This window comes from Actinomyces procaprae, assembly GCF_004798665.1.
In the GTDB taxonomy this organism is placed as follows: Bacteria; Actinomycetota; Actinomycetes; order Actinomycetales; family Actinomycetaceae; genus Actinomyces; species Actinomyces procaprae.
Window position 1 is genome coordinate 173,015 of sequence record NZ_CP039292.1, and the last position, 230,686, is coordinate 403,700.

At 69.4% G+C, this 230,686-nt stretch carries 166 protein-coding genes, 7 tRNA genes, 6 pseudogenes and 1 CRISPR repeat array (2 of these 180 cut by a window edge); of the genes and pseudogenes, 105 read left to right on the plus strand and 74 right to left on the minus strand.

The window, feature by feature from the left end:
* The 3 genes from E4J16_RS00685 to betT all read right to left on the minus strand — a co-directional run.
* Positions 1-274, minus strand: the beginning of a protein-coding gene (locus E4J16_RS00685; RefSeq protein ID WP_136194033.1) for a hypothetical protein. Its footprint begins 1,094 nt before the window's first position; 274 of the gene's 1,368 nt are visible here — the first part of the coding sequence; it begins with the start codon at positions 272-274; the stop codon falls past the left edge of the window.
* A gap of 99 nt (positions 275-373) precedes the next feature.
* A complete protein-coding gene (gene upp / locus E4J16_RS00690; RefSeq protein ID WP_136312961.1) occupies positions 374-1,012 on the minus strand; it encodes a uracil phosphoribosyltransferase in 639 nt (212 codons plus the stop codon).
* Positions 1,013-1,939: 927 nt separating this feature from the next.
* On the minus strand, positions 1,940-4,087 hold the full coding sequence (gene betT, locus E4J16_RS00695) for a choline BCCT transporter BetT (protein WP_420809318.1): 2,148 nt from the start codon (positions 4,085-4,087) through the stop codon (positions 1,940-1,942).
* A 357-nt stretch (positions 4,088-4,444) separates the two neighbouring features.
* On the opposite strand from betT, the gene E4J16_RS00700 reads away from it, so the two are divergent.
* The 3 genes from E4J16_RS00700 (at position 4,445) to E4J16_RS00705 (ending at position 5,964) form a co-directional block, all read left to right on the plus strand.
* Positions 4,445-4,891, plus strand: coding sequence for a nucleoside deaminase (locus E4J16_RS00700; protein ID WP_136314515.1), 447 nt, complete (start codon positions 4,445-4,447; stop codon positions 4,889-4,891).
* Between the two features lie 173 nt (positions 4,892-5,064).
* Positions 5,065-5,153 (plus strand) — tRNA-Ser (locus E4J16_RS15005).
* A 391-nt stretch (positions 5,154-5,544) separates the two neighbouring features.
* On the plus strand, positions 5,545-5,964 hold the full coding sequence (locus E4J16_RS00705) for a nuclear transport factor 2 family protein (RefSeq protein WP_136194036.1): 420 nt from the start codon (positions 5,545-5,547) through the stop codon (positions 5,962-5,964).
* A 381-nt stretch (positions 5,965-6,345) separates the two neighbouring features.
* Here E4J16_RS00705 and E4J16_RS15440 read toward each other — a convergent pair whose 3' ends face one another.
* Both E4J16_RS15440 and E4J16_RS00715 read right to left on the minus strand, forming a co-directional pair.
* Positions 6,346-7,041, minus strand: coding sequence for an ATP-dependent helicase C-terminal domain-containing protein (locus tag E4J16_RS15440; protein WP_168709433.1), 696 nt, complete (start codon positions 7,039-7,041; stop codon positions 6,346-6,348).
* Entirely contained in the window at positions 6,980-9,202 is a 2,223-nt protein-coding gene (locus tag E4J16_RS00715) for a helicase-related protein (RefSeq protein ID WP_240038196.1), read from the minus strand. Before E4J16_RS00715 ends, E4J16_RS15440 begins: the two co-directional genes overlap by 62 nt.
* 195 nt (positions 9,203-9,397) lie before the next feature.
* On the opposite strand from E4J16_RS00715, the gene E4J16_RS00720 reads away from it, so the two are divergent.
* From E4J16_RS00720 to E4J16_RS00745, 6 genes are all read left to right on the plus strand, one after another.
* Positions 9,398-9,820 (plus strand): hypothetical protein, encoded by a 423-nt coding sequence (locus E4J16_RS00720; RefSeq protein WP_136312964.1) that lies wholly within the window; start codon positions 9,398-9,400, stop codon positions 9,818-9,820.
* 154 nt (positions 9,821-9,974) lie between these two features.
* Complete coding sequence (locus tag E4J16_RS00725) at positions 9,975-10,211, plus strand: helix-turn-helix transcriptional regulator (RefSeq protein WP_136312965.1); 237 nt, start codon at positions 9,975-9,977, stop codon at positions 10,209-10,211.
* Positions 10,156-10,695, plus strand: coding sequence for a hypothetical protein (locus E4J16_RS00730; protein WP_136312966.1), 540 nt, complete (start codon positions 10,156-10,158; stop codon positions 10,693-10,695). The genes E4J16_RS00725 and E4J16_RS00730 overlap by 56 nt, the downstream gene beginning before the upstream one ends.
* A gap of 194 nt (positions 10,696-10,889) precedes the next feature.
* Positions 10,890-11,714 carry a purine-nucleoside phosphorylase gene (locus E4J16_RS00735; RefSeq protein WP_136312967.1) on the plus strand — a complete coding sequence of 275 codons (825 nt, stop codon included), beginning with the start codon at positions 10,890-10,892 and terminating at the stop codon, positions 11,712-11,714.
* Between the two features lie 179 nt (positions 11,715-11,893).
* Positions 11,894-12,625 (plus strand): glutamine amidotransferase, encoded by a 732-nt coding sequence (locus tag E4J16_RS00740; RefSeq protein WP_136194042.1) that lies wholly within the window; start codon positions 11,894-11,896, stop codon positions 12,623-12,625.
* Positions 12,626-12,676: 51 nt separating this feature from the next.
* Positions 12,677-13,363 (plus strand): NAD(P)H-binding protein, encoded by a 687-nt coding sequence (locus tag E4J16_RS00745; protein ID WP_136194043.1) that lies wholly within the window; start codon positions 12,677-12,679, stop codon positions 13,361-13,363.
* Positions 13,364-13,406: 43 nt separating this feature from the next.
* Here the strand turns inward: E4J16_RS00745 and E4J16_RS00750 are convergent, their stop codons facing one another.
* From E4J16_RS00750 to E4J16_RS00775, 6 genes are all read right to left on the minus strand, one after another.
* Complete coding sequence (locus E4J16_RS00750; protein ID WP_136314517.1) at positions 13,407-14,195, minus strand: Sir2 family NAD-dependent protein deacetylase; 789 nt, start codon at positions 14,193-14,195, stop codon at positions 13,407-13,409.
* An 82-nt stretch (positions 14,196-14,277) separates the two neighbouring features.
* On the minus strand, positions 14,278-15,021 hold the full coding sequence (locus E4J16_RS00755) for a glutamine amidotransferase (protein ID WP_136194044.1): 744 nt from the start codon (positions 15,019-15,021) through the stop codon (positions 14,278-14,280).
* 134 nt (positions 15,022-15,155) lie between these two features.
* Positions 15,156-15,503 (minus strand): DUF4190 domain-containing protein, encoded by a 348-nt coding sequence (locus E4J16_RS00760; protein WP_136194045.1) that lies wholly within the window; start codon positions 15,501-15,503, stop codon positions 15,156-15,158.
* A 69-nt stretch (positions 15,504-15,572) separates the two neighbouring features.
* Positions 15,573-16,214 carry a LytR C-terminal domain-containing protein gene (locus E4J16_RS00765; protein WP_136194046.1) on the minus strand — a complete coding sequence of 214 codons (642 nt, stop codon included), beginning with the start codon at positions 16,212-16,214 and terminating at the stop codon, positions 15,573-15,575.
* A 74-nt stretch (positions 16,215-16,288) separates the two neighbouring features.
* Complete coding sequence (locus E4J16_RS00770; RefSeq protein ID WP_136194047.1) at positions 16,289-16,777, minus strand: hypothetical protein; 489 nt, start codon at positions 16,775-16,777, stop codon at positions 16,289-16,291.
* A gap of 40 nt (positions 16,778-16,817) precedes the next feature.
* The gene (locus tag E4J16_RS00775) at positions 16,818-17,933 is read right to left on the minus strand and encodes a DUF6177 family protein (RefSeq protein WP_136312968.1); all 1,116 of its coding nucleotides are present in this window, start codon (positions 17,931-17,933) and stop codon (positions 16,818-16,820) included.
* Positions 17,934-18,182: 249 nt separating this feature from the next.
* Here E4J16_RS00775 and E4J16_RS00780 point away from each other — a divergent pair, with 249 nt between their 5' ends.
* The 17 genes and pseudogenes from E4J16_RS00780 to E4J16_RS00860 all read left to right on the plus strand — a co-directional run bounded on the left by E4J16_RS00780 (position 18,183) and on the right by E4J16_RS00860 (position 29,673).
* Positions 18,183-18,518, plus strand: coding sequence for a hypothetical protein (locus E4J16_RS00780; RefSeq protein WP_136312969.1), 336 nt, complete (start codon positions 18,183-18,185; stop codon positions 18,516-18,518).
* A 100-nt stretch (positions 18,519-18,618) separates the two neighbouring features.
* Positions 18,619-18,930 carry a pore-forming ESAT-6 family protein gene (locus E4J16_RS00785; RefSeq protein WP_136194050.1) on the plus strand — a complete coding sequence of 104 codons (312 nt, stop codon included), beginning with the start codon at positions 18,619-18,621 and terminating at the stop codon, positions 18,928-18,930.
* A gap of 5 nt (positions 18,931-18,935) precedes the next feature.
* The gene (locus E4J16_RS00790) at positions 18,936-19,307 is read left to right on the plus strand and encodes a DUF6507 family protein (protein WP_136312970.1); all 372 of its coding nucleotides are present in this window, start codon (positions 18,936-18,938) and stop codon (positions 19,305-19,307) included.
* Positions 19,308-19,332: 25 nt separating this feature from the next.
* Positions 19,333-21,750, plus strand: coding sequence for a DNA/RNA non-specific endonuclease (locus tag E4J16_RS00795; protein ID WP_136312971.1), 2,418 nt, complete (start codon positions 19,333-19,335; stop codon positions 21,748-21,750).
* Between the two features lie 34 nt (positions 21,751-21,784).
* On the plus strand, positions 21,785-22,057 hold the full coding sequence (locus tag E4J16_RS00800) for a hypothetical protein (protein WP_136312972.1): 273 nt from the start codon (positions 21,785-21,787) through the stop codon (positions 22,055-22,057).
* Positions 22,044-22,259 carry a hypothetical protein gene (locus E4J16_RS00805; protein ID WP_136312973.1) on the plus strand — a complete coding sequence of 72 codons (216 nt, stop codon included), beginning with the start codon at positions 22,044-22,046 and terminating at the stop codon, positions 22,257-22,259. The genes E4J16_RS00800 and E4J16_RS00805 overlap by 14 nt, the downstream gene beginning before the upstream one ends.
* Before the next feature lie 320 nt (positions 22,260-22,579).
* Complete coding sequence (locus tag E4J16_RS15445; protein WP_240038197.1) at positions 22,580-23,101, plus strand: hypothetical protein; 522 nt, start codon at positions 22,580-22,582, stop codon at positions 23,099-23,101.
* A 78-nt stretch (positions 23,102-23,179) separates the two neighbouring features.
* Positions 23,180-23,383: a hypothetical protein gene (locus E4J16_RS00815; RefSeq protein ID WP_136312974.1), complete on the plus strand. Its 204-nt coding sequence runs from the start codon at positions 23,180-23,182 to the stop codon at positions 23,381-23,383.
* A 35-nt stretch (positions 23,384-23,418) separates the two neighbouring features.
* On the plus strand, positions 23,419-23,919 hold the full coding sequence (locus tag E4J16_RS15450) for a hypothetical protein (RefSeq protein WP_240038198.1): 501 nt from the start codon (positions 23,419-23,421) through the stop codon (positions 23,917-23,919).
* 643 nt (positions 23,920-24,562) lie between these two features.
* Positions 24,563-24,802, plus strand: coding sequence for a hypothetical protein (locus E4J16_RS00825; protein WP_136312975.1), 240 nt, complete (start codon positions 24,563-24,565; stop codon positions 24,800-24,802).
* Between the two features lie 49 nt (positions 24,803-24,851).
* Positions 24,852-25,124 (plus strand): annotated as a pseudogene (locus tag E4J16_RS16130) (DNA/RNA non-specific endonuclease); the annotation flags it as partial.
* Positions 25,125-25,507: 383 nt separating this feature from the next.
* Positions 25,508-25,936, plus strand: coding sequence for a hypothetical protein (locus tag E4J16_RS15455; protein ID WP_240038199.1), 429 nt, complete (start codon positions 25,508-25,510; stop codon positions 25,934-25,936).
* A 78-nt stretch (positions 25,937-26,014) separates the two neighbouring features.
* Positions 26,015-26,218 (plus strand): hypothetical protein, encoded by a 204-nt coding sequence (locus E4J16_RS00840; protein ID WP_136312977.1) that lies wholly within the window; start codon positions 26,015-26,017, stop codon positions 26,216-26,218.
* Between the two features lie 34 nt (positions 26,219-26,252).
* The gene (locus tag E4J16_RS15460; RefSeq protein WP_240038200.1) at positions 26,253-26,756 is read left to right on the plus strand and encodes a hypothetical protein; all 504 of its coding nucleotides are present in this window, start codon (positions 26,253-26,255) and stop codon (positions 26,754-26,756) included.
* Positions 26,757-27,070: 314 nt separating this feature from the next.
* Positions 27,071-27,586 carry a DNA/RNA non-specific endonuclease gene (locus E4J16_RS16135; RefSeq protein WP_420809333.1) on the plus strand — a complete coding sequence of 172 codons (516 nt, stop codon included), beginning with the start codon at positions 27,071-27,073 and terminating at the stop codon, positions 27,584-27,586.
* Positions 27,587-28,660: 1,074 nt separating this feature from the next.
* Positions 28,661-29,101 (plus strand): hypothetical protein, encoded by a 441-nt coding sequence (locus E4J16_RS00855; RefSeq protein ID WP_240038201.1) that lies wholly within the window; start codon positions 28,661-28,663, stop codon positions 29,099-29,101.
* Positions 29,098-29,673 (plus strand): magnetosome magnetite crystal formation protein family, encoded by a 576-nt coding sequence (locus tag E4J16_RS00860; RefSeq protein ID WP_136312979.1) that lies wholly within the window; start codon positions 29,098-29,100, stop codon positions 29,671-29,673. Before E4J16_RS00855 ends, E4J16_RS00860 begins: the two co-directional genes overlap by 4 nt.
* Positions 29,674-29,998: 325 nt before the next feature.
* Here the strand turns inward: E4J16_RS00860 and eccCa are convergent, their stop codons facing one another.
* From eccCa to E4J16_RS00880, 4 genes are read right to left on the minus strand one after another with little or no spacing between them, the layout of a single operon-like run.
* Positions 29,999-34,000: a type VII secretion protein EccCa gene (gene eccCa, locus E4J16_RS00865; protein ID WP_136312980.1), complete on the minus strand. Its 4,002-nt coding sequence runs from the start codon at positions 33,998-34,000 to the stop codon at positions 29,999-30,001.
* A complete protein-coding gene (locus E4J16_RS00870; RefSeq protein ID WP_136312981.1) occupies positions 33,997-34,965 on the minus strand; it encodes a hypothetical protein in 969 nt (322 codons plus the stop codon). Before E4J16_RS00870 ends, eccCa begins: the two co-directional genes overlap by 4 nt.
* Positions 34,962-36,269: an EsaB/YukD family protein gene (locus E4J16_RS00875; protein ID WP_136194063.1), complete on the minus strand. Its 1,308-nt coding sequence runs from the start codon at positions 36,267-36,269 to the stop codon at positions 34,962-34,964. Before E4J16_RS00875 ends, E4J16_RS00870 begins: the two co-directional genes overlap by 4 nt.
* On the minus strand, positions 36,266-36,604 hold the full coding sequence (locus tag E4J16_RS00880) for a hypothetical protein (protein WP_136194064.1): 339 nt from the start codon (positions 36,602-36,604) through the stop codon (positions 36,266-36,268). Before E4J16_RS00880 ends, E4J16_RS00875 begins: the two co-directional genes overlap by 4 nt.
* Before the next feature lie 384 nt (positions 36,605-36,988).
* On the opposite strand from E4J16_RS00880, the gene E4J16_RS15010 reads away from it, so the two are divergent.
* Positions 36,989-37,255: a hypothetical protein gene (locus E4J16_RS15010; protein WP_168709435.1), complete on the plus strand. Its 267-nt coding sequence runs from the start codon at positions 36,989-36,991 to the stop codon at positions 37,253-37,255.
* Positions 37,256-37,914: 659 nt separating this feature from the next.
* Here E4J16_RS15010 and E4J16_RS00890 read toward each other — a convergent pair.
* Positions 37,915-39,099: a PTS sugar transporter subunit IIC gene (locus E4J16_RS00890; protein WP_136312982.1), complete on the minus strand. Its 1,185-nt coding sequence runs from the start codon at positions 39,097-39,099 to the stop codon at positions 37,915-37,917.
* A 307-nt stretch (positions 39,100-39,406) separates the two neighbouring features.
* The gene (locus E4J16_RS00895; protein WP_136312983.1) at positions 39,407-39,907 is read right to left on the minus strand and encodes a transcription repressor NadR; all 501 of its coding nucleotides are present in this window, start codon (positions 39,905-39,907) and stop codon (positions 39,407-39,409) included.
* Between the two features lie 749 nt (positions 39,908-40,656).
* Here E4J16_RS00895 and nrdH point away from each other — a divergent pair.
* The 3 genes from nrdH to nrdE are packed head-to-tail and all read left to right on the plus strand — an operon-like array spanning position 40,657 to position 43,479.
* The gene (gene nrdH, locus E4J16_RS00900; RefSeq protein ID WP_136194068.1) at positions 40,657-40,902 is read left to right on the plus strand and encodes a glutaredoxin-like protein NrdH; all 246 of its coding nucleotides are present in this window, start codon (positions 40,657-40,659) and stop codon (positions 40,900-40,902) included.
* 16 nt (positions 40,903-40,918) lie between these two features.
* Positions 40,919-41,329 (plus strand): class Ib ribonucleoside-diphosphate reductase assembly flavoprotein NrdI, encoded by a 411-nt coding sequence (nrdI, locus tag E4J16_RS00905; protein WP_136194069.1) that lies wholly within the window; start codon positions 40,919-40,921, stop codon positions 41,327-41,329.
* Positions 41,314-43,479, plus strand: coding sequence for a class 1b ribonucleoside-diphosphate reductase subunit alpha (gene nrdE / locus E4J16_RS00910; RefSeq protein ID WP_136312984.1), 2,166 nt, complete (start codon positions 41,314-41,316; stop codon positions 43,477-43,479). Before nrdI ends, nrdE begins: the two co-directional genes overlap by 16 nt.
* Positions 43,480-44,061: 582 nt before the next feature.
* Positions 44,062-44,606: a CRISPR direct-repeat array (repeat unit 37 nt; unit sequence GTCAGGAAGCACCTCGCACCTCAAGGTGCATTAAGAC).
* 1,399 nt (positions 44,607-46,005) lie between these two features.
* Here the strand turns inward: nrdE and E4J16_RS00915 are convergent.
* Positions 46,006-47,133 carry a bile acid:sodium symporter family protein gene (locus E4J16_RS00915; protein ID WP_136312985.1) on the minus strand — a complete coding sequence of 376 codons (1,128 nt, stop codon included), beginning with the start codon at positions 47,131-47,133 and terminating at the stop codon, positions 46,006-46,008.
* A gap of 401 nt (positions 47,134-47,534) precedes the next feature.
* A complete protein-coding gene (locus E4J16_RS00920) occupies positions 47,535-48,143 on the minus strand; it encodes a DUF1269 domain-containing protein (protein ID WP_136194072.1) in 609 nt (202 codons plus the stop codon).
* 280 nt (positions 48,144-48,423) lie between these two features.
* On the opposite strand from E4J16_RS00920, the gene E4J16_RS00925 reads away from it, so the two are divergent.
* Positions 48,424-49,719 (plus strand): hemolysin family protein, encoded by a 1,296-nt coding sequence (locus tag E4J16_RS00925; protein ID WP_136312986.1) that lies wholly within the window; start codon positions 48,424-48,426, stop codon positions 49,717-49,719.
* A gap of 4 nt (positions 49,720-49,723) precedes the next feature.
* Here the strand turns inward: E4J16_RS00925 and E4J16_RS00930 are convergent, their stop codons facing one another.
* Together E4J16_RS00930 and E4J16_RS00935 are read right to left on the minus strand one after the other, a co-directional pair.
* Positions 49,724-50,245, minus strand: a complete 522-nt coding sequence (locus E4J16_RS00930; protein WP_204519898.1) for a TspO/MBR family protein — start codon at positions 50,243-50,245, stop codon at positions 49,724-49,726.
* Between the two features lie 117 nt (positions 50,246-50,362).
* Positions 50,363-51,148 (minus strand): nucleoside/nucleotide kinase family protein, encoded by a 786-nt coding sequence (locus E4J16_RS00935; protein ID WP_136194074.1) that lies wholly within the window; start codon positions 51,146-51,148, stop codon positions 50,363-50,365.
* 459 nt (positions 51,149-51,607) lie between these two features.
* Here E4J16_RS00935 and E4J16_RS16140 point away from each other — a divergent pair, with 459 nt between their 5' ends.
* Entirely contained in the window at positions 51,608-52,027 is a 420-nt protein-coding gene (locus tag E4J16_RS16140) for a hypothetical protein (protein WP_420809334.1), read from the plus strand.
* Positions 52,028-52,800: 773 nt separating this feature from the next.
* Here E4J16_RS16140 and E4J16_RS16145 read toward each other — a convergent pair.
* Together E4J16_RS16145 and E4J16_RS00945 are read right to left on the minus strand one after the other, a co-directional pair.
* A pseudogene (locus E4J16_RS16145) lies at positions 52,801-53,310 on the minus strand (Ig-like domain-containing protein); the annotation flags it as partial.
* Between the two features lie 76 nt (positions 53,311-53,386).
* A complete protein-coding gene (locus E4J16_RS00945) occupies positions 53,387-54,343 on the minus strand; it encodes a helix-turn-helix domain-containing protein (RefSeq protein WP_136194075.1) in 957 nt (318 codons plus the stop codon).
* Between the two features lie 314 nt (positions 54,344-54,657).
* On the opposite strand from E4J16_RS00945, the gene E4J16_RS00950 reads away from it, so the two are divergent.
* Together E4J16_RS00950 and E4J16_RS00955 are read left to right on the plus strand one after the other, a co-directional pair.
* Entirely contained in the window at positions 54,658-56,058 is a 1,401-nt protein-coding gene (locus tag E4J16_RS00950) for an amidohydrolase family protein (protein WP_204519900.1), read from the plus strand.
* Between the two features lie 74 nt (positions 56,059-56,132).
* Positions 56,133-57,552: pseudogene (locus E4J16_RS00955) on the plus strand (amidohydrolase).
* A 121-nt stretch (positions 57,553-57,673) separates the two neighbouring features.
* Here E4J16_RS00955 and E4J16_RS00960 read toward each other — a convergent pair.
* Positions 57,674-59,425 carry a DUF885 domain-containing protein gene (locus tag E4J16_RS00960; RefSeq protein WP_136312988.1) on the minus strand — a complete coding sequence of 584 codons (1,752 nt, stop codon included), beginning with the start codon at positions 59,423-59,425 and terminating at the stop codon, positions 57,674-57,676.
* An 806-nt stretch (positions 59,426-60,231) separates the two neighbouring features.
* A complete protein-coding gene (locus E4J16_RS00965) occupies positions 60,232-61,863 on the minus strand; it encodes a Na+/H+ antiporter NhaC family protein (protein ID WP_136312989.1) in 1,632 nt (543 codons plus the stop codon).
* Positions 61,864-62,056: 193 nt separating this feature from the next.
* Between E4J16_RS00965 and nrdF the strand changes: the two genes are divergently transcribed.
* Both nrdF and E4J16_RS00975 read left to right on the plus strand, forming a co-directional pair.
* Positions 62,057-63,031 carry a class 1b ribonucleoside-diphosphate reductase subunit beta gene (gene nrdF, locus E4J16_RS00970; RefSeq protein WP_136194080.1) on the plus strand — a complete coding sequence of 325 codons (975 nt, stop codon included), beginning with the start codon at positions 62,057-62,059 and terminating at the stop codon, positions 63,029-63,031.
* Positions 63,032-63,065: 34 nt separating this feature from the next.
* Positions 63,066-64,154: a hypothetical protein gene (locus tag E4J16_RS00975; protein ID WP_136312990.1), complete on the plus strand. Its 1,089-nt coding sequence runs from the start codon at positions 63,066-63,068 to the stop codon at positions 64,152-64,154.
* Between the two features lie 3 nt (positions 64,155-64,157).
* Here the strand turns inward: E4J16_RS00975 and E4J16_RS00980 are convergent, their stop codons facing one another.
* From E4J16_RS00980 to E4J16_RS01005, 6 genes are all read right to left on the minus strand, one after another.
* Positions 64,158-64,628 carry a hypothetical protein gene (locus E4J16_RS00980; RefSeq protein ID WP_136312991.1) on the minus strand — a complete coding sequence of 157 codons (471 nt, stop codon included), beginning with the start codon at positions 64,626-64,628 and terminating at the stop codon, positions 64,158-64,160.
* A 64-nt stretch (positions 64,629-64,692) separates the two neighbouring features.
* Positions 64,693-65,862: an ABC transporter ATP-binding protein gene (locus E4J16_RS00985; protein WP_136312992.1), complete on the minus strand. Its 1,170-nt coding sequence runs from the start codon at positions 65,860-65,862 to the stop codon at positions 64,693-64,695.
* Positions 65,863-65,962: 100 nt separating this feature from the next.
* Positions 65,963-67,690, minus strand: a complete 1,728-nt coding sequence (locus E4J16_RS00990; RefSeq protein ID WP_204519977.1) for an ABC transporter permease — start codon at positions 67,688-67,690, stop codon at positions 65,963-65,965.
* A 156-nt stretch (positions 67,691-67,846) separates the two neighbouring features.
* Entirely contained in the window at positions 67,847-68,911 is a 1,065-nt protein-coding gene (locus E4J16_RS00995) for an ABC transporter substrate-binding protein (protein ID WP_240038202.1), read from the minus strand.
* 142 nt (positions 68,912-69,053) lie between these two features.
* On the minus strand, positions 69,054-69,773 hold the full coding sequence (locus E4J16_RS01000; protein WP_136312994.1) for a response regulator transcription factor: 720 nt from the start codon (positions 69,771-69,773) through the stop codon (positions 69,054-69,056).
* A complete protein-coding gene (locus tag E4J16_RS01005; protein WP_136312995.1) occupies positions 69,770-70,645 on the minus strand; it encodes a sensor histidine kinase in 876 nt (291 codons plus the stop codon). Before E4J16_RS01005 ends, E4J16_RS01000 begins: the two co-directional genes overlap by 4 nt.
* Before the next feature lie 615 nt (positions 70,646-71,260).
* Between E4J16_RS01005 and E4J16_RS01010 the strand changes: the two genes are divergently transcribed.
* Complete coding sequence (locus E4J16_RS01010; RefSeq protein WP_240038203.1) at positions 71,261-72,106, plus strand: glycosyltransferase; 846 nt, start codon at positions 71,261-71,263, stop codon at positions 72,104-72,106.
* Positions 72,107-72,163: 57 nt separating this feature from the next.
* Here the strand turns inward: E4J16_RS01010 and E4J16_RS01015 are convergent, their stop codons facing one another.
* Positions 72,164-74,542, minus strand: coding sequence for a hypothetical protein (locus E4J16_RS01015; RefSeq protein WP_168709422.1), 2,379 nt, complete (start codon positions 74,540-74,542; stop codon positions 72,164-72,166).
* A 62-nt stretch (positions 74,543-74,604) separates the two neighbouring features.
* Between E4J16_RS01015 and pheA the strand changes: the two genes are divergently transcribed.
* Entirely contained in the window at positions 74,605-75,561 is a 957-nt protein-coding gene (pheA, locus tag E4J16_RS01025) for a prephenate dehydratase (RefSeq protein WP_136312998.1), read from the plus strand.
* Positions 75,562-76,387: 826 nt separating this feature from the next.
* Here pheA and E4J16_RS01030 read toward each other — a convergent pair.
* The gene (locus E4J16_RS01030) at positions 76,388-77,575 is read right to left on the minus strand and encodes a diacylglycerol/lipid kinase family protein (RefSeq protein WP_136312999.1); all 1,188 of its coding nucleotides are present in this window, start codon (positions 77,573-77,575) and stop codon (positions 76,388-76,390) included.
* Between the two features lie 106 nt (positions 77,576-77,681).
* Entirely contained in the window at positions 77,682-78,623 is a 942-nt protein-coding gene (locus tag E4J16_RS01035; protein ID WP_136313000.1) for a hydrogen peroxide-inducible genes activator, read from the minus strand.
* A 234-nt stretch (positions 78,624-78,857) separates the two neighbouring features.
* On the opposite strand from E4J16_RS01035, the gene serS reads away from it, so the two are divergent.
* The 9 genes from serS (at position 78,858) to E4J16_RS01080 (ending at position 88,702) form a co-directional block, all read left to right on the plus strand.
* The gene (gene serS, locus E4J16_RS01040) at positions 78,858-80,132 is read left to right on the plus strand and encodes a serine--tRNA ligase (protein ID WP_136194092.1); all 1,275 of its coding nucleotides are present in this window, start codon (positions 78,858-78,860) and stop codon (positions 80,130-80,132) included.
* 53 nt (positions 80,133-80,185) lie between these two features.
* Positions 80,186-81,193, plus strand: a complete 1,008-nt coding sequence (locus E4J16_RS01045) for an HAD family hydrolase (protein WP_136194093.1) — start codon at positions 80,186-80,188, stop codon at positions 81,191-81,193.
* Positions 81,190-82,776, plus strand: coding sequence for an ABC transporter substrate-binding protein (locus E4J16_RS01050; protein ID WP_240038204.1), 1,587 nt, complete (start codon positions 81,190-81,192; stop codon positions 82,774-82,776). Before E4J16_RS01045 ends, E4J16_RS01050 begins: the two co-directional genes overlap by 4 nt.
* A gap of 174 nt (positions 82,777-82,950) precedes the next feature.
* Complete coding sequence (locus E4J16_RS01055; protein WP_136313001.1) at positions 82,951-83,151, plus strand: hypothetical protein; 201 nt, start codon at positions 82,951-82,953, stop codon at positions 83,149-83,151.
* A 358-nt stretch (positions 83,152-83,509) separates the two neighbouring features.
* The gene (locus E4J16_RS01060; RefSeq protein WP_136313002.1) at positions 83,510-85,666 is read left to right on the plus strand and encodes a DUF6571 family protein; all 2,157 of its coding nucleotides are present in this window, start codon (positions 83,510-83,512) and stop codon (positions 85,664-85,666) included.
* 176 nt (positions 85,667-85,842) lie between these two features.
* On the plus strand, positions 85,843-86,301 hold the full coding sequence (locus E4J16_RS01065) for a hypothetical protein (protein WP_136313003.1): 459 nt from the start codon (positions 85,843-85,845) through the stop codon (positions 86,299-86,301).
* Positions 86,302-86,366: 65 nt separating this feature from the next.
* On the plus strand, positions 86,367-87,071 hold the full coding sequence (locus E4J16_RS01070; RefSeq protein ID WP_136313004.1) for a hypothetical protein: 705 nt from the start codon (positions 86,367-86,369) through the stop codon (positions 87,069-87,071).
* A 212-nt stretch (positions 87,072-87,283) separates the two neighbouring features.
* Complete coding sequence (locus tag E4J16_RS16150; RefSeq protein ID WP_420809335.1) at positions 87,284-87,778, plus strand: transposase; 495 nt, start codon at positions 87,284-87,286, stop codon at positions 87,776-87,778.
* A gap of 738 nt (positions 87,779-88,516) precedes the next feature.
* Entirely contained in the window at positions 88,517-88,702 is a 186-nt protein-coding gene (locus tag E4J16_RS01080; RefSeq protein WP_136313005.1) for a hypothetical protein, read from the plus strand.
* Between the two features lie 659 nt (positions 88,703-89,361).
* On the opposite strand, the gene E4J16_RS01085 is transcribed toward E4J16_RS01080, so the two are convergent.
* From E4J16_RS01085 to E4J16_RS01095, 3 genes are read right to left on the minus strand one after another with little or no spacing between them, the layout of a single operon-like run.
* A complete protein-coding gene (locus E4J16_RS01085; protein WP_136313006.1) occupies positions 89,362-90,456 on the minus strand; it encodes a DUF6571 family protein in 1,095 nt (364 codons plus the stop codon).
* Between the two features lie 44 nt (positions 90,457-90,500).
* Positions 90,501-92,384, minus strand: a complete 1,884-nt coding sequence (locus E4J16_RS01090; protein ID WP_136313007.1) for a DUF6571 family protein — start codon at positions 92,382-92,384, stop codon at positions 90,501-90,503.
* A gap of 48 nt (positions 92,385-92,432) precedes the next feature.
* Positions 92,433-92,687 carry a hypothetical protein gene (locus E4J16_RS01095; protein WP_136313008.1) on the minus strand — a complete coding sequence of 85 codons (255 nt, stop codon included), beginning with the start codon at positions 92,685-92,687 and terminating at the stop codon, positions 92,433-92,435.
* A 338-nt stretch (positions 92,688-93,025) separates the two neighbouring features.
* Here E4J16_RS01095 and E4J16_RS01100 point away from each other — a divergent pair, with 338 nt between their 5' ends.
* The 10 genes from E4J16_RS01100 (at position 93,026) to E4J16_RS01145 (ending at position 103,897) form a co-directional block, all read left to right on the plus strand.
* Positions 93,026-93,718 carry a hypothetical protein gene (locus E4J16_RS01100; protein WP_136313009.1) on the plus strand — a complete coding sequence of 231 codons (693 nt, stop codon included), beginning with the start codon at positions 93,026-93,028 and terminating at the stop codon, positions 93,716-93,718.
* A gap of 167 nt (positions 93,719-93,885) precedes the next feature.
* Positions 93,886-94,788: a hypothetical protein gene (locus E4J16_RS15465; protein ID WP_240038205.1), complete on the plus strand. Its 903-nt coding sequence runs from the start codon at positions 93,886-93,888 to the stop codon at positions 94,786-94,788.
* 126 nt (positions 94,789-94,914) lie between these two features.
* Positions 94,915-95,514: a malonic semialdehyde reductase gene (locus E4J16_RS01110; protein WP_136194165.1), complete on the plus strand. Its 600-nt coding sequence runs from the start codon at positions 94,915-94,917 to the stop codon at positions 95,512-95,514.
* A 96-nt stretch (positions 95,515-95,610) separates the two neighbouring features.
* Positions 95,611-96,963 carry an AGE family epimerase/isomerase gene (locus E4J16_RS01115; RefSeq protein ID WP_136313010.1) on the plus strand — a complete coding sequence of 451 codons (1,353 nt, stop codon included), beginning with the start codon at positions 95,611-95,613 and terminating at the stop codon, positions 96,961-96,963.
* Between the two features lie 100 nt (positions 96,964-97,063).
* Positions 97,064-97,152: transfer RNA gene (locus E4J16_RS01120), tRNA-Ser, on the plus strand.
* Positions 97,153-97,254: 102 nt separating this feature from the next.
* A tRNA-Ser gene (locus tag E4J16_RS01125) sits at positions 97,255-97,344 on the plus strand.
* Positions 97,345-97,635: 291 nt separating this feature from the next.
* Positions 97,636-101,118 carry a S8 family serine peptidase gene (locus tag E4J16_RS01130; RefSeq protein ID WP_240038206.1) on the plus strand — a complete coding sequence of 1,161 codons (3,483 nt, stop codon included), beginning with the start codon at positions 97,636-97,638 and terminating at the stop codon, positions 101,116-101,118.
* Between the two features lie 163 nt (positions 101,119-101,281).
* Positions 101,282-101,354 (plus strand) — tRNA-Arg (locus tag E4J16_RS01135).
* Between the two features lie 195 nt (positions 101,355-101,549).
* Positions 101,550-102,281, plus strand: a complete 732-nt coding sequence (gene aqpZ / locus E4J16_RS01140) for an aquaporin Z (protein ID WP_136313011.1) — start codon at positions 101,550-101,552, stop codon at positions 102,279-102,281.
* 170 nt (positions 102,282-102,451) lie between these two features.
* Complete coding sequence (locus E4J16_RS01145) at positions 102,452-103,897, plus strand: GuaB1 family IMP dehydrogenase-related protein (RefSeq protein ID WP_136313012.1); 1,446 nt, start codon at positions 102,452-102,454, stop codon at positions 103,895-103,897.
* A 971-nt stretch (positions 103,898-104,868) separates the two neighbouring features.
* Here the strand turns inward: E4J16_RS01145 and E4J16_RS01150 are convergent.
* The 4 genes from E4J16_RS01150 to E4J16_RS01165 all read right to left on the minus strand — a co-directional run bounded on the left by E4J16_RS01150 (position 104,869) and on the right by E4J16_RS01165 (position 110,321).
* A complete protein-coding gene (locus E4J16_RS01150) occupies positions 104,869-106,128 on the minus strand; it encodes an ATP-binding protein (RefSeq protein WP_136194169.1) in 1,260 nt (419 codons plus the stop codon).
* Between the two features lie 207 nt (positions 106,129-106,335).
* Positions 106,336-107,550, minus strand: coding sequence for a PLP-dependent transferase (locus tag E4J16_RS01155; RefSeq protein ID WP_136313013.1), 1,215 nt, complete (start codon positions 107,548-107,550; stop codon positions 106,336-106,338).
* A 153-nt stretch (positions 107,551-107,703) separates the two neighbouring features.
* A complete protein-coding gene (locus E4J16_RS01160; protein WP_136313014.1) occupies positions 107,704-109,110 on the minus strand; it encodes a MalY/PatB family protein in 1,407 nt (468 codons plus the stop codon).
* 428 nt (positions 109,111-109,538) lie between these two features.
* Positions 109,539-110,321 carry a TetR/AcrR family transcriptional regulator gene (locus tag E4J16_RS01165; RefSeq protein ID WP_136313015.1) on the minus strand — a complete coding sequence of 261 codons (783 nt, stop codon included), beginning with the start codon at positions 110,319-110,321 and terminating at the stop codon, positions 109,539-109,541.
* Between the two features lie 205 nt (positions 110,322-110,526).
* Here E4J16_RS01165 and E4J16_RS15890 point away from each other — a divergent pair, with 205 nt between their 5' ends.
* Positions 110,527-113,436, plus strand: coding sequence for a YhgE/Pip domain-containing protein (locus E4J16_RS15890; RefSeq protein ID WP_136313016.1), 2,910 nt, complete (start codon positions 110,527-110,529; stop codon positions 113,434-113,436).
* A gap of 1,281 nt (positions 113,437-114,717) precedes the next feature.
* Positions 114,718-120,918, plus strand: coding sequence for a pullulanase-type alpha-1,6-glucosidase (gene pulA / locus E4J16_RS16040; RefSeq protein WP_204519902.1), 6,201 nt, complete (start codon positions 114,718-114,720; stop codon positions 120,916-120,918).
* 306 nt (positions 120,919-121,224) lie between these two features.
* Here the strand turns inward: pulA (E4J16_RS16040) and E4J16_RS01185 are convergent, their stop codons facing one another.
* On the minus strand, positions 121,225-122,340 hold the full coding sequence (locus tag E4J16_RS01185; RefSeq protein ID WP_136313018.1) for an ABC transporter permease: 1,116 nt from the start codon (positions 122,338-122,340) through the stop codon (positions 121,225-121,227).
* A gap of 117 nt (positions 122,341-122,457) precedes the next feature.
* Here E4J16_RS01185 and E4J16_RS01190 point away from each other — a divergent pair, with 117 nt between their 5' ends.
* Both E4J16_RS01190 and pulA (E4J16_RS01195) read left to right on the plus strand, forming a co-directional pair.
* On the plus strand, positions 122,458-123,015 hold the full coding sequence (locus tag E4J16_RS01190) for a TetR/AcrR family transcriptional regulator (protein ID WP_136313019.1): 558 nt from the start codon (positions 122,458-122,460) through the stop codon (positions 123,013-123,015).
* Positions 123,016-123,122: 107 nt separating this feature from the next.
* On the plus strand, positions 123,123-125,963 hold the full coding sequence (gene pulA, locus E4J16_RS01195; RefSeq protein ID WP_136313020.1) for a pullulanase-type alpha-1,6-glucosidase: 2,841 nt from the start codon (positions 123,123-123,125) through the stop codon (positions 125,961-125,963).
* A gap of 169 nt (positions 125,964-126,132) precedes the next feature.
* On the opposite strand, the gene E4J16_RS01200 is transcribed toward pulA (E4J16_RS01195), so the two are convergent.
* Positions 126,133-127,563, minus strand: coding sequence for a replication-associated recombination protein A (locus tag E4J16_RS01200; protein WP_136313021.1), 1,431 nt, complete (start codon positions 127,561-127,563; stop codon positions 126,133-126,135).
* 390 nt (positions 127,564-127,953) lie between these two features.
* On the opposite strand from E4J16_RS01200, the gene E4J16_RS01205 reads away from it, so the two are divergent.
* Positions 127,954-128,919 carry an SPFH domain-containing protein gene (locus E4J16_RS01205; RefSeq protein WP_136313022.1) on the plus strand — a complete coding sequence of 322 codons (966 nt, stop codon included), beginning with the start codon at positions 127,954-127,956 and terminating at the stop codon, positions 128,917-128,919.
* Between the two features lie 30 nt (positions 128,920-128,949).
* Positions 128,950-129,210: a type II toxin-antitoxin system antitoxin gene (locus tag E4J16_RS01210; protein WP_136194179.1), complete on the plus strand. Its 261-nt coding sequence runs from the start codon at positions 128,950-128,952 to the stop codon at positions 129,208-129,210.
* 320 nt (positions 129,211-129,530) lie between these two features.
* Here the strand turns inward: E4J16_RS01210 and E4J16_RS01215 are convergent, their stop codons facing one another.
* The gene (locus E4J16_RS01215; RefSeq protein WP_136313023.1) at positions 129,531-130,064 is read right to left on the minus strand and encodes a hypothetical protein; all 534 of its coding nucleotides are present in this window, start codon (positions 130,062-130,064) and stop codon (positions 129,531-129,533) included.
* Positions 130,065-130,197: 133 nt separating this feature from the next.
* Positions 130,198-132,849 (minus strand): excinuclease ABC subunit UvrA, encoded by a 2,652-nt coding sequence (locus tag E4J16_RS01220; RefSeq protein WP_168709437.1) that lies wholly within the window; start codon positions 132,847-132,849, stop codon positions 130,198-130,200.
* Between the two features lie 74 nt (positions 132,850-132,923).
* Here E4J16_RS01220 and E4J16_RS01225 point away from each other — a divergent pair, with 74 nt between their 5' ends.
* A complete protein-coding gene (locus E4J16_RS01225) occupies positions 132,924-133,394 on the plus strand; it encodes a helix-turn-helix domain-containing protein (RefSeq protein ID WP_136313024.1) in 471 nt (156 codons plus the stop codon).
* Positions 133,395-133,560: 166 nt separating this feature from the next.
* Here E4J16_RS01225 and E4J16_RS01230 read toward each other — a convergent pair.
* Positions 133,561-134,648, minus strand: a pseudogene (locus tag E4J16_RS01230) (ABC transporter ATP-binding protein); the annotation flags it as partial.
* A gap of 404 nt (positions 134,649-135,052) precedes the next feature.
* Between E4J16_RS01230 and E4J16_RS01240 the strand changes: the two are divergent.
* From E4J16_RS01240 to E4J16_RS01255, 6 genes and pseudogenes are all read left to right on the plus strand, one after another.
* Positions 135,053-135,427: an SdpI family protein gene (locus E4J16_RS01240; protein WP_136313025.1), complete on the plus strand. Its 375-nt coding sequence runs from the start codon at positions 135,053-135,055 to the stop codon at positions 135,425-135,427.
* A 632-nt stretch (positions 135,428-136,059) separates the two neighbouring features.
* Positions 136,060-136,314, plus strand: a complete 255-nt coding sequence (locus E4J16_RS15495) for a hypothetical protein (RefSeq protein ID WP_240038207.1) — start codon at positions 136,060-136,062, stop codon at positions 136,312-136,314.
* A gap of 169 nt (positions 136,315-136,483) precedes the next feature.
* Positions 136,484-136,618 carry a hypothetical protein gene (locus E4J16_RS15895; protein ID WP_275669569.1) on the plus strand — a complete coding sequence of 45 codons (135 nt, stop codon included), beginning with the start codon at positions 136,484-136,486 and terminating at the stop codon, positions 136,616-136,618.
* 52 nt (positions 136,619-136,670) lie between these two features.
* Positions 136,671-139,280, plus strand: a pseudogene (locus tag E4J16_RS15500) (DEAD/DEAH box helicase); the annotation flags it as partial.
* Between the two features lie 211 nt (positions 139,281-139,491).
* Complete coding sequence (locus E4J16_RS15505; protein WP_240038208.1) at positions 139,492-142,452, plus strand: Lhr family helicase; 2,961 nt, start codon at positions 139,492-139,494, stop codon at positions 142,450-142,452.
* A gap of 3 nt (positions 142,453-142,455) precedes the next feature.
* Positions 142,456-143,286 (plus strand): uracil-DNA glycosylase, encoded by an 831-nt coding sequence (locus E4J16_RS01255; RefSeq protein WP_204519904.1) that lies wholly within the window; start codon positions 142,456-142,458, stop codon positions 143,284-143,286.
* A 295-nt stretch (positions 143,287-143,581) separates the two neighbouring features.
* Here E4J16_RS01255 and E4J16_RS01260 read toward each other — a convergent pair whose 3' ends face one another.
* The 5 genes from E4J16_RS01260 to E4J16_RS01280 all read right to left on the minus strand — a co-directional run bounded on the left by E4J16_RS01260 (position 143,582) and on the right by E4J16_RS01280 (position 149,284).
* Positions 143,582-143,911 carry a transcriptional regulator gene (locus E4J16_RS01260; protein ID WP_136194185.1) on the minus strand — a complete coding sequence of 110 codons (330 nt, stop codon included), beginning with the start codon at positions 143,909-143,911 and terminating at the stop codon, positions 143,582-143,584.
* An 85-nt stretch (positions 143,912-143,996) separates the two neighbouring features.
* Positions 143,997-144,638, minus strand: coding sequence for a hypothetical protein (locus tag E4J16_RS01265; protein WP_136313027.1), 642 nt, complete (start codon positions 144,636-144,638; stop codon positions 143,997-143,999).
* Between the two features lie 156 nt (positions 144,639-144,794).
* On the minus strand, positions 144,795-145,580 hold the full coding sequence (locus E4J16_RS01270) for an ABC transporter permease (RefSeq protein ID WP_136313028.1): 786 nt from the start codon (positions 145,578-145,580) through the stop codon (positions 144,795-144,797).
* Positions 145,577-146,473 (minus strand): ABC transporter ATP-binding protein, encoded by an 897-nt coding sequence (locus E4J16_RS01275; protein ID WP_136313029.1) that lies wholly within the window; start codon positions 146,471-146,473, stop codon positions 145,577-145,579. Before E4J16_RS01275 ends, E4J16_RS01270 begins: the two co-directional genes overlap by 4 nt.
* 237 nt (positions 146,474-146,710) lie before the next feature.
* The gene (locus tag E4J16_RS01280; protein ID WP_136313030.1) at positions 146,711-149,284 is read right to left on the minus strand and encodes a (Fe-S)-binding protein; all 2,574 of its coding nucleotides are present in this window, start codon (positions 149,282-149,284) and stop codon (positions 146,711-146,713) included.
* Positions 149,285-150,303: 1,019 nt separating this feature from the next.
* Between E4J16_RS01280 and drmD the strand changes: the two genes are divergently transcribed.
* The 8 genes from drmD (at position 150,304) to E4J16_RS01315 (ending at position 167,694) form a co-directional block, all read left to right on the plus strand.
* A complete protein-coding gene (drmD, locus tag E4J16_RS01285) occupies positions 150,304-153,555 on the plus strand; it encodes a DISARM system SNF2-like helicase DrmD (protein WP_136313031.1) in 3,252 nt (1,083 codons plus the stop codon).
* Entirely contained in the window at positions 153,552-157,880 is a 4,329-nt protein-coding gene (locus tag E4J16_RS01290) for an Eco57I restriction-modification methylase domain-containing protein (protein WP_204519906.1), read from the plus strand. The genes drmD and E4J16_RS01290 overlap by 4 nt, the downstream gene beginning before the upstream one ends.
* The gene (gene drmA / locus E4J16_RS01295; RefSeq protein ID WP_136313032.1) at positions 157,880-161,884 is read left to right on the plus strand and encodes a DISARM system helicase DrmA; all 4,005 of its coding nucleotides are present in this window, start codon (positions 157,880-157,882) and stop codon (positions 161,882-161,884) included. The genes E4J16_RS01290 and drmA overlap by 1 nt, the downstream gene beginning before the upstream one ends.
* Positions 161,881-163,974, plus strand: a complete 2,094-nt coding sequence (drmB, locus tag E4J16_RS01300; protein WP_136313033.1) for a DUF1998 domain-containing protein — start codon at positions 161,881-161,883, stop codon at positions 163,972-163,974. The genes drmA and drmB overlap by 4 nt, the downstream gene beginning before the upstream one ends.
* Positions 163,971-164,777: a DISARM system phospholipase D-like protein DrmC gene (gene drmC, locus E4J16_RS01305; RefSeq protein WP_136313034.1), complete on the plus strand. Its 807-nt coding sequence runs from the start codon at positions 163,971-163,973 to the stop codon at positions 164,775-164,777. The genes drmB and drmC overlap by 4 nt, the downstream gene beginning before the upstream one ends.
* A gap of 63 nt (positions 164,778-164,840) precedes the next feature.
* Positions 164,841-165,413, plus strand: a complete 573-nt coding sequence (locus E4J16_RS01310; RefSeq protein ID WP_136313035.1) for a hypothetical protein — start codon at positions 164,841-164,843, stop codon at positions 165,411-165,413.
* Between the two features lie 210 nt (positions 165,414-165,623).
* The gene (locus E4J16_RS15900) at positions 165,624-165,755 is read left to right on the plus strand and encodes a hypothetical protein (RefSeq protein WP_275669571.1); all 132 of its coding nucleotides are present in this window, start codon (positions 165,624-165,626) and stop codon (positions 165,753-165,755) included.
* Between the two features lie 730 nt (positions 165,756-166,485).
* The gene (locus E4J16_RS01315) at positions 166,486-167,694 is read left to right on the plus strand and encodes a hypothetical protein (RefSeq protein WP_136313036.1); all 1,209 of its coding nucleotides are present in this window, start codon (positions 166,486-166,488) and stop codon (positions 167,692-167,694) included.
* Positions 167,695-168,370: 676 nt separating this feature from the next.
* On the opposite strand, the gene E4J16_RS01320 is transcribed toward E4J16_RS01315, so the two are convergent.
* Positions 168,371-169,030, minus strand: coding sequence for a Fic family protein (locus E4J16_RS01320; protein ID WP_136313037.1), 660 nt, complete (start codon positions 169,028-169,030; stop codon positions 168,371-168,373).
* 1,086 nt (positions 169,031-170,116) lie between these two features.
* Here E4J16_RS01320 and E4J16_RS01325 point away from each other — a divergent pair.
* A complete protein-coding gene (locus E4J16_RS01325; protein WP_136313038.1) occupies positions 170,117-171,205 on the plus strand; it encodes a helix-turn-helix domain-containing protein in 1,089 nt (362 codons plus the stop codon).
* A gap of 50 nt (positions 171,206-171,255) precedes the next feature.
* Here E4J16_RS01325 and E4J16_RS01330 read toward each other — a convergent pair whose 3' ends face one another.
* Positions 171,256-171,549 (minus strand): DUF4235 domain-containing protein, encoded by a 294-nt coding sequence (locus E4J16_RS01330; RefSeq protein ID WP_136194191.1) that lies wholly within the window; start codon positions 171,547-171,549, stop codon positions 171,256-171,258.
* A gap of 487 nt (positions 171,550-172,036) precedes the next feature.
* On the opposite strand from E4J16_RS01330, the pseudogene E4J16_RS01335 reads away from it, so the two are divergent.
* The 3 genes and pseudogenes from E4J16_RS01335 to E4J16_RS01345 form a co-directional block, all read left to right on the plus strand.
* Positions 172,037-173,056: pseudogene (locus E4J16_RS01335) on the plus strand (thiamine ABC transporter substrate-binding protein); the annotation flags it as partial.
* A gap of 313 nt (positions 173,057-173,369) precedes the next feature.
* Complete coding sequence (locus E4J16_RS01340; protein WP_240038210.1) at positions 173,370-174,950, plus strand: ABC transporter permease; 1,581 nt, start codon at positions 173,370-173,372, stop codon at positions 174,948-174,950.
* Positions 174,951-175,102: 152 nt separating this feature from the next.
* Positions 175,103-176,218, plus strand: coding sequence for an ABC transporter ATP-binding protein (locus E4J16_RS01345; RefSeq protein ID WP_136194194.1), 1,116 nt, complete (start codon positions 175,103-175,105; stop codon positions 176,216-176,218).
* Between the two features lie 117 nt (positions 176,219-176,335).
* On the opposite strand, the gene E4J16_RS01350 is transcribed toward E4J16_RS01345, so the two are convergent.
* The 3 genes from E4J16_RS01350 to E4J16_RS01360 form a co-directional block, all read right to left on the minus strand.
* Positions 176,336-177,817, minus strand: coding sequence for a hypothetical protein (locus E4J16_RS01350; protein WP_136194195.1), 1,482 nt, complete (start codon positions 177,815-177,817; stop codon positions 176,336-176,338).
* A 91-nt stretch (positions 177,818-177,908) separates the two neighbouring features.
* Positions 177,909-179,471 (minus strand): hypothetical protein, encoded by a 1,563-nt coding sequence (locus tag E4J16_RS01355; protein WP_136313040.1) that lies wholly within the window; start codon positions 179,469-179,471, stop codon positions 177,909-177,911.
* A 162-nt stretch (positions 179,472-179,633) separates the two neighbouring features.
* A complete protein-coding gene (locus tag E4J16_RS01360) occupies positions 179,634-180,971 on the minus strand; it encodes a hypothetical protein (protein ID WP_136313041.1) in 1,338 nt (445 codons plus the stop codon).
* A gap of 865 nt (positions 180,972-181,836) precedes the next feature.
* Here E4J16_RS01360 and purD point away from each other — a divergent pair.
* From purD to purQ, 6 genes are all read left to right on the plus strand, one after another.
* Complete coding sequence (gene purD / locus E4J16_RS01365) at positions 181,837-183,090, plus strand: phosphoribosylamine--glycine ligase (RefSeq protein ID WP_136313042.1); 1,254 nt, start codon at positions 181,837-181,839, stop codon at positions 183,088-183,090.
* 577 nt (positions 183,091-183,667) lie between these two features.
* Entirely contained in the window at positions 183,668-184,627 is a 960-nt protein-coding gene (locus E4J16_RS01370) for a phosphoribosylaminoimidazolesuccinocarboxamide synthase (RefSeq protein WP_136313043.1), read from the plus strand.
* On the plus strand, positions 184,624-185,232 hold the full coding sequence (locus tag E4J16_RS01375; protein ID WP_136313044.1) for a hypothetical protein: 609 nt from the start codon (positions 184,624-184,626) through the stop codon (positions 185,230-185,232). Before E4J16_RS01370 ends, E4J16_RS01375 begins: the two co-directional genes overlap by 4 nt.
* On the plus strand, positions 185,229-186,092 hold the full coding sequence (locus E4J16_RS15515; RefSeq protein WP_240038211.1) for a PsbA protein: 864 nt from the start codon (positions 185,229-185,231) through the stop codon (positions 186,090-186,092). The genes E4J16_RS01375 and E4J16_RS15515 overlap by 4 nt, the downstream gene beginning before the upstream one ends.
* Before the next feature lie 201 nt (positions 186,093-186,293).
* Positions 186,294-186,581, plus strand: a complete 288-nt coding sequence (purS, locus tag E4J16_RS01385) for a phosphoribosylformylglycinamidine synthase subunit PurS (protein ID WP_136194201.1) — start codon at positions 186,294-186,296, stop codon at positions 186,579-186,581.
* Entirely contained in the window at positions 186,582-187,277 is a 696-nt protein-coding gene (gene purQ / locus E4J16_RS01390; protein WP_136313045.1) for a phosphoribosylformylglycinamidine synthase subunit PurQ, read from the plus strand.
* A gap of 922 nt (positions 187,278-188,199) precedes the next feature.
* Here purQ and E4J16_RS01395 read toward each other — a convergent pair.
* Positions 188,200-189,618: a glycosyltransferase gene (locus E4J16_RS01395; RefSeq protein WP_136313046.1), complete on the minus strand. Its 1,419-nt coding sequence runs from the start codon at positions 189,616-189,618 to the stop codon at positions 188,200-188,202.
* Between the two features lie 222 nt (positions 189,619-189,840).
* On the opposite strand from E4J16_RS01395, the gene E4J16_RS01400 reads away from it, so the two are divergent.
* The 3 genes from E4J16_RS01400 to purL all read left to right on the plus strand — a co-directional run bounded on the left by E4J16_RS01400 (position 189,841) and on the right by purL (position 193,918).
* A complete protein-coding gene (locus E4J16_RS01400; protein WP_240038212.1) occupies positions 189,841-190,413 on the plus strand; it encodes an NINE protein in 573 nt (190 codons plus the stop codon).
* A gap of 163 nt (positions 190,414-190,576) precedes the next feature.
* A complete protein-coding gene (locus E4J16_RS01405; RefSeq protein ID WP_136313047.1) occupies positions 190,577-191,278 on the plus strand; it encodes a 2'-5' RNA ligase family protein in 702 nt (233 codons plus the stop codon).
* A 249-nt stretch (positions 191,279-191,527) separates the two neighbouring features.
* Positions 191,528-193,918, plus strand: a complete 2,391-nt coding sequence (gene purL, locus E4J16_RS01410; RefSeq protein ID WP_136313048.1) for a phosphoribosylformylglycinamidine synthase subunit PurL — start codon at positions 191,528-191,530, stop codon at positions 193,916-193,918.
* A gap of 1,153 nt (positions 193,919-195,071) precedes the next feature.
* Here the strand turns inward: purL and E4J16_RS01415 are convergent.
* From E4J16_RS01415 to E4J16_RS15285, 3 genes are all read right to left on the minus strand, one after another.
* Positions 195,072-195,953 (minus strand): IS5 family transposase, encoded by an 882-nt coding sequence (locus E4J16_RS01415; protein ID WP_136313049.1) that lies wholly within the window; start codon positions 195,951-195,953, stop codon positions 195,072-195,074.
* Positions 195,954-197,036: 1,083 nt separating this feature from the next.
* Complete coding sequence (locus E4J16_RS01420) at positions 197,037-197,642, minus strand: uridine kinase family protein (RefSeq protein WP_338028870.1); 606 nt, start codon at positions 197,640-197,642, stop codon at positions 197,037-197,039.
* 97 nt (positions 197,643-197,739) lie between these two features.
* Positions 197,740-198,318 carry a hypothetical protein gene (locus E4J16_RS15285; protein ID WP_204519908.1) on the minus strand — a complete coding sequence of 193 codons (579 nt, stop codon included), beginning with the start codon at positions 198,316-198,318 and terminating at the stop codon, positions 197,740-197,742.
* A gap of 310 nt (positions 198,319-198,628) precedes the next feature.
* Between E4J16_RS15285 and E4J16_RS01430 the strand changes: the two genes are divergently transcribed.
* The 10 genes from E4J16_RS01430 (at position 198,629) to purM (ending at position 213,440) form a co-directional block, all read left to right on the plus strand.
* Positions 198,629-199,066 (plus strand): cupin domain-containing protein, encoded by a 438-nt coding sequence (locus E4J16_RS01430; protein WP_136193009.1) that lies wholly within the window; start codon positions 198,629-198,631, stop codon positions 199,064-199,066.
* Positions 199,067-199,284: 218 nt separating this feature from the next.
* Positions 199,285-200,622, plus strand: coding sequence for an NADP-specific glutamate dehydrogenase (gdhA, locus tag E4J16_RS01435; protein WP_136313051.1), 1,338 nt, complete (start codon positions 199,285-199,287; stop codon positions 200,620-200,622).
* Positions 200,623-200,972: 350 nt separating this feature from the next.
* On the plus strand, positions 200,973-203,345 hold the full coding sequence (locus E4J16_RS01440; protein ID WP_136313052.1) for a bifunctional metallophosphatase/5'-nucleotidase: 2,373 nt from the start codon (positions 200,973-200,975) through the stop codon (positions 203,343-203,345).
* Complete coding sequence (locus tag E4J16_RS01445) at positions 203,342-203,713, plus strand: sterol carrier family protein (RefSeq protein WP_168708122.1); 372 nt, start codon at positions 203,342-203,344, stop codon at positions 203,711-203,713. Before E4J16_RS01440 ends, E4J16_RS01445 begins: the two co-directional genes overlap by 4 nt.
* 241 nt (positions 203,714-203,954) lie before the next feature.
* On the plus strand, positions 203,955-204,725 hold the full coding sequence (locus tag E4J16_RS01450; RefSeq protein WP_136313053.1) for a DeoR/GlpR family DNA-binding transcription regulator: 771 nt from the start codon (positions 203,955-203,957) through the stop codon (positions 204,723-204,725).
* Positions 204,722-205,732 carry a 1-phosphofructokinase family hexose kinase gene (locus tag E4J16_RS01455; RefSeq protein ID WP_136313054.1) on the plus strand — a complete coding sequence of 337 codons (1,011 nt, stop codon included), beginning with the start codon at positions 204,722-204,724 and terminating at the stop codon, positions 205,730-205,732. Before E4J16_RS01450 ends, E4J16_RS01455 begins: the two co-directional genes overlap by 4 nt.
* 122 nt (positions 205,733-205,854) lie before the next feature.
* Entirely contained in the window at positions 205,855-207,942 is a 2,088-nt protein-coding gene (locus E4J16_RS01460) for a PTS fructose transporter subunit IIABC (RefSeq protein ID WP_136313055.1), read from the plus strand.
* 287 nt (positions 207,943-208,229) lie between these two features.
* Positions 208,230-210,524 (plus strand): bifunctional metallophosphatase/5'-nucleotidase, encoded by a 2,295-nt coding sequence (locus E4J16_RS01465; protein ID WP_136313056.1) that lies wholly within the window; start codon positions 208,230-208,232, stop codon positions 210,522-210,524.
* Between the two features lie 34 nt (positions 210,525-210,558).
* Positions 210,559-212,292 carry an amidophosphoribosyltransferase gene (gene purF, locus E4J16_RS01470; protein WP_204519910.1) on the plus strand — a complete coding sequence of 578 codons (1,734 nt, stop codon included), beginning with the start codon at positions 210,559-210,561 and terminating at the stop codon, positions 212,290-212,292.
* The gene (purM, locus tag E4J16_RS01475) at positions 212,289-213,440 is read left to right on the plus strand and encodes a phosphoribosylformylglycinamidine cyclo-ligase (protein WP_136192998.1); all 1,152 of its coding nucleotides are present in this window, start codon (positions 212,289-212,291) and stop codon (positions 213,438-213,440) included. The genes purF and purM overlap by 4 nt, the downstream gene beginning before the upstream one ends.
* 214 nt (positions 213,441-213,654) lie before the next feature.
* Here purM and E4J16_RS01480 read toward each other — a convergent pair whose 3' ends face one another.
* The 3 genes from E4J16_RS01480 to E4J16_RS01490 all read right to left on the minus strand — a co-directional run bounded on the left by E4J16_RS01480 (position 213,655) and on the right by E4J16_RS01490 (position 215,042).
* Positions 213,655-213,870, minus strand: coding sequence for a DUF3073 domain-containing protein (locus tag E4J16_RS01480; RefSeq protein WP_136192997.1), 216 nt, complete (start codon positions 213,868-213,870; stop codon positions 213,655-213,657).
* A gap of 213 nt (positions 213,871-214,083) precedes the next feature.
* A complete protein-coding gene (locus E4J16_RS01485) occupies positions 214,084-214,494 on the minus strand; it encodes a hypothetical protein (protein ID WP_136313058.1) in 411 nt (136 codons plus the stop codon).
* The gene (locus tag E4J16_RS01490; RefSeq protein WP_240038213.1) at positions 214,491-215,042 is read right to left on the minus strand and encodes a phage holin family protein; all 552 of its coding nucleotides are present in this window, start codon (positions 215,040-215,042) and stop codon (positions 214,491-214,493) included. The genes E4J16_RS01485 and E4J16_RS01490 overlap by 4 nt, the downstream gene beginning before the upstream one ends.
* A gap of 848 nt (positions 215,043-215,890) precedes the next feature.
* On the opposite strand from E4J16_RS01490, the gene E4J16_RS01495 reads away from it, so the two are divergent.
* Positions 215,891-216,493 (plus strand): hypothetical protein, encoded by a 603-nt coding sequence (locus E4J16_RS01495; protein WP_240038214.1) that lies wholly within the window; start codon positions 215,891-215,893, stop codon positions 216,491-216,493.
* A gap of 223 nt (positions 216,494-216,716) precedes the next feature.
* On the opposite strand, the gene E4J16_RS01500 is transcribed toward E4J16_RS01495, so the two are convergent.
* From E4J16_RS01500 to E4J16_RS01525, 6 genes are all read right to left on the minus strand, one after another.
* Positions 216,717-218,453, minus strand: a complete 1,737-nt coding sequence (locus tag E4J16_RS01500) for an ABC transporter ATP-binding protein (RefSeq protein WP_136192994.1) — start codon at positions 218,451-218,453, stop codon at positions 216,717-216,719.
* A complete protein-coding gene (locus tag E4J16_RS01505; protein WP_240038215.1) occupies positions 218,453-220,411 on the minus strand; it encodes an ABC transporter transmembrane domain-containing protein in 1,959 nt (652 codons plus the stop codon). The genes E4J16_RS01500 and E4J16_RS01505 overlap by 1 nt, the downstream gene beginning before the upstream one ends.
* Before the next feature lie 225 nt (positions 220,412-220,636).
* Positions 220,637-221,248, minus strand: coding sequence for an NAD(P)H-dependent oxidoreductase (locus E4J16_RS01510; protein ID WP_136192993.1), 612 nt, complete (start codon positions 221,246-221,248; stop codon positions 220,637-220,639).
* 130 nt (positions 221,249-221,378) lie between these two features.
* A complete protein-coding gene (locus tag E4J16_RS01515; RefSeq protein WP_136313059.1) occupies positions 221,379-222,707 on the minus strand; it encodes an FtsX-like permease family protein in 1,329 nt (442 codons plus the stop codon).
* A gap of 26 nt (positions 222,708-222,733) precedes the next feature.
* Positions 222,734-223,897 (minus strand): ABC transporter ATP-binding protein, encoded by a 1,164-nt coding sequence (locus E4J16_RS01520; protein WP_240038216.1) that lies wholly within the window; start codon positions 223,895-223,897, stop codon positions 222,734-222,736.
* Positions 223,898-223,961: 64 nt separating this feature from the next.
* Positions 223,962-224,351 (minus strand): metallopeptidase family protein, encoded by a 390-nt coding sequence (locus E4J16_RS01525; RefSeq protein WP_136313060.1) that lies wholly within the window; start codon positions 224,349-224,351, stop codon positions 223,962-223,964.
* 209 nt (positions 224,352-224,560) lie between these two features.
* Here E4J16_RS01525 and E4J16_RS01530 point away from each other — a divergent pair.
* The 3 genes from E4J16_RS01530 (at position 224,561) to E4J16_RS01540 (ending at position 224,852) form a co-directional block, all read left to right on the plus strand.
* Positions 224,561-224,633: transfer RNA gene (locus E4J16_RS01530), tRNA-Glu, on the plus strand.
* A 25-nt stretch (positions 224,634-224,658) separates the two neighbouring features.
* A tRNA-Asp gene (locus E4J16_RS01535) sits at positions 224,659-224,732 on the plus strand.
* 47 nt (positions 224,733-224,779) lie between these two features.
* A tRNA-Phe gene (locus tag E4J16_RS01540) sits at positions 224,780-224,852 on the plus strand.
* Between the two features lie 541 nt (positions 224,853-225,393).
* Here E4J16_RS01540 and E4J16_RS01545 read toward each other — a convergent pair.
* From E4J16_RS01545 to E4J16_RS01565, 5 genes are all read right to left on the minus strand, one after another.
* Positions 225,394-226,407: a LacI family DNA-binding transcriptional regulator gene (locus E4J16_RS01545; protein ID WP_168708120.1), complete on the minus strand. Its 1,014-nt coding sequence runs from the start codon at positions 226,405-226,407 to the stop codon at positions 225,394-225,396.
* Positions 226,408-226,426: 19 nt separating this feature from the next.
* On the minus strand, positions 226,427-227,863 hold the full coding sequence (locus tag E4J16_RS01550) for a GH1 family beta-glucosidase (RefSeq protein ID WP_136313062.1): 1,437 nt from the start codon (positions 227,861-227,863) through the stop codon (positions 226,427-226,429).
* Entirely contained in the window at positions 227,860-228,792 is a 933-nt protein-coding gene (locus tag E4J16_RS01555) for a carbohydrate ABC transporter permease (protein ID WP_204519912.1), read from the minus strand. The genes E4J16_RS01550 and E4J16_RS01555 overlap by 4 nt, the downstream gene beginning before the upstream one ends.
* On the minus strand, positions 228,789-229,805 hold the full coding sequence (locus tag E4J16_RS01560; RefSeq protein WP_204519914.1) for a carbohydrate ABC transporter permease: 1,017 nt from the start codon (positions 229,803-229,805) through the stop codon (positions 228,789-228,791). The genes E4J16_RS01555 and E4J16_RS01560 overlap by 4 nt, the downstream gene beginning before the upstream one ends.
* A 186-nt stretch (positions 229,806-229,991) precedes the next feature.
* On the minus strand, positions 229,992-230,686 hold the 3' portion of the coding sequence (locus tag E4J16_RS01565; RefSeq protein WP_240038217.1) for an ABC transporter substrate-binding protein. 592 nt of this gene lie beyond the right edge of the window; the window shows 695 of its 1,287 coding nt (coding positions 593-1,287); its start codon lies off the right edge, out of view — the gene reads right to left on this strand; it ends in the stop codon at positions 229,992-229,994.

Below are 230,686 nucleotides of genomic sequence, written 5' to 3' on the forward strand. Positions count from 1 at the left end.
CGGTTATGACCTGGGCGCCGGCGGCCACGGTGGTATCCCAGGCCTGTTCCGCCCCGGCCCGCCACTTCGAGGACGGGGAGTTGGTGACGACCTGATCCGTCGCAGGAGCGACCGCGTAGTTCCTGCCGTGACTGAGTGCCAGCCCGCCACCCACGACGACGCCGAAGGTGAGCAGTCCAGCCAGAACGACGGTGCCGATGGCCCGGGGGCTGAACCGGTCCTGACGTGCAGGCGCAGGGGCGGACTGCCCTGGGAACGGCGTCGGGGAAGTCATGGCCCGATGCTAAATGGTTCGGCTACCTCGTAGAAGCGCGCACCACGGGGAGTGCTGCCCACGGTCGCCGTCGCCCCGCCGGGAGGGGCGCCCGCCGTCTCAGTCGACGATGCCGTACAGGCGGTCCCCGGCGTCGCCCAGGCCGGGCACGATGTAGGCGTGCTCGTTGAGGCGTTCGTCGCGAGCGGCGGTCACCACGGTGACATCGGCCCGGTCGCCGATGGCCGCCTCCAGGGTGGCGATGCCCTCCGGGGCGGCGATCAGGCAGATGGCGGTGACGTCGCGGGCGCCGCGCTCCAGGAGGTAGTTGATGGCGGCGACGAGGGTGTGCCCGGTGGCGAGCATGGGGTCGATGACGAAGCACTGGCGGCCGGAGAGGTCATCCGGCAGGCGGTTGGCGTAGGTCTCCACCTCCAGGGTGTCCTCGTTGCGCTTCATGCCCAGGAAGCCGACCTCGGCGGTGGGCAGCAGCCTGGTCATGCCCTCGAGCATCCCCAGGCCGGCGCGCAGAATCGGTACCACGATCGGCCGCGGCTCGGCCAGGTGCCGGCCGGTCGTGGCGGCTACCGGCGTCTGGATGCGGATCTCCTCGGTGCGCACGTCGCGCGTGGCCTCGTAGGCGAGGAGGGTGACCAGCTCATCGACGAGCTGACGGAAGACCGCCGAGGTAGTCTTCTCGTCGCGCAGGACGGAGAGCTTGTGGTCAATGAGCGGGTGATCGGCAACGTGCAGGCGCATGGGCCAAGCCTACGACGTCCGAAACGAGCCGAGGGTGGAGTAGGCCGGAGCCGAGTGGCGGATCGTGGTCCCGTCCGGATGTCGGCAGTCTCGCAACGCTAGATACGAACGCGTTACAAGCGATAATCTGGCTGTTCGCCTTTGTTGGTGTGGTGTTTCGGGCTGACGGGGACATTCTCGGGGGCGGGTGAGGTCGATGTCGGGCCGGCGAGGGCGTTGTCCGCCGAGCAGGGGCGCCCTCGCCGTCGTCGGCTGACCCATGTCCTCGAACAGCCCCCGCCAGGCCATCCGGATTGGCTCTTGGCGCTGGTGGGTGTGGTGGTGGCCGGCGCCTTTTCGCCGTCTGTAACGCCACTTCGGGGTTAACAACGCCAGTTAACCGTCTGCTGAAGGCCCCAGGGGTATACAGCAGAGCGTTAAGTAGCGTTGTTAACGCCCAGCCGGCGCACCAGACACCCCAAGCCACCCCACCCCATGCCATGTCCCAGGGAATCGGCAGCACTCCTGCCGCAGCCCCAGACAACCACCACACCCCAAACCGGAAGAGCCAGTAAACCCCGCACCGGCGTAGTTAAACACCGAACCTGCGCAGCGGACGACGCCAGCGCAAAGCGCGCCGGCGAGCTGGCTCCCGGCTCCACTCACACCCTCAAACGCGAAGCGCCGGTTATGTGGCAGTAGTGGCGTGTGCCCAGTCGAGTTCGCAGAGGCGGGCGCGCCATGCCTGGAGGGCGGTAGCGGCTTGGGTGAGAGTGATGTCCTGGTCTGGCGGCGGTTGCATAGGGTGGCGAAGAGCTCGTAGCCATACGGGCGACTGTGAACTGGCGTAGTAGACCAGCAGACGGCCGCGTGGCGGGCCTTGAACTGATCCTGTCGCTTTCCCGTGGGCGCTTTTCCGCGGGCGGGTGCGCGGCTTCGGCTTCGGTCTCAGACGGTCTCGGCGGCGCCCAGGTACTCCAGCCAGCGCTCGTAGTGGTCCAGGACGTCGTGGGCGACCTGCTCGCGCGACCAGTCCATGACGTCGTAGCCCTGGCCGCCGCCGCGGGGACGCACCTCCAGGCGGACGGTCAGGTCATCGGCCTCGTGGACGACGATGCCGAAGGCGGGCACCGGCGCCTGCACCATGCGCACCGCGTAGCGGAAGCGGGAGGGGGCCACCTGCTCGCCCTGCGCCGCAGCGATCTGCTCCGGCGACTGGGGCGGGGTCACCACGAGGGTGGCGGAGCCCAGGAAGTTGCGCTCGTCGTCGGGATCCTGGGCCTCGGGCCCGGCCAGGACCACCTCGGCCACCAGGTCCTCCTTGCGCAGCTCGTCGGCCACTGCCTCGAGCGCCGGCACCACGCGGTTGGCCATGGCGCGCCGGGCGCGTGCGGGGGAGACGATGTCGAAGGTGTGGGACAGGCGGTCGCGCCAGGGGATGCGGTTCATTCCGGCGGCGGTGCCCGTGGCGCCCAGCAGCCGGTTGCGGTTGGCGATACCGCGGGCCTGCTCACGGCTGGCCTCGGTGCGCATGGCCCGCCACAGGCCGGCCATGACGGCGATGATGACGAAGGAGAACGGCAGTGCCATGACGATGGTCGCCTGCTGCAGGATGGGGATGCCGCCTGCAACGAGCATGGCGATCGTGAGCACGCCGGTCAGCGCCGCCCAGAAGATCCGCAGCCAGGCGGGGGCGTCCTGCGGGTCCCCGTGATAGCGGGGGCTGGTCCGGCTGGACAGGTTGGCCATCACCAGCGCCCCGGAGTCGGCGCTGGTCACGTAGAACAGGATGCCGATGAACAGGGCCAGGGCGATCAGCATCCTGCCCCCGGGAAGGTGCCCGAGCAGCGTGTACAGGCCCTGCTCCGGCTCTGCGACGGTCAGCTGGGCGAAGTCGAGATTGCCGGAGCGGATGAGCCTCAGGGCGCTGTTGCCGAAGATCGAAACCCACATGGTGACGTAGGAGAAGGGCAGCACCAGGGAGCCGATCACGAACTCGCGGACCGTACGCCCCCGGGAGATACGTGCCAGGAACATGCCGACGAACGCGGCCCAGGTGATCCACCACGCCCAGAAGAACAGGGTCCAGCTGTTGAGCCACTCGGTCGGGCGGTCGTAGGCGTAGGTCTCCAGGGTCAGGCCGGGGAACTGGGCGATGAAGTCGCCGATATTGCCCACCAGTGCGTCGATGAGGAAGGCGGTGTCGCCCGTGACCAGCACCCACAGGGCGAGCCCAACAGCCAGCAGCACGTTGATGTTCGACAGCACGCGCACGCCGCGGTCCACCCCGGAGACGGCGGAGATGGTGGCCATGACGACGCTGAGGGCGATCAGGCCGATCTGCGTGGAGGTGCCCTGCGGCAGGCCGAACAGGAGGGTGAGGGCCACGTTCAGCTGGACCACCCCCACGCCGAGAGAGGCCGCGATGCCCACAACCCCGCCGACGAGCGCGGCGGCGTCGACGACGTCGCCGAGGCGGCCGTTGACCCGCTCGCCCAGCAGGGGGCGCAGCGTCGAGCGGACCGCAAGTGGCTGGTGGCGCCGGTAGGCGAAGTACCCCAGGGCCATGCCCACGATGGCGTACAGGCCCCAACCGCTGATGCCGTAGTGGAGCAGCGTCAGGACGATGCCGTTGCGGGCCGCCTCGACGGTCTGGCCCTCACCGGTGGGCGGGTTCATGTACTGCGCCACCGGTTCGGCAACCGCGTAGAACATGATGGCCGTGCCCACGCCCGCGGCGAACAGCATGGCGGCCCAGGAGAAGGTGGAGAAGTCAGGGGTGGAGTTGTCCGGGCCCAGGCGGATCGTCCCGAACTTCGACAGCGCCAGGACGATGACGAACACCAGCGCCGCGGTGACGAGCAGGATGTAGAAGGAGCCGAACCAGCGCCCGGCCCAGGACACGGCGGCGTTGAAGGCGGTGGAGACCGCCTCCGGCGCCACGATGGCGGCGCCGGCGATGGTGGCGATGATCGCTGCCGAGACGGCGAAGACCACCGTGTTGAGGCGGCGCTGCTCAGGGGCTTCGGAAGCTGCTGTTGTCGGCTGATTACTCGGGGAATCAGACACGGGCACTCCTTGATGCATGGGATGCATTGGTGATGCATTCGGCGTACACATGGCCTTCAGCGCACGACCATGATGACGTTTACGAGATTGTGAATCTTTCAGGGTTTCCGCGACTTGGCAAGCGAAAGGTCCCGGAATCGCCCCTCCGGCCGGACTTGACAGCCGCATGAGGTCGGGGATAAATAGGCATCCGCGAGATCCTTCCCACATTTCCCCTCCGCGGGGTTCCGATCCCTGCGACGGCGCCGGTCCTGCCGCGCGGGGCCCTGGAGACGACGTGCCGGACGCGGACCGGACCGGTGCCGGTGGCGCTCGCGCGCGGCGCAGTGGCAGGGTGGGTGCGTGAGCGTCCCCGGACTGACCCAGCAGCGCTACGACGTCGTCATGCGGCGGGCGCTGCAGCTGGCCCGGACCGCGGGGGCGGCCGGGGAGGTGCCCGTGGGCGCCGTCGTCCTGGGGGCCGACGGCAGGGTGCTGGCCGATGCCGCCAATGCCCGCGAGGCCGACTGTGATCCCACCGCGCACGCCGAGATCCGCGCCCTGCGGGCGGCCGGGGCGGTGCTGGGGCGCTCGCACCTGGACGGCTGCACCCTGGTGGTGACACTGGAGCCTTGCACCATGTGTGCCGGCGCCGCCCAGCTGGCACGGGTCAAGCGAGTGGTGTTCGGCGCCTGGGAGCCGAAGACCGGAGCCTGCGGGAGCGTGCGCGACGTCCTGCGCGATCCGCGTGCCAACCACCAGGTCGAGGTGGTGGCCGGGCTGCGTGAGGAGGAGTCGGAGGCGCTGCTGCGGGCGTTCTTCGCCTCGCGGCGGCCGGGGGAGCCCGGTTGAGGCGGCGACGGTGCGCCGCGGGCGGTGCCGACGGATTGCCGGACGGCGGCCCGTCGCCGTGGGTGCCTGTTTGCTCGCTGCCGTGAGTGACTTCGCCGCTGGCTGCCGTGAGCGACTTCGCAGCCCGCCGAGGCTGCGCATGCGGGCGCGGTGCGTGTAGTGTCTGCCTTCGAGGTAGCGTGTCCGAGCGGCCGAAGGTGCAGATCTCGAAAGTCTGTGTGGTTCATAGCCACCCTGGGTTCGAATCCCAGCGCTACCGCCAGACCGATCCCCGGTATTCCAACGAAAGGTTGGAGTCCGGGGATCGTTTCATGTAGCGCTTCCCCTCCGTGGGTACATGGCGGGTACATGAGGATGGGCAACACGGCATGGGCGCGCCTGAGCAGGAAGCCCCAGCCACGACCATGGCCACGCTCCTCACCCGCGCCTCCCGCCGACGCGGTGGCGGCTCGGCTCGTTGGGTGTGCGCCCTGTGCCGGGCCTGCCCTGTTGGGGCAGCGCTTTGCCGGGCCTGCCCTGTTGGGGCAGCGCTTTGCCGGGCCTGCCCTGTTGGGGCAGCGCTTTGCCGGGCCCGGCCTTGCTGGGGCAGCGCTTTGCCGGGGGTGACTGGGCGGGCCTCCTTGCCACGTCCGCAGCGCTCTAGGATCCGAGCCATGACCGTGCCCAACCCGCCCGTGCACTCCGCCGATTCCGGCCGGGCCTCGATTGAGCTCTACCGTCTGCTGTGCGACGCCATGGTCGCCGCTGACACCGCCGCCATTGACGCGCTCCTCACGGAGGACTGCGTCCTGACCCACATGACCGGTTACCCCCAGCCGAAGGTCGAGTGGCTCTCCGACATCCGTGACGGCACTCTGACCTACCACTCCTCAACAGTGATCTCCGCCGAGCCGGACGCCATAGACGGCTTCCCCGTAGTGCGCGGCCGCTCCCGCACCAATGCGACGGTATGGGGTACGCGCGGCACCTGGAACCTGCAGATTGTCGGCTACGTGGTCCCGGACTCCGGCGCCCGCAGCGAGCTCAACCCGACCGGGTGGCGCTTCAACCGCATGGACGCCAGCCGCTTCTAGGTCTTCTGAACACCATCTTCTTGACGGGCTCTTCGGGTTCCGCCGAGCACGTGCGCATGAGGCAGACGCGGGTGCCCCCGGGAGGGCCGGCTTGGGGGCTCGGTGAGGATCCTTGTGCGCAGTCAGGTGCCCACGGCGTTTTGGGTGCCCGGATGTCGGCAGTCGGAGGGGCGGGTGGGTCTTGTGCTGCCCTGCTTGGACCGCTCACGCCCCGTTGGACCGCTCACGCGCGGTTGGACCGCTGTAACCGGTGGCTACGGCGGTCCAACGGGGGCAGAGGGGTCCAACGGGGGCACAAGCGGTCCAACTGGCAGGCTCGGGCTCAACAGCCGCAACCACCACCCAGCCGCGCACCGCACCCGAGCACTCACACAACGGGACCTAGCCGCGACGCCGTCTCCCCGTGCCGCGGGTAGCAGGTGCCGTCCACGGATCCTCGGGCCAGGCGTGCTTGGGGTAGCGGCCGCGCATCTCGGCGCGCACCTGCGGGTAGCCCTGCCGCCAGAAGGAGCGCAGATCGTCGGTGATCGCCACCGGCCGCCGCGCCGGTGAGAGCAGGTGGATGACCACGCCCACGCGGTCGTCCGCAATCCGGGGCGTGTCCGCCCAGCCGAAGCACTCCTGCACTCGCACGGCCAGCACGGGCCGCTCCAGCGCCTCACCCTGCTCGTCAAGGTAGTCCACGCGCACCTGGGAGCCCGAAGGCACCTCCAGCCGCTCGGGGGCAAGCTCGTCCAGGCGCGCGGCCTCCGGCCAGGGCAGCAGGGAGCGCAGGCACGCCGTCATGTCCAGTCTGTCCAGGTCGAAGCGCCCGCTCGACGCCGCCAGCGCCTGAACGGCCGGAACCAGCCCCTCGTGAGCCCGCTCCAGGAGTGCCGCGGCGTCAACATCCGGCCAGGGCTCGCCCAGCACCCGGCGCAGTAGTGCCAATCGTGCCCGCAGCGCGGCGGCGTCGCGCCAGGGCAGCACGCCGAGCCCCTCACTGCGGCACCGCTCGACGACGGCGGCCGCGGCCTCATCCGGCGCGGGCGCCCCGTTCGCCGAGGATGCCAGTGGAATCGCACCCAGGCGGCGCAACCGCTCCGCCCGCAGCCTGCTCCCGTCCCAGACGGTGCGCGTCTCCTCCGCCAGCCAGTCGCCGGCGACCTCGTGTGCGAGTGCGGCGTCGATCGGTGCGGCCGCCCGAATGGTCGCCTCGGACTCGCCCGGCGACCGGTCGACGTCGGCGACCGCCAGCCACTCGCTTCCGGCCAACGGCGAATCCACCGGCAGGCGCAGCCCGGTGCCGCCGACGCTGGCGTAGATGGCCGCTCTTCCCGTCGTCGGTACTGGGCCACGACGGCGGGCGATCCACTCCGGGTGGGCCAGTGCCGCAACCAGCCCGACGGCGTCCGCCGCCCCCGGGCCGACCAGGTCCCCAAGGCTGGCGGCGGAGCCGGCCGCCACCGCATCCGCCCGCCCGTAGTCGGCGTCGGCCCGAGGGCTGGTGGCGTCGTCGGCCGCATGCGGGACGGCACTGCCCTGGCCGGGTGCCGGCGTGCCCTGCCTCCAGCCGCCGGGCCTCGGCGCGCCAGGCGGCCGCACCGGCACCGCCGCGAAACGTTCCGGGCCAGGGCCTGAGGTCGGCGCGCGGTGCGCGTAGGTCACTGGTGAGCAGTGCGGTCGCCTCCGCCGCCCGCCGCAGGCCGACGACGTCGGTTGCAGCCAGCAGGGCACGCGCGGGACGCACGTCGGCGGGGATGGCGGCGACGGCGCGGCCCAGCTCGGTCACGGCGTCGCCGTCGAGCAGTCCCAGGCCGGTGAGTGCGAGCCTGGCCGCATCCAGGGCGGGTGCGGGTGGTGGATCGAGCCACGCCAGCCCCTCCCCGCCGGGCACGCCCCACACGGCCAGCTCCAATGCGGTGCGGGTCAGGTCCGCGGTGAGGATCTCCGGGAGTGGCGCGGCGGCGGCCCGCGCCCAGTCCGTCGGCGTGCAGCAGCGGTACACGGCGCCCGGGCCGGTGCGTGCCGCCCGCCCGGCGCGCTGGACTCCGGCCGCCCGGGACGCCCCGACCGTCACCAGCCCAGACATGCCCCGCGCCACGTCCAGGCGCGGCTCGCGGGCGAGCATGGCGTCGACGACGATCCGCACCCCCGGCACCGTCAGGGAGGACTCGGCCACGTCGGTGGACACGATTACCCGCCGCGCACCGGGGGAAGGACTGAGTGCGGCGTCCTGGGCGGCTGCGGGGAGCCGCCCGTGCAGCGGCAGCACCTGAGTCGTGGTGGGCGTGGGCCCCCTTGGCCCTGAGCCTGGGGACGCATCGTCGTAGCGGAGGCTCTCGCGCAGCCGGGCAACGACGTCGTCGACCTCCCGGGCGCCGGGCAGGAAGGCGAGCACGTCGCCCTCCCGCTCGGCAAGCGCCCGCCGCACCGTGGCTGCCACATGTGCCAGGAACTCCCGTGGGACCCCGCGCGGGCCGAGCCGGGCGGTGCCCGCGGGCGGCGGCGCCCAGACCTCATCCAGTGGGTACAGCGCCCCGGGCACGTCAACCACCGGTGCGGGGGCGGCGTCGCCGCCGAGCAGGGTGGGCAGGCGCTGTAGGTCCAGGGTCGCGGACATCGCCACGACGGCCAGGTCCTCACGCAGGGCGGCGCGCGCATCGAGCAGGAGCGCCAGCAGCAGGTCGGATTCCAGGGAGCGCTCGTGCACCTCGTCCAGGACCACCGCAGCCACGTCCGGCAGTTCGGGGTCGCGCTGCAGGCGGCGCAGCAGCAGGCCGGCGGTCACCACCTCAATGCGGGTGCGGGCCGAGGCGCGGCGCTCCCCGCGCACGGCATAGCCGACCGTGCCGCCGACCTCCTCGCCCAGCAGGGACGCCAGCCGTCGGGCGGCGGCCCGTGCCGCGACGCGCCGGGGCTGGGTGACGATGACGCGGCCGGGGCGGGGCGCGCCGTGCGCTTCGAAGCCGTCGGGGGCGGCGCCGTCGAGGGGGCGGGCCAGGGCGTCGGGGCGGGCCAGGGCGTCGGGGCGGGCCAGGGCGTCGGGGCGGGCCAGGGCGTCGGCTACCAGCGGCGGCACCAGCGTGGTCTTGCCGGTTCCGGGAGGGGCGGTGACCACGACGGCGGGGGCCGGTATGGCGGGTGCGGCGTCGGTGCGGGTTGTGAGCAGTGTGCGGAGCCTGGGCAGGGCGGCCACGACGGGCAGGTCCGGTGGGTCGGCCAGGAGTCGGGCGACGGGGTCCGCGGTCTGCTTCACCCGCTCATCATGCCCGCACCGCACGGTAGGGCCGACGGCGAACGGACATCTGTGATGGACAAACGAACTTGACACGGGCGCCGGTGTCAAGCATGCTAGTCATGTCAAGGGTGCTGGACATTGAATGTCGGCTCCGGCTGTGCGACGTCATGCCGGGGCCCGCCCGCCTGAAAGTCGACCCGAAAGGAGAGCCCAGTGAACTGGCTGGCCTCGCAAACGATGAAGAGCCGTCTGACCGTGATCGCCGTCGTGACGTTCCTGGTCTGTGCCGTCGTCGCCATTGCCCTGCCCGATCAGCGCCGCTTCGTGCTCGACCTCGGCCTCGGTCTGGGAGCCGGCGGCGTGCTGGCGGGTGTGTTGTATGGGCACTTCCGCCGCCGTGCCCGTCGTCGCTCCAATGCGGTGGCGGTGTCGACGGGATCCCCGGAGATGGTCGGTCTGTGGGCGGCCCTCATGCTGATTGGCCTGTGCGCATCCATGGTCGCGCAGTTAGTCGGCTCTACGGATGGAAGCCTCATGCTGGGCGGCGTGGGCATCGCCGTCCTGCTCGTCAGCGTCGCCGGCAACGCGATGGCCTTTGCCGCTCGGGGGCAGACGACCGGCAAAGGTGAGGCGTGAACCACGCCTTGCCGCGGTAGGGTCGACCGCTCCCGCGGTGGCCCGCCGCGACCCCGGACCACGGTGAGTCCCGTCGATGAGTCCCGTCGTGCGTGATGCCGCCCACCACCAGGCTCTTCGCTACCATCGTGCTGGAGCTGTAGAGGAGTTGACGATGGAGAACGACGTGCGCGCCCTGCGTGAGGCCAAGGGGCTCACCCAGGCGCAGCTGGGCGAGGCCGTCGGCGTCTCCCGCCAGTCCATCAACTCCATTGAGAAGGGCCGCTACGACCCATCCCTGCCGCTGGCCATTGCCATCGCCCGCTACTTCGGAAAAGCAGTCGAGGAGATCTTCCATGTCCGACCAGCCCGAGAGCCCCAGCACACCGGACGAGGCCGGCAAGCTCAATAAGCGCATGGCGGCGGACGATGACACCAATTCTCCCGCCATGGGTTTCCCGCAGGAGTCGGCCAAGGCGTCCCGGCGCCGCAAGGTGCGGATGCTCGCCATGGCCTGCTCCGCCGTTCTGCTGATAATCCTCACGTTCGCTTGGCTGCGCGATCCCGAGCACCGTGAGGCGGAGCCCCTGAGCGGCTACGTAACCGGTGTGACTATGGCGATCTTCGCCTTCTGGCTGATCGGCTGGTGGGCGCGGCGGCGCGGCGGCAGCTCCTACTCACGCGCGCTCGACGGCACCCAGGACGAGCGCGACGAGCTCATCTGGAAGTCGGCCTGGGCGCTGACCGGCAAGGTGGACTGGATCTTGGTCCTGGGCGCGGTGATCGTCGCATCATTCGGTGTTGAGCTGGAGCTGGGCACGGCCGCCATCGTCGCCCTGTGGATCAACATCATCGCCCTGTACGGCTCGCGCTTCTACTTTGAGCGCACCATGTGACTGCGGGGCGCCCCGTGCGCATACCGCGTGGCGCCCCCGATGGGTCGCATAGCCGCGGCACCGGTGCGCTCGTGCGACGCGCCGCTGCGCCGCCCGATCACCGGGTTTCATCCGCTGGGCTGACCCGGGCCCCGAGCGGGCCGGGTAGGCTCTCCAGGAGGACGTATGCACGACGCGCACGAGAGGGAGCAGACGTGGCCACACAGCCCACAGCCGGAGTCTGGGAGGAAGACCCCGACGGCGCCTCGATCGTCCTGTCCACCGGTCGGCAGCGGCACGAGCTGCTGGTGATTGCGGAGCCGTGTGTCCTCACCGAACTCGACGAGGCCTGGGGTCGTCCCGCCTCGCGTGTGCGCCTGTCCTTCCTTCCGGGCGTGTCGGCCCCCGCCGGCCCCGGCCAGGAGGACGCCCTGTGCTCCTATGACCGCGATGGTCGCGGCGTACTCGTGGCGCGCGGTCGCACCAGCCTCTTCGAGGGCGTGCCCGCCCGCCGTACCACTGCTCTTGCCCGCATCGCCCCCGGTGCCGGCGTGCGCGCCGCCCTGCTGGTTACTTGCGCAGTGAGCCTGGGCGACGCCGCCCCGGGGGACTTCCTCACCATCGGTGACCACTTGAACCTGACCGGCGCTCCGCTGTTCCCAGCGACCACGCCGCAGGAGGCCTCCTGGGACCAGAATCTGGCTGCGGAGGTAGCCGCTCTCGACGGCGTGCGTGACCCCGCCGTCGTCGCCCTGACTCCCGGGCCGGTGCGTCCGAGTCACACGGAGGCCCGTGTGCTGGCCGCCCTGGGAGCGGAGGCCGCAGTCACCGACACGGTTGCCGAGGCGATGGCCCTGGCGGCTCGGGGTGTGCGCGTGGTCGGTCTGGCATACGTCGATGCTGTAGCGGGCGGTGCTGAGGGCCGCCCCGCCGCTGGTCGCCGCGCGGCCGCCGTGCCGCCCGCCGTCGGCCTGCGGCAGGTGCCCGCTCCCGACGTCGTCCTGGCCGCGGTGGAGAAGATGCTGGCGGCTGCGGTCTGAGTAGCTTCGAACGCGCCGACGTAAGATCTACCGACCTCGGTACGTAAGATCTACCGACCTCGGTACGTAAGATCTACCGACCTCGGTACGTAAGATCTACCGACCTCGGTGAGTGAGTTGTGCCGAACTTGAGTAGGGCGCACTGACCGGCCTGGGCGCCAATCATCTAGGCTCGGCCCGTGAAACCCTTCCTCATGCTGGCCGCCCGCGCCGACGATGAGCCCGCCGACGCCGAGTACGAGGCCTTCCTGCTGCGCACCGGACTCGATGAGTCCTCCCTGATCCGCCACCGCCTCGAGGCCGAGCCCATGCCGGACATCGACTTGGACGACTGGTCCGGCATCATCGTTGGCGGCTCGCCCTTCAACACCTCCACCCCCCAGGAGGAGAAGGATCCGGTGCAGCGGCGTGTCGAGGATGAGCTCAATGCCCTCATCACCCGTGTCCTGGATGCGGACTTCCCCTTCCTGGGCGCCTGCTACGGCCTGGGTCTGCTCACTCAGCACCAGGGCGGCGTGGTCGACGGAACCTACGGCGAGGAGGTCTCCTACCCGCAGGTGCAACTCACCGAGGCGGGGCGCAACGATCCCCTGCTTGAGGGCATGCCCGCGGCCTTCCCCGCCTTCGTCGCCCACACGGAGGCGGTCGCGACCCCGCCGGTCGGCGGGGTGGTGCTGGCCTCCGCGGCGACCTGCCCCGTGCAGGTGCTGCGGGTGCGAACCAACCTGTACGCCACGCAGTTCCACCCCGAGCTGGACGGCGACTACCTGGCTCACCGCCTGGCCTTCTACGCCGGCCACGGCTACTTCGATGATGACCGCCTGCCGGAGATTCAGGATGAGGTACGCCGTCAGGACGTTTCCGACTCCTGGAAGGTATTGTCGAACTTCGTGGCGCGTTACGCGCGCTGAAGCGTGCCGTGTGCGCCCCGAAGCATCGACAGCACGGAAGAAGGTTCAATCATGTCCCGCATCGTCATTGTTGGCGGCCACGGCAAGGTCGCCCTGCTGCTCGCCCCGCTGCTGGTGCAGCGCGGTGACGAGGTCATCTCCCTCATCCGCAATCCTGAACATGCCGACGACGTTGCCGCCGCCGGCGCCACCCCGCTGGTCGTGTCCGTGGAGGACGCCGACGAGCAGGAGCTCGCCGCCGTATTCGCCGGCGCCGACGCCGTCGTCTGGTCCGCCGGAGCCGCCGGCAAGGGCGGCCCGCAGCGCACGGAGGCGGTTGACCGCGACGCCGCCATCCGCTCCATGGAGGCCGCCCGCGCCGCCTGCGTACCCCGCTACGTCATGGTGTCCTTCGCCGCCTCGCACGGCCAGGACCCGGTTCCGGCCGACCACCCGCTGCGCACCTACGCCATGGCCAAGCTCGCCGCCGACCGCCACCTGGTGGCCTCCGACCTGGATTGGACGATCGTCGGCCCCGGCCTGCTGACGCTGGATGAACCGACCGGCCGCATCGACGTCGGCCGCTTCGACGGCGGAGCGCAGGCGCCCACCTCGCGCGCCAACGTCGCCGCCGTCGTCGCCGCGGTGCTCGCCGAGCCCGCCAGCATCGGGCGGGTGATCCCCTTCCGGGACGGTGACACCCCCATTGCCGCGGCGGTCGCGAACGTCCCGGCGCAGTACGCCGACCTGGACAGCTGACCGATGCCCGACTGAGGCCCGACGGCCAACGGCCAGGTGCCGCTCAGCCGATCAGCCGGTCCGCCAGTGGGGTCAGGAACTCGCTGGTACCGTCCTCCACGCGCACCGTGGCCAGCTCGTCTACCGCCGTCGGGCCGCGGTTGATCACCACCAGCTCGGCACCGCCCGCCAGCGCCTGCCGCACGATCCACAGGCCGGTCAGCACCGCCAGGCTGGAGCCGGCCACCAGGACGACGTCGCAGTGGTCGGCGGCCCGCATGGCCTCGTCCATCGCGGCGGGCAGGCCCTCGCCGAAGAAGACGATGTCCGGCTTGAGCAGGCCGCCGCACCGCTCACACCTGGCCGGGGTGAAGTCGCAGGCCTCGGCCGCAGCCCGGTCGGCCTCCGGGGTGATGGCCACGCGGGCCGGGTCGGACTCGCGCGGATAGCCGGGGTTCAGTGCGCTCAGGCGCACATCCAGTTCGGCGCGGGAGGTCAGCCGCCCGCAGCTCAGGCACACGACCCGGTCGTAGGCGCCGTGCAGCTCCCATACCGTGTGCTGCCCTGCCCGGGAGTGGAGGCGGTCGACGTTCTGCGTGGCCACGCCGGTCAGCAGCCCGGCCTCCTCCAACCGTGCCAGCGCCAGGTGTCCGGGTGTGGGCTCAAGCGGATCCAGGAGCCGCCAGGTGGCGTGATTGCGCGCCCACACCCACCGGTACCAGACCGGGTCGGTGACGAACCGCTGGAAGTCGACCGGTTCCACGGGGGTGGTGCCCAATCCCCGGTAGTCGGGAATGCCGGAATCGGTGGAGATGCCCGCGCCGGTGACGGCGAGTGTGCGGCGTCCGGACATCACCTCGGCAACGGCCTCAACGGCTGGCTTCGTCACGGCGCTTCACAACCAATCCACTCGGGCTGGTATTGACCTTCTCCGGCTACTGGGCGTCGCGGCCGAAGTGGTTGACGAAGTTGCGGATGACCCGGCCTGCGACGTGCTCCTGCGCGCTGCGGGCCTCCGCCAGGATGTTGTCCACCAGGCCCGGGTCCCCGTAGCCGGCGTCGGAGTAGACGGAGACGCGCTGGGCGAAGCGCTCGGCGTCGAGCTCGGGGTTGAACTGGGTGCCGTAGACGCTCTTGCCGACCCGGATCATCTGCACCGGGCAGTCCGCCGAGCTGGCCAGCAGGGTGGCGTGCGGTGGTACCTCGATCGCCCCCTCATGGTGGCCGACGAAGGCCGTGAAGGTCTGCGGCATGCCCTCGAGCAGCGGGTCCTGGCGGCCCTCGGCGGTGAGGTAGACGTCGGTGGTGCCGAGCTGCTCGCCGAACTCGCGGGAGGTGGTGGTGCCCAGGTAGCCGGCGAGCACCTCCAGACCGAAGCCGGTGGCCAGCACCGGCACGCCCTCCTTGAGGGACATGGCCAGCAGTTCACGTACCTGGTCCTCCACCCGCAGCTGGGTGCGGGTCTTGGCGGATTCCGGCGTCGAGGTGTCGTAGGGGCTGCCGCCGATGAAGACGCCGGAGACGTCCTGGGCGGAGAAGGATTCGGAGTAGTCGACCTCCTCCAGCAGCACATGCTGGAGGTACTCGGGCTGGAGCCCGCCCTGGGCGAGGAAGGAGTCGTATTCGTTCTGCGCGGCTTCAAGCTCAGGACGCGTCGAGACCATGATGAAGGGCTTCACGCGATTACCATACGGGGTTTCGAGACCGCTGAGCGCGGCCAGTCCGGGTGTGCCGCCCCACCCGGCGGTGAGGGCGTCCCGGACCGGCCAGGGCCCGGAGCGGGTGCGGTGCGCTGATGCTCTTGCCGATGCGGTCAGGGGAACTGGGTGATCATCCACCACAGCCACAGCCAGCCGATAGTGGTCGCGGCACCGACTATGACCGCGAACCAGGCCTGGCCGTGGCCGGTGTCGTAGCTGTTGCGCAGGCGTCGCAGCGCCAGCACGCCCAGGCCGAGGGCCAGCAGGCCCAGGCCGGGGATGAGGCTGAGCACGGCGCACGCGAGGGCGGCGACGGCGGCGGGCTCGGTGCGCTGCCGGGGTGCCTGGTAGCCGGGGCCGGCGAATACCTCCCGCGGGTTGAGCTGCTCGGTGCCTGGGAAGACGAAGTCGGCCGGGACGATCCGGGTGGGGTCGACGACGTCGGACTGCTCGGAGCTCATGCTGTCATCGTGCCACGGTTCGTGCGCACGTGCTTCGACCCTGCGCGTCCCGGCGGGCCCCGGGGGAGGTTAGCCGTCCGTGTTCTCGGCGGCGGCCTCGGTCGCCTCCGGGGCGGTGGTGGCGGCGACGCAGCCTGCGGGGGCGGAGATGATCTGGCCGGCCTTGAGCTGGCCGATCTCCTCGGCGGAGAGGATGCCGGTGGAGTACTGGTCTCCCAGCACCACGCTCACTGCGGGGTCATTGGCGTCCTGCGTCTCATCGATCTGTACGATCACGGAGCCGGTGAACACCTGCGCGAGCGTGTAGGCGTTGGCCAGGCCGGCCGTGGAGGTGGTCAGCTGCACCTCGCCCGAGTAGTCGCCCTTGGGCCAGTCCGCCGTATTGTTCACGGTGATTCCGGCGTCTCCCAGGGTGTCGGCGACGCCGCCTGCCAGGCCCGTGGTGTCGGTGCCGTTGTAGACGTTCACGGGGATTGAGGTGATCTCCACCGTGGTGGCGTCAGTGGGCGGACAGGGCTGGACGATGGGGGCCGCGTCATCATCCGCGGAGGAGAAACCCGGATCGTAGAAGGCTGGGAGCACTCCGCTCCAAATCATCAGGCAGACCACGGTCACGGCGGCCATTACCGTCAGTGCACCGCCGATCACGATCGTCTGCCGGTGCTTGAGGCGGCGCCGGTACTCGGCGTAGGGGTCGGCGGAGGAGCTCACCCCCTCAGCGTAGTGGACGCTGCCGCTTGGCGGGGGTGCGGGTGGAACCCAGGTTGAGGCGGAGGGCGGCGTCGTCAATCGGCGGTGCCCCAGCCGAGCCGGAAGTCTATCGTGGCACGGCGCCACTGTTCCTGGGCGGCCCGGGTGGGCGTCCACCGGCCCTGCTCGTTGATCCGCCACCACCACGGCGTCGGCACGGGCAGGATCGCCCCTTCGCTGACCGCGACGCCGTGGAACATGATGGCGACGTCGATGGGCACCTGGGTGAAGACGTCGCAGCGCGCCTCCCACGGCACCAGGAACTGGTTGACGACGTAGGGCGGCTCCCAGTCGAGGGGGATGTCCACCTGGAGTACGCGGCTGAGCTCGCGGGCGTCTGCCGCCAGGCTGGGGCGCACGATCATCAGGCTGGGGCGCCGGTCGGAGAACTCGGTGAAGACGAGGACTCCGGCGTCGTCCGCGGTGCGGGCGTATGTGGCGGTGATGTCGCGGGCGAGTGCCAGGCTGATGACGTCCAGGACCTCCGGCACCTCCTGGGTGACGGCGGTGATAATGCGGGGCACGGTGCTCCTTCAGGTCGCTAGTGGAGGTGTGCGGGGCGGGTCAGGGGCGCGGCGCGGCCGATCCCCGGGTGGCGGACTTTCCGTCACCCGCCCCGAGGGCCCGGCTCACGTTCCCGGCGTCGCCGTCCAGGGCGCGCACCAGGTCGAGCAGTGGCTGCCAGTCGGCGTTGATATTGGACTCGAGCGGCACCAGTAGGCCGCGGCGGCGACCGTAGCCGGTCGTCTCACCGCCGTGGGCGGAGGCGACTCGGGCGGCGTCGACGCCGAGCTGCCGTATGCCCGGCGCGCCGATGAGCACCGCCAGGGGAGTGGGCGGGCGGCGCATGGTCACGGGCAGGGAGGTGTCGGCGCGGGCGTAGGTGCGCATGGCGAGCGCGAACTGTGGCTTGGCCTCGGTGGACAGCGCCCGGAACAGCGCCATGGCCCGGTCGCGGTATGCGGTGGGCGGCGTGGCCCCGGCGAGGTTCAGCTCCACGTACTCCTCCAGGCCGTTGTCGGTGCGGGAGACGGTGAGGGTGCCGGTGAGGGTGCCGTTGTAGCCGTGGCCGGCCAGCACCAGGTGGACGGTGGGCATGTGTGCGCGGCAGAAGCCCGTAAGGGCGTCGCGGTCCCAGAATGCGCCGGCCGGCTCGTACCCGCCCCAGGACAGCTCGGCGTCGGGTAGCAGGTGCTCGGTGACCAGTTCCACGACGCTGCCGATCCGGGTGGTGCGCCGGGCCGGGTGGTAGGCGGAGATGGAGAAGATGAGGTTGGGGCGGACGTCCCGCTGTACCATGTGCCGCGGGGAGATCTTCAGCTGCGGCTGGTCCAGGACCTCCAGGGTCTGCGAGAGGTGCGGGATCAGGCGGCCGGAGCGCAGCTCGCGGTAGGTGGTGTCCTCCTGGATGAGCACGATGGTGCCGGTGGCATCGGTGAACCGGTCGAATGCGGGGGTGACGGCGCTGTGCTCGGGGACCACCAGGATGGTCCGCTGGGAGCTTCCGGCGGTGCGGTGCAATAGGTCCGCAAGCGGCTCGGTCAGGGCGACGACGGGGCCCGGAAGCCGGGTGATTCTGGCGCGATTGTCGATCTGGGCGTCGAGCATCGGGTGCGTCGTCTTGAAGGTGGGCTGCTTGTCCCGGGACGCGCCGGGACGGGTGAACGTTCCGCGGGGCATGGGCGGGTGTGGCTCCTTCTTGATGGTCGGGCGGTGACGGGCGGCAGGCGTTCCTTGCACGCATGGGCCGATTGTGTAACAGCTCGCACGGCTTAGAGGAACTTGCGGTTAACGTTACTCTTGCGTGACTGGCCTCGGAGTGTCATGCTGTGCGGCGTGGCTGCCACGGCGGCCGCCGCGGTCCTCAGCACTGACTAGCAGCGGGCCGTGTGACACCTGCAATTGATTCCTTCCTGAGGGGCACAACGTATGAAGTTCGACATGGGCGCGTCCACGCTGACGACGCTGACCAAGCAGACCTCCTCCTCCAATGAGGACCTGGGCGCGCTGGTCAAGGAGCTGGTGGTGGCGGCAGAGCCGTTGGAGGGCCGCTTCAATGGTAGTGGGCGGGCTGCCTTCGACGGATTCAAGGCCCGCACGGATGAGGTCTCTGCGGAGCTCAACGCGTCCCTGGCGGCCGTGCTCGGCGGTATCCGCGGCATGGACACCGCATTCATGCAGGGGGAGCAGGAGATGACGGACTCGACCCGCGCAGCCGAGGGCTCTGTGAACTTCGACTCTGCACGCTTCGGATCCGCTCGCTGAATCGGCTCGGTGTGACCCGCCAGTAGGCGTCGGTGAGACCGGCATTGATCAAGAAGACTTCCACGATTGAATGAGTTGTGTCCTCAAGGAGGGGACGAGTATGGCCAACCAGATCGACAAGCGTTCCTACGACGTCGGCGCCTCCCAGGAGGTGCAGGCGAACTTCGAGCGGGTCGCCTCCCGGCTGGAGACCCTGATCAACCAGCGTGACAGCGACGTCAAGGCCGCCATGTCCCAGTACCAGGCCGATGGTGTCTCGGACGAGTACCAGGCCAAGGAGCTGCGGTGGAAGAACGCAGCCGGTGAGGTACGGGGGATCATTGCCACGCTGCGGCAGTCGATGCAGACCACGGATGAGGGTGCTCAGTCCACGCTGCAGCGCGCCCGCCAGGCCGTGGATGAGATCGGCTGACGGCGGTGTCGGCCTGGGACATCGACCCCGACGGCGTGGCGCAGGTGTTGTCGGAGGAGCAGACGCTGGTGGACTCCACCCCGGGGCAGGAGGGTGATTTCACCTCCGCATTGAACGGCGTAGGCATTGAACTGGAGAACGCGATCGCGCCGTGCACCGAGGCCAGCGGCATGGGCACGAACTCCAACGGGGAGGAGCTCATGCAGTCAGCGCTCGTGGCCAGTGCAATCGTCGACTGGTTCGATACGCACAAGTCCGACTTCGAGTCCATCACCACCACGATCAGCAATGTGCTGAACAACACCGTCAGCGCCGTCAACGCCTACCAGCAGCACGATGAGGCCTCCGCGCTGGAGTTCCAGCGCCAGGCCAAGTGACACCCCTACGCAGTGAATCGACCCCATGGCTACTCCCTTTGATGAGACGAAGATCCCTGCCGTCGACTTCGACGTCGAGTCGCTGAGCACCGCGGCGACGAACCTGAAGACGAAGGCGGGTGACCTGCGCACCACCGGGTCGGACGTGAAGACCAAGTGGGCCGGCATCCAGAACGTGTATAAGGCACCAGAGCAGGAGAACCTGTACGCGGCCATGGACCCGGTGGCGACGAACACCGATACGCTGGCCACCGCCCTGGAGAGCATGGCCGGGTATCTGTCCACCTTCGCGGAGTCGATGTCCGGCATCAAGTCGCGCGCACAGACCTTGAAGACGGATGCGCTCACCTTCAAGGCGAAGATCAAGGACAACCCGGAGTGGGACCACGATCAGGACCTGGTCAACGAGAACAACGGCCTGATCACTACTGCCAACGGCATCCAGGTGGACATGTGGGACGCGGAGCGGACCTGCGCCAACAATATCCGCGCCCTGGACGGCCTGGCGGGCTACCACGCCGACCCCACGGGGGATGACGACATGCTGGGTTACGGATGCTCGGATATTCCCGATGACGCCGAGGGCATGCCCTGGGGCAGCCCGGTGGACCGCCAGGACGCTTGCCCGAAGAAGGCGGGAGTGGCTGTGAAGCGCTTCTTGTGGGACGGGCTGATGTGTGAGGGCCTGGGTGGCATGGTCAACGGCGTGCTGAATCTGGGCGGAGTTGAGTTCGAGGGCTCCAACGGGTTCACCCATGACGGGGACAGGGCTGCGGCCACCTGGCAGGGGCTGGGCATGCTGATCGGGCTGACCTGGGACGAGGACGGGAAGTTCCAGGGCCCGCGGTGGGAAACGCTCGGTAGTGCCTGGAAGGAGACCGGCAAGGGAATCCTGTGCTGGGACCAGTGGGAGGACGATCCGGCCCGTGCCGCAGGTGGAGCTCTATTCAATGTTGTTGTGACCGCATTACCGGTGGTGGGCGTTGCCAGTAAGGTGACGTCTGCTACTTCTACGGCGGGGAAGGTGACGCGTTGGGCTGCGGCTGCGAGCAAGGTCCTGAACTACACGGATCCGCTGGGAATGGTGGTCGATGCGACGTTGGGCAAGATCACCAAGGTTGTGGTGAGCAAGGTTGATCTGGACTTTACTGGTCTTGATCTGCCGTGGCAGAGGGGTACGACGAGTGGCTTCCCGGAGGTGGATGTTGATGTTGATGCCCGTACCGATCTGCCTGGTGTGGGGGTTGACGTTGACGGCGGGGTGCGGAGCCCGCGGGCTCATGCGGACGGGACCAACCAGAGTCCGGATCTGGATGGGGTTGATCTGGGTCGTGGCGACGTGGACGCGTCGGGTGGGCGGCGTGCCCCGGAGGTGGACGCTGCTCCTGACGCGCCCGATGCGCCACATGCCCGCGGTGGTGATGGGGTCGACGCGCCGGAGGGTGGGCGTAGGCCGGATGCCGATGCGACGCCCGACGGTGGCAGGGCTCCCGATGCGGACGTGAGTCCGGACGGGCGCGCTCCCGATGCGGATACACCTGATGGGGCGCGGCGTACGTCTGACGGTGATGCGGCTTCTGATGGCGGCAGGGCCCCCGATGGGCAGGCGCCGGATGGGGCGGATTCGCCGGACGTGAAGGACTCTCCTGATGCCGGGGATGGTACGCCGGACTATGACCCGGACAAGGATGCGTTCAACCAGGAGCACCGGCCCAGCACGGAGCAGACGGTTAAGGTTGATGCTGACAGTCCGCTGGTGCCGAAGGCGACTAAGCCCTTTGGCAAGGGTGTGGACTTGGACCCGAATACCTGTTACGAGGTGGAGGGGCGTGGGAAGTATTACACCGATGGTGCCGGGGAGATTGTGCATGTGGAGGCGGACTCGGCGGTGCAGCGGCAGGGTTGGCTGGGTAGGACCTCCACCACGATGAATCCGGATTTGAAGGATCCGTTGCCGAATGCGACGTATACGGTGGATGGGAAGTTCCACTATACGACTGATGAGTGGGGGCGTACGGTGCGTCTTCAGGTGGATCGTATGGATGTGGCTGATCCTGATGCGACGTATGAGTCGAAGGCGGTGCAGCGGCGGGTTGGCCACTACGGTGATGGCCTGGGTGGTGGCTTCCAGGGTGGCCACCTCGGTGGTAAGCGGTTCGGTGCTCCTCCGGAGGACATCAACGTGGTGCCGATGGCGGAGTCGAAGAACGGTAATCATCCGGGTAGTTTCTACGAGCTGGAGAAGGAGATCGCTAAGAATCCCGATGCGTATCGGAGTATAGACATTACCATTGAGTATGACGGACCGCCGGCGAACGCCGACTCCGTTGCGCGCCTGGGAGACGTCAACCCGGTCGACAGGGTACCGACGAAGTTCACGGTCGATTGGGTCGATGAGAGCGGGACGGTAAAGTCTAGAGAGTTTGGAAACACGAATTTTTGACGGTACGATGTAAGTACAGAGAAGGGTGAAGTCTATGAAGCAAGTGAATCCAGATGAACTGTTAAAGCGTGTGGAGCGTGAGTTTCGGGATTGGTTGGACGAAACGGGTGCGGATAGCGCGAACATAGAAACTAACGGGATCGGCCTTGTGCAGTCGAAGATTGCGTGGCTTGTGCGCGGAGGAGTCAAAGAGTGGGTGAAGATTCCTAGGGAGTTGAGTTCGCCGCAGGGGGATCTTCGTCGTGCGCAGGTTGTTCCTGGTCGTGGGGGCGTGGACGTGGTGCCATTTGTGGATGGATGCTTCTGACGGGGTGTTGCATCAGGAGTGTGATTGGATGCGTGAGCCGGATTTTGGGCCGGTTCCGGCTGGTGCGGGTGAGTATGCGATTGAGCTGGACATCTATCCGCGTGATCCTGAGTATATTCCGGAGTGGTTGGCTGAGCGTGCTGCTGCGTATGAAAAGCGCAAGGAGCGTAATGCTCGTCGTCGTGAGGCCGCGTCGTCGTAAGCGTGAGCAGGAGCGCGGTGACTGAGTAGTTTGGGTCGTCAGTCTGCCGTTGGTTATGATGGCAGAGCGGGTAATGGTAGTTATCCGGGTAGTTTCTATGAGTTGGAGCAGAAGATTGCTGACAACCCGGGCGACTATCGGAACATCGATATCAGTATCGAGTACGACGGCCCACCCACCAACGCCGACTCAGTAACCAGGCTAGGGGACGTGATCCCAACAGACAGAGTACCGACGTAATTCAGAGTGAGCTGGGTTGACCGTCAAGGTCTCCCTGACGGTCAGTCGTTCGGGAACAGGCGGGTGTAGTGAGTCGAGTGATGCGAAACGAAATGGGGTGCGCCGTGGTGGCTAAAGGTGACGCGGTATTCGAGCGGGTGGAGTCCTCGCTCGCGTCATGGTTGTGTGATCAGTCGGGTGGAAACTACTTGGAGATTGAGATAGTCGGTATCGGTTTGACGCAGCGCATGAGAGAATGGCTGGTACGCGACTGTGTGCGTGAGCGTGTGGCGATACCTTACGAAGCAACCTCTATGGTTGATGAGCTTCGTGCCGCGCAGTTTGTTCCTGGTCGTGGGGCATGGACGTGGTGTCGGTTGTGGATGGATGCGTCTGATGGGGTGTTGCATCAGGAGTGTGACTGGATGCGGGAACCGGATTTTGGCCCGGGGGCAGCCGGTGCGGGTGAGTATGCGATTGAGTTGGATATATATCCGCGTGATCCTGAGTGTGTTCCGGGGTGGTTGGCTGAGCGTGCGGCGGCGTATGAGAAGCGTAAGGAGCGTAATGCTCGTCGTCGTGAGGCTCGTCGTCGTAAGCGTGAGCAGGAGCGCGGTGGCTGAGTCGTTTGGGTTGTCACTCTGCGTCTGGTTGTGATGGCGAAGCCGGTGGATTGTAGTCATCCGGGTAGTTTCTACGAGTTGGCGCAGAAGATTGCTGACAACCCGGGCAGCTACCGGAACATCGATATACGTATCGAGTACGACGGCCCGCCCGCCAACGCGGATTCTGTGACTAGTCTTGGGGACGTGAACCCGGTGGACAGAGTGCCAACAGAGTTCATTGTCAAGTGGGTGGACCAGGGCGGTGTTGTCCAGGAACGACCGTTTGTTAACAGGAACTGAGGGGGTAATTGTGCTTACATGTGGAGGAGGTCGAGATGAGGAATGAGATGTCTGCTGAGGAGATGCTCGGTGAGATCGAAGCTGGTCTTGCGGTCTGGCTGAAGAAGGTCGGCGGTGAGCGAGTTGACACTTACATGGTGGGCATTGGGCTGGTGCAGCATCGTAACTCATGGGTGGTGATCGGCGGCGTGAGGGAGTCCGCGGATATCGATTATGAGGTGACTCGACATATGAATCATCTTCGTGCCGCGCAGGTGTTGCCTGGTCGTGGTGCGTGGACGTGGTGTCGGTTGTGGATGGATGTGTCTGATGGGGTGTTGCATCAGGAGTGTGACTGGATGCGTGAGCCGGATTTTGGTTCGGTTCCGGCGGGTGCGGGTGAGTATGCGATTGAGTTGGATATCTATCCGCGTGATCCTGAGTTTGTTCCGGGGTGGTTGGCTGAGCGTGCTGCGGCGTATGAGAAGCGTAAGGAGCGTAATGCTCGTCGTCGTGAGGCTCGTCGTCGTAAGCGTGAGCAGGAGCGCGGCCTTTGAGTCGTTCTGGGTTGTCAGTTTGCGTCCGGTTCGGTGATTTGCGGTTGGTGTGGTTGCAGCCGACAAGCGCCTCGGCGCTCCGCGTGATGACATCGACGTGGTGCCGATGCGGGAGTCGGTGAACGGTAGTCATCGGGCTAGTTTCTATGAGTTGGAGCAGAAGATCGCTGGCAGCGCGGGCGACTACCGGAACATTGATATCCGTATCGAGTACGACGGCCGGCCAGCGAACGCGGGCTCAGTGACGAGGCTCGGGGACGTGAAGCCCGTGGACAGGGTACCGACACGCTGGGAGGTTGATTCGCAGGACGCCAATGGATTGGCGAGAACTCCGCAAACATTTGAGAATCGGTAAGTAACGAGGAAGGGATAGAGTGCTGTGCCGCGTGGGTCGAAGTCGGTAGAGGAGATCTTTAATGAGATTGAAGAGTCTATAAGGAGCTGGATTCTCCAAGACGGTGCTAGCCGTATCGACATAACTATTAGCAATATCGGCTTATATGGTCAGTTTGATCCGCAGCTGACTATTGATCGTGTGACGAGAAGGGTCATACCGCCATATGGCATGCGACTGCCTTTCGAAGAACTCCGTGACGCGCAGGCTATTCCTGGTCGGGGTGCGTGGACGTGGTGTCGGTTGTGGATGGATGCCTCTGATGGGGAGTTGCACCAGGAGTGTGACTGGATGCGGGAGCCGGTGTTCGAGGATTCCAGTGCTGGCGCGGGTGAGTATGCGATTGAGTTGGATCGGTATCCGCGTGATCCTGAGTTTATTCCGGAGTGGCTGGGTGAGCGTGCGGCGGCGTATGAGAAGCGTAAGGAGCGTAATGCTCGTCGTCGTGAGGCTCGTCGGCGTAAGCGTGAGCAGGAGCGCGGGGACTGAGCCTGTGCTGCTTTGCGCCGTCGTGGGTGAGCCTGGGGGCGGTGTCGCGATGTGCCCGGACTTGAGGGACCCGTTGCCGAGTGCGACTTATACGGTGGACGGGAAGTTCCACTATACGACTGATGAGTGGGGTCGTACGGTGCGGCTTCAGGTGGATCGCCTGGATGTGGTGCCCGAGGACGCGCGGTATCGGTATGAGTCTGCGCAAAAGCGTATCGGCCATTACGGTGATGGTCTGGGCGGTGGCTATGATGGCGGGCATTTGGCCGGAGCGGAGTATGGGGGTCCGCCGGAGGACATCAATGTGTGGCTGCTGGAAGAAAGGAACCGGGGAATCGGCGACACTTATGCTGAGAGCTTCAAGGCGTTGGAGGATGCAAATAGCGAAGAATCCCGACGCCTACCGCAATATCGACATCCGCATCGAGTACGATGGCCCGGCCCGCCTCCGCGGATTCTGTGATTAGGCTGGGGGAAGTGAACCCGGTCGATAGAGTGCCTACCGAGTATACTGTCAGTTAGGTGGATCAGAACGGAGCGCAATGTGATCTGCCGTTTAGCGATAGACGATCTTGAGGACGTTTGTGATGAGAATATGCGAGGAGGCAACAGACGGTGTCTAATGCAGGAACCCCCCGGGAGCTGTTGGAGGAAGTTGAAGCTAGGCTTGTGCGGTGGCTGCGAGAAGAGTCACGTGGAACTCGAGTGGACATTACCATGGTCGGTATCGGTCGGGTGCAGCTTCGAACCGGGACGCTGGTGGTGAACGGTATCGAAGTGCCAGCTAATATTCCCTATGAGGTTGCGGCAGTACAAATGAATCATTTGCGTGCGGCACAGGTGTTGCCTGGTCGGGGCGCGTGGACGTGGTGCCACTTGTGGATGGATGCGTCTGATGGGGTGTTGCATCAAGAGTGTGATTGGATGCGTGAGCCGGTTTTCACTCGAGCTTCTGGTGATGTGCGTCCGGGGCCGGGTGATTGCTGGAGTGAGTTGGAGCGCTTTCCGCGCGATGATGAGTTTATTCCGGATTGGTTGCGTGAGGGGTATGAGGCGGAGTTGAAGCGGCGTGAGCGTAATGCTCGTCGTCGTGAGGCTCGTCGTCGTAAGCGTGAGCAGGAGCGCGGTGGCTGAGTCGTTTGGGTTGTCACTCTGCGTCTGGTTGTGATGGCGAAGCCGGTGGATTGTAGTCATCCGGGTAGTTTCTATGAGTTGGAGCAGAAGATCGCTGACAACCCGGGTAACTACTGGAACATTGATATACGTATCGAGTACGACGGCCCGCCCGCCAACGCTGGCTCAGTGACCAGGCTGGGGGATGTGAACCCGGTCGACAGAGTACCGACAGAGTTCATTGTCAAGTGGGTGGACCAGGGCGGTGTTGTCCAGAAACAACCGTTTGTTAACAGGAACTGATGGGATATCTCTATCCTCGTGTGGAGGAGGCGCGATGAGGAACAAGATGTCTGCTGAGGAGATGCTCGGCGTGATTGAGGCTGGCCTTGCTGACTGGCTGAAGGAGGTCGGTGGTGAGCGGGTTGACACGTACATGGTGGGCATAGGTTTGGTGCAGCACCATGTGTCTTGGGTGGTGATCGGCGGTGTCAGAGAGTCGGCTGATATCGATTATGAGGTGACTCGGCATATGAATCATCTTCGGGCGGCGCAGGTGTTGCCTGGTCGTGGTGCGTGGACGTGGTGTCGGTTGTGGATGGATGTGTCTGATGGGGTGTTGCATCAGGAGTGTGACTGGATGCGCGAGCCGGATTTCGGTTCAGGGGCGGCGGGTGCTGGTGAGTATGCAATTGAGCTGGACATCTATCCGCGTGATCCTGAGTACATTCCGGAGTGGCTGGCGGAGCGTGCTGCGGCGTATGAGAAGCGCAAGGAGCGTAATGCTCGTCGTCGTGAGGCGCGTCGGCGTAAGCGTGAGCAGGAACGCGGTGGTGACTGACTGAGTAGTAGGTTCTGCGGGCGGGGGATTCGCCTGATGCCGGGGATGGTACGCCGGACTATGACCCGGACAAGGATGCGTTCAACCAGGAGCACCGGCCCAGCGCGGAGCAGACGGTTAAGGTTGATGCTGACAGTCCGCTGGCGCCGAGGGCTACGAAGCCCTTTGGCAAGGGTGTGGACTTGGACCCGAATACCTGTTACGAGGTGGAGGGGCGTGGGAAGTATTACACCGATGGTGCCGGGGAGATTGTGCATGTGGAGGCGGAATCGGCGGTGCAGCGGCAGTCGTGGCTGGGCAGGACGTCCACTACGATGAACCCGGACTTGAGAGACCCGTTGCCGAGTGCGACGTATACGGTGGATGGGAAGTTCGACTATACGACTGATGAGTGGGGGCGTACGGTGCGGCTTCAGGTGGATCGCCTGGATTGGGTGCCCGAGGACGCGCGGTATCGGTCCGAGTCTGCGCAGAAGCGTATCGGCCACTACGGTGATGGTCTGGGTGGTGGTTATGCCGGCGGGCATTTGGCCGGAGCAGAGTATGGGGGTCGGCCGGAGGACATCAATGTGTGGCCGATGCTGAAGGAAAGGAACCGGGGAATCGGCGACACTTATGCTGAGAGCTTCAAGGCGTTGGAGGATGCAAATAGCGAAGAATCCCGACGCCTACCGCAATATCGACATCCGTATCGAGTACGACGGCCCACCCGCCAACGCCGACTCCGTCACCAGACTGGGGGACGTGAACCCAACAGACAGAGTGCCAACACGATGGACGGTCGATTCGCAGGATGCCAATGGGGTAGCAAGAAGACCGCAAACATTTAATAATCGATAAACAGAGAAGGAGAGTTTGCACGGCATGTCTGACAGTCTAAGATCGTCGGAGGTAGTCATCCGAGAGACTGAAGAATCTGTTTACGGGTGGATGCGGAGAGAAGGAGCTAGTTGTATCGAAATAACAATCGATGCTATCGGTCGAACCAGTCAGTATGATCCGCAGCTGACGGTTAATGGTGTGACGAGTAGGGTCATACCACCGTTCGGTATAAGATTGCCTTTCGATGAGCTACGTGATGCTCAGGTTGTTCCTGGTTGGGGTGCGTGGACGTGGTGTCGGTTGTGGATGGATGTGTCTGATGGGGTGCTGCACCAGGAGTGTGATTGGATGCGTGAGCCGGTTTTCAGTCGTGCTTCTGGTGATGTGCGTCCGGGGCCGGGTGATTGTTGGAGTGAGTTGGAGCGGTTTCCGCGTGATCCGGAGTTTGTTCCGGATTGGCTGCGTAGGGGGTATGAGGTGGAGTTGAAGCGGCGTGAGCGTAATGCTCGCAGGCGTGAGGCTCGTCGTCGTAAGCGTGAGCAGGAGCGCGGCAAGTGAGCTGAAGCGGCGACGGAATCCTGGTGTGCCCAAATCCATGACAAACACGCCCGGGGCCGTTGACTTCCTGGGAGGAGGCGTTGGAATCATGCGGGCGCCGGATTGGCTCCGGCGGGTGTAGACGGTGTTTGTCATAGATTGTGACTGCGCTCCAGGCGCACATGCCTCCACGGCCACGCGGCCTCGGACCGTGAGCGTCGTCGGCGGTGACGGGGGCCAACGCTACCGCAGACCCGCTTTCGAGTCCGGATTCGGGACAGACGGCGGTGCCGGCCGCAGGCGGCGGAAGCAGAACCGCGTGATTTCAACGACTTCGGCGCAGGTGCCAGGTGTCCAAGAGTCGTTTGTCCCGGTTCCGTACACAGGCTCGCCCCGGAGCGGCTGGAACGCAGCTTAGAAAGCGTTGCGGACGATCGTGACGCGTGCAACCCCGCTCGGGGCTGCGGTGCGTTGTCGTTCGCGGTAGTGTCGTTTCGGTAAATGACGAGTTCGGGTCGTCCCCGGCAAGATCGAGGTAGGAGCATATGAGCGAGTGGTCCTTCGAAGCACAGATGCAGGCCGTCGAGACACTCTCCGACGCCTGCGCGCGCTGGATGCGCTCCGCACACGTGGATGAGATGTCAATTGAGGTCCAGGCGGTCGGGACGCGTGCCGGGGTGCGTAGCCGCGCCCTGCGCTCCTCCGGGCTGCTGCGGCGCGGCGGCTGGGAGGACAACATCGTTCCCAGGGAGGTCGTCGAGCCCGCTGTTCGGGTGCGCATCGCTATGGCCCGGCCGGGCGGCGGCGCCTGGACCAGGGGCGTGTTCACCATGAACAAGCAGGACTTCCAGCTCATCTCCGACTTCGACTACGACCACGAACCGGTCCTCAACCCGCCCTACACCCCCGAGGACGTAGCCCAGGAACTTCAGCTCTTCCCCCGCGACCCCAAGGCGACGCCGGACTGGATGAAGCAGAACCAGTGAGCAGCCCCTACCCTGACTACCCGGGCTCCCCGGAGTCCCCCCAGCAGCGCGCATCGCTGCCTCCCACGCAGGCTCAGCCCGCATCCGGCGGTCCATACCAGGCGCCGTACCCGGCTCCGCAGGGAATCCCGCAGCAGGTGCCGCTCCCTCCCTACGGCGGGCCGTACCAGCCGCAGCCGCAGCCCCGGCTCAGGGGCGCGATTGCGTGGTACACGGGGCTGTTCGTACTCGCTCTCTACCCCGGCTTTGGAGCGATCATCGCTTCGATCATCATGATCGCTGTCGGCTTGAGCTGCCGTAAGGATCCCGAACCCGTCCGCACCAATGGCACGGCCGCCGCCAACTGGGGAATCAACTATTTGCTGGCCACTGTGCTCCTCCTGGGCAGCTTCCTCTACTACTTGATCGCGATCCAGCCCGGACGCGGCTCAGACGACTTCCTACCATGGGGAATTCCAGTCGTGGCCTGGCTGCTGATCTCCCTGCTCCACGTGATCATCTGCATCGCCTTCGGCGTGCGGGCCTCACGCGGCAAGGTCGTCCCCTTCCGCGGCATCCCCTTCATCAAGTAGCCGGGAGCCCCAACCGCGCACCCACGGCGCGCACGTCCAAAATCGGCACAAAGGCGGTCGGCGAACGCTGGGGCCGTTTCTGAAACCGCATGATTCCAACGTTCTGCCCGCGGCTGTCTGCGACGTCGGAGTCGTTTGTACCGGTTCTGGACACCTTGGGCCGCCACGCACGCCACTTGCCGCCAACGACAGGCCGCCCGGACAGGCCCCATCCCGAGATCACGCCAATACCAGAATCGTCATCGCCAACATCGTCGACCCCTACCCACGCACCCGAGGTCACCCCTCCAACACCACACCCCCAAACCGGAAGATCCCATAAAGCTCACTCGCCGGTCGGCGTGAAGTCACCGACCTGAACCAGTCGGGGCTTGCGGCCGCGGCGTACCCACCAGCCGCGCCCGGGCCGCAGATGCTCCGCCCGCACCCCGCCGATAAGCGCACCCTCACCGCGCTCACCGTCCATGATCAGGCCGGTCGCGCCCGTATCCCGCAGCGCCTGCAGCAGCTGGTCGTACAAGGCCCGCGACGCCCCGGCCACCGGCCGGGCCAACACCACATTCAGGCGCAGGTCCCGCGCCGAGGACAGGAACGGGATGATTGGCCCCAGCGGCCCGGTACCTCCCGAGGACAGGATGTCATAGTCGTCCACCACCAGCACGATCCGCGGGCCGTCCACCGCCTCACCCGCCGCCAGAGAATCGGAGCGGTGCTGCAGCTCCTGCGCGATCGACGCCGACAGCCCGCCGGCCAGCGCCGTCGACGTCGCATGCCCACCCAGGAAGGCCTCAGGGCAGGCACCGGCCGTCGTCCGCCGGACGTCGTAGACACCCACCACCAGCTCATCCGGCGTGTACCGCTCCACCAGCGACTCGATCACCCCACGCAGCACCGTGCTCTTGCCGCAGCCCGGATCACCCAGCACCAGCAGATGCGGATCCCGACCGGTCAGGTCCAAGTTGATCGGTGTCATAGTGTCCTGGAACAAGCCCAGCGGCAGCAGCTCCGGCTCCTGCTCGACATCCGGCAGGCCCGCCGGGTCGATGCTCTCCGGCAGTAGCCGCACCGGCGCCGGCAACGGACCAGACCAGGCCTCGCCCAATTCCTCCGCCAGCACCTGCAGGGCCGCGCCGACACCCTCGGACAGGTCGGCGCCCTCAGCCACAGGCAGCGCCACCTGGGCGAACAGCTTGTCCGTGCGCAGCACCCGGCCCGGCGTATCTGCCCGCAGCGTGGCCGAGAGCTTGCGTGCCACCAGCGAATCCGCCGGATCATTCAGACGCAGCTCCAGGCGGGTGCCCACCAGCGACTGCTGCGACATGCGCAAGTCATTACCGCGAGACAGCGTCATCACCGCATGCACCCCCAAACCGCCGCCGCGGCGCAGAACCTCATCCAGCGGATCCTCCAGCTCCGGGAAGTCCGAGCGCAGCAGGCCCAGGCCATCCACCAGCAGCACCACGTCCGCGCTGGCCAGCTCGGGCAGCTCGCCCGCGGCGTGCCGGGCGCGCAGCACCTCCAAGGAGTCGATACGGCGCGCCGCCAGCACCTGCTCGCGCTGATCCAGCATCGCCACCACCTCCTCCAGCACGCGGCGCATGCGCTCCCGATCACCGCGTGTGGCCACGCCGCCCACATTCGGCAGCGCCGCCAGCCGCGACAACCCGCCGCCAGTGGCATCCAACCCGTAGAAGGCGAGCCGGTCGGGTCCGTACGTCAGCGCCGCCGCGGTGGCCAGCGTCCACAGGAAGGTGGTACGCCCGCTCTGCGGCGCCCCAACCACGGCCACATGCCCACCGCCCACAGTCAGGTCCGCCAGCCACGGCTGCTGCCGCTGCCGGGCGGGATCATCAACCAGCCCCACCGGCACCCTCGGACCGGGACCGGGCGGAGTTGGCGCCCGCAACCCGACGGCGTCTCGCCGCAGCGCCCCGCCCAACACGTCCGTCAGCGGCAGCCGGGCAGGCAGCGGCCGCAGCCACACCGGCGGCATGGGCCCGGCCGCCCGGGCCAGCTGTGCCACTACGGCATCAACCACCGTCGTCCGGGTGGTGTGCCCCTCCGGCACGACCGCCTGCGCCGCCGTCGGCTCCTCGGCCTCCAGGCCGTTGTACACCGGCAGCAGCAACGGCACCTGCTCCTCACGCTCGGCAGGTGCGGGCTCGGCATCCACCTCCTCCACCGGACCGGAAACGTAGCCGGCCCGGAAGCGCGTGAAGACACTGGTGTCCACCTTCAGGTACCCGTACCCGGGGGAGGCCGGCAGGTGGAATGCATCCGGCACCCCGATCACCGTAGAGGACTCGCCCTCGGTGAAGGTGCGCAGGCAGATCCGGTAGGACAGGTAAGTGTCCAGGCCGCGCAGCTTGCCGCTCTCAATGCGCTGGCTGGACAGCAACAGGTGCACGCCAATAGACCGGCCGATACGCCCAATCGTCAGCAGCAGGTCCACGAAGTCCGGATTCGCCGTCAGCAGCTCCCCGAACTCGTCAATGATGACGAACAGGTGCGGCATGGGCGCCATCTCCGGATGCTCCTCGCGCAGCCGCCGGTAGTGGGCGATGTCCGGGGAGGACCCTGCGTCACGCAACTGCTTCTGCCGACGCACCACCTCCCCCGCGATCGAGGCGCGCGCCCGCTCGATCAGCCCGGCGTCGTCGGCCAGGTTGTCCATCAGCCCCACCACGTGCGGCAGGGAGGCGAAGGGCGCGAAGGCCGCGCCGCCCTTGTAGTCGACCAGGATCATGGACAGGTCCTCCGGGCCGTGGCCGACCGCCAGCGCCGTCACCAGGGTGCGCAGCAGCTCCGACTTGCCCGAGCCGGTCGCACCCACGCACAACCCATGCGGCCCGACCCCCAGCTGGGCGGACTCCTTCAAGTCCAGCAGCACCAGCTCGTGGCTGTCATCGGTGCCCAGCGGCACCCGCAGGAAGTCACGGGCCGAGCGGGGGCGCCAGGCGGAGCGAACGTCAATACTCCGGGGATCATCTACGCCCAGAAGGTCCGCCAGGGACGTTGCGGACGCCTCCTCCACCTCCCGCTCCGCGGCCGCCCCCAGGGACAGCGGCGCCAGCGCCCGGCACACGCCCTCCGCCGACGCCGGCCCCAGCTCATCCGGGGTCACCACGGTGGGTGGGGGCGGGGCGGCGTCATGGTCACCCCTCCCCGAAGCGTCCAGGGCTGGACGCAGGTCCTCCACCAGCACCGTGCCGTCGTCGCGAACCGTCAGCCGCAGCGACGGGTCGGAGGGCTCGTCCAAACGGTCGGTCACCAGGTGCAGGACGGTGGCACCCACGTCCTGCGCCCGCAGGGAGGCGTCGGGAATCGCCAAGGACTGGGCCGGCCCGTCGGCGTCGACGACGGCGAGCAGGCGGGTACGACGCCGCAGCGCCCCGCCCGCCCCCACGCGCGCCACCTGGGCGGCCGCCTTCGCCGCGGCCGCGATCTCGGGACGCAGCACGCGCTCCAGGTCCTGCTGGTCCGCCCCCACTCGGCGCATGGCCACCGGGCCATCGAAGGCGCCGTGAACGCGCAGGTGCGGGAGCCGGGCCACTCCCTCCCACGCCTCGGCGACGGACTGGTCGTAGGCGAGGGCGATGTGCAGGTCCTCCGGGGCATGGTGTACCGCCGCCTGCACCAGCAGGGTGCGGGCCAGGGCGCGGGTGACCTCCCGCGGCCCAATGATCGACACCTCGCCGGCGGCATCAAGATCGACAGTGGCCGGCATGGCGTACTGCACCGCGTAGTTGTCCACCAGGGCGCGGGCCTCCCGCACCAGCAGTGGATCGGCCTGGGCGACGGCGTCCCCGCGGGGCATGGTCGCCAGCGGATGCGGCAGATCGGCGGTGCCCAGCCGCAGGCGCAGGAAGTCGCCGTCGGTACGCCGCCGCTCCCAGCGCCGTTCGGGGGAGACCGCCCAGGCGGCCAGTGCCGACGGTGCGGGGTGGGCCCGGAAGGCACGTCGACGCAGCTGCCCGGCGGTCGCCTCCAGGGAGGCCGCGGCATCCGCCAGTGCGTCCAGATAGCGCTCCCGCCGCTCCCGGCGCTGACGGGCCTGCCCGTTGCGGCGGGAGACGGTGGCCGCGAACATCCCGATCACGGTCACCAGCATCACCACCGCGCCGAGGATCGCGAAGATCAGGTTCGAACGCAGCAGCGTCATCATCAGCATGGATGACCCCGCGCCCGCCAGCGGCAGCATCATCTGGAAGGGGAATCCCTGCCCCGCGCCGGTGTCCGCCAGCTGCGGCGGCGCGGGTACGGTGGCAGGCTCGGGCAGTTCCAGCGGACGGTGCAGACGTCCGGGGCGGTGGACGGTGCGGATCATGCCTCACCTCGCGCAGAAGCTTGAACGGTCTGGGCGGCCGCATCGACGGCGCGGGCGGCCAGGACGGCGACCGCCGTGGCGGTGCGGCGCCGCAGCGGCGTCGGGCCGGGGTGCCGCAGCGCGGGGTCGTAGGGGATCAGGGTCTCATCCGGGCACAGGCGGGGAATGAGCGGATGCCCGGGCGCGGTGGCGACGACGGCATGCAGTACCACGGGCGGCCTACCCCTTAAGGTCCCCGCCGACCCGGCCGGGACCGGCTCTGTACCGACCACACCGCCGACGGCGTCGCTCGGATCATCGGTCAGGGCGCTGGCGAGCCGGTGCAGGCGCTCCCGGCTGCGCTCCACCGCGCGACGCCGCGCCGGGGTCACCAGCACGACGGCGTGGTGGAGTGGGGCGATCTCAGTGAGCTCCGCCTGGGTCAGGGGGCCGAACTCGGTCAGGCAGACATCGAAGAAGTGCCCGAGTTCACGCCGTGCCCGGCGCCATGCCGACGCCCGCCCGCCCCCCTCAGGCTCCAGCCGCAGGCAGGAGGTCAGGCCATCCGGCCCGCAACCGGCGGCATCGCGCAGGACCGGGCCGAGTTCCGCCGTCGGCACCGCGGTGGGAACGGGAGCCTCCAGGGGCCAGCGACGGGAGAATGACAGGCGGTCGGCGGCGGTGTCCCGGCCGGGGGATGCGGACAGCAGCAGCACCGGTGCGCGCCGGGCGCGGGCCAGGGCGCCAGTCAGCTGCATGCCGACGGTGGTGGCCCCGCAAGCAGGCTCGGTGGGGACCACCGCAATACGGCAGGTCAGCGGCAGCGGCGCAATCATGGCCCGGTGCGTCTGCGCGACGGTACGGCGCCAGGCGGCCGCACCGGTGAGGGCCAGGGCACCCAGGTCGAGTGGACGGCGCAGGAGGCCCAGGCGGTCGGCGTCACGGTCGCCCGGCGTACTCGAAGTACCGACGGCGGGAGCGGTCATGCGAACAGCCCCAGCAGGTGGGTGAAGAGCCCGTCGAGGCCACACAGCAGCGGCACCGTGGCTACGGTGGCCGCCGTCTCCAACCGGTCGCCCAGGCGACGCAGCCGCACGCGGGTCTGGTCGGCGCTCTGGTAGACGGAGGCGGCCGACACCACCAGGATGACGACGACGATCACGGCGGTGCGCTGCGGCCCGGGCAGCGATGAGGACAGAATCAGCGGTGCGGGCAGGCACGCCAGCCACAGGGCGATCACCTCCGCCCGCAGGGGGAAGGCACGGGAGCGCAGCGCCGTGGCGACAACCACCGCGCCGGCCAGCCACTGGCCCCACGGATCATCCTGCCGGGCCAGGCTCGCCGTCGCCCAGGCCAGGGCGGCGGCCACCACCAGGCAGGCGACCAGCAGCGAGTCGTGGGCGGCGGTCAGACTGCGATGCGCCCGGTCGCGCGGCGGCAGCACCCCGGTAAGCGCCGTGTCATCCAGCCTGGCAGCGCCCGAAACCACCAGTGCGGTCCACGGCAGGCAGCCCGCGAGTACCAGTGCGAGTACCGCCAGGAGGCCATGAGCCAGCTTCGTGGTGGGGGACAGGGCGGTCACAAGCAGCCACACGCCCTCAATGCCGAGCCCGACGGCGGCGCCGGTGATCCAGCCGACCCGACCGAAGGCCAGACCCATGCCGGCCACGGCCAGCAGCAGCACGGCCACGGCGGCGAGCGCGCCGGACTCGGTTCCCGCCGTCGCCAGGGTGAGGCACTGCGACGCCAGCAGCCCCAGCGGCAGGCACAGCCCGAGGACGCCGAGGCCGGCGGGGCCGATGCCGCCGCGCCGGAGTGCGGCGGCGGCGAATAGCAGGAGCAGACCCGTCAGCGCCACCCAGGTGTGCGCCGTCGGCGGGATCTCCTGGAGCTGCGGCCACGTGGCAAGCGCGGTCAGGACGCCGATGAGAATGCCGGCTCCCAGCGGCCGGTCCGTCCCCCGCCACCGGCCCGGATGCGCCTCGGTGAGGTCCGCCATGGCCTCACTGAGGTCGGAGACGCGCGCGGGCGGCGGGATCTCGTCGTCGGCAACCACGCGCAGGACCTCGCCGTCGAGCACCTCCTGGGAGGCCAGGTCCAGCTCGGGGTCCACCAGGCGGCCGTCGGCGCGAACCAGGCTGGTGGCCGGAGGGGTGCCGGACCGGCTTGAGGCGCCGCCCAGAAGGGACAGCAGCGTCGGCATCTGCGTGCCGACGGGCTCGGTGGAGGGCAGCACCAGCTCCGCCCGTGACCGGTCCGCCACAAGGGTGATGCGGGTGTAGGGGATCATTGCTCTGCTTCCTGGGATGCCAATCCCGCGCCGTCATTCGGCTGAGGCGACGCGGGCGCATCCGTGACGTATGCCGTGGGGTCCTGTGTGGCGTGCGCGGTGGCGCCGTCGGTGTAAGTGCTCGGGGTAGTGCGGATCGAGTCCAGGTGCGTGGAGACGTAGGCGTACCCCACGCAGCCGCTGCATGCCAGGGCGGCGACCACCAGTGACGCGATCAGCCGCGGCCCCAGGGCTCGGCTCCTGCCCGGGGTACGGCCGCGCTCCAGGGCGTCGCGCAGGCGGGCGTGGTGCACGCGCGCAGAATCCAGGACCGCCTGCTCGTTCTCACGTGGCATGGAGACTCCCTCCCGTACGTGATTCCCCAGACCGGCCCCGGTGCTCGTTCTCGCGTGCCATGACGGGCCTGATGCGATCGGCGCGTGTGCCTGCACGGGCCGCTACGCCGTTCCCGGTCCGGGCTGTCGATGCGCTCATCCGACCATCCGTTCGGGGCCGGGGGCCTCGGCGTCGGCGATGCCCGCTCCACGCTGCGCACGCGCACGCTCCTGCTCACGCTCCAGTGCCCGCAGCGCCTTGCGTGTCATGGGGGGTGGGGCAGGGGCGGCGGGGGCGGGCGACCGGGGTGCGCTGATGGCAGGGGGCGGCGTCGGTTCGGGAGGCGGTGGGGGCGGGGGAGCCTGTAGTGGTACGGACGGCGGCAGGTCGATCATGGAGGGCGTATGCGCGGAAACCGCGCGAAGCGTGTGCGGCGGCCTGGAGGGGAGTGCCACCGCGCCCGGGGCCCCAGCGGGCTGCGGCTGGGGGAGCTGGGGCTGCTGGGGCTGGGGCTGCTGCGTCGGCGCCGGCTGCTGGGGCTGCTGCTGCGACGGCGCCGGCTGCTGGGGCTGCTGCTGCGACGGCGCCGGCTGCTGGGGCTGCTGCTGCGACGGCGCCGGCTGCTGGGGCTGCTGCTGCGACGGCGCCGGCTGCTGGGGCTGGGGCTGTGACGAGTACGGCAATGCCACCGATGCCGACTGGGCGGCGAGCTCATCCAGCTCGTCCAGGGTGACGCGTGAGGGATCCGGGCCCTCCCTGACATCGAGCACGGTCGCCCCGGCGGCCGGTCCGAGGTGCAGGAGTGGCAGCAGGGAGCGTGCTGTTCCGGTGGGTAGCCCGGCATCGGCGTCGACCGTGAGCAGGCCGAGCACCATGCCGCCGACGGCTCTGCCGTACAAGCAGTGAGTGACTGTCTGGGCTAGGAGCAGACCGGTCGCGACCAGCACTAGCAGGAGCCTGAGCAGTGCCGGGCCCGGCACCACCAGGCCAAGCGTCAGGGGTAGGACAACGACGGCCAGATCGATGCCGATGCTGGCCGCAATGCTCTGCCGAGAGGCTGCGCGGCAGCCGGCGGGAAGCGGTGGGCATGCCGGGGTTGAGGCCTGCGATGACCGTAAGGCCTGTGCAGTCAAGGGGTACCTCCTTTGCCGGGGCAGGGTGGCGCCACGTGCGAAGTGCAGGCGCCGAATGACAATCGCGTTTCGATCACGAGTATGGCACGGATGTGGCCATACTCGTATGTGGTATTGCATGCATTGCGGGAATCGGGGGCGCGATTGCGGTCGTGGCGTGGGGTGTGTGGCGTGCGTCCGGAGACCAGTGGATCCGGTTACGCCCGGGCCAGGGTCATGTCGCCCAGGCGGATCCATCCGCGGGCGCGCATGAACTCGCTGATCGCCAGGGTCAGCACCGCCGGGGCGACGAACTGGAACAGCACGATCATGGCCAGCAGCTGCGCCGTCGGCATGGTGCCGCTCATGGTCTGCCAGGTCATGAGCTGCCCGACTAGGCCCGCCGAGCCCATGCCCGAGCCGACCGCATTGGACTCCAGGTGCAGCACCGTCGTCGCCACCGGTCCGAGCAGCGCCGACGCCAGCGTGGGCGGCACCCAGATGAGCGGGCGCCTGAGGATGTTCGGCACCTGCAGCATGGAGGTGCCCAGCCCCTGCGCCAGCAGCCCGGACCACCGGTTCTCCCGGAAGGAGGCGACGGCGAAACCCACCATCTGGGTGGTGCAGCCGATCGTGGCCGCCCCGGCCGCGATGCCGGAAAGGCCCAGGATCACGCCGAGCGCGGCCGAGGAGATCGGCAGGGTCAGCACCATTCCCATGATCACGGCGACGATCACTCCCATGAGCAGCGGCTGCCGCTCGGTGCCCCAGTTGACCAGTTCCCCCAACGCCGTCATCGCCGAGGAGATGGGCGGACCGGCCAGCAGCCCGATGCCGCCGCCCACGACGATGGTGGTCAGCGGGGTCACCAGGATGTCGACCGGGGTGCGTCCCGAGACCAGGCGGCCGGCCTCAATGGCAAAACATGCGGCCACGAATGCCCCCAGTGGCTCACCCGGCCCGCGCAGCAGCAGGGCGGTGCCGGCGTCGTCGGTCAGGATGGCGGAGCCGGACAGCAGGCCGGAGGCCTGGGCGCCGATCTGCCCGACGGCGGCCGCGGAGACGATGACGAAGGTGTCGGCCCCGAGGCGCCGGGCGGTGCCCAGGCCGATGCCGGCGCCGGTGATGGAGGAGGCCACCCGGCCCATCAGCACGATGAAGCCGCCAGTGGCCCCGGGGATGAAGGAGCCGAGCTGGGTGAGGATCGTGCCGATGATCAGCGTGGCGAACAGCCCGTGCGCCATGCCGGTAAGCCCCTCGATGAGGAACCTGTTGCCGAATGCGCGCAGCCGGCCTGCCGGGCCGTGCGGCCAGGCGGCGGAGCCGACGTCTTTGGCGGGGGTGTTGGTGGGGGTGTTGGCGGGGGCGTTGGTGGGGGCGGTGGACTTGGGGGATGTGGGCATGGGAACCTCCCATGGGTGGCGGGGCGACGGCCTGCGCCCGCACGGGTGTCAAGACACTAAGAGGATAGTCGGGACCCGCCGGGTGTCATGACACAAGTGGCGTGAGCTGCCTCTCCCGTACTCGTGGGCTGCGGGCTCGGCCTGGCCGGCAGGAGGGAAACTGTCCGAAAACGGCACAAACCGCCCGGGTCCTGTCTTAGCTGATCGCGCGGAACCGCATGATTTCAACGATCCGCTGCCGCAGGGCAGGGGCCGCACCGGTCGTTTGTGCCGGATTCGGACATTCGTCCTTCGGAGTCGGCGGGTGTCAGCGCAGAATGCCGAGCTCGCCCAGACGCACCTGTATGTCATCCAGCTGGGCCTCGGTGTCGGCCTCGATGGTGTGGGCGTGCCAGCCATTGGTCAGCTCTGAGAGCGTGGAGGACTCGGTCATGCGCTCTAGGAAGAGGTCCAGCTCGGCGTGGTTGTGGATGAGGAGGTCCACGGTGATCTGGCCGTACAGGCGGTGCTCGATGATCGTGTCCAGGGCGGTACCGCCGGCGTCGATGATTGCGGACAGCTCTGCGGCCACCTGGTCGCGGCCGTGCTGGACGTGGAGGACGCGGCGCGGGCGGGAGCTGGGGCGTGCCAGCACGTAGCCGCGGTTCGTGGCGCGGATGGCGTGCCCGGCCGCGCGCAACAGGGCTACGTCGCCGACGACGATCTGCCGGGAGACGCCGAGCTGCTCGCCCAGCCATGCGGCCGCCAGGGGGGCGGTGGTTGTCTCGAGGCGGTTCAGGATCGCCTGCCGGCGCTCGGTTGCGTCCATAAGTCGTCTCGCGATCCTCTCGGTATGCGCACGCTGCCGCACGGTCGGCTCGTGTGAGCCGACTCATGTGAACGTAGCACGGTTGTGGCGGTGACGGAACGGCGGCAAGTGCGTCGGCGCGAGGGCGTGTGCGCCGGGCGGCGGCGTCGGCGCGAGGCATGTGTCTCATCGTCCTGCCCCGGGAGCTGTGGGCGGCGGCGTCGGCGCGAGGCATGTGTCTCATCGTCCTGCCCCGGGAGCTGTGGGCGGCGGCGTCGGCGCGACACGCCCGAGGCGCGATCATCCAGAGGGGAATTCACGCCACTTCATCCCCAGGCTGTGGACTGGGGGAGGGGTGGCCGTGGGGTGAGGTTGTGGGTTGTGCGGAGCTTAAGGGGGGTGAATTCGCGTCGGACCCCCGCGAGAGCATGGACGAGCCGATCCGGTACGGCCGCGGCGACGTCGTCGACGGCTGGGCCGGAGCTGTCGGCGCGGCCGTGGGCAATGCGGTTCCACAGTCGCGTCCACAGCGATCGGCGCACTGTCCACAGCTAGGAGGAGCTCTATGCACAACGACACGCCAGACACATCATCTTGGGGTGGTGGCGCACCGCGACCCCCAGGGGTAGTGTTTTGAACAGCAGGGGGCGCTTGCCCTCCCGAGAACTACATGCGTGTGATTACAGCCGGGTAGGTTCCTGCTTGTGGGAGACCTCCGGGGTGCGCACGCGCCCGAACCAGCAACCACTAACCGCCAGGAAGTGACCGACATGGCCATCACCGTCTACTCCAAGCCCAACTGCGTCCAGTGCTCCGCCACCTACCGCGCCCTGGACAAGGCCGGCCTGTCCTATGAGACGGTTGACATCACCCTCGACGCCGAGGCCCTGGAGCAGGTCCGCTCCCTCGGCTACGCGCAGGCGCCCGTGGTCATGGCCGGTGGCGAGCACTGGTCCGGCTTCCGCCCGGACAAGATCAAGGCTCTCGCCGTCGCCGCCGAGGCCGCCGCGATCTGAGTGGGGCCAGGCGTTCGTGAGTGACCGCCCCCTACTCGTCTACTTCTCCTCCACCTCGGAGAACACCCGTCGCTTCGTTGAGCGGCTCGGCTTCCCCAGTGCGCGCATCCCGCTGCGCCCTGGGGACGAGCCGCTGAGCGTCCACGAGGAATACATCCTCGTCGTTCCCACTTATGGAGGAGGCGCCATCAAGGGCGCCGTGCCCAAGCAGGTCATCAAGTTCCTCAATGACCCGCACAACCGGTCGCTGTGCCGCGGCGTCATCGCCTCGGGCAACACCAACTTCGGCGAGGCCTACGGCATCGCCGGTGACATCATCGCCAGCAAGCTGAACGTGCCCTTCCTCTACCGGTACGAGCTGCTGGGCACCCCCACCGACGTCGAACGCGTAAAAGAAGGATTGGACAAGTTTTGGCAGACACGCTGACGGCCCCGACGGGCGCCGAACCCAAGACCACGGTGTCCCCGGACCTCGACTACCACGCCCTGAACGCCAAGCTGAACCTGTACGACGCGAACGGCATGATCCAGTTCGACGCCGACCGCGAGGCCACGCGCCAGTACTTCCTCCAGCACGTCAACGACAACACCGTCACCTTCCCCTCCCTGGAGGAGAAGCTGGACTACCTGGTGCGGGAGGGCTACTACGAGCAGGAGGTGCTGGACCGCTACCGCCCCGAGTTCGTCAAGTCCGCCTTCGAGGCCGCCTACGCCTACGACTACCGGTTCGAGACCTTCCTGGGCGCCTTCAAGTACTACACCTCTTACACGCTCAAGACCTTCGACGGAAAGCGTTACCTGGAGCGCTTCGAGGACCGTGTGACCATGGTCGCCCTCGCGCTGGGCGACGGCGATGAGTCGCTCGCGCTGGACCTGATCGGCGAGATGATGTCCGGCCGCTTCCAGCCGGCCACGCCCACCTTCCTCAACGAGGGCAAGGCCCAGCGCGGGGAGCCCGTCTCCTGCTTCCTGGTGCGCATCGAGGACAACATGGAGTCGATCTCCCGCGGCATCAACTCCGCCCTGCAGCTGTCAAAGCGCGGCGGCGGCGTCGCCCTGCTGCTGAGCAACCTGCGGGAGATGGGCGCACCCATCAAGCGCATCGAGAACCAGTCCAGCGGCGTCATCCCGGTGATGAAGCTGCTGGAGGACTCCTTCTCCTACGCCAACCAGCTGGGTGCGCGCCAGGGCGCGGGCGCCGTCTACCTGCATGCCCACCACCCGGACATCCTGCGCTTCCTGGACACCAAGCGTGAGAACGCGGATGAGAAGATCCGCATCAAGACCCTCTCGCTCGGCGTCGTCATCCCGGACATCACCTTCGAGCTGGCCCGGGCGAACGAGGACATGTACCTGTTCAGCCCCTACGACGTCGAGCGCGTCTACGGGCTGCCCTTCGCGGACGTCAACGTCACCGAGAAGTACCGCGAAATGGTGGCGGACGACCGGATCCGCAAGGACAAGATCAACGCCCGCCAGTTCTTCCAGACGTTGGCGGAGATCCAGTTCGAGTCCGGGTACCCCTACGTCATGTTCGAGGACACGGTCAACCGGGCCAACCCGATCAAGGGCAAGGTGGTCATGTCCAACCTGTGCTCGGAGATCCTGCAGGTCTCTGAGCCCAGCGTTCTGAACGAGGACCTTTCCTACGCGCACGTGGGCAAGGACATCTCCTGCAACCTCGGCTCCCTGAACATCGCCAAGACCATGGACTCCCCGGACTTCGCCCGCACCATCCGTACGGCCGTGCGCGGGCTGACGGCGGTCTCCGACCAGACCGAATTGGAGTCGGTGCCGTCCATCAACCGCGGCAACCGTGAGTCCCACGCGATCGGTCTGGGGCAGATGAACCTGCACGGCTTCCTGGCACGCGAGCGCATCCACTACGGCTCCGAGGAGGGCCTGGACTTCACCAACGTGTACTTCGCCTCCGTGCTGTTCGCGGCCCTGACCGCCTCCCATGAGCTGGCCGTGGAGCGGGGGGAGACCTTCGTCGGCTTCGAGGACTCCAAGTACGCCAGCGGCGAGTTCTTCAGCAAGTACCTGAACCAGGACTTCGTGCCGGTCACCGAGCGGGTGCGCGAGATCTTCGCGGCGTCGTCCGTGCACGTTCCCACGCGCGCCGACTGGGCGGAGCTGGCGGAGAAGGTCAAGCGGGACGGCATCTACAACCGCAACCTGCAGGCGGTGCCGCCCACCGGCTCCATCTCCTACATCAACCACTCCACCTCCTCGATCCACCCGATCGTCGCCAAGATCGAAATCCGCAAGGAGGGCAAGATCGGGCGCGTCTACTACCCGGCGCCCTACATGACCAATGACAACCTCGAGTTCTACGAGGACGCCTACGAGATCGGCCCCGAGAAGATCATCGACACCTACGCCGCCGCCACCCAGCACGTGGACCAGGGGCTGAGCCTGACGCTGTTCTTCCCGGACACCGCCACCACCCGCGACGTGAACAAGGCGCAGATCTACGCCTGGCGCAAGGGCATCAAGTCGCTGTACTACATCCGCCTGCGCCAGGCGGCGCTCACCGGCACCGAGGTGGAGGGCTGCGTGTCCTGCATGCTGTGAGGCTGTGCGCGAACGAGGCCACTGAGCCAAGAGCGGTCCGGTGGCGATTCGGACGAGAGGTCGGATATCAGGCGAATCCGGTACGCGAAACCCGGCTCGCCCACCGTCCGGAAGGCTGCCGGGTTCGCTTCGCAGGGCTATTGCCCTGAGCGATGAACAGCTTACTTCGTCAGCGTCTACGGTGTCAGCGCCAGTTTCCCGGTAGGGCTAATCGTCGGCACCGAGGTGGAGGCTCGCGGGGTGTCTGCGGTCGGTTGGGAGTGATTTAGGTGGTGCGAGTGGCAGTTGCGTGTGTGACGTGTGGTGTTGTTGGGGTGCGCGGGGCTGGTGTGGTGCTCGCCGGATGGTCACAATTTGATCTACAGTACAAAGATTGGTACATTTTGACCCCGACTTTTCCGCATGACTTCGTTGAAAGTTGGTGGCTGGAGGGGCCTGGAGGGGTGTCGGTGGCGCTTGGCTTGTTTTCAACGAAAGGTGGTAGTTTTGGCTTGGTGCCGGTCGGTCCCGTGGGGTGCTTGCGGGGTCGGTGGCGATCTCGCCTCTGGAAGCGGCGGAATGACGCGGTTTCCAGGGGCAGGGGTCAGGAAGCACCTCGCACCTCAAGGTGCATTAAGACGAATCTCCGGGCGAACCCGGGAATTTCACTGGAGCGAGTCAGGAAGCACCTCGCACCTCAAGGTGCATTAAGACTTATTGCCCACGGAGCGTCACCGCCCCTCCAGTGCGCGTCAGGAAGCACCTCGCACCTCAAGGTGCATTAAGACTGCTTCGGAACCTCAGCCGCGCTCACCTCGTTAAGTCAGGAAGCACCTCGCACCTCAAGGTGCATTAAGACGCGGTGGATCGCGTAGGAGAACGCGGTTTTGCCGGTCAGGAAGCACCTCGCACCTTAAGGTGCATTAAGACGGGTGTGGTGTGCTCCACGGCCTCGACCGCGCTGAGTCAGGAAGCACCTCGCACCTTAAGGTGCATTAAGACCGTTGATGTCTACGGATTTGGGGTCTGAAAAGTCAAGTCAGGAAGCACCTCGCACCTTAAGGTGCATTAAGACGACGGCAACCAGTGCCAGTGCGGTGGCGATGAGCCCGTCAGGAAGCACCTCGCACCTTAAGGTGCATTAAGACCGCCGACCACGCTCGCATGGCGCGGAAGCGAGCAGCGTCAGGAAGCGCTTCGCACCTCTTGCTGGCCGGTTGGTCTCGGGGTTCCATCGTCGTTGCCGACGTTCTCCGGCGGCCGATCTCGGCGCCGGAGCCCGGCGATGAGATTAGTTGCCCGCATGCTGGCGGCCAGCGAGTGACGGTCCGGTGCCTCGCGTTGCCCGACGGGCCGAGCCGGAGTTGCGGGTCTGCACGCAAAGGCCCTTTGCATGCACTCGCCCAAATCCCGGTTTTCCTTGAAAACACGCGGAATCTACGTCAGGGGCGGAATCCGTTGGTATCGCTCCAGTGTGCGCCGAGGCCCGCGCCGCACGCTGGAGCACTGTCATGACACCAGCGTTGTTCATCAGATCCGCGGAATCACGCGGATTCCGCCAGGGTGCTCGCTCCTTAAGCGTGCGGACCCACTGTGCCAGCCCGCGCCACACCACCCAGCGAGCGCTCCGGCCACGCCAACCACCGACTCCAGCACCAGCACCACACCGATGCCGTCGGCGCAAGTCAGAACGAGCCACGCCAACCGCCGACTCCAGCACCCGCACCACACCCCCAAACTGGAACAGCGCGGAAAACCAGCGCACGGGTCCGGTCCGCACAATACGAAATACGACCTTGGGGTGCGTTCCACGACCCTGGGGTGGTCGTAAAACGCACCCCAAGGTCGCGTATAACGTCATGGAGGTCGCTGAAGCCCCCTACGGTCGCGGCACGCCGCCTGGTGCAACTACGGTGATGCGACTAATTCGGCCTTGGCCGCATTGCAGCGTGTCAGCAGTATGCGCCGTGGCGTCGGCGGACACGAGCAGGAGTGGGGTATGACCGCACGAGGGATACGGGGACGTCCCTAAGTGCGTGGGTTTCGAGTGCTTACTCAAGAAGACCGTGCAAGGGATACGGAGACGTCCCACTTGTTGCCGGGTGATGCCGGCACGTCGCTCGGGGCACGGGGGCTAGGTCATGTTGTGTTAGTGGTTTGTGCTGGTGGGGCGGTGCTGGCGATGTGGGTGCCTCCGGGCGGGCAGGCCTGTGTGCTCGGTGAAGATCGTTGTGCGCAGGGGCGTTTTCGCGGTGATGGGCGCCTGGTTGTCGGCGGCCGAGGGAGCGGGTGGGGCTGCGCCGCCGTGGTTGGACCGCTTACGCCCCGTTGGACCGCTTACGCCCCGTTGGACCGCTGTAACCAGCGGCTACGGCGGTCCAACGGGGGAACAGGGGTCCAACGGGGGCAGAGGGGTCCAACGGGGGCAGAGGGGTCCAACGGGGGCAGAGGGGTCCAACGGGGGCAGAGGGGTCCAACGGGCAGGCTCAACAGCCACACGCCGCCACCCAACCGCGCACCTCCACCCGAACACTTACACAACAGGTCCTAGTCGCTGACGGCGGCTCTTTCACGCAGCTGGCGGACCGTCGCCAGTGGGTCCTCCCCTTCGGGGAAGCCGCGCAGGCGCCAGTACATGGCGAGCACCGAACCGGTGATCGTGTGCCAGAAGGTCGCCACGGCGCACGGCGCCGCCACCGCGGCGCTGAGGTAGGTGGCGGCGAGCGTGGAGCCGAGCCCTGCGTTCTGCAGGCCGGTCTCGATGGAGATGGTGCGTCGGTCACGACGAGAAACCCCGATGAGCCGTGCCACCGCGTAGCCCAGGCCATAGCCGATGGCGTTCTCGATGGCGATCGCAACGAACATCAGCAGCCCGGCAGTGGCGATCAGCGCCTGGCTGCGGGAGACCACCGCGGCCACCACCCCGGCGATGGCGATCACTGACACCCACGGCATGATCGGCTGGACCCGCGCGACCTGCCGGTGCGCGAACATGTTCAGCAGCAGTCCGGCCCCCACCGGCAGCAGCACGATCTGCACAATGGACAGCGCCATCGACCCCGCGGGTACCTCCATGTAAGTACCCGCCAGCCACAGGGTGAGCAGCGGGGTGACGACGGGGGAGAGCATGGTGGACAGTGCGGTCATGGACACGCTTAACGCAGTGTTGCCCTTGGCCAGGAAACTGCACACATTCGACGTCGTGCCGCCCGGCACGCAGCCGATGAGGATGATGCCCACCTTGAGCTCATCCGGCAGCGGGACCAGGTGCGCCACGGTCCATCCCACCAGTGGCATGACCGAGAACTGTGAGAGCACGCCGAGCACCACCGGCACCGGGTGCCGGGCGATCATGGTGAAGTCCGGTACCGATAGGGTCATGCCCATGCCCAGCATGGTCACTGCCAGCAGTGGCGTCATGTAGTTGGAGAGCGGCACGAAGGTGTCGGGGAGGAAGAACGCTGCTAGGAAGGCCGCGAACATAATCAGGGGGAAGACGGCGACCGCAATCCGGGCGCTGCGCTCCTGGCGCGCATCGGCGACGGCGGCGCGTCGGGCCTCGGTGTGCTCGGCACCTGCGCGGTCGGGGTCGCTCTCGCCTCCACGGCGGGGGGCGAGCTGGTTGGTGGCGGGCGGCGCGGGCCGCGTGCCGGCGTCATTGGCAGGGGGAGTCATGGGATCCTCGGAGGACGAGATGCGGAGTGGGTATCCGCCTTCACGGTAGGCTCCGCCGCGCCCCGACGACGCCGCAGTCCAACCGGTGGACGTGCCCCGCGCGGTGGCCCGGTATCGGCGTCGGCCATTGTGCCGCCTTGTGCCGCTGCGCTCCTGGCAGCGGCCTGGACGCCGCGTCGAGCCGGAGGCGCGCGGACTCGCGCCCCTGCCCTTCGGAGGGTAGGGCAGGGGCGCGTTCGCCGTTGATGGTGGGCGGCATGAGCCCGCGGCGGCCGGGCCGCCCGGCCGCGCGGCGGCTCGGCCGCTTGGCGGCTGGGGCGGTCAGCCGCCCGGATTCTGGGCTGTCTGCTGCCCGGCCGCGCGGCAGCTCCGCCCCCGGCGGTGCGGCCGTCGACCGGGTCTCAGCCCTCGCGGTGGAAGCGCTCCTTGAGTCGGGCGATGCGCTCCTCCCGGGCCTCCTTGCGCTCCTTACGGCGCTCCTCGCGCATGACCCGGGTGGCCTCGCGGTGGGCGGCCTCGGCGGCTTCCTGTGCGGCCTCCAGCTCGGCCAGCACCTCGTCGGCGGGACGCCGCACCACGACGCCGTCCAACGGGGCGACCAGCCCGTCCAGCACCTCCTCCGCATACTCGCGGGCCTCGGCGAAGATCGCCGTCGTCCCCGCGGGCAGGCGCGAACTGAACTCCCCGATGGCGGTCTCCGCCCGGTTCACCCGCTCGACGTCCACGAAGCCGCCGGCCAGGGCGCCCGCACCCCAGCCGAGCAGCATCCCCAGCGGCCCGCCCAGGATGCCGACGACCATCCCGATCAACCCGCCGGAGAAGGCGCCGTCCCCGATGCGGTAGTCCGCACCCTCGGCCAGGTGCAAGTGGCCGTCCGGTTCCCGCTCGGCGATGATGGCGGCCGGGACCGAGATCCTGTCCGCCTGTGCCGCCTGCCGAATGTCGCTGAGGGCCTCATAGGCCTTACTGGACTCCGCGAAGGTGATGACGACGAAATTGTGCGCGGTCATGATGCTGACTCCTGCCTGGTAGAGGATGAGGATCCGCTGACGGATCGATGACGAGGAAAGTAAACAACCGGGCTTGCGAGAACGCGCCGGAATCGGAGCCGCCTCCAGGGATCTGCTGCGGTATTCATGGTAATAGTTCGGGATAGTCCGAGGGTCCTCTCCGACTGCTCGAAGAATGCAATCAGGGACTGGATGGCCGTGGCCGCTGAGGCGTCCGGGATCCGGTATTCCATGAGAAGTCGATCAGGTAGCAGAAAGAACCGCCGACGACCATGCCGTTGTGGATCCACTGCTACGCAACAGCCTGCTGGTATTGGCCTTCATACTGGTGGGAGCATGCTTCTCCGCCGCCGAGATGGCGCTGGTGTCCCTGCGCCCCACCCAGGTTGACGAGCTCGCGCGCCGCGGCGGTGCCGGAGAGGTGATCAAGCGGCTGACCGCGGACTCCAACCAGTTCCTGTCGGCCGTCCAGGTGGGCGTCACAATTGCCGGCTTCTTCTCCGCGTCATTCGGGGCCGCCCAGATCGCCCCGGAGCTGGCACCCGCCCTGGCCGCAGCTGGGCTCGGGGAGGCCGCGGCCTCGGTGACAGCCCTCATCGGCGTCACCCTGGTGATCTCCTACCTGTCGGTGGTGGTGGGGGAGTTGGTGCCCAAGCGCATCGCCATGCAGTCCGCCCGGACCGTGGCGCTCCTGGCCGCCCGTCCGCTCGCCGCCATCACTGCGGCACTGCGGCCGGTCATCTGGCTGCTGGGCGTGTCCACCAACGGCTTGCTGCGAATGCTCGGTCGCGACCCGACGATTCGGTCCGAGTCCGTGGGCCCGGGGGAGCTGCGCACCCTGATTCTGGCTCAGGAGGGCCTGGGCGTGGAGGAGCGGCGAATGGTCGTGGACCTGTTGTCGGTGGGGGAGCGCACCGTGGCGGAGGTGATGACGCCGCGCACCGAGGTCGAGTTCGCCTGCGCGGACCTGTCCGTGGCCGAGGCCCGCGCGGCACTCGCCGGCCTGGAGCACTCCCGCTACCCGGTGCGCCGGGGCCGGGATGACGACGACGTCGTCGGCTATGTGCACCTGCGGGACCTGATCACGCCCGCCGATGACTCGCTGACCGTGGGCGAACTGGCCCGCAACATCCTGCTGCTTCCGGCGACCGTGCCCGTGGTGTCCGCCCTGACGCAGATGCGTACCGCCCACGCTCACATTGCGCTGGTGGTGGATGAGTACGGCGGTACGGACGGGATCGTCACCCTGGAGGACGTCGTTGAGGAGTTCACCGGGCCGATCGCCGACGAGTACGACCGGGAGGAGCCCGCCGTCGAGCGCCGCGGCGACGCCGTCGTCATCGACGGCCTGGCCGGGCGCGCCGAGGTGGCCCGGGAGCTGGGGCGGGCGCTGCCCGACGGCCCCTTCGACACCGTCGGCGGCTTCATCATGGCCGAGCTGGGCCGTGTGCCGCGGGCGGGCGACGTCGTCTCCTGTGGTGGCCTGCGGCTGAACGTCGTCGCCATGGACGGCCGCAGGGTGGGCCGGGTGCAGGTGACCCTCCCCGACCCGCCGGCGGCCCCCATCCAGGGGTGAGACGTCAAGACGCGTGCTGACCGGTCGGGCGCTCGTTCAGACGCCACACTGCGCACGACAGTGCGGCGGCAAAGGCGGTCCAGGCCGCATAGGGCGCCAGGGCCACGCCGCGTGCCCTACTGACTTTGAATACGCGGCGGGTCAGGTCGGCCGAGCTGGCGGCAAGGGCTCCGGCCCAGACGGCGGCCGCGGCCGGCTGCTTGGCCTGGAAGAAGACCCAGCTCCAGCCGCCGTTGAGCGCCAGGTTCGCGACGGTTGCGGTCAGGAACCGCCTGGCCTCCTTGTTGCTGCCCATAATCTCGCCGGCCTCCCACAGGTCGGCCAGGGTGAGTCCGGTGGTCAGCGCAATATCCGTGTACAGCGTGGACCAGGCGATCGGGAATGCCTCATTGGGCGGATTCCAGTCGGGTTTCTTGAGGCTGGCGTAGTACTCGCTCCTGGGCTCCGAGGCGGCTGTGCCGACCGCTGCGGTCGCCGCCACCAGGGCGGAGGTGGTCAGTAGCGCCTTCAGCTTCAGATGTGCCATTGGGCGGCCCTCCATCGTGCTCGCGTGCTCGCTTTTCGAGTACTGCCGCAATGAGGCTATGGATTCCAATTGGGGTCGGCCTCGGCGCAACCGCACAAATGCGCGCGAAGGTCCCGATTATCTCCGTGGGGACGCCTGGGGAATGGCTGGCGGGGCAGGGGCCGTGGCGATGCGGCATTGGCCCGAGCGGCCGACGGAGCCGGCCCGGAAGTCGGCCTGGCCCACGGGCCGGAGCTGCCAGATCTCATTGCAGCGGTGCGCGCAGGCTGCCACCATGCGGGCGTTGGGTAAGTCCACGGTGCGTACCCAGTGGCCGGCGTCGGCGGCGCTGCGGCCGAAGTCCTGGTGCCGGGACACCAGGCGGGAGATCAGCTCCGCCTCGGGCACGTCTAGGAAGATCAGCAGATCAATCCGCTCACGGGCGCCGGCCCAGTCGCCGCGGTTCAGGGCCAGGTAGTTGCCCTCGGTGACCACGACGCCGGGCCCGCTCACCAGCGCGCCGGCCGCCACCGGTTCGTGCAGGTCGCGCCGGTACACCGGTGTCAGGACGTCCGGGCAGTCGGGGGCGCGCACCCGGTCGAGCGCGGACAGGTAGCCGGCGACGTCGAAGGTGTCCGGGGCGCCCTTGCGGCCGTGGCGACCCAGCGCGTCCAGCACCGCGTTGGACATGTGGAATCCGTCCATGGGAACGACACCGGCGAGCAACTGGCGCTGCCGCAGACGTTCTTCCAGGTCCGCTGCGAGTGTGGACTTGCCGGCCCCGGGTGCCCCGGTCAGCCCGACGACGAGGCGCCCGTCGCCGGTGCGGGTCGTGGTGCCGCGTAGGCGAGTGGCCAGGCGTTCCACCAGGCCGGTGAGCAGTTGCTCGGCGGGGCCGGTGTGCATGATCGGCGAGGTGGGCATGGAGCGATTATCGGATACGAGGGCGCAGGACGCCGCGGTGTAGGCGTTCCGCCTGAGCACTTTCACGCAGATGAGGCAGGTACCGGTTGGTCCAGGTGCGCAGAAGTCGCTCAAGCGCATATGTGTGTGGCGGGCTCGGCTTCGAACGGAGCCGAGCCCGCCATCAGGCAGTCCCGTGTAGGACTGCCGAGGTCGATTGCGTGGATGTGATTGTCGGGTCAGGCCCGCCTGCGCGCAACCGTGGCTGAGATTCCAGCGAACAGGAGAACCGCGGCGACCGTCGCAAGCGACGTGGCTCCTGCGCCGGTCTTAGCAAGCTTCGCGCGCGAGGTCGACTTCGTGGCGGGGCTGGACGGCTTGCCGGGTGAGGACGGTGTCACTCCGGGCGTGGTTCCGGCGCTGGGCTCGACGGTGGGTTCCACGGTTGGCTCGGTGGTCGGTTCGACCGTGGGCTCGGTGGTGGGTTCCACGGTCGGCTCCTCCGAAGGTTCGACGGTCGGTTCGACGGTGGGTTCGACCGTGGGCTCGGTGGTCGGTTCGACGGTCGGCTCCTCCGAAGGTTCGACGGTCGGTTCGACGGTGGGTTCGACCGTGGGCTCGGTGGTCGGTTCGACGGTCGGCTCCTCCGAAGGTTCGACGGTCGGTTCGACGGTGGGTTCGACTGTCGGCTCGGTGGTGGGTTCCACGGTGGGCTCCTCCGAAGGCTCGACGGTCGGTTCGACCGTGGGTTCTACGGTGGGTTCGGTGGTCGGTACGACGACCGGTTCATCCGGGAAGGCGTTGGTCGCCACGATCTTCACCGTCGCGGCCGCATCGATGGGGAATGTCAGCGACACCCCGTTCTCGACCGGCGTCGCCGTCGCCCCCTCCACCTCGTAGGAGACGCTTACGTCCTCGGGCAGATCCTTCTCGATGATCTGGCAGGTGGCGGAGGACTTGGTTGTCACCGGCGTCGTGGTCTGCCCCGCCTGAATCGCCGGCAGGTCAATGAAGTCGGCGGACAGGCACTTGTAGGAGAACTGGTAGGAGGCGTCGGCTGGCGCCGCGGTTCCGGTCGTGACCTTCTCGATCGTGAAGGACGCCCGGTGGCCGGATCCGGTCCCGCCGCTGTTGGGCAGCTCGACGCGCCCGACCACCGTGGCCGGCTCGCCGTCCTCGGCCACCGAGATCGTGGCGGTGTTGACCAGCTCATCCAGGTCGGCGACCTCCGGGCCGACGTCGGCGCGCAGGTCGATCTGGAGAGATTCGTGAGCGGGCTGGTAGCGCCCGTCGGCCATGGGGCTGAAGACGATGCGCACGCCGCCGCCGGTGGTCTGTGCGCAGGACCAGCGGGTGGAGTCGATCTCGTGGTCGTAAACCACCTCGGTGTGCGGGTAGGGGGTGCGGTCGTAGATCTTCGCGCCCTCGCAGGTCATGGTGAGCCCTTCACCGCCGACGTCCTCAACGACCAGCGGTTCGTAAACGTCCTGCGCGGTGGTGCCGACGTAAATGCTCCAGCGAGAGCTGCTGATGTCGGCGTCGTACACACCGGTCTTGCCGCTGGACTGGTCGACACCGGAAGGGCCCGGGCCCACGTAGGTACCAGGAAGCTGGAAGCTCTGGCCGCAGGAGGTGAAGGTCAGGGTGTAGTCTCCGCCCGCCTCATCGACTGCGGAGCGGTCCCAACCCAGGGTCACCCAGGCCGAGCCGGTGATGTCGCCGTAGGTGTCGGCATACTCGGACAGGACGAAGTTGAGCGTCTTGCCGGACCACGTGGCGCGTCCGACGACGCCGCCGTCCGGTGCCGTCAGATCAAAAGAACTCGGGCCGCGGTTCTCCAGCTCTGCCGGCAGGGTCAGCGTGAAGCTGTCCCCGGAGCTTGCGGTGGCGGGCGCAGTCCAGGTCAGGTTGGCGCGCACCAGGCCGGAGGCGTCGGAGACATAGGTGCCATTGGATACGTGGGTGCCTTCCCGCCAGGCGACGGAGGTGACGGAACCGGCGCAAGTGGCTGCGACCGTGTCGGTTTCCGCAGCGTCGCCGACCGTGTTGTCGGCCGCAGCGGACGCAGCACTTGGAGCGGCAAGAGCTAGCACGAGAGCTGCGGCGCAGGCGAGTGAGCGTAACGCCTTCATTGTGTTTCCCTTCGATGAATCGGGGGATCTGTCACTGAGTGCGGCACCCATCGAAGCACGGGATTAGTCACGAGCTTGCCAGCATCGAGTGGCGAAAGCCTGCCATGGCATACGCGCGTCACGCGGTTTACGGCACGTCGGACGCGTCGTCCGCCTGTGGCAGCCAACCCAGTCGAACCGCCTGCATCCCCAACTGGAAACGGCTCTGTGCACCCAGCAGACGGTTTAGTTCGGCGATTCGTCGGGCTACCGTCCGCAGGCTCATGCCGGTCTGCCGTGCAATAGCCTCATCGGTCATACCGGAGGCGAGCGCCCACACCAGCTCCCGGTTGTGCGGCAGCGCCTCCTCGGCGGACAGTGCCCGCGGCATCGGTACGGCCGTGCGCCACAACTGTTCGAACAGTGCGCCGAAGGTCGCCACCACCTCGGTGTCAGTGATGCGGGTGGCGACGACTCCGTCGTCGGCGTCGGAGCGCAGGATGAGCGCCGTCGTCTCGTCGGCGAGGAGCATGCGGAAGGGGAGCCGGTCCACGAAACGGGCCTGTTCGCCCTGACGGATGGATTCGGCGACCACGCGGAAGTAGGCCGGCTCGTGCAGCGAGGCCATCTCGTACAGGGCGCGGTGGCGCACGCCGCGGCGCAGCGACTCCGCCTGCATGCTCGCCTGCTTCCCTGAGGAGGTCAGGTACGGCGCGCGATCCATCCCCCGGAACTCGGCGCGGGCGGTGGCAAAGAGCTGGTTGAACATGGCGATCGCCCGCTGCGGGGACCGGGTCGTTTCCACCGGATGCCGACCGCCCTGCTCGAGCAGGTCCAATTCCAGGGCGGCGGTCTCGGCGCGGCGGGCGTCCTCCCGATACCGCTTCTCTAGGTCGCGTAATGCGCGGGCCGCTGAGCGCGGGTTCACCACCCCGTCGGCTACGGCGGCCAGGTCCGCTTCAATGAGCTCTGAGAGAGCGGGGTCCTCGGCGTCTGCGGCGTGGAGTTCGCCGTCCAGCAGCGATAGGTACAGGGACTCGGCGGCGTCGCTGATGCCGAGTCCGGCGAGTAAGCGGTGAGCCGCCCCGACCTCCGAATCGCTCATATGCGTGATGCTAGCGGTGAATATGGGGGCGTTGCTGGGAGCGAGCTTCATGGAATCGGGGCGGGGCCGGGCTTTGCACGAACTTGGGCTGCATTCCACGACCCCGGGGTGGTCGTGGAACGTACCCGAAGGTCGTGGAACGTCGCCGGGGGTCGTGGAGCGCGCCGTCGAACGAAGCTTTGGAGAGGCACACATGAGTTGGATTAATGCTGGCGGCCTCACGGTTGCCCAATAGCGGGCCGACGCCGCTCCCCCGCCGCGACTTGAAGCGCTGCTGCGTCTCTCCCCATTCACCCAAGCACTCAGGAGGCTCCATGACGGACTGGATCACCCCACCCACCGACGGCGGGGAGCGCCTCGCCGGCACCGGCCCGGCGCTGCTGACCGCCGACCGCGTACTGACCGGACGCCGCGGCGACGCCGTCGGCAGCCTCGAGGCCATCGGTGAGGAGGACCCGGCCGGCGGCGCCGTCTTCATTGACGGCGCCCGTATCCGCGGCGTCGGCCCCACCACCGAGCTGACCGCCAGGCTCGGCGAACTGGCCGAGGCGGCCGGGACTGCGCCCGCGCAGGTGCACCGCGTCGACCTGCCCGGCACCACCCTCATGCCCGGGCTCATCGAGACCCACGCACACCTGCCCACCTCCGGCACGGACGTGGAGTACCCCGACTACGGGGAGCACGACGTCGCCCGGCTCACGTTGAACGCCGCCCGCTCGGCCCGGGAGCTGCTGTCCCTCGGCGTCACCAGCGTGCAGAGCCTGGGCGCCCGCCACTACGTGGACGTCGCCCTGCGCGACGCCATCAACAACGGTGACCTGCGCGGCCCCCGCATCACCGCCTCCGGGCCGCAGATCACCGTCACCGCTGGCCACGCCCACCACGCCGGCGGCGAGGCGGACGGCCTGGATGAGATCCGCCACCAGGTGCGGCTCCACCACAAGCGGGGCGTCGACACCATCAAGGCGATGGCCACCGGCGGCTTCACCACCTCCGGCTCGGTGCCCTGGCTGGCGCAGTTCAGCCAGGAGGAACTCACCGTCATGTTCGCCGACGCCCACCGCCTGGGGAAGTGGACCGCAGCCCACGCCCACGGCACCCAGGGCATTGAGCGGGCGGTGCGCGCCGGCGTCGACTACCTCGCGCACGCCTCCTTCATCGGCCCCGCCGCCCGCTCCGAACCCGACCCGCGCCTGGCCGACGAGATCGCCGCCGCCGGCGTCTACGTGGACTGCACCGTCACCGCCGAGCTGCCCCGCATGATCGCCCGCGACGACGCCTTCGCCCCGCCCGCCCGCATGCTGTGGGAGCACGGCGTGAGAATCGTCGCCGGGCACGACGCCGGCATCCCCGGCGTCCCGAACCGCGGCTACGTCGGCGGCCTCGAGGCACTGGAGGCAGTCGGCCTGCCCCGGGCCGAGGTGCTGCTCGCCGCCACCTCGCGGGCCGCCGCCGGAATCGGCCTGGCGGGCGTGACCGGCGTGCTCGCACCCGACTTCGACGCCGACCTGATCGCCGTCGCCGGGGACCCGCGCACCGGCCTGGGCGTGCTGCGCGACCTGCGGCTGGTGGTCAGCCGGGGACGCGAGTTCATCCCCGACCGCGTACCCGGGCTCGCACACCGCACCGACCTCGACGCCTTCACAGGGCCGGGCGCGGTGCTCGGGGCCTGGCGGAACCGGGACGTGCTGCGCGCCCGCCACCCGGAGGTGTGAGGCGCGTCCGTGCCCGTGCCGCCCGGACGGGTGCTGATTCGATGACTGCCGGTGCGCGCGGCACAATCAGTGCCATGAATCGCCCCGTCCGCGACCTCAGCCGGCCCACCACGCCCAGCTCCGCCGTGCAGTCCCGCATGGCCGAGGAGACCGCCGCCCGCCGCCGCGGCCGGGCCCGCCCCCGCGCTCGCGGAGGATGCCGGCGCCGCCCCGGGCCTGCGCAGCGAGCTGGCCGCCGTCGTCGACTCCCTCGCACCGGAGCTCGTGGCCCTGTCCCAGGATCTGCACGCCCACCCGGAGGTCGGCTACGCCGAGCACCACGCCGTCACCGCCGTCGCCGAACTGCTGCGCGCCCATGACGTCACCCCGAGCGTGGGCGTGTACGGCATGGACACCGCCCTGCGCGCGGAGATCGGTGCCGACGCCGCCGCAGAGCGCGGGGAGCGGCAAGACGCCGGAGCGCCCCAGCCGCCCGCCAGCCCCCACGTCCCGACCATGGCGATCCTCGCGGAGTACGACGCCCTGCCCGGCGTCGGCCACGGCTGCGGGCACAACGTCATGTGCGCCAACTCGGTGGGCGCCTTCCTCGCCCTGGCCGGGCTCGAACGCCGCCGCCCCGGCGTCCTGCCCGGCCGCGTCATCCTGCAGACCACCCCCGCCGAGGAGTCCGACACCGCCAAGGAGATCCTCGCCCAGCGCGGCATGCTCGACGGCGTCGACGCCGCCATCCAGACCCACGCCTACGCCCACGACCTGGCCGACCAGACCTGGCTGGGCGTGCGCCGCATGAGCGCCGTGTACACCGGCATCCCCTCCCACGCCTCCTCCCAGCCCTTCATGGGCCGCAACGCCCTGGACGCCGCCACTCTGGCACTGACCGGCCTGGGCCTGCTGCGCCAGCAGATACTGCCCATGGACCGGGTCCACGCCGTCGTCGACGACGGTGGGCGGGTCGCCAACGTGATCCCCGAGCGCGCGGAGCTCAACCTCATGGTCCGTTCCAAGTACCCCGAGACGCTCAAGGACCTGGTGGGGCGCGTGGAGGACCTGCTGCGCGGGGCGGCGCTAATGACCGGCACGGGGGTGGAGATCATTACCGACGCCAACACCAATCAGATGCCGGTGCGCTCCAATGGCCCGCTGTTGCAGGCCTGGGTGCGTTCCCAGCGGGAGCGCGGCCGCGACCCGCTGCCCGCCGGGGTGGTGCCGGAGACGATCGCCGCGGGCACCGACTTCGGCAACGTGTCACTGCGCGTGCCCGGTATCCACCCGCTCATCAGGGTCACCGACCGCGACGACGTCGCCCTGCACACCCGCGAGATGGCCGCGGCCGCCGGCTCGCCCACCGGTGACGCCGCCGCCGTCGACGGCGCATACGGGCTGGCCGCCGTCGCCCTGGACTGGCTGCACGACGCCGACCTGCGCGACGCCGTGCGCGCCGACTTCGAGGCCGCCGGCGGGCCCGTGGACGTGGCCGGATTCTGGGAGGAGTGAGCCGGAGCGAGGCAGCGCCGTGGCGGCGCGCCCCTGGCGGGGTCGGCCGCAGTAGTGCGCAGCCGATCCGCCGCGGTGCGTGCAGCGCCGCCCTGGTCCCGGACCACCGCGGCGCGTCGACCTACTCGGCCAGTGCCTCGCGCATGACGTCCAGGCCCACGCTGCCCAGCCGCAGCGCCCGGGTGTGGAAGTCCTTCAGGGACTCCCCTCGACCCAGCGCCTCATCGCGGGCCGCCTCCCACAGCCGCTGGCCGACCGCGTATGAGGGCGCCTGCCCCGGCCAGCCCAGGTAGCGGTCCAGCTCGAAGCGCAGGAAGGACTCCGTCATCGCCACGTTGTGGCGCAGGAAGGCCCAGGCCGAGTCGGCGTCCCAGACGCCGTCGCCGACGCCGGGCAGCTCCGCCAGCTCCGGCGGACGCCGCTTACCCAGGTGCACGCCGATGTCCAGCACCACGCGGGCGGCCCGCAGCCGCTGGGAGTCGAGCACGCCCATGCGGTCGCCCGGGTCGTCCTGGAAGCCGAGGTCCGCCATCAGCTGCTCGGCGTACAGGGCCCAGCCCTCACCGTGACCACTGACCCAGCAGGCCAGACGCCGCCAGGCGTTGAGCTCGTCGCGCACATAGGTCTGCATACCGACCTGCAGGTGGTGGCCGGGCACGCCCTCATGGAAGACGGTGGTGCGCTCCTGCCAGGCGGCGAAGGTGTCGGTACCCTCCGGCACCGACCACCACATGCGGCCCGGCCGGGTGAAGTCGTCGCTCGGACCCGTGTAGTAGATGCCGCCGGTGGCCGACGGCGCAATACGGCACTCCAGGGTGCGCAGCGGGGCGGGGATGTCGAAGTGGGTGCCGTCCAGGGCTGCGATGGCATCATCCGCGGTGCGCTGCATCCATGCCTGCAGGGCGGCGGTGCCGTGGATGGTACGCGCCGGGTCCGCCTTGAGCCGGTCCATCGCCTCGCGCACGCCCACGCCCGCGCCGTACAGGTGCGCGGCGATCTCCTGCTGCTCGGCGTCGATGGCGGCCAGGCGCTCGCGGCCCCACTCGTAGGTCTCATCCAGGTCGACCACGGCGCCCAGGAACTCGCGACTGAAGCGGGCGTAGCGCTCGCGGCCCACGCCGTCCACCTCGCCGGCGAGCGGCGCGATCTGTTCGCCCAGGAAGTCGGCGATGCGGCTGTAGGCGCCGCGGGCCTGCGCCGAGGCGTCGCGCAGGTCCGCGCGCAGCGACTCGGGCAGGGGAGCGCCGTCGGCGGTGGTGGCGGCGTCGATGAGCGCCGTGTAGGAGCTGGAGGACTCCGTCGCCTGGGTGCGGGCCTGGCCGATGCAGGCCTCGACCTGGCGGCGGGCGGCCACGTCGCCGCGGCTCGCGGCCAGGCGCAGCGAGTCGGCGTACTCCTTCAGGGCGCGGGGCACGTCGCGCAGGCAGGCGGCGAAGTCCGCCCAGTCGGACTCGGTGGCGGTGGGCAGGTTGTCGAACAGGTCCCGCAGGTTCTGAATCGGGGAGGCGATGTTGTCCAGGCTGCGCAGCGCCTCTCCGGCCTCGGCGGCCTCTATGGCGACGCCCAGCCGCTCGCGCATGGCGGCCACGGTGACCCGGTCGATCGCGTCCACCGGTTCGACCTGCTCCAGCTCGGCGAGCGTGCGGCGGTCCAGGTCGGTCAGTGCAGCGAGCGCCTCGGGGGAGTAGCCGTCCAACTCGCCGCGGCGGCCGGGCAGGCCCACGGACACGGCGAACTCGGGGGACAGGTCCGCCAGGTTCTCCACGTAGCGCTCGGCGACGGCATCGACGTCGGTGGGGCGGCGGGCGGAACGGTCGACGGGTTGGACCGCAGCGGGCGCCGCGGAGGGGATGTCGGAGGGAGTCTCGGTCATGGGCTGAGATTAGGGCATAGGGAGGTTGCGCCTGCGCCTCGACGAACTCGCGGGGAACCGCGGCGTCGCGGATGGTGAGGCTCCGTCTGGTGGGGTGCGGCGGCTGGGCCTTGTGATGGATGCCTGGGCCTGTAGCGTTCAGGGCGCGTGTGCAGGGGCCGCTGGGAGGTGCACCGCCATCGCTGGTCTCCTGGGGGTGGGTCTGATACGCCACTTCGCCGGTGGCTCCGCCGGTTAGGGGTCTGCTGCATACCTCGAAGGCCTTCAGCAGACGGTTAAGTGGCACGGCAGACGACGGCACCGCTAGACGCGAGCCCGCGGCGCTGGCCACAGGGCGACCGGTGTGCTGAGTGTGTCTGCGGGGGCTGGCCCACGACGCCGGGCACGGGCCGGATGAGCTGCTGGGCGTGTTCTCCGGATGGGCTTGGTGCGTAAGCCAGTGCAGTGCGGCGGTGTAGGCCGTGGCGGGGTGGTTTGGGGCAGAACAGCGTCGTGGGTCGGCGGTGCTCGGCTGACGGTTCGTACCTTTGCACCGGCGATTCGTACCTTCTTGCGACGGTTCGGCACTTAGAGGTACGTGCCGTTGCAAGAAAGTACGAATCGTTGACCAGAAGGTACGTACCGTCGCATCAAGGTACGAATTGTCGGCCCGAGGGTACGTCCCGTCAGACGAGCACCCGAGCGCTTCAGCAAGGATGCCCACAACCACCACCGGGACCTCACCCGCACACCACCACACCCACAAACGCGACGACCCTCGATCTGGGGTGTAGCGATCGGCTGTTGTCGTCGGCTCAGGGGTCAGGTCATCGCCGAGCCGCTTGGCGGCTGTCGGAGGCGTCGGCGGACGCGGACGAGGCGTCGCCCGCCGGGCCGATGGACGGCAGCCACACGCGGACGACGGCGGCGAAGCCCGCCAGCGCAGCGACGGCGACAACGACCCCAAGTACCCCGGAACCCGTCGCCGAGAAGGCCACGTATCCGAGCAGCGCCGCCGCCGCGCTGGCCCCCGCATAGGGCAGTTGCGTGTTGACGTGCGTGATGTGGTTGCAGCCCGCACCGGTGCTGGACAGGATCGTCGTGTCCGAGATCGGGGAGCAGTGGTCGCCCCAGACGGCGCCTGCGAGGACAGCACCGAACGCGGGAATCAGCAGCTCGCCGCCGCCCGCGACCGCCCCCATGATCTCCCCGGCGATCGGCAGCAGGATCCCGAAGGAACCCCAGGACGTGCCGGTGGCGAACGCCATGGCGCCTGCCACGACGAACAGCATCGGGATGAGCCACCGCGCCGACACCGCGGTCGACTCCACCAGCGAGCCGAGGTACGCCCCCGTGCCGAGCTCAGAGATCAGCGACCCCAGCATCCAGGCGCACAGGAGGATCCTGATGGCGGGAAGCATGGAGCGCGCGCCCTCGACGACGCCCCGGGCGGCGGTCTTCGCCTCGAAGACCGGGTCTTCGTGCGTGAAGTGGAAGTAGTAGAAGGCGGCGGTCGCAAGCCCGAGCATGCCGCCGATGTTGAGGGCGAGGGCGACGTCGGTCTCGGCGAGCATCTCGAGGAGGGACCATGAGCGGGAGGCGTGATGCCCCGTCAGCAGGATCCCGCCGACGACGCCGGCCACCAGGACGGCGAAGGGCACGATGAGCGCGCGCATCGCCCCCGGCTCGTGGCGCGGCAGCGAGTCGGTGAGCTGCCCCGGGATCTGCTCGTCGGGCGCGTACAGGCCGCCCGTGGCCACGGCGCGGCCCTCCTCCCGCCGCATCGGGCCGAAGTCGATCTCGAAGAAGACGGTTACCCACAGCAGGATCAGGGCGGCGATGGCGTAGTAGTTCATCCCCGCGGACCGCATGAAGGCACCGGCGTCGGATGCATTGACGCCGACGGCGGCCACGATCGGCCCCATGATGCCGATGATCGACGCACCCCAGCTGGAGAACGGGGCGAGCACGGCGACGGGGGCGGAGGAGGAGTCGATCAGGTAGGCGAGCTTCGCCCGCGACACCCGCTGCCGGTCGGAGACTGGGCGGGCCACCTGCCCGACGGCCAGGGCGTTGAAGTAGTCGTCGACGAAGATCGCCGTGCCCAGCGCCGCCGCGAGGATTTGGGCGCCGCGCCGGGTGCGGACCCGTGTCATCGCCCATTCGGCGAAGGCCTGGGTGCCGCCGGACATCAGCACCAGGGAGGTGATCACGCCGAGGGTCAGCAGGAAGGCCAGGATGAGGACGTAGTAGGAGTTGACCGCCCCGTCCGACCAGAAGATCTGGAAGAAGGCCTCCCACACCTTGATGGCGGTGCCGACGACGCCGCCGTCGGCGACCAGTGCGGCAGCGGCCAGGATGCCCACGGCCAGGGAGGAGATGACCTTCTTCGTGCCGATGACCAGCGCAATCGCCAGGAGCGGCGGGACGAGGGACAACACCGGGTAAGACTCGATCATCAACAGTTCCGTTCGTTGCATGCCGGGAGGCACCAGGCTAAGGCATCGTCCGTGCACATCTGTGGGGCCCTTGCGCCTATTCCCGCCATGAGCAGGCCCCGGCCGCGGGGCATCTCACGTCGGCGCGGCCGGGAGCGCGGCGCCGTCGTCGGTAGCATGAGTGGCCTCAACTGAGCACACCCGGGAGGACCCCATGCCTGAGCCCATCAAGCTCATCGACCGCGTCCAGGCCATCAACTGGAACCGGCTCGTCGACGACAAGGACCTGGAGGTCTGGGACCGGCTCACCGGCAACTTCTGGCTCCCGGAGAAGGTGCCGCTGTCCAACGACGTCCAGTCCTGGGCCACCCTGAACCAGGCCGAGCAGAACATGACCACGCGCGTGTTCACCGGGCTGACCCTGCTGGACACCATCCAGGGCACCGTCGGCGCCGTCTCCCTCATCCCGGACGCCCGCACCCCCCACGAGGAGGCGGTGCTGACCAACATCGCCTTCATGGAGTCGGTGCACGCCCGCTCCTACTCCTCGATCTTCTCCACCCTGATCTCCACCGCCGAGATCGACGAGGCCTTCCGCTGGAGCGAGGAGAACGAGAACCTCCAGCGCAAGGCCCGCATCATCCTGGACTACTACCGCGGCGACGACCCGGAGAAGCGCAAGGTCGCCTCCACCATGCTGGAGTCCTTCCTGTTCTACTCCGGCTTCTACGCCCCCATGTACTGGTCGGCGCACGCCAAGCTCACCAACACCGCCGACCTGATCCGCCTGATCATCCGCGACGAGGCCGTGCACGGCTACTACATCGGCTACAAGTACCAGCTGGCGGTGCGCGAGGCCTCCCCGGAGCGCCAGGCCGAGCTGAAGGACTACACCTTCGAGCTGCTCATGGAGCTGTACGACAACGAGGAGCAGTACACCGAGGACCTCTACGACGAACTCGGCCTGACCGAGGACGTGAAGAAGTTCCTGCGGTACAACGCCAACAAGGCGCTGATGAACCTCGGCTACGAGGCGCTGTTCCCGGCCGACACCACCGACGTCAACCCGGCGATCCTCGCCGCGCTCTCGCCCAACGCGGACGAGAACCACGACTTCTTCTCCGGCTCCGGCTCCTCCTACGTCATCGGCACCGCCGAGGCCACGCAGGATGAGGACTGGGACTTCTAACAGGGGCCATTGAGACGCCCCAGGCGTGGATGAGATGAGCGAACCCGCCGCGTCCTTCGCCGGTTCCCGGCCACAGGGGCGCGCGCGGCGCCTGCCGGGAGGCTGGCGCCGATGGGTGGCCGTCATCTGCTGCCTGGTGGTGGCGACGGCGGTGACGCTGGCGGTGATCTCCTATAACTCGCCGCTGAGCCGGCTGAGCCGGCAGGTGGAGTCCTGGGCCGACGGCCAGGACACCGTGCTGGAGGCAACGACGCAGCTCTATCCGGAGTGGCCCGAGCTACTGCCGGAGCGCCTTGTGGTGGAAGCGGAGATCCGGCCCGAAGCTACCGCCGCCGAGGTCTGTGAACTGGCGGATCAGCTCAACGGGCTATTCGATCCCGAGGCCGGTGACGACATCCGCCGCGATCTCAGCCTGCGCCTGACCAGGAGCGGAACCAGCATCGTCTACGAGGACCAGTTGTTCTGGCCGCGATCGTCTGTGGGACGCGACTGGGAGGCGCCCCACTGCGCCCCGCTGGAGTACGCCTACGACTTGGCGGGCCCGGGCGTGGAGGAGATCGTCGCCGGCCCCGACTCCCTGCGGATCACCCGCGCCGACGCCGACGCGGTCCCGACGAGCCTGGTTGCGCGCGCCCCCGCCGACGCCGGGACAAGGGCGACGGCCACAGATGATGTACGTGTGCGCGGCTGGCAGGTGGAGGTCCGGGCCGACTCGGACAAGACCGTGCCCACAGAGGTCCTGGGCCCCGTCATGGAGGCACTTCCGGAGAATGACGACGGTCTGGTCTGGCTGGACTCCCAGGGCGATTCCGCAAGCGTTCGGCCCGCCGATTCGGTTGTCAGTCTGACCGCAAGGCGGCTGGAGGACCAACCGGGTGGGCCGACGGTTGAGGAGCAGGCGGCGGCGGTGCTGGCCGCGGCGGAGGGAACGCCCGGGCTTGAGGTGGTCGGCATCTGCGCTTCCAAGTGGCTCGCCGACACGACGGACGACCCGGAATCCACCGGCAGTTGCGTGTACTTCGACCTCGACGCCGACGGCGCCATCGTCCCGGACACGCCCTACCCGCACGGGCTCGCCGACCCGGACGCCCTGTATGCGGCCGCGCAGGAGCTGCGCGGCTGAGCGCTAGCGGCGCAGCTTCACAGCGCAAGTCCCGCTGAAAGCCACCGAGAGGAGCATCAGCGGTAACCCCGCGCCGGGTGTGGCACCGACACTATTGGTGAGAGCCGCGTGGGACGCGATCAGTGCGAGGGCTGTCAGCGCGGTCAATAGGGACATCCCGGCATCTATCCGGTCACTGTTAGCGCCCACCCGTCCCAGGGCGCACAACCACAGCGTGATGGCCAGAACGACCCCTACGGCCGCATGCAATTGCGCCGGTCCCAGGGTTTCCGGGCCGAAGAGCATCCCTATCAGGCCTAACGTATCCACCTCGCCCTTTCTATATCCGGTGGGGATCCGCAGATACCACGGGCTGAGCGCTGAACCGACCATGCAGGCCAGGCCTGCCCACAGCAGTGCGCTGCGCAAGGTCTCGTACAGGAAGCCGGTGGAAACGGGACCGGCGTGGTCTTGACTGTTGGCTGTATTTGTCACGCTTGTAGGTTACGGGACGGTGACGGACGGCGGTTGTGTGTCAACTGGGGGACTGAGACGCGCCCTACTCGCCCGCGTCGGGCAGTACCCAGGCGCGGGAGGGGGCGAAACCGACGCGCACGGCGTCGCCCTCGGCGTGGACGGCGCTGACGTCCGGGTCGGACTCCAGGCAGACGATGGTGCCCACCTGTGTCTCCACCTCGTACTCCACGTGGTCGCCGTAGAACACGGCCGACAGCACGCGGCCCATGTCGCCCACGAGCTCGCCCGCCCCGGCGGCCGCATCCTGCGCACCGACCGGCTCCAGGCGCACCGACTCCGGGCGCACCACCACGGTGACGGCGTCGCCGTCGCGCACGTCGGAGTGGCAGGAGGCCTCGACACCGCGGCCCAGCACCTGCACGCCGCACTTGCCCGCAGACACGCCCTGCGCCGTTGCCTGCAGGAAGTTGGCCCGCCCGATGAAGTCCGCCACGAAGGTGGAGGCGGGCCGCCGGTAGATCTCCTCCGGCGTGGCCACCTGCTCGATCCGGCCCGCGTTCATCACCACGATCCGGTCGGACATGGTCATCGCCTCGGACTGGTCGTGGGTGACGTAGATCGAGGTGATGCCCATGCGCTGCTGGAGGCGGCGGATCTCCAGGCGCATGCGTACGCGCAGCTTCGCATCCAGGTTGGACAGCGGCTCGTCGAACAGCAGCACCTTGGGCTGCACCACCATGGCGCGCGCCAGCGCCACCCGCTGCTGCTGGCCGCCGGAGAGCTCATTGGGGGCGCGATCCGCCAGCGAGGTCAGGTTCATGGACGTCAGTGCCACGTCCACCTGCTCGCGCATCTCCGCCGCGGGCACGCGCCGCAGCTTCAGGCCGTAGCCGACGTTGTCGCGCACGGACAGGTGCGGGAACAGGGCGTAGGACTGGAACACCATGGACATGGGGCGCCGGTTGGGCGGCAGCGACACCATGTTCTGCCCGTCGAGGATCACCTGCCCCGAGGTGGTGTTCTCGAAGCCGGCGATCATGCGCAGCGTGGTGGTCTTGCCGCAGCCGGAGGGCCCCAGGAAGGTGATGAACTCGCCGGGGGCGACGTCCAGGCTCACCCCGTGCACGGCGTACACGTCCTTGCCGCGGCCCGAGAACACCTTGACGACGTCGCGCAGCTCGAGGTGGCCGGTGGGGGCGTCCTTCTCGGCGCCGGGGCGTCCGGTGGATGCGGTGGTGGTGGAAGTGGTCATGTGGGGGTCTCCTTGGCTTTCGCCCCGCTGACCGGGGCGTTCTGGCTGGGTGGGTGAGTTCGGGGCCGACGACGACGCCGCGCGGCTCGGCGGGTGCGGCTCAGCGCGGCTCGCGTCCCGCGCCGGTGCCGCGTATGAGCAGGTTCAGGCCGCCGATCACGGTCATGACGATCAGGATCAGGATGGTGCAGAAGGCGAAGGCGTTGCCGAAGCGGCCGGCGTCCACCTCCGCCAGGATCTGGGAGGTCATGATCTTGGTGTGGGGGGTGGTGATGAAGATGATCGGGGACAGCGTCGTCATGGAGCGGGCGAAGGCGTAGACCAGGCCGGTCAGGAACGCGGGCCGGATCAGCGGCAGCGTGACCCGCAGGAAGGTCTGTGCTCCCGAGGCCCCCAGTGACGTCGAGGCCTCGTCGATGGCCTTGTCGATCTGCTGCAGGGAGGCGATGCCGGAGCGCTGCCCGGCCGGCATGGAGCGCGCCACGTACACCATGACGATGGCCATGGCGCCGCCCGCGATGGCGCTGCCGCCGGCGAGCGGGGCGATGATGTTGACGCCGAACAGGGCCACCGGACGGTTGAAGGTCACCAGGTAGCCGATGCCGATCACTGTGCCCGGCACGGCCAGCCCCAGCATGCCCAGGAAGTCCACCAGGGCGGCGCCGCGCCGCATCCGCACCACCACCAGCCAGGCCACGAGCATGCCCAGGATGCCCGCGATCGGGGTGGCGATGAGCGCCAGGATCGTGGTGTCGATCATCGACTCGTTGCCGATGCCGGACAGCAGGTACTCGAAGTGGCGCAGCGTGAAGGAGTTGTTCACGCCGAGGATCTCCACGAAGGCACCCACCACCACGGCCGCGTACACCGTCACCACCAGCGCCAGCACCGCCACGGAGACGACCAGCAGCGGGATGCGGGCCACGTTGGCGCGCAGCAGCTCGAAGGAGCCGGTCGGCTTGCCCGTTACCGTCACCGTGGAGGACCGGCCCGACCAGTACCGCTGCAGCAGGAACACCAGCAGGGAGGGCACCAGCAGCACCAGGGAGTAGGCGGCGCCCGCCGCGGTGTTGTACTCGCCGTTGATGGCGATATAGGCGCGCGAGGCCAGCACCGTGTAGTCCCCGCCGATCACCAGCGGGTTGGCCAGGTCGGCGATGGCCTCGGTGAACAGCAGCAGGAAGGAGGCGCCCAGGCCGGGCACCACCATTGGCAGCGTCACCGTGCGGAACACCGTGAACTTGGAGGCGCCCAGGGATGCGGCCGCCTCCTCCATGGCCGGATCGAGGCTGCGCAGCATGCCCACCAGGTTCATGTAGGCCACCGGGAAGAATGACAGTGACAGCACCAGGGTCAGCCCCGGCAGGCCGTAGATGTTCCACTCCTGACCCAGTAGTTGGGTGGAGATGATGCCGTTGCGCCCGAACAGGGTGATCGACGCCGTCGCCACCGCGAAGGGCGGGGAGACCACCGGCAGCAGGCAGATCAGGTGGAACAGGCGCTTGCCGCGGAACGCCACCCGCACCTGCACGTAGGCCAGTAGGAAGCCCACCAGGGTGCCGACGGTGCCGACGACCGTGCCCAGCACGAGCGTGTTCAGCACTGTGGCGCGGTTGGTGCGGGAGGAGGCGAGCCTGCTGAGGACGGCCAGCCCGTCTGCGGACAGGGCCTCACCCAGCACGCGTCCCAGCGGCAGTAGCACCAGGAAGATGAGGATCAGGAGGACGAGCGCGAGGATCGTCGTCGTCACCGGGTCCTGCTTGACGCGGGTGCGGCCGCGGGCGGAGGGCTTGGCGGGAGGTGTCTGAGTGAGGGGTGCGGCGGTCATGGGGGTCGCGCTTGAGGTCATGGGTGGTCCTCGGCTGGGTGTGGCGGGCAGCGGGCGACTGCGCCCGCCCGGGTTGAGGCGGGTGGCTTTGAGGTTGTGCCGGCCGGTGCGGGCTACCACGCTGGTGCCCGCACCGGCCGACGACCGGGTGCCGGGCTACTCCTTGGGCTCGGCGGCGATCTCCTCGTCGAAGCGGGCGGTCAGGTCGGGCTTGGCGGCGGCCGCGGCGGCGAAGTCGTAGTCGATCAGGTTGATGTCGTCCAGGTTCGCCATCTTGTCGCTGGTGTCGGCGTCGGGGTTGGTCAGGACCTGGTAGGAGCCCACGGTCTGGCCGACGTTCTGCCCCTCGGCGGAGATGGCGAAGTCGATGTAGGCCTGGGCGGCGGCCTTGTGGCTGGAGCCGGCCACCAGGGCGACGCCGCCGACCTCGTAGCCGGTGCCCTCCTCGGGGAAGGAGACGACCAGGTCGGTCATGCCCTCCTCCTGGTACTTCACGCAGTCGTGGGAGAAGACCAGGCCGACGGCGGCCTCGCCGCGCCCGGCGATCTGGCCGGGGGCGGTGCCGGACTTGGAGTACTGCAGCACGTTGTTGTGCAGCTGCTTCATGTAGTCCATGCCGGCGTCTTCGCCGCCCAGGCGCGTGACCTGCGTCCACAGGGTGGTGAAGGCCGTGCCGGAGGTGGAGGGGTGGGCCATGGAGACCTGGCCCTTCAGGGCCGGGTCGAGCAGGTCGTCCCAGGAGTCCGGGGCGTCAATGCCCAGCTTGTCCAACTGGGACTGGTTGGAGCAGAAGCCGAGCGCGCCGATGTACACGCCGGTCCAGTTGCCGTCGGGGTCCTTGTACTCGTCGGGGATCTTGGCCGCCTCGGGTGAGGTGTAGGCCTCGATCAGGCCCTGGTTGACGGCCTCGCCGTAGCCGTCCACGGGGCCGCCGTGCCAGACGTCGAACTCGGGGTTGTCCTTGGCGGAGGCCAGGCGGGCGACGGTCTCACCCGAGGACAGGCGCACGTAGGTGGCCTTGATGCCGGTCTGCTCGGTGAACTTGTCGGTCCAGGCCTGGCACAGGTCCTCCATCGCCCCGCAGGCGATGGTGATCGGGCCCTCGTCTGAGCCGGTGGTGGAGGAGCCGGAGTCGGTGGAGCCGGCGCAGCCGGACAGGGCGAGCCCGCCCGCCATGACGGCCGTCAGCAGCGCGGTGCCGTACCGCGAGAAAGTACGCATGGGAATGCCTTTCGGGAAGTGTTGACGCAGCTGTGCGCCAAGTCACCACCATGATGCATGGTGTGGCCTGCCGGGACGATGGAATGACGGTCGCGAACTGTGACAGCGGTGTCATTCTCGTCCGTTGGTGGCTTCGGCCGGCTCACTCCCGGTCGAGTGGCGGCATGCGGTAGCCGCGCCCGCGTACCGCCACGACGACGTCGGCGGGCACGTCGTGCGCCTGCAGGTGCCGGCGCAGCCGGTAGACTGTGGTGCGCACCATCTCCCGGCCCCCGGAGTCGTCGCTGGTGCCCCACACCTCGTTGAGCAGGTCCTGCCAGGTGACGACGGTGTCGCGCCGCCGCGCCAGGGCGGCCAGCAGCCGGGACTCCGTGTCCGGCAGCGGAATGTTGCGCCCGGACCAGGAGACCCGGCCGGTCGCCGTCGACACCCGCAGGGGGCCGTTGGTGATCGCGTCCGGACCCGAGCCGGAGCGGCGCGTCACGGCCCGGGCCCGCAGCGCCAGCTCGCGGGGTGAGAATGGCTTGGTGACGTAGTCGTCGGCGCCCGCCTCCAGGCCGGCGATGCGATCGGGCTCGTCACGCATGGCCGTCAGCAGGATGATCGGGACCTGACTGCCGGTTCCCCGCAACCGCCGGCAAAGGTCGACGCCGGAGCCGCCCGGCAGCATGACGTCCAGGACCACCAGGTCGAGGTCGCGGGCGGAGGCCAGCTCCCAGGCGGTCGCGGCGTCGGGGGCAGTCAGGCACTCGAAGCCCTGCGTCTCCAGCGCGAAGGTGACCACGTAGAGCATCTGCGGCTCGTCGTCGACGACGAGCGCCACCAGTTTCGGGGTGCGTGGGCCGGGTACGGGACCGGTCATCTTGAGGCTCCATTCGTGGCCGTCGTGTCCGGCGCGGCGGTGCCGGGCGTGGGGGTGCCGGGTGCGGGGTGCAGTGGCAGGGTCAGGTAGACGGTCGTGCCCCGAGCGGCCATCGTATCGATCAGGACGCGGCCGCCGTGCGCCTCCATGATCCGCTGCGTGACCATCATGCCCAGGCCGGCGCCGCGGCTCGACGGCGCCGTCAGGGGGTTGGAGGTCGCATAGGGGGTGAAGGCGCGCCTGCGCTCCTGGACGTTCATGCCGGCGCCGTCGTCCATGACGGTGATGAGGGCGTCGTCGGTGTCGGCGCTGATGCGCACGGTCACCGGCTCGCCGGCGCAGTGGCGCAGCGCGTTGGTCACCGTGTTGGCGACGGCCTGGCGCAGCAGTCCGCGGTCGGCCGCGACGCGCACCGGGCGCCCGTGATCCTCCAGGCGGATCGTGGTGCGGGTGGAGCGGCGCATCTCCTGGATCAGGTCGCGCACGAGCGCTCGCAGCTCGACCCGTTCCCGGCGCAGGGCGCGGACCTCGTGGTCCAGGCGCGCCTCGGTGAGGAAGTCCTCGGCCATCTGGGAGGCGTCGCGGGCGTTGTCGAGGATCGTGGTCACGAAGCGGCGCTGCACCTCGTTCAAGTCGCCCGGCGTCTCCTCGTCCAGCAGCTCGGCGGAGGCGCTGATCAGTGCCAGGGGTGTGCGGATCTCGTGGGCGAGCACGTCGCGCGGGGTGCTGCGCCGCTGGGCCTCCTCCCGTAGGCGGTCGTTGTCCCGGCGGGCGAGGGTGAGCGCTCGCCGCCAGTGCACGGCCAGCACGGTGGCCACGACTGCGGTGGTGACCAGGGCCCAGCCGATGGTCACGTTGAGGAGGACGCTCATGGATCCCATCATGCCCGCTCGCCGCGCTGCGGCCCGGCGACGCCGTGCGGTACCGGTAGCGTGGCGACGCCGTGCGGCCCCGGCGGCGCGGCGGGGCCTGTGGGCCACTTCGGGCGGGTCATCGGGAATGTCGGGGGAAGGGGCTCGACGGCTGCCCCCGGGGCCCGCCGGTGGGGTCGGGTGCGGGGGAGGCCGACGATGGGGACCCGTCGCCATTGACGCGCCCTTGAGAGTGACGATGCCATCTCCCGGCGCACCGACCTATGGCGTACATCACCAAATTGTTTCGTCGGCGGAAGCAAAGGTTTTCTGCCGCAGTTACATGGACGAGATTGGGACTGAGGTCCTCTGACGCACGTTTGACTTGCTCGGGCATGACTGGAGCTGCGTCTGGCGTACCGTGCGCCGATGCTAGTTCGTCGCGGTGTTTCGCGGAAAGGTGCGACTCTGTCCGGCTGGGGGGAGGGATGGTGCCCTCCGCTGAGTGCGCGCCGCGCCGGGCGGTGCTCGCGTAGGCCGATCGGCCCGCAGTACGTCCGCATGGCGAGACTGGACTGCAACCCCGGGGGCCTGTCTTCCAGGCCGAGCCGCATCCGATGTGACTACCCTGGGGCCGTGAGCACGACGCCGCCATCCGAGCCGCTCCCAGGCCAGCTCCCTGACCAGCGGGTGGCCGTCGTCATTCCGGCCAAGGATGAGGCCGAGCGCATCGCCGCCACCGTGCGCGCCTGCCGCGCCATTCCCCGAGTCGACCTGGTGGTCGTCGTCGACGACGGCTCCACCGACTCCACCCAGGAGCACGCCCGCGCCGCCGGCGCCGTGACCGTCCGCCACGCCGTCTCCCGCGGCAAGGCCTCCGCCATGGAGACCGGTGCGAGCGTCGTCGCCATGCGGGACTATGAGGACGGACCTGCTCGCCTGCTGCTGTTCGTCGACGCGGACCTGGGTGACTCCGCAGCCGCCTGCTCCGAGCTCGTTCCCCCAATCGTCGACGGCGTCGCCGACATGTCCATCGCCGTCCCCCCCAAGCAGGCGGGAGCCGGCGGTCGCGGGCGGGTCGTGCGCGCCGCCCGGGCCGCGATTGCCGGGGCGACCGGCTGGGCCCCCGTCGCGCCCCTGTCGGGGCAGCGCTGCATCACCCGCGCGGCCTACGAGGCGGCCTCGCCGCTCGCCGAGGGGTGGGGCGTTGAGGTCGGGCTGAGCATTGACGTGCTCGTCGCCGGCATGACGGTGATCGAGGTCCCCTGCGACATCACCCACCGCGTCTCCCTGAACGATCGCGCCGGACGCCTGCACCGCGCCGCCCAGTACAAGGACGTTGTGCGCGCCGTGACCTCCCGCCGCCTGCGCCGCGTGCGCGTGCCCGCGGACAAGCTCGACGACGCCGCCGTCCACGACCAGATGCCCTTCCGCGCCTACCGCGCGTGGGCGGACGACCGGCCCCCGGCGGACGTGGCCTGAGCCGTCCCCTCACCCACACCGGCGCAGGCACCGCACCGAGCAGGGCTACGGGCGGCGTCAGCGCGGGCCGATCCGCGTACTCACCAGCAGCGCGGCCAGCGCCGGCAGGGCGGCGGCCGCCGAGAAGAGCAGCATCGTCAGCCCCGAGTCATTCACCAGCACCTCAACCACCACCAGCACCGCCAGCGCCCGCAGCGCCGGGACCAGCCACGCGGGCGCCGTCGTCACCAACCAGGCGTAGGGGCCCTCACCCGCGCGGGCACTCCGGGCGGTGCGGCGCAGCCACCAGGCGGCCGCGCCGGCCACGCCCACTCCGACGCCCAGCGCCAACAGCGCCAACGGACTGGTGAGGAAGGGTGCGACGAGCGCCGCGGCCTTACGGGCCAGTGTCGCGCCCGCACCCCCGCTCAGCACCTGGCTCACGAATCCCCCCAGATGCGTGCGTGACCCGGTGGCGTAGTCCGCGACCGCGAAGGCGCCAACCACTCCCACCGTCACCGCCCCGACGGCCAGCCACCGCCGCAGGCCCAGCCGCACCCCGGCCAGTCCCGCCGCCAGCGCCACCAGCGCCGGAATCAGCGTCAGCGCCCCACCGACGTCGGCCCCCAGCTGCGGAGCGCCGTCGACGGCGAGCGCCAGCAGCCCGGGCACGCCCACGGCCGCCGCCACCAGCGGGCGGCGGGGTGCACGCCCCGCGGCGAATCGCTCCGCCCCGGCGGCGAGCACCACGAGCAGCCCGCCCGCCGCCAGCGCGAAGGCAGTGTTCGACACCCCGTAGAAGCGCCCCGCCACCACCGCATTCATCCCCAGCGGCCCGTTGAACCCCAGCGGGGCGCCGACGGCGGCATCGGCCAGGATCACCACCGGCCCCGACGCCGCCGCCACCAGCGCCGCCGCCCCGTCCGCCCGCAGCGCCCGGGCCACCAGCACGGCCACCGCCGTCATCACTCCCGCCACTGCGGCCGCGGTCAGGGCCGCAACCATCGGTGCCCACGTCCCCGTGCGCCACCACGGCACCAGATTCGACAGCCAGATCCCGGCGGGCAGGGCGGCCGCCCAGCAGGCCGCGCCGCCCAGGCGCCCCGGCGGCCCATGCCGTGGGTGGCGCAAGCCGACGCCGACGGCGGCCACCGCCACCAGCGCGATCGCGAACAGCATGAGTGACACCGGGATCACCGCGCGTTCGGAGGCGACGGCGTGGGCGGCGTCGTCGGCCAGGGAGGCCACGTGCCCGGCGCTCCCGGGCGAGCCGGGGGCAGTGGCGCTCGCGGAGGTGCCGGTGCGGTCGGCGGACGCGGCTGCGGGAAACGTCAGCGCCTCGCTACTCAGCCCGGAGTTGGCGACCGCCTCCTGCCCGGCGACTGCCCCCAGCAGGGTCGGCGCCAGGTCGGTCAACTGGATCAGGCCGGGCCGGTGCGTACTCGGGCCGACCAGGAGCCCCCCGTCGTAGCCGCGCGTGGAAGTGGCGCCCGCGGGCAGGATCGCGATCTGCGGGGACGGGTCCTGCGGGTCGGCCACGGAGACGACGACGATCCGGGCCCTCCCCGACAGCTCATCGAGTGCGTCCGCCAGCGCCGTGAGGGCCTCGGCCGCTCTCGTCTCATTGCCCGGGGAGACCGCGGAATCGTCTGTTGAGTCGGCCGGGTGCCCCGGCGTGGAGCCGGTCCGGGGGCCGGGTGCTGAGTCGGCCGCGGCCCCCGGCGTGGAGCCGGTCCGGGAGCCGGCGTCCATGAGGTCGACCAGGATCAGCTCCGGGCGGCTCCCAGCCGGGTCCGTAAGCAGCTGGGCCACTGAACCCGCCGTTGCGGGCGGACCTTCCGCCGTCGTCAGCGCCAGGACGGCGCCCTCGCCAACGGCCGCGTAGTCGACCCCGGCGTCGTCCAGTGCCTTCGCCAGGGCCCCCGGTTCGGCCCCGTAACCGTCGGCATGCGCCGAGCGGACGGCGTCCGCCCAGGTCCCCCCGGAGCACGCGGATGCGGCTCCCCCGTGGGAGGAGTCGGCACGGGCGCGCGCCCCGGCGCCGAGGGTCACCCAGCCGTCCGCCGGACAGGTGGTGTTCCCGATACCGCGCTGGACCAGGTTCACCGGCGTATTCGCCGCCGCATACTCCTCCACCCTGGTGGCGGCGGCAGCCAGCCGCGGGTCATCCCCCGCCGAGAGCGCGCGCACCGACACCCACGACACGCCACTCACCCCGAGCACGACGAGCGGCGCGGCTGCGGAGTCGGCGGCGTTCACGGGCGCGGGCGCTGGGGCCGCGCCGGGCGCCGTCGCCGTCGTCGTCGCTATCGTCGCGGCGGCCGCAGGGGTGGAGGCAGGCGCGGGCGGCCCGGCCGCTCCCAGAACTATCCCCAACACCGTCAGCAATGCCGCCGCGCGGGCCCACATGGCTGTCCCGAGCGGTGAGCGCCGCCGGGCGCGCTTGGGGTCGCTCATACGAGCAGCCTACGTGGGGTGTTCGGGCGTTTCGACGGCGAATCGCGGGATAGCCTGTGCGCATGACGAGCCCCGCCCCCACTTGGTCCTTCCTCGGCCCCGGCGGCACCTTCTGCGAAACCGCCCTGAGGCAGGTGGCGCCCGCCGACGTCGTCCTCGACCCCTGCCAGGACGTTCCCACCGCCCTGGATCGTGTGCGTGACCGTAGCGCCGTCGCCGCCGTCGTCCCCATCGAGAACTCCGTCGAGGGCGGTGTCAATGTCACGCTCGACAACCTCGTTGCCGGAGCGCCCCTGGTGATTGCAGCCGAAATGGCCGTGCCCATCACCTTCGTTCTGGCGGGGCGCCCGGGTACCCGCCTGGAGGACGTGCGCGCCATCTCCACCCACCCCCACGCCTGGGCGCAGTGCCGCGGCTGGGTCCACCAGCACCTGCCGGGCGCCGCCTACATCGAGGGCAGCTCCACTTCCGCGCCCGCGCGCGCCCTGGCCGAGGCCGACGACGCCGCGGCCGCCGCCCTGGGGTACCAGGCGGTGCTGTGCAATCCGCTCGCCGCCGAGCAGTACAACCTGGCTGTGATCGCCGGGGGAGTGGCCGACAACCCCGACGCGGTCACCCGCTTCGTCAAGGTCTCCCGCCCCGGCCGGGTCGGTGAGCCGACAGGCGCCGACAAGACCACCCTGCTGGTGCAGCTGCCGCACAACCGTGCCGGCGCCCTGCTGGACATGCTCGAGCAGTTCAGCGTCCGCGGCGTGAACCTGACCCGCATCGAGTCCCGGCCTGTTGGCGACTCCCTGGGACGCTACCGGTTCTCCATCGACGTTGAAGGGCACATTCGGGAAGAGCGCGTGCAGGCCGCCTTCATCGGCCTGCACCGTACGTGCCCGTTCGTCCGCTTCCTCGGCTCCTACCCGCGCCTGGACTCGCTGCCGGTGGTGGTTCCCGCCGGGACCAGTGACAAGGACTTCGTGGTGGCGCGCTCGTGGGTGGCCGAAGTGTTGGAGGGGCGCACGCTCTGAGATCGGTAGATCTTACGTACCGAGGTCGGTAGTTGTTACGTACCGAGGTCGGTAGTTGTTACGTGCTGAGGTCGGTAGATCTTACGTACCGAGGTCGGTAGTTGTTACGTACCGAGGTCGGTAGTTGTTACGTGCTGAGGTCGGTAGATCTTACGTACCGAGGTCGGTAGATCTTACGTGCTCTTCCGGCTTAAGAGCGCGGGAGTCTGGCCGGGGCTTCGGGGTTATGAGGTGCGGGTCGTCATGGGGTGGCGTAGGGGTGTGTCTGGGCAGGTGCGGGTGGTTAGGGTCCGGTCGGGTGGGTACTCCCGGGGGCGGCGCACGCTCAGCCACCTTGCCACTCCGACCTAACAGCGAGTTTTGCCCGGTATTTCAACGTTCTTGGTTTTGGGTCGAAGGAGGCCGGTCGGCTCCTACGTGCGCCGCGGCGGTCGGCGCACGTGGGAGCCGACTGCACCGTTCACCGACTGAGGTGTTTTCCGCATGATTCCGCCAAATCCCTAAAACAGCGCCACAACTGAGCGTGCGGCGCGCTCGTCGCCGGACCCACCCGCGCCGAACCTGAACACCCCACTACGGACCCACACCCCGGATCGGCCCACCACGACCGCCCCCATACCCCCAAACTGGAAGGCCGGTTTGCCAGCTCCTCGTTATTGTCGTGAGGCAGGCTCGTGCTTGGGCGTGTGCTGCACACTCGAGGCGCCCTCCTGGAGGTGCCATGCCTAGATATTCCTTGGGGTTTCAGGGATTCGTCGCAAGTAGTGGAATCTGGCCCGGCGTCTCCGATGCGCAAATGGTGCCTCGCGGGGCACCGCACCCCGGCCTACGCGGGGCACCGCACCCGTAGCGCCCCGGGCTGCACCCGCGCGCGGACGCCACGCGTCGGCGCCACCAGGTCGCCGTCGATCTCCACGGCCGTCGGCAGGTCCAGCAGCACCGTCACCATCCGCCCGCGTCGCAGCACCACCTGCGCGGCGCGCCCATCGGAGTATGAGGCGGGCCGCGGCGGCAGCACCTGTCGTGCCAACGACGCCCATCCCCACAGGCCATGCAGCGTGTCTATTGCGGCGACGTCGAGCAGACCGTCGTCGAGGCGGGCGTCCGGCAGCAGCGTGATGCCCGCAGGAAGCCTACCGCCGTTGGCGAGCAACAGGGTTCGTGCCGTGAGCCGCTCGGTGCGCGGAGACCGCGGTGAGACGGCGGCTGCCTCGGGGACGACGTCGACCACCGGCCCAGTCCCGCCGGGCCCTCCAGCACTGGCGACGGCGGCGGCCGTCCGCGCGACAGCCGCCATCGTGCCGCCCTGAACCCCCAGCACCAGGCTCATGCGCCGTCGCCCCAGGTTCTCCAATGCCGCAAGCCCATACGCCCCCCAACTCAGGCGCTCCTTCAGGGCCGGTCGCGTGGAGGCGACCAGTCCGGCGTCGAAGCCGATACCCGCCACCACCATGCAGGCATGCTCGTCTCCCAGACTCGGCCGCGCCCACCCCTCCGGGGGCTCGAGGCGCTCGTCACCGTCGCTTCCGGCAGGACCGGCCGTGCAATTCGTCGGTGATCCGTGGCCGGGAACGTCGACGGCGGCCAGCGGGCCCGTGTGCTCGGGCGGTTCGGTGCGAACCCACACCAGATCGGTCGGCGTCGGCCGGCCAGCAGCGGCTATACGGGCCAATTCCGCGTGACGACGCAGCGGCAGCCCCAGGTTCCTGGCCGCCAGGTTCGCCGTCCCCAGCGGCATGACTCCCATGTCTACCCCCGTGCCTGCCAGGCCGGCAGCAACCGACCGCACGGTGCCGTCGCCGCCGGCGGCGATCACGAGCCCGGCGCCCGAGGCCACGGCGAGGCGGGCCTGCACGGAGCCGGTCTCGCGGGCAGAGGTCTCCAGCCAGACAGTGCGGTAGCCGACGGCATCGAGAGCATCCCCGAGTGCCTGTCTCACGGCGCGCGTAGCGGCTGGTTTTACGGGATTAATGACGACGGCGGCAACAGGCGCCGGGTCGGTGCCGGCGGTCATGGTGCAAGGCTACCGGCGTGGTGCGTTCGCCGCTCCGGATACTGGAGTCCTCAACCATATCTACCGACCTCGGCACGTAAGATCTACCGACCTCGGTGCGTAAGATCTACCGACCTCGCGGGGGTGGGGCTGCTGCGCCGGGCAGCCCGGCCCGGCGGGCGAGGCCGGTGAGGATCTCCGCCAGGCGCGTGAAGTCGGCGCCGCGGGATGAGGAACTGCGGTGCACCAGGCCGATGGGCCGGGTCGGCACCGGAGCGGCGAAGCGGACTATGGCGTAGCCCCGCCCGGAGAGCAGGCGCACGGCGCCCTCCGGGATCACGGTGACGCCGGCGCCGTTGGAGACCATTTGCACCACGGTCGACAGGGTGGTGGCGACGGCGGCGGGTGGGTTGGCGCCGTAGCGCTGACACAGGGCGAGAGTCTGGTCCCGCAGGCAGTTGCCCTCGTCGAGCAGTAGCAGCCGCTGCCCGTCGAGTTCTGCGGGGACGACGTCGTCGCGGCCCGCCCAGGGGTGGCCCACCGGCACGAGCGCGATAAGCGGTTCGTCATACATGTGAATGGCCGTGGAGCGCCGCAGGTCGACGTCGGTGCTGATGATGGCCGCATCCAGGCGCCCCTGGGTGAGCAGGTCGAGCAGGTCTCCGGTGACCATTTCCCGCAACTCCGGGTGCAGCAGGGGCAGCTCACGGTCCAGGCCGTCCAGCACAAGCGGTACCAGGTAGGGGGCGAGCGTGGGGATGACTCCCAGGCGGAGGGTGCCTGCTAGCGCGGCCCCCTGGTTGGTCACCGCCTCGTTGAACGACTCCGCCGCCAGTACTGCCTCGCGCGCGTAGGGCAGCAGTGCCTGCCCGAGCGGGGTGACCAGAACCCGGCGGGTGGTGCGCTCGACGAGTTCGCCGTCGACGCGCTTCTCCAGCGCGGTGATCGCCTGCGACAGGCTGGGCTGGCTGACGCCCAGGGTCGTGGCCGCCTCGCCGAAGTGCTGGTGGTCGCACAGCGCGACGAAGGCCCTCAGCTGGGAGAAGGAGGGAAGAGTGGTGCTGGACATGATGGGTCCCAAATGTTGGTGGCGGTCCGGCCTGCGGGCCGGGGGAGATCCGGCCTGCGGGCCGGGGGAGAGTCGAGGGGCAGTGTCTTATTGGTATTGACTCTAGATCACGCGCGGGTGGATCTCATGCGGTTTGCGGGCTGTTCCGGTTCGGGGTGTGCGGGTTCTGGCGTGTCGTGGCTTGTGTCCATGCGCGTGTGGGTGGAGGGCCCGCGTCTGGTTACACTCGCATCCATGATCGATCTGCGTGCGCTTCGTGAGAACCCCGAGCCCTTCCGCGCCAGCCAGCGTGCCCGCGGCGCCGACGTCGCCCTCGTCGACCGCATCATCGAGGCCGACGAGGCCCGCCGCACCAGCCTGGCCCGCTTCGAGTCCCTGCGCGCCGAGCAGAAGACGGTTTCCCGGTCGGTCGGCAAGGCCGCCACCCCCCAGGAGCGCGAGGCCGCCCTGCGCGGCGCCAAGGAGCTGGCGGAGCAGGTCCGGCAGGCGCAGGCCGCCGCCGACGACGCCGCAGGCGTGCTGGGTGAGCTCACCTCCCAGTTCCAGAACCTGATCGAGGGGGCCCCATCCGGGGGCGAGGAGGACTATGTGGTCCTGCGTCACGAGGGGCCTTCTCCGCGCGACTTCGCGGCCGAGGGCTTCGAGCCCGCCGATCACCTGGCGCTCGGCGAGGGCCTGGACATTATCGACACGCGCCGCGGCGCCAAGGTCTCCGGCGCCCGCTTCTACTACCTCAAGGGCTGGGGCATGCGCCTGGAGCTGGCGCTGATGACCGCCGCCCTGGACAAGGCGGTCGAGCACGGCTTCATCCCCATGACCACCCCCACCCTGGTCACCCCACAGGTGATGGGCGGCACCGGGTTCCTCGGCGCCCACAGCGACGAGATCTACTACCTGCCCGCCGACGACCTGTACCTGACCGGCACCTCCGAGGTGGCGCTGGCCGGCTACCACACCGATGAGATCATCGACCTCTCCGCAGGGCCGAAGCGCTACATGGGCTGGTCCACCTGCTATCGGCGCGAGGCCGGTGCCGCCGGCAAGGACACCCGCGGCATCATCCGCGTGCACCAGTTCAACAAGGCGGAGATGTTCTCCTACTGCCGGCCCGAGGACGCCGCCGAGGAGCACCAGCGGCTGCTGGCCATGGAGGAGGAGATGCTGGCGCTGGTGGGCCTGCCCTACCGGGTGATCGACACCGCCGCCGGCGACCTGGGCTCCTCCGCCGCCCGCAAGTTCGATTGCGAGGCCTGGCTGCCCACCCAGAACCGTTGGATGGAGGTCACCTCCACCTCGAACTGCACCACCTTCCAGGCGCGGCGCCTGTCCATCCGGGAGCGCCGTGACGGCAGGACGGCGCCTGTGGCCACGCTGAACGGCACCCTGGCGACCACCCGCTGGATGGTCGCCATCCTGGAGAACCAGCAGCGCGCGGACGGGACCGTCGTCGTCCCCGAGGGGCTGCGCCCATACCTGGGCGGCCTCGAGGTCATCGAGCCGGTCGCCTGAAGCCATGCGCACCGAAACGGCGCCCTTCACCCCCGCCCGGTAGGCACGCTGACATGTCGCCACGGAACGACGACGGAGCCCCGCTGATCGGCTCGGCCGCCTGGAACTCCCAGACGGTCGGCGTCTATGGGCCCGGATACGACCGCCAGCTGTCCCACGACGAGTACCACGCGCTCGTGCGTGCCCGCATGGCCGACCTGGACCGTCTGGAGGCCGACGGCGGGAGTGGCCGAAGGCTGCTGTTCCCCGATGAGCGCCTGGTGGTGGCCCTGGACGTGGACGGCACCATTCTTGACCTTGACGGTCGGGTATCAGAACGCGTCATGGCCTCGATCGCCCGCATGCGGCACCGGGGCGCGCAGGTGGTGATCGCCACGGGGCGCGGTATCTCCGCGGCACTGCCGGTGGCCCGTCGAGTCGGGCTCACCGATGGGTGGATGGTTTGCGCCAATGGTGCCATCACACTGCGCCTGGATCCGGCCTTCCCGGGCGGGTATGAGGTCGTCGACTCGCGGACCTTCAATCCGGCCACCGCCATCGACGCCCTGCTGGAGGCGGTGCCGGACGGGATCATCGCGGTGGAGGACCTGGGCGCCGGCTTCCGCGTGTCCCGGCCCTTCCCCGACGGTGAGCTCATCGAGAAGCAGAGGGTTGTGCCCCTGGATGAGCTGCGTCGCGGGGAGGTCACCCGGGTGGTGCTGCGGGCGCCGGGCATGCCGGTGGAGGAGTTCAGCGCCGTCGTCGGGCGGGCCGCCCTGCACTCGGTGGAGTACGCGATCGGCTGGACCGCCTGGTTGGACGTGGCCCCGCAGGGCATCACCAAGGCCTCCGCCCTTCAGGCGCTGGTGACCAGGCTCGGCACCGACGCTGATCACGCCGTCGCCGTGGGTGACGGCACCAACGATGTGGAGATGCTGCGCTGGGCGGGAGTCGGCGCCGTCATGGGGTCGGCGCCGCAGTGGGTCAAGGACCAGGGCGACGTCGTAACCGAGACCGTATGGCACGATGGTTGCGCGGCCGTGTTGGACGCAGTCGTGGAGAGGACTCGGAGGAACTCATGAGATCGTCCCGGAGCGTTCTGCGGCCCGGTGCCGCCCGGCTCGCCCCCGCCGCGGCGGCCTTGCTGCTGTTCTCGGGCGGCATGACCGCCTGCTCGCCGAGTAACGACGTCGATCCGAGCGCCTCGACCACCGACCCGTGCGCGGCGATGGCGGTGTTCGGCAGCTTCCCCGAGGGAACCACGGTTACGGTTGCCACCGCCTTCACCGGGGCCGAGGCGGAGCGCTTCGACGCCTCCGTCGAGGAGTTTGAGGAGTGCACCGGCATCGACGTCGTCCAGAACGGCTCGGATGGGCTGGAGACGGTGCTGCGGCAGACTCTGGAGGAGCCCGGGTCCGGGGACGGGGCGAGCGCGGACCTGCCGGACCTCGCCGTCGTGCCCCAGCCCGGCCTGGTGAGTGATCTGGCGCGCGCCGATGCGTTGATCGCCTTGCCGGATGCCGTGGGCGCGAATGTGGAGCTGGGGTGGGACCGTTCCTGGATGGATGTGGGCTCGGTAGACGGCGTCCTTTACGCCGCCCCGCTCATGGCGTCGGTGAAGTCCTTCATCTGGTATTCGCCGGTGGCCTTTGCGCAGGCCGGTTATGAGGTTCCCGGCACCTGGGACGAGTTGGTCTCGCTCACCGAGCGGATTGCCGCCGACAATGCCGCTGATGATGCCGATGGCGCGGGCGGCGCCACGCCCTGGTGCCTGGGCGTGGCCGACGGCGACTCGAGCGGCTGGACCGTCAGCGACTGGCTCGAGGACACGCTGCTGACGACTCGGGGTGTCGGCGCCTATGACGCCTGGGCGAACCACGCCGTCGCCCTGGATGACGCCTCTGCGGTGGCGGCTTTGGATGAGGTGGGTGCCCTGCTCCTGGCCGATGGGAGTGTGCCTGGCGGCGGCGAGCAGGCCGCGCAGACAAGCCTGGAGGAGGCCGGCGAGCAGCTGCTGGACGGCTCCTGCTACATGCTGCACGCATCGTCCGGGTATGAGAACCTGCTGCCCGAGGGCACGGTGGTTGTGCCCGCCGGCGCCGCGGCGGAGCAGACCGCTGTATCCGCGGCGACCACTGCCGCGGACGGTGCAAGCGCCACCGGCACGGGGAAGGCCCCGGATGCGGAGTCGACGGAGGCTGCGACGTCGGCCGCTGCGGGTGGTGTTGTCTCCGCCTTCCTTGTGCCTGGAGTGGCCGACGACGACGCCGGCGCACCGGTGATTGTGGGCGGCGACTTCCTGGTGCGGCTGGCTCCGGGTGCACCCGGAGCCGGGGAAGATGCCGCAGACGGGGCCGATCCTGAGGCGGTCGAGACGGTCATGCACTACCTGTCCAGCGCTGAGTGGGCGCAGCGGCGCGTTGACCTTGGCGGCGTGGCCACCGCCAACCGGAGTGTGGATGCGTCGGTGATGAGTTCTGATGTTGCCCGACGTGCGACGCTGCTGCTGCAGTCGCGTCAGTCCGTGATTCGGTTCGACGCCTCTGACTCGATGCCGTCGGGCGTGGGCACGGACGCGCTGTGGAGCGCCCTGACCCAGTGGACCACTGGCGATCTGGACTCCAAGGAGGCGTTGGCCCAGGCGGAGGCCGCCTGGCCCGAGTGAGCGGCGGGGCCCGGGAAGATTGGATGAGCCGGCTGCACGCACTTCTCGGTGCGGCCAAGCTATGGTAACGTTCGAGTGTCTAACATGTCCCGCCTGGTCGTTGCGTGACTGGGTGCGGGTGTGGTCCTGTTGGCGTGCCCGGGCCCTGGCCCGGGGGAAGGAGCCGGTTCATCCATGCTGTACGGCTACGCGAATACGAGCACAGATGACTACGGCACTGACTCCGAGGGTGACAGCTCATCGGATCCGGTTGACAATTTGAAGAAGTTGGCTATCGAACACGTAATGAACCGCTCTAAGCGGGCGCAACTGATGCCGGCGAACAATCCGAAGGTGATGGGGGCGGCGGGAGTCGGGGCGGCTATGGGCGTGTAGGTGGGGGGCGGCGCGGGGGCGTCGTGCTCGATCACCGATGGTCTGAGTGCGTTCAGCGGCCAGTTGGCGGAGGTCTGGTCCTCGCCCGTTGCTGAGACAATAGGTACTTCTATCGACACAGCGGTGACTGCGGCGCGTGATCGCATGGATGATGTCTATCAGACGGCCTATGATGCCTACTGGGCCGAGGATGACCAAGTCCCGCCTGGCAGTGATGAGGCCAATCCGAAGTGGAAATGACCGCCTGCTGGAATCGCCGCCACATTTGCGGTTCTTCTTGTGTGGCGCCGCCCGGGGTGCAGTTCTGTGTGAGTGCGCGCTATGGGAGTGTGGAGCTAAGTATGAGGAGTACACGGAAATGACTTATGTCAGTATGGATACCGAAGGGGTGCAGGGTTTCATTGATGCACTGCAGGCGTGGGTTGACGATGCTGAGACCGAATGCTCTGAGTTGTACAATCTCAATAACAGTTGGGACACACCTCCGGTCGAGGGTATCGATGAGATGCTCAACGTCTCTACTCCGTTCTTGCCGGGATACGCATTGAGCCCGACGATGGGCATGGCTGCTGGATTGGCGGGCACCACTACCGCATCCGTGGCGGACGCGACCAGCGCTCTCCAGGCGATCATTGATGACCTGCAGACCCGGCTCGATGAGGCGATCATCATGAACGACTCCGGCATCACCTTCGGCTCCACCGAGGGCGCTGTCTGCTATTACCTTCCCGACGGGGTTGATGATACCGCCGAGAATGTCAAGACATATAACAGCCAGTCCATAGCTGATGCCAAGGCCGACGCAACTGCCCTGAAACAGGCTCTGGGCAGCAGCGACGGAACCGCGGAGGACGGCCGCTCCGTGGAGGAGATCGCTGCGGACATGGCCGAGAAGCAGGACATCGATGTCTACGGTGCTGCGTTTGTGAACACTGTAGGTGTGGACACCTACTTGGATCTGGTCCAGAAGGTCCAGGCGCACTACACATACTCGGCGGCGAGCAGTGGCACTTCGCAGTACTCTCACCCTACAACCGAAGACGAGGCTGCTACGGATTCGATCGTGGATACGATGGGACACATCCTCGCCGCCGCATCTCACCAGAACGTAACCGGCCCTCGACTTGCTGCTGCGTTGGAGACGGCGGTGACCGAGGACGGTCACAAGGGCCGCACCGCGGCGATGAATGCGTTGTTGTCGGTGGAAGGGCTGTATTTCGACGCGGGTTTCCTGGTTGATTTGGCGGATCGGATGGAGGAGTTGCCGTATGACGGGACACGTCCGACGTTCCCGATGCCCGCCAATAAGGTGGACGAGTATGGTCCGGTGTTCACCCGTAACAGCCTCGACCCGCTGCAAGGCGTGCTGACGGCGATGGGGACCAACACCGAGGCGGCGCTGGAGTATCTGGCGCCGGAGGAAGATGGCTCGGTCGGCGATGCCGGTAACTGGGTTCCGGGTCAGGCTTCCGTGGACCGTTGGAAGCTGCTCACCAATCGCACCTGGGATCCCGACCAGGGTGATGACGCGCTGACAACCGCAATGGCCGGCGCATCGGCGCAACGTGTGCCCTCCGACGGTGACACTGACGAGCGTGCCGCATGGGCGACCGGGAAGGCCATGTCTTACCTCAGTAGCATTGATGAAGAGGCCTTCTCCCAGACGGGCCGGAACAATGTCGCCATCATACTGGGAAACTCTATGGCCGACATCGAGGACGTCATTGGCGGCAATGCGGACTCCTCGGGGGCGGTGTTTGTAGGGGATGTGACGCGTCCTGCGGTGCTGCCCGGGAATCACGAGTCAGACATCCGCGCGCTGGCTCGCGTGGTCGGTATGGAAGAGAGCTCGCTGTTGATCTTGTCCAACACGGTTGGAAGGTACTCGACAGCGCGTAACCAGGCCATCCTCGACGAGTACCCCGAAGCTACTTTGGGTGACGGATCGGGGATGGACGAGGCGTTCAAGACCGCCAGCAGGAATGATGGGGCACTCCTGGGGTTCATTGAGCGCTCCGCTGTCAACGCGCTAACCGCCCACGGTTATGATGAAGCGCGCGCCAATGAGCTTACTGCTTCTACGGTGCTTGGTGCTTTTGGTGCAGAATTGTCGGTTGCGCCTCATCCGGGCGCCCAGGCCGCGTCGGTCGTGGTTACTGCCGCGACCCCGGGCTTGACCGAGCAGATAAGCCAGTTCGACCTGACACAGGTAGAGGATGCCGAGGACCTGTCTGATGCTGCACAGCAGGAGGCATTCCAGGCGGCAATGGCGCAGATATCGAACGCGGGGCGGCTGCCTGATGCCGCCTACATCGACTATAACCAGAAGGATCTCGGCGATCTCTACGACTGGATGGACGAGGACCATCAAATCGATCTGACCATGCTACTTTCCGATTCCACGTATAGGAAGCAGTTCAACCACTGGATGGAGAGCCCCGATGTGCCTGCGGCAGACCTGGAGATCCAGTTCAGCGATGGTGTTCGCGCTGGTTTTGGAAACGATGATGATTGAGGTGGATTGCTGTCTTGTCTGCGGATTCTAATCGCCGGTGGGGCTTGGTTAATCGTTTGGGGGCGCCGTTTGTGGTGTCGTTGACGATTGTGGTGCTGGTGTTTGCGGGTCGTTTGGCGTGGTGGGGGTATCAGCAGCTCCCTCCTCCTCGTCCTGACGAACCATATTGCTTGGTGTTGAACGACGAGGATATTGCCCCGATCTTAGCTGACGTCACAGAAGTCTTCGGGGGTGACTACAGCACCAGTGGCCGCTACTGGGGATGTGTCGTCAACGGGAGCGAACAAAGTGTTCACCTTCAGGCGGCTCGGGATGCGGATGACGTGTTTCTTGAGTACAAGGATATTGGTGTTCCGGTGTTGGATACGGTGTCTGCTAGGCCTGGGGCGCGTGTTCGGGCTGTTGGTGATGCGACTGTGGTGTCGTGGGTTGGGCGTCGGGATGCCCATGCCGCCTGGTTCGAGGGTAAGTCGGCGGTGATCTTCTCGGCCAGATCGGTGAGTGATGAGGTTGGCGCGGCGGCTCAGGTCTCGTTTCTTGAGGGGATTGCGATAAGGCGTGGTGCGCAGCTTCTGGATGAGATCGGGTTCGTGTCTACGCCTTCGCCGACGCCGGATCCGCACTGGACGCCTTGAGGCGGCCGGGTGTCGTGGTCGCGGAGACTTCCACTGTCCTGTCTACTGTTTAGGAGATCATGCATATGAGATATCTAGTCGGCACATTCTTGGATCGTCTGCGTCGTCCGTTGACGGGCCTGCTCGTGCTGCTGCTGGCGTGTGCGCCGGTGGTGGCGTGCTCCTCCGAGTCGGGTGACAATCCGCTGGGTATCGGCACCTACGATCCGGAGGCAGCGGCGTCGACCAAGGCGTCGGAGTCCGCTGCGGCCGCGGTAGCGTCCGCGTCTGCTGCGGCCTCGGCGGAGGCCGCGGGAGTGGTGACCGTGGAGTCCTTGTCCACTGAGCGGCACGTGATCACCTCTATCCCCGAGGATCTGGATGAGCTCCAGACCGAGGTGCTCAAGGCCTTCGTCCACTACGACGAGGTGACTTGGAACGTCTGGTTCACCCGCACCGGCATCGAAAACGCCGCCCCCCTCATGACCGCGGAGGAGTACCAAGCCTTTACGGAGGACTTTGAAGGGCAGGATACTGGGCGCACGGATGGGACCGTGAGAGTTTCGGTGCTTTCAGTGGACCAGAGTTCGGCATACGACACTACGCGAGCTGAGGTTATTTATTGCGATGACCAGACGGACCTCGTTGACTACGATGCTGACGGCAACAACGTTAGTGGAACTGTTACATCGCAGGCACGCTACAAGATGAGTGTCGTTATGGTTTATGAGGATGGCATCTGGAAGGAAGCCGCCGAGGAGTACCTGTCGACCAACGAGTGCACGGTGTGAACCATGGCGCGGGCAACTCGAAAACTCGTCACAGCGCTGAGCGTCGCACTCCTTCTGGTGATGCCGCTAGTCATCGCAACTCCTGCTTGGGCAAATAGGCAAGGTAAGGAGGCTCTTCCGGTTTGAGGGTGTGGTGGTTGGGGTCGGGGCTGCGGTGGGGGTGGTTGTTTGAACTGCACCGGGTTTGATGGAGGCAGTGAATACACGGAAGGATCACTGCTGGGAGTGCTCAGAGGAAGTATCCCGAGGAGCTGCGGGAGCGGGCCACCAGGTTGGCTGTGGTGGCCCGCCGGGACCCCGAGCGGTCTAAGGGGGCGATCAGAAGGATCGCCGATGAGCTGGGTGCCCATCCCGAGGCTCTGCGTACCTGGGTGAAGAAGGCCGAGATCGATGCGGGCGCCCGGCCGGGAACCACCAGTCAGGATGCCCAGCGGATCCGGGAGCTGGAGAAGGAAGTACGCGAGCTGCGCAGGGCTAACGGTGATCCTGCGCAAGACGGTGCGCGCATGTTTGCGCCCCGGGCGGAGTGTGAGGCGCCGGTAGAGGTCACCGGTCTCCTTCATCGACGGGCAACAAGGCGGACCTTGGGGCCTGTGCCGATCTGCCAGGCGCTTACTAGCACCGGTGTCAAGATCGCCCCTACCCGTCCTGCCGGGCCCGCAAGTCCCGTCCCCCCAGTGCCAGGGGGGTGCGCGATGAGGTTCTGAAGGCCGAAATCAGCAGAGTGCATGAGAAGAACTACTGCGTTCTGGGCGCCAGGAAGATGCATGCGATGCTGAACCGGCCTGAGGCCTGTGAGCGGCATGGTCTGGGGCATGCGACGCCTGCTGCACCGTGGAGAGGTTGATGCGGGCCATGGGCCTGCACGGCCACCGGCCGCGCCAAGTCACCGCGTACCACGCGCAGCGCGCCCAGGGAGCAGTGCCCCGCAGACCTCGTCAACAGGCACTTCAGCGCGTTCAGGCCGAACGAGTTGTGGGTGGCGGACATAACGTATGTACGCACCCTGTCCGGCTGGGTGTACGTCGCCTTCGCCCGCTGACGTGTACTCCCGGCGGATCGTCGGCTGGCAGACGTCCACGAGCTTGTACACCGACCTGGCATTGGACGCCCTGAAGATGGGTATCTGGCAGCACCCGGCGCGAAGGAGCCGACCTTACCGGCCTGATCCATCACACGCGGCCGGGGGGTCCAGTACCGGGCCATCCGAGTGCGGGCAGGCCCTGCCCGACTGTGATGCGGTCGCCTCGGTGGGCTCCAAGGGCGACTTCCTTTCGGCTTCGCGCTGGCCGAGGCCCTCAACTCTCTCTATAAGGCAGAGCTCATACGCAACCACAAGTACCTAGATTCCCACGGGCCCTGGGAGGGTATCGATGATGTCGAGTTCGCTACCGCCGAGTGGGTGCAACTGGTCGGGCACTGTCCGGCCTCACTCCGCCATAGGCATGCACGCCCCGATCGAGTACGAGCAGGCATACACCCCACCACCACAAGAAGACACCAACACCATCGCCGACGGCACCGACATCATCGCCGACGGCACCGACATCATCGACACCGCCGACGCCCAGGACGTCGGCGAGCAGACCACCATCAACCAACCCCAGCCGGCAACCACCGGCGCCAGATAAAACACCCTCCACGAAACCCGGGGCTTGACAGTTGCTGGGTTCGTGAGGTTGTTGTCGGTGGGTGGTGCTGGCTTGCGCTGACTCGTCGGGGCCGCTGGGATCATCTGGGCGCTGGACCGGGGCTGCCGCCATTGACGGCGCGCGGCGGCGGTCTTGGTGCCCCACTTGACAGGCCCCCGGGCGCAGGCGTGAGCGCTCGGGGTGCGGGCCTGGCGTGTTCGCCCGCGCGCCCCGGGTGACGGTTCGGCACTTCGCGTGACGGTTCGGCACTTGGCACCAACGATTCGGCACTTCCGGCGACGCTACGTACCCCTACCGTACGAACCGTCGCAAGAAAGTACGAATCGCCGACCAGAACATACGAACCCTCACGCGAAGGTACGAACCGTCGCGTCAACACACAAGCCCCCAGCCCAACACACCCTCAAACCGGAAGAGCCGCATTAGCCTGGTCGCTGCTACCCGCGGCGCTCGGGTTGAACCCGGGGATGTCCAGGCGGTTCTGATCCGCCCCCAGCGAGCAACCCACCAAAGGAGCGCATGCCAGTAGTAGCGTCAGCAGGGCCGCCGGCAGACTGTGCAGGGGCGGGGCGTGCTGGCTCCGGATCGCATCATAAGAAAGCTCCTCATCAAGCCGACACCCCTACTGCGTGCCCCTATCATTTGATAATCTTTGCGCCCTGACCCTGCCTGTATCCCATGTTGTAGCCTTTGTTGATCTTGACGTCAAGGTTGTCCATGGTGGGGTCGGTGAGTAGTTCTTGCCAGGTCATGTAGTCCTGGGCTGCTTGTGGGGTCATGGGGTCGGGGGCGGTGATGGTGGGTTGTCCGTTGACTTCGGTGTAGAAGGAGAAGGACCGTCCGTTGTTGCCGGTGGCGGCCGCCTCCAGCGCCTCCTCGCTCAGCAAGCCGTAGTTCGCGGCAGCAACATAGGCCTGGGCTCGCAGTACCGTGTCGATGTCGGCCTCATCGACAGTGTCCGTAGTGTTGTCGCCCGCCCGCCGCTCGGCGATGCCGTTAAGGTAGCCCATGGTTGCGCCGGCTTTCCGATAGTTCCCGAGCAGGGTGGCTTCGGGGTCTGTTGCTGTGGGCATGTCGGAATCGACCTGGTTGTGATGGTGCTGGAGCATGGTGGAGGTCAGGGTTCCGGCGGCATGCTTGTCGTCGATGACGCGGTACAGGGCGGTCTCGAACTGCGCGTCGGTAACCAGACCGGACAGGCCGTAGACGTTATTGATTTCCAGGGATCCGCCGTTGGCCAGGCTGGCGAGTTCCTTCGGGCTGTTGGCGAGCAGGAGGGCGAGGTTCTGCTTGATGGTTCCGGTGTAGTCCTTGAGGGGTATCTGGTCGACGGCAAACTCCATTGACTTGGCGACGATCCACGTGGTCTTTGCGGCGGTTTGCTCGTCTTGGCCGGTGCGCATGGCCGAGACGGCGGCCATGGCAGCGGTGAGTTCTTCCAGACCGCCGGAGTTCCAGTGGCCTTCTTCGAGCGTCTTCCACCGCTCCCGAGTCCGCTCTCCCGGCACCCACCGCCCGTCGCTGATCTCTCCATCTGGGCTGAGGTAGTCCAAAGCGGCCCGGGCGTTGGCCTGGTCGCTGCTTGCGGTATCTGGGTCAAAATCGGGAATGTCCAGTTCGCTTCCGAAATACTGTGCGCACGCCACCAAAGGAGCGCATGCCAGTAGTAGCGTCAGCAGGGCCGTCGACAGACTGTGCCTGGGGCGGGGCGTGCTGGCTCCGGATCGCATCATAAGAAAGCTCCTCATCAAGCCGACACCCCTACTGCGTGCCCCTATCATTTGATGATCTCTGCGCCCTGGCCCTGTTTGCGGCCTGTGTGATCGCCCGCTTCGATATTGACATCAAGGTTGTCCATGGTGGGGTCGGTGAGTAGTTCTTGCCAGGTCATGTAGTCCTGGGCTGCTTGTGGGGTCATGGGGTCGGGGGCGGTGATGGTGGGTTGTCCGTTGACTTCGGTGTAGAAGGAGAAGGACCGTCCGTTGTTGCCGGTGGCGGCCGCTTCCATGGCGGCGTCGCTGAGCAGGCCGTACTGTGCGGCAGCAACATAGGCTTGGGCTCGCAGTACCGTGTCGATGTCGGCCTCATCGACAGTGTCCGGAGTGTTCCAGTCTTTGGTTAGCTGGTTGACGATGATGGGTCTGGTTACGGTGGAGCCGGTGCTGTACAGCAGCGGTCCGGCGACCGCCAGGCCGGTGCCCCCGGTCACGGCGCTGACTCCGGTACCCAGGACGGTGGAGAACACGCTCAGTGCGGTTCCCATATTGGACTTGGCGTTGGCCTGTGCGGCGCTGTTGTCGCCTGCGCGCAACTCGGCAATGCCATCAAGGTAGCCCATGGTTGCGGCGGCCTTCTTGTACTGTCCGGTCAGCGTCTCTTCGGGGTCTGTGACCGTGGGCATGTCGGAGTCGATTTGACCGCGGTGGTACTGACCCATGGCAGCGGCCAGAGTGCCGGCGGCGTTCGCATCATCAATGACGCGGTACAGCAGGGTCTCGAACTGTGCGTCGGTCACCATACCGGACAGACCATAGTGCTGATTGATTTCCAGGGATCCGCCGTTGGCCAGGCCGGCGAGCTCCTTGGGGCTATTGCCGAGCAGGACGGCGAGGTTCTGCTTCATGGTGGCGGTGAAATCGGCTTCCTCGACATGATCGACGAAGAAGGGGATGGCCTGCGCGGTCATCCAGGTGGCGCGCCCGGCCGCATCGGCTGGCGCGTTCGGGTCGCCGTCGGCTCCCCGGTAGGCGGACGCCGCGGCCGTGGCCGCACTCAACCCGTCGAGCCCTGAACCGCCGTGGTAGTCCCAGTCACGTTGCCTGAGCATCTCCCAGCGCTTCTTGATCTCGGCGTCATTAGCGCCATCAATGGTGAGATAGTTCAAGGAGGCCTCAGAATTGGAACCCATGGCGGTCAGCACGCCGGCCAACGGGTCCGCCGTATAGAACTCTCCATTCACGAACGGCGGCGCACCGGCGAAGGGGACCGAGGACGGCTCGATGTCTTCAAGGTTGTCTGCGAGCGTAGCGAGGAACCCGGTACCGTACGCCGTCCTGGACACCGACAACAGCGCATTGAGTGCCGTCATCGGGTTCTCAAGCTGCGGCTGAATGACCGCCGGATCGACTGCGTTTGCGAAGTCGGCAGCGAGGTCCGCCCCACCGACCTGATCCTGGCTGGCGGCGGCCAGGATGTGCGCGAGAGTCTCCAACGACTTGGTGAGGCGCTCACCACCGTCATCCCCCTCGTAGTCGACCTGATAATGACCGTCTAGCGTGTAGACGAGCTGCAAGTACTCTTCAGCGGAGAACTCACCGACGAACGCCGCCCCGTAGGTGGGGATGTCGCGGTGCTTGTCGATCTGGTTGAGGATTTCCTCGGGGGTGCGGCCTTGGGTGGAGATGCCGTTCTCCAGGGCCTCCTGCAGCTCGGCCGCCTCTGCCTTGGCGGTCTCGACTGAGCCGGTGTTGTAGGCGGACTGTGCCAGGGGTCCTGGGCGTGGTCCTGCGTCGGTTGCGTCGACGACGGATGGCACCGGGTCGTGGTAGTAGTTGCTGGTGTGGTTGATGGCGTTGCGCTCGTAGTCGATCGCTGCGGCGCGGTCCTCGAGGTTCTCGACGACCGTTTGCATCTTGTCGGTGTCGATCTTGATGAAGGCCATGGGGGCCGGCTCCGTGCTTTGCGGTTGGTTCAGGGGGGGGGCAGGGGGTCAGGTGTTGGGCCACCTGGCCAGGGCGGAGCCCTCGGGCACCCTCTCCTGCCCGGCGTCGAAGGTGTCGCTGTACTGGGTGGTGGTGCCCGTGGTGGGGGTGGGCTCCCAGCTGTCCAGGCGGAGTCGCGAGCCCTGCGCGTACTCCATGACTGCCTGGATCGCCTCCAGCTTGCGGTTGGGCACCATGGGGATGTCCTCGCCGACGGCGGCATCGGCATCGTCGTCGGCGTCGTAGGTGGGGGAGGGCGGCATCAGGGCCTCGGTTCTCGCTGGTGGTGGTCTGGGAAGGTGTGTGGGCGCCCGGGCGCCCCGGTAACGATGGAGTCAGCTTACCCTAAACATAACGTTCCCGTCACAAGAAGACTGGTCGGTAGTCGTCCGCCAGCGCCAGGGTGGCCCCAGCGGAAGGTGGGCGCTGGTGGACGACTGCGGGGCGAGGGCGTTGGGTGCGGCTGTCACGCGTGGCTGACGTTGGCACCGCTTCTCGTATGTCCGGCAGTCCTGGCAGTTGCTGTTGCTTGCGTGTGACCTGGTGTCGTGTGAGACTATGTAACGTCCTGATAGCGGGCTCTTACCCCGAGGAGTTGCTTATGGCTCGTTTCCCGACTGGTTCACCCGGGCTGCGCCGTGCTACCGCAGGTGCGGTGGCGCTGCTGCTGGCCTGTGCGCCGCTGGTGGCGTGCTCGTCTGGCTCCGACGACAACCCCCTGGGCATCGGCACTTTTGACCCGGAGGCGATGGCCTCGGCCAAGGCCTCGGAGTCGGCCGCAGCGGCTGAGGCGTCCGCATCTGCTGCGGCCTCGGCGGAAGCGGCTGGTGTGGTGACCGTGGAGTCGCTGTCCACCGACCGGTACGTGGTTACCTCTATCCCCGAGGATCTGGATGAGCTGCAGACAGAGGTACTCAAGGCCTTCATCAACTACGACCAGGTCACCTGGAACATCTGGTTCACCCGCACCGGCGCAGAGAACGCCGAACCACTCATGACCGCTGAGGCATACCGGAGACTCAAGAACGGCTTGGAGGAACTCGGCGATGGACATACCGATGGGACAGTCAGAGTTTCAGTCAAGGCGGTTACCGCTGTTGCCTATGCGCGGGCACAGATCGCGATCTGCGGCGATCAATCGGATCTCGTCTCCTATGATGCGAACGGAAACGATATCAGTAATCCGGAGACCCTCCAAGGCCGTTATGAGACGGTTATTACCATGGTTTACGAGGATGGGGCTTGGAAGGAATCGGATGAGACGACTCTGACTGTAAACGAATGTGTGGTGTGAAAATGATGGGCTTCAGGATTCGATTGCTGGCAATTGCTTACGTCGCGCTGTTATTCCTTGTCGTGTTGGCCGGTATTGTCCCGGATGCTTGGGCAAAAGAGATGCAAGACGTCCATGCCGGTTCGGGTTCGTCTTCTGGCTCAGTTTCGTCGGGTGGGGATGGTTCGGTGCAGATTTCGGTGTCTGCGGAGTATGTGTCGGCTGCGGCGGACGGCTCCAGCTCTGGCGGTGGTGTGGTGTCGTCGCAGGCGGTGACGGCGAGTGTGCATCCGGTGTGCTGGTATGAGCAGGACAGGACGGGTGCGGAGGTCGCTGAGTGGCTTGATTCGGGTCAGGCCACGAAGGAGGCCTCGGTTCACGGCGGTCGGCCGGAGAATGACGGAATCATCAAGGGCATGTACCCCGACTATGGCTCGTACGCTGAGGACACCGAGGGCTACTGGTACAGGCCGTGGTGTGACTGGGAGTACTACAACGGTGATGACCCGATGGAGTTCCAGAAGCTGTTCGGACAGTTCACATCGAACGGCCCGGTGTATGTGCCCGCGGGCCAGGCGGCCCCGGCCCCGGTGATCGACGGGGCCACCCTGGCGCAGGCGGCGTGGGATGCGGTGACGATCCCGACCGCCACGATCGGCTACAACCCGAGTTACGGCAGCATGCGGGCCACGATTGTGGGTATGGATACCTGGGTGTGGGCCACCGGCGACACCCCGAAGGAAGTGACCGTGACCGCCACGGCGGGGGCCACCACTGCCACAGTCACCGCCACCGCGAAGTGGTTGACGCTCCAGCCCAAGGACGGCACCGCCAAGTGCACTGGCTTCGGCATCCCCTGGACTGAGGAGAACGACGCCAAGGGCACCGACTGCAAGATCATCTTCAACCGGTCCAGCGCGCACTTCAAGGACAGTGTGACCCCGGTGGATGTGAAGGTGAACTACGCGATCACCTACTCCGCTACCGACGGCGCCACCGGAACCATGGACACCCACACCACCTCCACAACCACCACCATCCCGGTGGCTGAGATCCAGGCCCTGAACACCTTGCCCACCAAGCGGCCATGACACTCAGGGCCGCGGTCCGCGCGTTCCGGCCATGTGGGGGAGCGGCCGCGTCGTCGAGACGCCGGGGGTGTCGCCGGGAACGCGGCGTCCCGGAATAATCCCCGCACCACGCCGGTTGCGGCCGGTATGAGCAGTCATGACACCGCCGTTTCCGACGACGCGCTCGCAGTCCTCTTCACCAACGCCCGCACGGCCCGCTCCTTCCACGACGAGCCCGCACCGATCGAGCAGGTGCGGCGCGCCTACGACAATGCCCGCTGGGCGCCCACCGCGCTCAACTCCCAGCCCATGCGTCTGGATCTGCTCTCCTCGCCGGAGTCCCGCCAACGCCTCGCACCGCTTATGGCCGGAATGAATCAGGCGCCGGTGCTCGGCGCGCCCCTGGTGCTGATCGTCTCCGCCGACCTCGCCCTGGACAAGTCAATGCGGGAGCTCGGCACCTCGGAGGAGATGCTTCGACGCCTGGCCGGATCCCTGGAGATGCGTCAGGGAATCGCCCGGGACTCCGCGCTGATCCAGCTCGGCTACCTGGTGCTCGCCCTGCGTGCCGAAGGGCTCGACGTCGGCGTCATGACCGGTGCCGACCTGGCCGGAATCGACGCCGAGTTCCACGCCGACCGCCCCTGGCAGACGGTCGCCGTCGTCTGCGTGGGGCATGGTGACGCCGATGCCTTCCACCCGCGCGCGGCCCGCCACGACTTCGACGCCGTCTCCCGGGTGCTCTGACCGTCACCGACTGCCGTGAGCCGGCCGCCCCTGCTAACGTTCGGGGTGGCCCGGACCCAACAGGGCCTGGCCGCGACAACGGGTCGAGGAGGACTCATGGGACTGGGATGGTTCGGTGCTCCCGAGCACAACCGCTGGCTCGCCGAGGAGACGCACGCCCTGCTGCGCTATGCGCGCTCCGCCAAGGTGCCTGCCGGCTTCGGCTGGATTGGGGCCGACGGCGTCGTCGACACCACCCGTCCCGTGGAGCTGTGGATCACCGGCCGCATGACCTTCGCCTTCTCCCTGGGGGCCCTACTGGGCATCCCCGGCTGCCGCCGCTATGCCGACCACGGCGTGCGCGCCCTGAGCAGAGTCCTGCGTGATCACGAGCACGGCGGCTGGCACTGCGCCGTCCGCCACGAGCTCGACGCCGACGGGCACGGCATACCCGTGGACGCCGCCGCACGCAAGGACTGCTACCAGCACGCCTTCGTGCTGCTGGCCGCCACCGCCGCCACCGCCGCCAACCGGCCCGGCGCACACGAGCTGCTGCGTGACGCCATGGACGTCCAGAACCGCTACTGGTGGGATGACACCTACGGGCTGCCGGTGGAGTCCTACGCCGCGGACTTCACCGGGCCGGAGGACTACCGCGGCATGAACGCCGCCATGCACACGGCCGAGGCCTACCTCGCCACCGCCGACGTCACCGGGGACATCACCTGGCTCACCCGCGCCGTCCAGATCATTGACTACTTCGTCAACGTCCAGGCCCGTGCCCACGGCTGGCGCGTGCCCGAGCACTACGACACCAGGTGGAAGCCGCGGCTCGACTACAACCGCGACGCCCCGGCGCACCCATTCCGCCCCTACGGCGTCACCCCCGGCCACGGCCTGGAGTGGTCGCGGCTGACCGTCCAGGCCCGCGCCGCCCTCGTGGCGCGCTCCCTGCCCACACCCGGCTGGATGCTGGACGCCGCCGAGCAGCTGTTCGACCAGGCCCGTGCCGACGGCTGGCGGGTGGACGGCGGTCCCGGCTTCGTCTACACCACCGATTTCGACGGCCGCCCGATCGTCCACGAGCGCATGCACTGGGTGGTCTGCGAGGGCGTCTCAGCCGCCGCCGCCATCCGGCAGGCGCTGCTCGACGACGGCCGCGGAGAGATCGACGTCGAGCACTATGAGCACTGCTACCGCTCCTGGATCGACTACGCGGAGGAGTACCTCATTGAGTCCCCGGGCGCCTGGACCCACGAGCTGAGCCGGAGCAATGAGGCGTCCACGCGCACCTGGGAGGGCCACCCGGACATCTACCACGCGCTGCAGATGACACTGGCCGCCCGCGTGCCCGTGTGGCCCACGCTCGGGCAGGCGCTGAGCGAGGGCCTGCTGGATGATCCCTCCCGGCCCGCGCCCGAGCCGCCGCGCGCCCAGCCCCGCCGTCGTGGCCTGTTCGGCCGCGGCTGAGCGGCGACGTGAGGTGCGGCACTGGTTGGACGGTGGCATCGGCCGCGGCGTCGGGTGCTAGCATGTGTGGCCTGCCGGAGGCGCTTGCGCCTTCGCGCCCGGAGAGGTGACAGAGTGGCCGAATGTGGCGGTCTTGAAAACCGCTGTGCGCCTGGCGCACCGGGGGTTCGAATCCCTCCCTCTCCGCCACGGGCGGTGACGGGCCGTCGACGGCGCCCCGAGCGGGGGCCGACGGCGGTCGTTGCCTCGCCTCGTGAGCTGGGGTAGGCTCGTCGCGCCGATCCGGCAACTGGAGATGTCGCATAGTGGCCTAGTGCGCCTTCCTGCTAAGAAGGTTGGGGATAAAACCCCTCGGGAGTTCGAATCTCCCCATCTCCGCCACACGTTGGAATTCCAACGAAAAGGCCGTGAGTCCCCCGGCTTGGGCGCAGGGGTGGGGTGACATGATCCACATGGTCCTTCTTCGCTGAGGGCTTCACCCACGGAGTCTCGGTTGGATAACGTGGCGTGTGGAGCCTACTGCTCTGGTTCCGAAACGCGTTCGCGCTCCCGACCTCAGGAAGAAGAACAGTGCGCCACCAGCGATCCGTACAACCCGTACGACACCCTGACCAACGCCCTGCGCGCCTGGCGCGCCGCCCGCTCACCCTGGCTGCGACGGTGCTCGCGGCCGTGACCCTCCTCGCCCCGGCCGCCGCCGCCCCCGCGGGCAGCGGCTCCCTCGCCGCGAATCCCGCAATACCGGCCGTCCCCGACACGGACGCCGTAAGCGCCAAGATCACCCGTGACATCACCCTGCCCGACGGCAGTGGTGCCGAGGCCATCGAGAACCGCTGGTTCGTCGAGCTCGCCTCACCCGCCGTCGCCGCCGGGGGTGACGCGACCGCCGTCGCCGCCGAGCAGGACCAGCTTGCGGCAGCCATCCGCGCCGCCGGCATCGACGCCGAGGTCACCACCGCATACGGGGACCTGTGGAACGGCGTCGCCCTGTCCATCGACGACGACGCCATCGAATCCCTGGCCGAGCTGGACGAGGTCGTCTCCATCCAGCCCGTCGTCCGCATCCCCGAGCCCGCCGAGGAGTCCACCGGCGACTCCCGCAGCGAGGAGGAGCAGTCCGAGGGGCTGCTCACTCCGCAGATGACCACGGCACTGGACCTGACCGGAGCGGACCTGGCTCACTCCGAGCTCGGCTACACCGGGGAGGGCATCAAGATCGGCGTCATCGACTCCGGCGTCGACTACGACCACACCGAACTCGGCGGCACCGGGAACGCCGGCGCCGAGACCACCGAGGGCGACGGCTCCACCGACTTCCCCAATACCAAGGTCACCACCGGATACGACTTCGTCGGAGACGCATACGGCGACCCGACCGTGGCCGCACAGGACGTGCAGGCCGCCTACAAGCCCGTACCCGACGCCTACCCCGACGACTGCGCCGGCCACGGCACGCACGTCGCCGGCATCGCCGCCGCATCCGGCGAGGCCGGCACCGAGGAGGTCACCGGCGTCGCCCCCGACGCCGAGATCGGCGCCTACCGGGTCTTCGGCTGCCAGGGCAGCTCCGACGCCGAGGTCATGGCCGCCGCCATGCAGCGCGCCGCCGCCGACGGCATGGACGTCATCAACCTGTCCATCAGTGCCGACTACATGCTGGTCACCGACTACCCCATCACCGCCTCCGCCGAGGCCCTCGCGGCCCGCGGAGTCATCATCACCGCATCCCAGGGCAACGCCGGCGAGTCCGGAGTATGGACCATGGGCGCCCCGGCAGCCGCCACGCACGTGCTCGCGGCCGGCAGCCTCGACAACACCATCGCGCTCGGCCACTACCTGACCGTTTCCTCCGCAGGCACCAGTGAGCAGTTCCTCTACGCCAACGCCGAGGGCTCAACGGCCTCCGTCCAGCGCGACGACGACACCCACTACCCCCTGGTCGCCTCCGGAGACCTCGAGGCGGACGGTGGAGACGAGGCCACCGACCCCTCGCTGCTGTGCCAGCCCGCGGCCGCGGACGCGTTCTCCGGGAAGATCGTGCTGGTGCGCCGCGGCGGCTGCGACTTCTACACCAAGGCCGCCAACGCCCAGGCGGCCGGCGCGGTCGGCGCCGTCTTCGACAACTCCGCCCCCGGGCAGCTCGGCGTCAGCCTGGTCGGCAGCGACGGCAGCGTCGTCTCCATCCCCGCCGTCGCCATCGACCAGGCCTCTGGGGACGCCATCCGTGCCGCCCTCGCCGAGGACTCCGAGCTGACCTTCGCGGAGGAGCCCGCAGAGTTCAACATCGCCACCGGCGGCAAGGTCTCCGCGTTCTCCGCCTGGGGACTGAACACCGACCTCGGACTCAAGCCCGACGTCGTCGCCCCCGGCGGCTACATCTGGTCCACCTGGCCGCTGGAGGAGGGCGGCTACCGCTCCGCCTCCGGCACCTCCATGTCCTCCCCCTACCTGGCCGGCGCGGTGGCCCTCATCCTGCAGGCGCACCCGGAGATCCAGCAGGCCTCCGGCACCGGACCGGTCGACGAGGTCGCCTGGCGGCTGCGGTCCACCGCCATCCCGGTGGCATGGTCCGGGGCCGACGACGCCGCCCTGCTTGAGCCCGTCGCCCACCAGGGTGCCGGACTGATCGACGTCGACGCCGCCATCGGCGCCACCACCTCGGTCAGCGCCTCCGTCCTCAACCTCGGCGAGTCCGAGCACCACCCCGACGGAAACACCCAGGAGGTCACCCTGACCAACCGTGCCGACGCGGACGTGACCTACTCCCTGTCGCACACCGATGCCGTCACCGTCACGGGCCCGTCCTCCGCGCCCGAGCAGGGCACCTCCACGCCGGCCACCGTCTCCACCGACGGCACCACCGTCACTGTGCCCGCCGGCGGGTCGGCGACCCTCACGGTCACCATCACGGCGCCCGCCGACGCCGCCGACGGCGACCTCTACGGCGGCTGGCTGGAGCTCACCCCCGACGGCGACGCAGAGGCCGACACCATTCGCATCCCCTACTCCGGGGTGGCCGGAAACCTCGCCGCCGGGCAGGTCTTCGGCGATGCCACCGCAATCGTCGACATGGACGTCAAGCCGGTGAACACCGGCCGGTACGTGTTCGGCGACTCCACCCGCACCAGTGAGGGCGCCTACGAGGACCTGCCGGCCGTGCTCATCGAGCCGCTGATCCCCTTCCGCGGCGCCGTGCTCGAGGTGTCCCGGGTCTACAACGACGGCACCGTCTCCTACCTCGGCCCGGCCGCCTATGACGCGCAGTGGCGTGTGCGCGGGCAGAACCCCGCCTTCCTCTGGTCCGGCGGCTACTACGACGCCGACGGCAACATCCAGCAGGCCCCCACCGGCGACTACCAGCTGACCGTGCGCGTGTGCCCGATCGGCGGTGACGGCTCCGCGGCCACCGACTGGGCCACCTGGGCCTCTCCGGAGATCTCCATCGACTGGAAGACCGACGGCTACCTGCCCCAGTCCTCCATGACGGTCACCTCGCCCGACGGGGCCGCGGCCATCGCGGATGACAACATCTTCACCACTGCCGCCGCCGGCACCGCCGAGGCCGGCTATGTGCTCGACCTCGGTGACGTCCACGACGTGACCAAGGTCCACTACACGCCCGACCAGGCCACCACCGACGCCCACGCCACGGGCCTGACCGTCTCCGTGTCCGCAGACGGGGACAACTGGGAGTCGGTCGGCACGGTGGAGGTCGACCCGTCCCGGTGGGCCCCCACCGTCCTGGAACTCAACCAGGCGGTGCGCGCGCGGTACGTGCGCGTGGACGCGGTCAACACCCGGTCCGGGCAGACCGACGGCGTCAGCGTCGCCGAGCTGCGCGTAGCCGGGGAGAAGGCCGCTGCGGACCCCGCCGCGCAGCCCACCACCGACCCGACCGGCTCCGCGGACCCGACCGCCGGCCCGAGCGGCACGCACCCCGGTGCGGTCGCCCCGACGGGCTCCGCCGCCGCGCCGTCGTCGGGGTCCGGAGCGCAGGCCTCCCCGGGCGCCCAGGCGGGCTCAGCCGCGGCGGGCGCCGTCACCGAGCAGTCGCTGGCGCGCACCGGCGCGTACACGGCCCTCGGGCTGGTGGCGCTGGCCCTCGTGGTCGTCGGGGCCGCCATGCTCTGGCTGCGCCGCCACCACCGCATCTAGGGGCGGACGACGCGCGGCTGCGGCCGGGGCGGGAGGACCGGCCCGGCCGCAGCCGGCCCGGCCGTGAGACCCCCGCAGGCCGCAGCTGTGCGAAGCCTCACGGCCTCTCGATTTGTGGGGTGGCGGTTCGCCGAGTAATGTTCCGGATTGTCCGAACCGGATTGCGCCAGTAGCTCAATGGATAGAGCATCTGACTACGGATCAGAAGGTTGGGGGTTCGAGTCCCTTCTGGCGCACCGACGCCCCGCCATCGGCTGAATAGTCGGTGATGCGGGGCGTTTTCCATGCCCTCACGGGCATGCGGCGTCGACCGCAGCGGACCGCTTGGCGGCACCGCGACCGGAGACGCCGTCGGGAAGCCGCATCAACCAGGCCCATGCCCGGCTCCCGTCCCAGTTACACGGATACCTGTACAACTACGAAAGGCCCTCATGGCTCCCCTGTCCAAGCGCCTCGGCGCCGAGTTCCTCGGCACCTTCTGGCTCGTCTGCGCCGGCTGCGGCTCCGCCGTCCTCGCCGCCACCGCCATCACCGACTCCGACTTCCCCGTCGGCATCGGCTACCTCGGCGTGGCCCTCGCCTTCGGCCTGGCTGTGACCACCATGGCCTACGCCGTCGGCGCCATCTCCGGCGGCCACTTCAACCCCGCCGTCACCCTCGGCCTGGCCGTCGCCGGCCGCTTCTCCTGGAAGGACGTCCTGCCCTACTGGTGCATCCAGGTGGTGGCCGGCCTCGTGGGCGGCGGCGTCCTGTACGCCATCGCCTCCGGCTCCGACAGCTTCGACGTGGCCGCCAACGGCTTCGCCGCCAACGGTTACGGCGAGCACTCCCCGCACGGCTACGGCCTGGCCGCCGGCTTCATCTGCGAGCTGGTCATGACCGCCATCTTCCTGATCGTCATCCTCGGCTCCACCGACTCCCGCGCCCCCAAGGGCTTCGCCCCGCTGGCCATCGGCTCCACCCTGACGCTCATCCTGCTGGTCTCCATCCCGGTGACCAACGCCTCCGTCAACCCGGCCCGCTCCATCGCCGTCGCCTTCGAGGCCGGCAACGGTGCTCCCGGCCAGCTGTGGCTGTTCATCGTCGCTCCGCTCCTGGGCGCTGCGATCGCCGGCTTCAGCTACGCCTTCCTGCTCGGCAAGGACCCCGAGCAGAACGCCTGAGCCCACGCCCCGCGGCCGGCACCCCGGCACGCGCGGCTGACGCCCCGGCCGGACCGGCCGACGCAGTGAACGGCTCCTCACCCCTCGTCGCTACTGATGCGGCGGCGGTGAGGGGCCGTTCGCCATCCTGCAAGCCCGCACCCGGGCCGACTGCGCCGTACGCTTACTCGGTGAAGTTCCTCAACGGCATGGCGCCCACCTTCGACCTCACGTACGACGACGTATTCATGGTCCCCTCCCGCTCCGCCGTGGGATCGCGCACCGGCGTGGACCTGACCACCGACGACGCCAGCGGCACCACCATCCCGCTGGTGGTGTCCAACATGACCGCCGTCGCCGGCAAGCGCATGGCGGAAACCGTCGCCCGACGCGGAGGCATCGCCATCATCCCGCAGGACATTCCCGCCGACGTCGTCATCGACACGGTCGCCCAGGTCAAGGCCTCCCACCCGGTCTACGACACCCCGGTGACGGTCAAGCCGCACCACACCTGCGGCTACGCCCTCGGCCTGATCCCCAAGCGCGCCCACGGCGCCGCCGTCGTCATCGATCCGGACACCAGCGCCCCCATCGGCATGGTGGACATGCGCGACGTGAGCGGCGTCGACCGCTTCACCCAGGTGCGGCGGGTGATGAGCACCGAACTGGTCACCCTGCCGGAGGGGATCGACCCGCGCGAGGCCTTCGACCGGCTCAAGGCCGCCCGCCGCAACCTGGCGCCGGTGGTGGGGGTCGACGGCGGCCTGGTGGGCCTGCTCACCCGCTCCGGGGCCGTGCGCTCCACCATCTACCGGCCCGCCGTCGACGCCGCCGGCCGGTTGCGTGTGGGTGCCGCCATCGGCATGAACGGGGACCCGGCCCGCCGCGCGGCCGAACTCGCAGGCGCCGGGGTGGACGTGATCGTCGTCGACACCGCTCACGGGCACCAGGACCGCATGGTGGAGGTGGTCCGGGCCGTGCGCGCCGCCCTGCCCGACGCCTTCCCGATCGTCGCTGGCAACGTGGTCACCGCCGCCGGCGTGCGCGACCTGGTCGACGCCGGCGCCTCCATCGTCAAGGTGGGGGTCGGCCCGGGCGCCATGTGCACCACCCGCATGCAGACCGGCGTCGGCCGCCCCCAGTTCTCCGCCGTCCTGGAGTGCAGCCGGGAGGCGGCGAGGCTGGGCGCGCACGTGTGGGCCGACGGCGGGGTGCGCCACCCGCGCGACGTCGCCCTGGCGCTCGCGGCGGGAGCCGCCAACGTGATGATCGGCTCCTGGTTCGCCGGCACCCACGAGTCCCCGGGCGACATTCAGTACGACGCCGACGGGCGCGCCTACAAGGAGAGCTTCGGCATGGCCTCGGCCCGCGCGGTGGCGGACCGCACTGAGGGGGAGGACGCCTTCGATCGCGCCCGCAAGGGGCTGTTCGAGGAGGGCATCAGCGCCGGCCGCATGTACCTCAGCCCCGAGCGCCCCGGTGTGGAGGACCTGATCGACTCCATCGTGGCGGGCGTGCGCAGCTCCTTCACCTACGCCGGCGCCGGCTCCATCCCGGAGTTCCGCGAGCGGGCGATCGTGGGCATCCAGTCCGCCTCCGGCTACCGCGAAGGCGCCCCGGTACCGGTCAGCTGGTAACCGCCCCCTCCCCTCGCCGAGATCGGTAGATCTTACGTACCGAGGTCGGTAGATCTTACGTGCCGAGGTCGGTAGTTGTTACGTGCCGAGGTCGGTAGTTGTTACGTGCCGAGGTCGGTAGATCTTACGTGCCGAGGTCGGTAGTTATGCCGGTGGGCCCGGGCAGCGCGGCGGCGGAAACTAGCGCCGTCGGTCCGGGGACGTGCCTAGGTCGTGTTGTGTGAGTGGTTTGTGGTGGTGCTGGCTATGTGGGTGGTGGTCTGGTAGCGGATGGCGAGCCGGTCGCATCTGGTGGCTACGGGGCCCCAGCTTGAGTGGCATGCGTGCGCCCGTCGAGGACGCAGAGTCGCCTTCGTGAGCACGCTCGCGCTGTTGGGGGGGTGTCTTCCCGGAGCCGGCTTGCCGACGCGGGTGCCTCCGGGCGTGCGGGCCTGTGTGCTCAGCGAGGGTCGTTGTGCGCAGTCAGGCGCCCACGGCGCTTCCGCGGTGTTGGGGGCCCGGATGTCGGCAGTGGGAGGGGAGAGTGGGTCTTGTGCCGCCCTGGTTGGACCGCTCACTTCCCGTTGGACCGCTGTAAACGGTGGCTAGGGCGGTCCAACGGGGGGACAGGGGTCCAACTGGCATGCTTTACGGCCACGCACACAGACGCCCGGCCGCGCAGCGCCACCCGAGCACTCACACAACCGGACCTAATGTGCCTGAAGACGGCCTCCGTCGTCGTGCCGAGCGACCGCGCTTTCGGGCGATTCGTAACCCACAGCGTCGACTACGCGGCCCGCTTGCCGCGCTGCCTGCGCCGCACGGCATTGGATGCCAGCCCCATCTCGTCGCATCGACGGCCCGTGGACCAGCGGTGAGGGGCTGTAGACGAGCTGGTGGCTTCCGGCGCCTGCGGGCCGCGGCCGCCCGAAGCAGGGCCTGCTGATAACACGCGTCAAGTAGAGCAACCGGAATAGCCGAGTGTTGCTGTGTCAGTTGCGCAGGCAGGCCAGGGGGATGACGAAGACGCCGTCATCGCGGCGGTAGGCGGTGGCACCAGCGGTGATCACCGCAAGGAATGAGGGCTCGCCCATTCGGTCCGGGTCCACGCGATCCCGCAAGCGACGCAGGTGGGCAGCCGCGTCGTCAAGCTGCGCGGAACCGAGCTTTACCTCTACCGGCGCCCACCGTCCGTCGGCGAGGACGATGACGGCGTCCGCCTCCAGGCCGGTCTTGTCGCGGTAGTGGAAGAGTGCCCCGTCATTGGCCTCGGCGTAGACCCTTAGATCGCGCACACACAGCGATTCGAACTGCAGCCCGAAGGCTTCGAAGTCACGCAACAGGTCCGCCGGCGTCCAGCGCATGACGGCAGCACCGATCGAAGGGTCCACGAAGTGACGTGTCGGGCTGGTTCTTATCGCGGTCTTCGACCGTAGCGCGGGGTTCCATGCGGGCAGATCCTCAATCACGTACGCGCGCGACAACGCATCGAGATAGTCGCTTACCGTGTTGGGCGCCATGGAGGCTTCATCAACTGCGAGATCGGCGGCGATTGTGGCCTGCGAGGCCTGGGTGGAGATATGACGCGCATAGGCGCGCATGAGTGCACGCATGCGGGTGGCGTTCCGGGCAACACCATCCATGCGCGCTACATCGGAGTCGACCAATCCCTCAACGTAGTTCCTAGCCAGGCGCCCGGACGGCGTCGCTGTTCCTGCGGTGACGGCGGCCGGCCAGCCGCCGCGGCAGAGCACCCGCGCCATGTCTTCCACATCAAGCGCGGCGACGCCGGCGATCTCGCTTTCGCCGTCGAAAAGCGCTTTCAAGGATACCTGCCCAGTTGACTCCTCCGACTCGAAGAGCGTCATGGTCCGCATGACTAGGGAGGTGATCCTCCCAACGCCGGAGTGCATCCCCCGTACAGTCGGAGTGGATGAGCCGGTGAGTATGAACTGCCCCGGCTCGCCACGACGGTCGACGGCGAAGCGGATCGCATCCCACAGCTGCGGCGCCATCTGCCACTCGTCAATGAGTCGCGGTGTATCCCCTTCCAGCAGTGCGGAGGGCTTTGCATCCGCGAGCGCGAGGTAGGAGCGACTGCGGTCAGGATCCTGAAGGTAGACGACGCTGCGGGCCTGTTGTAATGAGGTCGCGGTTTTGCCGCACCACTTCGGCCCCCTGACCTGCACCGCGCCGCTGATCGTTAGCGCTTCGCCGAGCAGATTGTCCGCGAGTCGTGGCAGGTAGCGCATGCCTTGTTCCTCCAGCTTCCGAAACCCGCATGTTTCTGCCGCTAGCCTACGTGACTGCGCGACTTGGACGGGATCTGTTGCGTCAGTTGGACGGAATCTGTTGCGTCAGTCGGCGGCCACAGGCAGAGCGCGCGACATTAGTTCCGTACCGAGGTCGGTAGATCTTACGTGCCGAGGTCGGTAGATCTTACGTGCCGAGGTCGGTAGTTATGCCGGCGTCGCGCCCGCCCGATCCAGGGCGCGGCGCAGATCGGCGAGTAGGTCCTCGGCGTCCTCAATGCCAACGCTCAGCCGCAGCAGGCGGTCGGTCAGCCCGTAAGCGGCTCGCGTGGCCGGCGGCACGTCCGCATGCGTCTGCACGCTCGGACAGGTCACCAGAGACTCCACACCACCCAGTGACTCGGCGAAGGTGAACACGTCCACCGCGTCCAGGAATGCGGCCACGTCGACGCCGTCGGCCAGCTCGAATGACACCATGCCGGAACGTCCCGGATACAGCACCCGCGTCACTCTCGCGTCGACGCGCAGGAACTCGGCCACCTTCCGGGCATTGGCCTCATGCCGCTCCATGCGCAGGGACAGCGTCTTCAGCCCGCGCAGCAGCAGGAACGCGTCGAAGGGGCTCAGCGTCGCCCCAGTCGTGTTCAAATGATACTGGAGGCGCTCGCCCAGGGATGGGTCGGAGACGACGACGGCGCCCGCCATGACGTCGTTGTGCCCGGCCAGGTACTTCGTGGCCGAGTACACGGCCACGTCCGCCCCCAACTCCAGCGGGCGGCAGATCACCGGCGTGTAGAAGGTGTTGTCCACCGCCAGCAGTGCCCCCGCCGCATGCGCCCAGTCGGCCACCCGCGCAATGTCCAGCTCGGTCATCATCGGGTTGGTGGGGGTCTCAATCAGCACCAGCGCGGCCGGTCGTTGCAGCGCCTCCCGCAGCCCGGTCTCCCCGACGACGAAGTCCACCTCGTAGGCGCCGTCGTCGGCCAGGCACTTCAGGTACCGGTAGCTGCCTCCATACAGGTCCTCCAAGGCTACGATCCGGGAAGCGAACGGTGCCAACGTGGTCACGGTCAGCTGCACGGCCGCCATCCCGGAGGCGAGCGCGAAGGCCGCCGTCCCGCCGTCGAGTCGGGCCAGGGCGTCCTGCAGGACGTCGCGGGTGGGGGAGGCCGTGCGCGTGTAGTCGTAGCCGGTGGATGCCCCCAGGCCCGGGTGCCCGAACGCCGTCGACAGGTGAATCGGCGTCGTGATGGCGCCGGTGGCCGGGTCGGTGGCGGTGCCCACGTGCGCCAGCACGGTGTCGAGTCGCCAGGGGCTGGGCGTCTCCGACCACGTGGGGTGGTGCTGGATCGGTGCGGTGCGACACCCGGAGTGGTCGACGGCGGGGGCGGCGACGGCGACGGCAGATTCGCTAATGCTCATGAGTGCTTTCTGGCTGTGTGTGTGGGGGGATGACCGGTTTGGATGCGGTGCTCGTGCCGGTCTCAGCGAGCCTTATCGACCGACCTCGGCACGTAACAACTACCGACCTCGGCACGTAACTTCTACCCGATCTCGGTGAGGGGCGGGCGCGGGTCAGGCCGCACGTCGGGCGAGCAGGACGTGCACGGCGATCTCCAGGCGATCCAGCGCCTCGTCCAGGGTCGCCCGCGGGCAGGCGACGTTCAGCCTGGTGAAGCCGGCGCCGCCGGTGCCGAACAGGGCGCCGTCGTCGAGCCAAAGCCCGGCCTGATCGGTGATGAAGCCGTCCAGCTCCTCCGCCGCCAGGCCCGTGGCCTCCAGCAATCCGGTGCAGTCCAGCCACAGCAGGTAGGTGCCCTCGCCCGGGGAGACCTCAATGCCGGGCACCCGCTCCAGGCGCCGGATCACGTGCCGGCGCGCATCATCAATGTGCTCGCGCAGGGCGTCGAGCCAGGCGTCGCCGGACTTGTACGCCGCCTGGCAGGCCGTCAGCCCCAGTACATTGGGCTGGGAATAGCCGACGGCGCCGAGAGACGCTCGGAAGCGGTCGCGCAGGTCGGCGTCGGAAATGAAGATATTGGCCACCTGCAGTCCGGCCAGGTTGAAGGACTTCGACGGCGAGGTGCAGGTGATGGTGCGGGCCACGGCGTCGGCGGTGACCGTGGCGAAGGGGGTGGTGCGGTGCCCGGGCAGGGCGAGGTCGGCGTGCACCTCGTCGGAGACCACGAGCACGTTGTGGCGCTCGACGACCTTGGCCAGCCCGGTCAACTCGGCGCGCGACCACACCCGGCCCACCGGGTTGTGCGGGTTGCACAGGAGCAGCAGGTGGGCGCCGGTGCGCGCGAGCACGGCCTCCAGTGCGTCCAGGTCGCGCCGGTAGACGCCGTCGGCTCCCCGCACCAGCGGGGCCGGGGCCACCACGCGCCCCTGCTGCTCGACCACCTCCCGGAACGGGTAGTAGACGGGCTCCTCAATGACGACGGCGTCGCCCGGCTCGGTGAAGGCGCGCACCGCCGTCGCCAGTGCGGGCACGACCCCGGGGGTCACCACATTCCAGGCCGGGTCGATGCGCCAGTCGTAGCGGCGGGCGAACCAGGCGGCCAGGGTGGCGTCGTACGCGGCGTCGGGCTCGCTGTAGCCGAAGATGCCGTGCCGCACCCGCCACAGCAGGGCGTTGGTGACGCAGGGGGCGGTGGTGTGGTCCATGTCGGCCACCCACAGCGGCAGGGCGGTCTCGGGGCGGCCCCGCTGCGCGGCGAAGTCCCACTTGAGGCTGGCGGTGCCGTTGCGGTCGTGGACCACGTCGAAGGGGGAGGTGGGGGCGTGCGGCGCGAGGTCTGCGGCAACGGGCGCAGGCGAGCCGTTGGTGGTTTCCGGCAATGCGGCAATGCCTGCGGCAGGGTCGGCCGCCGGTGCCGGGGGGCCGGCCGGGGACGGGTGTCGGCGGTCTTGAGTGGGTGGGTGATTCGGATCGTATGCGGTGCCGGCGTCTGTGACGACGGCGGGGGCGAGGGTGGTCATGGTGCTTCCTGGAAGACTTGGGGCCGCCATATCAACCGATCTCGGTACGTAAGTTCTACCGATCTCGGTGGTTATTACTACCGATCTCGGCGAGGGGTGGGCGTGGCGGCAGCGAACTGAGGACTACTGGGGGTTTGAACGCGGGCCGACGTAACCGACGGCTGCGGAGTGCGACGAGCGCCCGTGGGCGGCTCGGACTCTGACCGTTACTCGTGTGAACAGCGACGGCTGGCGCTGTCAGCGCATCTGCATTCGACGCACGCTTCCGGCGCGCACCAGCGGGGTACGAGTCGTGAGCGTCGAAGCGATCATGGGCTGAGGTTAATGCCGCAGGCGCCGGGTGTGTCAAGAGCGGCCGGTATGCGATCTCCCGTGTGGGGGCGTGGGTGGGTCTTGTGGGGTGGGGGGCGGCTCACGGCGCCATGCGTCTAGGCGTCACCGGAGTGGACGACCGGCGTCGACAGGCGGGCCAGCAGCGTGGGGAGAGTCCGCCCCAGGAAGGCGGTCAGGTCCGGGATCTCCGCATGTGCTCCGGCGTCGTCGAGCCCGTCGGACAGCGCCATGCGCATGGAGCGCACCGCGGCGGCCATGATGAGCTCGGTGGTGTCCTCGGGGCTGAGCAGGCACTCGCGGCCGATCGACGCCAGCCCCTCCACGAGTACCCCGACCAGGTGCCGTCTGAAGACGGCGTAGCTCTCGCGCAGGGGTGCGGCTCCGGCGTCGTCCCGCGTGCGTGCGATATAGGCGGCGAACTCGTGCTGAAGGAGGAAGACCTCCCGGGAGATCGGCATCGCCCCGAGCAGCCTGGAGGCGAGCTCCGCCAGCCCGGCGGCGAGTTCGGCGTCGGTCTCCGGGGCGGATCCGTCGGGAGTGCTCGGTACCGCCCCGGCGACCGAGGCGTCCACGAACTCGATGATGGAGGCCCATTGCTCCTCGGCCAGGCGCTGCACGAAGTGGTCCATGTCGGTGAAGTTGGAGTAGAAGGCGCCGCGGGTGAAGCCGGCCCGGGAGCAGATGTCGCCCACGGAGGTTCCGCCGATGCCCTTGTTGGCAATCAGCTCCCGGCCCGCGGCCAGCAACAGCGCCTGCGTCTGGGCGCGGCGCTCGGACGGGGCGACGCCGATCAGCCGCCGCACTGCGGCCCGGCGGGCGGACAGGCGTGCGCCGGCCGCCTCGATCAGCTCCTCCGCCTGTTCCCTGTTCGTGCTCATGTCCGGCTCATCATGTCACCTCCCGGCGCGCTGTGTCATTCACGACATTCGTGGTGGTGGCGTCCGGGCTGTTCTCGGCGTCCGCCCGGGAGTTGTTGGGGTGTCGTGCGGATTGCTGCCAGACCCGCATGATACAGATGTGTATTGAAGACTTCGATACAGGTATGTATCGTCGGTTGGCGGAACTCAGGGGAGGCAACTGAAAATGAAGAGGCTCAGCGGTTCGCGCATCGCCAACCTGGTCGTGGTACTGGCAGTATCCATAGTCCCGCTGCTGTACGCCGGCCTGCTGACGCTGGCGTACCAGAACCCCACCAACAGGCTCGGCGACATCAAGGCCGCCGTCGTCAACGAGGACACCGCCTACACGGCCACCCTCGCCGACGGGCAGACCGAGACCTTCAACCTCGGCGCCGACCTCACCGACGCCCTCACCCACCCCGACGGCAATGAGAAGGTCGGCTTCACCTGGGAGCAGATGGACGCCGCCACCGCCGAGGCGGACATGAACACGCAGAAGGTCCGCGCCATCCTCTACATACCGGCCGACTTCTCCCAGATCGCCTCCCGCGTCGGCTCCGCCGACCCCTCCGACGCCGTCACCCAGGAGCTCAGGCTCGTCACCGACGACGGCATCAACTACCTGGCCGGCACCATGGCCGCCACCGTCGCCTCCGAGCTGTCCAACCGCCTGGAGCAGCAGGGCGCCGAACGCGTCCTGTCCACCCTGCTGCTGAGCGTCTCCACCATCCGCGAGGGACTCGTAGAGGCCTCCGACGGCGCCACCGCCCTGGCCTCCGGCGCCGCCACCCTCGAATCGGGCACCACCGAGGCCGCCGACGGCGCCGACCGGCTGGCCGACGGGGCCACCACCCTCACCGTCGGCATGAGTGAGCTGGCCTCCGGCGCCGTCACCCTCACCGACGGGCTGACCGCCCTCGCCTCCTCCACTTCCACCGCCGCATCCGGCTCCCAGCAACTGGCCGACGGCGTGGCCCGACTGTCCGCCGGCGCAGCCTCCGCGGCCTCCGGAGCCGGCACGCTGTCCGCCGGCGCGGACACCCTGGCCGACGGCACCTCAACGCTTGCAACGGGCGCCGCCACGGTCGACTCCGGCGCCCGGCGGGTGTCTACCGGTGCGGCGTCGGCCGCCTCCGGTGCGAGCACCCTCGCGGCGGGAGCGTCAAACCTGTCCACGGGCGCCTCCACGCTCTCCTCCGGCGTGACCGACTACGTCGACGGCGTCGAGCAGGCCTACACGACCCTCAAGGACCGGATCGACCCCGGCGCTGAGCAGGTCTCGCAGGGGGCCGGCCAGATGTCCACGAGTGTCGGCACCGCGACCGACTCCTACAGCGCCGGGCAGGAGACGCTCTACGGCGCCGCGAACGACCTGGCTGCGGGCGCCCAGGCCGCCGTCAGCGGGATCGGCACGGCGACCGACTCGGCAACGGCCGGGCAGCAGACCCTGTACGGCGCCGTCAACGACTACACCGGCGGTGTGTCCACCGCCCAGGCCGGCGCCGGCCGGGTCGCCGACGCCCTCGCCGGCGCCTACCAGCAGTGCGTGAGCGACCATGGTGAAACGGACGCGACCTGCCAGGCTATCGCCCAGGCCGCCGGCGGGCTCGGAACCAGAGAGGACACCGCCGAGTCCGGCACCGTGCTCGGAGGCCTCAACGCCCTGGCCGCATCCAGTGCGAGTGTGAGCGGCGCCGTCGGCCAGGTCGCCACAGGGGCCGCGCAGCTCTCGAGCGGCGCCAGCAGCCTGAAGAGCTCGGTCGGAGACGTCGCCTCCGGGGCGCAGCAGCTGGCCTCCGGCGCGGCCGCGCTGGCCGGGGGCCTGGGGGAGGCCGGCGATGTGTACAACGCCTCCACCGGCGCCGACGCCACCCTCACCGGGGTGCTGGCGGCCCTGTCCGCCCAGGGCGACGCACTTTCCGCCGGCGCGGACACCGTCAGCGGAGGCGCCGGCCAGGTCGCCACCGGCTCCGACGACCTGTCTACCGGCCTGAATACCCTGACCGCCGGCGCGTCGAGCCTGTCCGCAGGCGCCGCGCAGCTTGCCGCCGGGGCCGACTCCGTGAACTCCGGCGCCCAGAGCTTGCGCTCCGGCGCCGCCGCCCTGTCCGGCGGCCTCGACACACTATCCGCCGGCGCCTCCACCGCCGCCACATCCTCCCAGACCCTGGCCGACGGCGTGGCCCGCCTGTCCGCCGGCGCCAACGCCGCCTCCGTAGGTGCCGACAACCTGTCCGGCGGCCTGGGCACGGCCTACTCGGGGTCCTCGACGCTGGCCGACGGCGCCACCACCCTCAGCGAGGGCCTGGGACAGCTGAAGGACGGCTCCTCCAACCTGGCCGACGGCGCCACCACCCTCAGCGAGGGCCTGGAGGACGGCGTCGACCGGATTCCCGACTACACCGCGGCCCAGCGCCAGACGATGACCGACGTGGCCGCGGATGCCGCCAACGTGGATGCGGTGCGCGAGAATCCCGTCGCCAACAACGGCGCCGGCTTCACTCCCATGTTCATGAGCCTGGCACTGTGGGTCGGCGCCATTGCCCTGTTCCTGGTGCTGCCCGCCCTGGACAAGCGTGACCACGGTGAGCGCTGGTACGCCGCGGCGATCCGGCCCGCCACGACGGCGGCCCTGCTGGCCGTCACCCAGGCCGTGGTCATGATGGTTGCGGTGAACGCCGCGGGGGAGATCCGCGCCGCCAACCTGCTGGGCCTGTGCGCCATGGCCATCGCAGCCTCGCTGACATTCGTCGCCATCAATCAGGCCTGCGTCGCCACGCTCGCCTTCCGGGGCCGGTTCGTCTCGATCATCCTGCTGAGTTTGCAGATCACCTCCATGGGCGCGAGCTTCCCGATCGAGACCACGCCGCGGTTCTTCCAGTGGATCCACCCCTATCTGCCGATGAGCTACACCCAACTGGCGTTCCGGCGGCTGATCGCCGGTGGCGGGGTGGATGGGATCTACCTGCGGACGCTGGTGGTGCTGGCGGTGTGGGCGCTGGCGGCCTGGGCATTCATCCTGCTGGGTGCCCGGCTGCGCCGCGGCCCGAGGCCGCTGCCGGCCGACAACGCCCTGGCGCCCACTGCGGCGTAAGAGCGGCGCCCGGCGGGGTGCGCAGCGTCGACGCCGGGGTGGGACTCGTTGGGGTGGGGTCGGAGTGGGTGGGCCGCGTAGCGAGTGGGTGGGCCGGCAGGCTCATCGGGTCCTTCGCCCGGCGAGACGCCGGCTGCCAAGCCCGCGGGCACGTAGAGGAGGTCCGGGGCCGGGCGGTGGAGTTGTTCGAGGACGTCGCCTGCCCGAGGGCAACCTGCGCCGGTCGAGAACGACCCCACCGACCCGAACGCCATGTTCTTACGGCACCCAGCTCGAACCGGAACCGCCACGCCCTCAAACCGGAAGAGCCGGATTGGGTTTTCGGTGATTTACCCGTGTTTGAGGCTGGGCGCGTGTGCCGGGTAGGTGGGCAGCAGGCGGTGCATACCGATCTCGGTGCGTAACAACTACCGACCTCGGTGCGTAGCGTTGACCGACCTCGGCGGTAATAAGGCTCTTCCGGTTTGTGGGTGTGGTGGTTGGGGTCGGGGCTGCGGTGGGGGTGGTCGTTGCCGGGTTGGTGAGGCCGTTGTCGGTGGGCGGTGCTGGCTTGCGCTGATTCGTCGAGGCCGTTGAGATCATCTGGGCGCTGGACCGGGACTGCCGCCATTGACGGCGCACGGTGGCGGTCTTGGTGCCCTACTCGACAGGCCCCGGGCGCAGGCGTGAGCGCTCGGGGTGCGGGCCTGGCGCGTTCGCCCGCGCGCCCCGGATGACGGTTCGGCACTTCGCCTGACGGTTCGGCACTTTGCACCAACGATTCGGCACTTCTGACGACGCTACGTACCCCTACCGTACGAACCGTCGCAAGAAAGTACGAATCGCCGACCAGAACATACGAACCCTCACGCGAAAGTACGAACCGCCGCGTCAACACACAAACCCCCAGCCCCACACACCCACAAACCGGAAGAGCCGGATTGGGTTTTCGGTGATTTACCCGTGTTTGAGGCTGGGCGCGTGTGCCGGGTAGGTGGGCCGCAGGCGGTGCATACCGATCTCGGTACGTAACAACTACCGACCTCGGTGCGTAACAACTACCGACCTCGGTGCGTAACAACTACCGATCTCGGTACGTAAGATCTACCGATCTCGGCGTGAGGGGTGGGGCGCGAGGGTGGCGGGGAGGGCGGGTGCAATGCTTGTAATGCTTGCAGAGGTTGCAGGGTGCGGTTTCATGTCGTAGTCTCGGCGTGCCCCCATGCGGTTCCGCCGGAACCGCGCGGTTCCCGCCCTGTCCGCTGTGATTCGGGCAGGGGTCGCCCAGACGAAGGAGTCCTCGTGCGCTTGCAAACCTTGCATGTCAAGCGGCATCGGCGTTCTCGCGCCCTCGGCGTGGTTGCCGCCGCCGCTGTCACCCTGTCCACCGGCGCCATCGGCCTGGCCGCTCAGCCCACCATCGCCGCCGCCGACGAGGCGGTCCCCGCATCCGTAGCCCTGGTCGGCTCGCTGCAGGACGAGCTCGGCTGCGGCGCCGACTGGGACCCCGCCTGCGCGGTCACCGAGCTGACCGATGCCGACGGCGACGGCACCTGGGAACTCACCGCCACCGTGCCCGCAGGCGCCTACGAGATCAAGGTCGCCCTTAACGACACCTGGGACACCTCCTACGGCAAGGACGGCGGCGCCGACAACATCCCCCTCACGCTCGCCGGCGACGCCGAGCTCACCTTCACCTGGAACCAGGACAGCCACCGCATCGGGCTCGCCTCCGCGGACCTGAGCGGCGACTACACCGACGCCGACGCCGCCCTCGCCGCCGCCCCGGTACGCCAGGGCACCGCTGAGCAGTTCTACTTCGTGCTCACCGACCGCTTCGCCAACGGCGACACCTCCAACGACGCCGGCGGGCTCACCGGCGGCAGCGACATCACCGGCCTTGACCCCACCGACAAGGGCTACTACCACGGCGGTGACATCCAGGGGCTGATCGACCACCTGGACTACATCCAGGACCTGGGCACCACCGCCATCTGGCTGACCCCCTCCTTCACCAACCAGCCCGTCCAGGGCAGCGGCGCGGACGCCTCCGCCGGCTACCACGGCTACTGGATCACCGACTTCACCTCCATCGACCCGCACCTGGGCGGCAACGAGGCGCTGGCACAGCTGCGCGACGCCCTCCACGCGCGCGGCATGAAGCTGTACCTGGACATCATCACCAACCACACCGCCGACCTCATCAGCTATGAGGAGGGCACCTACTCCTACGTCGAGACCGCCGACGTGCCCTACACCGACGCCGCCGGCAACGTCATCGACATCTCCGCCCTGGCCGGCCGGGAGGACTTCCCCGCCCTCGACGCCGCCACCTCATTCCCCTACACGCCCGTGCGCAACGGCGACGTCATCCCCGAGGCCCTGAACGACGTCACCCTGTACCACAACCGCGGCGACTCCACCTGGACGGGGGAGTCCACCACCATGGGCGACTTCCAGGGCCTGGACGACCTGATGACGGAGAACCCGATCGTCGAGCAGACCTTCGAGGACGTCTACACTGCCTGGATGGACTTCGGCGTGGACGGCTTCCGCATCGACACCGTCAAACACGTCAACTACGAGTTCTGGCAGGCCTGGACCGCCGCCATCGACGCCCACGCCGCGGCCACCAACCCGGACTTCTTCACCTTCGGCGAGGTCTATGACGCCGACGCCACCAAGACCAGCCCCTACGTGCGCGGCACCGGCATGGACGCCACCCTCGACTTCGGCTTCCAGGCCGCCGCCCTGGCCTTCGCCCGGGGCCGGCCAACGACGAACCTGGGCACCTTCTTCGCCACCGATGACTACTACACGACCGACCACTCCAGCATCTACGCCGAGCCCACCTTCCTGGGCAACCACGACATGGGCCGCATCGGCTACCTGCTGGGCGGCGGGACCGGCAGCGCGGAGCTGCTCACCCGATCCGAACTGGCCCACTCCCTGATGCTGCTGACCCGCGGCCAGCCGGTCATCTACTACGGCGATGAGCAGGGCCTGGTCGGCTCCGGCGGGGACAAGGACGCCCGCCAGGACATGTTCGCCACCCAGGTGGACCAGTACGCGAACGAGCAGCTCATCGACGGAACCGTTGCCGGTTCCACCGACCGCTACGACACCGACTCCGCGCTGTACAAGCACATCGCCGAGCTGGCCGAGCTGCGGGCCGCCTACCCGGCCCTGTCCACCGGCTCCCAGATCGAGCTGTACTCCCAGGACTCCGCCGGCGTATACGCCTTCGCCCGCGTGGACCGCGACGAGAAGGTCGAGCACCTGGTCGCCCTGAACAACGCCGGGGAGGAGCAGACCGTCACCTTCAAAACCCTCACCCCCGGCGCCGCCTACACCCCCCTGTACGGCACCGACAAGGCGGTCACCGCCGACGCCGACGGCACTGTCACGCTGACCGTGCCCGCGATGAGCGCCGTCGTCCTGCGCGCCGACGCCACCGTCGCCGCCGCCGCGGACCAGACCGTCGCCTTCACCACCCCCAATGGCGCGAACCTGTCCGGCACCACCGCGGAGCTCGTCGCCGCCACCGCCGCCGACCGCTGGGCGGAGACCACCTTCTCCTACCGGAGGCTCGGCACCGAGGACTGGACCACCGTCGGCACCGCCGAGGACGACACCCCGCGTGTATACGCGGACGTCTCCGCCCTGCCCGCCGGCACCGTCCTGGAGGTGCGGGCGGTAACCACCGACGCCGCCGGCAGCCGGGCCGCCGCCTCGACCCTCGCCGTCGTCGGCGCGGACCTGTCCGGCGTGCAGCCGCAGGCCGACCCGGCCGCCCCCATCGACGGCCTGGAGGTCACCATCCCCGGCGACCACAACACCGAGATGGGCTGCATCTCCGACTGGCAGCCCGACTGCGAGCAGGCGCTGCTGGCCCAGGACCCGGCCTCCGGCCTGTACACCGGCACCTTCGACATCCCCGCCGGCACCTGGCAGTACAAGATCGCCATCGGCGGCACCTGGGACGAGAACTACGGCGCCGACGGCGTGCCCGGCGGCGACAACATCACCTACACCGCCGCCGGCGGGCCGGTCACCTTCTACTACGACGCCCGCACCCACCAGGTGTGGAACGACGCCGAGGCCCCGGCGGTGACCCTGCCCGGCTCCTTCCAGGACGAGCTCGGCTGCGAATCCGACTGGGACCCCGCCTGCCTGGCCTCGATCATGCGGCCGAACGGCGACGGGACGTGGACCTTCTCCACCGAGGCGCTGCCCACCGGCTCCTATGAGGTGAAGGTCGCCGTCGGCCTGTCCTGGGCGGAGAACTACGGGGTGGACGGTGCCGCGGACGGCGCCAACTACTCCTTCTCCGCAACCGCGGGCAAGAGTGTCGTCTTCACCTACGACGGCGCCACCCACCTGCTGACCATTGAGGTCGCGGACCCGCCCGTCGCCGGCACCGGCGAGGAGCGCGCCTACTGGGTCGACTCCACCACGCTGGCCTGGCCGGTGAGCCTGCTGCCCGACGGCGTGACCCGTGGCGACGTGGTCGGCGACGACGGCGCCCCGGCCGCCGACGCCCCCATCAGCCTGGGCCTGGTGCTCGCCCCCGAAGGCGGCGCCGCCCTGGCCGACGGGAAGGTGACGGGCGGCACCGAGACGCCGCTGCGCATCACCGGCAACCTGCCCGACGACGTCCTGGCCGCACACCCCAACCTCGCCGACTACATCGCCGTCTCACCGACCGACGCCGACGGCAAGGCCCTGCTGTCCGAGGCGGAGGTCGCCGAGGCCCTCAAGGGCCAGGTGGCCGTGGTCCAGCGCGGCGCCGACGGCACCGGCGCGACCGCCTTCACCGGCGTGCAGACCGCCGTCGTCATCGACTCCCTGTACGCCGACGCCGTCGCCGACGCGCCGCTGGGCGTCACCTTCGCGGGCGGCGTCCCCGACTTCGCGCTGTGGGCGCCCACCGCCCAGGCGGTCACCCTGCTGACCTGGGACACGGGCACGGCCACCGGCTCGGCCGCCCTCGTGGACGGCGAGGCCGTGCGCACCGCCGCCGTGCGCGGGGCCGACGGCCGCTGGACGGTGAACGGCGCCGACGCCGGCATCACCGCCGGCTCCCAGTACCTGTGGGAGGTCAAGGTGTATGCGCCGTCCACCGGGAAGGTGGAGACCAACCTGGTCACCGACCCCTACTCGGTGGGCTTGACCCTGGGCTCGGCGCGGTCGGTCGCCGTCGACCTGTCCGACCCGGACCTGGCCCCCGAGCAGTGGGCGGGGACCGCCTCCCCACTGGTCTCCTCCGACGCGGCCCGCACCATCTACGAGCTGCACGTGCGCGACTTCTCCGCCGCGGACGCCACCGTCCCGGAGGCCTACCGCGGCACCTACAAGGCCTTCACCGTCACCGACTCCGACGGTATGCGGCACCTGGCCGAGCTCGCGGACGCCGGCATCGACACCGTCCACCTGCTGCCGACCTTCGACATCGCCACCATTGAGGAGGACCGCTCCGCCCAGCAGGTGCCGGACATCCCGGCCGACGCCGGCCCGGACTCCACCGAGCAGCAGGCGGCCGTGTCGGCCGTGAAGGACGCCGACGCCTACAACTGGGGCTACGACCCCTACCACTACACGACCCCCGAGGGCTCCTACGCCACCGCGGGCAACCAGGACGGCGGCGCCCGCACCTACGAGTTCCGTGAGATGGTCGGCGCCCTGCACGCCACCGGCCTGCAGGTGGTGCTGGATCAGGTCTTCAACCACACGGCCGGCGCCTGCCAGGACGCCACCTCGGTGCTGGATCGGGTGGTGCCCGGCTACTACCAGCGGCTGGACGCCAAGGGTGACGTGCTCACCTCCACCTGCTGCCCCAACACCGCCACCGAGAACGCCCTGGCGGAGCGGCTCATGATCGACTCGGTGGTCACCTGGGCGCGCGACTACCACGTGGACGGCTTCCGCTTCGACCTGATGGGCTACCACTCGGTGGACACCATGAAGAAGCTGCGCGCCGCACTGGATGAGCTCACGGTTGAGCGGGACGGGGTGGACGGCTCGGCCATCTACCTGTACGGAGAGGGCTGGAACATGGGGGAGATCGCGGACAACGCCCTGTTCACCACCGCCACCCAGGGCCAGTTGGACGGTACCGGGATCGGCACCTTCAACGACCGGCTGCGCGACGCCGTCCACGGCGGCGGCCCCTTCGACGACGACCCGCGCACCTACCAGGGCTTCGGCACCGGGCTTTACACCGCGCCCAACGGCCGGTCCGACCGGACCGCGGAGGAGCAGCTGGCCGACCTCGGTCACGCCGTCGACCTGGTCAAGCTGGGGCTGGCCGGCAACCTGAAGGACTACTCCTTCACCCAGTCCGACGGGACGGTCAAACGCGGGGCGGAGATCGACTACAACGGGCAGGCGGCCGGTTACGCCTCCAGCCCGGAGGAGACGATCAACTACGTGGACGCCCACGACAATGAGACCCTGTTCGACCTGGGTGTCTACAAGCTGGCCGCGGACACGTCCATGGCCGACCGGGTGCGTATGAACAGCCTGTCGCTGGCCACCGTGACGCTCGGCCAGTCGCCGTCCTTCTGGGCGGCGGGCACCGAGCTGCTGCGCAGCAAGTCGCTGGACCGCGACTCCTACAACTCCGGCGACTACTTCAACGCGATCGACTGGACCGGGCAGGACAACGGCTTCGGCGCCGGGCTGCCCATGGAGTCCTCCAACGGCTCCAAGTGGGACATCCAGCGCCCGCTGCTGGCCGACGCCGCGCTCAAGCCCACGGCGGAGGATATTGCCGCCTCCAAGGCGCAGATGCTGGACTTCCTGCGGATCCGCACCTCGACGCCGCTGTTCCACCTGGGCTCGGCCGACGCCATCCAGGCCAAGCTCTCCTTCCCGAACTCCGGGACGGACGCGACGGCCGGCGTGATCGCCATGCTCATCGACGACACCGTGGGCGACGACGTGGACGCCTCGCTGGCGGGCGTGCTGGTGGTGTTCAACGCCTCCGACGCCGAGGTCAGTGAGACGATCACGGACCTGGCCGGCCGGGAGTTCGTGCTGCACCAGGTGCAGGCCGATGGCGCCGACGAGGTGGTCAAGGCCGCGGCCTTCGACGCGGCCACCGGAACCGCCACCGTCCCGGCACGCACCGTGGCGGTCTATGTGGAGAAGCAGGCGGGCGGCTCCGCCGAGCCCACTGCCGAGCCCACCGCCGAGCCCACTGCGGTGCCGACCGCAACGGCGGAGCCCTCCGCAGAGCCCACTGCGGCGCCTACGGCTGATCCCGCCGCCCCCACCGCTGCTGAGCCCACGGGCGCGCCGACCGCAGCACCCGGTGGGGAGGCGACGGCGTCGGCGCAATCGGTCGCCTCGGCGGCGGGGGCCTCGCCGTCGGCCGCCGCGACGGGTGCAGCCACCGGTCCGCTGGCCCGCACCGGCGCCACCGGGCTGATGCCGCTGACCGCAGCCGCCTTGGCGCTCATCGCTGCGGGAGTACTCCTGCGGCGGCGTCGGCGGGCCTGAACCGCGGCGCACCGACTGGGGAGGCGCCCGGAGCCGAGTGACTGGTTCCGGGCGCCTCCCCTCATTTGTGCCCGCCGCCGGGGCCGTCTACTACGCGGGTTGGGCGTTAACAACGCTACTTAACGCTCTGCTGTATACCTCGGAGCCCTTCAGCAGACGGTTAACCGGCGTTGTTAACCCCGAAGGGGCGTTGCAGACGCCGGCCGACCCCGCCGGCGCCGCAACACCCGCCGGGACGGCCCCGAAGGCGCGCTCGCCTCCGTACCGTCCCGGCGGGTCTGCGTGATGGTCTGCGCGGTCGAGGAGTCAGCTCACGCGATCGCCGCGACCGCGGCGCGCGTTGAGGTACGCGCCGACGGCGAGCAGGGCGAGGCCGCAGGCGATCCAGGCGGTCAGTACCCACGGGCCGGCTCCCATGCCCGCGCCGTCGAAGTAGGCGGCGGAGCGCAGCCAGGTGCCGGCCGCACCCACCGGCAGCAGCTGCCCGAAGGTTCCCCATCCACTGGGGAGCCACTGCCAGCCGGTGGCGAGACCGGAGAGCGGGTTGGCCACGAACAGCATGAGTACGGCTCCGAGCCCGAAGCCCGCGTAGCCCAGGGTCTCCTGCAGGCCGATCAGAGTCAGGGAGATCGCCGCGATGCCTAGGCTCAGCCCCGCCCACAGCAACAGGAAGGAGCCGTCGACGGCGCCGAACCAGGTCTGCAGTACGGCGGCGACGCACAGGCCGCCGAGTGCCGCGATTGCAACGGCGCCCAGGGCGCGCCTCCACGGGGAGGTGCGCAGTACCAGGCTCAGGATCACGCCCGAGGCCATGCCGCCGAACACGAGCGGCAGCGCGATGGCGGACAGTCCAACACCGGAGGGGTCGGACTCCGTCAGCGGGGCGACGTCGGTGACGATGACCGTCTGCGAGGCGCTCGCCTCCTGCTGCACCTTAAGGAGCGTGGCGGCGTCGGCGCCCTGCGCCTGGGCGGCGGCCACGGCCTGGGAGTCGGCCTGCGCCTCCAGGGTGGTGGCGAGGTTCGTCAGCAGGGCGGCGTAGGGACTGCCCGCGCCGGAGGCGGTGACGACCTCGATCTGTTGGCCGGACTCGTCGGCGGTGATGGTGATCCCCCCGATGGCCTCACGGTTCTCAACCGCACCGGCCACAGCCTCGCCGTCCGCGACGACGGTTACGTCGAAGACCCCGGGTGCGGCGGTGTCCAGCTGCGTCAGCAGTTGGTCCTGCACGGCCTGCGGCGCCGAGAGGGCCAGCGGCAGGTCCTGTGCCCCGGAGTTGATGGACGGGGCCAGGAACGCCAGGAGCATGAGGATGATGACGACGGGGATGCCGAGCGTGGCGAGCAGGAGCCCGCGGGTGGAACGTCGCGGGTCCGAGGGTGTGTTGGAAGCCGACGCGGCGGTAGGGGTTAGGGCGGTCATCGGTTGCTCGATTCTGTAAGTGGAGCGATTTGCTCCGGAAGTAATCCGGAGCGTATCGCTCCGGATGTAGTCTGGGCAAGTCCGCGGGACCGACTCGCGGGGGAGAGGAGCATCACCATGCGGGTGGACGCCGTCGCCAACCGGGACTCGATCATCAAGGCGGCCCGGGAACTGTTCGCCGACGTCGGCGTCGACGTCCCCGTCAGAAGGATCGCCACGGAGGCGGGAGTCGGGATTGGCACCCTGTACCGGCATTTTCCAGACCGGCTGAGCCTGGTGGCCGGGGTCGCCGACGAGGTCTACGAGCAGCTCGACGCGGCCGCGGGGCGCTGCGAGCAGGCATGGAGCCGTGACCCCGAGGCCGCCTGGGCCGGTTTCGTGCATGAGGTGGCGTCGTTGCGACTGGGGCGCCTGCTGACTCAGGTCGGCACCCGCTCCGAGCTGTTCGAGGCGGGGGGGCTGGGACCTGCGCTGCGCGAGCGCGCCGTCGAGCGCATCTCCGGTTTGCTTCAGGCGGCCCGCGCCGCCGGGCTGGTACGTGAGGGGGTGGACCCGGTCCGCTTTCAGATCGGCGTGGTGGAGGTATCGCGGCCGCTGGGGGCGATCGTCGATGAAATGGCTCCCGGCTGGCAGGACTGGCTGGTAGGGGTCTATCTGCGCGGCCTGCGGCCATAACCCCGGACGCGCCCCGCGGCACGCCGCCACCGCAGTGTCTTGACAGGTGATGGTCGTTACTGGAAGCGTCGCGCTAGACTCGCGCCAACAGTCAGGAAGGTGTTCCTATGGCCAACGTCGTCCCGGTACATCACGACGCCCCGGTCCGCCACGAGCTCCCCGGCGTCGGTGAGGCGCGCGCCTACTGGGTGGATGAGACCACCCTCGCCTGGCCCGCCGACCTGCTACCGGCAATGGTTGACGTCGAGGCGCTGCGCGTACGCCCCCCGGAGGGATTCCCGGCCCAGTGCCCAGTCACCTTCGGGCTGATCGCCGCACCCAGCGGCGGCGCTCGGCTCGTAGACGGCATCCTCCAGGCAGGCCCAGACGCCCAGGAGATCCCCCTGTGCGTTCACGGCCTGCTGGAGGATCTGCTCGGTCAGGAGGCGATGACCGCTCACCCCGCCCTGCGCGGCTACCTGGCCCTGTCCCTGGAGGACGAGTTCGGCAGCCGCCGCGTCGAGCGTGAGGACATCACACTGCTGCTGACCGGACAGCTGGCGGTGGTGCAGCGCACCGCAGCCTCCACCGGTGGCTGGGTCACCGCCTTCACCGAAGTCCAGACGTGGCCGGTGCTCGACCGGCTGTACGCCGACGCCGCCGCCCGGGACGGCTCCGCGCCCCTCGGTGCCGCCATCGGCCCCGACGGCGTCCCCTCCTTCGCCCTGTGGGCGCCGACCGCCGTCGACGTCGCCCTGCTCGCCTGGCCCACCGGCGACCCCGCCGGCTCGGTGCCGCTGGCGGAGGGAGACCCCATCCGGGTCCCCGCCGACAGGGCCGACGCCGACTCCTGGGACGGCCGCTGGGAGGTGGGCGTGGAGGCGGCCCGCGCCGCCGGCGTCAACGCCGGCTCCCAATACCTGTGGGAGGTGCGCGTCTACGTACCCGCCACCGGACGGGTGGAGACGAACCTGGTCACCGACCCCTACTCGCGGGCGCTTACCGTCGACTCCCGCCGGAGCGTCGTCGTCGACCTGAACCGGCGGGACCTGAAGCCGTCATCCTGGCGAGAGAACCTCAGCCCCGTCGTCATCTCCGACGCGGCCCGCTCCATCTACGAGCTGCACGTACGCGACTTCTCCGCCGCCGACCCCACCGTCCCCGAGGAGCTGCGCGGCACCTACACCGCCTTCTCCCTCGCCTCCGACGGGACCCGCCACCTGCGACGACTGGCCGCCGCCGGCATCGACACCCTCCACCTGCTGCCCACCTTCGACTTCTGCTCCGTGCCCGAGGCGCGCGCCGCCCAGCGCACGCCCCAGATCCCCGCCGACGCCTCCCCGGCCTCGCGCCGCCCGCAGGCGGCCATCACCGCCGTCGCCGACGACGACGCCTACAACTGGGGCTACGACCCCTGGCACTGGCTGGTCCCGGAGGGCTCCTACGCGCGCGAGGACCATCAGGACGGCGGGGCCCGCGTATACGAGTTCCGGGAGATGGTCGGCGCCATCCACGGCATGGGCCTGCAGGTGGTGCTGGACCAGGTCTTCAACCACACGGGCGCCTCCGGGCAGGACCCCCACAGTGTGCTCGACCGCATCGTCCCCGGCTACTACCACCGCCTGGACGCCGCCGGGAACGTGGAGATGTCCACCTGCCGCAACAACATCGCCACCGAGCACCGCATGGCCGAGCGGCTCCTGATCGACGCCTGCGTGTCCTGGGTGGTGGACTACCGGGTCGACGGGTTCCGCTTCGACCTGATGGGCTACCACTCGCTGGCGACCATGGCGCAGCTCCAGGCCGCGCTGGCGGAGGTCGCCGAGGACGCCGTCGGGCACCCCGTCTACCTGTACGGCGAGGGCTGGAACATGGGGGAGGTGGCGAACAACGCCCTGTTCACCCAGGCCACCCAGGGGCAGGCGGGCCTGCTGGGCATCGGCACCTTCAACGACCGCGTGCGCGACGCCGTCCACGGGCACAGCAACGACACCGACCCACGGGTGCCGCAGGGGCTGGGCAACGGCGAGCTGACCGACCCCAATGGCTATGACGACCGCTCGGAGGAGGCCAAGCGCGACGACCTGGCCTGGCGCACCGACCTGGTGCGACTGGCCCTGGCCGGCAACCTGCGCGACTTCGAGCTCCCCGGCTCCGACGGGCGCTGGGTCCGGGGCGAGGAGATCCGCTACGGCGAGCAGCCCGCCGCCTACGGGCTCACCCCCGCGGACTCCGTCAACTACGTGGACGCCCACGACGACGAGACCCTGTTCGACCGCCTCGCCTACAAGCTGCCGCCCGGCACCCCCATGTCGGAGCGCATCCGCATGAACACGCTGTGCCTGGCCACGGTCACGCTCGGTCAGTCGCCGTGCTTCTGGGCGGCGGGTACCGAGCTGCTGCGCAGCAAGTCGCTGGACCGCGACTCCTACAACTCCGGCGACCACTTCAACGCCATCGACTGGGCCGGGCGCGACAACGGCTGGGGGCGCGGCCTGCCGCCGGCCGCCCGCAACTTCGACGCCTGGGTGGTGCAGGCCGGCATCCTCATGCGTGAGGACCTGCGCCCCGCCGCCGCCGACATCGCCGCCGCCCGGGAGCAGGCCCTCGACCTGCTGCGTCTGCGGCGCTCCAGCCACCTGTTCTCCCTCGGCTCGGCCGCGCTCATCCGCGAGCGGGTGTCCTTCCCGACCGGTGACTTCGATACTCCCGGGCTGGTGATCATGCTGATCGACGATGGCGCCGGGGCCAGCGACGTCGACCCCGACCTGGATGGGCTGCTGGTGGTGATCAACCCCGCGCCCGGTGCCGTGGAGCAGCGTGTGGATGCGCTGGTGGACCGGTACTTCGAGCTGAGCGACATACAGATGGAGGGGGCTGACCCGATCGTCAAGGACACCCGCTTCGACGCGACTACCGGCACCATCACGGTGCCCGGCCGCACCGTAGCCGTCCTCTGCGAGCGCTGACAGCGCCCCGCCCGCCCCTCGTCCTACCCGCCCCTCGTCCTACCCGCCCCTCGCCGAGGTCGGTCGTTATAACCACCGAGGTCGGTAGAAGTTACGTGCTGAGATCGGTAGATATAACCACCGAGGTCGGTTGATGTTACGTGCCGAGGTCGGTAGATATGGCGTCGGCTCATTGTTTGGAGCGCAGTTTGGCGCGCAGGTCGTCCCAGTAGGCCAGGCGCTCGCGGATGCGCCGCTCGTGGCCGTGGGCGGTGGGCTCGTACAGGCGCTCGCGCTGCTCGCGGGGCGGGAGACCCTCGGGCATGTAGTCGGCGCCGGAGAAGCCCTCCGGGGTGTCCGGGTCGTACTGATAGCCCTCGCCGTACCCGAGTTCCTTCATCAGCCGGGTCGGTGCGTTCAGGATGTGCGCCGGCGGCATGAGCGAGCCGGTTTGCCGCGCCAGCTTCATCGCCCGACCCAGGGCCCGGTAGACGCTGATCGACTTCGGCGCCGTCGCCAGGTAGACGACCGCCTGGGCGATGGCCAGTTCCCCCTCCGGGGAGCCCAGCCGTTCGTAGGTGTCCCACGCGGCCAGGGTCATCTGCAGTGCGCCGGGATCGGCCATGCCGACGTCCTCGGAGGCGAAGCGCACCAGCCGCCGCGCAATGTATAGCGGGTCCTCTCCACCGGCGAGCATGCGCGCCAGCCAGTACAGGGCGGCGTCCGGGTCGGAGCCGCGCATGGACTTGTGGAGTGCGGAGATGAGGTTGTAGTGCTCCTCGGAGGACTTGTCATACAGGGGCGCCCGGGAGGCGACGACGGCGGTCAGCGCCGCTTCGTCCAACTCGACCGGACCGGTGGAGGCGGCAGTCGTGGGCGCCGCGGGTCCCGCGGAGGCCTTGCCGGATTGTGTGCCCGCTCGGCCCTGGGAGTCGGCATAACCGACGACCTGCTCAACCATGCCCAGCAGGTAGCGGCCGTCGCCGTCGGCCATGGCCAGCAGCGCGCGACGGGCGCCGTCGGTCAGCGGCAGTCGCCGACCGAGCAGCGCCTCGGCGCGGGCAAGGAGTTCGGCCAGGGCGTCGTCGTCGAGGCGGTGCAGCACCAGTACCTGGCAGCGGGACAGGAGCGCCCCGTTGAGCTCGAAGCTGGGGTTCTCGGTGGTGGCGCCCACGAGCACCACGGTGCCGTCTTCGACGTACGGCAGGAAGGAGTCCTGCTGGGCGCGGTTGAAGCGGTGAATCTCGTCGACGAACAGCAGGGTGCCCTGGCCGACCTCGCGGCGGCGCGCGGCGGCGGCGAAAACCTTGCGCAGGTCGGCCACGCCGGAGAAGGTGGCCGACACCTGCTCGAACACCAGGCCGGTGCGATCCGCCAGCAGCCGGGCGATGGTCGTCTTCCCGCAGCCGGGTGGGCCCCACAGGATGATAGAGGCCAGGCGGCCGGCCGCGACCATCCGCCCCAGCGGGGCGTCCGCGGCCAGCAGGTGGTCCTGACCGACGACGTCGTCGAGTGTGCGCGGCCGCAGCCGGTCCGCCAGCGGGCGAGTGGGGTCGTCGACGATCGGGCCGCTGGCGTCGGCCGCGGCGTCGAAGAGCGAGGGCGCGTCCTGCGGGGTCATGGCACCAGGCTACGGGGCCGGCCCGACGGCGGGCACAGCTACTGGGCTCGCCTCGCCTCCCAGGCGGTGGCTCTACCCGTGCCGAGTTCACCTGTGTAGGAGGCCGGAACCGGGGCACGGGCTCGGTCAAGGTGGCACGGAATGCACCACTTTAGGAGCCTGCCCGGTTCTGAGCGCTCGGTGGTTCGGCGGAATCGGGCCGTTTCTGGCGGCGTGGTGCGCGCGATGTGATTGAAAGTGGTGCATCTGGTGACAGGCGTGGGCCTGCGGGTGGGTGGTGGCAGGGGAAGGAGCTTGCCTCCCGTCTAAAAATAGCTATCATATTGCTATAGCTGCTGCGGGAGTCGGGAGGGTTCACCTCCGCCGCTGCGGCTGGAACCGGAGGTCGCCATGTCCACGACGCCGCGCGTCACTGCTCCCCAGCAGGACCCCGTCCCTGCTGCAGGACGTGTCGATATAGCGGAGAGGCCCGTCACCTGCGTGGGTTCCGGGCTTGCCTTCTTAGGCCTGTTCACGTTGCTGTTGGTGTTCGCCGGATCGGTGCTCGCCTTCGGTGTCGGCATTACGGTGATAGAGAAAGGGGATGAGAGTGGCGGTCTCCCGCTCGCGGGTGGGGGTCTGCTCGGGGCCGTCTTTGCGGTCGTATTGCTATTAACGTCCTTCGCGGTGGTCGCACCGGGACAGACCAGTGTGCGCCAGTTCTTCGGCCGCTACATCGGCACCGTGCGCCGCACCGGCCTGGTCCTGCTGCCGCCGCTGACATCCGGCAAGAAGGTGTCCATCAAGGTCCACAACTTCGAGACCAGCGAGATCAAGGTCAATGACCTGGACGGCAACCCCGTGGAGATCGCCGCCATCGTCGTCTGGCAGGTGGCCGACACGGCGCGCGCGGTATTCGCCGTCGAGGCCTACGAGGACTTCATCAAGGCGCAGGCCGAATCGGCGCTGCGGCACGTGGCCACCACTCACCCCTACGATGAGCCCGGCCCGGGCGAGACCTCGCTGCGTGGCGGCACCGATCTGGTCTCCGCCGAACTCGCGGAGGAGGTCGCTGCGCGCGTGGCGATTGCCGGCCTGGAGATCATCGAAGTGCGCATCTCCTCGCTCGCCTACGCCCCGGAGATCGCCCAGGCGATGCTGCAGCGGCAGCAGGCCGGCGCCGTCATCGCCGCCCGCGAGCAGATCGTCGAGGGTGCGGTGACCATGGTCGACCAGGCCCTCAAGCGGCTGGAGGCCGACGACATCGTGTCCATGGACGACGAGCGTCGCGCCCAGATGGTCTCCAACCTGCTGGTGGTGCTCTGCTCCGACCAGCGCACGCAGCCAGTCGTCAACGCCGGCTCCCTGTACGCCTGAGGTCGGTCGGCTCGGTGACGGAGGGCGCCGATGACGGGCGGTAAGCGCAAGCAGGTCCTGCTGCGGCTCGATCCGGCGGTCCACGCGGCCATCGCCAAGTGGGCCGCCGACGACCTGCGCTCGGTCAACGCCCAGATCGAGATCATCCTGCGGCGCGCGCTCGACGACGCCGGTCGGGGCGTCAAGGCCGCGCCCATGCGGGGCAGGGGCCGGCCCCGGAAGGACGTCGAGGGCGCCGACGGCGCCCGGGATGGCGATGGTGCGAGTTCTGTCGGGGCAGGTGGCGGGTAACGCTGCGGTGATGGGCTCGATGTGGGCCCTCGCGAAGGAGGACCGCCGCTTCGTGGAGGTCATACCAGTCGACTGACGTGACGCAGTCCGGATGTGGGGTCGGGGTGTCCGGATCTATGACAAACGGGCTCGACGGTGTTAGCGGCTGCGGACGAATCGTTGGAATTATGCGGGTGCCGAATCGGGCCTGGCGGGCGTCGACGGTCGTTTGTCATCGATTTGGACACCGCGTCTCCGGACAGCCGGCTCGCAGGCCGTCGGGCGGGCAGTGGCGGTCTGTGCAGCTCCGATGGCGCCGACCTCAACCGGCCTCGACATCCTCAAACCCGAAGAGCCACCCGACCGTCCTGCAAATTGACCAGCAGGACATCGCCGGGTTCCTTCCGCGGACTACACACAAGCCACCCATTGCGCGGTGTTGTGGCAACATCTATTCCGTCGAGCGCGAGTCGACCGGTGGACCAGGCAATGCCGGCCGCTGACACCGCCACGATGTTCAAGTCAGTGATGAGCAGTAGCAGCCGCGGATCTTGAATGTACCGCGTATCGACAACCGAGCGGCGGGCCTGTCTGATCTCCACGAATGAATGCGGGTCACGAGTGTCGCCTAGAAACGGTGTGCCGCGACTAATGATGCATGCGACCCACTCCTTCGGTGTCGCGTACACCCCGGTAAGAGCACGAATACCCGGTCGGGCGGAGTGAATCCCGAGGGTGTACGCGGCAGCGTCGTCAGGCTCCACAAGGTAGGTCACCATATAGGCCCCGAGGTTGCTCCCTATCTCGTGGTCCGGTCCTTCGGGCGGCAGATCAATGGCGCTGATGCGGTATCTGGCCGCGCCGAATGGGTCCATCGACTCTCAGCCTACTGCGCGGGCTGGCGACAGCTGGGGCTTGAGGGAGTGGTGCCCGTCTCCGCTGCAACTTCGACCGACTTCGGTGGTGATATCGACCGACTTCGGTGGTGATATCTACCGATCTCGATGGTTACTTTGACCGACCTCGGTGAAGGTGGGTGGCGAGGTAGCGGCCGGTGAGGCTGCCGGTGTGCTCGGCGTCGGCGGCCAGCTGCTCCGGGGTGCCGGCGGCGACCACGCGGCCGCCCGCCTCGCCGCCGCCCGGGCCCATGTCGATGACCCAGTCGGCGTTGGCGATCATGTCCAGGTCGTGCTCGATGACCACCACGCTTGCGCCCCGCTCCACCAGCCGGTCCAGCACGCCCAGCAGCACGCGCACGTCCAGCGGGTGCAGGCCGATGCTCGGCTCGTCGAGCACGAACACCGTGCCGTGCTGGTCGCGGCCCAGGTCGGCCGAGAGCTTCAACCGCTGCGCCTCGCCACCGGACAGGGCCATCGTCGTCTCCCCGAGCGTCAGGTAACCCAGTCCCAGCTCGGACAGCAGGCGCAGGTGGCGGCGCACCTTGGGCAGGTCGGCGCAGGCCCGTTCGGCCTGGTCCACCGTCAGCGCCAGTAGCTCCGGCAGGGACAGTCCCGCGGCATCCCGGCCGCCGTCGCCCCCGTCGGTCTGGCCGTCGCCCCCGTCGGCCTGCCGGTCGCCCGCCGCCCGGGCGCCTGCGGCCCCGCCGCCCGGCACTCGGCGGATTTCACGCGCCGCGTCGCCGTAGCGGGAGCCGTCGCAGTGGGGGCAGACGATGTCGACGTCGGGCAGGAACTGCACATCCAGGACGATCTGGCCGGTACCGTCGCAGTGATCGCAGCGCAGCGAGCCGGTGTTGTAGGAGAAGTCGCCGGCCTTCAACCCCGCCTGGCGCGCGGCCGGGGTGCGCGCGTACACGCGCCGCAGCTCGTCCATGACCCCGGAGTAGGTGGCCACGGTTGAGCGGACATTCGTGCCGATGGGGGAGGCGTCGACGACGACCACTCGCTGTGTCTGCTCGGTCTGGATGGAGGTGGCCGGGGCGGGCAGGGGGGCGTCGTCGGCGAGTGCGCGCAGCGCCGGCACCAGCGACTCCAGCACCAGGGTGGTCTTGCCGGAGCCGGACACGCCGGTCACGGCGGTGAGTCGCTGCTCGGGGATGGCGACGTCGAGCGCGTGGACCGTATGGATCGGTGCGGTCTCCAGGTGGATGGCGCCGTGGGTGAAGGCCGCTTCGGCCTCGGCCCGCTCGCGGCAGACGACCTCCGCCCGGCCGGTGATGAACGGGGCGATGCGGCTGGCCGGGTGGGCAACCGCCTGCTCCACCGGCTCGTTGACCACGATCTCGCCGCCCGCCTGCCCCGAGCCCGGACCGATCTCCAGCAGCCAGTCGGCCTCGCGCAGCAGGGCGACGTCGTGATCCACCACCAGCACCGAGTTCCCGTCCGCCAGCAGGTCCCGCACCACGCCGGTCAGACCGTCCAGGTTGGCCGGGTGCAGGCCGATGCTCGGCTCGTCGAGCACGTAGAGCACCCCGGTGGTGCGGTTGCGTACGGCGCGGGCCAGCTGGACGCGCTGCCGCTCCCCGGTGGACAGGGTGGAGGAGGCCCGGTCCAGGCTCAGGTAGTCCAGGCCCAGATCCAGCAGGCGGCGGGCGGTGACGGTCAGCTCGTCGACGATCTGTCGGGCCATCGCCACCAGCTCTTGCGGCATGGTGTCCGGGATGCCGGCCGCCCATTGCACCAGGTCGCCGAGCGGGAGGCGGCACGCCTCGTCCAGGCCGATGCCGCGCACCTTCGTGGAGCGCACCGCCGCGGACAGGCGGGAGCCGCCGCAGTCCGGGCAGACGGCCTCGTGCAGGAACTTCTCCACCCGCTTCATGCCGCGCTCGTCCTTCACCTTGGACAGCGCGTTCTCCACGGTGTGCACCGCGCTGTAGTAGGTGAAGTCCATTTCGGCGGCCGTGTTGGTCTTCTCGTTGACGTAGAAGAAGTGTCGCTTCTCCGCGGGGCCGTGGAACACGATCTCCCGCTCCTGCTCCGTCAGCTCGTGGAACGGAACATCTGTGCGCACGCCCATCTCCCGCACGATGTCCTTCATGATCGACCACATCAGGTTCTGCCAGGGGGCGACGGCGCCCTCATCGATGGACAGCGACTCGTCGGGCACCAGGCTCGCCTCGTCCACGGTGCGCACGACGCCGGTGCCCTCGCAGCGGGGGCAGGCACCCTCGGAGTTGAAGGCCATCATCTCGGCGCCCGGGCCGTAGAACTCCACCCCGCAGGTGGCGCAGGTGGTGGGGACCTCGAGGGCGACGTCGGTGCTGGGCGCATTGGGGTGGCCGTTGGGGCAGCAGTGCGAGCCCAGGCGCGAGTAGGCCAGGCGCAGCGAGTTGAGCACCTCGGTGGAGGTGCCGAAGGTGGAGCGCACCCCGGGTACGGGTGGACGCTGGTGCAGGGCCAGGGCGGCGGGGACGTGGAGGACCTCGTCGACGTCGGGGCGGGCCGCCTGCGTCAGGCGCCGGCGCGTGTAGGTGGACAGCGACTCCAGGTAACGGCGGGCGCCCTCCGCGTAGAGCACCCCCAGGGCCAGGGAGGACTTGCCCGACCCGGACACGCCCGCCACCGTCACCAGTTTCCCCAGCGGCACCTCGACGTCGATGTTCTTGAGGTTGTGCACGCGGGCGCCGCGCACACTGATGGTGGTCGGGCTGGACGGGGCAGTGCTGGCGGGTACGGCGCTGGCGGGCGCGGTGGCTGGCATGGGGCTCAGGCTACGTCGAGGCGCCGACACAAACACGCCGCAGCGTAATAGCGTCCCTGCTATACATATTGAGCATGAGGCGCTTCAACATTGATGCGGCGCCCGAGCTCATCCGTGCCGCGCGACGTGATGCCGGGCTGACACAGACCCAGTTGGCTGAACGTGCTGGCCTGCACCAGCCGAGTCTGGCCCAGATGGAGTCGGGCAGGCGTTCCGTCTCCGACGAAATGCTGGAACGCGTCCTGCGTGCGGCCGACTACCGCCCGTCCATCCCGCTGGCCATGCACGCCGATGAGATCAGCGCCAGTGCCAGGGCTCACGGCCTGTCGAACCCGCGGGTGTTCGGCTCAGCGCTGCGGGGTGAGGACACCTTCGACTCCGATATTGATCTGCTGGTCACGCCCGCCCCCGGCACCGACCTGTTCGATCTGGCCCTTTTCGCCGCCGAGGTTGAGGAGCTCACGGGATTCCCAGTTGAGGCGGTGGCTGATACCTCGGTGCCCGATGCCCTCAAGAGCGCCGTCCGAGAGGCGGTGCCGCTGTGAACGACGCCGTCAGTCGATGAATGATGACCTGTTCTGGGCGGTGACACAGAGGGTGCCGGAGATCCTGGACCGACTGATCGAGGAGTCGGCAGGGGTAGAACGTCTTTGACGGGCCGAGTGGTCTTGATGAACTCCAATGGCTGCCCGGCACCGGTTACACCCGCTGTTACACCAGTTGCCAGCCGGCGGCTCGGGTGCGTCGGCGCCAGAAGTCCTGGTAGGGGCCGGGGGCGTCGACGAGTTCGTCGTGCCGCCCGTGCTGGACCATCCGCCCGTCGGCGCCCAGAACAACCAACTGATCGGCGGCCGTAACGGTCTCCAACTTGTGGGCGATGACCACCAGTGTCGAGGCGCGCCGCAGCCGCTCCATTGCGGCGACGACATTCGCCTCATTCTCGGCGTCCAGCGCGCTGGTCGCCTCGTCGAACAGAACGATCGGGGCACGTTTGAGCAAGGCCCGGGCGATCGACACCCGCTGCCGCTCCCCACCGGACAGGGCGCGTCCGCCCTCTCCCACGCGGGCCTGCCATCCTCCGGGCAGACGGTTCGCGATCTCGGTGACGCCGGCAAGCTCGGCGGCCCACTGCACCTGCGCGCCGGTGGCGTCTACACGCCTGACCCGGATATTCGCCTCCAGGGTGTCATCGAACAGGTAGACGTCCTGGAACACCATGGACACCTGCCCCATGAGTTGTGCGGTCGGCATCTGCCGCACATCGGCGCCGCCGACCCGCACGCTCCCGCCGTCCACGTCCCAGAAGCGGGCGATCAGCCGGGCGATCGTCGTCTTCCCGCTGCCGGAGGGTACGACGACGGCGCACATGGAGCGTGCGGGCACGTGCATGTTCACTCCGCGCAGCACGGGTTGCTCGCGCCGGTCCTCCATGCCGATCATGCCGGTGCCGATGTCATTGAGCATGGTGGTGAAGCGCAGGCACATGCCGATCGTGGCCATTGCGGGCAGTGCCGCCAGTGCGCCCGAGGTCGCCAGTACGGCGGTGAGTGCGATCATGGCGACGACGATCACCTGGGTGAAGGCGCCGCTGAGCAGGCCCCCGGCACCCTCCCACCACATGGCGCGACGCAGGGCGCCCTGACAACGGGTCAATTCCACGATCCGCACCGCCAGCTCGCGCTCGGCGGGCTCCGCGACCGCCTTGCCGCGGCCAATCAGCGCCTGAGAGGCGCGCAGAATGACGACGAGCCCCGGCGCGGCGGCGTGAGCAGCAGTCCCAGTCGCCAGTCGATCCAGAAGGCGTATATCAGGAGTGCCAGCGGGGTTATCGCCGCATTGAGGCGGTCTACCGGCCGGCGGTGTGCACGGTTGCGGTGTCATCCGCCCTCAGGCGTCGCCTGGCGTTATCCCGGCTCCATCCGGTCACCGCGCACACCTCACCCCGGCATCCTCCCCTTGTCCTTCTTGGACGCCTTGGCATACGCCCCCGCGTACTTCCTAGTGATCTCAGCCCTGGCCTGCACCAAACAACTCACCACCGCATGCCCACCACGATCCGCGACTCTCGCGGGCAGTTCTAGATGAGGCACCGAACCACTTTCGCGGGCACCTGAGATGAGCCTCGTCGAACACTTGGCCCTGAGCGCAGCGAGGCGTAACATTATCGCCAGCACCCTGAAGCGTCACTCTCAGGAGGTGGGCCTTGACGGATCTCGCCTCAAGCGTGGTGCTCGCGTGCTTAATGGTCTTCATTGCAATTCTGAGCACTGTTGTCGGACTGAAGATGAGAAAAGGCACCCTTAAGCCTAACTCGTTTGTTGGCGTACGCACACCCCAAGCCTATCGCTCGGAAGCGGATTGGCGCCAGATACAATCTGCATCCGCTCGACCTGTACTGATTATGGGCGCGGTGGCTTTCGATTCGGCAATGCTGTTTGTTGTTCAAGCAATTATCCCCGAAGTCATTCCGTTCATCGTTCCGGTAATAATATCGATAGTGCAGATGATTCTTTGTATCGCCATGATGTGGCACGCCTCAACAACTGCCAGCAGAAGACAACCCCGGAGCCAGTATTGAAGAAACCAACGAGGCTGATCGGGCGATCGGAGCGACAGTCCTAGAGAGCCCCCCGGGTGTGCGACTTCTTGCACTTGACCGTTGTGTCACCCGCATGCAAACCGGAACGGATTAGGACGACCCCCAGGGGCTCAGCAAAGTCGGTGTCTGGGTTGGGGGTTGTTAGGGATTTTCGGTGTGTTGGTGCGGGTACGGCGCGATCTTCCGGAGACGATGGAGGTGTTCAAACAAACTATTGCCTTGGAAGCTCGCGCCGCTGTGTCATCAGCCCCCACTCCTGCCTTGTCGTGCCAGCCCCTGACCGGGATGTTCGCCACTGTCGCAGACCCCCCGCGACCGGCGCGGGCGCCATCACCGGCTGGACACTTTGCTGGCCCTGGCCGCGGTGGGAGTACTGGCCGGCTGCCGCACCCTGCTGGCGATCTGGGAGCACGCCCACGACCTTGAACCCCAAGAACTGGCCGAACTCGGCATCCGCCAGGACCGACCGCTGCCGTCGGCAGTCCACTATCGGCCACACCCTGGCCGGGCATGGACGTAGACGATCTGGACGCGCATATCGCCTCGTAGATGCTCACCCGCACCGGCACCATAAGCGGGCACCGCGTGAGCGCGGTCCAGCGGGCAAGACCATGCGCGGCGCCAAGAACGGCAGCGGGGACGCTGGCGGTGGTGGGGTGCCGCACCTGCTGGCTGCCCTCGACCAGGAGGCCGGTGCGGTGCTCGCCCAGCAGCGCTTAGAAGACAAGACCAGCCAGATCCCAGCCCTGAAACAGCTACTGGCACGCCATGACCTTACCGGCGCCGTCATCACTGCCGACGCCCAGCGCTCACCCAGACCAGCACAGCCGAATGGATACGCAACCGGGGCGCCGACTACCTGCTGACCGTCAAAAACAACCAGCCCAGTCTCAGCGCTAAGCTCAAGGCCCTGCCCTGGGCCGACGTCCCCGCCGTCACCGGGGTGGACACCTCCCATAGGCGCAGGGTGCGCCGCCCCATCAAAGCCGCCCAAGCACCCACGTGGGTCGACTTCCCCGGCAACGCCCCCAGGTCATGGCCACCCTAAGAAACCTGGCCATCAGCCTCATCCGCACCACCTACGACGACCCCACCACCAGCATCGCCTCAGCCAACCGCACCATGACACGCAAACCGGAAGAGCCAGATCACCGGGCGGTGGGGTCGTAAGGACGACCCCTTGTACAAGGCCCGCAGGCTGCTGCGCACCGGGGCGGGGCTGGTGGGCGACAGGCGCTGGGAGCGTCTCGGACAACTGTTTGCTGAGCCCCGGAACATGCCGGTAGAGGCTGCCTGGGCTGTGCATCAGAAGATCATGGCCGCCTACCGGACCAGCAACCCCGCCCAGGGCAAGACCCGAATGGAGAAGGTGATGCAGACACTCAAGACCGGTGTGCCTGACGCCCTCGAAGAAATCGCCTCGCTGGGCAAGACCCTGGCCCAGCGGCGCGATGACATCCTGGCCTACTACCGGCCACCCCGGAACCTCCGACGGCCCCACCGAGAACACCAACGCCCCGCCTGGAACACCTACGCGGCATCATCCGCGGATTCAGAAACCCGACCAACAACCGCCATCCGCAGCCTCATCCACAACGGCGGCTTTAAACAACAGCTACCACATCCCCAAACCGGAAGAGCCCGTTTCCTGTCGGCGGCCGCGCCTATCCTGGCCCCGATGCCGCCGACACTGCCCGCTGCCTTCGCTGCCGCCACGCGCGCCTGGTTCGACGCCGCCTTCCCCACCGGGCCGACGCCGGTGCAGCGGCGCGCCTGGGAGGCGATCGGCCGCGGCGAGAACGCCCTGGTCATCGCCCCCACCGGCTCGGGCAAGACCCTGGCGGCCTTCCTGTCCGCCATCGACCACCTCTCCCGCCCCGTGGCGCAGATGGCCCGGGGTGATGAGCCCGCCCCCGGCGACGCCGCCCCGGCCGGTGCCATCCCGGCCGACCGCCGCCCCGTCCAGCAGCCGCGCGGGCGCGGGGTGCGGGTCCTGTACATCTCCCCGCTCAAGGCCCTCGGCGCCGATGTGGAGCGCAACCTGCGCCGTCCCCTGGCCGGCATCACCGCGGCCGCCGCGGAACTGGGCGTGCCCGCGGCACCGATCGCCGTCGGCATGCGCACGGGAGACACCACCCCCGCCGAGCGGCGCCGCCTGCGCACCAGCCCGCCGGACATCCTCATCACCACCCCGGAGTCGCTGTACCTGATGCTCACCAGCGCGGTGCGCGAGACGCTGCGCACCGTGGACACCGTGATCGTCGACGAGATCCACTCCTTCGCCGGCCAGAAGCGCGGCACCCACCTGGCTCTGTCACTGGAGCGGCTGGACGAGCTGTTGCCCCGCCCCGCGCAGCGCATCGGCCTGTCTGCGACGGTCCGCCCACCCGAGGAGATCGCCCGCTTCCTGGGCGGCCCCCACCCGGTCGGCATCATCGCCGACGACGCCGCCCACGCCACTCCCGATGTGACCGTCGCCGTGCCCGTGACGGACATGGCCCGCGTCCCGGCCACGCTCGACCGCCACGAGCGCGCCCTGCGGGGTGCACCCGGCCGTGGGGGCCCAGGCGGAGGGGCGGGAATCGGCCGTGGCCCAGGCGGAGGGGTGCGGGCAGGCGGCACTCGCCCGGACGGCCCGACCGGCGCCGCTGGCGGCAGAGGCAGTCGGCAGACCTGGCGCAGCGACCGCAGCCTGCGTGCCGCCATGGCCGGCGAGATCGCCGGCACCGGAGGATCCGCCGGCGCGGGCGCCCCGGCCCGCATGACGGCCTCCATCTGGCCGCATATCGAGCACGCCCTGCTGCAGCAGGTCCTCACCCACCGCACCACGCTGATCTTCGTCAACTCCCGGGGCGTGTGCGAGCGCCTGACCGCGCACCTGAACGAGGCCTACGCCGCCCACCTGGCCGAACGAGGCGCCGCGTCCGCCCCGGTGGCCGCTCGGGCCGGAGACCGGGCCACCGCCGCAGACCGGTCCGCCGCCGCAGCCCCGGTCGACCTGCCACCCAGCATCCCCGAACCCGTCCGCCACCACGAGTCCTGGGAGATGGGCGCCTCCCAGCACACCCAGCCCCTGCCCGCCGACGCCCCGGTGATCGCCAAGGCCCACCACGGCTCGGTGTCCAAGGAGCAGCGCCGCCTGGTCGAGGAGGAGCTGAAGTCGGGCGAGCTGCGCTGCGTGGTGGCCACCGCCTCCCTGGAACTCGGCATCGACATGGGCTCCATCGACCTGGTCCTCCAGGTGGCGCCCCCGCCGTCGGTCGCAGCCGGATTGCAGCGCGTGGGCCGGGCCGAGCACCGTGTCGGCGGGCGGCCCCGCGGGGTCATCTACCCGATCGAACGCACCCAGCTCGTGGACGCCGTCGTCGCGGCCGAGGGCATGCGCAACGGCAGCATTGAACGCACCGCCCTGGTGTCCAACGCGCTGGACGTGCTCGCCCAGCAGACGGTGGCCGCCGTCGCCGTCGAGGACCGCACCGCCGACGACTGGTACGCCACCGTCACCCGCGCCGCCCCGTACCGGGACCTGCCCCGCACCGCCTTCGACTCCGTGCTGGACCTGCTCGCCGGCGGCTACGCCTCCGCCGACTTGAGCGACTTCTCCCCACGGATCGTCTGGGACCGGTCCACCGGCGCGCTCGCCGCCCGCCCCAATGCCCAGCGCCTGGCCGTCGCCGCCTCCGGCACCATCCCCGACCGCGGCATGTTCCCGGTGATGCTGCCCGAGGGCGACGCCGCCGCCGGCCGCCGCCGCGTGGGGGAGCTGGATGAGGAGATGGTCAACGAGTCCAGCGTTGGGGACGTGAGCACCCTGGGTACCGCCTCCTGGCGCATCCGCGAGATCGGGGCGGACCGCGTCGTCGTCGACCCCGCCCCCGGCCGCAGCGCCCGGCTGCCCTTCTGGCGCGGGGAGGGGACTGGCCGCCCGGCCGCCACCGGTGCCGCCAAGGGCGCCTTCCTGCGGCAGGCGGCCGCGGCCCTGGGCGACGGCGGCTTCGGGGACCCGCCCCACGGAGCTGACCGACCGCCTGCGCCGCGCCGGCATGGACGCCGGCGCGCAGGCCAACCTGGTGGCGCTGCTGCGCGAGCAGCGGGCGGCGACCGGCGTCGTCCCCTCCGATACCGACCTGGTGCTGGAGCGGTGCCGGGACGAGGCCGACAACTGGCGACTGATCCTGCACAGCCCACTCGGCCGCCGCGTGCACGAGCCCTGGGCCATGGCGATCAAGGAGCGGGCCCGCCGCATGCTGGGGATCGACCCGCAGATCGTCACCGCCGACGACGGCATATTGCTGCAGACCCCGCCCACCGAGCAGCCGCCGGGCGCGGAGCTGTTCGTTTTCGACGCCGCCGAGCTCGAGCAGCTGGTGCGCACCCGGGTGGACCAGACCGCCGTGTTCGCCGCCCGCTTCCGCGAGTGCGCCGCCCGCGCGCTGCTCATGCCCTCCGCGCGCCCCGGCCGCCGTACCCCGCTGTGGCTCCAGCGGCTGAAGGCCGGTCAGCTCCAGGAGGCCTCCCGGCAGTTCGCACGCTTCCCGGTGCTGGTGGAGGCGGCTCGCGAATGCCTGCAGGACGTGTGGGACCTGCCCGCCCTGCGCGCCCTCATGGAGCGGCTGGCCGCCGGGGACGCGCGCGTGGTCGAGGCGGTCACGCAGGTGCCCTCGCCCTTCGCCGGGCCGCTGCTGTTCGGCTACACCGGCACCTTCCTGTACCAGTACGACCTCCCGCACGCCGAGCGCCGCGCCCAGCTGCTGTCCCTGGATCCCGACGCTGTGGCCGAGCTCGTGGGCGATGGCGGCATCGCCGACCTGCTGGATGAGGAGGTCATGGCGCGGGTCGAGTCCGAGCTGCAGCACCTGGCGCCCGGGCGGCAAGCGCGGGCCGACGCCGAGGGGCTGGCCGACCTGCTGCGTGAACTCGGTCCGCTGTCGGCGGGGGAGTTGGCCGCCCGCTGCCGGGGCGACGACGGCGCCGGCATAAGCGCCGGGCTCACGGCGCTGGAACGGGCACGGCGCGCCTTCCCTGTGCGCGTGGGCGGGCGGGAGTGCTGGGCGCGCACGGAGGACGCCACGGTGCTGCATGGTGCCCTAGGCGTCGCGGTGCCCGACTGGGCGGATGGGGCCTCGTCTGTCGCCGGGTCCCGCACGCCACTGGCCGAGCTGCTGCTGCGCCATGCCCGCACGCACGCCGCGGTGACGGCCGAGGCGGTGGCCCGTGCCTTCGGGCTGGGCGTGTCCGTGGCCGCCGACGAGCTGAAAGCACTGGCCGACGAGGGCACGCTCATGCGTCTGAGCGGCGGCGCGCAGGTCCGCTGGATGGCACCCGAGGTGTTCACCCGGGTACGCAACCGCTCCCTGGCCAGGGCGCGGGCCGCCGTCGAGCCGGTGCCGCCCGCGGCCCTGCAGCAGCTCGTGCTGGAGCGCGCCGGCATCACTGCGCGTGCGGAGGAGGCGGGTGCCGCGTCAGCGCCGGCGGGTTCGCCGGGAGCGCAGGGTTCGCCGGGAGCGCCTGGCGCCGGCAGCGGCAGTGGCGCGTTCGGCGTCGGCGTCGCGCCCGGGCGCGGCGTGGAGGCGCTCGCGGAGGCGATTGCCGCCTTGGAGGGCGTATGGCTGCCCGCCGGGCTCTGGGAATCCGTGGTTTTCCCGGCGCGCGTGGCCGACTACCGCCCCGCCATACTCGACGACCTCATCGGCTCCGGAGACGTGATCTGGGTGTGCCGGACGCAGGACGGGGTCACGCCGGGCGAAATCGCCTTCTTCCCCTCCGACTCCCCGCTGGCGCCCGTCGCCGGGGCAGTGGTCGGGCGGGACGAGCTCGACCCCGAGGAGCAGTGGGCGCTGGTGGGTGCCGGAAGGTTGACGGCTGACTCCTTTGCCCCGGTGCGGGCGCTCCTCCAGCCGCGGCCGACCGCTGCCCCGCCCAGGCGGGTGCGCAGTCGCCGCACCCGCCGCTACGGCGGCTACCGCACGGGTTATCTCACCGGACGCACCCGCCCGGCCGGATCTGCCGGGGCGGCGCAATCGACGCCGTCCGCGTCGGGGCCGCTGCCGCCCCCGGACGCTCTACGGCCCTCATCTGCCTTGACGGCCGGTGGGCTCTCCGGCGTAGGCGGCAGCCAGACCGCGGCCGACAACCCGGCGCTCGCCGCCGCGCTTGCGACCGCCTCCTGGCGCCGGCTCACTCCGCCGCAGGTTACGGCCGAGGAGCAGGCCGTGGCCGACGTCGAGTCCCTGCTCGACCGCTACGGCGTCGTCAGCCGGGACGTGGCGCTTGCCGCCGGTATCCCGGGTGGCATCACCCCGCTGCTGCCGGTGTTGCGACGCATGGAGGACACCGGCGTTGTGCTGCGCGGCGCCTTCGTCGCCGGGCTCGGGCCGAGTCAGTTCGCCGACCGGGAGACCGTCGACCGGCTGCGTGCCCTGGCCGGGGCGGGCGAGGCCATGGGCGGCGTCGTGCCCGTGGCCGCCGAGCAGCCCGCCGCGGTGGGGCCGGCGCCGTCGGCAGGGCGCAGCCTCGAGCCCCTGCCGGGGCCGGCGTCCGCCGCGCCTTCCGAGCCGTCGGTGGTGCTGGATCTGAAGGACCCCGCCTGCCTCATGGGCGGCGTCGTCCCCTGGCCCGAGCCGGTACTGCCGCCCGACTTGGCCGCGCGGGCCGCGGATGCCGTAGGCGCCTCAGAGGCGGGCGAGTTGCCGCGCCCGGCGGCGCGGCAGGGCACGCGCGTCGTCCTGATCGGCGGGCGGCCGGTGCTGCACGCGGCCGAGCGGCTGCGCGCCCTCACCTGCTACACCACGATCCGGGCGGAACTGGAACCGGCGCTGGCCGCCGTCGTCGCCGCCGAGACCCGCGCCGCGCTGCGGGAGGCCCCGCGCACCGGCAAGCGCGTAGTGGAGGCCCTCAACGGCGTCTCCACGCTCGACCCGGTGGTCGGCGACCTGCTGGCGACGGCCGGGCTGGTGCGCGACCCGCGCGGCATGCGTCTGCACATCGACCCCTACCGGAGCTGAGCCGTGCCCGACCCGCACCCGCTGACCGGAGCCATGTTCGACTCGCCCGTTCCGCCGGGGAGCGGCTGGCCCGACGACCCCGCCGACGCCGACACGCCCGTGGCCCGCGATGCCGACGAGGTGCGGCGCCTGGCCGCCGACGTTGATCCGGCCGGACTCGATGCGCGCATTAGCGTGTGCCGGGCCTGCCCGCGGCTGGTGGCCTGGCGGGAGGAGGTCGCCACCACCGGGAGGCGTGCCGCCTTCGCCCACGAGCCCTACTGGGGTCGGCCCGCGCCGAGCTTCGGACCCGTGGACGCACGCATATTCGTGGTCGGCCTGGCGCCCGCCGCCAACGGCGCCAACCGCACCGGCCGCATGTTCACCGGCGATGGCTCCGACTGGCTCTTCTCCGCCTTCCATCGCGCCGGCCTGGCGGCGTTGCCGACCTCGCGTGCTGCCGGCGACGGACAGGGGCTGACCGGCTTGCGTCTGGGGTCGGCCGTGCGCTGTGCTCCGCCGGCCAACAGGCCGACCACGGCGGAGAAGACCACCTGCCTGCCGTGGATCACCCGCGAGCTGGAGCTGCTCGGCCAGGTGCGCGTGGTGCTCGCCCTGGGCGGTATTGCCTGGGACACGGCGCTGCGGGTGGCGCGGGAGTCCGGCTGGACGGTGCCGCGTCCCAAGCCGCGCTTCGGCCACGGCGTCCGCGCCGAACTGGCCCGGCCCGACGGGCGGGGAGTGATGCTGCTCGGCAGCTACCACCCCAGTCAGCGCAACACCTTCACCGGGCGGCTCACCGCCGACATGCTCGACGCCGTCCTGGAGGCTGCCAAGGAGATGGCCGGCCTGTAGCGGCCACGGGCGCTGTCGGCCCGACCGCAGCGGCGGAGGGAGACCGCGGGCGCCGTTGGCGCGCCTACGCAGGCGGAGTGTCTTTTGGGACGCGCGGGTGTAGCCAGCCGGCGTAGGCGTGCGGGGCGGCGACACTCCAGCAAGCGGTCGGCCACGCCGACCCCGGGGCGCTCTCTACTACGCCACTTCGGTGTTGGGTACGCCGGTTAGGAGTTTGTTACACGCCTCGGAGGCCTTCAACAGACTCCTAACCCGCGTAGTAGACGGCGAACCGGCTCGCTCGAAGAACTGGCTATCACTGCTCCGCGTGCGTGTGAGCGTTCAAGGGTGCTCTGATCAAGGTCTGCAATTGGCGCACGTAGTCTTCAAATGCCGTGACGCCCCGGCTGGTGACTCTGATTCGTGTCTGGGCGACGCCGCGACGAGTGAAAGTCTTGGTTGTTGCCAGGTAGCCTGCTCGCTCAAGGCGCTTAATATGAGCGGACATGTTTCCGGGCGTCATTTCAAGAAGGTCCTGCAGGCGGGAGAACGTGATCTCGCTGTTCTCGCCCAGCTCGACCAGCGCCGACATAATCTTCAGCCGCGTCGGGGCGTGGATCAACTCATCCATCTCAATGGGAGACATCAGATGATACCTTGAGGGCTATGCATAAGGGTGGTCCCCTGTCCTGTACCTGCTGTGCGCGCCGCGTGTTCCTACGGGAAGGGCCCTAGGGTCGCCCACGCCGGACCGGTGAAGCGATGAGTGAGACTCTTCGAGCGGGAGGCTTGGCCGCCAGTGCGCAGGTGAGGAAACCGGCTGCCGAGAGTACACCTATGGTGGGGAGCATCAGCGGCATTCCGAGTAGCATACCGACGCCGCCGACTGTGATCAGCCATAGGCCGAGGATACTCTCCTGGCGACCGCCGAAGTAGGTGCCTGATAAGAAGTAGATAGCCCCCATGAAGATGCATGAAGTAGCATAAGCGATGTGCTCCACGTCATCGACCGGCAACTGTGCGCCGACAGTTGCGGTTATTGACAGAGTCAGCACCAGTCCAAACAGCCAGGCGATGCCGAAGAAAGTCGGTCTTCTGGCGGCCTCCCCGTGGATGCCGTCATACTGCTTGAAGCTGTGGGTTAAGATGACGAGGAGTGAAACCGGGCCGATGACGGCAACCATCCAGCCCGTGCCGCCGATGCCGGGAAAGGCCTGCTGCAGGGCGTACTGGCCGCCGAATGCCAAGAGGTATGTTGCTGCAAGGAGCAGATAAATGAAACGGTCGTTGATTTGTGTGCGACGGCGAAATGCCGTGCGGAGTTCGTCGATGCGCTCAACGATGGCCGCCGCCTCGTCTCTTTCATTAGGCATGATGCTCGGGCCTCCTTCGCTGGCATGCCAGTCTACATGATGTGGGCGCACCGGGATCGTTGCGTGGCTGAGGCGTATCAAGGCATCCCATAAAAGGACTCCCGTGGTGGTGGAACGCCGGTGACTAGGAGATTGTGGAAACCGTGTGTCTCTCCTCTACCTGAAGTTCCGCCCCTCGTCGCGACGGTATAGCGCTACCGAGACGGCGGTCGCAATGGTAGTCCACGCGAGAACGACCGCTAGGTTGCTCGGGTTGAATGGCCGGTTCGCCAGATAGTCGGAGGTGATCCCTCCGGCTGCGCCTGTTGGCAGGAGCTTGGCAACGGCGTCGACCCACGGAGGCATCGGCATGCCGCTGATTCCGCCGAAGAGGATCATCGCGAACGCGACGGTTAGGCTCACGGCGAGGGCTGTCTTCTTCGATAGGAGGAATCCGAGGGCGAGGCCTAGTGTTGTGATTGGGAGGGTCAATATTAGTGCGACACCTAGGATTACTGCCGACTGGCTGGGCGTGGGCTGGGCGGCGGTAACCAGAACGCCGATGATGAATGTTCCTACTGCACTGATCAGCGCGCATGCTATCGGTGCGGCGATCCAGCCGACCAGTCGCGGCCCGGGCCCTGTGGGCAGTGTGCGGGAGAATAGATAGAAATCGCTTTCGCGAGCCTCCGGCACTCCTGTGGCAGGGAAGTTCGTGCACACCATTAGTACGCCGACCAGGCTCAGGTATCCGATCAGTGAGAGAGCGAGCTCTGGGTCTGACTGAATGTTCATCGGGGAGACGAAGAAGAACATGAGCATGATCAATGGGTATGCTATGTTCAGGATTACGGCGGTGGGCTCTTTCAGCCAGGTCGATAGCTCAAATCGTGTCCATTCCCATGCGAGTCTCGTCGGCGATTGAAGATTGATTCGCGCATCGTGGTCCGCGCCAGTAGTCATGAGACCTCCCCGCCAGTGGTTAGTTGGGCGAATGCTTCTTCCAGGCTTGGCCTGCGGATATCAATGTCCGAGTAACGGACGTCCGCGTCGGCGAGCGACTGGAGTGCGCTGCTGGCGTCGTCAACGTGAAGTATGACGTCCTGGCCGTCCCTACGTGCGCTGCGGATGTTCGCGAGCCTTAGTGCGCGGTCATCGGCGGTCGTTACGCGGATGACGGTGGTGGCGGCGCGTTGCACGAAGGAGGCCGCGTCGTCGTCCGCGATGACGTGGCCCTCGCGAATCATGACGATACGGTCAGAGAGCGCCTGAACCTCCTCGAGGTAATGGCTTGTAAGCAAGATCGTGACACCCTGACTCGCTCTCTCCTGGATGGTGCCCCACAAGTGTCTGCGCGCGGTGACGTCCAATCCGGTTGACGGCTCGTCAAGCAGCACGAGACGAGGTCTGCCGACGAACGCGAGCGCGACCGACAGGAGCCGCTGTTGCCCTCCGGATAGCGAGCCGGCGGCCTTCTTAGAGAGGTGGTCCAGGCCAAAGTCGCTGAGCAATTCCTCGGGCGCTTCGTGGTCAGCGAAGTGCTCAGCCACGAACCGCACGAGTTTGAGGACGCTCATATTCTTCACGATTCCGGGGCCTTGTGGCGTGACTCCGAGGCGGACTCTGGCCTCGGGGTTGCGTGGATCGGCGCCGAACAGCCTGACCTCTCCGGCGCTCGGGCGGCGCAGGCCGGCGATCAGGCTGAGAAGTGTGGTCTTGCCCGATCCATTCGGTCCGAGCAGGCCCACGGTCCCGCCAGCGCTTATCTGGAGGTTGAGTCCCGTGAGTGCGTGCACCTGGCCGAAGCGCTTGCCTACGTTCTCAAGCGCCACGGGTGTGTCGAAGTCGAGCCGCATGACACCTCCTACGCGATTGTGTAGAGGACTCTATTGCGTAGAGTGACCAGTGTCAAGAGGGTCGTTCGGTCCTGGTCGGTGCTTGCGCGCGAAGGTCGGGTTGCTCCGGGGTGGCGGCTACGCAGGCCTGGGGTGAGCGGGGTAAGCGCTGCCCGCAGGCCGGGGTGCTAGCAGGCCGGTCTTGGCGGTAGGCAGCGTTGAACGGCCGCGCGGTTGGTTCTGTGGCGGCGGTTTATCTCACGCGGAGGCAGGCTGCTGGCCGCGGCGGACGGACTCCAGCATCAGGGTGGCCACGTCCGTGACGCGCACGTCGGCGCCCTCGGAGGCGACGCCGTCGGAGAGCATGGTGGTGCAGAACGGGCAGGCCGTCGCGATCGCCTGCGCGCCGGTGCCGATCGCCTCCCGCGAGCGCTCCACCGCGATGCGGGTGCCGATCGACTCCTCCATGAAGGCCCGCGCCCCGCCGCCGCCGCAGCAGAATCCACGCTCGTGGCTGCGCGGCATCTCCACGGTGGTGGCGCCGGTCGCCTCCAGCAACTCGCGCGGCGGGGAGTAGATGCGGTTGTGGCGGCCCAGGTAGCAGGCGTCGTGGTAGGTGACGGTCGGGGCAGTAGGGGACGGGGCGGCGCCCCGCGGGAGGGTGTCTTGGCTACCATCCGCGGCCCTAGTGCCTCGGGCCGCTCCCGCCGGCCCCGCCACGCCCTCGACGTCATCTCCCGGAGCGCCGCCGAGCTCGGTGGTGTCTTCAGCCCCTGCGGCGGGCTGCGCCGTCTGCGGCGGGGCGGGCCGCAAGCGGCCCTCACGCACCAGGCGGCCCAGCAGCTGCGTGTAGTGCAGCACCTCGTAGTGCCCGCCCACCTGCGGGTACTCCCGGGCCAGCGTGTTGAAGCAGTGGGCGCAGGTGACCACGATCTTCTGCGCGCCGGCCTCGTTGAGCGTCTCGACGTTCTGCGCCGCCAGCGTCTGGAACAGGATCTCATTGCCGGCGCGGCGGGCCGGGTCGCCGGTGCAGGCCTCGGCGTCGCCCAGGACGGCGAAGGACACCCCGGCGGTGTGCAGCAGCTCGGCGACCGCCCGCGTCGTCTTCTTCGCCCGGTCCTCGTAGGCGCCCGCGCAGCCCACCCAGAACAGGTAGTCGACCTCGGAGGCGTCCTCCACGTCCACGCCGACGACCGGCACGTCGAAGTCCAGGTCCTTGGCCCAATCCATGCGCTTGCGCGCCGCCAGGCCCCAGGGGTTGCCCTTGGACTCCAGCTTGCGGAACATCTGCCCCAACTCCTTGGGGAAGGCCGAGGCCATGAGCACCTGTTGACGGCGCACGTCGATCACATGATCGACGTGCTCGATGTCCACCGGGCACTGGTCCACGCACGCCCCGCAGGTGGTGCACGACCACAGCACGTCCGCGGGGATCACCTCGCCGGCCAGCGGCGCCGGACGCGTGGCCACGCCCGTATCGCTCGGGGCGGCCTTCGCGGCCAGCAGGGCGCCCAGCACGTCGCCGGTGTGGGCGCTGCCCGGGGCCAGGCCCAGATCGTCGTCGTCCTCCAGGCCGTCCGTCATGCCCGCCAGCCGCCCGAGCGGGCTGCGGGTGCTGCGGCGTTCGGCGAGCATCTCCTCGGTGACCTCGTCGGGCTCGACGCCGAGTGCGCTCGCCGCCCGCAGGTAGGGGGCGACGGCGGCGTGGTGGTCGCGCAGGGCCAGGGTGAACAGCTTCGGGGACAGGGGCTTGCCGGTGTTCCACGCCGGGCACAGGTCCTGGCAGCGGCCGCACTCGGTGCAGGTGGAGAAGTCCAGCAGGCCCTTCCAGGTGAAGTCTTCAATGCGCTCCACTCCGAGCTTGACCTCGGTGCCCGCCTCCTCGGCGGCCTCCATGGCGGCGTCGAGGTCGTCCAGGGTGTCGGCGGTGAGCGGCCGGCCGTCGGGCAGCAGCAGCGGCTGGGCGGGGCCGAGTGCCTTGGTGCCGTCGGTGTTGCGGCGTGCGTAGAGGTTCACGAAGGCCAGGAAGCGGTGCCAGGCCACGCCCATCGACGGCTGCAGGCCGACCACCACGAACCACCACATGGAGATGACGATCTTGACGGTCGCCACCACCATGATCGCGGCCGCCAGGGCGTCTGCGCTCAGTGGTGCCAGCAGTGGGCCGGTCCAGGCGGTCAGTGGGAAGTGCGTCCAGTGGGCGAGGGCGGCGTCGGCCGGGTCGGGGGAGAGCGCCAGCTGGGCGTGCTCCAGCATCCGCAGGGATAGTACGCAGACCACCACGCCGGCCACGATCGCCTCCACGAAGTGCGCCTGCCCCCGGCTGGAGCCGGCGAAGCGGGAGGTGCGGGTGCGGGTGCCGCCGGCGGAGTCGGCGTCGAAGGGGGGCGCGGCGGCCCGGCGGTGAGTCAGGCGGCGGCGCACCGCGATCAGGTGGACGATGCCCGCCAGGCTCAGCCAGGCGATGCCTTCCACCACCCACGCCCACCAGGCCTGGTGGCCCAGCCACGGCAACTCCCAGTGCGGGCCGGCCAGTACCTGGCCGTAGCCGGTGACCAGGGTCAGGAACAGCAGCGGGAAGCTGACCATCACCAGCCAGTGTGCGGCCCGGATCCAGGGTCGGCCCTTGAATGCGGTGTGGCTGACGACCTCACCGAGCATGCGCACCAGGCGGCGGCCGATGGGGCGCAGGCGCTCGCGGGGGACGGGGCGGCCCACCCCCATACGGTTGCCGATGGTCACGCAGGCGCGGCCGAACACGAAGACGCCGACCACCGTCGCAACTGCGACGATGACGATGCACACGACGCGGATGCCCATCAGCCAACTCATGGCGTCAGCCTACGCAAGCGGACGGGTGCGGGTGCGCAGGCGTCACGAAGGGCCGGCTGGGATGCGGGTGGGAAGGCGCGTCGGGGTGCGGGTGAGGTGGCTGGGGTGGTGTTGGTGCTGGGGTGTGGTTGTTGGTGGCTGGTGGGGTTGGGGGTGTCATTGGATGCACCACTTTCAGCTCTGCGACCGCCGGTCGCGTCGGCTGCGTCCGCGGATTTCCGCGGTTTCAGTGTGATCCTGCCAGTGGTGCGGTCCGAAAGTGGTGCATTTTGTGACAGGTGCGGGGTGGTGCCCGGTGGGGGTGGCGGTGCGCGTGTCGCGGCGTGCGTGCGGCTGTGCGCGTGCGGCGGCGTGCATGGGACGGCGTGCATGGGACGGATGACTGTGGCCGGGGAGGCGGGTGTTGGTGCGGAGGGGCGCAGCGGGTGTGCCGCACGCTTAGGAAGTGAGCGTGCTGGTTGAAATGGCTTGATTCTGCGGTTTCAGATTTGTGGTGAGGGGCCTTGGGAGTCTCCCATGTGCGGCGGGGATGTCGGCGCACATGGGAGGCTTGGGGGCGGTTTGGGCTGACTGGTGCGGATTGGCGGAATTTCGCCGAAAAGTCCGGCGTTGGGAGAATCGTGAAGGTGCCCTAAGCGTGCGGCGGCTCGGGGTGGCAGGCCCGTCGCCACGCTGAGGGCCGTGGCTCCGGAAGAGCGTCGTACCTTCGGGGTACGCCCCGATCTCAAGGTTCCCGATGAGTTCTTCTTCGCGCCCCTGGCGGAAGACGAACTTGAGAGCTGGGAGTAGGCGTGGCCTACTTGCTTGACACTCACGGCGTGGCGTGGCTGATCTCGGAACCGGAGCGCCTGCCCGCTGGAGATGCCAGTCGGAGGCCGGGGCGGTGAACATGGGACTCGAAACGGACTCGGTCGCCTGAGATGAGTCCGCGCGCCCCGAGGCGATGGTGACTAGGGCTACAGTGTGCTCGTCTCGCGCCCGGCCACAGGCAACGGGCGCTCCCGCACGAACAGGCACCGATGACTACGCACACTTCACCCCGGCCCACGGGCGCGACCGCAAGCTCCAGCCTGGATTCCAGCACTGACGCCACACCGGCCCTGCCCGAACCCGGGCAGGTGGTGCAGGTGCGGGGCGCCACCTGGGCCGTCACCGACGTGCGCGAGCAGGGCCTGCCCCACAGCCCCGCCGACGATTCACGCACCGACCTGGAGCACCTGGTCTCACTGCAATCGCTGGCCGAGGATCGCATGGGTGAGGAGCTGACCGTCATCTGGGAGCTGGAGGTCGGCAACTCGATCATTCCGGACCGCGGCCTGCCGGAGACGATCTCCGCCGACTCCTTCGACGACCCGGACACCCTGGGCGCCTTCGTCGACGCCGTGCGCTGGGGCGCGGTCACCTCCGCCGACGCCAAGGCCTACCAGGCGCCCTTCCGCTCGGGCGCCACCCTGGAGCCCTACCAGCTCGAGCCCCTGCGCCGCGCCCTGGAGGCCCCACGCACCAACCTCCTGCTGGCCGACGACGTCGGCCTGGGCAAGACCATCGAGGCCGGCCTGGTCGTCGAGGAGCTGCTGCTGCGGCACCGGGCCCGCTCGGTCATCATCGTGTGCCCGCCGAGCCTGGCCCTGAAGTGGCGCGATGAGATGCGTGAGAAGTTCGGCCTGGAGTTCGTGATCGTCGACTCTGCCCGGATTGCCGCCGACCGCCGCACCTACGGCCTGGCCGCGAACCCGCTGCGCCTGTATCCGCGGGTGATCGTGTCCATGGCCTGGCTGCCGGGCGTGCGCGCCCAGCGGCTGCTGCGCGAGGTACTGGACGACGCCGGCCGCCCCGGCAGCGCCCGCAACTACGCCTTCGACGTGCTGGTGGTGGATGAGGCCCACCACGTGGCCCCGGCGGCGCCCTCGGCCGTTGGCGGCGGCGTGGACTCCCAGCGCACTCGGGCGCTGCGCCGCCTGGCCGAGAAGTGCGAGCACCGCCTGTTCCTGTCCGCCACGCCGCACAACGGTTACACCGAGTCCTTCACCGCCCTGCTGGAGATGATCGACCCGCGCCGCTTCGCCCGCGGCGCCGAGATCGACCGCAGGGCCCTGGCTGAGGTGACGGTGCGGCGCCTGAAGGCGGACGTGCCGGACCGCGACTTCAAGCGCCGCAAGGTCAACTCCGTGGAGTATGCGGCCGCCGCCGATGAGGAGGAGGCCTACGCCAAGCTGGACTCGCTGCTGCGCGCCTCGGGCCGCCAGCAGGGGCGGCGCAGCCTGGATATTGCCGCCCTGCTGCTGAAGAAGCGCTTCCTGTCCAGCCCGTGGGCCTTCGCCCGCACGCTCGGCAACTACTTGACCGATCCGGTGGCGGCGGGCGCGGACTACTACGACGTCGACGACTACTACGCGGAGGTCATGGGCTCGGGCCAGTCGGATGAGGAGGAGGGCCGCCTTGAGCAGCCCGAGACGGATACGCTGCTGGCCACCCGCAGCGGTGACGCGCTGAGCGCCGCCACCAAGGCGGAGCTGGAGAACCTGGCCGACTGGGCGGGCGGCTACCAGGCGCGGGCGAACTCCCGGCTGGAGGCACTGGTGTCCATGCTCGACGCCGTCTGCCGCCCCGACGGCAGGCACTGGACCAATGAGCGGGTCGTCGTCTTCACCGAGTATGCGGACACCCTGGATTGGATCGTCGGCGTGCTCGGCTCGCAGGGTTACGGCGCGGACCGGCTGGCGGTGATTCAGGGGTCGACCCCGGCGGAGGAGCGTGAGCGGATCAGGGCCCGCTTCAACGACGACCCCACGCAGGAGCCGGTGCGGGTGCTGGTGGCCACGGATGCCGCCGGCGAGGGCATTGACTTGCAGGCCTACTGCCACCGCCTGGTGAACTTCGACGTGCCCTTCAACCCGTCCCGCCTGGAGCAGCGCATCGGTCGTATTGACCGTTACGGGCAGCACCACACGCCCGAGGTGACCTACCTCATTCCGCGCCGGGGGGGGGGTGCCTCTCAAGGCCTTTGCTCCGGTGAGCTCGACTTCCTGAACCGGCTCGCGGAGAAGATCACCACCGAGACCCAGGACCTGGGCGCGCTCAACCCGCTGATCGACGACGTCGACGGTCAGATCACCGCGCGCCTGCTGGGTCGTGAGCAACGCGGCCGCAGGACGCAGACGGCGGATCAGCGGGCGGTCAATCAGACCCTGGCGGGCAGCCGGGAGCTCAACCGCTCCCTGACGGACCTGGCGCGCGGCTATGAGAACCGCAAGGCGCAGATGCATCTGACGCCGCAGGCCGGGCGACGCGTGGTGGACACGGCCCTGCGGCTCGCCAACCAGCCCGGCCTGGAGCCGGTCGGGCCGCTGGAGGAGGCCGGCGGCCTGGAGGAGCTCGACGCCGTGCCCGAGGGTCTTGCGGCCTTCCGGGTGCCGGCGCTGGACCGCTCATGGGATGAGGCCGTGGCGGGCCTGGCGCCGCTGCTGCACCCGGACCGGCCCCGCCCGGTGAGCTTCGACGAGCGCTCCGCGTCCCTGCCCGGGATCGTGCACGTGCACCTGGGGCACCCGCTGATGCGCAAGGCGACCCGGACCCTGCGTGCGCGCCTGTTCAGCCCCCAGTCGGAGATCAACCGGGTCACGGCGGTGGTGATGCCGGGGCTGGAGGAGACCTATGCGGCGTCGGTGTCGCGGCTGGTGCTGGTGGGGCGCGGCGGGCTGCGGCTGCATGAGCAGGTGTTCGTCACCGGCGTGCGGCTGCGCGGCAGCACCGTCGCGGAGGAGAAGCTGAACGCGGTCCTGGACCGGATGCTCGACCCGGGTGAGCTCCGGGCGGCGTCGGCGGCGGTGCGCGAGCACCTGGCCCGGGCGTGGCGGGCGGACGGCGCGCATCTGCGCACCCGCATTGAGGAGGAGAGGGGCAGGCGCGCGCGGCGGCTGCAGCACGCCGTCGACGACCAGCTGCGGGAGCGGCAGCGGGCGGATGCCGAGCGGGTGCATGGCATTTATGCGGCCTTCCGCACCAACCTGACCGAGTCGTTGGAGCGGATGCATGCGGCGGAGCAGGCCAACCAGGACATGCTCGCGGCCTGGCTGGATGACCAGCGCCGCCAACGCGAGCGCGACATGCATGCGATGGCGGAGCGCCTGGCCGCGCTCGATGACGAGGAGCGGCGTGAGGCCGACGCCGTGGCACGCCGCTACGAGGACGTGCAGCCCTTCATCGCGTCGGTGGGACTGGTGTTCGCCGTGTCAGAGCAGGATGCCGACCAGTGGGAGGAACACCGATGAGCCGCAACACCACCGGGGGAAGCCGCTCCCGCACCTCCCGCCGCAGCCCGGGTGCCCCCGCCGGGGGCGCCCGGGCGGGCCGTGGGGGCGGCTCCCGGAGGAGTGCTCGCTGCGCCCCGCAGCTGCACCGCGACTGGCTGGAGCTGGTGGACACCGACGGCCCGTTCCTGTCCGTGCCGGTGATGACGCGCCTGTTCCCGCAGGGCGTCCCGCCGCTTGAGGACGCCCGCAAGGAGGTGCTGCGCCGCGCCAAGCCGGCCTTCGACGCCGCCTGGGACGCGTGGGATCGGGCGCGGGACCGTCAGGCGGCCCTGCCGGAGTACCGCGCCGCCCGTGACGCCTGGGTGCGCACGGTGCTCACCGAGGTGGTTGGCTGGGGCGGTCACTATACGGCCGCCGCCGACCGCCCCGCCCTGGTCGAGGCCCACCGGGTGCGGGGCGACGGCGACAGCCCCGTCGTGGTTACTCCGACCGGCGCCCTGCTGCGCGGCACCGCAGACGCAGCTGGCACGGGCGGGGGTGCCATGACTGCGGCAGACGCGGCAGGCGCGGTCGGCATGGCCGTGGGTGCGCTGGTGCTGGTGGTGGACCCGGTGGCCTCGCTGCGTGAGGTGTGCGACGACGGCTGGGCCACCAGCCCGGTCGACCGCATGGACGCCATGCTGCGCGCCCCGGAGTCGACCTGCTCGATCGGCGTGGTCACCGACGGCCGCTGGTGGGCCCTGGTGAGCGCCCCGCGTGGCGCCACCACCGCCTCCGGCGTGGTGGACGCCCAGACCTGGATCGAGGAGCCCGCGACCCGCGACGCCTTCCTGACCCTGCTGGGGGTGCGGCGCCTGTTGGGCGGCAGGCCGGAGGAGCGCCTGCCTCGCCTGTTTGCCGACTCGGTGCTGGCTGCCGAGGAGATCACCGAGGCCCTGGGCACGCAGGTGCGTCGCGCCGTGGAGCTGGTGGTCTCCGCCGTCTCCCGGTCGGCCGCCGACGCCGTGCGCCAGGGCCGCCCCGACCCGTTGCCGGCGGACGCCCACCAGGCGTACGAGGGCGTGGTGACCGTGATGATGCGGGTGGTGTTCCTGCTGTTCGCCGAGGAGCGTGGCCTGCTGCCCACACAGGACCTCTACCGCAGCGGCTACGGCCTGTCACGGGTGCTCGACGAGCTCGATGAGCGGGCCCGCGAGGAGGGGGAGGAGTCGCTGGACGGCACCTACTTCGTCTGGCACCGCCTGCTGGCCACCTCCGGCGCCCTGTTCGGCGGGGCCACCTGGGAGGACGTGCGCATGCCCGCCTACGGCGGCTCCCTGTTTGACCCTGATCGCTTCGGCTTCCTGACCGCCACAGGCCCCGACGGCGCCCTGATGGTGCGCGTGTCCGACCGGGTGATGCTGGAGGTGCTGCGCTCGGTGCAGGTCGCCCACGCCGGCGGTGAGGCGCAGCGGGTCTCCTTCCGGGATATCGACGTGGAGCAGATCGGCTACATCTATGAGGGCCTGCTCGGCTACTCCTGCCGCCGCAGCGATCAGGTGGTGCTGGGGCTGGACGGTAGGAACGGTGAGGAGCCGGAGGTACCACTGGCGGTGCTGGAGGACCTGGCCGAGGCCCACGCCGACGACGCCGATCTCGCCGCCGCCATCCTCGCCTGGATCAAGGCCGACCAGCCCTCGGCCCAGCCCCGCACCAAGCCCGCGCTCGCCAAGGCGCTCGCGGCCGGGGATGCCATGGAGGACGCCGAGCGGGTCCTGCTCGCGGTGACCCGCGACGCCGAGCTGCGTGGGCGGCTGCGCCCGTGGATCGGGGCGATCCGCCGGGACCTGCGCGGACGACCGGTGGTGATCCTGCCCGGCGAGCTGCTGGTGGTGGAGACACCCTCGCGGCGCGACGCCGGTGCCCACTACACGCCGCGTTCCCTGGCGGAGGACGTGGTGGCCCACGCGCTCGCCCCGCTCGTATACAAGCCGGGCCCGCACCAGAGCGAGGACCGCTCCCAGTGGCGGCTGATCGCCTCCGACGCGATCCTGCGCCTGCGCGTGGCAGACATCGCCTGCGGCTCGGGCGCCTTCCTGGTGGCGGCGGCCCGCTACCTGGCCCGTCGGCTGGTGGAGGCCTGGGAGCATGAGGGCACGACGCCCCCGGACAAGTCGCCGGAGCAGGTGGAGCGGCACGCGCTGCGCCAGGTGGTGGCGCACTGCCTGTACGGGGTGGACATCAACCCCATGGCGGTGGAGATGTGCAAGCTCTCCCTGTGGCTGGTGTCCCTGGACCGGAACCTGCCCTTCAGCTTCGTGGATGACAAGGTGTTCGTCGGCAACTCCCTGCTGGGCATCACCGACCTGGAGCAGCTGCGTGCGCTGAACATCGACCCGGCCGCGGCGCGGAAGGACCGGCTCTTCGACCTTGATGCCGCCGGCCGGATGCTGCCGGAGCTGGATGTGGACGCGATCTTGGCGGAGGTTACCGGCCGCCGCCACCAGCTCGCCTCCGAGGTGGACAACGACGATCCTGCCCGTTCTGCCACCACCAAGCTGCGCCAGCAGAGCGACAATGAGAAGCAGCTGGCCACGCTCACCCGCCTGGCCGACGCTGTCATCGCCGCCGGCCTGGACCCGGATGTGGCCGGCAAACCCGGCCGACGGCGTGAAGACGCCTATCAGCGCCTGGCCGCCGCGGCGAGCGCCGCCTTCCCGCCCGGCGGTGACGGCGACCCGGCGGGCCTGGATGTGATCCTGGAGCGGGGCCTGACCCCGACGGTGACCACGGACTACGAGCGCTGGCGGTGCCTGCACTGGCCACTGGCCTTCCCCGAGGTCTTCCCGCAGGCCCCGGCCCGCGGTTTCGACGCCGTGGTGGGCAATCCGCCCTTCCTGGGCGGGCAGCGCCTCACCGGGTCCATGGGGACGAATATGCGCGACTGGTTTGTGCACGTGCTCGCCGATGGGAAACGCGGGAGTGCGGATCTTGTCGCTTACTTCTTCTTGCGGGCCTTCGATTTGGTGAACCCGCGCGGCACGCTGGGGCTCATCGCCACCAATACGGTGGCGCAGGGTGACACCCGGGAGGTCGGGCTCGACCGGATGGTGGCCGCCGGTTTCACCATCACCCGGGCAGTGCAGTCGCGCTCCTGGCCCTCCAGCAGCGCCAACCTGGAGTACGCCGCCGTCTGGGGTACTCGCGCCCAGGTATCGCCGCAGGTGCGGGCGGTGGCATGCGGGGAGCGGGATGTGCCGGTGCCGCGGATCAGCACCTTGTTGGAGTCAGCCGGACGTGTGGAGGGCAAGCCGCAGCGGCTCGCCAAGAATGCGGGCGTCGCCTTCATCGGCTGCTACGTGCTCGGCAAGGGCTTCATTCTGGAACCGGAGGAGGCCCAGGCCTGGATCGCAGAGGACCCGCGCAATGCCGAGGTGCTCTTCCCTTACCTCAATGGCGAGGACCTCAACTCCCGCCCCGACTGCTCACCCTCGCGTTGGGTGATTGACTTCGGTATGCGTGAGCAAGCCGAAGCCGCAAGTTATCACTTGCCTTTCGGTCGTGTTTTGAGTGAGGTGAAACCCCAACGAGACAAAGTCAAAATCGATTATCGCCGAGAGTATTGGTGGAGATACGCGGCTTGGGCTCCCGCCATGCGGGAGGCGATCGCCGGGCTCGACGAGGTGCTGGTGCTTGCTCGTGTGAGCAAGACGGTGGTGCCGGTACGGTTCCCGACTGGTGCAGTCATCAGTGATGCGGTTGTCGCCTTCGCCACGGACTCCTATGCCGAGCAGGCGGTGTTGTCCTCCTCGTTGCACCAGTACTGGGCGATCAAATACGGCTCTGGCATGCGGAATGATCCCCGCTATACCCCAACCGACGTTTTTGAGACCTTCCCTCGGCCCGAGGCCACGCCCGCGCTCGATGCCATTGGCCGCACCCTGGACACCGAACGCCGGGAGATCATGCTGCGTCGCGGGCTCGGCCTGACCAAGCTGTACAACTTGGTGAACGACCCCGAACTCGCACCCGGGCAGGACGCGGACGTGGACCGCATGCGCGCCATCCACGTGGAGCTCGACGCGGCCGTCGCGGCCGCCTACGGCTGGGACGACCTGGACCTCACCCACGGCTTCCACACCTACCGGCAGATGACCCGCTGGACCATTCCACCGGCCACCCGCGTCGAAGAGCTCGACCGGCTCCTGGAGGAGAACCACCGCCGCGCCGCCGCCGAGGCCGCCGCCAAGTCTGGCCGGCCCAACAAGAAGCCCACCCGCTCCGCTAACGCCGGGTCCGCTGCCCCCACCGCCCGCACCCGCCGCGGCCGCAGGCCCGCCGCCGGACAGGAGGAGATGTTCTGATGCCCGAGCCCGCAAACTCACCCCGGCCAGCCTCCCGCGCGCCCGAAGGCGTCGCCACCCAGGCCGCAAGCGCCGACACCACCGACGCAGCTCCCGGCGCAGCCTCGCCCGAAGCTGGCTCGCCCCGCCGCCTCGACGGCTCCGAAGCACCCAGCAACGGCCCCGTCTATGAGCCGGTGGAGCCCTACGGCTTCGGCTCCTGGGCGGCCCGCGAGAACCTCACCGACATCCTGCGCCGCCAACTGCTTGGCCCCATCGGCGGCGATGACGAACTGCTGCCCGTCGCCCCGGACGGCCGCTACCTCATCGGCCGTATCGCCCCCACCCGCCTGGACGACACCGGCGGCCAGGCCACCGAGCCGCCCACCAGCGAGGCCGCCGACCTCGCCTCAGACGCCGGCCTTGACGCCGACCCGGATGCCGGGGCCTCCACCGCCTACCTGGGTGACGACCTCGACGCCCGCGCCTCCACCGGCGTGCCCGTCTCCAGCGTCGACGAGTCCAGCCCGGACGGGGATGAGGACACCGGCGGCGACCGCGACGACGAGCCCGTGCGCCGCGGCCTCATGATCCCCGCCTCCATGGGCCTGCGCTTCCAGGTCCCCGCCGACCTGGAGGCCGTCACCGTGCACGCCTCCTGGGGCGTCTACCACCCCGAGAAGACCGGCCGTACCCTGCCCTCCGGCGGCGAGGAGCGCCACTTCCGCCGCACCGACATCTCCATCCCCGTGCGCGTCCCCCTCCGCCAGGGCGACGGCGCCACCACCGACTACCCGCTGCAGGACCAGGTGACCCTGCGCGTCGACACCCACCTGGACACCACCATGCCTCGGCGCCTGGTGGAGATCGCCCTGTGCAACGACCGCGAGACCCCGCGCCGCATCCCCGTCGACGCCTGGCTCTTCCAGACCCGCCTCGACGTCACCCCCGCCGGCGCCGCCGAGGGGCAGGCCGTCTTCCTGCCCGTCCACGACGCCACCGAGGACCCCCACCTGCCCGACGACCCCGAGGAGGCCCGCCTCGAACTGCAGTACCGGGACCGGCTCGAATTCGCCGTCGGCCGCACCTGCTCCGCCGACTGGACCGTCGCCCCCGGCGCGCGCCGCGCCACCCACGTGTGCACCGAGTGGATACCCACCGCCGAGACCCCACAGACCCGGGCCGCCGACGTGCCCGGGGCGCTGCTGGACATGCAGGCCCTCGCCGTCGCCACCCCCGCCGAACTGGAGGCCGGCCTGCGCCCCATCGTGGCCGCCTACACCGGCTGGCTCAACGACCAGCAGGCGCGCATCCCCGCCCTGCCCGCCCACCTGCGAGAGACCGCCGCCGAAGTGGTGGCCGAAGCTCGGCAGGTGCGCGACCAGCTCGCCGACGGCGTCGACTTCCTCCTGGCCGACCCCGAGGCTCGCCGCTGTTTCGCCTTCATGAACCGGGTCATGGCCGACCAGCGCGTGCACTCCCAGATCGCCGCCGCCCGCCAGAAGAACCCCAGCCTCACCCCCGCCCAGGCCGAGCAGCAGGTGCGCGCGGGCACGTTCCCCCACCACTGGCGCGTCTTCCAGCTGGCCTTCGTGCTCATGCAGATCCGCGCCCTGACTGACCCCACCACCCCGCGCCGCTCGGGGGCGGACCGGGCGAAGGTGGAGCTGCTGTTCTTCCCCACCGGCGGCGGCAAGACCGAGGCCTACCTGGGCCTGGCCGCCTACGCCTTCGCCATCCGCCGCCGCCAGGGGCGCATCACCGGCCCCGACGGCGCGGTCGACGGCTCCGCGGGCGTCACCGTGCTCATGCGCTACACCCTGCGGCTGCTCACCTCCCAGCAGTTCCAGCGCGCCACCACCCTCGTCTGCGCCGCCGAGCTCGCCCGCCGCGAGGACCCCGCCACCTGGGGCGACGAACCCTTCCGCATCGGCCTGTGGGTGGGTACCGCCGTCTCCCCCAAGCGGGTGGACGAGGCCGCCAAGGAACTCACCCGACTGCGCAGCCAGCACGCCGGCGCCGGCTACCGCTTCTCCGCCCTGCAGCTCGGCCACTGCCCCTGGTGCGGGCGGCCCCTCAGCCACAACGACGTCGAAGTCGACGAGGCGCGCGGCCGCGTCTTCGTCTACTGCCCCGACGAGTTCGGCGAGTGCCCCTTCTCCCCGGGCGGCCAGGTGGACGAGGGCATCCCGGTGCTCACCACCGACGAGGAGATCTACCGGCTGGTGCCCGCCTTCGTAATCGCCACCGTCGACAAGTTCGCCCGGCTGGCCCGCGAGGGACAGGCCGCCTCCTTGTTCGGGCACGTCGCCCGCTACTGCGACCGCCACGGCTACGTGCCCGCGCTCGACGACGCCGGCAACAGCGACTACCCCCGCTGCGACGTCAAGGAATCCCACCCCGCCAAGGGACCCCTGCCCGCCGCCCGGATACGTCCGGCCACCCGGCTGCGCCCACCGGACCTGATCATCCAGGACGAGCTGCACCTGATCACCGGAGCGCTCGGCACCACCGTGGGGCTCTTCGAGGTCGCCGTCGACGCCCTGACCACCTGGCGCATGTACGACCCCGACGGCGCACCGCGTGAGGTCAAGCCCCTCATCGTCGCCTCCTCGGCCACCGTGCGCCGCGCCGCCGACCAGGTGCGCGCACTCTACGGGCGCGGCACCACCGTCTTCCCGCCGCAGGTCCTCGATGCTGCCGACACCTTCTTCTCCAAGGAGATCACACCCGACCGCGAGCACCCGGGGCGGCGCTATGTGGGGCTGTCGGCCACCGGCGTGCGCCTGACCAACGCCGAGATCCAGATCGCCCAGGTCCTTATGGCCGGCGGCCAGCTGCTGCTCGATGAGGGTGGGGAGGAGGCCGACCCCTACATGACGCTCGTCGGCTACTTCTCCGCCACCCGTGAGCTGGCCGGCATGGCCCGCTACATGCAGGACGACATCCAGACCGCCCTGGCCAAGGGCATTCGCGGCTCCGGGCTGCCGCGGCGCAGGGGTACGGCATACGGGGCACTCAACCTCGGTGAGCTCACCAGCCGCATCGCCTCCACCGAGATCACCAGCACCCTGGATGAGATGGCCGTCGGCTTCGACCCCGCCGTCGACTCCACCCGGGCGCGCGCCGCGTACCGGGAGGCCAGGGCCGCCGCCACTGCCGGCAGAAACGTGCCGACACCGCGCCCGCACAACCCCTTCGACGCCGTGCTGGCCACCTCCATGCTGCAGGTGGGCGTGGACGTCACCCGGCTGGGCCTGATGCTGATCGTCGGCCAGCCCAAGAACACCGCCGAGTACATTCAGGCCTCCTCCCGCGTCGGCCGCGACGCCGGGCGGCCGGGCCTGGTGGTCACCGTCGGTAACTGGGCGCGCCCACGGGACCTGGCCCACTACGAGCAGTTCCGCCACTTCCACGACACCTTCTACCGGCGCGTGGAGCCCCTGTCCGTCACCCCCTTCTCCGTCACCTCCCTGGAACGGGGGCTCGACGGCGTACTCGTCGCCAGCGCCCGCGTGCTGCAGGCCGCCGTGACCGAAGGCAGCCTGAACCCCGAGCGGGGCGCCGGGAACGCACCCCGGCAGCAGGCGGTGCTGGAGCAGGTGGCCCACGCCGTCGTCGCCCGCATTGAGAACTCAGCGGCCGGGGACGCCGCCACCCGCTACGCCCGCGACCGGCTGCAGGGGCGCATCGAAGCTTGGGTGAGGCGGGCCGAACAGACGCTGGGCGACGGCAGGCACCTGAGCTATGAGCGGGTGAAGGACCCCGCCAAGCAGGCGGCACTCATCATGGGGCCCGAGGCGGGCGCGGCCCGCACCGTGGGCGGGGACGGGCCGGTGCTCGTCGTCGCCAACTCCATGCGGGAGGTGCAGCCCGAGATCAACCTGCTCGTCTCGCCCGACCCGCAGCGCCTGGCCTGGAGGCCGCCGGAGGACGCCCCCGCCTGGCAGGCGCAGGAGCCCGGCGCTGACGCAGAACGCAGGGACAGTGACGAGTCGGCCCCGAGCGCGGGGGAGGAAGCATGAGCACCAGTGAGTTGATCGCCGTCGGCGGCGGCACCAGCCCCCTCGACGACGCCGAAGCGCTCGCCGAGAAGCAGGGGCGGAAGAACTTCGCCAAGGTCGGTTCCGCCCGGCCCTCCAGCCTGCTGTACACCTACGGGCCGGGCGCCATCATCGACCTGCCCCACTTCACCATCATGCCCAGTGGCATGGACGACTGGGAGCGCATCTGGGCACGCCGCCAGGGGCCGGTGCCGGAGATTCACGCGCCCCGGCTGCTGGAGAGCGTGCAGCTGCAACTCGGCCCGCAGGTCAGCGGGCTGCGGCCCTTCCCCCACCAGCCGACCGAGAACGCCTTCTCCCGGGAGGGAAGCGACCTGGGCGTGCCCGCGCGCATCTTCCCCCAGTGGCTGCGCTGCACCGGCTGCGACCTGCTGGCCCCGCTGGAGTTCTTCACGCGTAGCACCGACGGTTACGTCAATACTCACCCCTACCGGCCCGACGAGGCGGTTGTGCAGCATGTCGGCTGCCCGGGGAGGGTGGCGAAGACCGGCGGCGGGGCTCGGGGCAAGGCGGGTGGGACCCGCAGGAACCGCACCAGTCCGTGCGTGCCCGCGCGCTACCTGCTGGCCTGCCCCGACGGGCACCTGGACGAGTTCCCCTACGACTGGTGGGTGCACCAGGGCGGCAAGTGCTCCAAGGCTCCGGCCCCGGTGCTGGAGATGACCGACACCGGTGCCTCCCGCGGCGCCAGCGCCACCGTCACGTGCCGCTCATGCGGGGTGCGACGGCCCATGAACCAGGCTCAGGGCGAGGTCGGCCGCACCCACCTGCCCAAGTGCCGTGGCCGCCTGCCGCATGTGGACGCCTTCGTCAAGGGCGGCTGTGAGCAGGAGACGCGGCTGATGCTGGTGGGCGCCTCGAACCTCTGGTTCCCCGTCACCCAGTCGATCATCGACATGCCCCGCCTCGATCCGGCCGCCCAGCTGAAGGATGACGCGAACCAGCTCCGGGCGGCGCTGGGGGAGGACCTTTCCGCTGTCAGCGGCAACCTGAAGATGCTGCGTATTGCACTGAAGCAGAATCCCTCAACCGGGCGGCTGGTGGAGCTTGACGACGCGGCGCTCGGCGACGTGGTCGCCGCCGCGCTGGGGCCGCAGGAGTCCGAGGCGGAGCGGGAGGAGCGCCGTCGCCGGTGGAGCCCCACCGACCTGCTGGTGCCGGAATGGCGCTACCTGGAGCAGGACCCGCCCGAGGAGCGGCACGCCGACAAGCGCAGCGGGCTGACCGTCTCCCCGCGGGCCCTGCCCGTGGGTGAGAGCGGCCCGGTTCCCGGTGTGGGGCGGGTGCTCGCCGTCGACCGGCTCCGCAAGGTCAACGCACTGCTGGGCTTCACCCGCATCGACGACTTCGACCGCATCGACGACTCCGGCTCCCGGCTGGTGCCCCTGTGCCGTGGCGGGCGCCCGGCCTGGGTGCCGGCCACCGAGGACCGCGGCGAGGGCGTATTCCTGCAACTGGATGAGGCGCGGGTGTCAGCCTGGGAGCAGCGGGTGGAGGCCAGCGGGCTGTGGGAGCGGTACGTGGCCGCGCACAAGCGCAACTTCGAGCGCCGCTACTCCGAGACCGCCAAGGAGATGGACCACCTGGAGCGCATGCAGCCGGCCCGCTACTGGTTGGTGCATACGCTCGCGCACGCGCTCATGCGGCAGATGTCCATGCACTCCGGCTACGGGGCCGCCAGCCTCAGTGAACGCCTGTACGCCTGGAAGCCGGAGGGGGAGCGGCCCGCCGCCGCGGGCATGCTCATCACCACCACGGCCTCCGACTCCGACGGCACGCTCGGCGGGCTGGTGGCGTTGAGCGCCCCGGCGCGGCTGGGGGAGATTCTCGACGCCGCCCTGCGCGGGCTCATGCGCTGCTCCTCCGATCCGGTGTGTGCGCGGCGCGTCCCGGAGGACCCCGAGGACTTCCTGCACGGCGCCGCCTGCCACTGCTGCACCATGGCCTCGGAGACCTCCTGCGAGCGGGCCAACCGCTTCCTCGACCGGCGCCTGGTGGTGCCGCTGCCCGGGGCTTGGCGTGAGCTGGCCTTCTTCGAGGACCCGCGGTGAGCGGTGCCGACGAGGCCGGCGGGAGCGGCCGGGACGCCGAGAAGGAGGGCGAGGCGGGGCGGCGGGACGCCGTCGTCGAGCTCGGGGCCGTGCTGAGCGGGACCCAGGCGCGGGCCGTCGCTGCGAGCCTGGAGGCGGGCGAGACCCTGACGCAGGCGCTTGGGGCCGTGGAGGCGTCGCGCCGACGTCGAGTGCGGGAGCTGATGGGGAGGGCCGGGCTCGGCATGTTGGAGCGGGAACGGACCGCGGCGGTGCTGCGCGCCATCGAGGGCGCGCTGGCGCACCCGACCTCCGTCACCCCGGTGTGGACGGTTCCCGGCGGGCCTGGAGCTTTTGGGGTGACGGGGCACCTGACCGGGCTTGTCCACGAGCTGGTGACGCGGGCCTACGGGTCGGTCACCTGCTCCACCTACAACATTGCGCGCTCCTCGGCGCTGTGGGAGGCGCTGAAGGAGGTGGCGGCGCGGCCGGAGGTGAGTGTGCGCCTGTACCTGGACACCGACGTGGCCGACGCCGAGCCCAAGCCTTGGGTGCCCACCACCGCGCAGGTCGCGCGCGAGCTGAAAGGCGCCGTGGTGATGCGGACGCGGGCCGGTGAGGACGGGAAGCGGCCGCGAAATCACGCCAAGTTCGTGGTGGTGGATCACCAGATCGTGGTGGTCACGAGCGCGAATATGTCGCGCTCTGCGGAGGAGTGGAACGTCGAGCTCGGCCTGCGCCTGGACGAGCCGCTGCTGGCCCGCGCTATCGAGGACCAGATGCGCGCCCTGGAACCGCACATCTATGAACGGGTGGCCGGTTAACGCAGGCTTCGTGATCGCGGCTCAGACACGGTTAGTGTCTGAGGGCATGGCTACTATTCGCCCATGGTGAAGGTGGCGTACGGCGATGAGAGCATCCGCAGAAGAGGCGTGCGGGAGCCAACATATCTCTTGGGTGCTTATATTCGTGATGATGCCGCCCCTGATCTTGCCTCCGAGCTGATGGCTCTCGTGCGGGGAAGGAAACTGCACTGGCGAGATTCCATTCCTCGAGTTCAGGAGGAGGCGTGCCGCATAATCAGTTCCCACGGCGGAGGCCACTTGATTGTCGCGGCGCGTCCCCTTGCTGAGGGTGTGCGTGAAGAGTCGGCGCGTCAGCAGGCGCTTATGACGCTGATGACCATTTTGTCGGGAGGCTACGGCGTAGACGAACTAGTCCTGGAGCGTCGGCAGCAGAAGCAAGATGACAAAGACCGAGCGGTTTTCGCTGTTGCCCGTAAGAGCGGGATGGTTAGCGCTGACTTCAAACTTCGGCACGAGTATGGGACCCAACAACCCATGCTGTGGGTGCCGGATCAGGTTCTGGGAGCTTACGGCGATGCCTGCATGGGTAAAACTACGGCATGGGCGCTGCTCGAACCGCACGTGCGAATCGAGACGATTCATCCCAGGAGGTAGCGCGAACGCCGGGCCCTATGACGTCACAGGCGCACCGGCGTTAACTTCCTGTCCGCACCTTGATGCGGCGGCGACATTAGTGTGCCACCCCCCTCCTCTGAAGGTCAACCCCGCGACGGGACTCATCTCAGGTGCCGACGAAAGTGGTTCGGTGCCTCAATCTGGGACTGCCCGCGAGAGTCGCGGATCGTGGTCGTCGCGAGTGCGAATGTGTCGCGTAGCGCGGAAGAGGCTAACGTCGAGCTCGGCCTGCGCCTGGACGAGCCGCTGCTCGCCTGCGCCATCGGGGACCAGACACGCACCCTGGATCCGCACGTCAACGAGCAGGTGGCTAGCGGCTGAGCGGGCCGGCAGACGGGCGCCGCGGTCGTACCGCGGCACCATGTCCCAGCGCGAGAACCAAGGGAGTGGGGAGGCGGAGCGCCTTGCTCTGCTTGGTCCCGTGAGTAACTGGTTGGCGGTCGGTCACGAGGATGGTGGAAGGGCGAGGTGGCGGAGCATGAGTGTCGAATGCGCGCGCCGGGCAGTCTCAGGCGGTCTAGCCCAGCCTCGTCCCTGCCTCAACCCGTAGGCCGGTAGTTCGTGTCGGACCCCCGTGGCACTGTGACTGTGGGCGGGAACCGCCGGCCCCGCCCAAGACCCTGACCGGCCGGCGAGAACCGAGGCGATCATGAGTGAGTGCGAAGACGTGCGTGGTGATGGTTCGCAGCCGCGGGGCACTGCGTCCCTGGATGACGGGAACGATACGAAGGAGCCCGAGCAGGAACCTGCCCCGCAGAAGAGCGAGCCAACGAATCGTGCCAAGAATGTCGTGGGTAGCGAACAGGCCGACGGCCTGCACCGCTTCCCGAGCCGATTCAAGGCTGCATTCGCGGCGGAGAAAGATGACTTCGTGGTCGCCCCTCCCGACCTTGGGCCGGACCGAAGTCTGAAGAAGGGCGAGAACGGTCGGGGCGGCTCGAGGGAGAAAAGAGACAAGCGTTACGAGCGAGGCCTACTCTGGGAGCATGGCGGCAACCTCCCTATGCTCGTTGCGCCTGGCCTGCTGGCTACTTGTATATGGATGCTGTGTGTGCTGATCGAGAATCGTATCGAGTATTCCCCGGAGGTGTTTCTCGCGATTATAATGGACATACGGGAAGCCGGCAGGCAGTGTCTTGCTGCCACTGCAAGTCCCGGAGTGGAAGGGCTCAATCAGTGCCCGTACGGCCTGGACATGTCGGTGTCGACAGGGGTGACTCTGGTATCAGGAATATTTACCGTCGAGTGCGGCGGCGTTGCGGTGCTCGGTTTTCGAGCTCGTGCGCGAATTGGACAGGGTGGTGACTCTGACGAGACGGTTGCTCGTCGCGTCTTTGGGTCACCCGGAGGGGCATTGCTGTTCTGGTCGGCGATGTACTGTCTGTGGGTTCCAATTCTTGGTGTTCTCCTGCTGTGGACGCCAAGCCGTACGGCGGTTCTGAGTCGACCTGTACTTGTGCTGTCAGAGTCGGCTGTGCCCCTATGGTTTGTTGTGGCGGCATCGGTTGTTATTCCGATTTGGCTGTATAGCCGTGTTGTTGAGTATGTGCTAGAAGATGTTGAACGTCGGCGTCGCGCAATACGGTGGGAGTATGAGCGGGCTTACCGCTTGATTCGACTCAAGGTTGCGTCAGACGTGGAAGCGCGTAACGTGGTGCGGGCGCGCGGCAAGGCGGCGCACGTTGGTCGCTGGATTGTTTTCGGGTTGATGCTGCTTATTGGTCCGCTGCTGGCGGGAACATTCCTGCCGTACGCGCCAGCGCGGTTTCTTGGGCTGTTTTCTGTGTTGGCTTTGCTTGACGCCTTTTGTGTATATTTTGTCGCCTACGCCTGGAGCTGGGGTCGAGCTCAGGGTGTTTTTCTTGTGATAGTTTCTGGATTCGCGGGATGTTTCTGTGCAGTGGTGACGGTCATGTGTTTTATGGTGTATTGGATAGTGATGTCTAGTCCGGTGACTATTCCTGCTGCACTGGCTGTATTCGTGCTGCTTGTGCTCGTCTGGTCAGTGGTGATCATGCGTGGCGTTGATGCGGCCAAGCATCCAGTCACCGTGATTCGCGCGCGTCGGGCGATGCGCCGCAGCGACGAGCTGGTGTGGCTGCGCGCGCAGGAGAGAAGACTTGTACCCATGGGGATGGGTGAGAGTGCTGTGAAGGCGCGGCTCAGAGGGCTCCGCCGTGCCGCGTCGCGCAAGCGCCCGTCAAAACGCTTGCGTGCTGAAGGCGCTGAGAGGTCGCGGCGAACTGACAAGCGGCGCTGACGACGCGTCGGAAGCACTGCCACGGGTGTATCAGCTCATTGGCCTGCTGACGGGTCACGTCGCGGAGGAAGGAATGCGGACATGACCTCGACGCGGGGGTGCACGCCGCGGCCACGCTGTTTCTCGACCAGCCCAATCTCGACTAGGCCGTTGATGTCGCGCGTAACGGTCTTCGAACTCTTGCTCCGATACGCCTCGGCGAGGCCTCGGTTTAGTGGCTCTTCCGGTTTGTGGGTGTGGTGGTTGGGGTCGGGGCTGCGGTGGGGGTGGTCGTTGCCGGGTTGGTGAGGTTGTTGTCGGTGGGTGGTGCTGGCTTGCGCTGATTCGTCGGGGCCGTTGGGGTCATCTGGGCGCTGGACTGGGACTGCCGCCATTGACGACGCACGGCGGCGGTCTTGGTGCCCTGCTCGACGGGCCCCCGGGCGCAGGCATGAGCGCTCGGAGTGCGGGCCTGGCGTGTTCGCCCGCGCGCCCCGGATGACGGTTCGGCACTTCGCCTGACGATTCGGCACTTGGCGCCAACGATTCGGCACTTGGCGTGACGGTTCGGCACTTGGCACCAACGATTCGGCACTTCTGACGACGCTACGTACCCCTACCGTACGAACCGTCGCAAGACGGTACGAATCGTTGACCAGAACATACGAACCCTCACGCAAAGGTACGAACCGCCGCGTCAACACACAAACCCCCAGCCCAACACACCCTCAAACCGGAAGAGCCGGTTAAGGGTTGTCACATTGCCGATTGGGGTCCAACGGTCGGCGGGCAGGGCCAGCACGCGGTCTCTCATCCTGGTTCGCGCTTGGGTGTGCTGATCATGGAACCGCTCGTGGACGTAGGACTGCCACATGATGGATAGCTGCATCTCCTGCACTTGTGCGATCTGCTCGCGTAGACCATCCACAAGGCCCGGGGCTTTGTAGTGGACAAAGTCCTCTGCCGGGTAACCGGGGCGAACGCCAGTCTGCTCCAAGATGGAGTAATACATGTCGCGGGTCTTGTTGTAGTGATCGGACAGGAGGTGGGTGGCTGGTACTGGAACTCCGGCACGTATGAGCAGTTCAAACTCCAGCAGACGGGAAATGCGTCCGTTCCCGTCGCCGAAGGGGTGAATCCAAGTAAGGTGCAGGTGTGTCAGCGTGGCCAGTATGAAGGCCATGGGCGTCGGCAGGGCGGGGCGTTGCCCAACTGGGAGATCTCGTTGGTCAGCGCTTCGGATAGACGATCGCCTAGATTGTCGCAGTCTTCCGTTGGCGCGCGCGGTACTGTCCGACCCCCACGTCGTGCGTACGGAACGCGCCGGGAATAACGTCCTCCTTCTCCTGCTGACCAACTATCAGGCGAGCATGTTGAGCCTTAGTCGCGTGGCCGACAGCGGTGGTGCGTTGTCGGGCAGGCACTCTTGAATGATGCCGTTGAACAAAGACACCAGGTTCTGGATCTCCTGGCGCTGCTACACACGCGACGGTGGAGTGCTGGCTCGCCGCTCGACGATGTCGCGTACTTCGGCTTTGGTCAGTGTGATGCCTTCCCATGAACATGGTGGCTGGGATGCGGGTGGGAGGGAGTGTCGGGGTGCGGGTGAGGTGGCTGGGGTGGTGTTGGTGCTCGGGTGTGGTGGCTGGTGGGGTTGGGGGTGTCATTGGATGCACCACTTTCAGCGCTGTGACCGCCGGTCGCGTCGGCTGCGTCAGCGGTTTTCCGCGGTTTCAGTGTGATCCTGGCAGTAGTGCGGTCCGAAAGTGGTGCATTTTGTGACAGGTGCGGGGTGCGTATCCGGTGGAGGCGGCGGTGTGCGTGCGGCGGCGTGCGTGCGGCGGCTCGGGGTGGCAGGCCCGTCGCCACGCTGAGGGCCGTGGCAGGCCCGTCGCCACGCTGAGGGCCGTGGCTCCGGAAGAGCGTCGTACCTTCGGGGTACGCCCCGATCTCAAGGTTCCCGATGAGTTCTTCTTCGCGCCCCTGGCGGAAGGCAGGGGCGCGAAGGTCAATCTGGCTCGTTGTCCACGTTGCCCACGCCGACGATGACGTCCTCGGGACCAGGCTGACGGTCGGCCCGGTCCGGTATCCCGCGTGACCTCGGATCACGCCGTTGTACCTGTCTGCAACGAGTTTGCGCTGACGGGGATTGGCGTGAGGAGTGCTCGCGCCGATCCACTTCGGCTCACGGGGCCGAAATGAGTCTCCCGCCCGGTGCTCTCCGGGCAGCCGGGTGTCGGTACGTGCTTGGTGCCCGCCGCGGCCGACGGGCCCGTCGCTGGCCTCGCTCGCCCGTTGCCGATACGCTGCGTGAGACTGGCGGTGCGCGGTCGTCTGGGCGCACCGTGACCGTGCCGCTCGGCAGCTTGTCGGCGCGACACCGGACCGCTGGTGTCAAGAGACTCAGCAACGCAGCCAACACCGGACCCCAGGGAGCGCATCGATGAGCCCACGCCGCAAGCACGACGACCATCACGAGCCCGACGACCCAGACATCGCCCAGGCGATGCGGGAGCGCCGCCAGGAACTGGGGCTGAGCGTGTCGGCAATGGCCGCACGCGCCGGCGTCTCCGAGCAGACCTGGCGCAACTACGAGGCCGGCCGCACCCAGGTGCGCGGCGACAAGCAGGCGGGCGTGTGGGAGGCCCTCGAATGGGAGCCGCCGACTCACTGGGAGGATCTGTCGGGCCTCCGCGCCATCCTGCAAGGCGGCGCCACGTCGGCGGGCCCGGGCAGCGCGATGCCAATGGGCATGGGTGGCCCGGGCAGCTTCGGCGGCCCCGGTTTCGGTGGTCCCGGCTTCGACATCCCGGATGAATCCTACGACGCCTTCGAAGGTCTCGACGCCGAGGAGCTTGCCGCCCAGGCCGCCGCAGAACTCCACATCCCCGACTGGGACGACATCCCCACCGTCCTGTCCGAGGTGTACTCCCAGCAGTTGGCCCGCACACTCGGTGAGGACGCTGCCCGCTGCTTCGCCCTAGGGGTATTCCTGTATGACATGTCCATTACCGAGAACCTCGAGAGCCTGGCGGAACTGCCGGGCGGCACCCACCTGGGTGAACTCGATGAGACCCACATCGGCTCCACCCTGCCGCAGCTGTGGCTGACCCGCTACGACTACGAGTTCGTCTTCCAGTTGCGCGGCACCGCCCGGGACATGACCCTGCGTTTGACCGACGCCGGCCCTGCGGACGGTGAGCCGCTGGTGCGCACCATGGCCGAGGCCCTCGTGCTCCACGACATCTTCAACCTCGGCGGCGTCATCGCCGACTCGCGCGGCGCCAACGTCCCCGAAGATCGTTGGGAGGGCTGGGTGGACGCCCTGTCCGGCCCCGACCAGCCCGCTCACGCGCTGATCGCCATGGGCCTGGTCCCGCCCGCGGAGGCGCCCGGGCACTTCGATAACTGGTTCAAGCCGCTGCCGGATCCGTTTGTGCCTGACTGGGACGGCGCTTCCGACGGGTCCGGTTCGACGACGGCGTCCGGTCCGGCCGACAGCACCGTGACCCCACTGCGCCGCAGTCACTGACAACGCCGACGCCGAGGGCGTTTACAGGTCCGGCGCGCCCGCGTCAGGCTTCAGGCCTCCAGCGCCGTCGCCCCGTCAGCGCCGGGCACCACCCCGCCGCGGCGGGCGTGGATCTTGGCTGCCTGCCGCAGCGTCAGCTGCCGGGTCAGCGTCATGACGGCGCCGGAGATCACCGCAAACGCGACCACTTCTCCGAGCCGGTAGCTGAGCACCTGATCCTCGTCCTGTGGCGCCGGCTTGCCGGTGACGGCCTTCCACCCCGCGGCGACGGCCTTCTCGGCAACGGCGCCGGAGACCAGGAGCGACAGCGCGGAGGCAACCGTCCAACCGAGACTGTTCTTCATGGTGACAACTCCCTGAGATCTGCTTGATGACTGAACACCTGGCGGCGACGACGGCGCTGCTGCCGGGCGCCGACACCGCCCCGATCCTGTCACATGCACCGGGCGGGCCGTGCGTGGACGCACCCGGACCAGTGCATCACGCGGGCAGTCGGCAGCGTTTTCACAGCCGCCCGCCGGCGGCGCAACGGGACGCGGGCACCGCCGCGCCGCCCGCATGAGCGCCACGCGGGCAGGCACACCCGGTGCCGCCCGGGCCGGTGCGGGGCGGTGGGCGAGCACCGCCGCCGCGCTAGGCTGGACCCACAACGACAGGGGAGCGCCCCGTCGTCGGCGGGCTCCGTCCCGCCCACGACCACGGCGCTGAGAGTGCGGGCAGCCGCAGACCCTCGAACCTGCCCCGGTTAGCACCGGCGAAGGAAGTCGAGAATCTCCCCGGGCGCACCGGCTGCGCCCGGGCCCTCCGGAGAGCCCATCCAGGAGGACCATCATGACCATCAACGAGCCCACCAGGTACCCCGCCACGGGCGGCGCCGCGCGTGCCGCCTCGGCGCGCAGCACCCGGTCGCTGGCCACCATCCGCCCCAGCCGCCGCGCCCTGCTCGCCGGGGGCGCCGCCACCGCCGTCGGCCTGGCGCTCGCGGCCTGCGGCTCCGGGAACGGCGGCGCGGGCGGCACGGCGGCGGGCGGCGACACTGTCACCGTCGTCACCTACGACTCCTTCGACCTGCCCGACGAGCTCATCACCGCCTTCAAGGACGACACCGGCTACACCCTGGAGATCGCCCGCTCCGGCGACGGCGGCGAGGTCGCCAACAAGCTGATCCTCACCAAGGACGCCCCGCTCGGCGACGCCGTATTCGGCCTCAACAACACCATGGCCTCCCGCATCCTTGCCGAGGGCGTCATCGACACCACCACCGCCCTGAACCTGCCCGACGGCGCCGCGGACTACCTGGCCCCCTACATCGTGGACGACACCCCGGCGCTCGTGCCCATCGACTTCGGGGAGGTGTGCGTCAACGTCGACACCGCCTGGCTGGACGACCACGGCCTGGAGATACCCACCGTCTTCGAGGACCTGACCGACCCGGTCTACAAGGACATGTTCGTCGCCATCAACCCCACCACCTCCTCCACCGGCATGGCCTTCCTACTGGCCACCATCGGCCACTTCGGCCAGGACGGCTTCGCCCAGTACTGGAAGGACCTGGTGGCCAACGGCACCAAGATCGACGAGGGCTGGTCGGACGCCTACTACACCGACTTCACCGCCGGCGGCGGGGACGGCGCCTACCCGATCGTCGTCTCCTACGCCTCCTCGCCCGCCGCCACCCTCACCGACGACGGCACCGCCACCACCACCGCCGCCCTGCCCGCCACCGCCACCCGCCAGGTCGAGTACGCGGGTGTGCTGGCCGGGGCCGCCAACCCCGACGGCGCCGCCGCCTTCGTGGTCTGGATGCTCTCGCGCCAGGTGCAGGAGGCCATTCCGGACGCCATGTACATGTACCCCGTCGACCCCGACGCCGAGCTTTCGGATGAGTTGGCGAAATTCGGCACCACCACCCAGGACCCCGATCGTCGTCGCCCCGGCGGACATCGCCGCCCACCAGCAGGAGTGGCTGACCACCTGGGCCCAGGCCGTCGGCCAGTGACAACGGTGCGCAACTTCGACCGATCTCGGCGGTTATTTCTACCCGATCTCGGCGAGAGGAGACGGGAGCGCGGCTGGGCTGCGCGGAGCCCGGGGACCGCGGGCGACGGCGGGGGAGCAGATCGGCTGGACGCTCGCCGTCGCCGCCCCGCTGGCCTTCCTCGGCGTGTTCTTCGCCTGGCCCGTACTCACCCTGCTGGCCCGCGGCCTGGCCCCCGACGGCGTCCTCGACCTGGGGGGCTTCGGCGAGGTGCTGACCCGGCCGCGCACCTGGCGGATCATCGGCCAGACCCTCATCCAGGCCACCGCCGCCACCGTCATCTGCGTGGTGCTCGGCATCCCGGGGGCGCTGGTGCTCTACCGGCGCCGCTTCCCCGGCCGGGGCCTGCTGCGCGGCGTGGTCACCGTGCCCTTCGTGCTGCCCGGCGTCGTCGTCGGCACCGCCTTCCACGCCCTGGTGACCACCGGCGGGCCGCTCGGCGGGCTGCACCTGGACGGCACCCGCACCGCCGTGATCGCCGCGCTGGTGTTCTTCAACTACGGGTACGTGGTGCGCAACGTCGGCACCATGTGGTGCCGGCTCGACCCGCGCGCTGTGGAGGCGGCCCGCACCCTGGGCGCGTCGGCGTGGCGGGCGTGGCGCACCGTCACCCTGCCGAGCCTGCTGCCTGCCGTCGCCTCCGCCGCCGCGACCGTCTTCCTGCTGTGCGCCACCGCCTACGGGGTGGTGCTGGTGCTGGGCGGCACCGGTGCGGGCACCATCGAGACCGAGATCTATCAGCTCACCGCCCGCTACCTGGACCTGCGGGCCGCGGCCGTGCTGTCGGTGGTGCAGCTGGTGGTGATTGCCGCCGCCCTGTGGGTGGGGGAGCGGGCCCGCCGCGCCCGCCAGGCCCATCTGGCGCTGCGCACCGATGTGCCCGCTACGCCGCTGCGCGCCGCCGACGCCCCGGCCCTGGCCGTGACTGCCCTGACCATCTGCGGTCTCCTGGTGGCGCCCATGGCGGTGCTGGTGATCCGCTCGCTGCGCCGGGCCGGGCAGTGGACGCTCGCCAACTACGCCGACCTGTCCACCCGCGGCGGCGACAACGCCCTGCTGGTGTCGGTCTGGGAGGCGGCCGGCAACTCCCTGCGGGTGGCCGCGGCCGCCACGGTGATCGCCCTGGCGGTGGGGGTGGCCGTATGTCTGGTGCTGTCCCGCAACCCGCGCTCGCGGCTGCTGGCTCGCGGCGTCGCGCTGTTCGACGCCGCCTTCATGCTGCCGCTGGGGGTGTCCGCGGTGACGGTGGGCTTCGGCTTCCTGATCACCCTGACCCCGATGGGGCTGACTCGCAGCTGGTGGATTCTGCCGCTGGCGCAGGCGGTGGTCGCCGTGCCCCTGGTGGTGCGCACCCTGCTGCCGGGCTTGCGGGCGATCGACCCGCGCCAGCGGGAGGTCGCGGCCACGCTCGGCGCCGGCCCGGGCCGGGTGCTGGCCGACGTGGACGGGCCGCACCTGCTGCGCGCCGCCGGACTGGCAGCGGGATTCGCCCTGGCCACCAGCCTGGGGGAGTTCGGGGCGACGTCGTTCCTGGCCCGTCCGCAGGGACCCACCCTGCCGGTGGTCGTCTACCGGCTGGTCGGCGCCCCGGGCGCGCAGAATCAGGGCATGGGGCTGGCCGCCGGAGTAGTGCTGGCGGTCGGCGCCGCCTCCCTCATGCTCGCCTGCGAGCGCCTCCAGACCCGCCCCCCTCGCCGAGATCGGTAGATCTTACGTACTGAGGTCGGTAGATCTTACGTACTGAGGTCGGTAGATCTTACGTACTGAGGTCGGTCGATATGGTCATGGGAACTGACGCAAAACATGCTCACCCGCCGCCCGCCGCCCGCCGCCCGCCGCCCGCCGCCCAGGAGACCAGCATGAATGACACCGAACCCGTGCCCGCCGCCTCGGGCCTGCGTGTGCGCGGCCTGAGCATCGTCTACCCGGTCGCCCGCGGCGCGGCACCCCTGACCGCCGTCGACGGCGTCGACCTCGACGTCCCCCGCGGACAGATCCTCGCCCTGCTCGGGGCGTCCGGCTCCGGCAAGTCCTCCCTGCTGCGTGCCGTCGCCGGCCTGGAGGACATCACCGCCGGCACCATCACCTGGGACGGCGACGACGTCGTCCCCGTGCCAGTGCACCGGCGCGGCTTCGGGCTCATGTTCCAGGACGGGCAGCTGTTCCCCTTCCGCGACGTCGCCGGCAACATCGGCTACGGACTGGCCGGCCGCCCGCGCGCCGAGCGGGCGCGCCGGGTGGAGGAGGTGCTCGACGTCGTCGGCCTGCCTGGCTACGGAGCCCGGGCGGTGAACACGCTGTCGGGCGGGCAGGCGCAACGGGTCGTGCTCGCCCGGGCGCTCGCGCCGCGCCCGCGGCTACTGCTGCTGGACGAGCCGCTGTCCGCCCTGGACCGCGCCCTGCGCGAGCAGCTCGCCGCCGACCTGCGCGGCATTCTGAAGGCGCAGGGCACCACCGCGCTGTATGTCACTCACGACCAGGACGAGGCCATGACGGTCGCCGACCGGGTCGGCGTCATGGAAGCCGGCCGGCTGCTGCGGGTGGACTCCCCGGAGCGGCTGTGGGCCGCCCCCGGCAGCGCGCGGGTCGCCCGGTTCCTCGGCTTCGGGCCGGTGCTCGACGCCGACGCCGCCGCCCGCCTGGGCTGGTCCGCTCTCCTGAAGGGGCGGCCGGGGGAGTATCTGGCACTGGCGCCCGGGGCACTGACGGTTGTAGGAGCTGACGCCGGGAATGGGGACGACGGCGGGGCTCCGGGCGGCGGGGCCGCCTCCACGGGGACGGTCGGCTGCGAACTCAGCGTGCGAGCACGGGTGGCTGCGGTGCGCATGCGCGGCGGGCGGCGCGTCGTCGAGGTCGGACTCGCCGGGCAGACGGCGTCGGCGGCGTCGTCCGACGGTGATGCGGAGCCGGTGCGGGCGGGGCAGGAGGTGACGGTGCAGCTTGACCCGCGCCGTACCGCGGTGGTGCGGGTCTGAGCATGAGCCCCGTCATAACTACCGACCTCGGTACGTAAGATCTACCGACCTCGGTATGTAAGATCTACCGACCTCGGCACGTAAGATCTACCGATCTCGGCGGGGAGTGGAGTTCGGTCAGTCACCCAGCTGGGCGCGTGGGGCCCGCCAGATGCCGAAGCGCTCGATCTCGGCCCGCAGTGCCGGGCGGGCGGCGACCTCATCCCACGGCAGTAACACGCGCCGCATCCGGTCATCCACGAGCATCAGCACCTGGCTGTCGGCGTCGTAGCCGGTCAGTTGCAGGCGGGACAGGTCGGCCCAGCGCACGGAGGTGTTGCCGGTCAGTTGCCAGGTGCCGTCGTCGCCGCGACGGCGCTCGTGCCACAGGGCGGACAGCGTGTGCTCGCCGACGCACACGCTCTCGGGACGGGAGATGTCCCGGGGACCCGCCGGGTCCCGGGGGAGCGACACCTCCAGCCGGGTGGGCTCCTCCGGCAGGGCCCAGACGAGGTATCCGTAGCGGTCCGCCAGGGCCTCGGTCTCGCCGTTCAGGGGAATGTGCACCGAGGCGCACAGCTGGTCATAGGCGCGGCGCACCCCGGCGGAGGTCGGGTGCAGCTCGGCGCTGCGGCCGGTCAGGTGCAGATGCCGGTCGAGATCCCGCACTTCCTCCGCCCCGAACTCCGCTAGTGCGGCATCTACGACGCCGTCGGGCAGTGGCAGCTGGTTGTGGATCAACTGCTCAATGATGCGGCGCAGCAGCATTGAGGTCGGTACCTGCTGGTCCAGGTGAATACAGCAATAGAAGACGTCCCGCAGCTCCACGACGTTCACGCCGAGGTCGTCATAGACGTTGAACTCCCGCAGGGTTCGAATCGTCTGGCGGGCCAATGCCCGCATCGCCACCAGCGTGTTCGCACCCGGGGCCCCGACGGCGCTGAGCAGGATGCGCCCGTCGTCGTTGCAGGGCAGCAGCGCGGGACGGCGGTCGACATACAGGGGCGGGCGCGCCGGGGCGGTGCCGTAGGCGGGCTGGGCGGTCCACCCCACCCCCACCAGGTAGGGGTCGTTGGTCTCGAACACGTGCCGGACCTCGCCGCGGCGCGGGTCCAGATGCGCCAGCAGGGCGCGCACGGACTCCCAGGCGGCCTCGCCGTCGGGCGCGTGCACGCGCAGGTTGCCGAGGGTCTGGGTGTTCGTGCCGACGTAGGTGGCCAGGTCGCGGTCCCAGGCGACGCCGGGGCGGGGCACGGGCTTGGCATCCGTGCTCAGCTGCAGCGGGTCGGCGAGCAGCTCGCCGAGGTGCGCCCAGGCGCGCAGCACGGCCTCGCGGCGCCCCCAGACGGCGATGGTGAGCCTGGTGGCGGTGAAGCTCGCCTCCGCCTCAGGCACGGAGACGTCGCCGACGCCGACCTCCACCGGCCGCTGCAGCTCGGCCTGGAGTGCACCACACAGGCGCGCCAGGGTGTCGAGCGCGGCGGGAGCCTCGTCGACGGCGCCGTAGTCCAGGTCCAGACCCAGTGCCGCCTGCCCCGGCTCAATACTTCCGGTGTGCACCATCCAGTCGTGTCCCGCGAAGGACTCCCACTCGTGCTTGGGCTCTACGACGTCGCTCATGGTGTGTTCACCAGCCTGACTGTGTGCTTGGGTGTTGGTTGTGGCCAGGGGCGGTGGGGCGGGCGGCCCCGACGGCGCCCGGCGGGCGCGGTCATTGGATGCGTCCGAAGGTACCGCGTGGCAGGCCCCAGATGCCGCGGCGTTCCAGTTCGGCGCGCAGGGCCGGGTGGGCGGCGACCTCGTCCCAGTACAGGTTGACGGTACGCAGCCGGTCGTCGATCAGCTCCAGGTACTGGTCGGCGGGGTCGTAGCAGGCCATCACCAGCCGGGTGGAGTCCACCCACCGGAAGCCGGCGGGATGGTCGGGATGCCAGCGTCGGGGCAGGCCCCGCAGCTCCCACTTGAACTGGTGCGTCTGAATCTGGTGGGCGGTGAGCTTGACGGCGTCTGGGTGGCCGGCGTCGCGCCGATGCTGCGGCCCGTCGTGGAGGAGGGTGACCTCGCCCCCGGGCTCATCAATGTGCTTCCAGAGCAGGTAGCCGGCCTGCTCCGCCAGCGGCTCGGTCTGATCGCGCAGCGGCAGGTGCACCGAGGCGCGCATCTCCGCGAGAGCCCGGCGCACGCCGTCGGCGGTGGGCTGCACGCTGCCAGGCCGACCGCTGGTGCGTAGCCGCAGGGCGTCGTCGACCGCCTCGGAGGGGCCGTAGGCCGCCAGCGCCCGCTCGATGAGCGGGTCGGGCACGGGCTGGGGGCGGGCGACGACGGCGTCGTGCACCGCCATCACCTCCTGCCCGCTCAGGCGGCCGTCGTTGGTGTTGAGCGCGAAGCAGCAGTAGAAGGCGTCGCGCAGGGGGATGTACCCGTAGCCGAGGCGGGCCTGCATCCCCATCCGGTCCAGCAGGCCGGCGATCAGGGACTGCATGACGAACCCGGCCACGTAGGCGTCGGCGCCCGGGGTGGCGGTGGCGGAGAGCACTACGCCGTCGTCGGGCGGGCACAGCACCAGGGCCGGGCGCCGGTCGAGGTAGATGGGCGGACGGGAGGGAGGCGGCGCGGCGGGCGGGTCGGCCGTCCAGCCGGTGCCGACCAGGGTGGGATCGTTGGTGATGAATACGTGCCGGACCTCGCCGCGGCGCGGATCCAGGTGGGCGAGCAGTTCGCGCGACAGCTGCCGGCCGGCCTCGCCGTCGGGGCCGTGGATGGGCATGTCGGCCAGGTTCATGGCGGTCACGCCGACGTGGGTGGCCAGGTCCCGGTCCCAGGCGTTGAGCTGGCGGGGTAGCAGTGGCGCGTCGGCGGGCAGGTCGGGGTGGTCGAAGAGCTCGCCCAGGCGCGTCCAGGCGCCGAGCACGGCGGCGCGGCGGCCGCGGATGCGCAGTCCCAGCATGGTCGGCTCCAGCTCGACGGCGACCTCGGGCACTGAGACCTGTCCGACGCCGACCTCGATCGGGCGCTGCAACTCGGCGCGCAGCGCGCCGCACAGGCGGGCGGCGGCGTCCAGGCGGGCGGGCGGCTCGTCGACCAGGCCGTAGTCGAAGTAGGCGGCCAGCAGCAGCTGCTCGGGGTCCGGGTCGGCGAGTACCAGCCAGTCGTGGCCGGCGGCGGTGGTCCAGGTGCCGATCTCGCCGAGGTCCGGGGGCGGGGCGGAGGGTGCGGTGGAAGCGTTCGCAGTGGGGGCGCTCGCGGGGCTGATGCCGTAGCCGCCGTCGCTCATGGGGGTCCTTCCTGTGCTGAGGTCGGTAGTTGTTACGTGCTGAGGTCGGTAGTTGTTACGTGCTGAGGTCGGTAGTTGTTACGTGCCGAGGTCGGTCGACATGGCGGTGCCGTGGAGCGTGACAGCTGCCGACCGGCGCGGAGGAGCGCCGTCGGGTGGGGATCATCCCGCGTAGCGGGTCAGGCCCTCGAATTCGCCGATATTGACCTCGACTTCGCTTCCGACACTGACTTCCACGCCGGTCCGGCCGACTCGGAAGAGACGCATGAGATGTCCCCAGGTAGACAGTTCCTGCCCGAACGGCCTGCCGTATCGCCCTTCGAGGGCCTGGGCCAGCCACCAGCCCAGTCCAAGCACCTCCCGCGTCTCGTGGGTGACGCCCCGTGGTGGATAGGGCAGGACATTCACGGTCCACGTGCCGAGGTGCTCCTCCGCGTACCACCCCTCACCGATCAGGGCGGGTCGGCCATAGTGCTCCCCGGCAGTGGCCCCCATCTTCGTAAGGACCTCAATCGCAGGTTCCCCACGCAGCAACTCGGCTACCAGGTCCAGGACTTGGGGAATCGTCAGGCCCGGTTGCATGGGACGAACCTCCCGAACGCGCGGCCCAGGACGATTGGGACGGGCGGGCCCCTCCTCCACAAGGGCACGCAGCTTTTCCAGACTGATGCCCGTGCGCGGCGTGTCCTCTACGTCATCCCACCCCGGCTCGGGGATCGGGATCTCCGCTCCGAGGGTGCTGTAGCGACCTGGTGTCATGATGAATTGGTCCCCGGTGCGCAGATCGAATCCCTCGACGTCGAGAAGTCGGATGTCCGCGGCCAGCCCGCCTCCCGCCAGCCCCGCCAGGATGTCGGCGACTGTCAGACGATGATGGCGGAGCACAGTCGGCGGGACCAACAACCGGGCAGGCTCGGCCTGACCGTCACGACTCGTGGCGACGATCTCGATTCCCTCGGGGTTCGCCGCCATGCGGACTTTGCTCCAGGGGGAGGCCTCGGGCATCTCCCACAGGTAGGCGAAGTACCTGCGCCATTCCGGCGGAGTGAGCGCCACGTCCAGGGGCCAGTCATCCATTACGGGGTCTAGGGTGTCCTCCACTCCCGCCCAGGTCGCGACCGCAGTAGCCGAACCGGGATCCCACATCTCCACCAGACGATCGCTGGGTTCCTGAGCGACCCCGACCGACCACAGGTAGGGAAGGGAGTAGTCCAGGACGCCGTACTTGAACCACCGGTACTCGATGTCGTCGACCACCTCCGTGCTGAAGGACTGCACCTTAATGCTGTAGTCGGTACCGATCCCCTTACCAGCACCGACCTGCACGACGCGATCATCAAGGAACCAGCGGAACCTTAGGCCCGGCCCCACCATCTCCCGTGGCGGTGAGCCCAGGAGGTCGGCAGTGTCCAGGAGGAACCGGTGCACGTCTTCCTGGCTGACATCAACATCGAGCAGGGCAGCGGCTCGTTCCTCCAGTACAGCGGCAGGGTCGTCCATCTTTCTCCTCCGGTGTTGCATGCGCTCATGGGCGCGGTGGCGGGGTTGACCGGGCTGTTACTAGACATGATGGACCGCGTGCCCGGCCACGTCGTGGATGAAAACGCTGGAATCATATGAGTACCGCCTCAGGTCTGGCGGGTGTGGACGGCGTCATCCGGCTCTTCGTGTTTGCGGGCGCGGTGGGGTGGTTTTCGGCCCGCGGGCGTAGGGGTGCTCCGCTTCGGCGGCCGCGGCAGGAGAAGGGGCGCTGGAGGGGAGTGGTCGCCCGAGACGCCGTCGGGCGCGCCATTTCGGTGTCTGCCACGACCCTTCGACCTGTGCTGAAGGGGCCGTAGCCCTTCACCAGACGCCTAACCGGAGTGAACCGAGTTGATGCGGCCAGCCGCCGCCGCGCCGCCGCGCTGCCCGCAACAACCACCGCAGCCGCCTGCGCGGGGGCGGCCAGGCCGCTGCGATCAGCGCCCACTTCCCGACGTCCTCTGGAGCACCAGACCCCCACAGCAAAGCGGAAGAGCCGCGGTATTTCCGTCGCCCGCGGCGAGCAGGGTTGCGGCGACAGGGTGGAGGATGCTGAGAGCCTGAGGGCCACTTCTAAGAAACGAGCTGGCGCATCGAGTGGGGCGGCGGTCGACGACGGTAATGCAGGCCGACCTCGGTACGTAAGATCTACCGACCTCGGTACGTAAGATCTACCGACCTCGGTACGTAAGATCTACCGACCGCGGTACGTAAGATCTACCGACCTCGGTACGTAAGATCTACCGACCTCGGTACGTAAGATCTACCGACCTCGGTACGTAAGATCTACCGATCTCGGCGGGGGTGGCGGGACGGATCGGCGCGCGGCGGCTAGGCTGGGGGCGTGAAGATCCTGCTGCTGGGGTCCGGCGCGCGCGAGCACGCCCTGGCCCGCGCCCTCGCTTCCGACCCCGCCACCACCGAACTCGTCGTCGCCCCCGGCAACCCCGGTACGGCCGACATCGCCACCAACATCAAGATCGACCCCACCTCCCCGGAGGAAGTCGTCGACCTGGCCACCCAGATGGCCGCCGACCTGGTCGTCGTCGGCCCGGAGGCGCCACTGGTCGCCGGGGTCGCCGACGCCGTCCGCGACGCCGGCATCCCCGTCTTCGGGCCCGGCGCCGAGGCCGCCCAGCTGGAGGGATCGAAGTCCTTCGCCAAGCGGGTCATGGCCTCGGCCGGCGTGCCCACCGCCGACTCCGTCACCTGCACCACCGAGGCCGAACTGGACACCGCCCTGCGCAACTACGGCGCGCCCTACGTCGTCAAGGATGACGGCCTGGCCGCCGGCAAGGGCGTAGTGGTCACCTCCGACCTCGAGGCCGCCCTCGCCCACGGGCGTGCCTGCCTGGCCAAGGAGGACGGGGCCGTCGTCGTCGAGGACTACTTGAACGGCCCGGAGGTCTCCCTGTTCTGCATCTGCGACGGCGCCACCGTCCGCCCACTCGCCCCCGCCCAGGACTTCAAGCGGCTCGGCGACGGCGACGTCGGCCCCAACACCGGCGGCATGGGCGCATACACGCCGCTGACGTGGGCACCCGATGACCTGACCGAGCAGGTGCTGCGCGAGGTCGCGCAGCCGGTAGTGGATGAGATGGCCCGCCGCGGCACCGCCTTCGTCGGCCTGCTCTACTGCGGCCTGGCCCTGACCGACAAGGGCCTGCGCGTGGTCGAGTTCAACGTGCGCTTCGGCGACCCCGAGACCCAGGCCGTCCTGGCCCGCCTCGACTCCCCGCTGGCCGAGCTGCTGCTGGCCGCCGCCACCGGACGCCTCGCCGAGGTCCCCGCCCCCCGCTGGTCGGAGCAGGCCGCCGTCGACGTCGTCCTGGCCGCCCCCGGCTACCCCGGCACCGTCACCACCGGCGGCCTGATCACCGGCATCCCCGACGCCGAGGCGCTCGACGGCGTGCACGTCCTGCACGCCGGCACCGCCCGCGACGACGACGGCAACCTGATCGCCTCCGGCGGGCGGGTGCTGTCCGTGGTCGCCCTGGGGGAGACGGTCGCCGACGCTCGCGCCCGCGCCTACGAGGCCGTCGGCAGGATTCACCTCGACGGCGTCCAGTACCGCACCGACATCGCCGCCGGGCGCTGAGCCGATCGGTTCTTCCGCCTGCACGTCCAGTCGCTGCGGCGGTCAGCGGCGCGTCTGCGTGTCGGACCTGCGCGGGGGGAGCGTGTGTGCACTCCCCGGCATCATGTGCGCAGTGGCGGTGTCGCGTGTGCAGCGGGGCCGGATGACGCACCCGAGGGAGGGGCACCCGCGGCGTGCGGGTGTCATGGATTGCACCACTTTACCCGTCTGTCTGATGCCCGTGACTGACTATGGTCGCGGAATTGCGCGGTTCTTGTGAAGCCTGGGCGGCGCTGACCGGCGAAAGTGGTGCATTCTGTGCCAGGTGCGGCGCAGCCAGGACCGTCATCCGCCGACGTTGCGCGGCAGGAGGGGCGGGTCTCGTAGCGTGTCGTCCAGATCCGCCGAACGCATGAGTACCCCTTACGCACACGAGTCTTGGAGCTTTGCCGGTGTTTAGCGCGTGTATAACTCCGAATCTCGTGTGTCTGGCGACAATGCACGCGTATGTACCTAGTGCGCGTGCGTGACACGGTCACAGGTGATGGCTTGCGCTCCGCGCCTCGCCCGTCACCGCCCGCGGTGGCAGGATGAGCCCATGAGCGAGACCAGCACCCCTGAGAGCCCCGCCGCCGAGCCCGGTGCGGGCGCGCCGCCGTCGGCCCCCGCCCTGCCCGGCTGGAAGCACGTCTCCTCCGGCAAGGTGCGCGACGTCTACGCCCCCGCCGAGGTCGGCCCCTTGGCCGGGCAGGACGTGCTGTTGCTGGTCGCCTCCGACCGCATCAGCGCCTACGACCACATCCTGTCCACCCCGGTTCCGGACAAGGGCAAGGTCCTCACCGCCCTGTCCGTGTGGTGGTTCGAACAGCTCGCCGACATCGTCCCCGGCCACGTGGTCAGCCTGGACGTGCCGGCCGCGGTCGCCGGTCGCGCCATGATCTGCCGGCGCCTGCAGATGTACCCGGTCGAATGCGTCGCCCGCGGCTACCTCACCGGCTCCGGCCTGGCCGAGTACCGCTCCGACGGCACCGTATGCGGCCTGCCTCTGCCGGACGGCCTCACCGAGGCCTCCCGCCTGCCGGAGCCGATCTTCACCCCTGCCGCCAAGGCCGAACTCGGCGCGCACGACGAGAACGTCTCCTTCGAGCGAGTGGCGGAGATGGTGGGTCCCGCCGCTGCCGAGGCGCTGCGCGACACCACCCTCGCCCTGTACACCCGCGCCGCCGACGTCGCCCGCGCGCGCGGCATCATCCTGGCCGACACCAAGTTCGAATTCGGCCAGGACCCCGCCACCGGCGCCCTGACCCTGGGCGACGAGGTCCTCACCCCCGACTCCTCCCGCTTCTGGCCCGCCGACGCCTGGACGCCCGGCCGCCCCACCCCCTCCTTCGACAAGCAGTACGTGCGCGACTGGCTCACCTCACCCGCATCCGGCTGGGACCGCGGCTCGGCTGCGGCGCCCCCGGCCCTGCCCGACGACGTCGTGCAGCGCACCCGGCAGCGGTACCTGGAGGCCTACGAGCGGCTGACCGGCGGCCCGCTGGACCTGAGCGCATGAGCACGCCGATGCCCTCCGGCCCCGCCCCCGGCACGACCCGGAGCTTCCAGCCCGGCCCCGGCTTCTTCGCGGCGGCGGTGGTTGTGGTCGCGGTGCTGCTGCTGGCGCTCGCCGCCGCCGTCTCCGGCGCCTTCGGTGCCCGGGGGCTGTCCGCCATCCTCGGCGGCGTTGCCCTGGTGATCGTCGGCGCCGGGCTGTTGCTGCTGCTGCGGGTGCCGGCACGAAGCGTCGTCGTCAACGCCCCCCGGCTGCGCCTGGAGCGCAACCGGGCACGGCTGGCTCGACGCGGGCCGACGGCGCGGCGAGGCGCCGATCCGGGGTACCGGGGCCGCCGTGAGGATGCCGCACCGCTCACGGTTCCTGGCACCGACCTGATCATCCCCGACTCCGGGGGGCGGCGGGAGCTGACCACGCTCGACGTCGTCACCGGACCGCTTACCACCGCACTGGCCACCACTTCCGCGGGGCGCAAGGCCGACGAGCTGCTGGCCGGCACCACCACCGGCGAGACGCTGATTCGTGTGTTCCAGCTGCTGGCGGGCACGCTCGGCTTCCTGCTGCTCGCGCTTGGGCTCGCCTCGATCCTCGGGCAGGTGATCGCGTGACGCCGCCGCTGCGCGACCGCCGCCGGGAGGACGAGCGCGGTCCCGTCGACTGGGGTACCGGGGAGCGTGCCGCCGCTTACGCCGCCGACCGCGGCCGTGCGCGTGCGCAGGCCGAGGATGTTGCCGAGCCCGATGTGGATTGGGGGGCGCCGGTGGATGATCCGCCGCGCGCACGCCGGGGTGATTCCGGAACCGATTGGGGTGTGGGGCGCGGCCCCGAGCCCGCCGCCACCGGAACGCCCGGTCGCACGCCCTGGCCGGAGGCGGTACGCCGCCAACGGCTGGTCGGCATCCTGTTCGCATTGGGCGGCCTGGCGCTGGCCACCTGGTCCGCCATGCACCTGGCCACGAATGCCGAGGCCGGGCATCCGTGGCTGCCGCCGTGGCTCGTCGTCGTGCTCGGCGGCGCCGGGCTGGTCTCCGCCGCCGGCTACTTGGCGTGGGCCGGCGGTTCCGCCGTGCGCCATGAGGCCGAGCGGTGGGAGCCCACCATTCTTGATGCGGCAGCCGGTCTGACGGCGGGCACCGTCGATGCCGCCGACCCGCAACACCTGCTGGCCGGTGCGGGTCTGGGCGGGCGCGCGCTGCCGCCGGGTCAGCGCGGTGCCGGCGTGGGCGGCTCCGGGGTGCGCGTGGACTCCGGCCCCAAGCCGGTTATGGGTACCTCCACCATGGATCAGTCCGTGCACGCGCCGGCTGGTGTGGCGGGAGCGGTCGGCGGTTTCATGCTCGCCGCCGCGGTTGTGTGCGCGATTCTCGCGCTGGTGCTGGGTAGCGAGTGGCTGCTGGGGACGGTGTTCCTGGCGCTCGGCGGTATCACGGCTGTCCGCCTGGCCGGCGACTGGCTCGGCACGATCTGACCGCAAGATGCGCGAGATCGGTAGATCTTACGTGCCGAGGTCGGTAGATCTTACGTGCCGAGGTCGGTAGATCTTACGTGCCGAGGTCGGTAGATCTTACGTGCCGAGGTCGGTCGATATGGCGGGCTGAGCGATTCACACTGACGCGGCCGGGTAGGCTGGACCCGACCCGCTCCCGCCCGACCGCATCCAGGAGGACCGATGGGACGCATCGTCGTCGAGGTCATGCCCAAGCCCGAGATCCTTGACCCGCAGGGCAAGGCCGTCATGGGCAACCTACCCCGCCTAGGATTCGACCAGTTCACCGGCGTGCGGCAGGGCCGCCGCTTCGAGCTCACGGTTGACGGTCCCGTCACCGACGCCCACCTGGCCGCCGCCGCCGAGGCCGCCGAGAAGCTGCTGTCCAACCCGATCATCGAGGACGTCGTCTCCGTCACCGCCGACCCGGCCGACGGCGCGGACGCCGCGCCGAACCCCGAGGAGGCCTGAGTGACCCGCATCGGCGTCATCACCTTCCCCGGCACGCTCGACGACGTCGACGCCGCCCGTGCGGTCCGGCTCGCCGGCGCCGAACCCGTCTCCCTGTGGCACAAGGACGCCGACATCCACGGCGTGGACGCCGTGGTGGTCCCGGGCGGCTTCTCCTACGGGGACTACCTGCGCTGCGGTGCCATCGCCCGCTTCGCCCCCGTCATGGATGAGGTCATCGCGGCCGCGGGGCGGGGCATGCCCGTGCTCGGCATCTGCAACGGCTTCCAGATCCTCACCGAGGCCCACCTGCTGCCCGGCGCGCTCATCCGCAACAACCACCAGAAGTTCATCTGCCGTGAGCAGCGCCTGCGCGTGGAGTCCACCACCACCGCCTGGACCAACCTGTTCGAGGACGATGAGGAGATCGTGGTTCCGCTGAAGAACGGCGAGGGCAATTTCATCGCTTCGCCTGCCGAGCTGGACCGCCTGGAGGGCGAGGGGCTCGTCGTCTTCCGCTACCTGGACAACCCCAACGGCTCGGCCAGGGACATTGCCGGCGTGCGTAACGCGCGCGGCAACGTCGTCGGCCTCATGCCGCACCCCGAGCATGCCGTCGAGCCCGGCTTCGGCCCGGACTCCGCCGCCGGAGCACGGCAGGGAGTGGATGGTCTGCGCCTGTTCCAGTCCGCCATCAGTGCGCTGGTCGGGGCCTGAGCTCAGGTTCAGGGCTTCCTGCGTCGGCGGTCAGGGGCCGACGCCGTCTGGGCCGCTGACGGTGGCCGTTTCCTCAGTCGGGCGTCCGGTCCCTCCCGGGCGCCCGACTCGTTCTGGGTGCTGGGCTCCTTCCGGCGGTGTGTTCTCCGACCGAACGGCGGCTGTACCAGGTTACTGGCCCGGGCCCCGCCGACTGGCGCCGGTGTCTTCCCTTAACGTACGCGCACTACGAATAACGCAGCGGTGGACCGTGCCTCTCATCCACATTGCCTGTGGATAACTTCTTGTGTATCAAGGCTTTCCGGGTGCTGTGAACCGGGTCCGGTGACTTTTCGAGGCGCAAGCACCGGCGCGGTGGCGGCGGTGGCGGAAAGCGGCGTGCTGGCGCGGATAGCTCCCGGTCGCACACCCCGCCGAAGGTGAGGAAACCGCGGAATTGCAACGATTTGACGGTGTGCTGGGAGGTGCGGTAATGGGGTGCCGGCAGGTGGGTGTTGCGGGTGAAGGTGCGGGTCTGGGTGCGCGCCGATGACCCGCCGGGAGACTACCCACAGGCTGAACCGCGTCATTGCCGCCCTCTCCGGAGCTGTGCACAAAGGTGTGGATAAATTCTGTGGATAACCTTGTGGTGGGTGTGGCGGGAGCGACTGGCTGGGGCTGTCCCGGGCGACGTTCGTACCACTCACAGTATGTATGGTGCTGGTCACCCCGGGCGTGCTCGGCTGCGGCGCAAGCACTGGGGCGGTGCTGCGCGGCCCCGGGCGCACTGCGCGGCCCTGGGCGCACAACACCGCTCCTATCCCGAGGTCGGCCGTGCGCCCCGACCTCGGAGTCATTCAGTAACCCCCACGCGGCTTGGCCGACACCCTGACGGTGGTCGCAGCCGACGTCGTCGCCCTCCGGCCGCAGCGCCGGACGCTGGTCACTCGATGGAGCTGGCGATGGCGTCGACCAAGTCCAGCAGGTGCCGGTCGGGAAGGAACTCTCGGCGTACCGACTCGTGTGCGGCCAGTCCCATCTCATGTGCGCGCTCTGGGAGCCGCAGCACATCCGCTACCGCCTGAGCCCAGGCGGCGCCGTCGGCGGGATCCACCAGCACGCCGTCGACGCCGTCGTCGATCTGATCCTGGATGCCGCCCACCGCGGAGGCGACTACGGGAGCCTTCTTCCACATGGCCTCCGCCACCGGCAGCCCGAAGGCCTCCACCAGCGAGCGCTGCGTGACCACATCGGCCACCCGCTGAACCGCATTGACCACCATCGCGTTGACGTCCCGATCGTGCATGGGCACGGCGGCGATGTGCACGCGCGAGGCCACCGAGTCCGGAAGCAGGTCCCAACGGTCCAACACCTCACCCAGCACGGCGGCCGACTCGGCGTCGCGCTCCGGATCCGGGTCCGGGCCGACCAGCAGCAGGTGCGCGTCGGCGGGCAGCGCCGCAATATTGTCGGCGAATGCGTCGACCAGCTCCTTACCGCCCTTGAGGCGGTCCCAGCGGGACACCTGCGCGACCACGCGCACGTTCTGCGGCACCGGCAGGCCCGCGCCCGCCAGCGAGGGCAGCTGCCGAAGCGCGTCGGGGCGCCCGTCCTCGTGCACGAAGGCCACGGCGTCGAAGGGGGGCTCGCCGTCGAACACGCCCGCCAGGCGTGCCACCGACCAGGACTCGTCCAGGTCCAGCACCCGGTTCTTGGGGGAGTCCGGGTTGATGGACGGGGCGATCACCGCGCACCGCTCCGGCTCCACGAAGGGAGGCCGGTAGTCGGGGCGCGAGACGATCACCAGGTCGACCTCCTCCAGGTAGCGGTCAAGGAACGCCCATGCGCGCTGCCCGGCGTCACCCGTGTCCTGGGCGCCCAGGTGGCAGCGCCAGATGACGGCGGCGCCGGCTGCCCTCAGCGCCTTGGCCAGGCCGGCGGTGGGCGGGTCGTGCAGGATGACGACGTCGCCCTCGCGGATGTCGTCGACGACGTTCTCCGCGTTGGAGGCGATCACGTGCTCGTAGATGTCGCGCTGCTTCTCGGCGAGCTTGCCGCCGTCGCCGCGGTCGCCGTGAATGCCGGCGTGCAGGCGGGCGGAGATGGTCGTGAACTCGCTCGGGGCGTCCAGTACCAGCCAGCGGGCGTCGATCCCGATGTCCAGCGCGTAGCCGACCAGCGGGGCGACGATCTCCGCGGGGCCCGACGCCGCGGCGGACGTCGGCGTGATAGTCCAGACGGTGCGTCCCTCCAGGAGGTTCTTGGCCGCTGCGACGCCGTCGCGCAGGCGTCGGATGGCGACCTCGTCCAGGTGGCTTTCGAGGTCCGACAGGGGGAGCGGGGCGACGTCGATGGTTCTCATGAGTAGATCCTGCCCCAAAGCCGTGTGATGCGCAGCACTTTCGACGGCGTGCCGTGTGTTTCGGGCTGTTGCGTCACCCTCAGCTGCTCGCACCGGCTTGCGCGTCGGGAGGTGCGGGGGAGAGGGTTGCCGGGTGATGAGTGTGTGGGAGGAATGGTTGTGTGCGGGTGCCTCCCACGATCCTCTCCCTGATCGGTTCGACACGCCTGGAGGAAAACAGTCATGAGCCAGAGCCCCAACATTCCTGACCCCGGACAGTCACAGCCCATGTGGCAGCCGGCCGGACCCGGGTCGTCTTCTGATGCCTACGGGCAGGGTTCAGCCTCTGGGTATGCGCAGGCGACTCGGCCTCCCGCCTACGGCAACGGGCAGCCGGGCTATTCCTACAGTCAGCAGCCCAACACTCAGCAGGCGGCGTATGCGGCCCCCGGTTATGGGGTGCCCTACGGGCAGGCGGGGTATGTGCAGCCCGGCTACATGCAGCCCAAGTCGAAGGCCGCCGCGGCGGTGCTGGCCTTCTTCCTCGGCGGCCTGGGAATCCACAACTTCTACCGGGGGCAGGTCCGCAGGGGTGTCATTCACCTGTGCTTGGTTGCCGCGGTGGTGGTGCTTTTCGTCATCGGTGGCGTAATCATCGTGGCGAATACGGATGACTTCGGATACACGCCGGACGGGCCCTCCGCCGCGGCTGGATTCAGCTTCATGTTCGCCACGCTCGTCGCCCTTGGAAACTGTATCTGGGCCCTCGTGGAGTTCATCATGATCCTGGTCTCCAGCGACGGCAGCCTCCGGTGAAGGCGATCCGCGCCGTCTCCGGGAGGCGATCGCCGTCGAGGTCGGTAGATATAACCGCCGAGGTCGGTCGTTGTTACCGCCGAGGTCGGTCGATGTGGCTTCCGGGCGGGACTTGGCGGCGCGGTGATCCTGGGCCGTTGGTGTTTCACTGAAGGAGCCGGTTGTGGAGACGCTTGCTGATTTCGACGAGCGCGTCGGCGCATTCCAGACCGACTCGGTCCCCGCCGAGCCGGTGTTCGGACTGCCCGCGTCCCTGGAGGAGAAGGTGGCCCGACGAGTCGGCGTGCTGCGGCCCTTCTATGGGGACACGATCGCCTACTTCCTCGACGATCAGCTTCGGGAGCTCGTAGGGGCGATCGCGCATGACCTCCACGGCCGTTTCGGCGAGTCGCTGTCGCTGCCGCTGCCCGTGGGGATGGCCCATGTGACGCTCCACGATCTCCATTCCGGTTCGGACCGGGCGCGGGTGTGGCCGCTGGTCGAGGCCGGCGCGGCGACGGCCGCGGAGCTGGTCGCGCGGGCGCGTGCGATCGGCCCGATCCGCACCAGGTGCACGGCGGTCTTCAACCTGGTGAATACGAGCGTCGTCGTCGGGATCCGGGCCGTTGACGAGTACGAGCACCGTAGGTTGCTGTCCGCTCGCGCATTGTTTGACGAGATCCTGCCCGCTGGGCCGTTCACGCCCCATATCACGCTTGCCTACTACCGGCCCGAGGCGCCCACTGCGCTGCCTCCCGACGAGCTTCGCGCCACGCTCGGGGAGCTGACCGGCGCGGTTGCGGACAGGCCTGTTGACCTTCTCCCGGAACGCCTGCACGCTCTGCACTTCGACTCCATGAGCAACTACTGGGTGGCCGAGCGGTAGCAGCCGGCGCGGCGGAGTCCGGATCGCGAGCGTGTGCGCCGCAAGCACGACGCCGGAGCTCTGGTCCGCCAGCACGGCGGATGGGTGGCCGTCACAACGACCGACCTCGGTACGTAAGATCTACCGACCTCGGTACGTAAGATCTACCGACCTCGCGAGTGGGGGCGGCGGACACAGGGGCGGAATAGGCGTGGGACGGCCGCGCCGGGTAACCTCGGTCCCGGTTCCACCGCCCACCCAGGAGCAGACATGTCCGCCGTCGAGCCCAACGCCGTGACCGAACCCGCCCGCCCCAGCCAGGCCGCCGAGCATCCCGACACCGTCGAGCGCGCCGCGGCCACGCCCGACCAGGCGATGCCCTACCGCGATCTCGGCCTGAAGGATGAGGAGTACGACACCATCAAGACCATCCTCGGCCGCCGCCCCACCGCCGCGGAGCTGGCCATGTACTCGGTCATGTGGTCCGAGCACTGCTCCTACAAGTCCTCCAAGCTCCACCTGCGCCAGTTCGGGGAGAAGACCACCCCCGAGATGCGGGAGCACCTGCTGGTGGGTATGGGGGAGAACGCCGGCGTCGTCGACATCGGTGACGGCTGGGCCGTCACCTACAAGGTCGAGTCCCACAACCATCCCAGCTTCGTCGAGCCCTACCAGGGCGCCGCCACCGGCGTCGGCGGCATCGTGCGCGACATCATCTCCATGGGCGCCCGGCCCGTGGCCGTCATGGACCAGCTGCGCTTCGGCGCCGTAGACCACCCCGACACGGCCCGGGTGGTGCACGGCGTCGTCGCCGGGGTGGGCGGCTACGGCAACTGCCTGGGCCTGCCCAACATCGGCGGCGAGACCGAGTTCGACCCCTCCTACCAGGAGAACCCGCTGGTCAACGCCCTGTGCGTGGGCGTGCTGCGGCATGAGGACATCCACCTGGCCAACGCCTCCGGTGCGGGCAATAAGGTGGTCCTGTTCGGCGCCCGCACCGGCGGTGACGGCATCGGCGGCGCCTCCATCCTCGCCTCGGAGTCCTTCGAGGACGGCATGCCCGCCAAACGGCCGAGCGTGCAGGTGGGCGACCCCTTCATGGAGAAGGTCCTGATCGAGTGCTGCCTGGACCTGTTCGCGGCCGACCTGGTGCTCGGCATCCAGGACCTCGGCGCCGCCGGCATCTCCTGCGCCACCAGCGAGCTGGCCTCCAACGGCGACGGCGGCATGCACGTGGACCTGGAGAACGTGCTGCTGCGCGACCCCACCCTCACGGCCGGGGAGATCCTCATGAGCGAGTCCCAGGAGCGCATGATGGCGGTCGTCGCCCCGGACAAGCTCGACGACTTCATGGCGGTAATCGACAAGTGGGACGTCGAGGCCAGTGTCGTCGGCGAGGTCAACGGCTCCGGGCGGCTGACGATCGACCACTTCGGGGAGCGGATCGTGGACGTGGACCCGCGCACGGTTGCCCACGAGGGCCCCACCTACGACCGCCCCTACGCCCGCCCCGCCTGGCAGGACGCCCTGAACGCCGACACCTCCGACGCCCTGGCCCGGCCGGGGACGGTCGAGGAGCTGGTGGAGCAGGTGCGCGCCGTCGTCACCAGCCCCAACCAGGCTTCCGCGGCGTGGGTCACCGACCAGTACGACCGCTTCGTGCGCGGCGCCACCGCCCTGGCACAGCCCGACGACGCCGGCGTCATTCGCGTGGATGAGGCCACCGGCCGCGGGGTCGCCATCGCCACGGACGCCAACGGTCGCTTCACCAAGCTCGATCCGGCCACCGGTGCGGCCCAGGCGCTGGCCGAGTCATACCGCAACGTGTGCACCGTGGGCGCCCGCCCGCTGGCCGTCACCGACTGCCTCAACTTCGGCTCCCCGGAGGACCCCGACGCCATGTGGCAGCTGGTGGAGGCGATCACCGGCCTGGCCGACGCCTGCCGCGAGCTGGGCGTGCCCGTAACCGGTGGGAACGTCTCCCTGTACAACTCCCACGGGAAGGTAAAGGGCCTGCCAGACTCCTCCATCAACCCCACCCCCGTGGTGGGCGTGCTGGGTGTGATGGATGACGTGCGCCGTGCCAACCCCTCGGGGTGGCAGGAGGAGGGCCTGGCCATCATTGCCCTGGGTGAGACCCGCGACGAGCTGGACGGCTCGGCCTGGACCCGCGTGGTGCACGACCACCTGGGCGGCCTGCCGCCGCACGTGGACCTGGAGGCGGAGGCCGCCCTCGGGCGGGTGCTGGTGGCATTGAGCGAGGTGGACCTGCCCGACGGCTCCCGGCTGGTGCGCGCCGCCCACGACCTGTCCGCCGGCGGGCTGGCGCAGAGCCTGGTGGACGCCTGCCTGCGCTTCGGCGTCGGCGCGGCCATCGACCTGGCCGCCCTGCCCGGCGACGTTGACGACTTCACCGCGCTGCTGTCCGAGTCCGGCGCCCGCGCCCTGGTTGCGGTGCCGGAGGGCGCCCTGCCCGCGGTGGCGGCGGCCGCCGAGGCCGAGGGTGTGACTTGGGGGCGCCTGGGCACCACCGGCGGGGACATGCTTGCCGTCACCGGCACGGACCTGCTGGCCGACGACGGCTCCGGCCGCCCGCTGGTGCTGGACCTGGATGAGCTGCGGGCGGGGGTGCAGGCGACTTTGCCGGCGCTGTTCGACTGAGGTCGACTCGGCGGCTGAGGGGGTGAGCCTGCCCGGGTACGGATGGGGTGGGCGGAAGCGTCGTCTCCGCGGCTGCGTGACGCCACCGGTGCGGGGCGTGTTTCGCGGCCCGGAGTGCGTTTGGAACGCCACTTCGTGGTTTGCTACGCCGGTTTGCCGTCTGCTACGCCGCTTAACCGTTTGCTGTATACCTCCGCGTCCTTCAATAGAACTAACTGGCGTTGCAAACGGCGAAGTGGCGTTGTAGACGCCCGGTGAGGCGGTGGTTGTGGTGGTCTTTGCCGGGGGTGCCTGTGGCCGACTGTGGGTGTCCGGAGGTGGCGAGAGCGGCGGTTGCGGGTGTGGCGTGTGGTGTTGTTGGGGTGTGTGGGGCTGGCGATGTGCTGGCGGGCCGCCGCAGCCGGGTCACGATTCGGTCTGCGGTACAAAGATTGGTGCGTTTTGCCCCCGACTTTTCCGCATGACTTCGTTGAAAGTTGGTGGCTGGAGGGGCTCTGGGGGTGTCGGTGGCGCTTGGCGTGTTTTCAACGAAAAGTGGTACTTTTGGGGTGGTGCTAGCCGGTCTCGTGGGGTGCTTGCGGGGCCGGTGGCGATCTCGCCTCTGGAAGTGGCGGTATGACGCGGTTTCCAGGGGTAGGGGTCAGGAAGCACCTCGCACCTTCAGGTGCATTAAGACCAAGACGGCCGGAAGCACCACGATAGCCAGCGCCATGAGGTCAGGAAGCACCTCGCACCTTCAGGTGCATTAAGACGAGCACATTGAGATCCAGGGCGCTGTAGGCAGCCAGCTCCCGGGCCACTCCACGCCCACTCGGAACGCCCCTGAGGCGGGGCGACCATCTTCCTGTCAGTCGCAGTCGCGACGGTAGGTCTCTCAATCAGGGCTTACACAGACCATCGAACACACCCCAAGGGCTCCTTCGGATCTGTCAGGCCCCGATGAGGAAGTCCGGTCGCACGTCGCGGGTACCTGCAGGTGGAAGTGCGCCGCCCTACGGGCCGACGACCACGACCTCCTGCGCCCGAGCACGGCCTGTGCTTGGCGAGAACGTCCTTGTGCGCCCCAGTTCCTCATGAATGTGGAGGGCCCTGGGGTCAAAAGGACGTACTCGACCAACCGGCCACAACCCACGACATACCGACCTAGGGCGTGTTATGTAAGTCGTTTGAGCCAGTGGTCGATGCTGGCGATGTGGGTGGTGGCTTGGTAGCGGACGGCGAGCTTGTCGTACCTGGTGGCCATGGCGCGGTTCTGCTTGAGCTGGCCGAAGCACCGCTCCACGGCGTTGCGGTCCTTGTAGGCCACGGGGTCGAAGGCGGGCGGTCTGCCCCCGGCGCTGCCGCGTCGGCGGCGGTTGTCGGCCTGGTCTGCCTTGATAGGGATGGTGGCCTTGATGTGGTGGTTGCGCAGCCAGTCCCGGTTCCCCTTTGAGGAGTAGGCCTTGTCGGCCAGCACCATCTGCGGCCTGGTGCGGGGCCGTCCACCGGCAGGACGCTGGACACATATCTTGTCTAGGACGGGGATCATCATCGGGCAGTCCGCGACCTGTCCGGCGGTCAGCACCCCGGCCAGCATGCCGCAGGCGGCGTCCACGGCGGCGTGAACCTTGGTCGACCAGCCACCCCGAGAGGTCCCCAGGGCGTGATCCTCGGGCTCCCCCTCCACCAGCTGGGGACTGTCCTTGCGCGCCCCAGCGGCATGCACATGCGCCCGACAGGTGGTCGAATCCACCGACACCCGCCAGCCGATCTTGCCGGCGGCGTCGGCCTGGGCGACAAGGGCGGACTCGATGCGCCCCCACCCATCGGTCTGCCAGGCCCGGTACAGGGCGCAGGCCCTCCACCACGGCCCGTAGCGGGCCGGTACGTCACGCCAGGGCGCACCGACCCGGGTTCTCCACCGTACGGCGTTGATCATGTCCCGCAGCGGATACACGCGCGGCCTGCCACGAACAGGCGGGGCGGGCAGCAGGGGCTCGAGCAGCCCCCACTGAGCATCGGTCAGGTCATGACGAGCGGCAGCGTCTATACTCAACGGTCGAGGCCTTTGGCAGTGTCACGGTTTGTTCTCACACCACCCGTGATACCCCAAAGGCCTCACCCCATCCCGCACACCACGCCGACCACCCCACCCGACTAACGCAACACGCCCTAGTTGGACCCCTGTGCCCCCGTTGGACCGCCGTAGCCGCTGGTTACAGCGGTCCATCGGGGCGTGAGCGGTCCAACCGCGCGTGAGCGGTCCAACCAGGGGCGGCGCAAGACCCACTCGCCCCTCGAGGGGCGCACACAGCCCACTCAAACTGGAGCGCCGTAGCCGCCAGATCCGACAAACTCGCCATCCGCTATCAGACCCGCCCGCATCGTCGGCACCCCCACCAGCGCAAACGACTTACACAACACGACCTGAAGCGGCGTTTCCGCTTTGGGGGTGTGGGGTGGTTTTGGTGGGCCGATCCTGGGCGTAGGCCGCAGTGGATGTTCCAGGTTCGGCGGGAGTGGTGCTGGCCGTGCTGGTGCCGGTGGCTCGTTCGCAACCGTGGGTGCACCGCCTGTGCGGCCTCGGGCTGTTCCCGCTGCCGTGTTCCCAAGTGCCGGGAGCCGGACCTGTGCGCGGGTGGGTCCGGCGACGAGCGCGCCGCACGCTCAGTTGTGGCGCAGTTTTAGGGATTTGGCGGAATCATGCGGAAAACACCTCAAGCGGTGAACGGTGCAGTCGGCTCCTACGTGCGCCGACCCCTGCGGCGCACGTAGGAGCCGAACGACCTCCTTCGACCCAAAACCAAGAACGTTGAAATACCGGGCAAAACTCGCTGTCCGGTCAGAGCGGTGAGATGGCTGAGCGTGCGCCGCCCCCGGGAGTACCCACCCGACCGGACCCTAACCACCCGCCAACCATCCACCGCCCAACGCCAACGCCACCCGCGCCTGCCCACCCGCACTCCCCGAGCCCCACTCTCAAACCGGAAGAGCCCCTAAAGCCACGCACTCGCGCCGATAACACGGAAAAGCCTATTGACGCCCAACCAGCGTTGTACTTGTAGACGGGAGCTCCCAGCTTCAGGGCGTGAGAGTCGGGTCGGGACCTACGTGCAGATTGGACGCTGTCTGCGACCACCTATCGGCGCGGCGCCCAGGCGACCTCTTCCGGGCCGACCCCGGGCAGGGCCTGACCGCAGACGATGGCGTCAGCCCGCTCCCAGGGGCGGTCCGCCGCGAAGAAGGGTCTCTCAGCCGCCTGCCAGTCGTGCCAGAACCGCACCGACTCCTCGGCGTCGCCATTGGTGCCGTCGGCGATGTCCCGGCCGATGCCGCGCTCCTCCGCGACGGCGTAGTCGGTCTGGACCCACAGGTGCGCATCGACCAGTCCGGCCGCCGCCCGCATCCCGGCGCCGGTACCCTCCACCAGCACCAGCGGCGTCCCGGCGGGGATGGTGATCGCCCCGGCGCGGCCGTGCCGGGGCCACGCCGGCGGCGTGAACTCCAGGGCGCCGTCGGCACGCACCTGCGTCAGCGTCTCTACCAGCAGGTGGTCCCACTGGTAGAGCGGCTCGTTCCAATCCAGGTCATCGATATGCAGCATCCGCGCTCCGCGCACCAGCGCGGCCAGGCGGTGGGCGAGGGTGCTCTTCCCGCTGCCCGAGCGCCCGTCGATGGCGACGACGGCGGGCTGGCCCGTCGGCCCGCCCGCGCGGCCAAGCGCGTATCGGAGTAGATCGGGCAACGCGGTGACGCTCCAGGAGGGGGCCGGCGGCTCCTCTGGCTGCCGGTGTATGCCAGGCGCGGGGACCGTGCGCGGGCGAGTTGATGAGCGGGCGTGATTACACGGCATACCGGTGACCGAACCTTTCATCGATGTTTGTGGCGAGGTCGCGGATGGCGCGGAAGAGGACGATGCCGAACACGATGTTGACAACCCATCCGCGTGTCCACCAGACGGCGTCGATCGGCCACAGCCCGTACATGACCGTCCAGGAGACCAGCGAAGCGGTGAGTGTGATGGCGGCCAATGATGTCCCCAGTACAGCCGCGCGCAGTGATTCCGTGCCCAGGAGGACGAGGCAGGAGATGAGGCCGAGGATGCACAGGAGGATGGTCGAGTTGGAGTATGCCTCCATCATCTGGCGCACCTGCTTTGTAAGCGCATAGCGCATCGACGGCCCGTAGGAGAAGTCCTCGTCAAGGCGCATGACGATCTGCGCCAGCAGCGCCAAAGACCATGCGGCGACCGTCCACCACTCGGTCCGTCGACGTCGCGGAAGTCGGGTCGGTGCTTGCAGCAGGATCGAATCAACCGGCGGAGTGCCCCACCGTTTGCTGTCGCGGCCGGGGAAGGGCGAGGAGGATTTGGGTTCGGAGGGGCCGGAGGGTGCCGACGCAGGAGAGCCAGAGGAACTCATACCTGGATGATGCCATCAGAGGGCGCGGGCGGAGCTGCGCAGGTGGACCGGACGTCCTCGCCACTTCAACCGACCTCGGCACGTAACAACTACCGACCTCGGTACGTAACAACTACCGACCTCGGTACGTAACAACTACCGACCTCGGTACGTAAGATCTACCGATCTCGGTGGGGGAGGTGGGATGCGGGAGGTGGGATGCGGGATGCGGGATGGGGGATGGGGAGTCCGCTCGGGGCCTGGCTGCGACCGGGCGGCGCGCCCTAGCCTGAGCGGGCGCGACCGCCCGGGCCGCGGGAGAGGAACCACCATGACCGCCACCACCGACGAATCCGTCTTCGCCGCCGAGAACGTATTCGGCAAGGGCGAGCTGAACACCGCCTTCGCCCAGTACTTCATCGGCGACAGCTACCTGAACAACCTCGTCGACGACCCCGAGTGCGCCGTCGGCGTCCACAACGTCACCTTCTCACCCGGCTGCCGCAACAACTGGCACATCCACCACGCCACCTCCGGCGGCGGCCAGGTGCTCATCTGCACCGCCGGTTCCGGCTGGTACCAGGAGGAGGGGCAGGACGCCGTCTCCCTCGAGCCCGGCTCCGTGGTGTTCATCCGCGCCGGCGTCAAGCACTGGCACGGTGCCAAGGCCGACTCCTGGTTCTCCCACATCGCGCTCGCGGTTCCCGGGGAGAACACCTCCAACGAGTGGCTCGAGCCCGTCGACGACGACGCCTACGCTGCTCTGTGAGTGGCGCCCCCGCGTTCGCGGTCGCCGCTCCCTCCCTCTCCCCAACCTACGGTCGAAACATGAGATGTTTCGTCTCAGTTACCCGCGGGGTGCGAACCTTGAGCCCAGCGCGGGACGCCCGCCTGCTCGAAGACGTGCTCCTGCGCCGTAATCGCAGCCACGCGGCACCGACCACCGTCGGCCCCGCCGCTGCCAGGTGACAGGTGAAGGAGTATCCGATGCAGGACGTTGTCGAGAAGGTTTATGAACAAGTCGTGGCCCGCAACCGTGGGGAGGCCGAGTTCCACCAGGCCGTCCGCGAGGTGCTGGAGTCGCTCGGCCCCGTCATCAGCAAGCACCCCCACTACGCTGAGGACGGGCTCCTGGAGCGCATTGTGGAGCCGGAGCGTCAGATCATGTTCCGCGTCCCGTGGGTGGACGACGCCGGCGCGGTCCACGTCAACCGCGGCTTCCGCATCGAGTTCAACTCCGCACTCGGCCCCTACAAGGGCGGCCTGCGGTTCCACCCGAGCGTCAACGCCGGCATCATCAAGTTCCTCGGCTTTGAGCAGATCTTCAAGAACGCGCTGACCGGCCAGGGCATCGGCGGCGGCAAGGGCGGCTCCGACTTCGACCCGCACGGCCGCTCCGACGCCGAGGTCATGCGCTTCTGCCAGTCCTTCATGACCGAGCTCTCCCGCCACATCGGCCCCAACACGGACGTACCCGCCGGTGACATCGGCGTCGGCGGCCGCGAGATCGGTTACCTGTTCGGCCAGTACAAGCGCCTGCGCAACTCCTACGACGCCGGCGTTCTGACCGGTAAGGGCCTGGCCTGGGGCGGCTCGCTGGCCCGCACCGAGGCCACCGGGTACGGGACGGTCCTGTTCGCCCAGTCCATGCTGGCCACCAAGGGCGACTCCCTGGAGGGCAAGAAGATCGCCGTCTCCGGTGCCGGAAACGTCGCGATCTACGCCATCGAGAAGGCCCAGCAGCTGGGCGCCAAGCCCATCACCTTCTCCGACTCCTCCGGCTACGTGGTCGATGAGGCCGGCGTGGACCTCGAGCTGCTCAAGCAGGTCAAGGAGGTCGAGCGCGGCCGCGTGGCCGACTACGTCTCCCGCCGCCCCGGCGCCCGCCTGGTCACCGAGGGCCGTCCCTGGGACGTCCCGGTGGACGTCGCCCTGCCCTGCGCCACCCAGAACGAGCTCGACGCCGACTCCGCCGCCTCCCTGCTGCGCAACGGCTGCGCCGTCGTCGCCGAGGGTGCCAACATGCCCTGCACCCCGGAGGCCATTGAGGCCTTCCAGGCCGCCGGTATCCTCTACGCCCCCGGCAAGGCCTCCAACGCGGGCGGTGTGGCCACCTCCGCACTGGAGATGGAGCAGAACGCCGGCCGCACCCGCTGGGACTTCGCCACCGCCGAGGCCAAGCTCACCGGCATCATGGCCGATATCCACGACTCCTGCGTCGAGGCCGCTGAGACCTACGGCCGCCCCGGTGACTACGTCCTGGGTGCCAACGCCGCCGGCTTCACTCGCGTCGCCGACGTCATGATCGCGCACGGCATCGTCTGATCCGCCATTCGGTAATCCGCTACCCGGGCGTTGGCCAAAGGGCCGATCCGGCAGGCGGATCCGCGGCGGGACGCGATAAAGCCGGAATCACGGTCCCGGCGACTGCGTACTTGACGACGGCGCCCGGCCGCTTCACCGCAAGCGGCCGGGCGCCGTCGTACTTCCCCGGAACGGTGCGGATCTTCGCCGATCAGTGCGTGCCGGCCAGCGGCTGATAAGCGGAGGGGTGTCTAGCATCGCCAAATTGTCATCATTACTAATTGGTATGTGGCATGTTCCCCAGGTGTCCTGACACCTATGGTGGTGTCAATCGTTCGACCTATCGATGATCACCACGAGGACAACCAACCATGAGGCCGCGTCACCTGGTCCGGGCGTCCGTCTCCATGACGGCCCTTGCCCTTGCAGTCATCGCCTCCGCAGCGGGAACTCCGCACGCCAACCTGATTGCCGTAACGCCGATCAGCGGCCCGGTAGTCGTAGCCGCCCCCGCCGTCGGCGCCCCCGCAGCCACCGCCGCCGACGAGAGCGCGGCCGCGACGATCAACCTGCTGGGAATCTCCGACCTCGGCGGGCACATCGAGCGGGTGTCCACGCGCAGTGAGGGAGTCGAGCTGGTGTCCGAGCCGGGCGCCGTCGCCCTGGCCTGCGAGGTCGCGGCGGCACGCGCATCCGATCCGGACACCCTGCTGGTCTCCACCGGCGACAACGTGGGCGGCTCGGCATACATCTCCTCGGTCCTGGACGATCAGCCGACCATCGACGTGCTGGACGCCATCGGTCTGGACGTCACCGCCGCCGGGAATCACGAGTTCGACCGCGGCGTCGGCGACCTCGCCTCCCGCCTGCTGGGCGCCGTCGACGCCCCGGTTCTGGCGGCCAACGTCACCGGGAATGACGCCCTGAGCGCCGAGGGCGACGGCGACGGCGTCTGGATCACGGAGGTCGACGGGGTCAGGGTCGGCTTCGTGGGCGCTGTCACCGACTCCCTGCCCCGCCTAGTGGCGGGCCCGGCGCTGGAGGCAGTGGAGGTCGCCGACCTCGTGGACACCGTCAACGCCCGGGCCGCCGCTCTCAAGGACGGCGTTGCCGCCAACGGAGAGGCCGACGTCGTGGTCGTCCTGGCGCACGATGACGCCGCCGTGCGCGCCCCTGAGCTCAACGGCTCCGTTGATGCGGTCTTCGGCGGCCACAGCCATGACGTACACGCCGCCACCGTCAAGGGGAAGGACGGGAACCGCATCGCCGTCGTCCAGCCGGGCCAGCACGGCGAGCTGCTGGGCAATATCACCCTGTCGGTCGACCGTGACAGCCGGGCGGTGAGCATCGTGGAGGCCAAGAACATAGACCTGGACGCATCCCCATGCGCCACCGACGCATACGGCGTACAGGACATCGTCGACCAGGCGGCCCGCGACTCCCAAGCCGCAGGCGCTCGCGTCCTGACCACCCTGAGCACCGGCTTCTACCGCGGCACCAACGACGGCTCGGATCCCGGCGCCAACCGCTCCACCGAGTCCACCGCCTCCAACCTGATCGCGGACTCCTATCGCGCCTGGCTCACCGGCGCGATCCGGCCCGACGGCGACCACTACGTCGGGCTGATGAACCCCGGCGGCGTGCGCTCGGACTTCCTGCGCGGCGAGCTCACCGAGGGGGAGGCCTACGCCGTGCAGCCCTTCGGCAACGAGATGGGCTACGCCACCTACACCGGTGCGCAGCTCAAGGCCGTGCTCTCCCAGCAGTGGCAGCCCGAGGCCTCCCGGTCGCTGCTCATGCTCGGTGTCTCCGCCAATGTGCGGGTGTTCGTAGACCAGGAAGCCGCCGATGAGCTGGAGGAGCACTGGCGCCGAATCTCCGCAGGCACGCAGTCCGCCGAGGAGCTGGACGCCGCCATCGACGCCGCGCGTGCCCGTGTGATCCGCTCCGTGTACGTCGATGACACCGAGCTGGCCGATGACGCCGAAGTCGTGGTGGCCTCGAACTCCTTCCTGCTGTCCGGCGGCGACGGGTTCACCGTGCTGCGCCAGGCCACTCCGGCCGGCACCGGCGTCCTCGACCGCGACGTCACCGCCGAGTACTTGCAGGATGGGGGTTCCGCAGCGGTGGACCTGGTCAAGCGCCAGGTCGGCGTCGATCTGGATGTCGCGGGCGGCACCGCAAGGGTTCGGTTCACCGGTCTGAGCTTCACCGCGGCCTCCGAACAGGCGGCTCCCGGGGCGGCGGAGGAGATCACCGCCACGGTGGGGCTCGCGGACGGTGGCACCCAGCAGCTCGCCAGCGGCGCCGTGGACGCCGCCATAACCCCCGCGCTGCCGCAGACCGGAACCGCAACCCTGAACATCGCGCTGCCGGCCGATGTCGCCACCTCAACCTGCCCGGCGAGTGGCGACGGCGGCGGCGTCTCGGCGGCGGCGACCTGCGCCGTCGTCTCATTCACGCTGATTGCCCATGACGGAACCACCAGTGGCCTGAACCTGCAGGCCTTCGTGCCGGTGAGCGCGGCCACTGCGCAGTCCAGTGCGGTGGGGCCGACGGTGAGCGAAGGGGCGATCGTCAACCCGGATGAGGACTCCGTGCTGGCCGAGACGGGGATGCTGTCCGTCCTCGGCTCCTGCGAGGTGATGGCTGCGGCGGTGTTCGCCGCAGCCGGGCTGGCCTGCTATCGACTCGTGCGCCGCGGGCGGTCAGAGCAGGCGCGTGCCGTACCGTCGGGCAGGTGAGACGACGTATTGATCCTGCCGCCGGCGCCCAGGCTGTGCGCCGCTGGGCGGCCGACGCCGATGCGGGCCAGCGCCCGGACCGTACCGATACCGCGACCGCGGTGCGTTTTCTGCTGGAGGAGCTGGCGGCTTGCGCCCCCGGGCGTGCCGTGGAGGTGCGGGTGCCGCCCTTCGGTGTGACTCAGGCGGTTTCCGGCACGGTTCACCGCCGCGGTACTCCGCCGAGCGTGGTGGAGACCGACGCCGCCACGTGGCTGAGCCTGGCCACCGGGCGTCTCGACTGGCGGCAGGCTCTAGACTCCGGGGCGCTGCATGCCTCCGGCGAGAGGTGTGACCTGTCCGCCTACCTGCCGCTGCTGCGCGCCTGAGCCGTGCCGGCCCCGGGGGCCGGGTCGGCGCACTCCCCGCACCCCACGCGCCGTCGCAGCGGGTAGCCGCCCGCCGACCGGGGCACGCCTTGAGCCGCACCTCTAAACGCGAGTACCCGCAGAACCGCGGCTTCTTGCCTGTTCGGGCATGAAACGTGGCCGAACTTGCTGACACCCCTTCCCAACCAAGTCCGTTCGGGCATACACTGGTGTCCGAACGGACTTCATGGAGGAGGTACGGATGAACGCCGAGCAGCGTCAGCAGGACATCGTCGATGCCGTTGCGCGTGAGGGGCGCGTATCCGTAGCCGACCTCGCCGGGCGCTACGGCGTGACCGTGGAAACCATACGTCGCGACCTGACCGCCCTCGACCGCACCGGAGCCCTGCGTAAGGTCCACGGCGGCGCGGTTCCCGCCACTGTCCTCGCCCTGCCGGAGACGGCCGTTGCCGAACGCGAACTACTCGGTGCCAGTGCCAAGCAGGCGATAGCCGCCGCCGCTGTTGACGCCCTTGATCTGCGCTCCGGCACCGCCTTGCTGCTGGACGCCGGCACCACCGTCGGCTGCCTCGCCCGCGTCCTGCCCGAAGGCCTGGGTCTGCGCGTCATCACGGATTCCGTACTTACGGCTGCCGTACTCGCCGGCCGCGGGGACCTGACCGTGCGCATGCTCGGCGGCCAGGTGCGCGGCATCACCCAGGCCGCAGTCGGCCCCGAGGCCCTGGAGGCGCTGGCGGCCCTGCGGGTGAGTGTGGCCGTCATGGGCACCAACGGCCTGACCGCCGAGCACGGCCTGTCCACCCCTGATCCGGACGAGGCCGCCGTCAAGCGCGCCATGGTTCGTGCCGCCAGGCGCGTCGTGGTTCTGGCCGACTCCACCAAGATCGGCCAGGAGCACCTGGTCTCCTTCGCCGATCTCGACGACGTCGATGTCCTGGTCACCGACGCCGCACTCCCCAGTCCTTTGGCCGCCCAACTCGCCGACACAGGAACCGAGGTACTGCTCGCATGATCATCACCCTCACGCCGAATCCGTCGCTCGATCGCACGGTGACGCTCGCCGGACTGCTCGTACGCGGCGGCGTCAACCGGCTGCAGTCGGTCACCACCGAACCGGGCGGCAAGGGCCTCAACGTCGCCCGCGTTCTGGCCGGCACCGGTCAGGAGGTCACTGCCGTGCTGCCGGCCCCAGAGCGCGACCCGCTGGTCGCGGCGCTCGACGGCCTGACCGAGCCCGGCCTGACCGCCCAGACCGTGGATGTGGTAGGCGCCGTCCGCGTCAACACCGCCGTCACCGAGCCGGACGGCACCACCACCAAGCTCAACGAGCCCGGCGCGGTGCTGAGCTCCGCCGAGGTCGGTGCCGTTGAGGCGGCCCTGGTCGCGGCGGTCACCGTGCCCGCCGCGGACGCCCCGGACGACGTCCCCCACTCCTGGGCGATCCTGTCCGGCTCGCTGCCGCCCGGCGCCCCCACCGACTGGTATGCGCGCCTCGTGCGTCTGCTGCGGCGGCACGCCCCGGGGCTGCGCATCGCCGTAGACACCTCCGACGCGCCCCTGGCCGCCCTGGCCGCCGCGTTGCCGGAGGCCGCCCCCGACCTGATCAAGCCCAACGGCGAGGAGCTCGGGCAGCTCGCCGGGCTGCCCGCCGAGCGGGCCACGGCGCTCGAGCAGGGCGCCCTGGCCGGCGACTACGCGCCCGTGGCCCAGGCCGCGCGCGTCCTGGTGGATCGCGGAGTGGGGGCGGTGATGGCCACCCTCGGAGGAGCCGGCGCAGTGCTGGTCACCGCGGACGGCGCCTGGCGGGCCACCGCACCTGAGATCCCGGTCATCTCCACCGTCGGCGCCGGAGACTCCTCCGTAGCCGGCTACATCCTCGCCGACGTGCGCGGAGCCGAGGCCCCGGAGCGCCTGGCCACCGCCATGGCGTACGGCTCCGCGGCCGCCGGCCTGCCCGGAACCACCCTGCCCCGCCCCGCCGACCTGCCCGCGCAGGCCGCCGAAGTCACCCCGCTGTAAGCGGTCACCACCGAAGGAACCCGACCCAACACCCCGGCGCGGGCCCACCGGCCCGCGCATCCGATCCGAACCCGCCCCGCACCGGCGGAGCGGCGCCAACAGGAGACACCAAGGAAAACACCATGTCCCAAACCACCCCAGCGACCACCCCGCTGATCGTGCCCGAGCTCGTCCGCCTGGACGCCGCCGCGGGCTCGGACAAGCAGGCGGTCATCAACTACCTGGCAGACGTCGTCGCCGCCGCCGGCCGCGCCGACACCACCGAGGGACTCGCCGCCGACGCCCTGGCCCGCGAGGCCACCGCCCCCACCGGCATCCCCGGCGGCATCGCCATCCCGCACTGCCGCAGCCCGCACGTGCTCGCCCCCTCGCTCGGCTTCGCCCGCCTGACCGAGCCGGTCGACTTCGGCGCCGCTGACGGCCAGGGAGCCGACCTCGTGTTCATGATCGCCGCGCCCGCCGGCGCCGACGACTTCCACCTGCAGCTGCTGGCCAAGCTCGCCCGCGGGCTGATGAAGTCGGAGTTCACCGACGCCCTGCGCGCCGCGGCCACCCCGGAGGACGTCGCCCGCCTGGTCACCGCGCAGGTCCAGCCCGAGCTGCTCGACGACGGCGCCGGCGCGGGCGAGCCGGCCGCGGCGGCGGAGGGGGGCGCGGCCGACTCGGGCGCGCCCGCAGGCCCGGGCCGCGTCATCGTCGGCGTCTCCTCCTGCCCCACCGGCATCGCCCACACCTTCATGGCCGCCGAGGCGCTCGAGCAGGCCGGCAAGGAGCGTGGCGTGACGGTGCGCATCGAGGGGCAGGGTTCTGGGAAGATCGACTGGCTCGACGCCGACCTGATCCAGTCCGCCGACGCCGTCATCTTCGCCCACGACCTGCCCGTCAAGGGATTGGAGCGCTTCGCCGGGAAGCCCGTGATCGATGTCGGCGTGAAGGCCGCCGTCAACGACGCCGGCTCCCTGGTGGACCAGGCCCTGGCGGCCATCGACGACCCGGGTGCCAAGCGCGTGGCGGCCGCGGCGGGCGGCGAGGCCGAGGGCGAGGAGGAGCACGTGCACTGGGCGCGGCGGCTGCAGCGCTCGGTGATGACCGGCGTCTCCTACATGATCCCCTTCGTTGCCGCCGGTGGTCTGCTCACGGCTCTGGGCTTCCTATTCGGCGGCTACGACATCGGCGCCACCGCCCAGACCATTGTCATCGGTAACGCCGATGAGGGACTCGCGGCCTCCAGCCTGTGGAACCTGCCGGATCTGAGCAACCCGGCCTACGCGGCCCCGCACGCCCTGGGCGGCTCCCCGCTGATGGCCTACATCGGTGCGGTCTTCGCCCTCCTGGGCACCGCGGCCATGAACTTCCTGGTGCCGGCCCTGGCGGGATACACCGCCTTCGGACTGGCCGGACGGCCCGGCATCGCCCCCGGATTCGCCATGGGTGCGCTGTCGGTGACCATGGGCGCCGGTTTCATCGGCGGTCTGATCGGCGGTCTGCTGGCCGGTTACATGGCGGCCTGGCTGGCGGGGCTGAATGCGCCGCGCTGGCTGCGCAGCCTGATGCCGGTGGTAATCATTCCGCTGTCCACCACGCTGGTGGTCGGCTCACTGATGTACATGGTGCTCGGCGACCCGCTCGCCTCCCTGATGACCTGGCTGAGCGATTCACTGACCTCCATGGCCGGGTCCGGCTCCGCCGTTTTCCTGGGCGTCATCCTCGGGCTGATGATGTGCTTCGACCTGGGCGGTCCCGTCAACAAGGCCGCCTACCTGTTCGCCTCCGCCGGTCTGTCCGCGGCCACGGCCGCCTCCTACGAGATCATGGCCGCCGTCATGGCGGCCGGCATGGTTCCGCCGCTGGCACTCGCCCTGGCCACCACCGTGCGGCCGGGACTGTTCACCGACGTCGAGCGGGACAACGGGCGGGCGGCCTGGCTGCTGGGCGCCTCCTTCATCTCCGAGGGCGCCATCCCCTTCGCCGCTGCCGATCCGCTGCGCATCATCCCGCCGTCGATGGTGGGAGGCGCCGTGACCGGGGCCCTGTCCATGGCGCTGCACGTGGGCTCGCGCGCCCCGCACGGCGGCATCTTCGTGTTCTTCGCGATCGACAACCTGCTCGGGTTCTTCATCTCGATCATCGCGGGCATGCTCGTGACGGCCGCGGGCGTGCTGATCCTCAAGCAGGCCCGGGCCCGCAAGCTCGCCTCCGAGGTCGGTTGATCTTACGTGCCGAGGTCGGTTGATCTTACGTGCCGAGGTCGGTTGATCTTACGTGCCGAGGTCGGTTGATATGGCCGGCCTCGGCACGTTGTTTGCGGCATCAGGCCAAGCCGAACCGATGATGCGGTCGTCATTAGTGCCGACCTCGGCATGTAACTTCTACCGATCTCGGCATGTAACTTCTACCGACCTCGGCGGAGGGGGGAGGGAGCTCTTGGAGCACACGGTGATGTGAAGGGCGCTACACTTGCCGGGTCCTCCGCCCCACTGACCTCCCGAGACTACTCATGCCACACCTCTACCGCCGCCTGGCCGCCTTCACCGCGGCCCTCGCCCTGGGTGCCCTCACGCCGGCACTCGCCACCCCGGTCACCGCCGCCGCGGAACCCGCCGGCACAACCACCACACTGAACATCCTCGGCATCACCGACCTGCACGGACACATCGAGACCACCAGCGATGAGCCCGGCGCCGTCACCCTGGCCTGCGAGGTCGCCGCCGCCCGCACACGCAACCCCAGCACGCTGCTCGTCTCCAACGGAGACAACGTCGGCGGCAGCGCCTACATCTCCTCCGTACTCGACGACCAGCCCACCATCGACGTCCTCAACGCCATCGGCCTGGACGTCACCAGCGCCGGCAACCACGAGTTCGACAAGGGAATCACGGACCTCGCCGACCGCCTACTGCCCGCCTTCAGCGCCCCGGTCCTGTCCGCCAACGTCACCGGCAATGCGGCCCTGACCGCCGAGGGCTCCGGCAACGGCGCCTGGGTCACCGAGGTCGACGGCGTCAGGGTCGGCTTCATCGGCGTCGTCACTGAGGAGCTGCCCAGCCTGGTGTCCAAGTCCGCGCTCGAGGGCCTCACGGTCTTAGACGCGACCGCCACCGCCAACGCGCGCGCCCGGGAGCTCAAGGACGGTGACGCCGCCAACGGCGAGGCCGACGTCGTCGTGGTCCTGGCCCACGAGGACGCCGCCATCTACGGCAACCAGTTCAACGGTGCCGTCGACGCCGTCGTCGCCGGCCACACCCACGTGCCCTTCGCCGACGTCGTCAAGTCGACCGACGGTACGGACATCGCCGTCGTCCAGCCCGACCACTACGGCCTCAAGCTCGGCGAGATCACCCTGACGGTGACCACCGCCGCGGACGGCACCAAGGGCGTCACCGCCGCCACCGCCCGCAACCTCGACCTGGCGGAGTCCGACTGCACCACCGACGCCTACGGCGTGGCCGGGATCGTCGCCAAGGCGAAGGCGGACTCGGAGGCGGCGGGCAATGAGGTCATCGCCACCCTCGACTCGAACTTCTACCGCGGTACCAACGACGGCACGGACTACGGCGCCAACCGCTCCACCGAGTCCACCGCCTCCAACCTCATCGCCACGTCCTTCGCCGCCTGGCTGGCCGAGGACATCCAGCCGGCCACCGACTACGCGATCGGGCTGATGAACCCCGGCGGCGTGCGCGCCGACTACCTCGCCGGCGAGCTCACCGCGGGGGAGGCCTACATGGTGCAGCCCTTCGGCAACGAGATGGCCTACGCGACCTACACGGGCGCCGAGGTCAAGCAGGTCCTCGCCGAGCAGTTCCAGCCGACGACGACGCGCGCCGCCCTCATGCTCGGGGTGTCGGACAACGTCGAGGTCTACCTCGACCAGGACGCCGCCGACCAGCTCGAGGACTACTTCACGCAGATCTCCACCGCCCCCTCCGAGGAGGAGAGGAACGCGCTCCTGACGAGCCTCGCCGACGACATCGCCGACGCCCGCTCCCGGGTCATCGACGCCGTCTACATCGACGGGAAGCTGCTCGACGACGCCGCGAGCGTCACCGTCGCCTCCAACACCTTCCTCCTGGCCGGCGGCGACAACTTCGACACCCTCGGTGGCAAGACGATGATCAACACCGGCATCCTCGACCGCACGGTCACCTCCGAGTACCTGGTGCGCATCTCCCCGGCCACCGCCTCCTACGACAAGCACCAGGTCGGCACCTCCCTCGCCGTCGACGGCGACACCGTGACGGCCCGCTTCACCGGCCTGAGCTATTCGGCCACCGCCGAGCAGGGCGTGGGTGACGCCGCCACCTCGATCGCCGCCACCGTCGCCATGGCCGACGGCACCACCCGCACACTGGCGACGAGCGACATCGACCAGTCGGTCACCCCGGGCCTGCCCGAGACCGGCCAGGCGACCCTCGCCTTCACGCTCCCCGACGGCGTCGCCACCCAGGACTGCACGGTCGACGGCGTGAGCACCACGTGCGCAACCGTCTCCTTCGCCGTCACCGGCGCCGACGGCACCACCCGGACGCTCGCCATCACCGCCCAGGTCACGCGCCCGGTCCCAGGGGAGACGACGGCGCCGACACCCACCGCGACGGCGGGCGCGTCGGCAGGGGCGGGACCCGGTGCGGCGGGGACGCCCACCGCATCCCCGGTCGCGCCTGGGACGTCCGCGCCGCACCGCGGCTCGAACGGCGGCCTGGCCCGCACCGGCGCCCCGATCGTCCTCGGGGTGCTCGCCCTCGGGCTGATGGGTGGAGGCGCCCTGCTGACCGCCCGTCGACGCGACTAGGCCGTACGGGGCGGGGTTGTGGGATGATGCGACGGTGAGCTTCGGTGACCCCGCCCCGACCACTTCGCCCGCCCGCCCGATCGCCACTGGCGACGTCGAGCGGCCCGTAGGTGAGGAGTGCGGCGTCTTCGGCGTCTGGGCGCCGGGGGAGGAGGCCTCCCGCCTGACCTACTTCGGCCTGTACGCCCTCCAGCACCGGGGCCAGGAGGCCGCCGGCATCGCCTCCACCGACGGCACCAACATCCTGGTCTACAAGGACCTGGGGCTGGTTTCCCAGATATTCGACGACGGCACCCTGTCCAGCCTCACCGGGCACCTCGCCGTCGGCCACGTCCGCTATGCCACCCAGGGTGCGGGCACGTGGGAGAACGCGCAGCCGATGCTGGGGCCGGTGGCCGGCTCCACCCTGGCGCTGACCCACAACGGCAACCTCACCAACACCCGCGAGCTGATGGAGGCGGTGCAGCGCACCAGCGGGGAGGACCTCACCGGCGAGCTCGGCCGCGGCTCCTCCACCGACACCGCCGTGATCGCCGCCCTCATGGAGCTGGTCTCCCAGCGTGGCCGGGTGGACGCCTGGGACTACGACGCCGTCGACGCCGACACCCCCCTGTACCTGCCGGCGGCCGCCGCCGAACCGCCGCTGAGCATCTCCGCGACCGCCCTGCGCGTGCTGCCGATGCTGCGCGGCGCCTTCTCCCTGGTGTTCATGGATGAGCACACCCTTTACGCCGCCCGTGACCCGCACGGGGTACGGCCCCTCGTGCTCGGCCGCCTGCAGCGCGGCTGGGTGGTCGCCTCGGAGAGCGCCGCCCTGGACATCATCGGCGCCGCCTTCGTCCGCGAGATCGAACCCGGGGAACTCATCGAGATCGACGCCGACGGCGTGCGCTCCACCCACTTCGCCACGCCACGCCGGGCCGGCTGTGTCTTCGAGTACGTCTACCTGGCCCGCCCGGACACGCGCATCGCCGGCCGCTCCGTCATCGCCGCCCGCAACGCCATGGGGGCGGCCCTGGCGCGTGAGCACCCGGTGGAGGCCGACCTGGTGATCGCCACCCCCGAGTCCGGTACACCGGCCGCCATCGGCTACGCCCAGGCCTCCGGTATCCCCTACGGGCAGGGGCTGGTGAAGAACACCTATGTGGGCCGGACCTTCATTCAGCCCACCCAGACCCTGCGCCAGCTCGGCATCCGCCTCAAGCTGAACCCGGTGCGGGAGGTCATCGCCGGCAAGCGATTGATCGTCGTCGACGACTCGATTGTGCGCGGCAATACCCAGCGCGCCCTGGTGCGTATGCTGCGGGAGGCCGGGGCCGCGCAGGTGCATGTGCGCATCTCCTCCCCGCCGGTGCTGTGGCCCTGCTACTACGGCATCGACTTCGCCACCCGCGCCGAGCTCATCGCCACCGGGATGAGCGTGGAGGAGATCCGGGACTCCATCGGCGCCGACTCCCTCGGGTACCTGTCCGTGGACGGCATGGTCGCCGCCTCCGGGCAGAGCGGAGACTCGCTGTGCTCCGCCTGCTTCACCGGCGACTACCCCATCGCCCCGCCGACTAAGGGCCCGCTGCCGGGAACCCCCGCAGTGGCCCGGGTGCCCGGCGTCTACCGGCGCCGCAACGGCGCGGGCGCCGACGCCGAACCGGCCACGCGCCGGGTGACCCGCCCGGACTTGAGCGCCGGCAGTCCCCACCAGGCCCCCGACGCCGCCACCACCGGCGCCGAGTCCAGCCCCGCCACCGAACCGGAAGGAACCTCCCGATGAGCCAGAGCGCGGACGCACCCGCCCCCATCACTTACGCCTCCGCCGGCGTCGACACGGCCGCCGGGGACCGGGCGGTGGAGCTGATGAAGGCGTCCGTCGCCGCCACGATGACGCCCGCCGTCGTCGGGGAGGTGGGCGGATTCGCCGGAATGGTCGACGTCTCCGAGCTGCGCGCCTACCGCCGTCCCCTGCTGGCCACGTCCACCGATGGCGTGGGCACCAAGGTAGCCATCGCCCAGGCCCTGGACGTCCACGACACCATCGGCCAGGACCTGGTCGGCATGGTCATCGACGACATCGTGGTGGTTGGCGCCCGCCCCCTGCTGATGACCGACTACATCGCCTGCGGGAAGGTGGTGCCGCAGCGCATCGCCGATATCGTGCGCGGCGTCGCCCAGGCCTGCGCCGCCGTCGGCACTCCCCTGCTCGGTGGGGAGACCGCCGAGCACCCCGGGCTGATGGGCCCGGAGGAGTACGACGTCGCCGGCGCGGCCACCGGCGTGGTTGAGGCCGACCGGACGCTGGGCGCGCAACGGGTGCGGCCCGGGGACGTGCTCGTGGCCCTGGCCGCTTCCGGCCTGCACTCCAACGGATACTCACTGGTGCGGCGGGTTGTGGAGCAGGCCGACTGGCGGCTGGACCGGGAGGTGCCCGAGTTCGGCCGCACCCTCGGACAGGAGCTGTTGGAGCCCACGCGCCTGTACACGCGGGTGCTGCTGGACCTCATCGCCCAGATCGACCCCGCCGACGCCGACCCGGACCGGTTGCGCATTCGCGCCCTGGCCCATGTCACCGGCGGCGGGCTGGGCGCCAACCTCGCCCGCGTGCTGCCCGCCGGGACGGTGGCCGATGTGGACCGCGGCAGCTGGACGGTGCCGGCAGTCTTCGACGTCGTGCGCCGACTCGGCGCGGTGCCGTGGGATGACCTGGAGAGCACCCTCAACCTGGGGGTGGGCATGGTGGCCGTGGTTGCGGCCGACGCGGTGGACGAGGTCCTGCACGGCGCCGAGGCGGCGGGGATGCCCGCCTGGGTGCTGGGCGGCGTCAACGACTCCGCCGACTACACGCCGCAGGGGCGGGTAGTCGCCGGCACTAAGGGTGTTGACGGGGGCGGCGTGGACCTGCGCGGGACCTACCGGACCGCATAAGGCTGCGCGTCCCGAAGGGCGCGTGGAGCCCGGCGGGCGCGCTGCACGAGGGTACGCCCGCCGCCGCCGTGCCGCCGCGGCCCCGAATACGCGCACTGAGGGCGCAGCACCCTACGTGCGGCTTGCACTCGGGCATGGATGTGCACGCCCGTCGGCGAAGTCGCCATACGCGGGTACCGGCAGCCCACCGCGGTTGCGGCGGCGCGCCCGGGCGTCAGGCGTCGTCGGCCTCGTCGTCCCAGTCGTCGTCGACGGCGTACTTGGCGGCAAGCTCCTCGTACATGTCCTCGTCGGATTGAGAGTCGGGGGATGCCGCGGAGGAGGCCGTAGCGAGTTCGCGTTCGAGCGCCGCGTAGTCGGTCTCCGGGCTGAAGTACTTGAGCTTGCGGGCGACCTTGGTCGCCTTGGCCTTCTGACGGCCGCGCCCCATAGGCTCGACCCCCTCCAACGTGTCTCTGGGCGCGCCGTGGGCGCGCATCAATTGGGCAAATGTGTCGTGGCCCAACCGTACATCGTTGCCGCGCCGGAACACCATTCGAGCGACAGCACGTCGCCCGTGGTAAGCCCCACGGATGACGCTCGGCGGCGGCTGGATGAGGGCCGGGAGGACCCGGCGCCGGGTTGTGCGGTGGCGCCGGTGGTACTAGCGGCGCAGGGCCTTGACCAGGGCGAATGCGCTCAGGCCGACAAGCGCGGCGGCCACGCCGGTCACGATCGCCAGCGCCTGCGGATCGCCGTCGCGGGCGTCGTCGAAGAGGCGCTGAGCCCGAGCGATGACCGAGGCGCCGCCTCCCGCCGTCGGCGTGGCGGCGGCCGGAGACGGCGCGTCCTGTCCCTGTACTCGCGCCTTCAGACCCGCGGCGGTCGACTGGGCGCGTTCACGCAGATCCGCCACGGTGGCCTCGGCCGTGGTGCGGGCGGCCGTCTTGAGTGCCTCAGGCGCCAGGCGGAGGGCGAGCTCTTCGACGTCGTCCGCTACCGAGGCGCGCAGGGCGGCGAGCCGGGTCTCGATCTCCTCCGGCGTGGGCGCGGGTGTCGGATTCTTCTCACTCACTTCTGGTTGCCCTTCTCGAAGCCGACGGCGGCGGCGGACTTGACGGTGTTCAGGTCGTTCTGGAGGGCGCCCTTCGGGTCGGGCACGTCCGCCTTGGCCGCCTGGAGGCGCTTGACCCCCAGCAGCGCGGCGATTGCGGCCGTGAGCAGCAGTACCACGGTGACGATGAGCTTGGCCGCCCACACCGGTAGGGCCAGAGCGATGAGCTCAACGATGGCGCTCAGTAGGAAGCCCACGCCGTACAGGGCTACGACCCCGGCGACCGCCAGCAGCGCACCGCCGACCCCCATAGTGGCGGCCATGCGCTTGCCCTTGGCCTTGGCCAGGTCGATTTCTCCGTGTACGAGGGCGGAGATGTTGTCCGAGATCCGCCCGACGAGCTCGCTGAGCGTCGGCGATGTGGTCGCGGAGGCCGGCCGCGGGGGCATTGACGGGGGTTGGTTGGGGTGTTGGGCCTGCTGGCTCATGGAACCGACCTTCTTGTGCCTACTGGTGGACTGCTGGGGACTGCGGACGGGCCGCTCCCACTCCTCGGACCAGAATCTCACATGCCGGGGCTGGGCGGCAGCTGACCAGTCCTGCGTAACCGTCTGATTTCCCCCGCAGCAGTGGCAGTGCAACCGAATGGTGACGTTGAGGCGCGTCGGTGTGGTCGTTGCCCGGCCCCTGTCCCTGGGGGAGTGCGCTGATCATCGGTGTGGGCACCCGCTACTCCGAGCCCGGCCCCTGTCCCTGGGGGAGTGCGCCTCCGGGGACCTACTTGGACCGCTCACGCGCGGTTGGACCGCTCACGCGCGGTTGGACCGCTCACGCGCGGTTGGACCGCTCACGCGCGGTTGGACCGCTCACGCGCGGTTGGACCGCTGTAACCGGCGGCTACGGCGGTCCAACGGGGGCGCAGCGGTCCAACGGGGGCGCAGGGGTCCAACGGCACGGTACTCGCTTTCCTGTGCGGAGGGTTGCCACGTCACCGAAGTCCACCAAGGTCCACAGGCCGCGTTCGCGCAGGGTGCCGCTCGCCGCATTCACAGGCCTTCGGACGCGCGCCACTGCCTGGGGGCACAGTGGAGACATGTGGACTTCACCGATTCCGATCATTCTGTCTTCGGATCTCACCGTACAGGGGCGGCGTAGCGACGCTCTCGCTCGAGAAGCCGTGCGTTCGGGAGGGGAACTCATTCGTATCCGTCGCGGTGTCTATGTGCGGCGAAGTGAGTTCAGCAGTTTGAGTAGACAGCAGGCGCATCGGGTCAGGGTGATCGCTGCCCGACTCACTGGGGCACTGGATGGTGCCGTACTGGCCAGGGAGTCTGCGGCCGTGATGCACGGCATCCCTCTTGTAGGAGCGATTCCTCAGCAGGTGCAGGTGGTGCGGCCTGGGCGCGACGGTGGAAGAATGTCGTCTGGGATTCGTACGCTGCGTGCCGGACGCGGCTTCCAGACCGTGCTGGACGACGGCGTCCCGGTGGCGTCAGTTGCGCAGACCCTTGCGGATCTCGGGCGGTGCCGCCCACTGCGTGACGTATTGGCCGGCTTTGACGCCATGATGAGAGCCGGCCGAGTGACGAAGGAGGATATCGCCGCTGCGGCTCCGGAGCGCTCGCGGGGACGCCCAAGGCTGTACCGGACGATCGAGGTGACCGATCCGAATGCCGAGTCACCGGGAGAGAGCCTGAGCCGGGCGGTGATGATCGAACATCACCTCCCCATGCCTACTTTGCAGGAGCCGGTGCGGGATCAGCACGGCGGGCTGCTTGGACGGGTCGACTTCATCTGGCCTGAGCACGGCGTGATCGGGGAGTTCGACGGTCGGGTCAAATATGGGCGAGAGTTGACGGGCAGACCGGTGGACGAGGTCCTACTCACTGAGCGGCGGCGAGAGCTAGATATTGAGAGCGCTACCGGCATGCGAGTCGTACGTTGGCTCTGGGACGACGCCTGGAGGGAACAAGGTCTGCTGGAGATCCTTGCTGGAGCTGGTATCCGCCCTTTGCGCTGATGCGGTCAGTTCCAGTTGGACCGCTCACGCGCGCTTGGACCGCTGTAACCGGCGGCTACGGCGGTCCAACGGGGGGACAGCGGTCCAACGGGGGCGCAGGGGTCCAACGGGGGGACAGCGGTCCAACGGGGGGACAGCGGTCCAACGGGGCGCGGCGGTCCAACGGGAGGACAGCGGTCCAACGGGGGCACAGGGGTCCAAGTGCACTGGAGGGAGAGCGGCCCTACTCCTGGGACCACGCCTCCCACAGGCTCGCATACTCCCCGCCGAGGGCGACCAGCTCATCGTGCGTGCCCAGTTCCACGATCCTTCCGTCCAGCATGACGGCGACCCGATCCGCATCCTGTGCCGTGTAAAGGCGGTGCGCCACCTCGATCACCGTGCGCCCCGCCAGCGCCGTCGACAGGGTCCGCTCCAAGGTGCGCGCCGCGTGCGGGTCCAGCAGCGACGTCGCCTCATCCAGGATCAGCGTGTGCGGGTCCAGCAGGACCAGTCGCGCCAGCGCCACTTCCTGGGCCTGCGCAGGGGTGAGTCGAAGGTTCCCCGAACCGACCGCCGTATGCATGCCGTGGGGCAGCTCATCCACCCACTTGTCGGCCCCGATGGCCTTGATCGCCCCGGCAATCGTGGCGTCGTCGGCATCGGGGCGACCCAGGCGCACGTTGTCGGCGATCGTGCCAGCGAACACGTGCTGTTCCTGCGTCACCAGGGCAACATGCCGACGCAACTCCGCCTCGGTCAGATCGGTCAGCGGCACCCCGCCCACCGTCACCGAGCCGTCCGTGGGCGGGTTGATGCCGGCCAGCATGCGGCCCAGCGTCGACTTGCCCGAGCCCGACGGGCCGACGACGGCGAGCCGCTCCCCGGGCACCAGGTCCAGGTCGATGCCGTGCAGCACCTCCACGCCCCGGCGGTAGGCGAAGCGGACATCGCGCAGACGCATACGCGTGTCCGCAGGCACGGCCCCGGTGGGAGTACGGTCCTCGGGCACCTCCTCCACGCCCAGGATGCGCGTGAGCGAGGCCTGCGAAACCTGCACCTGGTCGATCCAGTACATGAGCTGGCCGATCGGCTTGCGCAGCTCCATGGCGTACAGGGTCACGGTGGTGATCGCCCCCAGGCTCGCCCAGCCGCGGGAGGCCAGGAACCCGCCCCACAGCAGGATCACCACCACCGGCGCGCGCCAGGCCACGTCCAGCACCAGGTACAGGCGCAGTCGCAGCCAGGCGGTGAACTTCTCCAGGCTCCAGGCCTCCGCGATCGACGCGGCGATGACCTCCTCCCGGCGGCGGCCGATACCGAGGGCGTCAACCGTAAAGGCGTGGTCCACAGTCTCCGAGACGACGCCGTTGACTCGCGCATCGGCGGCAGAGCCGGCACGGTAGGCGGGCACCGAGATCGGCAAGTACCAGCTCATCATCGCCCAAACCGGAGGGCCCACCAGCAGCAGCCCCGCCGCCAGCAGCGGATCCGATACCGCCGCCGCGGCGATCGTGAACACGATCGTCACCGTACACACCATGATCTGGGGCACGCCCACCCGCACCAGGAACTCGATGCGGGACACGTCATTGGTGGTCCTGCCCACCAGATCGCCGGTCCCCGCGGACTCCACCGCCGACAGGGGCAGGTGCACCACGCGGGTCATCATCCGCTCACGCAGGTCGGCGAACACCGACTCCCCGAGCGTGCGTGCACGCAGCTGGGCGAAGCGGTTGATCATTGCCCCGACGAGCGTGACCAACACGATCACCAGGACGATCTTGTCCACATAGTCGACGGTGGCGGTGCCGGCGGAAACGCGAGTCACCAGCCGACCCAGCAGCTGCGGGGCCACCAGGGTGGCCAGCACCGCAGTGATCTGCAATACCAGCACCCACACGAAGCGCATGCGGTAGGAGGCCATGATGCCGAAGGTCTTGCGCATGGCCACCTTGCCGGGGGCTACAGGCAGTGCCATCAGTGGGTCACCTCCCCGGACGGGACGACGGCGTCCTGCGGGGAACGCTCCGGGACCGTGTCCTCCCCGGTGGCGCGGGCGACGACGGCGCGGTAGGCGGCGGCCTCCGGGTCACCGGCCCGGGCGCGGGCCAGCAGCTCCCGGTGCGGGGCGCGCAGGCGCTCGCGGCCGGCGTCGTCGAGGAAGACGACCTCATCGCAGACCTCCAGCACCAGCGGGGACGCGGTGGTGACGATCGTGGTGTGCCCCGCGCGGGAGGCGCGCACCCGGCGCGCCACCCGGGCCTCCGTATGCGAGTCCAGCGCGCTGGTCGGCTCGATCAGTACCAGCGTCGGCGCCTGCGTCAGCAGCGCCCGTGCCAGCGCCACCCGCTGGCGCTGCCCGCCGGACAGCGACCGGCCCCGTTCGGTGATCATGCCCGCCAGGCCAAGATCCAGTGACGACAGCACGTCGTGGGCGTCGGCCACCTCCAGCACGTCGAGCAGGCGCTCATCACCGGGCGCCTCGGTGAGCACCGCATGCACGTTCTGGTCCACATCGGCCACGCCCACCCGTTCGCGCTCGGCGGCGACCAGCGTGTCCACGTCCACCGGTGCGGGCGCCGTCCCGCCGCGCACGTCCAGTGCCTCGCGCAGCGTGCCCGTGAACAGCTGCGCCGTCGCCCCCGAGACCACGACCGAGGCGCGGACCTGGTCCAAGGGCATGCCGGCCAGGGGGCGTCCGGCGAGTGTGACGGCGGGGGCGGCGTCGTCGAAGCGACCCAGCCGGGTGGCCAGCGCGGCCGAGACATCCGGATCGGCGGCGACGAGAGCGGTCATGCGCCCCGGCGCCAGCACCACCCCGGAGGCGGAGTCCACCAGCTCGCCTTCCACGGGTGCAGCACGCGTCGGGTCCAGCGCGAGCCGCTCCGAGACCGTGCCGGCCGCGGGTGCAACCGCGAGCAGGCGCGCCAGGCGCCGACTGCCGACCAGCGCCCGCGTGAAGTCCTGCACCGAGTAGGAGAAGACCATCAGTGGCCAGGAAAGGTAGGCGGTGTAGCCGTAGAAGGTGACCAGCTCACCGGCGGTGAGCGCCCCGGTGATGGCCATGCGGGCCGCCGCCCACACGACGACGGCGACGAACAGTCCCGGCAGCAGCACCTGCAGGCTCATCAACAGTGACTGGGCCCCGGCGACGGCGACGCCGCGGCGCCGCAGCTCCTGGGAGGCCTCCCGGTAGCGGCGGGCGAACACGTCCTCTCCGCCGATCCCGCGCAGAATCCGCAGACCCGCCACCGTGTCCGTGGTGATGGTGGTAAGCGCCGACTGCGCCTCCCGCTGCACCGACTGGCGCCGCTGCAGCGGCCGGATGACCGGGGTGATCGCCCACGCCACCACCGGCATACCCACCAGCACGATCACGCCCAGCCGTACCGACGTGCTCAGCATGACCACCGCCACCACCAGGAAGGCGCAGGCGGACCCGATCAGCTCCGGCAGCCGCTCGGCGAAGTTTCCGATGTACTGGGCGTCCGAGGCGACGATCGAGGCGACCTCCCCGGAGGAGACCTGCCGGGACAAGTCGGCGCCGGTGGTGGACACCTGCCGCCCCACCAGACGCGTGATGTCGAAGTTGATTCGCATCCACCCGTGTACACGGAAGTAGGACAGCAGGGTGTCACCCACCGCGTAGACCACGAACAGCCCCAGCAGGGTCAGCGCAATCGCCCACACGCGGCCGTTCAGCCCGTGCTCGATGCCCGCGTCCAGGGCGGCGCCCAGGAAGGACGGCACGATCGCCTGGATGATGCTGGAGACGATCGCCGCCGCGGTGGCGACTGCCAGCGGAGCGGCGGCACGGCGCAGCAGCCACCGCAACAGTCTCCCCGGTGACGCGCCGGCGGGCGGGTGGGGGAGCGGGGCGTCGGGCTGCGGCAGCAGCCGTCGGACGGCGGTGCGGGGCATTCGGGAGTCGGACATGGTGCCATGAGGCTAGCCGCCCCCGAGCAAACGGGCGCCGCCCAACCGGTGTGGGAAGGGACGCTTCGAAGGCGGGAATAGGCGCCGGCGCGGGTCCGAGTCCATGCCGGGGTGCCCGCGCCGTGATGGGGTGCCCGCGCCGTGATGGGGTGCCCGCGCCGTGATGGGGTGCCCGCGCCGGTGGCCGGCCGGTGTCGGGCCCCGACACCGGCCGAGCGGCGGGCGCTACTGGTAGGTGTCGAGCACGCGCAGCTTGCGGGAGGTCACGTACCGGGCGTAGGCCTTGGCACGCGCCTCCAGGTCGGCCGTGTGCATGGTGGTCGCCCCCGGAGTGACGAAGGGCTCCAGGTAGTCGGTCCCGATGATCACGCTGGTGGCCTGGAAGGGGCGCAGCACGTCGTTCATGGTGTAGCCGGAGGATGCGGCATCCCGGTCGCGCCGCCGCCGCCTGAACAGCACGTCCGCCACCGAGCGGCGGGTGTCGAAGCGCCGGTAGTGCGCGGCCACTGCCCCGGCGGACACGGCCAGCAGCAGCTCCTTGCCCTGCAAGGCGTCCCCGTTGGTGCCGTAGGCCCAGCCCCAGGTGAGGACGTCGTCCTCCCACTTCTTCAACAACGGCGGACTGGAGTACCACTGGATCGGGAACTGCAGCACGATCCGGTCGGTGCGCTCCAGCAGGTCCTGCTCGGCCTCGATGTCGAAGTTGAAATCGGGGTACAGCGCGTACATGTCGCGGATCTCGACGCCGTCGAGGCCCTCCGCAGCCTGCGCCAGGCGCAGGTTGATGGTGGACTGACTGAGGTCGGGGTGGAAGATGAAGATGGTGGTTTTCGCCATGGCATTCCTCAACAGGTGCGGGCGGGCTGGTCCTACCCGGGGCCGTGCGCGACGGGTGACGACGACGGTCGCCTACCGCATCATGCAGGCTTAACGGGTAGGTAATGGCATGGTAACGGACTGTGCGGGGTCATGCATGCATCCCGTCACCGGGCGGGGGAGACATGAATCGCAGCAGGGACGTCGGCGCCGCCAGCAGGCCGGCACCGCACCCGACGGCCAGGGGGAGCAGCAGCTGCCGCCACGGAACCGTCAGCGCGCCGAGCCCCTGGTCTGCCAGCACGGCTCCGGTGGCACCCATCAGGAGAGCGCCGGCCGCCGCGCCCAGCAGGACTCCGGCCGCTGCGGAGAGGGCGAATTCGCACAAGAACTGCGATGCGCGCTGGCCCCGGCTCATGCCGACCACCCCCATGAGGTCGTTCTCCTCCCGTCTCGCGGCGGCGGCCGCCGCCAGCGCACCGGCTGCGCACAGGCCGGCGAGCAGGGCCACGCAGGTTGCCAGTGCGGGCACCAGGCCCAGCGCGGTGTCCGCATGCTCCGAAGCGGCGCCGTTCGCCCCGTGAGAACGCAGTGAGGCGGCCAGCGGAACTCCGATGCCGACCGCCGCGGCGGCCAGCGTCGGCGCCGCAGCGATGGCGGCGGCACCACGGGGCGCCGCCGCCAGGTGCCGCACGGCCAGCCGACCACTGGAGGAGGGGAGGGCGGGCAGCCCGAGCAGGGCGGTCAGTGGGCGCATCGCCACCGGCAGGCCGATTAGCAGGCCGAGGAGCAGCACGGCACCGGAGACGCCCAGCACGCCGACGCGGTGGGGCAGGCCCGTGGCCCGCCAGGCGACGGCGGTGCCCACCGCGCCCAGGGCCACCAGCCCGACGCCGATGATGCCGGCTACGCGCAGTGAGCTCTGCGGGGATGCGGCGGGCTGCGCCGTCGGGCCGGGCGGCGTCGCGGATACGCGCAGTGCGGGCACCACGGCACCGAGCAGCGTGGCCAACAGCCCCGTGACGGCGGCCGGCAGCGTCAGCGGATCAGCTCCAGGCGGAAGGACCTGGGCGGCGGTGCCGGTTGTGAGACGGGTGGCGCCCAGGGTGCCGAGCAGGCCCAGTGCTGCCCCCAGCATCCCGACGGCGAGGGCCTGCGTGAGCACTGCCCCCGCGAGCAGCGGCGTCGACGCCCCGGTCACCCGCAGCAGCGCAAGCGTGTCGGAGCGCCTGCGCAAGCTGGTCGTGAAGGTGAGGGCCACGAGCAACGCGAGCGCGGCGGCCGTCAGGACGCCGAGGCCCAAGAGCAGACCGTGCGCGCCGTAGGCGGCCAATGAGTCGGCGCGGCCGCTCCCGCCGGACTCGCCGACGCCGCCTGCACCGGATCCGGTGGCCCCGGCGGCGAGGGTGAAGGCGACCGCTATCACGATTATGGCCGCAGCGACCAGTGCGGCGAGCAGGAGCGATGGTACGGGCCGCATGCGCACGCTGCGCCAGGCCGCCCGAATCACTGGTATCCCCAGGGGTTGTTGCGGTCGACGTCGTCGGCTCCGCCGGAACCGCTGCTCGGACGCGCACGGCGCCCGGGCCGAGCCTGGCGCTCGCCGGGGTCGTCCCAGTCGTGCGGAGCGGCGTCGTAACTGCGCGAGCCCCGTCCGGTGGCGGAGCGCTCGCCGGTGCCCTCCCAGTCGTGGGGGCGGTTGCTGCGGGAGCGTGGACGCGGGGAGCCCTGGGGGCCGAGTGGCTGCGCCCAGGCCTCCTCTATCTGGGAGACCTCCCGCTCCCCGCCGCCGACGGCGATGCCGGCGCTTCCCGTGCTGCCAAGGTCGTGCAGCGCGTCCAGGAGGCGGTCGCGATCCGGCTGGTTCATTTCGGCGACGATGTTCCCGTCCTGCAGGAACAGGACCGTGTCCGCCCAGGCGGCGACGTCGGCGTCGTGAGTGGCGACGACGACGCTCTGCTCGAGCTCGTCCACCGCTGCGCGCAGGATGCGCAGGATCTGTGTGGCGGCGGCGGAGCTCAGAGCGCCGGTCGGCTCATCGGCGATGACCACCGCCGGGTCGCTGAGGAGCGCGCGGGCGCAGGCCACTCGCTGCGCCAATTCGGGGGACAGCTCGGCGGGGTGGTAATCGAGGCGGCCGCGCAGGCCCGTGACGTCGGCGATCCGGTCCAGGCGCGCGGAGTCGATGCTCCGCCGGGAGAGCGCCAGCGGCAGGGTGATGTTCTCCATGACACTGAGTGAGGGGACGAGGTTGCGGGACTGGAGGATCATCCCGATGCGCTCGCGCCGCAGGCGGGCCAGGTGCCGCTGGCTCAAGAGGGATATCTCCTCGCCGTCAAGGATGATCGTCCCCGAGGTGGGTGCCTCCAGTCCTGCCAGGCAGCGCAGCAGGGTGGTCTTGCCGGCACCGGAGGGGCCCAGCACGGCGGTGAGCCGGCCGCGGGCCAGGTGCGCGTCCACCGACTCCAGTGCGGTGACCGCCGTGTCGTCGTCGCCGAAGAGCTTGGACAGGTTGCGGGCGGTGATCACCGGATCCCCGACCGGCCCGTGGGCTACGAGCCCCTCGGGGCGACGGCGACTCATGCGCGTCTCGCGGCGAGGTGGCGTTGGCGAGGTGTTCAGATGGCGTGCCTCGGAGGCGGGTGATTCCCCGGGTGCGGGTGAGGTCATAACGGTAGTGTCACATGTAATCGCCTCAGGAGTGAAGCATGTGGGCCCGCGTGGCTGCGTGCGCCTACTCCCAGCCGAGCTCGTGCAGGCGGGCGTCGGAGATGCCGAAGTGGTGGGCGACCTCGTGAATCACGGTCACCGCCACCTGCTCCACCAGCTCCTGGCGCGAGTCGCACCAGCGTTGGAGCGGACCCTGGAAGATGAGGATGCGGTCGGGCAGCACCAGGGACCAGCCGGCGTCCCGCTCGGTCAGGGGCACGCCGTCGTACAGTCCCAGTAGGGTTGGGCGGCCGTCGTCGTCGTAATCGGCGTCGGAGAGCATCTCCGGGTCCGGCTCGTCCTGGACGAGTACGACCACGTTGTCCATCTGGGCGGCCAGCTTCGCGGGAATGGTGTCGAGTGCGTCCGCTACGGCGGACTCGAACTCGGCGTCGGTCAGGCTGGTCGGGCTCATGGGACGAGCCTGCCACGGTTGGAGGCGGTGCCGGGGTGCGGCGGCGGTGCCCGGCGCCCCTAAAATGGTGCCTGGCGCCCCCGAGGCGGCCGACTCGGCACCGATCGAGGTACTGGTGAGCAGGCTCACGCTCCGAGGATTTGCGTGGATGCCGTCCGGCCCAATACCGTACATCCCGGTTCGAGGCGCGACGACGCCAAGGGCACCGGGCCCCCATCGTCTAGCGGCCTAGGACCCCGCCCTTTCACGGCGGTAGCACGGGTTCGAATCCCGTTGGGGGTACGGATCGCGTACAGTGATGAATATTGGCCTCGTGGCGCAGTTGGTTAGCGCGCCGCCCTGTCACGGCGGAGGTCGCGGGTTCAAGTCCCGTCGAGGTCGCGGATGCGGGTCGCTCAGTCGGAAACGGCTGGGCGATCCCGCCTCTAGGCTCTGTAGCTCAGTTGGTAGAGCGTTCGACTGAAAATCGAAAGGTCACCGGATCGACGCCGGTCGGAGCCACGGCGATAGCCCTCGGGACCCACAAGGTCCCGGGGGCTTCGCTCATTTCGCGGTTCCCTGAGCGCAGATGGGGAGCTTGCGGGTCGCGGTGAGCGGCGCGAACGTGGGTTATAGGCGCGAGCGTGGAGCTTCAGTGCTTCAGGGTTATAGGCGCGAACGTGGTGCTGTAGACCGGCGCGTCGTGGCCTGACGGCTGGTTCGTTTGGCCCGGCCTTTGTGCGGGTGGTGCTCGACCTCGGGGGCTGGGTCGGCTTTGCACGACCCTGGGCGACACTGCACGACCTTGGTGCGCATTCCACGACCCCGGGGTGGTCGTGCAACGCACACCAAGGTCGTGGAGCGCACACCAAGGTCGTGGAACGCCGTCCGAGGTCGTGTTCGGGCGTCTGGGTGGGGTCGTTGTGGGGCCTGTGAGGTCGTTGTGGGGCTGACGAGGACGTTTTGGACGGTCAGAGGACGTCGTCGGGTCGGCGGGGCCGTCCTCGCGGGGCTCGTAGCGTGGTGTCGATTCCGCGAATGCCTCTGATCCCCGGCCGGCACGTCAGCAGGACTGCCGCAGCTCCAGCCGTGCCGGCACCAGCACCGGCTGTCCGTCCCAGGTGTCGTCCATGATGCTGCTCAACATGTCGGTGGCGGCCCGGCCCAGGACGTCGGTGGGGTTGACCACGGATGTAAGCGGCGGGTCCGCAGCGGCAGCCTCCGCCGTGTTGTCGCAAGAGACGAGCCTGACATCATCGGGTACGCGCAGTCCCCGCTCGCGCCAGACCTTCAGTGCCGCAAGCGCCATCAGATCGGAGGAGGCGAAGACGCCGTCGATCTCACCGGACTCGATGCGCGGTGCCAGGGCCTCCCCGGCGGCGCGGCCCGATTCGGCGGTGAAGGCGCCCTCCAGCAGCACCGGATCGATCCCGCTGCTTCCCAGTACTTCACGGAACCCCTTGAGACGATCATCGGCGGCGACCATGTCCAACGGGCCGGTGATGATCGCCGGGCGCCGTACGCCCCGCTCCAGCAGGCGCTCGGCGGCGAGCCTTCCGGCGGAGACGTTGTCCAGGTCGACCCATGCGGTGGGGGAGTTCTGCGCCGCCGGGCGGCCGATGAACACCACCGGCAGCTGCGCGCTCATGATGGCCTCCACCTGGCCGCTGAAGCGGTGATGGGAGATGACGATTGCGCCGTCGACCGAGCCGTTGCGCAGGTACTTCGCGGCGCGTCTACCATGACCGGCATGATCTCCGAAGACCATGACCAGCTGGATGTCCGCCGCATCCAGGTAGCGGGAGATCTCCTGCACCGTCCGGGTCAGGAAGGGGTCGGAGAAGATCATCTGGTCCGGCTCGGGGATCACGACGGCGATTGTGCCGGTGCGGCGCGACACCAGCGCCCGGGCGGCTGAATTGGGGATGTATCCGAGCGCTGCGACTGCCGCCTGCACGGCCCGGGTCTTCTTCTCCGTGACCCCGGCATCGCCCCGGACCACCCGGGACGCCGTGGCGCGGGAGACGCCGGCGGCGCGGGCCACATCCTCCAGGGTGACCCTCTCGGCTGGGCGCATGGGTGCCTCCGTCCGCTCGTCAGTCCAGCTCGAAACCGTTGTTCCGCACGACCTCGGAGAACCACTCGGCTGAGGCCTTGGGGGTGCGCTCCAACGTGTCATAGTCAACACGGACGATACCGAAGCGCTTCGTGTAGCCGCGGGCCCACTCGAAGTTGTCCATCAGCGACCACACCAGGTAGCCGTCCACGCGGACGCCGTCGGCGATCGCGTCGTGAACGGCCACGAGGTGGTCGCGGATGTAGGCCAGGCGGTCCAGGTCCTCCACGCGGCCGTGCTCGTCGGGGTCATCACGGTAGGCCGCGCCGTTCTCCGTGATGACCAGCGGGATACCGGCCCGGTCCGGCCCCGCCGTCGAGGTGTAGTCGCGATCCAGGCGCACCAGCAGGTCGTGCAGGTCCTGCGGCTCCACCTGCCAGCCCATGTCAGTCACCGGCAGGTCCTGCGGGATGGCCCTCACATTCTCCGATCCCACGTTCGGTGAGGGGGCCGCCCCTGCCTCCGGGCCGCCGAACAGTCTGCCCGGATCGGGGCCGGAGACGGTCTGCCCGTTGTAGAAGTTGACCCCCAGGACGTCGATCGGCTCGGCAATGGCCTCCATGTCTCCTGCTTGCACCCAGTCGTGGATGTCCGCCCAGACGGCCATGTCCGCGACGACGTCGGCCGGGTAGGCGCCGCGAATCAGCGCCTCCAGGAACAGCCGGTTCTGGGTGCCGTCCACCCGGCGGGCGGCGTCGCGGTCGATGGGGCTGGCAGGGTCGGCGGCGTGCGTGGGGGAGAAGTTCAGGGTGATGCCCAGGCGCGGACTGCGGCCGACGGCGGCCGCGGCCTCACGCAGCGCCCGCACCGCCAGGCCGTGCCCCAGCAAGAGGTGGTGGACCGCCGCCACCGCCTGGGCCGGCTCGTTGACAGCCGGTGCGTGCTCCGCCCCCGCGTAGGACAGGAAGGAGGAGCACCAGGGCTCGTTCAGCGTGGTCCAGATGTCCACTTCGGCGCCCAGCCGGGCGTAGACGACGCGGGCGTAGTCGGCGAAGGCCGCGGCGGTGGAGCGGACGGCCCAGCCGCCCTCCTCCTGCAGGGCCTGCGGCAGATCCCAGTGGTAGAGCGTCAGCCAGGGCTCGATGCCGGCTTCGCGCAGGGCGCCGACCAGGTGCGCATAGAAGTCCAGGCCCTTGTCATTGACCGTGCGCCCGTCGGGCATCACCCGCGCCCAGGACACCGAGAAGCGGTAGGTCGGGTAGCCCAGCTCCTTGATGAGGGCGACGTCGGCGTCGACCCGGTGGTAGTGGTCGCAGGCGACGTCGATGTTGGAGGCGTCGTCGATGGCGCCGGGGCGGCGGCACAGGACGTCCCAGATGGACTCCCCCTTGCCGTCCTCCCGGGCGGCGCCCTCAACCTGAGCGGCGGCGGTGGCCACTCCCCAGCGGAATCCGGGCGGGAAGGTTAATGCGCTCATCCCTTAACAGCTCCTTGCATAATGCCGGCGACCAGTTGGCGTCCGGCGAGGACGAACAGGATCAGCAGCGGCACGGTGGCGACCACCACGCCCGCCATGATCAGCGAATAGTCCTTGAAGTAGGAGGCCTGCAGCAGCTGCAGGGCGACTGGCAGGGTCGGGTTCTTCGCCCCCAGGACGATGAAGGGCCAGAAGAAGTTCGTCCACGACCCCACGAAGGTGAACAGCGCCAGCATTGATGCGGCGGGGCGGGCCGCTGGGAGGGCCACGGACCAGAAGGTGCGGAACATGGAGGCCCCGTCCACCCGGGCGGCCTCAATGAGCTCGTAGGGCAGCGCGTCGCGGATGTACTGGGTCATCCAGAACACGCCGAAGGCGGAGACCATGGCCGGCACGATCACGGCGATGAGCTCCCCGGTCCACCCCAGCTTGGCCATCACGATGAACAGTGGGACGACGCCCAGCTGCGCGGGCACGGCCATGGTCGCGATCACGAAGGTCAGCAGGCCCTCGCGCCCGCGGAAGCGGAGCTTGGAGAAGGCGTAGCCGGCCAGGGTGGAGAAGAAGACCACGGAGAGCGACACCACGCCGGAGACGATCAGGGAGTTGAAGAAGGCTCCCCACAGGTCGATGCCGGAGTTGAGCACCCGGGTGATGTTGTCGACCAGCTCTCCTCGCGGAATCAGTGAGGGGACCGGGTGCTTGGCGATCTCGGCGGCGTTGGAGGTGGCCAGCAGGAACGCGAAGTACAGCGGGTAGGCGCTGATCAGGACGGCGGCGATCAGGAAGACGTAGCCCACCGGCCCCGGGCGGCGGTCGGGCCCGAAGCCGCGGTGCGCGCCCTTGGCGCGACGGCGGGCGGCGGCGCGGGCGGCCCGCTTGCCTGCGGTCTGCTCGATCATCGCCAGCGACGGCTCGTTGCGGCTCATGACAGGGCTCCTTCCGTGGTGTGGCCGGCGGTGGTGTGGCCGGCGGCGGTGCGGTTAATGGCGCGGGCTCGTCCGCGGCGTCGCCGTCGTGTGTCTCGGGCCGGCTCGGTGCCGGAGGAGGCGATGCGTCGGGTGAGCAGGAAGCTGAGGGAGGCGAACAGCAGGATGATCAGGAACAGGATCCAGGCGACCGCCGAGGCCCGACCGAAGCTCTTCTGCGGCCCCCAGCCCAGCTGGTACAGGTACATCGTCAGGGTCAGCCACTGGTTGTCGGCGCCGCCGTTGCCCATGGTGTCGAACATGCGCGGCTCGTCGAAGATCTGCAGGCCGCCGATGGTGGAGTTGATGACGACGAACATGATGGTCGAGCGCAGCTGCGGGATGGTCACCGACCAGAACTGGCGCAGGCGGCCGGCGCCGTCCACCGTGGCGGCCTCGTACAGCTCGCGGGGAATGGCCTGCATAGCCGCGAGGATGATCAGTGCGTTGTAACCGGTCCAGCGGAAGTTGACCATGTTCGCGATCGCGATGTGGGACCAGAACGCCGAGGAGTGCCAGCCGATCGGTCCGAGCCCGAGGTGGCCGAGGATGGCGTTGACCATGCCGGACTGGTCGGCGAAGAGCTTGGAGAAGATGATTGAAACGGCCACGGGGGCGACCACGTAGGGCAGCAGCACGCCCATGCGCCAGAAGGTCTTGGCCCGCAGATTGGTGTCGAGCACGTAGGCGATCAGGATCGCCAGCATGATCTGGGGGACGCTGGAGAGCAGGAAGATCGAGAAGGTGTTGCGCAGGGCGATCCAGAAGTTCGGCTGCTGCAGCACGGTGACGTAGTTGTCCAGTCCGTTGAAGCCCTGGTCGCCGCCGATCAGGTGCCACTTGTGGAAGGAGACCCACGCCGTGTACAGCAGTGGATACAGGCCGGTGATGGCGAAGACGATGAAGAACGGGGCGATGTACAGGTAGGGGGACAGCACGAAGTCCAGCCGTCCCAGGCGGTCGCGTCGGGACATCGCGGAGTGCCGTTGTGAACGTGTTGGCGGGGTGCCCGCACGCCTGTGGGAGGTACCCAGGGGGGTTGCTGCTGGTGGCATTGCCGGTCCTTTCGGGTCAGCGGTGGGAGCGGCCGTGGCGCGATCGGCGCCCGGCGGCGAGCGAGTCCGGGTCGCGCCACGGCCGTTGCAGGGTGCGAGCGGCTGCTACTCGAGCCCGAGCTGGTTGAACTCGCTCAGTGCCTTGTCCCAGGAGGAGTCGGCGTCGTCGGTCTTGTCGACGTCGACCCGGGTGAGCGCATCGGTGACGACGGTGGTGATGGCGAAGAAGTTCGTGCCCTTGTACGGGGAGATCTCGATCTCCTTGGACATGTCGGAGTAGATCTGTCCGATCGGGGCGTCGTTGAAGAACTCGTTGGTGTACTCCAGCAGGGCCGGGTCGTCCAGGGCCTCCAGCTGGGAGGGGAAGTTGCCCTTGGTCTGGAAGGCCTTGATCTGCTGCTCGGGCGCGGTCAGCCACTCGGCCAGGGCCTGGGCCTCGGCCTGGTGCGAGCCCTGGGTGGGGACGGTCAGGTAGGAGCCGCCCCAGTTGCCGCCACCACCGGGGAAGACCGGGGCCACGTCCCAGCCGTCGACGCCGGCGGCATTGCCCTCAACGACGCCGAGCATCCACGGCGGGCACAGCATGGTGGCGAAACCGTCGTTCTGGAAGGCGTTGACCCAGTCCTCGCTCCACTGCGACAGGCCCGCGGACAGCCCGTCCTCGGACTGGTTGAGGATGGTGTCGTAGGTGGCGCGGATGGTTTTGTTGGACTCCAGCGGGATGACGGAGTCGTCGTCGTTCTCGAAGGGGTTCTCGATCTGGTTGAGCATGCCCTGGTAGGTGCCGGTGGCGGAGTCGT

Excerpts from the sequence above, each read along its gene's own strand:
- upp (WP_136312961.1), bottom strand. The coding sequence starts at position 1,012 with ATGCGCCTGCACGTTGCCGATCACCCGCTCATTGACCACAAGCTCTCC.
- betT (WP_420809318.1), bottom strand. The coding sequence starts at position 4,087 with ATGCATCCCATGCATCAAGGAGTGCCCGTGTCTGATTCCCCGAGTAAT.
- E4J16_RS00700 (WP_136314515.1), top strand. The coding sequence starts at position 4,445 with ATGCGGCGGGCGCTGCAGCTGGCCCGGACCGCGGGGGCGGCCGGGGAG.
- E4J16_RS00705 (WP_136194036.1), top strand. The coding sequence starts at position 5,545 with ATGACCGTGCCCAACCCGCCCGTGCACTCCGCCGATTCCGGCCGGGCC.
- E4J16_RS00725 (WP_136312965.1), top strand. The coding sequence starts at position 9,975 with ATGGAGAACGACGTGCGCGCCCTGCGTGAGGCCAAGGGGCTCACCCAG.
- E4J16_RS00730 (WP_136312966.1), top strand. The coding sequence starts at position 10,156 with ATGTCCGACCAGCCCGAGAGCCCCAGCACACCGGACGAGGCCGGCAAG.
- E4J16_RS00745 (WP_136194043.1), top strand. The coding sequence starts at position 12,677 with ATGTCCCGCATCGTCATTGTTGGCGGCCACGGCAAGGTCGCCCTGCTG.
- E4J16_RS00750 (WP_136314517.1), bottom strand. The coding sequence starts at position 14,195 with ATGTCCGGACGCCGCACACTCGCCGTCACCGGCGCGGGCATCTCCACC.
- E4J16_RS00760 (WP_136194045.1), bottom strand. The coding sequence starts at position 15,503 with ATGAGCTCCGAGCAGTCCGACGTCGTCGACCCCACCCGGATCGTCCCG.
- E4J16_RS00775 (WP_136312968.1), bottom strand. The coding sequence starts at position 17,933 with ATGCCCCGCGGAACGTTCACCCGTCCCGGCGCGTCCCGGGACAAGCAG.
- E4J16_RS00780 (WP_136312969.1), top strand. The coding sequence starts at position 18,183 with ATGAAGTTCGACATGGGCGCGTCCACGCTGACGACGCTGACCAAGCAG.
- E4J16_RS00785 (WP_136194050.1), top strand. The coding sequence starts at position 18,619 with ATGGCCAACCAGATCGACAAGCGTTCCTACGACGTCGGCGCCTCCCAG.
- E4J16_RS00795 (WP_136312971.1), top strand. The coding sequence starts at position 19,333 with ATGGCTACTCCCTTTGATGAGACGAAGATCCCTGCCGTCGACTTCGAC.
- E4J16_RS00800 (WP_136312972.1), top strand. The coding sequence starts at position 21,785 with ATGAAGCAAGTGAATCCAGATGAACTGTTAAAGCGTGTGGAGCGTGAG.
- E4J16_RS00805 (WP_136312973.1), top strand. The coding sequence starts at position 22,044 with ATGGATGCTTCTGACGGGGTGTTGCATCAGGAGTGTGATTGGATGCGT.
- E4J16_RS15445 (WP_240038197.1), top strand. The coding sequence starts at position 22,580 with ATGCGAAACGAAATGGGGTGCGCCGTGGTGGCTAAAGGTGACGCGGTA.
- E4J16_RS15450 (WP_240038198.1), top strand. The coding sequence starts at position 23,419 with ATGAGGAATGAGATGTCTGCTGAGGAGATGCTCGGTGAGATCGAAGCT.
- E4J16_RS00825 (WP_136312975.1), top strand. The coding sequence starts at position 24,563 with ATGGATGCCTCTGATGGGGAGTTGCACCAGGAGTGTGACTGGATGCGG.
- E4J16_RS15460 (WP_240038200.1), top strand. The coding sequence starts at position 26,253 with ATGAGGAACAAGATGTCTGCTGAGGAGATGCTCGGCGTGATTGAGGCT.
- E4J16_RS16135 (WP_420809333.1), top strand. The coding sequence starts at position 27,071 with ATGAACCCGGACTTGAGAGACCCGTTGCCGAGTGCGACGTATACGGTG.
- E4J16_RS00855 (WP_240038201.1), top strand. The coding sequence starts at position 28,661 with ATGAGCGAGTGGTCCTTCGAAGCACAGATGCAGGCCGTCGAGACACTC.
- eccCa (WP_136312980.1), bottom strand. The coding sequence starts at position 34,000 with ATGATCCGCACCGTCCACCGCCCCGGACGTCTGCACCGTCCGCTGGAA.
- E4J16_RS00870 (WP_136312981.1), bottom strand. The coding sequence starts at position 34,965 with ATGACCGCTCCCGCCGTCGGTACTTCGAGTACGCCGGGCGACCGTGAC.
- E4J16_RS00875 (WP_136194063.1), bottom strand. The coding sequence starts at position 36,269 with ATGATCCCCTACACCCGCATCACCCTTGTGGCGGACCGGTCACGGGCG.
- E4J16_RS00880 (WP_136194064.1), bottom strand. The coding sequence starts at position 36,604 with ATGCCACGTGAGAACGAGCAGGCGGTCCTGGATTCTGCGCGCGTGCAC.
- E4J16_RS15010 (WP_168709435.1), top strand. The coding sequence starts at position 36,989 with ATGCGCGGAAACCGCGCGAAGCGTGTGCGGCGGCCTGGAGGGGAGTGC.
- E4J16_RS00890 (WP_136312982.1), bottom strand. The coding sequence starts at position 39,099 with ATGCCCACATCCCCCAAGTCCACCGCCCCCACCAACGCCCCCGCCAAC.
- E4J16_RS00895 (WP_136312983.1), bottom strand. The coding sequence starts at position 39,907 with ATGGACGCAACCGAGCGCCGGCAGGCGATCCTGAACCGCCTCGAGACA.
- nrdH (WP_136194068.1), top strand. The coding sequence starts at position 40,657 with ATGGCCATCACCGTCTACTCCAAGCCCAACTGCGTCCAGTGCTCCGCC.
- E4J16_RS00915 (WP_136312985.1), bottom strand. The coding sequence starts at position 47,133 with ATGACTCCCCCTGCCAATGACGCCGGCACGCGGCCCGCGCCGCCCGCC.
- E4J16_RS00920 (WP_136194072.1), bottom strand. The coding sequence starts at position 48,143 with ATGACCGCGCACAATTTCGTCGTCATCACCTTCGCGGAGTCCAGTAAG.
- E4J16_RS00930 (WP_204519898.1), bottom strand. The coding sequence starts at position 50,245 with ATGGCACATCTGAAGCTGAAGGCGCTACTGACCACCTCCGCCCTGGTG.
- E4J16_RS00935 (WP_136194074.1), bottom strand. The coding sequence starts at position 51,148 with ATGCCCACCTCGCCGATCATGCACACCGGCCCCGCCGAGCAACTGCTC.
- E4J16_RS00945 (WP_136194075.1), bottom strand. The coding sequence starts at position 54,343 with ATGAGCGATTCGGAGGTCGGGGCGGCTCACCGCTTACTCGCCGGACTC.
- E4J16_RS00950 (WP_204519900.1), top strand. The coding sequence starts at position 54,658 with ATGACGGACTGGATCACCCCACCCACCGACGGCGGGGAGCGCCTCGCC.
- E4J16_RS00960 (WP_136312988.1), bottom strand. The coding sequence starts at position 59,425 with ATGACCGAGACTCCCTCCGACATCCCCTCCGCGGCGCCCGCTGCGGTC.
- E4J16_RS00965 (WP_136312989.1), bottom strand. The coding sequence starts at position 61,863 with ATGATCGAGTCTTACCCGGTGTTGTCCCTCGTCCCGCCGCTCCTGGCG.
- nrdF (WP_136194080.1), top strand. The coding sequence starts at position 62,057 with ATGCCTGAGCCCATCAAGCTCATCGACCGCGTCCAGGCCATCAACTGG.
- E4J16_RS00975 (WP_136312990.1), top strand. The coding sequence starts at position 63,066 with ATGAGCGAACCCGCCGCGTCCTTCGCCGGTTCCCGGCCACAGGGGCGC.
- E4J16_RS00985 (WP_136312992.1), bottom strand. The coding sequence starts at position 65,862 with ATGACCACTTCCACCACCACCGCATCCACCGGACGCCCCGGCGCCGAG.
- E4J16_RS00990 (WP_204519977.1), bottom strand. The coding sequence starts at position 67,690 with ATGACCGCCGCACCCCTCACTCAGACACCTCCCGCCAAGCCCTCCGCC.
- E4J16_RS00995 (WP_240038202.1), bottom strand. The coding sequence starts at position 68,911 with ATGCGTACTTTCTCGCGGTACGGCACCGCGCTGCTGACGGCCGTCATG.
- E4J16_RS01000 (WP_136312994.1), bottom strand. The coding sequence starts at position 69,773 with ATGACCGGTCCCGTACCCGGCCCACGCACCCCGAAACTGGTGGCGCTC.
- E4J16_RS01005 (WP_136312995.1), bottom strand. The coding sequence starts at position 70,645 with ATGAGCGTCCTCCTCAACGTGACCATCGGCTGGGCCCTGGTCACCACC.
- E4J16_RS01015 (WP_168709422.1), bottom strand. The coding sequence starts at position 74,542 with ATGAGCGACCCCAAGCGCGCCCGGCGGCGCTCACCGCTCGGGACAGCC.
- pheA (WP_136312998.1), top strand. The coding sequence starts at position 74,605 with ATGACGAGCCCCGCCCCCACTTGGTCCTTCCTCGGCCCCGGCGGCACC.
- E4J16_RS01030 (WP_136312999.1), bottom strand. The coding sequence starts at position 77,575 with ATGACCGCCGGCACCGACCCGGCGCCTGTTGCCGCCGTCGTCATTAAT.
- E4J16_RS01035 (WP_136313000.1), bottom strand. The coding sequence starts at position 78,623 with ATGTCCAGCACCACTCTTCCCTCCTTCTCCCAGCTGAGGGCCTTCGTC.
- serS (WP_136194092.1), top strand. The coding sequence starts at position 78,858 with ATGATCGATCTGCGTGCGCTTCGTGAGAACCCCGAGCCCTTCCGCGCC.
- E4J16_RS01045 (WP_136194093.1), top strand. The coding sequence starts at position 80,186 with ATGTCGCCACGGAACGACGACGGAGCCCCGCTGATCGGCTCGGCCGCC.
- E4J16_RS01050 (WP_240038204.1), top strand. The coding sequence starts at position 81,190 with ATGAGATCGTCCCGGAGCGTTCTGCGGCCCGGTGCCGCCCGGCTCGCC.
- E4J16_RS01055 (WP_136313001.1), top strand. The coding sequence starts at position 82,951 with ATGCTGTACGGCTACGCGAATACGAGCACAGATGACTACGGCACTGAC.
- E4J16_RS01060 (WP_136313002.1), top strand. The coding sequence starts at position 83,510 with ATGACTTATGTCAGTATGGATACCGAAGGGGTGCAGGGTTTCATTGAT.
- E4J16_RS01070 (WP_136313004.1), top strand. The coding sequence starts at position 86,367 with ATGAGATATCTAGTCGGCACATTCTTGGATCGTCTGCGTCGTCCGTTG.
- E4J16_RS01080 (WP_136313005.1), top strand. The coding sequence starts at position 88,517 with ATGCACGCCCCGATCGAGTACGAGCAGGCATACACCCCACCACCACAA.
- E4J16_RS01085 (WP_136313006.1), bottom strand. The coding sequence starts at position 90,456 with ATGATGCGATCCGGAGCCAGCACGCCCCGCCCCAGGCACAGTCTGTCG.
- E4J16_RS01090 (WP_136313007.1), bottom strand. The coding sequence starts at position 92,384 with ATGGCCTTCATCAAGATCGACACCGACAAGATGCAAACGGTCGTCGAG.
- E4J16_RS01095 (WP_136313008.1), bottom strand. The coding sequence starts at position 92,687 with ATGCCGCCCTCCCCCACCTACGACGCCGACGACGATGCCGATGCCGCC.
- E4J16_RS01100 (WP_136313009.1), top strand. The coding sequence starts at position 93,026 with ATGGCTCGTTTCCCGACTGGTTCACCCGGGCTGCGCCGTGCTACCGCA.
- E4J16_RS01110 (WP_136194165.1), top strand. The coding sequence starts at position 94,915 with ATGAGCAGTCATGACACCGCCGTTTCCGACGACGCGCTCGCAGTCCTC.
- E4J16_RS01115 (WP_136313010.1), top strand. The coding sequence starts at position 95,611 with ATGGGACTGGGATGGTTCGGTGCTCCCGAGCACAACCGCTGGCTCGCC.
- aqpZ (WP_136313011.1), top strand. The coding sequence starts at position 101,550 with ATGGCTCCCCTGTCCAAGCGCCTCGGCGCCGAGTTCCTCGGCACCTTC.
- E4J16_RS01150 (WP_136194169.1), bottom strand. The coding sequence starts at position 106,128 with ATGCGCTACCTGCCACGACTCGCGGACAATCTGCTCGGCGAAGCGCTA.
- E4J16_RS01155 (WP_136313013.1), bottom strand. The coding sequence starts at position 107,550 with ATGAGCATTAGCGAATCTGCCGTCGCCGTCGCCGCCCCCGCCGTCGAC.
- E4J16_RS01160 (WP_136313014.1), bottom strand. The coding sequence starts at position 109,110 with ATGACCACCCTCGCCCCCGCCGTCGTCACAGACGCCGGCACCGCATAC.
- E4J16_RS01165 (WP_136313015.1), bottom strand. The coding sequence starts at position 110,321 with ATGAGCACGAACAGGGAACAGGCGGAGGAGCTGATCGAGGCGGCCGGC.
- E4J16_RS15890 (WP_136313016.1), top strand. The coding sequence starts at position 110,527 with ATGAAGAGGCTCAGCGGTTCGCGCATCGCCAACCTGGTCGTGGTACTG.
- E4J16_RS01185 (WP_136313018.1), bottom strand. The coding sequence starts at position 122,340 with ATGACCGCCCTAACCCCTACCGCCGCGTCGGCTTCCAACACACCCTCG.
- E4J16_RS01190 (WP_136313019.1), top strand. The coding sequence starts at position 122,458 with ATGCGGGTGGACGCCGTCGCCAACCGGGACTCGATCATCAAGGCGGCC.
- pulA (WP_136313020.1), top strand. The coding sequence starts at position 123,123 with ATGGCCAACGTCGTCCCGGTACATCACGACGCCCCGGTCCGCCACGAG.
- E4J16_RS01200 (WP_136313021.1), bottom strand. The coding sequence starts at position 127,563 with ATGACCCCGCAGGACGCGCCCTCGCTCTTCGACGCCGCGGCCGACGCC.
- E4J16_RS01205 (WP_136313022.1), top strand. The coding sequence starts at position 127,954 with ATGTCCACGACGCCGCGCGTCACTGCTCCCCAGCAGGACCCCGTCCCT.
- E4J16_RS01210 (WP_136194179.1), top strand. The coding sequence starts at position 128,950 with ATGACGGGCGGTAAGCGCAAGCAGGTCCTGCTGCGGCTCGATCCGGCG.
- E4J16_RS01215 (WP_136313023.1), bottom strand. The coding sequence starts at position 130,064 with ATGGACCCATTCGGCGCGGCCAGATACCGCATCAGCGCCATTGATCTG.
- E4J16_RS01220 (WP_168709437.1), bottom strand. The coding sequence starts at position 132,849 with ATGCCAGCCACCGCGCCCGCCAGCGCCGTACCCGCCAGCACTGCCCCG.
- E4J16_RS01225 (WP_136313024.1), top strand. The coding sequence starts at position 132,924 with ATGAGGCGCTTCAACATTGATGCGGCGCCCGAGCTCATCCGTGCCGCG.
- E4J16_RS15495 (WP_240038207.1), top strand. The coding sequence starts at position 136,060 with ATGCGCGGCGCCAAGAACGGCAGCGGGGACGCTGGCGGTGGTGGGGTG.
- E4J16_RS15895 (WP_275669569.1), top strand. The coding sequence starts at position 136,484 with ATGGCCACCCTAAGAAACCTGGCCATCAGCCTCATCCGCACCACCTAC.
- E4J16_RS15505 (WP_240038208.1), top strand. The coding sequence starts at position 139,492 with ATGGACGCCGGCGCGCAGGCCAACCTGGTGGCGCTGCTGCGCGAGCAG.
- E4J16_RS01260 (WP_136194185.1), bottom strand. The coding sequence starts at position 143,911 with ATGTCTCCCATTGAGATGGATGAGTTGATCCACGCCCCGACGCGGCTG.
- E4J16_RS01265 (WP_136313027.1), bottom strand. The coding sequence starts at position 144,638 with ATGCCTAATGAAAGAGACGAGGCGGCGGCCATCGTTGAGCGCATCGAC.
- E4J16_RS01270 (WP_136313028.1), bottom strand. The coding sequence starts at position 145,580 with ATGACTACTGGCGCGGACCACGATGCGCGAATCAATCTTCAATCGCCG.
- E4J16_RS01275 (WP_136313029.1), bottom strand. The coding sequence starts at position 146,473 with ATGCGGCTCGACTTCGACACACCCGTGGCGCTTGAGAACGTAGGCAAG.
- E4J16_RS01280 (WP_136313030.1), bottom strand. The coding sequence starts at position 149,284 with ATGAGTTGGCTGATGGGCATCCGCGTCGTGTGCATCGTCATCGTCGCA.
- drmD (WP_136313031.1), top strand. The coding sequence starts at position 150,304 with ATGACTACGCACACTTCACCCCGGCCCACGGGCGCGACCGCAAGCTCC.
- E4J16_RS01290 (WP_204519906.1), top strand. The coding sequence starts at position 153,552 with ATGAGCCGCAACACCACCGGGGGAAGCCGCTCCCGCACCTCCCGCCGC.
- drmA (WP_136313032.1), top strand. The coding sequence starts at position 157,880 with ATGCCCGAGCCCGCAAACTCACCCCGGCCAGCCTCCCGCGCGCCCGAA.
- drmB (WP_136313033.1), top strand. The coding sequence starts at position 161,881 with ATGAGCACCAGTGAGTTGATCGCCGTCGGCGGCGGCACCAGCCCCCTC.
- E4J16_RS01310 (WP_136313035.1), top strand. The coding sequence starts at position 164,841 with ATGGTGAAGGTGGCGTACGGCGATGAGAGCATCCGCAGAAGAGGCGTG.
- E4J16_RS01325 (WP_136313038.1), top strand. The coding sequence starts at position 170,117 with ATGAGCCCACGCCGCAAGCACGACGACCATCACGAGCCCGACGACCCA.
- E4J16_RS01330 (WP_136194191.1), bottom strand. The coding sequence starts at position 171,549 with ATGAAGAACAGTCTCGGTTGGACGGTTGCCTCCGCGCTGTCGCTCCTG.
- E4J16_RS01345 (WP_136194194.1), top strand. The coding sequence starts at position 175,103 with ATGAATGACACCGAACCCGTGCCCGCCGCCTCGGGCCTGCGTGTGCGC.
- E4J16_RS01350 (WP_136194195.1), bottom strand. The coding sequence starts at position 177,817 with ATGAGCGACGTCGTAGAGCCCAAGCACGAGTGGGAGTCCTTCGCGGGA.
- E4J16_RS01355 (WP_136313040.1), bottom strand. The coding sequence starts at position 179,471 with ATGAGCGACGGCGGCTACGGCATCAGCCCCGCGAGCGCCCCCACTGCG.
- E4J16_RS01360 (WP_136313041.1), bottom strand. The coding sequence starts at position 180,971 with ATGGACGACCCTGCCGCTGTACTGGAGGAACGAGCCGCTGCCCTGCTC.
- E4J16_RS01370 (WP_136313043.1), top strand. The coding sequence starts at position 183,668 with ATGAGCGAGACCAGCACCCCTGAGAGCCCCGCCGCCGAGCCCGGTGCG.
- E4J16_RS01375 (WP_136313044.1), top strand. The coding sequence starts at position 184,624 with ATGAGCACGCCGATGCCCTCCGGCCCCGCCCCCGGCACGACCCGGAGC.
- purS (WP_136194201.1), top strand. The coding sequence starts at position 186,294 with ATGGGACGCATCGTCGTCGAGGTCATGCCCAAGCCCGAGATCCTTGAC.
- E4J16_RS01395 (WP_136313046.1), bottom strand. The coding sequence starts at position 189,618 with ATGAGAACCATCGACGTCGCCCCGCTCCCCCTGTCGGACCTCGAAAGC.
- E4J16_RS01400 (WP_240038212.1), top strand. The coding sequence starts at position 189,841 with ATGAGCCAGAGCCCCAACATTCCTGACCCCGGACAGTCACAGCCCATG.
- purL (WP_136313048.1), top strand. The coding sequence starts at position 191,528 with ATGTCCGCCGTCGAGCCCAACGCCGTGACCGAACCCGCCCGCCCCAGC.
- E4J16_RS15285 (WP_204519908.1), bottom strand. The coding sequence starts at position 198,318 with ATGAGTTCCTCTGGCTCTCCTGCGTCGGCACCCTCCGGCCCCTCCGAA.
- E4J16_RS01430 (WP_136193009.1), top strand. The coding sequence starts at position 198,629 with ATGACCGCCACCACCGACGAATCCGTCTTCGCCGCCGAGAACGTATTC.
- gdhA (WP_136313051.1), top strand. The coding sequence starts at position 199,285 with ATGCAGGACGTTGTCGAGAAGGTTTATGAACAAGTCGTGGCCCGCAAC.
- E4J16_RS01440 (WP_136313052.1), top strand. The coding sequence starts at position 200,973 with ATGAGGCCGCGTCACCTGGTCCGGGCGTCCGTCTCCATGACGGCCCTT.
- E4J16_RS01450 (WP_136313053.1), top strand. The coding sequence starts at position 203,955 with ATGAACGCCGAGCAGCGTCAGCAGGACATCGTCGATGCCGTTGCGCGT.
- E4J16_RS01455 (WP_136313054.1), top strand. The coding sequence starts at position 204,722 with ATGATCATCACCCTCACGCCGAATCCGTCGCTCGATCGCACGGTGACG.
- E4J16_RS01460 (WP_136313055.1), top strand. The coding sequence starts at position 205,855 with ATGTCCCAAACCACCCCAGCGACCACCCCGCTGATCGTGCCCGAGCTC.
- E4J16_RS01465 (WP_136313056.1), top strand. The coding sequence starts at position 208,230 with ATGCCACACCTCTACCGCCGCCTGGCCGCCTTCACCGCGGCCCTCGCC.
- purM (WP_136192998.1), top strand. The coding sequence starts at position 212,289 with ATGAGCCAGAGCGCGGACGCACCCGCCCCCATCACTTACGCCTCCGCC.
- E4J16_RS01480 (WP_136192997.1), bottom strand. The coding sequence starts at position 213,870 with ATGGGGCGCGGCCGTCAGAAGGCCAAGGCGACCAAGGTCGCCCGCAAG.
- E4J16_RS01495 (WP_240038214.1), top strand. The coding sequence starts at position 215,891 with ATGTCGTCTGGGATTCGTACGCTGCGTGCCGGACGCGGCTTCCAGACC.
- E4J16_RS01500 (WP_136192994.1), bottom strand. The coding sequence starts at position 218,453 with ATGGCACTGCCTGTAGCCCCCGGCAAGGTGGCCATGCGCAAGACCTTC.
- E4J16_RS01505 (WP_240038215.1), bottom strand. The coding sequence starts at position 220,411 with ATGTCCGACTCCCGAATGCCCCGCACCGCCGTCCGACGGCTGCTGCCG.
- E4J16_RS01510 (WP_136192993.1), bottom strand. The coding sequence starts at position 221,248 with ATGGCGAAAACCACCATCTTCATCTTCCACCCCGACCTCAGTCAGTCC.
- E4J16_RS01515 (WP_136313059.1), bottom strand. The coding sequence starts at position 222,707 with ATGCGGCCCGTACCATCGCTCCTGCTCGCCGCACTGGTCGCTGCGGCC.
- E4J16_RS01520 (WP_240038216.1), bottom strand. The coding sequence starts at position 223,897 with ATGACCTCACCCGCACCCGGGGAATCACCCGCCTCCGAGGCACGCCAT.
- E4J16_RS01525 (WP_136313060.1), bottom strand. The coding sequence starts at position 224,351 with ATGAGCCCGACCAGCCTGACCGACGCCGAGTTCGAGTCCGCCGTAGCG.
- E4J16_RS01545 (WP_168708120.1), bottom strand. The coding sequence starts at position 226,407 with ATGCGCCCAGCCGAGAGGGTCACCCTGGAGGATGTGGCCCGCGCCGCC.
- E4J16_RS01550 (WP_136313062.1), bottom strand. The coding sequence starts at position 227,863 with ATGAGCGCATTAACCTTCCCGCCCGGATTCCGCTGGGGAGTGGCCACC.
- E4J16_RS01555 (WP_204519912.1), bottom strand. The coding sequence starts at position 228,792 with ATGAGCCGCAACGAGCCGTCGCTGGCGATGATCGAGCAGACCGCAGGC.
- E4J16_RS01560 (WP_204519914.1), bottom strand. The coding sequence starts at position 229,805 with ATGTCCCGACGCGACCGCCTGGGACGGCTGGACTTCGTGCTGTCCCCC.